This is a genomic window from Pseudomonas sp. SP16.1 (assembly GCF_052682975.1).
On sequence record NZ_JBQYFZ010000001.1, the window covers coordinates 3,198,252 to 3,420,996 of the forward strand.

Here is a 222,745-nt window from a genome sequence, read left to right on the forward strand (position 1 = left end):
GGCGGCGCCGAGCTCCCGGTACTGCGGGTTCATCAGGTTGGCGCAGTGCCCGGGACTGGCCAGCCAGCCCTTCACCACGGCGCCCGGCGTATCCAGCGCGGCGGCGATGTTCTCGCCGACCCGGCCGCCGACATAGCCGGCCAGTTCCGCACGGTCGCCGGGGGTGCGCCCGTCACGATCCCGGTGAGCGAAGAAGTTGCCGTTGGCCATGGCCCGGCTGTGCGCTTCGGCGGCGCTGCCCAGTTCGGCGTTCCAGGCCAGCGGCGCGGCGGCAGCGAAGGCCTGGCCGCCGCACTGGCGCGCCTGGGCGCGGGCGGCGTTGATCCGCTCCAGCAGCTGCTGCCCTTCGGCCTGCCAGTCGCCGAGACGGCCGCTGAGCAGCGGTCGCGCCAGGACGATGCGCCAGTCGCGCTCGGCGCGGCTGACGCCGATGTCGATGAACTGCGGATCGAGCAGCACCCGGCAGAAGCTTTCCGCCAGCGCCTGCATCGCCGCCTGCGCATCGCGCGGGCCGGACAGGCTGATGGCCTGCACGTTGACCAGCGGATAGCCCGAGGCGCTCAGCGCCTGCTGCAGGTCGCCGGTGCCGGCCGCCGGCAGCAGCAACCGCGCATCGCCGGCCAGTGGCGGCAGCGGCTCGGAGGCCTGCACGCCGCAACGCTGCACCTCGCCGCGGTAGGCATTGATCGCCTCGATCAGCCGCGCCTCCTCGGCTGCCTGCACCGCCGTGGCAGACAGACCCAGAGTCAGGACGACGGCAAGAATGGGCAAACGCATAAGACTCTCCTTGCAAACCGACCAGCCTGATGATGCGCGATTGCGGGGCCGTTGGCCTAGGGCCTGTTGCCGTTTCCTCGACCAGGCGTATGGTGATAGTTCCACTCCCCAAGGAGGACTCGCCATGTTCAAGGTAACCCGCAGCGGCGATCAGCGCATCGACGTGGATTTCGCCGGCAAGCTGGACAGCGACGCCATGCGTGTCGCTCTCGACGAACTGATCCAGGCCGCCGAGGGCATAGAGCACGGACAGATGCTCTATCGCATCGGCAGTTTCGAGTGGCCGACGCTGGGCGCGGTAGGGGTCGAGCTGGGACGCATCCCGCAGTTGCTGCGCTTTATCCGCCAGTTCGACCGCGTCGCGGTGGTGGCCGATCAGCAGTGGCTGCGCACCGCCAGCGCGGTGGAAGGCGCGCTGATCCCGGGCCTGACGATCAAGGCATTCGACTCGATCCACGAGGCGGAAGCCGAGGCCTGGCTACAACAGCAGTGACGCGGCCGGATCGTCACCCGGCCGCGTCGACGTCGAGGCGGTCTCAGCCGAGCTGGTCGACCATCACCGCGTTGCTGTAGACCAGACTGCCATCGCTGGCGCGGTGGCCGACCAGGTGGAACTGGCCGCGCCGGTCCTCGCCACCGCGGTAGACCCGCCATCGGCAATCGGACAGCGGCCCGCATTCGGCGGGGGTCTGCAGCTGCAAGGTGCTCAGGTCGGCATCGACCATGATGTCGGCGGCGCCGCTGCGCTGCAGCTCCTCCTCGGCGCGCTCCAGGCGCAGGTGCTCGGCTTCGCTGACGTAGAAGTGGAAGGTGCCGATGGGCGTGGACTTGCGCTGGCCGCTGCCTTTGCACCAGCCTTCGACGGTCAAGGTGTTCATATCCGGACCTCCTGAAAGTGGGACGGCAAGCGAGACGCCTGCGCTCATGGCCATTGAACAACGGTTTGCACGGCGAGGCGGCGGCACGGGACAAGCGGCAACGGCGTTTGCCTGACGGGCCGATTACGTTAGGCTGTGCAGCCCATCGAACGGAGGTACATCCCATGGCCCGCGCCACTGCCCGTCACATCCTGGTTGCCAGCGAAGACAAGTGCAACGAACTGAAAGCCGCCATCGAAGGCGGCGCCGACTTCGCCCAGCTGGCGAAGGACAACTCCAGCTGCCCGTCCGGTCGCAACGGCGGCGACCTGGGCTCCTTCGGCCCGGGCCAGATGGTCAAGGAATTCGACACCGTGGTGTTCAGCGCGCCGGTCGGCGTAGTGCAGGGCCCGGTCAAGACCCAGTTCGGCTACCACCTGCTGGAAGTCACCAGCCGCCAGGACTGATCCGTCCGGCGATGGCGTCGGCGCCCGGCCGACGCCGTCATTCCAGCCCCGCCGCCCCCTGCGCCCGCGACGAGCGCAGCCGCGCCAGCCACCTGTCGCCCCAGACGTTGATCGCCAGCCCGCCCATCACCAGCGCCACGCCCGTCAGTTGCAGCGTGCCCAGGCGCTCGCCCAGCAACAGCGCCGCTGAACCGATGCCCACCACCGGCACCAGCAGCGAGAAGGGCGCCACCTGGCTGGCCGGGTAGCGCGACAGCAGGCGACTCCACAGCCCGTAACCGACAAGGGTCGCGGCGAAGGCCAGGTAGGCCAGCACCAGCAGCGCCTCCACGCCGAAGCCGCGCAACGCGCCCTCGATCGCCGCCGGCCCCTCCAGCCACCAGGACAGGGCGAGGAACGGCAACGGCGGCACCAGGCTGCCCCAGACCACCAGGCCGACCAGGTTCACCTTGCCCAGCTTGCGCGTGACGATATTGCCCAGCGCCCACATCGCGGCGGCGGCGATGGTCAGGGCGAAGCCCGCCAGGGTCATCGCCTGACCGCCCTGCAGGCCGATCAGGAGCAGCCCTGCAGCCGCCACTAGCAGACCGAACAGGTTGCTAGCGCGCAGCCGCTCGCCGAGCAGCAGCGCGGCGAAGAACAGGGTGAAGAAGGCCTGCGACTGCAGCACTAGCGAGGCCAGCCCGGCCGGCATGCCGACGTGCATGGCGTAGAACAGGCAGGCGAACTGGCCCAGCGAGATGCTCAGACCGTAGGCCAGCAGCCAGCGCAGCGGCACCTGCGGCCGGCGCACGAAGAGAATCGCGGGAAAGGCGGCGAGCATGAAACGCAGCGCGCCGAGCAGCATCGGCGGCATCTCGTCCAGGCCGAGCCTGATCACCACGAAGTTCAGGCCCCAGACGACTATCACCAGCAGCGCCAGCAGCAGGTCTTTGGGCGACATGGGCCAATCCTCGCGTTCCGGGAGCAGCCATTAGAGCAAGCGCCCAGCCGCCGCGGCAGACACAGTGGGCGCGGAAAAACGCCACACAGTGCGCTGATCGCCCGCCCTTTGCCGCTGGCCGTTCTGCCACGCCGCGCCCTTTGCTACCCTGCGCCCTCCTTCGCTTCGGCCCCCGCCATGAGCCTGTCCGACTTACTCCTCTTCGCCCTGCCGGCGATCTTCCTCACCGGGCTGTCCAAGGGCGGCTTCGGCGGCGCCCTGGGTGGCATCGCCGTGCCGCTGCTGGCACTGGCCACCTCGCCGAAACAGGCGGTGGCGATCATGCTGCCGATCCTCTGCCTGGCCGACGTGGTGGGGCTGAAGGCCTACTGGGGCAAATGGGATGCGGCCAACCTCAGGGTGATGCTGCCCGGCGCGCTGATCGGCATCGTCATCGGCTCGCTGACCTTCGAGCTGTTCGACGAGCGCAGCATCGGCCTGCTGATCGGAATCATCGCGGTGAGCTTCGTCGCCCTCGGCCTGCTCGCCGGCAACCAGCCGCCCAGGCCGCTGCACAGGGGCCGCGGTCTGCTGCTGTCGAGCCTGGCCGGTTTCACCAGTTTCGTCGCCCACGCCGGCGGGCCGCCGGTAATGATGCACCTGCTGCCGCAGCAGCTGGACAAGCTGCGCTTCGTCGCCACCATCAACCTGTTCTTCCTGCTGACCAACGCGGCCAAGCTGGCGCCCTACGCCGCGCTGGGCCAGTTCAGCCGGGACAATCTGCTGCTGAGCCTGATGCTCGCGCCCATCGTGCCGCTCGGCGTGTGGAGCGGCCTGTGGCTGCAGTCGCGGGTCAACCACCAGTGGTTCTACCGCATCGCCCGACTGGGCATCCTGTTGGCCGGGCTGCAGCTGATCTGGCGCAACCTCTAGGCGATGAGGGGCCGCCCAGGCCGTGCGCGTCGGGGCGCCCTGCCCCGCCACACGAGCGAGGGGCGCGATCCAGTCCGACTCGAAGCACGCTGGAACGGCGTTACGCCACAACTCGAGCGACTCGCCCGGATTGCCCGTGTTACCCGTCGTGTTCGCCGCCCGCTTGCCGGCGGCCAGCTATGCTGAGGTGGCGATGATGCGTTTCAGCTGGCTCCGGCAGCCGAGGAGGTGATAGTGCCCCGAACTCATTCCCCCAGCCGATGATCCTTTTCCCGGAGATACCGCCATGAGCAAGAGTCTGGATTCGCACAAGGAACACAAGAAGAAGCCGCTGAAGACGGCTCACGAAAAACGCATGGCCAAGCGCACCAAGAAGCACGGGCAAACCATGCTCGGCAGCCACTCGCCGGACGCCTGAGCCACTCCCGGCGCAGCGGGCTGCGCCGGGGTCTTTCAGCGCGACGGATGGTGCGCCTGCAACCAGTCGAACAGGCGCTCGGTATCGGCCAGACGGCACAGCTGCGTACCCTCGGCCATGATCGCGGCGCTACCGGCGGCGACGCCGTAGCGGGCGGCCTCGGCCCATCCGGCCCCGCCAGCCAGTTTCAGCAGGGTTGCGGCCAGCAGGCTGTCGCCGGCCCCCACCGAACTGAGCTTCTTCACCGGTGGCGCCGGGATCCGCTCGATCAAGCCGGCCGTGGCGAGCAGCGCGCCCTGAGCCCCCAGAGACACCAGCACCGCCTCGCAGCCACCACCGGCAACCAGATCGCCTGCCACCCGGTTGAGCTGCTGCGGCTCGAGAATGTCCACCCCGCAGAGCGTCGCCAGCTCCTCCAGGTTGGGCTTGATCAGAAACAGCCCGCCCTCCTCCAGCCCCTGGCGCAGCACCTCGGGGCCGCTGTCCAGCACGCAACGCGCGCCATGCCGGCGCGCCAGGCGCAGCACCTGCGCCAGGAAGTCGGCCTCCAGCCCCGCCGGCAGGCTGCCGCTGACCACCAGATAGTCGAATGGCGCCAGGCCGTCGAGCGCGGCCAGGAGCTGCGCCTGCTCGGCAGCAGCCAGCCCGGCGCCGGGCAGGACGAAGCGGTACTGACGGGCGCCGGCCAGTTCCAGCACGTTGAGGCATTCGCGCGTCCAGCCCGCGACGCTCAGCGCATGGTGCGCCACTCCTTCGGCAACGAGCAGCTGGCAAAGGTGCTGCCCCCTGGGCCCACCGACCGGGAACACCGCCAAGGCCTCGCCACCCAGGCGCCGTATCGCGCGGGCCACGTTGATACCGCCGCCGCCCGGCGTGTAGTCCGGCTCGCTGCAGCGCAGCTTGAGATCGGCACGGAGCTGGGCGATCTGGGTTGCGCAATCGAGCGCGGGACTCAGGCACAGGGTCAGGATGCGGCTCATGGACGGGCCTCCACTGGCTCGGACGAGATCCCCCAGAGTATGGGTGAAAGCGCCACGGCGCACCGCTCGGCGCCCGTTCGGGGAAATTGCGCGTGCCGCCGGCGCCGTCAGGCACTAGAATCCGCAGCCTATCCGATCGTCCGGCCGCGCGCCGCGACGCCGTTTCACCTATCGGCCAGGAGACCCCAGATGGGCGCCCAGTGGAAAGCCAAACCCAAAGAAGCCGCCGCCAATGCCCGAGGCAAGATCTTCGGCAAGCTGGTGAAGGAAATCATGATCGCCGCGCGTAACGGCGCCGACCCGGACATGAATCCCAAGCTGCGCCTGGCCGTGCATCAGGCCAAGAAGGCGTCGATGCCCAAGGACACCCTGGAGCGCGCGATCAAGAAAGGCGCCGGCCTGTCCGGCGAGGTGATCAACTACGAACGCACCCTCTACGAGGGCTTCGCCCCGCATCAGGTGCCGCTGATCGTCGAGTGCCTGACCGACAACGTCAACCGCACCGTGGCCGAGATCCGCGTGCTGTTCCGCAAGGGCCAGCTGGGTGCCTCGGGCTCGGTGAGCTGGGACTTCGACCACGTCGGCCTGATCGAAGCCAGCAGCGACGAAGGCGCCGACCCGGAACTGGCCGCCATCGAGGCCGGCGCCCAGGATTTCGTCCCGGATGACGAGGGCGCGACCCTGTTCATCACCGATCCGACCGACCTCGACGCCGTGTGCAAGGCGCTGCCGGAGCAGGGCTTCACCGTCAACTCGGCCAAGCTCGGCTACCGTCCGAAGAACCCGGTGACCAGCCTGACGCCGGAGCAGATGGAAGAAGTCGAAGCCTTCCTCGAAGCCATCGACGGCCACGACGACGTGCAGAACGTCTACGTCGGCCTGGCCGGCTGATCTTCTCTAACTGACGCGTAGGGGCGAATTGATAGGCGACTGTGCCGCGAAAGCGGAACGCCGCCCGTTCGCTCCTACAGGCATGCATCGGGCACAGCACCATGACCACCACCCTGCATATCGCCGCCGCCTGCCTGTTCGACGAACGAGGCCGCCTGCTCCTGGTGCGCAAGCGCGGCACCCGCTTCTTCATGCTGCCCGGCGGCAAGCGCGAGCCCGGCGAGGATGCGCTGGCCGCGCTGCACCGCGAACTGCATGAGGAGCTGGACCTGCGCCTGGACGACGGCACGCTGCAACCGCTCGGACAATTCCAGGCCGCCGCCGCCAACGAGGCCGATACCTGGCTGCAGGCGGACATCTTCCGCGCCACCTTGCCCCATGCCGTGCAGGCCGCCGCCGAGCTGGAGGAACTGCGCTGGCTGGACGCCGGGCAGCCGCTTCCCGCCGACCTGGCGCCGCTGCTGCGCGAACAGGTGCTGCCCGCCCTGCAGCGGATTCGTTGATCCACGGCAACGCCTGCCGGCATGCCCAGGCGGTAGGCTGCGCCGATAACCAGAACCCTTCGTCTTGCGTGCAAACCCCATAGCAATCCGAGGTTTGCCATGAGTATCAGCTCCGCCCAGATCTGCCAGGCCGCCGACCGGCTGCTGGGCTTCGTCGGTTTCAACGCCAAGACCGGCCAGTACCTGCTGCGCTTCTCCGAGGACAGCTTCGGCCTCGACGTGCCGGCCGCGACCATCACCCCCACCTGCGAATACGTCTGGGCCGCCGACGAAGGCGGCCTGATGCGCCTGGATCGCCAGCGCCTGGCCTGGTTGCAGGAGCAGCGCATCGACGAACGGGTCAATCTCGGCGAGGCGCTGCGCGTCTATCTGCGCCGCAGCGACCTGCCGGAAATCCGCGCCGAACGGCGCCGCCTGACGCCGGCCTGAGTTGCTGGCGTTGCCATGGGCCGGGAGCCCGGGCTCAGCCCAGCAGGTGCATCGAGGCGGCCCCCAGGCCAGCGCCGATCAGCAGCAGCACGATGCTGCCCAGCCACAGCCATCCGCCATTGGCCGCGGGCGCCGCGACGACCGGGGCGCTCTTGGCGGCGGCGCGCAGCGGATTGGCCGCCGCCGGCGCCGTCCTGGCGCCGCTGCGTGCGGCCAGCGGCACCGGGGCGATCTGCGTGGCGCCGCTGGCGGCCTTGCTCGCCAGCGGCCTGGGCAGGTCGGCGACCCGCATGAACTGGGTGGCGTCCTCGTCCAGCGCCTCGCTCAGGCTGACCTTCGGCCCGATCACCAGCAGGCTCACCGACCCCATCTTGAGCTGGTCGCCCGGCTGCAGCACGGCGGTCCTGACCTTCTGCTGGTTGACCGTCACGCCGTTGGCCGAGGCCAGGTCCTTGACCTCCAGCACGTCGTCCTTGAGGAAGAACTCGCAGTGTCGGCGCGACAGCTCCGGGTCGCCGAAGCACAGCTCGCACTTGCTCGAACGACCGAAGGTCATCGAGCCGTGGATATGGAACTTGCGCCCCTGATGCTCGCCCTGGATCACCTGGAGGAACCAGCGCGGCGCGGCGGCTTCGGGGCGCGCCGCGCTCTTCGACGGATCGACCAGCAGCAGCTCGACGCCGCCCAGGCGCAGGCGGTCGCCGTCGCGCAGCTGAAAGCGCGTGCCGATGCGCTGGTCGTTGACCCAGGTGGCGCCCTGGCTGGCGTCGCTCAGGTAGTAGTAGCCGTGATCCTGGCGAATCTCGGCGTGGAAGCTGGCGATACCGGCATCGCCGAGCACCAGCTGGTTGCGGCTGTCCTGGCCGATGCTCAGGCGCTCGTCGGTCAGCCAGACCGGCGCTTGGCGGTTATCCAGGAACTGCAATCTGAGCATCGGCGGCGCCTCAGTCGAAAAGGTTGTTGAACAGACGCTGGATCGGGTTCTGCTGGGCCGGCCGCGCGCTACGCGACCGACTCGCCGCCTGAGTGCTGCGCACGCGCTGCTCATGGCCGTCGTAGAGCGCCAGCAGGCGTTCGTTGGCGGGCTCGGCCTCGAGGCCCTGCTTGATCTGCTCCAGCGCCAGCTTGTACTCGCGCCGCGCGTAGGCCGCCTCGCTCTGTTCGATGAAGCGCTGCGCCACGCGGTTGATCCCGGCCAGCGCCAGCAGGTTGTCCGGCTCCCAGCCGAGCACCTGGCGGAAGTAGTGCACCGCGCTGTCGTCCTCGGGCAGGATCAGCAGGCCCTCGCCCAGGCGCTGCTCGGCCAGCTGCAGATACTCCTGGATGCGCGCCTGCAACACACGCTGCAGGCCGTCGGCGGCCTGGGCGTTGTCTTCGTCCAGGGCCAGCACCTGGCGGAAATAGTGATCGGCGTTATCCAGCGCCGGGGCGAGCAGACGTCCCTCGCTCAGGCGCGTCTCGCCGAGCGCGAGCAGGCCGGCGATGCGCTGCTGCAGCTGCCAGTAGTAGCCGCCGGCGCTGCCGACGCCGAGCAGCAGCACACCGAGCAGGGCCCAGGGCAGCCAGCGGCGCCTCGATGCCGGCGGTGCGAGGCTCACCGCCGGGCTCAGACGGGTGTGCTCCTGTTCGCCCTCCGCCAATTCGTCGAGGCTGGCCAGCAGCACGTGGCAGTCGGCGAAGCGCTCGTCCGGCTCCTTGGCCAGCATGCGCTCGAGCAGCCACTGCAGGCCGTCGAGGTGCTCCGGCAGCGGCGGCGGCTGCAGTTGCAGCTGGTTCATCAGGGTCTGGGTGTAGTTGCCGCCGCGAAACGGGTTATGCCCGGTCAGCATCTCCAGCAGGATCACGCCGAGGCTGTATATGTCGCTGCGCGCATCCAGCGCCTGGCACTGCGCCTGCTCCGGGCTGCTGTAGGCCGGGCTGCCGACGGCAATGCCGGACTGGGTCAGCTCGCTGTCCAGTTGCAGCTGCTTGGCCACGCCGAAGTCGCTGAGCACCGCGGTGCCGTCATCGCGAAACAGGATGTTGCCGGGCTTGATGTCGCGGTGCACCAGCCCCCTGTCGTGCACCAGCGCCAGGGCGCTGGCGATCTCCCGGACGATGCGCAGGGCGCGCGCCGGCTCCAGGCATTGCCCCTTGAATTGCGCCAGATCGCCGCCGGCCAGGTATTCCATGGCGAGGAAGTGGCGGCCGTCGGCCAGTTGGTCGATACGGTAGACGGTGATGATCGACGGATGCTGCAGGGAGGCGACGATATGGCCTTCCTTGATGAAACGCTGGGTGTAGGCATCGTCCTCGCGGTGCAGCAGCACCTTGAGCGCCACCCGGCGCTGCAGGGCCTGCTCGGTGGCCAGGTACACCTCGGCCATGCCGCCCTTGCCCAGGCGGCCGTGGATGCTGTAACCGGGTACGCTGATCGAAGGCTGACTCATGCGGCTGGACTGGCGCTCAGGGTTGACGGGGTTTGAACAGCTTGCGCAGCAGGCCGCGCGGCGGCGCCTGGCGGGGTTCGGCTGGCGGGCCGAGACCCAGGACGATGCAGCTGATATTGTCCCTGCCGCCCTGGCCGTTGGCCAGCTCCACCAGCTGCTCGACCATCGCCTCCAGCGTGGCGGCCTCGGCGCAGCAGCGCTGGATCGCCGCATCGTCCAGCTCGCCGCTGAGGCCATCGCTGCACAGCAGCAGCAGTTCGTCGGGCGCCAGCCGGGCACGCAGCAGGCCCGCCTCCGGCGCCTGCTCACCCTGGCCCAGGCACTGCAGGATCAGGTTGCGCCGCGGATGCTCGCGCGCCTGCTCGGCGCTCATCTGGCCGGCATCGACCATGGCCTGCACCCAGCTGTGATCGTGGCTGAGCTGCTCGATGCGCTCGGCACCGATACGATAGGCGCGGCTGTCGCCGACCCAGGCCAGTTCGAACTCGTCGCCGTGCAGACATACCGCCACCAGGGTGCTGCCCATGCCGGCCTGCCCGGCGCCGGGCTGCGCCGCCGCGATGATCGCCATATGCGCGGCCTGCACCGCCGCGGCCAGCCCGGCGCCCTGCTGCAGCGCATCGATCAGGCCCTGCAGCGCCAACGCGCTGGCCACCTCGCCGCACTGGTGACCGCCCATGCCGTCGGCCACCGCCCACAAGCCGAGATCGGGACGGCAGGCCAGGGCGTCCTCGTTATGCGTGCGTACGCGGCCGGCAACGCTTTGTGCAGCGAAGACCACGGCAGGGGACGAGGGTTGGGACACGCGGCAGATCCTTGGGCTGATGGCGGGCGACGCCATGATGCGGCGCCGCCGCGAAGCTGTCACCGGCCGCCAGGTCGCAAATGCGCAGCGGTTAACCAAACTGCTGGGGTTTGAACGGCCATCCTGGATGTCGCCGGCACCCGCCCCCCTCGTTGCGCCCGGCGCGAGTGGCCGGAACGGCTCGTGGCGCGGCAGCGGCGGATCGATCCGGCGCAAACGCGGGCTGTTTAACCCGAATCTACCCTTGCCATCGGCGGTCTAAGCTTTGCATGCTGCATGCATAACAACGACAAGACCGCTTATGGCCCTCAAGACTACCCGTTTGCTCAAGCGCCTGCGCGAAGATTTCCAGTTGTCGATCATCACCCTGATGGGGTTGTTCGGCGTCCTCGGCATCTCACCCTATGCCTTGTACCGCCTGCTGCACGGCAACTACCTGGTGGGCATCGCCGACATCATCATCGTGCTCTCCACCATTCTGGCGGTGCTCTACGCCTGGCACACCCGTGACACGGTGAAACCCGGCATCTTCCTGACGGCGGTGTTCTCCGTCAGCGCCACGCTGATCGCCATCAACCTGGGCGTCAACGGCCTGTTCTGGATCTATCCACTGATCCTCTTCAACTTCTTCATGGCTCCCCCCGGCAAGGCACTGCTGGCCACCGTCCTGGTAATGCTGAGCCTGGCGGCGCATGCGCTGCTGGTACCCGGCAGCGTATTCGACAGCCACTACCAGATGGTCTCCTTTCTGGTCACGGGGATGATGGCCAGCATGCTCAGCTTCATCTTCGCCTTGCGCACCCGCACCCAGCGCGACCAGCTGCAGTTGCTGGCGATCCACGACCCGCTGACCGGGGCGCGCAACCGCAGGGCGATGAACGAGGAGCTGAAGATCGCCGTAGCCAGCCATCGCCGCCACCGCGACCGCTTCGGCCTGCTGGTGATGGATCTGGACCACTTCAAGCAGATCAACGACCGCTTCGGCCATCATGTCGGCGACCAGGTGCTGATGGCCTTCGTCGAACTGATCCAGCGCGACTCGCGCAAGGAGGACCGCCTGTTCCGCTTCGGCGGCGAGGAATTCCTGCTGCTACTGCCCAACACCGAACTCGACGGCCTGCACGCCGCCGCCCAGCACCTGCGCCAGTGCGTCGCCGAAGGGCTGAAGAGCCCGGGCGGGCCGGTGACGGTATCCATCGGCGGCGCCGTACTGCGCAGCGGCGAACATTGGGAGAGCTGGCTGCAACGGGCCGACGAATGTCTCTATCGCGCCAAGAGCGAAGGTCGCAACCGCGCCGTGATCGACGACGAGCAGCGGCCGGCCGCGGCGCAGACCGCCAGCGGCCGTTGACCCTACGGGTGGCCGGTCTCGCGGACGCCCCCGGCCGCAATGCAGCCGCTAATCACCCGCAAACCGCTCGCCACCCGCCGGAGCCCAGCCAGGTCCTTCGGGATTCGCCGCCTCACCGCCAACGACCTGCCGGAAATAGCGCAATGCCAGAAACGACAAAGGGCTAGCCGAAGCTAACCCTTTGATTTTTATGGTGCCGGAGACAGGAGTCGAACCTGCGACCTTCGCATTACGAATGCTAAGGTCATGCGTTACCCTGGCATTTACCAATCTTGATAAGCCTATACAGGGCGTGGCTTTAAGCCTATTCTCACTCCTGCTGGCTATCACGAAATTCGATCAAATTTGATAGCCCGTGCTAGCCCGGTGATAGCCCGTCGCTAGCCCAATCAATCCTCTGCGATCCTGAGAGGCGGGCATGGTAAAGCTGAGATTCACAAAAACGGCACTGATGGCGGTCGCTCTGCCCGAGGCCGGCAAGCGCATTGTCGCCTATGACACCGACACCCCAAAGCTCGCCATGCGCATCACTGCAGCAGGTAGCCGCACCTTTTACGTGGTGAAGCGTGCTGGTGCTTCTATGGCATGGGTGAAGCTGGGCACCTTCCCAGAAATGACCGTCGAGCAGGCCCGCGGCGAAGCGCAAAAGATCCTTGCCGAGTTCGCTACCGGAGCGAATCCAGCAGCCGCCCGTCGCGCCATTCGAGAGGAGCCGACTTTTTCCGAGGTGTTCGAGCAGTTCCTCACCGGCAAGAAAAAGCGTGACGGTACTCCCCTGGCTGAATCCACAAAGCAGGGTTATCGGGTAGTGCTGCGTGACTACCTGGAGCCAATCAAATCGAAAAAGCTTTCCCACATCACGCGCGGCGAAGTGAAGGCGATCCACAGCAAGACCACAAAGGTAAGCGGTACACAGGCAGACCGCGCTCTTGCGGTCGTTTCCTCGGTATTCAACTTCGCCGCCGACTTGGAAATTTTCACCGGCACCAATCCGACCAGTCGTATTCAGAAGAACCCTGCACCGTCGCGTGACCGATTTGTGCAGGCGGATGAGCTACCGCACCTGTTTGAAGCCATGGCCGAGTCGGGTTTGCGCGACTACTTCCTGTTGTCGCTGCTGACCGGGGCACGCCGGTCAAATGTGCAAGAAATGGCCTGGCGCGATCTCGACCTGGATGCTGGGGTCTGGCGCATCGGTATGACGAAAAACGGCACGCCGCAGAATGTCACTCTGTCGCCGGAAGCTGTTGCTACATTGAAGGCACGCAAGAGCAGCACAGGCACCTCGCCTTTCGTGTTTCCCGGTACTGGCAAAACTGGCCATTTGGTTGAGCCCAAGAAGGCCTGGGCAGCAATCTTGCGTCGGGCCAGCATGCGCCGCCTGATTCAGTTGCTGGCACTTGCCGGCGAGCTAACGGAAGAGCAATGCGCCGAGGCCGAAAGGCGGATACTCGAAGCACCAGCAGCAGCCGAGAAGCAATGCCGAGGCATGGCCGACCGACTCAAAATTGACCCAGCAGCCTACGACATGAGCGACCTGCGTATTCACGACCTGCGCCGCACCCTGGGCAGCTGGCAGGCCAAGACCGGCGCATCTATGGCAATCATTGGCAAGAGCCTCAACCACAAGACCCACCAAGCCACTGCCATATATGCCCGCCTCGACCTCGACCCGGTGCGCCAATCGGTCAATACGGCAACCCAGGCGATGCTTGAGGCTGCAGGTATCAAGCAATCTGCGGACGTGGTGCCGATCAATCGCAATCAATAAGCCAAACGCAGGCTAGCTGCATACATCGACTGGGCGAAAAACAGATTTTCTACTTGCCTGGCTAGCCGATTTGTTCAGTAGAGGGATCGCCTTGGAGGGCGAACAATGAGCGAAGACGAAAAGGAAACCCCCGGGCTCGGCTTGCAGTTCTGCTTGCAGCCCGGTTTTCACCCAGAGAAACAGTGGAGCCCAGGTGTGAGAGTTGCCAGCCCTGAGGAGTTTGACCAATTCACGGCTCAACTCGCGCAGAATTTACTGGAAACCTATTCTCCTGAGTACATCGCCACCATCGCAGCTCAGCGGATAATTCTTTTGGATATGTCGAAATGCGTATCGGAAGAAAATGAGGCTAATCAGGACGCCTTAGTTAAGGCTCTTACAGAAACAACTCAGCAGGCAGCATTTCATGTTTTGTGCTCATTCAGGAAGAAGGAGGCCAAGAAACGCATGGAGGGAGGGCTCGATCAGATAGCTAAGCGGCGTGCATTAATAAGGGCAGAGATTGAACGCCATGCTAGAGAGCTTTGGGCCGCCGATACCGAAGAGGAATACAAGATTACAGAAATGGCGGGGTTGGTGAGGGACGCCGTAGAGCAAGACTTTCCGGGGGAGTCGTCTGGGATTGATAACATCAAGCGATTGATTAGACCTGTTGCCCCTGAACATGCGAAAAAAGGGGGGCGCCCTAAGGCCAGCACGAGCGCTTAAAACCATAGCAATCATAACGATTATTAAGGTACTCGTTACGGCGGTGAATATTACTACCGCCAACCTTTCCTGATACTGACTTCACCGAACAAAACTCGATGGAGTCAGACCAATGCCCACCACCCACGCAGCAACCATCGAAGCCATCAAGGCTGAGATCCTGGCGCAGTTGAACTGCGACCCCAAACATCCTCCCGTCCAAGTCGATGAAAAATCGGCAGCCGCAGCGCTTGGTGTGCAGGCAAATACATTATCTGTATGGAGATCAAGCGGCCGTTATCGTTTGCCCTTCATAAAAGTAGGACGTTGCGTGAAATACCGGATCAACGACTTGGCCGAGTTTATTGCAAGCCGTACCGCCTGCAACACTGGGGAGGCCAAGTAATGGACGACTTCCGACTGTTCGACGGGATTGCTTTAGGCCCTCAGATTGGCCCAGTGGTTCTGCTTGACTGCTTGCAGCCTTGTGCATGTGGCACGCCTTCAGATGACGCACTGCTTCGCGCTGTCTTTGCGTTGCTTGACGGCGGTTTCGCTGGGGTTCGTGAGTTAAATGGCGGCACGCCGAACGCGGCACGCAACCTTGTACTGACCTATTTAGACCAGGCAAACACCAGGCCCCTATGGTTATCCATAGACCCACGCAGCATTGAGGGCGAAGCAGTCCTAGCGCTGCTGCATGAGATCAAAAGCGGCACAGCTCGATCAGATAGCGACCTTGCGGCTCATGCACTCCATGCCGTTGGAATTGCCTATAAACAAGCTGGCCGCGCTGATGAGTATCTGGCCGCAGTGCAGCGCTGTCTGGCGAAACGGCGTGCAGAGGAGTCGTTGCAATGAGCCAGCCACTTGATACCAGTCTGCAGCAGGCGACGCTCATACGTTTCGACTACAGCCAGGTGCCCGAGGCAATGAAGCGCTTGCAGCGCTGGATTGGCTTCACAGCAGAGAAAGTGCCGGTCGATCCGGCTACAGGTTTCAGAGTTGCTCATACTGACACCAGCAAGCACCTTGCATTTGAAGACGCCCATGCCGCCTACCTTGCTGGCCGCTGCTTCGCCCTGGGCTTCTGCATCCTGGAGGGTGACGGCATCTGCTGCGTTGACCTGGATAAAGTGCGCGGCTGCCCAGACCGCGAGCAACGTGCAGCCGAGATCCTGCAAAAAATGCCCGGCTGGGTTGAACGCAGTATGAGCGGCAAAGGCCTGCATATCTGGGGCTATGGCGCTGGCAAGTCATTCAAGACGGCAGATGGCCTTGAGTTCTACACGAGCAAACGGGCAATGCTGCTGACCGGCAAGGTAATGCCACAATCCAAGGCCGCTGACTTGATTGACTTGCACGCTGGTAGTCAATGGCTTGCGGCAACTTTCAACCGCAAAACATCACCAGCAGCTCAGCAACTCTGCCAACTGGGGTCACTGCCACCCTATTTGTACCTTGTCGGGGCAAGACAGCTAAACACTGAGGCTGCAGGCAATTTAAGCGCCGGCCCCAGCGGCGAGGCCGAGCGTGTTCGCAGTGCCCTTGCTGTGCTGCCCGCCGATGACTACGACGCATGGTGGCAGACGGGGCTGGCCTTATACCGATCCACGCTAGAGCCTCAACAGGCATACACCACCTGGCTGGAGTGGTCGGCAACCTGCGCCGACAAATTTAGTGAGCAAGCCTGCCAGGATAAATGGGCAAGCTTTGCCACCTCAGGCCAGCCAGCATCAGCCATCACACTGGGTACAATTTTGCATCGCGCCAAACAGGCTGGCTGGAAGGACACATCTACGGCGCAAGCCTGGCGCACACCGGACACTCTATTGACCGAGGCGCAGCCGGCACCTTACCCAGCAGCGAGTTTGCCCACTGCAATGCGTGAGGCGGTCAAGGCGATTGCACACCATGTCGCCGCGCCCGAAGCACTGGCCGCACAGTGCGTTGTCGCGGCGGCGGCATACCTTGCCCAAACGCGGGTCAACGCCCCCCACATCCATTACCCCGAAGGCATGCCTTGCTCGCTGTATCAGATGGCGCTGGCTGACTCTGGTGACCGCAAGAGCGCCTGCTACCGTCTGGCCTTTAAGCCGCTTATGGAGGCAGAGCGGCAGGAGCGTGACCGGCACGCCACAGTGGCGGCAGAGCATGCTCATAAGGCAATCCTGCTGAAAGGCAAAGCCCTGCAGGAATTTGAAAACAGCAACCCGCTGCCAGCCAACCCGCGCACCATGTACACCGATTCAACCTTTGAAAAGATCGCCAAGGATTTTGTGTCAGGCATGCCGGCCGCATCCTGGGCCACCGATGAAGGCGGCAGAGTGCTCGGCGGCCACAGCATGCAGGCCGAAACTCGGGCCGCAACGCTGGGCGGTCTGGTCAAGCTCTATGACGATGGCACCGTAGAGCGCGACCGCGCCGGCGAAAGCGGCGGCATTGCCTATGACCGTCGATTCACCATGCACCTGATGGCGCAGGCCGTGACCGTTAGGGAAGCGCTCAATGATCCGCTGCTGCAAGGGCAAGGCTTCCTGCCCCGCTTCCTGCTGACCTCGGCACCGTCACTGGCCGGCACCCGATTCATCAGCGCGGAAACACTGCAAGCCTCTGCCTACAAAGATCCAGCTGTCCAGCGCTACTGGTCTCGGGTTAAAGAAATTGCAGCGACACCACGGCAGATCAATGAAGTGGGCGCTGTAAGGCCGCCAGTAATCAAACTGACGGCTGAGGCGCTTAATGTCTGGCTGGATTTTTACAACCGGGTGGAAGCAGAGCAAAGCCGCGTCGGCGAGTACGCTGGCCGCCTCAAACCATTTGCCAGCCGCGCTGGCGAGAACGCCCGCAGGGTCGCTGCAGTCTTTGCCCTGTTTATTGGCGAAAAAGAAATTTCCGGCCCAACCATGGCCGCTGCCTGTGAAGTGGTCGAGCACTCGCTTGGCGAGTGGGCGCGCTGGCTGGGTGGCAGTGGTACGGAAACCAGAGACAACAGGGACGCACTCGACCTCCTGGCCTGGATCAAAGCCAAGGGGATGACTGCATTTCACCGCGACCAATTAGGCACTCGCGGCCCCGCGCGAGGCAACGCGAAGAAGCGTGACAAGTTGCTGGCCATTCTTCTTGAAGCAGGCTGGATGCACAGCGCAGACGGTCGGAATTTTGAAGTTAATCCGCAGCCCCTTGCAGATTGTGCGGAAAGTGCTGAAAGGCCCAGGAAGCAAGGGGCAAGCAATGCAGATCCCGTGCAGATTGCTGCAGAGGAAGGTTAGCGCATGCAGAGGTTCGCCAAGGCCGGGCAACACTCTGCACGTTTCTGCAATCAGTCTGCAGCGCAAGGCTCAGCAGTTCTGGGGCTTTCAGCGGAATCTGCACACTCTGCAGTAGTTTGGTGCGTATTAAACGTTTGGCCTTGAGTGGCCACAAACTCAAGCCCTACTTGTAACCACCACCTGCAAATAACGACTTTAGAAGGGGCAGCGCCGTGTCTGTATACATTTCAAGACTTAAACAGCAGATTGCCGATCAGCAATCGCAACAACCGGCACCAACCCAAGCAGAAACCTTCAGAGGAAAACATGATGCTTGGTTTGCTGGCCTACCCCCGGCATCCAAACATCGGCATTGGTCAATTGACGAAATAGCCAGCGTCTTGAAGATCGCTCCTCGTGAGTTAAGCCAGACTCTGCTGGATGCAGGCTGGCTGCGTAAAAGGGTCTGGTTCGAAAGGAGTAAGGGGCAGGGGCGGTATTTGCGGGTTTGGCTTCCTCCGTCAACGAAGTAGAAAATAAAGTACCCCGGGTGTCGCTGGGAAGAAGGTCAAAAATAGATAGGCGAGCATTTTGTTTTTATCAGCCCATGCTTTAATTGGAGAGCTATCAGAACACACCAGCCAAAAACCGACAGGAATGAGAGCAAATACAAACCACATCCAAGTCTCACCGCCCGCCCCCCCTGTGTCTGCCCTGCCTCTACGATCTTCATCTATAGTGGCTAGTGGATTAGCCCCGACTGCATGTTCGAAAGTAAGAACCAAGGCCATATAGACAATGCTTTTGATCATGACATTCTCCTAGCTACGCACACGGCCTTGCCTTTATACACGCGTGCCCTTCGCAGGTTTGCTGAGCCACGTAATCTAGTAGTTATGTACTGTTTTTCTTTTAACATTGCCATCAGCATCAGTCTCTTTTATAAATTCTGTATTCCCCATTCGGTTAGTGACCGTTTTATTGCCCTCGGAGTCCTTGCAAAAAGTAGATGTGCCGATGGTGTTGCACCTTTCTACAACGGTTTTACGACTCTCATTTTTTTGAGGGGCTGCAAACTGATTTTCTTGGGGGGTAGTTTTTTCTGTCGTGGAATTCGCCTGATTTTCGGCGTTATATCGATCAATCATGTCTGGTGTGGCTAATGAACCGACCTGATTTATCTTAAGGGTAAGAGCCTCTGCCTTGCCTTCCGGTTTTGTACAAGGAACATTTGCGAACATAGTTGTTCCATCAAGATTTACGCACTTGAAAATCTGTTGAGCTTGAGTCGTGATAAAACAAGGCAGCAAAACAATTGCTGCAGTAATTATCTTTGATAGCATAACTTTTGCCTTTTAGGGTAGGAGTCGAAGCGTTTGTTGCAAAGCGTAATTTTGCAGTATGGTCGAAAACAACCAATCTATTAGCTGCCACAATAAAGGCTCATCACCGCATACCCTAGAGAGCCCGGATGACTACCAATCCTGTAAGTCGGTGCCACCCACTCGCCTTGAGAGTTGGTTGATTCATAGGCGCTATGCGAAATGTTTTTATTTTTACACTCAAGCGAAACTTTGTGCACTTCTACCATCGGTGCTTTCATGGCTCTTTGCATGCAATAGCCATAGTTGACTAAATCCTGACTTAAAGCGCCAACTAACCCTTGGCCGCCTTCCTGCAACTCATAGTCCTGAGGCTTTGTCCCGCAGCTTATTTCATTTTTCAGGCGTTTTATTTTTAACCAAGCAGTATATTCCTTAGAAAATACTCCACTCTCTTCAATTAAGGAGGTCTCATAAATAAAATTGGTATCTTCGCCATGGCTAAGGGCGTGCCACTCGCCGCTATGAGCCGGAATGGCAGTTAAAGTGCAAGCAATAAAGATCGATCTTATAAAAATCATGCCTGCTGTTTTGCGCGAGATTTTTTTACAGTCGTGAATTATGGCGCCAGTTAAAACTATTCTTTGCATGCTAGTTATCCCTTGTTTAAAACTAGTGCGGGTAAAGCAACCGCTAGAAAAATAGAATCAGATCTGCAGGCGCTCAAGTATAAATACTCAGCAGTTTGACTTACTTATTATGACTTTGTATAAAAATTTTCCATGCGGATCGCTAACTATATGAACAAGCTTATAGCCGTTGTCCATAAAATAAATTACTCTCGAGTTTGAACAATTCGAATTCCTCATTGCCGGGTAAATGTACTGATCTCCCCATGCTTTTAGAAATACATTTACGCCACCAAACTCCTGTGCATATAACTTGGTTAGCTCGGCAGGTGTTAAGTTTTTACTTTTTGCCGCTATAGATATTGACTTGTCTAAATCAAATGCATATCGATAAACAATATCTCTATCTGATACAAGTAACACCGATGTCACCGTCGTGAACTCGTCTACAGTCATTGGCATCTGGCTCGCTAATTGCTCAATGCCTGCTCTCACCTCGTCACTGATAGCGCCAGCAAAGGAATTGCAACAGAAAGCCATAGAAAAAAACATAGAAATTAAATTTTCCCTAACCATGCTAAATCTCCTTGCCTTCCCTATATCGTGCTACATGACTAGAAAACTACTAACTGAATAAATATGGAAGTTACAAACTAAAGCTAATGCTATTTCATCGCAATTTCTGCGCCCGTGCTTTCGGCTAGATATGAAGATTACTTTGCCCTATCTGCCAATTCTGAAAATCAAGACTTGCATTACCTGCCCCCGCCTTCCTAAGCCACTTGGCGCATGAGTCAATCGACCGCCATTGGCGCACATCCCCGCGCCCCGTCATTAAGACCTTAGCAGCGCCCGCCGTTTTCGCTTCAAGGTGAAACATGCGGCCTTGAGCAGTGATCAAGATCGACTTGATCGCGCCGGCCTCCAGAAGCAGCTTGAACTCGCGCTCATTCATCGGCGTCATCCTCATTGGGGAAAAGCTCTGCCTGATCAGGTATCGAGACGCCGGTGCGCTCACAATGCTGGTGAATCAGCACCTCGATCAAATTGGCGACGCTGCGGTGCTCTCGGGCGGCCGCTATGCGTATAGCCTCCTTCAGTACCGGATCAATGCGTAGGTTAAGCGTTGCGGTTTTCATGCATGCACTCGGAACACAATGTGTATTCAATGTAACGCATTTTGCGTTAATGGCAATTTTCCTCTGAGTTTTCGTAAGCCAGAGGGAACACATGACACAGTGAAAACTTCCCTGCCGAGCTTTGTGCGAAAGGGATTAGGGATACCTATGGCCGCGATAATCCCCCCAGCGCCATGCTGGGGTGGCCGGAAAGGATTCTTAAGCGTTGATTGGCGTGCAGGGTTGAAGCGAATGGGCTGTGCGGTCGTTGGCTATTTGGCGTTGGCTTAGCGATGGATTGCAGGAGGGGAGTGCGGAAAAATCTGTGCAGGCATTTTCTCTGGTGCTAGCCCGGTGATAGCCCGCTAGAAAAACAAAAGGGCTAGCCTAAGCTAACCCTTTGATTTTTATGGTGCCGGAGACAGGAGTCGAACCTGCGACCTTCGCATTACGAATGCGCTGCTCTACCAACTGAGCTACACCGGCGAAACGACCGCGGCATTATGCGAGCTGCGGCGTCGCGACTCAAGCCGCCGATGACTCAGCTGTCGAGCAGTTCGATGCGGTCGTCGTGGATGCGGATCAGGCCCTGCTTGTACAGGCCACCGATGGCCTTCTTGAAGTTGCCCTTGCTGACGCGGAACTGCTCGGCGACCGCCTCCGGCGGGCTCTTGTCGCCCAGCGCCAGCACGCCACCCTGCTCGCGCAGTCGGGCGATGATCTGTTCGGCCAGGCCGCTGGCGGCTTCGCGGCCGATGGGCTGCAGGCTCAGGCTGATCTTGCCGTCGGCGCGCAGCTCCTTGATGTAGCCCTTCTCGCGCATGCCGCCGCGGATGAACTTGAACAGCTCGTTCTTGTGGATCAGGCCCCAGTGCTTGCCGTCGATGATGGCCTTGAAGCCGAGGTCGCTGCGCTCGACCACCAGCAGGTCGACCTCCTGGCCGACCTGGTAGTCGGCCGGCACCTTGTCCAGGTGGCGATCCAGGCGGGCGGTGGCGGTGAGGCGACGGGTGCGCTTGTCCAGGTACAGATAGACCACGCAGTAGTCGCCGACCTGCAGCGGGCGCTTCTCTTCGGAGTGCGGCAGCAGCAGGTCCTTGGCCAGCCCCCAGTCGAGGAACAGGCCGATACGGTTGATATCCACCACCTTGAGGCTGGCGAACTCGCCGAGCTGGATCTTCGGTTTCTGCGTGGTGGCGATCAGCTTGTCTTCGCTGTCGAGGTATAGAAACACGTTGAGCCAGTCGTCCACCTCGCTCGGCGTGTCCTTGGGGATGTAGCGCTTGGGCAGGAGGATCTCGCCGTCGGCGCCGCCGTCCAGGTACAGACCGAAGTCGGTGTGCTTGACCACCTGCAAAGAATTCATCCGCCCGATTAAGGCCATCGCGTTCCACCTCGCCAAAACAGCCGGCCATTCTACCCGAGTTCGGCTGCGCCAGGGTTGCCCGCGCGGTCAATCGACGGCCGGTCACGCAAGGCGCCAAGCGCCTGAAAAACAAGCAATAAAGCCGCATCGGCAAGGATCGTGCAGCGACCGGCGCGGATCGCGCCGCAGCGATTAGCCGAGCAGGAAGCGCCCCGTTCAGGCACAATGGCCGGCCGCCCATCGTCGAGAGAGAAGGTCATGGCCACCCTGCGCGTCAAGTCGTCCACCAGCAAAGTCAGCAAACCGGCCCCTGCCGTGGAAACCCGCGAGTCTATCGAGGCCCAGGTCGCGGCCTTCCTCCAGGGCGGCGGCGAGATCCAGCAGATCGCCAAGGGCGTCAGCGGCCAGACCTACGGCGGCACCCGGCAGATCACCATCAGCAAGAAGTAAGTCCCTCCACGGGTGCGCCCAACGCACCCGGGCTCCCCGCTACTGGCTGCCCAGTCCCAGGCGCAGCAAGCGGCCGTTGGCCGCATCCGTCAGCACGTAGAGATAGCCGTCCGGCCCCTGGCGCACGTCGCGAATGCGCGCCTTGAGCGGCTGCAACAGACGTTCCTCGTGCACCACTTCGTCGCCGTCGAGCTGCAGGCGGATCAGCGCCTGACCGGCCAGCGCGCCGATGAACAGGCTGTGCTGCCAGGCGGGAAAACGCTCGGCGGAGTAGAACGCCATGCCGCTGATGGCCGGCGACCGCTCCCAGACATGGTGCGGCGGCTCGGTTCCGGCGACGGCCTCGCCCTTGGCCTCGGGGATCGGCAGCAGCGAGTAGTTGATGCCGTGGGTCGCCAGTGGCCAGCCGTAGTTCTTGCCCGCCTCGGGGATGTTGATCTCGTCGCCACCGCGTGGGCCATGCTCGTGGGTCCACAGGCGCCCGCTCCAGGGGTTGAGCGCCGCGCCCTGCTGATTGCGATGACCGTATGACCAGATCTCGGCACGGGCGCCGTCGCGGCCGACGAAGGGATTGTCGGCCGGGACGCGCCCGTCCGGATGGATGCGCACCACCTTGCCCTGCAGTTTGTCGAGTTCCTGAGCGGTGGAGCGCCGATTGTTCTCGCCCAGGGCGATGAACAGATAACCGTCGCGGTCGAACACTAGGCGCGAGCCGAAGTGGATGCCCTCGGACAACTTGGGCTGCTGGCGGAAGATCACCGCGAAGCCTTCCAGCGCCGAGGCGTCGGCCGACAGGCGCCCCCGCCCGACGGCGGTGCCTGCCGCACCCTCGCCGGCCTCGGCGTAGGACAGGTAGACCAAGCGATCGCTGGCGAAATCCGGCGACAGCTGCACATCGAGCAGGCCGCCCTGGCTGCGGGCGAACACCTCAGGCACCCCGCGCAGCGGCTCCGACAGCCGGCCGTCGGGGCTGACCCGGCGCAACGTGCCCGGCCGCTCGCTGACCAGATAACCCTGGCCGTCGGGCAAGAAGGCCAGCGCCCAGGGATGGGCCAGGCCCTCGGCGACGGTCTCGATCTGCAGCGGACCCAGTTCGCTGGGCAGCTGCCGTGGCTCGGCCAGGCTCGGCGCGCTGCCCAGCATCGACAGCAGCAGGGTGGCGAGTAGGGTTGGACGCAGCATCGGGACTCCTCCTTGCGGGGCGCGGATACTCAGGCATAGTGCAGCAGCCCCGGCAGCGCCACAGCCGCGCAAAGGTTTCTCCAGGTTTCAGTCGCCCAGGTAGCGCTGCGAGATCGCCTGGTACTCGCCGCTGGCCCGCAGGCGCCGCAAGCCCAGGTCGAAACCATCGCGCTGGGCGCGCAAACGAAAGCCGGCCTGATAGCCGGTGGGGGCGAACAGCGGATACCAGGTCAGCGGCTGGCTCACGTCGACCTGCCCGGCGACCTCGCGGTTGAAATGGTGGATGATCCGCGGGTCGCCGATCACCACCTCGACCCGGCCGCTGTACAGCAGGCGGTTGCGATTGATCTGCTGCGCCTCCTCGCGGTAACGCGGGTTGCTCTCGGCCATGCGCTGGAACTCTTCCCCCAGCAGCATGCGGGCGCGCTGGAAGGCGCTCACCGAATGATTCGCCAGATCGGCGATGCGCTCGATGCGGTAACCGCGCGCGGCCAGGGCCACGGCGGAATTGTGGTAATGGATGTAGACCTGCGAATAGTAGGCCTGCACCCCGCTGCGCTCGCTGGTGGTGGTGATGCCGTCGATCTCGCCGCGCTGCAGCATCAGGTGCAGCCGCTCCATGGGGGCGTAGTACGCCTCCATCTCGAAGCCCGCCAGCCGAGCGGCGCGGTCCACCAGCTCGTACTCCAGGCCGCGCGGCTCGCCCTCGAACACGTAGGGCGGCTTGTGCGAGCCGAAACCGATGCGCAGCGTCTCGCCGAACGCGCCTGTGGCGAGCCACAGCAACGCCAGCCCCACCCAGCATCTGCCCATGAGCGTTTCCCGATCCGAACGAGTCAAGAGCATAGCCGGCCGCCGCCGCCCATAACCAGGGTGGATGCACGGCGATTCATTCCACTTTGCCCGCACGCGGCTAGACTGGTCCGACGCATTTTGCGCCCAGGAGAGTCAGCATGCTCAAAGCCCAATACCAGCAACGCGGCCCGGTGCCGCAGGACGTCATCGAAGCGGTCGAGCTGCAGTTGCCGGAGCCCGCCGCCGGCCAGGTGCGAGTCAAGGTGCTGGCCGCGCCGATCAACCCTTCCGACGTGCTCACCCTGACCGGCGCCTACGGCATGCTGCCGCCGCTGCCGGCCATTGGCGGCAACGAGGGCGTCGGCAGGGTCGAGGCCCTCGGCGAAGGCGTCGGCAACCTCAAGGTCGGCCAGACCGTGCTGCTGCCGGTGGGCTGCGGCACCTGGGTCAGCGCCCTCAACGCGCCGGCGGACAAGCTGATCCCGCTGCCGGACGCCGATCCGCTGCAGCTGGCCATGCTCACCGTCAACCCGCCGACCGCCTCGCTGCTGCTGAGCGAGTTCGTCGACCTCAAGCCGGGCGATTGGGTGATCCAGAACGCCGCCAACTCCGGCGTCGGCAGCTACCTGATCCAGCTGGCCAAGCTGCGCGGCTTCAAGACCATCAACGTGGTGCGGCGCGAATCGGCGGTGGCCGCGGTCGAGGCCGAGGGCGGCGACCTGGTGCTGGTCGACGGCCCGGACCTGGCCAAACGTGTGCGCGCGGCCACCGGCGGCGCCGAGGTGCGCCTGGGGATCGACGCGGTGGGCGGCGCCAGCACCGATCGCCTGGCGGCCGTGCTGAGCGACGGCGGCGTGCTGGTCAACTACGGCATGATGAGCGGCCAGGCCTGCCAGGTGTCGCCGGCCTCCTTCGTGTTCCGCGACGTCACCCTGCGCGGCTTCTGGCTGGCCAAGTGGTTCCAGCAGGCCAAGCCGGCCGAGCAAATGAAGGTATTCGGCGAACTGGTGCAATTGATCGCCAGCGGCAAGCTGAAGGCCCGGGTCGCCGCCACCTATGACCTGGCCCATGTCAAGCAAGCCGTGGCGGCCGCCGCCAGCGGCGAGCGCGACGGCAAGATCCTGCTGGTGCCCTGAGACCGCCATGCGCACCGCGTAGCGACAGGCGCGGTGCGCTGCGCACAGCGCTTGGCAGGTAACGACTATGGCGAAGCCGACTGCACCAGCGCGCCGGCGGCGGCGCGGCGCAGCTGCTCGGTCAGCCCGGCCAGCAGCTCGCCGCCGTTGCGCCAGTGGTGCCAGTACAACGGCACGTCTATGCAGCGCTCGGGCAATAGCTCCACCAGCTCGCCGCGCGCCAGTTCCGCGCGCACCTGCAGCTCCGGCACCAGGCCCCAGCCCAGGCCGCCCTCGGTCAGGCGCACGAAGCCCTCCGAGGACGGACACAGGTGGTAGGCGAAGCCCCCGGTCACGCCCAGCCCGGCCAGGTAGCGATGCTGCAGCTGATCGTCCGGGCCGAAGACGATCGCCGGCGCCCGCGCCAGCGCCGCGCCCGTCACCCCGGCGGCGAAATGACGGGCGATGAACGCCGGGCTGGCCAGCGCACGATAGCGCATCGCTCCCAGCGCCAGGCTGCGCGCCCCCGCCACCGGGCGCTCGGCGGCGCATACGCAGCCGGCCACCTCGCCGGCGCGCATGCGCTTGAGGCCCACCTCCTGGTCCTCCACCACCAACTCCAGCAACAGCTGCCGGCTGGCGCAGAAATCGCCCACCGCCGCCGCCCACCAGGTCGCCAGGCTGTCGGCGTTGAGGGCGATACGCAGGCGCTCGGGCAGCGCCTGCTCGTCCAGCGTCGGCACCTGGCCCCGCAGGTCGCGCTCGAGCAGGCGCACCTGCTGCACGTGGTTGAGCAGGCGGCGGCCGATCTCGGTGGGGGTCGGCGGCGCGGCGCGCAGCAGCACCGGCTGGCCGACCCGCGCCTCGAGCAGCTTGATCCGCTGCGACACCGCCGACTGTGACAGCCCCAGCACCTGCGCCGCACGCTCGAAGCCGGCCTGCTCCACCACCGCCGCCAGGGCGGCGAGCAACTTGTAGTCGAACATCGATTTACCTAATGGGCGATCAGCATTATTGGTTTCTCTTATACATCCGTCGGACCCAGACTGGCCAGCAACCAGACGCCAATCAAGGAGTCCACCATGTCCGGCGAAACCAACCTGTCGCGCCTGCTGCAGAGCCTGCAGCCGCAGCTCAACCCCGGCCAGTACGTGTTCTGTACGCTCGCCGCGGACGCCGACCTCACGGCCTTGTCGCCGCTGGCCAGCATGCGCGAGGACGAGGGCCTGAGCCTGGTGCTGCCGCGCGAACAGGCCGATGCCCACGGCCTGCCCTACGACTACGTAGCCGCCTGGATCACCCTGCGGGTGCATTCGTCTCTGGCGGCGGTGGGCCTGACCGCCTCCTTCTCCGCCGCGCTGGCCCACGCCGGGATCAGCTGCAACGTGGTCGCCGGCGCTCATCACGATCACCTGTTCGTGCCCACCGAACGCGCCGAGAAGGCGCTGTCGACCCTTCGCGCCCTGGCGGCGGCATCCATGCCGGTGTCGGCCTGATGTGGCAGAGCTATAGCAACGGCCTGCTGGTAGCCATCGGCCTGATCATGGCGATCGGCGCGCAGAACGCCTTCGTCCTGGCGCAGAGCCTGAGGCGCGAACATCACCTGCCGGTGGCGGCGCTGTGCATCCTGTGCGATGCCGTGCTGGTGGCCGCCGGCGTGTTCGGCCTGGCCAGCCTGCTGGCGCAGAATCCGACGCTGCTCGCCGCCGCCCGCTGGGGTGGCGCCGCCTTCCTGCTCTGGTACGGCGGCCAGGCGTTGCTGCGCGCCGCTCGCCCGCAGGCCCTGCAGGCCGCGGGCAGCCAGCCGCGCTCGCTGCGCGCGGTACTGCTCGCGGCGCTGGCGGTGACCCTGCTCAACCCGCATGTCTACCTGGACACGGTGCTGCTGATCGGCTCGCTCGGCGCCCAGCAGCCCGAGCCGGGTGCCTACGCCGCCGGCGCGGCCAGCGCTTCCTTGCTGTGGTTCGCCAGCCTGGCACTCGGCGCCGCCTGGCTCGCGCCCTGGCTGGCGCGGCCGCTGACCTGGCGGCTGATCGATCTGGGCGTGGCGGCGATGATGTTCAGCGTCGCCGCGCAATTGATCCTGGGCGGACTGTAGGCTCTCCCCCCTGGCCCGGATGCAATCCGGGGAAGCACCGCCAACCGGCCCCGGATTGCATCCGGGCTACGCATTGGCGGGGCGCCTGAGCAACGTGCGCGGTGATGCGCACGGCGTATGCAGTCGCAGCGCCAACCCATCGCGCCCGTCGCTAGGCGCCGCCGCGCACGCCTGCAGGGTCTACCTTGAATGGGTAGCACCAGGCCGCCGACGCCCGTCGGCCGGGCTAACCCGTAGCGCTTCGGGTTGCACCCTGCCAGCCGGTGGTCGACGCAGGCCCAGGAGACCGGTTTATGCCCAGCCCACCCGGCCTCGCCCCTGGCGAACGCCACTGCCTGCCGCGAAGCCCGATGTACCGGCCAGTTGAGCGTGCAACGCGACGCCCGTCGCCTCGCGACAATTATTGGTTGCACCTAGTTGCACCATCGACTGAAGCGGGTTTACTCTGCGCCCTTTCGTGTCAGCCACGCTCGTAACAACTGGTACAAGAACAGGTACAAGAAATGGCCACCACCACCCTTGGCGTAAAACTCGACGATGCCACCCGCGACCGCCTCAAGCAGGCCGCGCAGAAAATCGACCGCACCCCGCACTGGCTGATCAAGCAGGCGATCTTCAACTACCTGGAGCAGATCGAGGGTGGCCTGAACCCGGCCGAGCACGCCGGCCTGGCCGCGGCGGCCGGCGAGGAGTCGGTGGAGAACCTGACCGAGCAGGGCCTGCAGGTGTTCCTCGACTTCGCCGAGAGCATCCTGCCGCAGTCGGTGCTGCGCGCCGCCATCACCAGCGCCTACCGCCGTCCGGAAACCGAGGCGGTGCCGATGCTGCTGGAGCAGGCGCGGCTGTCCAAGGAACAGGCCGAGGCCTCGCAGAAACTGGCCCTGAGCATTGCCGAGAAGCTGCGCAACCAGAAGAGCGCCGGCGGCCGCCAGGGCCTGGTGCAGGGCCTGCTGCAGGAATTCTCGCTGTCGTCGCAGGAAGGCGTGGCGCTGATGTGCCTGGCCGAGGCGCTGCTGCGCATCCCCGACAAGGCCACCCGCGACGCGCTGATCCGCGACAAGATCGCCAACGGCAACTGGAGCCAGCACCTCGGCCAGAGCCCGTCGATGTTCGTCAATGCGGCGAGCTGGGGCCTGCTGATCACCGGCAAACTGGTGTCGACCCACACCGAGGCCGGCATGAGCTCGGCGCTCAACCGCATCATCGGCAAGAGCGGCGAGCCGGTCATCCGCAAGGGCGTGGACATGGCCATGCGCCTGATGGGCGAGCAGTTCGTCACCGGCGAGACCATCGCCGAAGCCCTGGCCAATGCCGCCAACCTGGAAGCCAAGGGCTTCCGCTATTCCTATGACATGCTCGGCGAAGCCGCGCTGACCGAGGAGGATGCCAAGCGCTACCTGGCCTCCTACCAGCAGGCCATCCACGCCATCGGCAAGGCCTCACATGGCCGCGGCATCTACGAAGGCCCGGGTATCTCGATCAAGCTCTCCGCCCTGCACCCACGTTACAGCCGCGCCCAGTACGAGCGGGTGATGGACGAGCTGTACCCGACCCTGCTGGGCCTGACCCAGCTGGCCAAGCAGTACGACATCGGCATCAACATCGATGCCGAGGAAGCCGACCGCCTGGAGTTGTCGCTGGACCTGCTCGAGCGCCTGTGCTTCGAGCCGACCCTGGCCGGCTGGAACGGCATCGGCTTCGTCATCCAGGCCTACCAGAAGCGCTGCCCCTATGTGATCGACCATGTCATCGACCTGGCCAAGCGCAGCCGCCACCGCCTGATGATCCGCCTGGTCAAGGGCGCCTACTGGGACAGCGAGATCAAGCTGGCCCAGGTCAATGGCCTGGAAGGCTACCCGGTGTACACCCGCAAGCCGTACACCGACGTCTCCTACATCGCCTGCGCACGCAAGCTGCTGGCCGCGCCGGAAGCCATCTACCCGCAGTTCGCCACCCACAACGCCCACTCGCTGTCGGCCATCTACCACCTGGCCGGGCAGAATTACTACCCGGGCCAGTACGAGTTCCAGTGCCTGCACGGCATGGGCGAGCCACTGTACGAGCAGGTGGTGGGCAAGGTCGCCGACGGCAAGCTCAACCGCCCGTGCCGCATCTACGCGCCGGTGGGCAGCCACGAGACCCTGCTGGCCTACCTGGTGCGCCGCCTGCTGGAGAACGGCGCCAACACCAGCTTCGTCAACCGCATCGCCGACCACAGCATTTCGCTCAAGGACCTGGTGCTCGACCCGGTGCAGCAGGTCGAGCAGATGGCCGCGCAGGAAGGCGCGGTCGGCCTGCCGCACCCGCGCATCCCGCTGCCGCGCGACCTCTACGGCCAGCAGCGGGTCAACTCCGAAGGCCTCGACCTGGCCAACGAACACCGCCTCGGCTCGCTGTCCTCGGCGCTGCTCTCCAGCACCAACCAGCATTACCTGGCCGAGCCGATGCTTGGCTGCGACACGCCGAACCCGGGCGAGCCGGAGCCGGTGCGCAACCCGGCCGATCATCGCGACCTGGTCGGCCACGTGCGCGAGGCCAGCGTCAAGGACGTCGACAGCGCCATCCTCTGCGCCCTGTCCAGCGGACAGATCTGGCAATCCACCCTGCCAGCCGAGCGCGCCGCGGTGCTGGAGCGCGCCGCCGACCTGATGGAAGGCGAGTTGCAGCAGCTGATGGGCCTGCTGGTGCGCGAATCCGGCAAGACCTTCGTCAACGCCATCGCCGAGGTGCGCGAGGCGGTGGACTTCCTTCGCTACTACGCGCTGCAGGCGCGCAGCTTCGGCAACGACAGCCACCGCCCGCTGGGCCCGGTGGTGTGCATCAGCCCGTGGAACTTCCCGCTGGCGATCTTCAGTGGCCAGGTGGCTGCCGCACTGGCCGCCGGCAATACCGTGCTGGCCAAGCCGGCCGAGCAGACCCCGCTGATCGCTGCTCAGGCCGTGCGCATCCTGCTCGAGGCCGGCGTACCAGCTGGCGCCGTGCAGTTGCTGCCGGGCCGTGGTGAAACCGTCGGCGCACGCCTGGTCGGTGACGAGCGGGTGCGCGGGGTGATGTTCACCGGCTCCACCGAAGTGGCCGGCATCCTCCAGCGCAACATCGCCGGGCGCCTGGATGCCCAGGGCCGCACCATTCCGCTGATCGCCGAAACCGGCGGCCTCAACGCCATGATCGTCGACTCCTCGGCGCTGACCGAGCAGGTGGTGATGGACGTGGTCGCCTCCGCCTTCGACAGCGCCGGCCAGCGCTGCTCGGCCCTGCGCGTGCTGTGCGTGCAGGACGACGTGGCCGACCGCGTGCTGACCATGCTCAAGGGCGCCATGGCCGAATACAGCCTGGGCAATCCGGAGCGTCTGGCCACCGATATCGGCCCGGTGATCGACGCCGAGGCCAAGGCCGGCATCGAGACCCATATCCAGAAGCTGCGCGAGAAAGGCCGCAAGGTCACCCAGCTGGCGCGCGTCAACGGCGACGAAATCAGGCGCGGCACCTTCGTCGTGCCGACTTTGATCGAGCTGGACAGCTTCGACGAAATGAAGCGCGAGATCTTCGGCCCGGTGCTGCACGTGGTGCGCTACGCCCGCGCCGATCTCGGCAAGCTGCTGCAGCAGATCAACGACAGCGGCTACGGCCTGACCCTGGGCGTGCACACCCGCATCGACGAGACCATCGCCCAGGTGGTCGGCAGCGCCAAGGTGGGCAACCTGTACGTCAACCGCAACATGGTCGGCGCCGTGGTTGGCGTGCAGCCGTTCGGCGGCGAGGGCCTGTCCGGCACCGGGCCCAAGGCCGGTGGCCCGCTGTACCTGTACCGCCTGCTCTCGACCCGTCCGCAGGAAGCCGTCGCCCAGTATCTGCAGCAGGGCGAGGTGCAGACCCTGCCGGTTCCGAGCGAGCTGGACAAGGTACGCGCCGCCTTCGCCGAGTGGGCGAGCAAGCAGGAGCCGGCCATCGCCGCGCTGTTCGAGCAGTACCGCGCGCTGTCGCAGAGCTACAGCAGCCACACGCTGAGCGGCCCGACCGGCGAGCGCAACAGCTACACCCTGCTGCCGCGCGAGCGCGTGCTCAACCTGGCCGACGAGCGCAGCGACCTGCTGGCGCAACTGGCCGCCACCCTGGCGGTGGGCAGCCGGGCGATCTGGCTGGACAGCCAGCGCGCGCTGCTGGCCGAGCTGCCCAAGGAGGTGCAGAAGCATGTCCAGCTGGTAAGCGACTGGAGCGGCATCGACGTGGAGCTGGACGCCATCCTGCACCATGGCGACTCCGACCAGCTGCGCGCGGTCAGCGAGCTGGCGGCCCAGCGCAAGGGCGCCATCGTCGGCGTGCACGGGCTGAACAAGGGCGAAACCGACATTCCGCTGGAACGCCTGCTGATCGAGCACGCACTGTCGGTCAACACCGCGGCGGCCGGCGGCAACGCCAGCCTGATGACCATCGGTTAAGACCGAGGGTCGGATGCGTAGGGTGCGCCGTGCGCACCAATGCCAGCGCCGCACGCATCATTGCCAGCGCAAACGGCTGGTGCGCACGGCGCACGTCTCCTGCAGCGAGGAACAGCATGAACGCCCTCTTTATCGGCTACGGCCGCATGGGCAGCGCCATCGGCGCGGCCTGGCTCGAGGCCAAGCTGGTGGACAGCATCAGCGCGGTCGTCCGCAACCCGCGAGCGTCCACCAGCGCCACCCTGTACCCCAGCCTGCAGGCGCTGCCGCAGCAGCCGTTCGATCTGATCGTGGTCGCCACCAAACCGGCTCAGGTCTGTGCCGTGCTGGCCGATCTGCCCGACGCCCTGTGTGCGGGCAGCCTGGTGATCTCGGTCGCTGCCGGCGTCACCAGCGCTAGCCTGGAGCAGGCTCTGCGGCGGCGCTGCCCGGTGGTACGGGTGATGCCCAACACCGCCGTGCTGACGGGGGCCGGCTGCACCGGTCTGTATGCCGCAGGCGACGTCAGCAGCGAGCAACGCGCATGCGTCGCACGGCTGTTCGACGCCATCGGCAAGGCCTACTGGGTAGAGGATGAAGATCAGCTGGACGCCGTCACGGCGCTGTCCGGCAGCGGCCTGGCCTACTACCACCTGTTCAGCGAAGCCCTGGCCAATGCCGGCGCAGCACTCGGCCTGCCAGCCGAGCTGGCCAAGGCTCTGGCCGCCCAAACCGCCTTCGGCGCGGCCTCGCAACAGATCCAGGCCGGTGCGGATTTCGTCGAACTGCGCACGGCGGTGACCTCGCCCAACGGCACCACCGCCGCCGCCATCGCCGTCTTCGAACAGGATCGCGCCCTGCGCCGCCTGGTCGAAGCGGCGGCGCAAGCGGCCCAGCGCCGCTCCCAGGAGCTTTCGCAAGGCGCCTGACCCGGCCACGCCAATCGGCGCGGCCACGCGCGACACGCCTGCCTGCAGTGGGCTACCCGCCCGGTGTCGCGTTCCTTCCCCTCCGGGCTCGTCACGGGCCCATGCGCCAGCCTACCCGGCCGGCGCCGCAGCGGGGCCATCCGCCCCGCTCGCCCCTTTGCCGAGTTGAAAATTTTCCCCGACAGCCTCCTTGCATTGCTTTGAAAGCTGGCTAGCGTTTCAACCATCTGGCATTGCAAAACGCCCGATAGGAGCAGCCTTCCTGCCCTCAGGTGCTCTTCGATAGCGGCTGGTCGCCTTCGCGCACCTGCGTGTGATCAGTCGGCAGCCAAGTTGACCTGGATCAACCCGGCGGCCCTTCCCAACGCGCTCAATACCATCGTCACTCCTGGCTTGGAGGCAACGCGATGTCTGATTCGACCCAGAAACTCCGCCTCGGCGCGTTGATCGCGCTGGTCGTCGGCTCCATGGTTGGCGGCGGAATCTTCTCCTTGCCACAGAACATCGCCGCCAGCGCCGGCGCCGGCGCCACCCTGATCGGCTGGCTGATCACCGGCGTGGGCATGCTGACCCTGGCCTTCGTGTTCCAGACCCTGGCCAACCGCAAGCCCGAGCTCGACGGCGGCGTATACGCCTACGCCAAGGCCGGCTTCGGCGACTACATGGGCTTTTCCTCGGCCTGGGGCTACTGGATCAGCGCCTGGATCGGCAACGTCAGCTACATGGTGTTGCTGTTCTCCACCCTCGGCTACTTCTTCCCGGTATTCGGCGAGGGCAACACCCTGCCGGCCATCGTCTGCGCCTCGGTGCTGCTGTGGCTGCTGCACTTCCTGGTGCTGCGCGGGATCAAGGAAGCCGCCTTCATCAACGTGATCACCACCATCGCCAAGATGCTGCCGCTGGCGCTGTTCATCGTGATCGCCGCCATCGCCTTCAAGATGGACGTGTTCACCAGCGACTTCTGGGGCGCCGGTAACCCCGAGCTGGGTAGCGTGATGGATCAGGTGCGCAACATGATGCTGGTCACCGTCTGGGTGTTCATCGGCATCGAGGGCGCGAGCATCTTCTCCGCCCGCGCCGAGAAGCGCAGCGACGTGGGCAAGGCCACCGTGGTCGGCTTCGTCGGCGTGCTGTTGCTGCTGGTGCTGGTCAATATCCTGTCCCAAGGCATCATGGCCCAGGCCCAGCTGGCCGGGCTGAAGAACCCTTCCATGGCCGGGGTGCTGGAACAGGTGGTCGGCCCCTGGGGCGCCCAGCTGATCTCCATCGGCCTGATCGTCTCGCTGGCCGGGGCTCTGCTGTCCTGGACCCTGTTGTGCGCCGAGATCCTCTTCGCCAGTGCCCGCGACCACACCATGCCGGCGTTCCTGCGCAAGGAGAACGCCAACCTGGTGCCGGCCAACGCGCTGTGGCTGTCCAACGGGCTGATCCAGCTGTTCCTGGTGATCACCCTGTTCAACGCCGCCACCTACCTGAAGCTGCTGTACCTGGCCACCTCGATGATCCTGGTGCCCTACTTCTGGTCCAGCGCCTACGCACTGCTGCTGGCGACACGCGGCGAGACCTACGAGAACGCCTCCGGCGAACGCAACAAGGACCTGTTCATCGCCCTGATCTCCACCCTCTACGCCGTGTGGCTGGTGTATGCCGCCGGCGTCCAGTACCTGCTGCTGTCCGCCCTGCTCTACGCGCCGGGCGCCATCCTGTTCGCCAAGGCCAAGCGCGAGCTGGGCCAGCCCATCTTCACCGGCGTCGAGAAGATCATTTTTGTCGTCGTGCTGATCGGTGCCGCCATCGCCGCCTACGGGCTGTACGACGGCTTCCTCAGTCTCTAGCGAGAAGGAGTTCGATATGTCCAAGAAAGCCCTCGGCGTTCATTCCGAAGCCGGCAAGCTGCACAAGGTGATGGTCTGCTCGCCGGGTCTGGCGCATCTGCGGCTGACCCCGAACAACTGCGACGAGCTGCTTTTCGACGACGTGATCTGGGTGTCCCAGGCCAAGCGCGACCACTTCGATTTCATGACCAAGATGCGCGAACGCGGCGTCGAGGTGGTGGAGATGCACAACCTGTTGGAGCAGACCGTGCACAACCCCGAGGCGTTGAAGTGGATTCTCGACCGCAAGATCACCCCCAACAGCGTCGGCCTCGGCCTGCAGAGCGAGGTGCGCGATTTCATCGCGGGGCTGGAGCCACGCAAGATCGCCGAGTTCCTCATCGGCGGCGTGTCCGGCGCCGACCTGGCCAGGCACAAGGATTCCGAGGCGGCGAAGATGTTCAACGCCTATCTCGGCGAGTCCAGCTTCGTCTTCCCGCCGCTGCCCAATACCCAGTTCACCCGCGACACCACCTGCTGGATCTACGGCGGCGTCACCCTCAATCCCATGTACTGGCCGGCGCGCCGCCAGGAAACCCTGCTGACCACGGCGATCTACAAGTTCCACCCGGATTTCATCAACGAGCCATTCGAGATCTGGTACGGCGACCCGGACCAGGACCATGGCGCCGCGACGCTGGAAGGCGGCGACGTGATGCCGATCGGCAACGGCACCGTGCTGATCGGCATGGGCGAGCGCACCTCGCATCAGGCCATCGGCCAGGTGGCCCAGGCGCTGTTCGCCAAGGGCGCCGCCGAGCGGGTGGTGGTCGCCGGCCTGGGCAAATCCCGCGCGGCCATGCACCTGGACACCGTGTTCAGCTTCTGCGACCGCGACCTGGTGACTATCTTCCCGGAGGTGGCCAACTCCATCGTGCCCTTCGTCCTGCGTCCGGACGAGAGCCGCCCCGGCGGCATCGACCTGCGCCGCGAGGACAAGTCCTTCCTCGACGTGGTCGCCGAATCGCTCAACCTGCCGAAACTGCGCGTGGTGGAAACCGGCGGCGACGCCTACGAGGCCGAACGCGAGCAGTGGGACGACGGCAACAACGTGGTCTGCCTGGAGCCGGGGGTGGTGGTCGGCTACGACCGCAACACCTACACCAACACCCTGCTGCGCAAGGCCGGCGTCGAGGTGGTGACCATCAGCGCCAGCGAACTGGGGCGCGGCCGCGGCGGCGGTCATTGCATGACCTGCCCGATCATCCGCGATCCGATCGATTACTGAGCAAGCCAGCCTCCGGCGGTCATCCGCCGCCGGGCGCCGTTTTCAGCTGCCTACAGGGAGAAAGAATCATGGCTTTCAACATGCACAACCGTAACCTGCTCAGCCTGATGCACCACAGCACCCGCGAGTTGCGCTACCTGCTCGATCTGTCGCGCGACCTCAAGCGCGCCAAGTACACCGGCACCGAACAGCAGCACCTCAAGCGCAAGAACATCGCGCTGATCTTCGAGAAGACCTCCACCCGTACTCGCTGCGCCTTCGAGGTCGCCGCCTACGACCAGGGCGCCAACGTAACCTACATCGACCCGGGCTCCTCGCAGATCGGCCACAAGGAGTCGATGAAGGACACCGCCCGCGTGCTCGGGCGCATGTACGACGCCATCGAGTACCGCGGCTTCAAGCAGGATATCGTCGAGGAACTGGCCAGCTACGCCGGGGTGCCGGTGTTCAACGGCCTGACCGACGAATACCACCCGACCCAGATGCTCGCCGACGTGCTGACCATGCGCGAGCACAGCGACAAGCCGCTGCACGAGATCAGCTACGCCTACCTGGGCGATGCGCGCAACAACATGGGCAACTCGCTGCTGCTGATCGGCGCCAAGCTCGGCATGGACGTGCGCATCGCCGCGCCGAAGGCGCTGTGGCCCTCCGACGAGCACGTGGCTGCCTGCAAGCAGTTCGCCGAAGAGAGCGGCGCGCGCATCACCCTCACCGAGGACGCCAGGGAAGCGGTCAAGGGCGTCGATTTCGTCCACACCGACGTCTGGGTGTCCATGGGCGAGCCGGTGGAGGCCTGGGGCGAACGCATCCAGGAACTGCTGCCCTATCAGGTCAACATGGACATCATGAAGGCCACTGGCAATCCACGGGCCAAGTTCATGCACTGCCTGCCGGCCTTCCACAACAGCGACACCAAGGTCGGCAAGCAGATCGCCCAGCAGTATCCGAACCTGGCGGGTGGCATCGAGGTGACCGAGGAGGTGTTCGAGTCGCCCTACAACATCGCCTTCGAGCAGGCGGAAAACCGCATGCACACCATCAAGGCGATCCTGGTCTCGACCCTGGCCGATATCTAAGCATTGACCCTGTAGGAGCCGGCTTGCCGGCGATCCACCGATAACTGCATCGCCGGCAAGCCGGCTCCTACGCAAAGCAAATCGCCCGGATGGCGCCCAGGCGCCTCGAACAAGGAGAACACCATGCGACTCGTCATCGCCCTGGGCGGCAACGCCCTGCTTCGCCGCGGTGAAGCCATGACCGCGGAGAACCAGCGGGAAAACGTGCGCATCGCCTGCGAGCAAATCGCCAAGGTGGCGCCCGGCAACGAGCTGGTGATCGCCCATGGCAACGGTCCGCAGGTCGGCCTGCTGGCCCTGCAGGGCGCCGCCTATGACGCCGCCAACCCCTATCCGCTGGACGTGCTCGGCGCCGAGACCGAAGGCATGATCGGCTACATGATCGAACAGGAGCTGGGCAACCTGCTGCCGTTCGAGGTGCCCTTCGCCACCATCCTCACCCAGGTCGAGGTGGACAGCGCCGACCCCGCCTTCAAGAAACCGACCAAGCCCATCGGCCCGGTGTACGACAAGGAAGAAGCCGAGCGACTGGCCGCCGAGAAGGGCTGGAACATCGCACCCGACGGCGACAAGTTCCGCCGCGTGGTGGCCAGCCCACGGCCGCAGCGCATCTTCGAGATCCGCCCGATCAAGTGGTTGCTGGAGAAAGGCAGCGTGGTGATCTGCGCCGGCGGCGGCGGCATTCCCACCATGTACCAGGGCAACCGGCTGCACGGCGTCGAGGCGGTGATCGACAAGGACCTGTGCTCGGCCCTGCTGGCCGAACAACTAGCCAGCGACCTGCTGGTGATCGCCACCGATGTCGACGCCGCCTATATCGACTGGGGCAAGCCGACGCAGAAGTCCATCGCCGCCGCCCACCCCGACGAGATCGACAAGCTCGGCTTCGCCGCCGGCTCCATGGGACCCAAGGTGCAGGCCGCCTGCGAGTTCGCCCGCAACACCGGCAGCACTGCGGTGATCGGCTCGCTGGAGAACATCGAAGCCATAGTCCAGGGCAGCTCGGGTACCCGCATCAGCCTCGACTGCGACGGCATCCAATACCGCTGAACCTTGCAGGGTCCCGACCCTGCCCTTGCCCGCGCCGGAGTGATCCGCATGTTCAAGCCTGGCCATCTGCATCGCGACAATCTCGACCGCCCGCTGGGGTCGCGTCCAGCAGCGCCCTTTTCCGTGGATTTCTACTACGAGGTACGCCAGGACCCGGCGCAGGGCCCGATGCTGCATATGCGCCTGGTCGGCGAGGTACAAGGACGACACTTCGACGAGGAGTTCGAACTGCACCGCGACGTCGCCTTCAACTTCGCCAGCGTGGCCACCCGCATCGCCGCCCGCCATGGCCTGCCGCCCAACGCCAGCCCGGTGATGCGCGGCCACGACGAGTACGACAAGGTGTTCGCCGATATCCGCGCCAAGCTGCACGCCAAGCCGGGCGAGCCGGTCAATCTCGATCACGTGCTGTGACGGCCACGCGCGGCTGCCTCATGGCCGGTGCACGCCGTGCTACCTACGCCTGCATGATCCGGCCATGCACGCCCATCGCCGCCTGGCGCCCGGCCTCGGAGCGGGTCGGGTGCGGGTGGCAGGTCAGGGCGATGTCCTCGGCCGAGGCGGAGAATTCCATGGCCACGCAGTATTCGCCGATCAGCTCGCCGACGCTCGGGCCGATCATGTGCACGCCGAGAATCTGATCGGTAGTGGCGTCGGCGAGAATCTTCACGAAGCCTTCGGTCTCGTGGTTGATCTTCGCCCGGCTGTTGGCGCTGAAAGGGAACTTGCCGACCTTGTAGGCGCGGCCTTCGGCCTGCAGCTCCTCCTCGCCCTTGCCGACGCTGGCCACCTCCGGGCGGGTGTAGATCACCCCGGGGATCACCCCGTAGTTGACCTCGGCGGCGTGCCCGGCGATGCGCTCGATGCAGGCCACCGCCTCGTCCTCGGCCTTGTGCGCGAGCATCGGCCCGGAGGTGACGTCGCCGATCACCCACACACCGGGCACGCCGCTCTGATGTTTGTCGTTGCCGAGCATGCCGCGCCGGTCGGTGCTCAGGCCAACGCTCTCTAGGCCCAGGCCCTCGGTGTAGGGCCGGCGGCCGATGGCCACCAGCACGTAGTCGGCCTCCAGCGTTTCCGCCGCGCCGCCGGTGGCCGGCTCCAGGCTCAGGGTCACCCCGGACTTACCGGTCTTGGCGCCAGTGACCTTGGTGCCGAGCTTGAAGCTCATGCCCTGCTTGCCCAGGGTGCGCTGCAGGGTCTTGGCAGTCTCGCCGTCCAGGCCGGGACAGATGCGCTCGAGGTATTCCACCACCGTGACCTGGCTGCCCAGGCGGCGCCAAACCGAGCCCAGCTCCAGGCCGATCACCCCGGCGCCGATCACCACCAGGTGCCTGGGCACCTCCGCCAGTGACAGCGCGCCGGTGGAATCGAGGATGCGCTTGTTGTCGATCTCCACGCCCGGTAAAGGCGTCGGTGCGGAGCCGCTGGCGATGACGATGTGCTGCGTCTCCAGCAGGCGTTCTCCGCCCTCGTGCAGCTTGACCTGCACCCGCCCCGGGCCGTCGATGCGCGCCCAGCCCTTGACCCACTCCACCTTGTTCTTGCGAAACAGGAATTCCACGCCCTTGGTCAGGGCTTCGACGCTGCCTTCCTTCTGTTTCATCATCTGCGGCAGATTCAACTTCGGCTGCACCTCCACCCCCAGCGCGCTGAGCTCGCCACCGACCGCCGCCTCGTACAACTCGGAGGCATGCAGCAGGGCCTTGGACGGCATGCAGCCGACGTTCAGGCAGGTGCCGCCGAGGGTCGCGCGACCCTCCACGCAGGCCACCTTGAGCCCCAGTTGGCCGGCGCGGATGGCGGCGTTGTAGCCGCCGGGGCCGGCGCCGATGATGACCACGTCGTAGCTGCTCATGGAACGACTCTCCTTACCTCAGGGAAGTTTGCCGGCGGCCAGCACGGCGTTGACCGGGCGGACGCGCAGCAGATGGAAGCCGGCGAACGCCAGCGCGGCGAACAGGGCGTGCAAGGCAACCATAGGCCAGGCCGAGCCATCCTGCAGCCAGGCCAGCAACAGGCCGCTCAAAGTCGCCCCGCTCATCTGCGCGAAGCCCATCAGCCCGGCCGCCAGCCCGGCGCGCTGCGGGTTGGGCAGCACCGCGCCGGCCACCGCCGCCGGCAGCAGCATGCCGCCGCCCAGGGTCACCAGCACCTGCGGCAGGGACAGGCCGAGCAGCGACAGGCCAAACAGCAGGTAGATCGCCAACGTCAGCAGCGCTCCGGCCAGCACCAGCGCCACGCCGATGGCCACCACTCTCTGTGGCCCCAGGCGCTGCACGTTGCGCAGGGTGAACAGGGCGCCGCCGAGCAGGCCGGAGACGATAGTCGCGAAGGTCATGCCGTACTGCGCCGCGCTCAGGCCGAGCAGGCCGATATAGACCGCCGAGGAGCCGGCCACCACGACGAACATGGCGCCGTAGGTGGCAGCGATGGTCAGCGCCAGCGCGCGGCAGCTGCCCAGCAGATCGCGGTAATCGCCCAGCAGGCGGCTCAGCCGCCCGGCCTGCGGGTCGCGCTGCAAATGGCTCTCGCGGTAGCCGCCGAGCACCGCCAAGAGCGCCACGCCGCCCAGCGCCAGGCTAGCCACGAGCGGCGCGCGCCAGCCGCCATACTGGGTCAGCAGGCCGCCGAGCAGCGGCGACAGGACGATGGCGGCGAACATTCCCAGCACCGTCAGCGCCAGGGCCGGCCCCGCCTCGGCCTGCCACACGTCGCGCACGATGGCACGCGCCAGCACCAGCGCGGCGCAGGCGCCGAACCCCTGCAGCACGCGGGCGGCGATCAGCGTCTGGATGTTCTCCGCCAGCAGCATGCCCAGGCTCGCCAGCAGGTACAGCGAGAGCCCGGCCAGCAGCACCGGACGGCGGCCGAGACGGTCGGACAGCGGGCCGAGCAGCAACTGGCCGAGGCCGAACGCGGCAACGAACAGCGACAGCGCCAGCAGGCTGCTGCCCGGCGCGGCATGCAGGCCGCGCTCCAGGGCGCCGAGGGCGGGAATCAGCAACTGGGTGGATATCTCCCCCAGGGCGGTGAGCAGCATCAGAAGCAGCAGCAACACGCGGGAGGGGGACGGGCGCATGGCGAATCTCCGGCTCGGGTATTTATATTTCAACCATAATATGAAAGATTGAATGTCGTCCATCATAAAATTGGGAGTCCCGCATGAACCCGCACAACCGCGACACCCGTCTGGCCGCCTGGCAGGCCGAAGAACAGGCGATGCGTACCAATCTCGCCGCCCCAGGAACCCTGGCCCTGGCCGAGGTGGCCAGCATGGCGCCCATGGAATTCTTCGATCGCATCGGCCGCGGCGAACTGCCCAGCCCGCCCTTCGGCCAGCTGCTGGATTTCGTGCCGCTGCAGTGGGCCAGCGGTCGCTTCGTCTTCCAGGGCACGCCCGATGCGCGTCACTACAACCCGCTGGGCAGCGTGCACGGCGGCTATATCGCCAGCCTGCTCGACTCCTGCATGGGCTGCGCGGTGCATACGCTGCTCAAGCCGGGCCAGGGCTACACCACCAGCGACCTGCGCGTCAGCTACATCCGCGCCCTGCGCAGCGAGGCCGGCCCGGTGCGCGCCGAGGGGCGCATCATCCATGTCGGTCGTTCCACCGCGCTGGCCGAAGGGCGCCTGTACGACGTCGACGAACGGCTCTACGCCGTGGCTTCCACCACCTGTCTGATCCTCGATATGAGCGCCGCACGCCAGAACCCCGAGGCGGGTGTAAGATGACAGCCAACATCTGAATCATCCGGAGCATCCGATGCGCTATTCGGAAGACCACAAGGCCAAGACCCACCAACGCATCATCGACGAGGCCGCGCTGCGCTTTCGCCGCGACGGCATCGGCGCCACCGGCCTGCAGCCGCTGATGAAGGCGCTGGGCCTGACCCACGGCGGCTTCTACGCCCATTTCAAGTCCAAGGACGAGCTGGTGGAGACCGCCCTGCGCCATGCCGTGCAGGACCTGGCCGGCAGCACCGAGCAGCAGGCCGACAAGGCCGAGGCGCCGCTGACGCGCTTTATCGCCAGCTACCTGTCCAGCGCGCACCGCGCCAACCCCGGCGCCGGCTGCCCGCTGCCGACCATGTCCGCCGAGCTGGGCCAGCGCGGCGAAGCCAGCGAGATCACCGACGCGCTGATCCGCAACCGCCTAGCGCTGATCGAAGACAACCTCAAAGGCGACGACGCCGCCGAGCAGAGCGTGCTGCTGCTCTCGGCCATGGTCGGCGCCCTGCTGCTGTCGCGCAGCGTCAAGGACCCCGAGCTGTCCGACCGCCTGCTCAAGACCACCCGCCGCCTGCTGATCGAACAGGCGCAGGAGGCCCAGCAACAGTAGGGGCGCCTGAGCGGCGCTCGCGACGCTCACTTGTAACGCGCCGCCGCCTGATTGCGCGACAGGTTCGGCCCCAGCGTCGCGCGAGCGGCGACGAAGGCGTCCCAGTCGGCCGCATCCGGCAGCGAGGGGATGGTCACCAACTCGCCCCGATCGAAGCCGGCCAGCGCCGCGTCGACCATCTCGCCCACCTCCATGATCATCGACGGCGGCAGCGCCGAGGCATCGGTGCCGCTGCGCTCCCAGATCTCGGTGCGGGTCACCCCCGGCAGCACGGCCTGGAGCTGCACCCCGCTTTCGCGCAGTTCGCCGGCCAGGGTCTGGGTCAGGCTCAGCACATAGGCCTTGGTCGCGCTGTACACGGCATTGAACATCTCCGGCGCCAGCGCCACCACCGAACCGAGATTGATGATGCCGCCACGCCCGGCCGCGGAGAAGTTGGCCGCAGCCGCTGCCGCCAAACGGGTCAAGGCCACCACGTTGAGCTGGATCATGGCCTCGGCCTGCTCCAGATCGGCGTCGGCAAGCCTGCCGTTCATCGCCACGCCCGCGTTGTTCACCAGCAGGCCGATGCTGGCGTCCTCACGCAGACGGCGCTCCACCTCGAGTACATCGGCCTTCTGCGTCAGGTCGGCCGGCAACACCTCGACGGCGACACCATGTTCGCCACCCAGGCGTTCGGCCAGGGCCTGCAGGCGCTGGGCGTCGCGCGCCACCAGCAACAGGTCGTGGCCCCGCCGGGCCAGACGCTCGGCGTAGGTGGCGCCGATGCCGGACGAGGCACCGGTGATCAGGGCGGTGGCGAGGGTGGCTTGAGCGGTCATGGCGCGTCTCCAGGTTGTGCGAGGAAGTGGGGGAGATCCTCCCACGATTTAAATTACGATCATAATTTAAAATTTATATGACACACATAATCAAAATAGCCGATACGCCACGCGGCAGCGAAGATGGCCGCTCCGTCCGCGTCAGCGGCGTCGCTCCCGACATTCGCAACGCCGCCGGCCTGCCGTTCGGAGCGCAGCTGCAAAGGCTTGCGTCGCGCCGTCCGGCGATGCCAGCCTAGACCGGTCGAATGCCGGAGCGCTGTCATGTCCCACGCAACCACCAAGCAGACCGCCGAGCGACTAGAAGCCCTGCATCAACAGGGCTTCGTCCTGCTGCCGGGGGTATTGGATGCGCCGCGCATCGCGGCAGTGCGCGCCGCCATCGACGCCCTGCGGCCCATCCACTGGGACTACCAGGGCAGCCTCGATCACTACAAGTGCGTATTCAACCGCGACCCGTTCTGGCTGCCCTACCTAGATCTGCCGCAGGTGATCGAGCTGGCCGAAGCGGCGCTGGGCAGCGACTGCCATGTGATCGGCCAGACCGCCTGGCGCTGCCACCCCGGCTTCGTCGGCAGCGAGCTGCATCTGGACCATCTGCCGATGGCGCTGCCGCAGAGCCTGCTGGACGATCAGGCCTTCGAACTGCCCATGCAGATCTGCACCGCCCAGCTCTATCTCGACGACATCGACGCAGAGCTTGCGCCCACCCGGGTGATCCCCGGCAGCCACCGCGCCGGCCGTCCGCCCGCTGCCGGCGAACGTGACTGGCGCGGCCACGAGCCCGAGCCGATCTTCTGCCGCGCCGGCGATCTGTTGTTCTTTCGCAGCGAGCTGTGGCACGCGGGCAGCCCCAACCTGAGCCGCACGCGCAGCCGCTATATGCTGCAGATCCACTACGGCCGGCGCATGGTGGCGCAGAAGTTCTCGCCCTACCTGCACTTTCGCTTCGACCCGGCGGTGCTGGCCGCCTGCACGCCGCGCCAGCTGCGCCTGCTAGGCGATCACGCCGAGGCGGAGTACGACTGAGCTCCGCGCAACTGCGACCAACGGACGATCCCGCGCGGCGCGCCGCTGTGCTTAGCTGGTAGCCACACCCGCGCAAGGATGGTCGATGTCGCCCCGCATACTGCTGCTCACCGCCCTGGCCATGCTGGCCTTCGCCGGCAACTCGCTGCTGTGCCGCCTGGCCCTGCGCGAAACGGCGATCGATGCCGCCGGCTTCACCGCCATCCGCCTCGCCTCCGGCGCGCTGACGCTCTGGCTGCTGCTGCGCCTGCGTGCCACGCGCCAGCCGGTGGCCGGCAGCTGGCCGGGGGCGCTGGCGCTGTTCGTCTACGCCGCGGCCTTTTCCTTCGCCTACCTGCAGCTCGATACCGGCATCGGCGCCCTGCTGCTGTTCGGCGCCGTGCAGCTGAGCATGCTGATCTGGGGCCTGTGGCGCGGCGAGCGCCCGGGCCTGGCAGCCAGCCTCGGCACCGCCCTGGCGGCCGGCGGCCTGCTGGCGCTGCTGCTGCCCGGCGCCAGCGCGCCGCCGCTGGCGGCCGCCCTGCTCATGCTGCTGGCCGGGGTGGCCTGGGGCGCCTACTCGCTGCTCGGCCGGAGCCAGGGCGATCCGCTGGCGATGACTGCCGGCAATTTCCTGCGCGCGGCGCCGCTCGGCCTGCTGTTGGCCCTGGCGCTGCTGCCGCAGCTGCACTGGGATGGCGCCGGACTGTTCTACGCGCTGCTTTCCGGAGCCCTGACCTCAGGCGTCGGCTACGCCATCTGGTACAGCGCCCTGCCCGGCCTGCGCGCCAGCCAGGCCGCCACCGTGCAGCTCAGCGTGCCGATCCTGGCGGCGCTCGGCGGCAGCCTGCTCCTGAACGAGAGCCTGACGCTGCGCCTGCTGCTCAGCGCCGCCGCGGTGCTCGGCGGCATCGCCCTGGTGCTCGGCAGCCGGCAACGCAGCGGGAGCTAAAGCCAGCGGCGGCGGTCTTCTATGCTGTAAGCCAATCAGTCCAAGGAAGACCGCCATGCCCCGCTCGCTTCGTTTCTGCTTCTTCGCCCTGCTCGCCCTGAGTCTGGCCGCCTGTGCCAGCCTGGGCGAGCGCGATCCGCTACGCATCGATCTGGCCGGCCTGGAGCCCTTGCCCGGCGAGGGCCTGGAGGTGCGCTTCGCGGTCAAGCTGCGGGTGCAGAACCCCAACGACAGCGCGGTGGATTTCGACGGCGTGGCGCTGGATCTGGAGGTCAACGGCCAGCCACTGGCCAGCGGCGTGAGCGACCAGCGCGGCAGCGTGCCGCGTTTCGGCGAAACCCTGATCAGCGTGCCGGTGAGCATTTCCGCGTTCTCGGCCATGCGCCAGGCCTGGGGTGCCAGTGGCTACCGGCCGGGCCAGGGCCTGCCCTACGAGCTGCGTGGCAAACTGGCCGGCGGCCTGCTCGGCACCCATCGCTTCAGCGACAGCGGCACCCTGGACTGGCCGGAGACGCCGCGCGGTTACTGACAGGCGGCCTGCAGCGCCAGGCGCAGCTCGTCCAGGCCGGCCTCCAGTTCGTCGAGTTCGATGCAGCCGAAACCGAACAGCAAGCCGGCCTGCGCCGTCCCCTGATAGAAGGACGCGAGCGAGTCCAGGCCGATGCCACGCTCGGCCATCTCTCCGGCCAGACGCTCGGCGTCGACGCCGGCGCGCAGCAGCGCGGCCAGGTGGATACCGGCCATCGGCACGACTGGCTGCAGCCAGGGCGCCAGATCGCCGTGCAGGCGCTGCAGCAGACGCTCACGGCGCTCGGCATACAGGCGCTGCATGCGCCGGGTATGGCGGGCGAACTCGCCGCGCTCCATGAAGTGCGCAAGCGCCAGTTGCTGCAGGCTGTCGCCGTGCCGGTCGCCGAGCAGCTTGGCCCGCACCAAGGACTCGCGCAGGCCGGGCGGCATCGCCAGGTAGCCGACGCGCAGTTGCGGATAGAGAGTCTTGGAGAAGGTGCCCAGGTAGGCCACCAGACCGTGGCGATCCAGGCTCTGCAGCGCCTCCAGCGGGCGCCCCTGGAAACGGAACTCGCCGTCGTAGTCGTCCTCGATGATCAGCGCACGCTGACGCCGCGCCCACTCCAGCAGGGCCAGGCGCCGTCCCAGGCTCATCGGCATGCCCAGCGGAAACTGGTGCGAAGGAGTGACGTAGACCAGGCGTACGCCCGTCGGCAGCAGATCGACGCGCAGGCCCTCGCCATCCACCGGCACGCCGATCACCTCGGCACCGGCGGCGAGGAAGCAGCTGCGCGCCGGGGTGTAGCCGGGCTCCTCCATGGCCACCCGGGCGCCGGGTTCGAGCATCACCTGGGCGAGCAGGCTCAGGCCCTGTTGCGCGCCCTGGGTCACCAGCAGGTCGTGCCAGTCGCAGCGCACCGCACGGCTGGCCGCCAGATAGCGGGCGATGGCCTGACGCAGCGCCGGCTGCCCCTCGACCCCGGCATAGAAGCCGCTGCCCTGCGCCAGCTGGCGCAGGGCATGGTGCAGGCTGGTGCGCCAGGCATCGAGGGGAAAACGGCGCATGCTCACCGTGCCGCCGGCGAAGTCGTAGCGCCAGCCGCGCGGCGGCCTGTCGAGCGGATCCACCGCCAGCTCATGCCAGCGCCTGGCCGGCTGCAGCAGGCCGGCATCGAGCCGCGGCGGCACGGGCGCCTGCGCCGCGGCACTGACGAAGGTGCCACTGCCCACCCGGGTGGTGGTGAAGCCCTCGGCGAGCAGTTGCTCGTAGGCCTCGCTGACCGTCTTGCGCGAGACCTGCAGGCGCTGGGCCAGGTAGCGCGTCGGCGGCAGCCGCGCGCCGCCCGCCAGACGACCGCCAAGGATGGCGTCGCGCAGTTGCCGGTAGAGCTGCGCGGCGAGGGGCTGGTCGGGGTCGATATCCAGATGCAGATCCATCTCGATGGCTCCATGAGTGACGCCCCTAGCACAACAGATTGGCCTCCTTGGATTCAACCAAATTGGCTATTTCTGCAGTCCTTCGCGCCGACTAGTCTGGCTCCAGGGCTCGCATGGAGCGAGCCACGCCTGAGGAGACGCGAGATGCGACTGAACTGGAGCAAGGCCTCCCCCGAGGCCTACCAGGCCATGCTCGGCCTGGAAGCGGTGCTGGAACAATGCAGCCTCGAGCTGCCCCTGCTGGAGCTGGTGCGCCTGCGCGCCTCGCAGCTCAACGGTTGCGCCTATTGCGTGCAGATGCACGCCAACGACGCCCGTCGCGGCGGCGCCAGCGAGGCGCGCCTGCAGACGGTTTGCGTGTGGCGCGAGAGCGCGCATTTCAGCCCGCGCGAACGCGCGGCACTGGCCTGGACCGAGAGTCTGACCCGGCTTAGCAGCGAGCACCCCAGCGATGCCGAGTACGCCGATTTGCGCGAACACTTCAGCGACGCCGAGATCGCCAACCTGACCCTGGCGGTGGCCACCATCAACGCCTGGAACCGCTTCGGCGTCGGCTTCGCGCTCAAGGCCGAGTGAGTCGCCAGGCACGGACGCGCGCCATGCCCCAAGCCCTCGCTTATACCTGCCTGGCCCTGTCGATGCTGCTGGTCGGCGGCAACGTCGCGGTCGGCAAGGCGGTGCTGAACGAGCTGCCGGTGCATCTCTTCGCCCTGCTGCGCTTCGCCATCGCCTGCCTGCTGTTGGCGCCCGGCATGCTGCTGCCGGCGGTGCGCCGGGGGCTGGATGGGCAGGCCGCGGGCGGCCTGTTGCTGCAGGCCTGGTTCGGCTGCTTCCTGTTCAGCCTGTTCATCCTGCACGGCGTGACGCTGACCTCGGCCACCAGCGCCGGCATCATCCTCAGCATCACGCCGAGCCTGGTGGCGCTGTTGGCCTGGCTGCTGCTGGGCGAGCGCATCGCCGCGCGCAATGCCCTGGCCATCGGCCTGGCGATATCCGGCATGGCACTCCTCAACCTGCTGGAAAGCGGCCAGGGCAACGGCTCGAGTTTGCCGGGCAACGCCCTGGTGCTGGGCGCGGTGCTGTCCGAAGCGCTGTTCGCCATCTATTCGAGGCGCCTGTCGCTACGCCTGCATCCCTGGGCCATGGCCTTCGGCGTCAATTTGGCCGGACTGCTGCTGTTTCTGCCGCTGGCCCTGCCGCAGGCGCTGAACTTCGCCTGGCAGGCGCCGAGTCCGGGCACCTGGCAGCTGCTGCTGTTCTATGCCGTCAGCGCCAGCGTGCTGTCGTTTCTGCTGTGGTACTCCGGCATCCGCCAGGTCCCGGCAAATGTCGCCGGTCTGTTCATCGGCCTGATGCCGGTCAGCGCGGCGCTGGTGGGGGTACTGGCGCTGGGCGAACGCTTCGCCGCCAGCCATGCCCTGGGCATGGCGCTGGTACTGGGCGCGATCCTGCTCGGCGCCTGGCCCGCGCTCAAGCGAATCGACCATTTTGGTGCACCCCACCCTCCGCGAAGCCCGCCGCGCACCAAGACGGCTCCTGCCGCCCTCAGGCGCAACGGGCCGGCAGCAGCCAGCGGTCCAACTGCTGCAGCAGATGGCGACGGCTGATCACCCCGAGCACGCGGCCGTCGGCATCGACCACCGGATAGTTCTTCGGCTTGTCGCCGAGCATCTGCTGCACCAGTTCCATCGGGTCCATCTCGGCGCGAACGCTGAGCACGTCGCGGCGCATGATGTCGCCGACCGTGGCCACCCGCTGGTTGTAGTAGGCCACCTGGATCGCCACCTTCAGGCATTCCTGCTCGGACAGCCAGCCGAGCAGGCGACCGTCGGTGTCAGTGACGGGGCCGCCTAGCAGCTCGTGCCGCAGCAGCTTGGCGACCGCCTTGACCACGGGCATATCGGGATGGATGCGGGCGAAATCCCGGCTCATGCAGTTGGCGATGGAGGCAGTGATCATCGAAGAAACCCTCGTGCGATAGGAAGAAGCGCCCGGATCGTTGCCGGGGCCTCCGAGGGCTAGCAAGTTCCACGCCTTTTCCAGACAGATCGCCGCAGGATGTTCTCGACGGGCGTTCAGTTCCGTTCGGCGGCACGACGCCGGCAGGCCTCGCCGAAGGCCTGGAAGATCTTCACCGAGTCGGGGTTGCCGGCCGCGCGCCACTCCGGGTGCCACTGCACCGCCAGCAGGAAGGGCGACAGGCTCGGCGCATGGATGGCCTCGATCAGGCCGTCCTCGGCGGTGGCCAGCACCTCCAGGCCCTGGCCCAGGTTGCGGATGGCCTGCCCGTGCAGCGAGTTGACGCGGATCTCCTGCTGCCCCAGCAACTCGGCGAACCAGCTGCCGGGCAGCGGATACACCGCATGACGCGGCGCGTATTGCACCTCCACCGGATCGTCGGGGTTCTCCCGGTGGTCGTTGTAGCCAGGCTCGGCATACACCTTCTGGAAGATGTCGCCGCCCAGGGCCACGTTGATCTCCTGCATGCCGCGGCAGATGCCGAAGATCGGCAGGCCGCGCGCGAGGGCGGCGCGGATCAGCGGCAGGTCGAACAGGTCGCGGTCGCGGTCCTGGGCCTTGTTCGGCGTCTCGTTCTCCTGGCCATAGAGCGCCGGGTCGATATTGCTGCCGGCGCCGGTCAGGTACACGCCATCGGCCATGTCCAGGTACTGCTCGAGATCATCGCAGCCACAGCAGGTCGGCACCAGCAGCGGCACGCAGCCGGAGAGTTCGACCAGCGGCTGGATATATTTGTGGGTCATCACTTGATAGTCGTGGCCCTTGCGCTCCTGAGCGCCCATGGACATCAACACGACGGGTTTGCGCGGGGTACTGCGGATTTTCTTGTCGGACATACGTCACCTTGGGACAGGCCGGGCCTGTCGTTGCTGTGCAGGCCGGCAGCATTCGCAGGCTACGACCTGTTTGGCTAACCCCGTGCGCCCGGGCTCGTCCTGAGCCGGGGCGCCGCCTTCCGACGGCGGCTCGAACCGGGTCCTCTCGACTCGGCGAGAAGGGCTGCCTACAGAGGCACCCGCCACCCGGTTCGGCAGCGGAATCTGCTGCCAGTCTGCCCGAGCCGTAAAATATGTCAAACAATTAAGCAGAGCATCGTCGAAGCAACCCCACCCACCACGTCCACACAAGGCTATGTAAACCGCATACACAGCGGCGCAGGCGCTGAAACCCGAGACGGCAGAAAGTCCAATATTTTTGACACCTACTACCCCGCGCCTGCAGGGCACAGCGACGAAGACCGGCAAAACCCTATACAATCCATGGTTTCTCACCTACCGCCGAGGCCATCTCTTGAGCACCCTGCCCCCCTGCCCCAAGTGCAATTCCGAATATACCTACGAAGACGCCGGCCAACTGATCTGCCCCGAGTGCGCCCATGAGTGGCAGGCCGGCGACGGCGCCGAGAGCGGTGACGAGGCGCGGGTGATCAAGGACTCGGTGGGCAATCCGCTGCAGGACGGCGACAGCGTCACCGTGATCAAGGACCTCAAGGTCAAGGGCTCGTCGCTGGTGGTCAAGGTCGGCACCAAGGTGAAGAACATCCGTCTGGTCGACGGCGATCACGACATCGACTGCAAGATCGACGGCATCGGCGCGATGAAGCTCAAGTCGGAGTTCGTGCGCAAGGTCTGACCCGCCGCAGACTTGGCTAAGCTGAACGCAGGCTCGCTGCGGAGAAACATGCCATGCGCCTTCTGCTGCTCGTTCTGCTGGCACTGACCAACCCGCTGGCCGCCGCCCCCTGGCAAGTGGTCGGCGACGAGCAGTTCGCCCCCTACAGCTTCGTCGAAGTCGACGACGACACCCCGCGCGGGCTGGATGTCGAGCTGGTCGATGCGGTGCTGCGCGAGGCCAAGGTGGAGCACCGGATCCGCCTGTATCCCTGGGCGCGGGTCAAGCGCATGCTCGAGCGCGGCGAGGCGCAGATGGCCTTTCAGTTCGCCGGCACCCCGCAACGCCAGGAGCAGTACGAACTGGTCGGCCCGCTGCGCAGCGGCTCGACCGTGTTCATGACCACCGCCAAGACCGCTATCCAGGACTGGCGTACGCTGGACGATTTCGCCCCCTACGTGATCGGCCAGGTGCGTGGCTACGCCTACGAGGAGGATTTCGACCGCGCCGACCTGGCCCGCGACACCAGCGCGCAGAACCCGCGCCAGCTGGTGTCGATGCTGCTGGCCGGGCGCGTCGACATCATCGTCGGCGACCGCGTGCAGCTGCTGTATTTCGTCAAGGAGCAGCGCGCCGAGGAGCAGGTGCGCATCCTGCATCGCCCGTTGATCCAGATGCCGCGCTTCGTCGCCTTCGCCAAGGGTGATATCGAGCGCGCCCGGCGGTTTTCCGAGGCCCTGGTGCGCCTGCGCAATGCCGGCACCCTGGAGCGGATTCAGCAACGCTGGGCGCAATAAGCGCGGCACCGGCGCTCGGCCGGCTTTACCCAGCGTTTACAGTCGCAGGCGAAATAATCGACGCGATGCATGGTCGAAGGGATTAACCGGAACGCTCCGGTCCCACAGGAGGCACGCTCATGCATACGCGTATTTCCCTCGTCACCGGACTGCTCGCCAGCCTGGCGCTGGCGGGTCCGGAGCCTTCCCAAGCCTCGGACCGCCGCGATGCGGCCATCGCCGGGGCGGTGGTCGGCGCCGTGGTCGGCGGCGTGATCGCCGCCAATACCCGGGTCTATCACGCACCACCGCCGCAGGTGGTGTATTACCCGCCACAGCCGGTGTACTACCAGCCGCCGGTCTACTATCGCCCCTATACCGTGGTGGTGGGCCCGCGCTACTACGAGCCTCGGCGGTATCACTACACACCTCGCCACTACCAGCGGCACAAGCACTGGCGCGGCCACAAGCACGTCCATCGCTATCGTCGCTAACCGCCTGCTCGCCCGATGGATCGAGCCGCGCAAATCGCGGCTTGTTCCTTGGCCAGCCTGCCGTTGATGCCCAGGGCGCTGTCTGCATGCGTCTTCACCAATCAGGCCGGACTCGCCGCCCACTGCTCGAGGCGCACCACGCTCTCGCGGTAGGGCTTGAGGCTCTTGCCCAGCAGGACGATGGACATCAGCACCGCCAGGGTAGTGACGATCAGCAGCGAGCAGCGCAGCGCGCTATCGTCGGCGAAGACGAAGTCGGTCACCAGCGCCACCGCGGTCGGGCCTACGCCTAAGCCGATCAGGGTGATGACGAACAGGTAGATGGCCGAGGCCTGGCCACGCATCGAGTTGGGCATGATCTCCTGGATCGCCGCCGGCGCCACGCCGAACGGCATGCTCAGGCAGAACACCGTCGGCGCCAGCAGCAGGCTGGCCCAGAACGCCGTCTCCATCAGCGGGAACAACAGCACCAGCGGCAGCGCGCCGAATGCGGCGTAGAGGCCGACGCGCATGTTGGCATCGCTGCGTCCGCGCTTGGCCATCCAGTCGGCCAGGCGCCCGCCGAAGACGATACCGAGGCAGCCGAACACGGCGACGATGCAGCCGTAGACGATACCGACCTGGCCGGCGTCCCAGCCGTAGGTGCGGATGTAGAAGGTCGGCACCCAGGCCGCGCTGCCGTAACCGGCGAAGGCCAGGCCGGCGAAGCCGAAGTTGTGGCACAGCACCGTGGTGCGGTTGGCGCGGATATAGCGCCCGACATCCACCAGCGGCACCGCTACCCCGGCACCGACGCCGCGCCGCAATGGCTCCTTGACCGCCAGCATGAGCAGGGTGAAGAGCACGCCGGCGCCGCCGAGGATGATGAAGATCAACTGCCAGGGACGCACCTGGCCGAACACCGGCAGCAACACGTCGCCCTGCGCCGAGGCGAACTGGATGACCAGGCCGCCGATCAGGAAGGCCAGCCCCGACCCCAGGTAGACGCCCATGGAGTAGACGCTGATGGCGGTGGCGCGGCGCTCGGCGGGGAAGCTGTCGGCGATCAGTGAATAGGCCGCCGGCGACAGCGCCGCCTCGCCCACACCGACGCCGATGCGGCACAGCAGGAACTGCCAGTACAGCTTGGCCATGCCGCAGGCGGCGGTGGCGGCGCTCCAGAACAGCACGCCGACGGCGATCAGCCCGCGTCGGCTGCGAGTGTCGGCGACGCGGCCGAGCGGGATGCCGCATACGGTGTAGAACAGGGCGAAGGACAGGCCCATCAACAGGCTCATCTGCGTGTCGTTGATCGCCAGATCGCGGCGGATGGGCTCGACCAGCAGGTTGAGTATCTGCCGATCGACGAAGGACAGCACGTAGGCCAGCATCAGGATGGCGACAGTGACCCAGGCGCGGGCACTGGAGGGATAGCCGTTATTGTTCTTCTGCACGGACGCTCTCCTCGGCACCGCTGACGCGGCGCGCGGCGGTTGAAAGTGGCGTCAGCTTAGGACGATATAAACGGCGCTGAGTATCGCTCGAAGGTGTTATCAGGCGGACGAATGCTTCATACCCGCCGGGGCGAATGCCTCGCCCCGGCAGGCGCTCAGACCTGCCGCGGGGCCCGCTCGCATAGGGTGTTCAGCGCCGCTACCCATTCAGGCCGGTCGTTCAGGCAGGGCACCAGCTGCAGGCTCTGCCCGCCGGCCGCGACGAACTGCTCGCGGCCGCGGTCGCCGATCTCCTCCAGCGTCTCGATGCAGTCGGCGACGAACGCCGGGCACATCACCAGAAGCTTCTTCACCCCCTGCGCGGCCAGTTCGTCGAGGCGCGTCTCGGTGTAGGGCTCGATCCACTTGGCCCGGCCCAGGCGCGACTGGAAGCTCACCGACCACTGCTGCGGCTGCAGGCCCATGCGCTCGGCGAAGGCCTCGGCGCTGCGCAGACACTGGGCGCGGTAGCAGGTGGCGAGCACCTCGGGCGATGCCGTGCGGCAGCAGTCGTCACCCTTCAGGCAATGGCCGCTGCGGTCGAGCTTGTGCAGGTGGCGCTCGGGCAGGCCGTGGAAACTCAGCAACAGATGGTCGAAGCCCTGCTCCACATACGGCTTGGCGCTGGCCACCAGGGCGTCGAGGTATTCGGGCTGCTCATAGAACGGCGGCAGGATCGACAAACGCAGGTCCAGCCCGCGCTCGCGTAGCACCCGCTTGGCCTCTTCGATTACCGTGGTGGTGGTGCTGTCGGCGAACTGCGGATATAGCGGCGCCAGGGTCACCTGGCGAATGCCCTGCGAGGCCAGGCGCTGCAGGGTCGACTCGATGGACGGCTCGCCGTAGCGCATGGCCAGCTCCACCGGACCGTGCCTCCAGTGCGCGCCCATCGCCTGCTGCAGGCGGCGGCTGAGGACGATCAACGGCGAGCCCTCCTCCCACCAGATCGAGGCATAGGCATGCGCCGAGGCCGCCGGCCGCTTGATCAGGATCAGCGACACCAGCAGGCGGCGCAGCGGCCAGGGCAGATCGATGACATAGGGGTCCATCAAGAACTGATTGAGGTACCGGCGGACATCGGCTACCTCGGTGGACGCGGGCGAACCCAGGTTAACCAGCAACAAAGCGTGATCGGTCATGCGAAATCCTAGTCAGGGGTGGCCCAGCAGATCGGCCAAGGCCACATCCAGATGGGTGAAGCGAAAACTGAATCCGGCCTCCAGCAGGCGGGTCGGTACCGCACGCTGGCCGCCGAGCAGCAGCTCGGACAGCTCGCCGAGCCCGGCGCGCAGGACGAACGCCGGCATCGGCAGGATGGCCGGGCGACTCAGCGCCTGGCCCAGGGTCTTGGCGAACTCGGCGTTGCGTACCGGCTGCGGCGCGCAGGCATTATAGGGACCGCGAGCGCCCTCCTGCTGCAAGAGAAAATCCATCAGGGCGATTTGATCGGCGTAATGGATCCACGGCATCCACTGCCGGCCGTCGCCGATGCGTCCGCCCAGGCCCAGCTTGAACGGCAGCAGCATGCGCGCCAGCATGCCGCCTTCGGCGTGCAGGACCAGCCCGGTGCGCACCAGCACCACGCGGATGCCCAGCTCCTCGGCACGCTGCGCGGTCTCCTCCCAGGCGCCGCACAGCTGCGCGGCAAAGTCGTCGGTGACCTGCGGCGTGTCCTCGTGCAGCTCGCGCTCGCCGCCGTCGCCGTACAAGCCCACCGCCGAGCCGGAAATCAGCAGTTGCGGACGCTGCGCGCGACTCTGCAACCAGGCCAGCAGCTGTTCGGTCAGGCCGATGCGGCTGGCCCACAGCAGCGCCTTGCGCTTGCTGCTCCAGGGCCGGTCGGCGATGGGCGCGCCGGCCAGGTTGACCAGCGCGTCGAGCGGCTCGTCGCCCAGCTCCTCGAGCCGGCCGATGCCGCGCACCGGGGCGCCGCACAGGCGCGCGACCTTGTCCGGATCGCGACTCCATACCGTCAACTGGTGGCCCTGCTCGAGCCAGTGGGCACAGAGCCCCCGTCCGATCAGACCGGTACCGCCGGTCAGCAGGATATGCATGGCATCCTCCTCGCATGGCAATTGCTGGGGCTTGCCCACTAGTCTGGTTTAAGACAGGCCCGCGTGCCTTTATCGATGGCCTCATTTGTCCTACACCTAAAAGTAGGGAGCGAGACAATCCGGGCACGCCTGTACATGAGAACATTCTTGTACAGCTTCTGTCCAAAACGTAGCCTGTAAAGCATTCAGCGCTGACGAGGTAATCATGAACGCACCCATCGCTATCATCGGCACCGGTATAGCGGGATTATCCGCCGCCCAGACCCTGCATGCCGCCGGCCAGGAGATCCAACTGTTCGACAAGAGTCGTGGCAGCGGTGGCCGCATGGCCAGCAAGCGCAGCGATATCGGCAACCTGGACCTGGGCGCCCAGTACTTCACCGCGCGCGACCGCCGCTTCGTCGAGGTGGTGCAGCAATGGCAGGCCCGCGGCTGGGCGGCCGAATGGACCCCGAGCCTCTACAACAGCCACGATGGTCAGCTCGGCGCATCGCCGGACGAGCAGGTGCGCTGGGTCGGCACGCCGCGCATGAGCGCCATCACCCGCGCGCTGCTCGGCGCCCTGCCGGTGCAGTTCGCCTGCCGCATCACCGAGGTGTTCCGCGGCAAGCAGCACTGGAATCTGCAGGACGCCGACGGCCAGAGCCATGGGCCCTTCAGCCATGTGATAGTCGCCACCCCGGCGCCGCAGGCCAGCGCCCTGCTGGCTGCCGCGCCGAAGCTGGCCGGCGCTGCCGCCAGCGTGATCATGGAGCCGACCTGGGCGGTAGCCCTGGCCTTCGCTACGCCACTCGATACTCCGGTCGAAGGTTGCTTCGTGCAGGACAGTCCACTCGACTGGCTGGCGCGCGAGCGCAGCAAACCGGGTCGCGACAATCCCCACGACGTCTGGGTGCTGCACGCCAGCAACAGCTGGAGCAAGCAGCATCTGGACCTGCCCAAGGAGGCGGTGATCGAACAGCTGTACGGCGCCTTCGCCGAACTGATCGGCTGCGCCGTGCCCTCGCCCAGCTTCACCCTGGCGCACCGCTGGCTCTATGCCCGGCCGGCGCAGGCCCACCAATGGGGCGCGCTGGCCGATGCCGACCTGGGCCTGTACGCCTGCGGCGACTGGTGCCTGAGCGGACGAGTCGAAGGCGCCTGGCTCAGTGGCCAGGACGCCGCCCGTCGTCTGCTCGAACACCTGGCATGACGCAGCGGCGGCTCGATCCGCGCAAGCTGCTGCTGTCGAAATGGACGGCAGCGCAGCCACGGGATCGCGAGCGCCACTTTCTGGTCATCCAACTGATCCGCGACGAACGCGACGACCTTCTCGCCGTCGAACTGCAGGCCGTTGTCAGCGGACGCAGCCAGCGGCTCAACTGGCACGAGCTGAAAGATGCCCAGCGCTGGCTGCAGGGCTGGCGCTGACCTCAGCCTCCCTCGCCTGCGTCCCCACCCAAAAGCCCCAGATAAGTTGTACAAGACGATTGACTTGTACAACCACGCCCCTATGATGGACAAAAGTTGTACATAGCTTTATCCATGTACAAGAATCTGGAGAGCACGCCATGCAACTGAGCAAAGCCAAACTGGGCATCAGCGCCTGCCTGCTGGGCGCCGAGGTGCGCTTCAACGGCGGTCACAAGCGCTCGCGCCTGTGCAGCGACAGCCTGGCCGAGCATTTCGACTTCGTCCCGGTGTGCCCGGAAGTCGGCATCGGCATGCCGGTGCCGCGCGAGCCGATTCGCCTGGTGGGCGACCCGGCGGCGCCGCGCGCGGTCGGCACGCTCGATCGCCAGCGCGACGTCACCGACGACCTGGCCGCCTATGCCGAACGCATGGCCGAGGAACTGCAGGGCATCTGCGGCTTCATCTTCATGCAGCAATCGCCGTCCTGCGGGCTGGAACGGGTCAAGGTCTACCAGGATGGCGGCCGCCCCAGCGAGCCGGGTCGCGGCATCTTCGCCGCCGCCTTCTGCGCCCGCCATCCCGATCTGCCGGTGGAGGAAGACGGCCGCCTCAACGATGCGGTACTGCGCGAGAACTTCCTCACCCGCGTGTTCGCCTATGCCGAGTGGCAGCGCCTGTTGCAGCGGGGCCTGACGCGCCGCGCGCTGATCGCCTTCCATTCGCGCTACAAGTACCTGCTGCTGGCCACCGACGCACAGCGCTACCGGACGCTCGGCCGCTTGCTCGGCGACCTCGCCCTGCACGACCTGGCCGCCCTGGCGCCACGCTATTTCAGCGAACTGATGGCGGCGCTTAAGAAGTGCGCCACCCGCGGCACCCATAGCAACGTGCTGCAGCACCTGGCCGGCTATCTCAAGCGCAGCCTGAGCGCGCCGGAGAAGCAGGAGATGCAGCAGCTGATCGGCCAGTACCGCGAAGGCGTGGTGCCGCTGGTGGTGCCGCTGACCCTGCTCAAGCACCACTTCCGCCGCCATCCGGATCACTATGTCGCCGAGCAGGCCTACCTGCAGCCGCATCCGGAACGCCTGAGCCTGCGCAATGCGCTCTGAACCGCTGCGCCGCGAATCCGCACAGCCCCGGCGAGGACTCCGATGCGTCAACTGATCTGGCTGCGCAGCGACCTGCGCGTGCACGACAACAGCGCCCTGGCCAGCGCCATGGCCGCCGGCCCGACCCTGGCCCTGTACCTGCTCAGCCCCGGACAGTGGCTGGCCCATGACGATGCGCCGTGCAAGGTCGACTTCTGGCTGCGCAACCTGGCCGAACTGCAGCGCCAGCTGCAGCTGCTCAACGTACCGCTGCTGATCCGCAGCTGCGACAACTGGAGCCAGGCCCCCACCGTGCTCGCCGAGGTCTGCCGCGAGCAGACTATCGCCGCGGTGCAGGTCAACGAGGAGTACGGCGTCCACGAGAGCCGTCGCGACCTGGCGGTGCAGGCGCGCCTGGCGCAACAGGGCGTCGCCTGGCACAGCCACCTGGATCAGCTGTTGTTCCAGCCCGGCAGCGTGCTGACCCAGTCCGGCGGCTACTTCCAGGTCTACAGCCAGTTCCGCAAGCTCTGCTACCAGCGCCTGCACAGCGCCCTGCCAGCGCTGCGCGCACAACCGCAGACGCAGGCGCCGCTGGCCGTGGCCGGCGACCCGCTGCCCGCCGCGGTCGCCGGCTTCGCCGTGCCGAGCGAGGCGCTGCGCACGCTCTGGCCGGCCGGCGAGGAACAGGCACACAGCCGCCTGGCGCGCTTCGCCGAGGAGCGGATCGAGTTCTACCAGGAGGCGCGCGACTTTCCCGCCGCGCCCGGCACCAGCCAGCTGTCGCCCTATCTGGCCGCCGGCGTGCTGTCGCCGCGCCAGTGCCTGCACGCGGCGCTGCGCGCCAATCGCGGCGAGTTCGACGGCGGCAACCCCGGCGCCGTCAGCTGGATCAACGAGCTGCTCTGGCGCGAGTTCTACAAGCACATCCTGGTCGGCTACCCGCGGGTCTCGATGCACCGCGCCTTCCGCCCGGAAACCGAGGCAGTGCCCTGGCGTGACGCGCCGGAGGAACTGGCCGCCTGGCAGGCAGGACGCACCGGCCTGCCAATCGTCGATGCGGCCATGCGCCAGCTGCGCGCGACCGGCTGGATGCACAACCGCCTGCGCATGATCGTCGCCATGTTCCTGACCAAGAACCTGCTGATCGACTGGCGCGAGGGCGAGCGCTTCTTCATGCGTCAGCTGATCGACGGCGACCTGGCGGCGAACAACGGCGGCTGGCAGTGGAGCGCCTCCACCGGCACCGACGCGGCCCCCTATTTCCGCATCTTCAACCCCATCAGCCAGTCGCGGAAGTTCGATCCCGACGGCCAGTTCATTCGCCAGTGGCTGCCGGAACTGGCGGAGCTGAACCGGCGCGACATCCATGATCCGGCGGCGCTCGGCGGGTTGCTCGCCCCGGCCGGCTACCCGCGACCGATCGTCGATCTGGCGCGCTCGCGCCAGCGCGCCCTGGCCGCGTTCAAGGCTCTCGGCAGCCTGGAGGTGCCCGCATGAGCGACTTCCTGCCCACCTTCGCCGAACGTTTCGCCGCGCTGAACAAGGACAACCTCGAGCGGCTCGGCGAGCTGTACGCGGACGATGTGCTGTTTCGCGACCCGCTGCACGAGGTGCGTGGCCTGAGCAATCTGCAGCGCTACTTCGCCGAGCTGTACGCCAACGTCGACGAGCTGCGCTTCGAGTTCCACGGCTGCGATACGCTCGGCGAGGACCAAGGCTACCTGCGCTGGACCATGGGCTACCGCCACCCGCGCCTGGCCCGCGGCGCACCGATCCGCGTCGAGGGCTGCTCTTACCTGCAGTGGCGCGACAAGGTGCACCTGCACCGCGATTACTTCGACGCCGGCGCCCTGCTCTACGAGCATCTGCCGCTGCTGGGCGGGACCATTGGCTGGCTGAAGCGGAGGCTGGCATGAGGCGCATCTGGTTGACCGGCGCCAGCAGCGGCATCGGCGCCGCCCTGGCCGAGCAGTTGCTGCAGGGCGGTCACCGCCTGGCGCTCAGCGCTCGCAGCAGCGAGCCTCTGCAGGCACTGGCCGCACGTTTTGCCGAGCAGGTGCTGGTGGTGCCGGGCGATCTCTGCGAGCCGGAGCAGGTGCGCGCCATCGCCCTGCGCATCGAGCAGGCCTGGGGCGCACTGGATTGCGCCATCCTCAACGCCGGCACCTGCGAATATCTCGATTCGCGGGCGTACGAGTCCGCCCTGGTCGAGCGGGTGATGCGCGCCAACCTGCTGTCGGCCAGCCACTGCATCGAGGCTGCCCTGCCGCTGCTGCGCCGGGGCGAGCGGCCGCACCTGGTCGGCGTCGCCAGCGCGGTGACCTTCCTCGCCCTGCCGCGCGCCGAGGCCTATGGCGCCTCCAAGGCCGCGCTGCGCTACCTGCTGGAAGCGCTGCGCATCGACCTGGCCGCCGAGGGCATCGACGTCACCCTGGTCAGCCCCGGTTTCGTCGACACCCCGCTGACGCGGCGCAACGACTTCGCCATGCCCATGCGCTGGCCCGCCGAACGCGCCGCCCGGCATATCGCCGCGCGGCTGGACAAGCGCCCGCTGGAGATCAGCTTCCCCGCGCCCTTCATCCTCACCCTGAAACTGCTCGGCCTTCTGCCGCGGCGCCTGCAGTTGGCCATCGGCCGCCGCCTGGCACGCAACGAGCCGACCGCCGAGGACATGCCATGAGGATCGCCATCATCGGCAGCGGCATCGCCGGCCTGACCTGCGCCTACCTGCTCAATCGCCGCCAGCAGGTCACCGTCTTCGAGGCCGGCGACTGGATCGGCGGCCACACCCATACGCTGGACGTCGAGGTGGACGGCCGCATGTACGCCATCGACACCGGTTTCATCGTCTTCAACGACTGGACCTACCCCAACTTCATTCGCCTGCTGGAACAGCTCGGCGTCGGCTACCAGCCCACCGAGATGAGCTTCTCGGTCAGCGATCCGGCCAACGACCTGGAATACAACGGGCACAACCTGGCCACCCTGTTCGCCCAGCGCCGCAACCTGCTCTCGCCGGGCTTCTGGGGCATGCTGCGTGACATCCTGCGCTTCAATCGACAGGCGCCGGAGGACCTGGCCAACGGCAGCATCGCCGCCGACACGACGCTGGGCGATTACCTCAGGCGCAACGGCTATGGCGAGCGCTTCACCCGCCATTACCTGCTGCCTATGGGCGCGGCGATCTGGTCGATGTCACCGGCCGGCATGCTCGCCTTTCCGCTGCAGTTCTTCGTGCGCTTCTGCAAGAACCACGGCCTGTTGTCGATCAATGAGCGACCGCAGTGGCAGGTCGTCAGCGGCGGCTCGCGCAGCTATGTGACGCCGCTCACCGCCAGCTTCGCCGAGCGCATTCGGCTGAACTGCCCGGTGCAGCGGGTCGAGCGCGACGCCGACGGCGTCACCCTGCACAGTGCCGCCGGCACGGAGCGCTTCGACAAGGTGGTGTTCGCCTGCCACAGCGACCAGGCCCTGGCTCTGCTGGCCGAGCCCAGCGCGGCCGAGACGGACATCCTCGGCGCCCTGCCCTATGCCGACAACGAAGTGGTGCTGCATACCGACACCCGCCTGCTGCCGAGGCGCAAGGCGGCCTGGGCCAGCTGGAACTACCGCCTGGGTGGGGCGAGCGAGCAGCCCGCCGCGGTCACCTACAACATGAACATCCTGCAGGGCATCGACAGCGCTACCACCTTCTGCGTCAGCCTCAACCAGAGCGCGGCCATCGACCCGGCCAAGGTGCTCGCGCGCTTTCGCTACGCCCATCCGCAATACAGCCTGGCCGGCAGCGCCGCGCAGGCGCGCTGGGAGGAGCTGCTCGGCGCCCGCCACAGCTACTTCTGCGGCGCCTACTGGGCCAACGGCTTCCACGAAGACGGCGTGGTCAGCGCCCTGCGCGTGGCCCGCGCCTTCGGCGAGGCGCTGTAATGCACAGCGCGCTGTACAGCGGCTGGGTGCAGCATCGACGCTTCGCCCCGCGCGCCCATGCCTTTGGCTACCGCATCGGCCTGCTGTATCTCGACCTGGACGAGCAGGACCAACTGTTCGCCCTGTCGCCGCTGGCCGGGCGCGGTCGCTGGGCACCCTTCGCCTTTCGCGAAACCGATTACCTGCCGCAGTTCACCGGTACCGGCATGCGCCTGGCCGAGGCCGTGCGCCAGCGTGTCGAACAGGCCCTCGGCCGCCGTCCGCTGGGGCGCATCTGCCTGCTGACGCAGCCGCGCAGCTGGGGCCTGGCGTTCAACCCGGCGAGCTTCTTCTACTGCCACGGCGCGGACGACCGCTTGCAGGCGATCCTCTGTGAAGTGAGCAACACGCCCTGGCGCGAGCGCTACCACTACGTACTGCCCGCCACTGGCGAAGGGCGTCAGCGGGTCAGCGTGACCAAGGCCCTGCACGTCTCGCCCTTTCTGCCGCGCGAGCTGGAGTACCGCATGAGCTTCGGCCCGGTGGGCGAGCGCCTGGGCATTCATATGGCCGACTGGCAGGGCGAGGAGAAGCTCTTCGACGCCAGCCTCAGCCTGCGCCGCCAGGCATTGACCCGTGCCAGCCTGCATCGCCACCTGCTGAGTTTCCCCTGGATGACCGGCAAGACCCTCGCCGCCATCCACTGGCAGGCCCTGCGCCTGCTGCTCAAGCGCCTGCCCCTGTTCGACCACCAGCCCGCGGAAGGCGACTTCCGTGTCGCCCGCCCGCTTGCGAAGGACGTGCCGTATGAAAAGCTCTAGCCTGACCTCCGCCAAAACCCTGGTACGCAGCGGCAACGGCCTGGCCGCCGGTCTGCTGCGCGGCGCCGTGCTGCGTCAGCTCGCGCAGCTTCGCCATGGCCGGCTGACCGTGCACGACGGCGAAGAGGTTCTGCAGTTCGGCGATCCACAGGCGAGCCTGCATGGCGAGATTCGCGTGCTCGACGCCTCGCTCTGGGGCCTGGTGGCCGGCAATGGCTCGATCGGCGCCGGCGAGGCCTATATCCATGGCTACTGGAACTCGCCGGAGCTGACCGCGGTGATCCGCGTCTTCGTCGCCAACCTGGAGGTGCTCGACGCCATGGAGCGCGGCCTGGCGCGACTCGGCCGCCCGCTGATCCGCGGCCTGCACTGGCTCAATCGCAACAGCCGGCAGGGCTCGCGGCGCAACATCGCCGCGCACTACGACCTCGGCAACGCGCTGTTCGAGCAGTTCCTGGACCCCACCCTGATGTACTCCGCGGCCATGTTCCGTGGCGAGGACGACAGCCTGGAGCAGGCGCAGTTGAACAAGCTCGAACGCATCTGCCAGAAGCTCGCGCTGCAACCCTCCGACCACCTGCTGGAGATCGGCACCGGCTGGGGCAGCATGGCCATCCACGCCGCCAGCCGCTACGGCTGCCGGGTGACCACCACCACCCTTTCGCGCGAACAGTACGCCCACACCGAACGGCGCATCCGCGAGCTGGGTCTGGAGGAGCGCATCACCCTGCTGCTGGAGGACTATCGCGACCTCGACGGCCAGTACGACAAGCTGGTGTCCATCGAGATGATCGAGGCGGTCGGCCACCGTTTCCTGCCCACCTACTTCCAGCAGTGCGCGCGCCTGCTCAAGCCCGACGGGCTGATGCTGCTGCAGGCCATCACCATCCGCGAGCAGCGCTACGAACAGGCGTGCCGCTCCGTGGACTTCATCCAGCGCTACATTTTCCCCGGCGGCGCGCTGCCCTCGGTGCAAAAGATGCTGGAGGTGGTCGGCCAGCACACCGACCTCAACCTGCACCATATGGAAGATTTCGGTCTGCACTACGCGCGCACGCTGCGCCTGTGGCACGACAATCTGCGCAATGCTCGACAGCGCCTGGCGCAGCTGGGCTACGACGATCACTTCTACCGGCTCTGGGAGTTCTACCTGTGCTATTGCGAGGGAGGCTTCCTCGAACGCACCATTGGCACCGCGCAACTGCTGCTGGCCAAGCCGGCGGCGCGTCCTGCCCCACTGTTAGGAAATTTCGATGTCTAAGCCGATCGCCAACGCCCTCCTGTTCCAGCTCGGCTGGCTGATCTGCGTCTTCGCCGGCGACAGCCTCTGGCTGCTGGCGGTGGCGGCGATCGTCGCGATACACCTGCTGTGGATCAGCAGCTGGGCGGCCGAGGGCAAGCTGCTGCTCAGCGTGTTTCTCGCCGGCAGCGCGCTGGACAGCTTCCTGCTCAATCTCGGTGTGTTCGATTTCGGCGAGCCGCGCCAGCTGATCCCGCTGTGGCTGGCGCTGCTCTGGCTGCTGCTGGCCAGCACCCTCAATCACTGCCTGGCCTGGAGCGCGCGACCCTGGTGGCGCGCCAGCCTGCTCGGCGCCATCGCCGGGCCGCTGGCCTACTACGGCGGCGCGCAGATCGCCGGCGTCAGGCTGCCGCTGGGCACCTGGCCGACCCTGGCCATCCTCGCCGCGACCTGGGCGCTGGCGCTGCCGGTGCTGCACGGCTTCGCCCGGCTGTACCGTACCCAATACGAGCAGGGCCTGCGTAGCCGGCGCTCGGCCTAGGAAATAGCCTCTGTAGGAGCGGCGCGCCGCCGCGAACCTGGGCGGCGCGCACTCAAAAAGCTTCGCCCCGGGACGGGGCTCCTACGAAAGCTGCTTAGCCGGCCTGCTGGAATGGCGGCACTGCCCTCCCTGTCAGCCCAAACCCCGTGTACCCACTGCATGTCGTACACTGTCGCGCCATGAGCCAGACCATCCCCCACACCCAGTTGTCGAGCGAACCCGAGGTCAGCTGCAGCAGCTGCGCGGCCTGCTGCTGCCAGCTGGAAGTGCTGCTGTTCGGCGACAGCGGCGTGCCGCCGCGCTATATCGATACCGACCAGTGGGGCGGCGAGGTGATGCGTCGCCTGGACGACGGCTGGTGCGTGGCGCTGGACCGCGACAGCATGCGCTGCACCATCTACGAGGTACGCCCGTTGATCTGCCGCGAGTTCGAACTGGGCGCGGTCGAATGCCTGGAGCAGCGCCGCGGTATCGCCGGGGCCTATCGATAGCGACGCCCGCGTGAACGGTGCGGGGCGGCCCAGACCGCCCCCCCGGCGAAGCGCAATGAAAAAGACCGGGCCAGCCCGGTCTTGTCGTTCAGAAGCTCATCCGATAACGCAGGGTATAGGCCTCGGCGCCGTCGTTGGGGGTCTTCAGCCCGGCATTGGAATAGTGCGTCGCGCGTACCCCGATCTCCTGGCCGGAGAAGCGCAGGCCGACGCCGATGAGGTCTTCGAACTGGAAGGAGGTACCCAGATCGTTGCCTTCCAGCTCGGTGCTGGAGAAGGCCGCCACGCCGATGCCCGCCTCGATGTAGGGGCGCACGCTCTGCCCGGCGAACTCGTAGACGAACACCGGGGCGAGCGACAGGCTGTGGTTGCTCGAGGTCTCGTCACCATCCCAGTAGGTATAACCCAGGTCCCAGTAGCCGGTCAGGCGACCGACGTCGCTCTGCATCCAGCTGCTGTCCCAGTCCCACTGCGCCCCCAGGCGATAGACCATGGTGGAGTCACCGCTCTGGCCGATGGCTGCGGTCACGTCCGCCGCCTGGGCCGCCCCCAACTGCCCCATGGACACGGCTGCAACGGCAGCCAAAGTGCATAGCTTCTTCATGAATTATTCCTTCTCGAGAAGTGAGCTTGAACCAGTGTTCCAGACCTCAGTATAGAGACCCCTGTTATGAGCAAAGGTCCAACAAAACGCAACGGAACATTCAAAACGCGCGAACTTCGGCCTCGTCGCCGAGCAGCAACGGCAGCACCCGGCGCATCCGCTCGGGCTCGCCGCTGCTCCAGTAACGAGTCGGCTCGGCCGGCCCGTCGGCCAGCAACTGCTCCCGCTCAAGCAGGCGCTGCAGCTGCCGCGCCACCGCCGCGCCGGTGTCGATCAGGCTCACCGAGGCCGGCACCAGCTCGCGCAGCAGTGGCTTGAGGAAAGGGTAGTGGGTGCAGCCGAGGATCAGCGTATCGCAGCCCTCGGCCAGCAGCGGTTCGACATAACCGCGGAGCAATTCGCGAGTGGCTGCGCTGTCCAGCTCGCCGGCCTCGACGCACTCGACCAGCCCGGGACAGGGCTGGGTGATCACCCGCACGTCGCCGGCGAAACGGTCGAGCAAGGCGGCGAACTTGGCGCTCTTCAGCGTGCCGGTGGTGGCCAGTACGCCGACCAGGCCGCTGCGGGTGGCCGCCGCGGCCGGCTTGACCGCCGGTTCCATGCCGACCAGGGGCAGCGTCGGATAACGCTCGCGCAGCTCGGCCACCGCCGCCACGGTGGCGGTGTTGCAGGCCAGCACCAGCGCCTTGGCGCCCTGGCCCAGGAGGAACTCGGCGATGGTGCGGCTGCGCTCGCGAATGTACTCCGCGCTCTTCTCGCCATAGGGCACGTGGCCGCTGTCGGCGACGTAGAGCAGCGACTCGTGCGGCAACAGCTGGCGAATCTCGCGCAGCACCGACAGGCCGCCGACGCCGGAGTCGAATACGCCGACCGGCGCGTTACTGGCCATCGCCACCACCGCAGACGCTGCAGGCCGGGTCGCGCTTGACCCGCAATTCGCGAAAGCGCGAACCCAGCGCATCGATCAGCAGCAGGCGACCGACCAGCGGCTCGCCGAAGCCCGCCAGCAGCTTGAGCGCCTCCAGCGCCTGCAGGCTGCCGACCAGGCCCACCAGCGGGCCGACCACGCCGGCCTCGCTGCAGGTCAGCTCGGCCTCGCTGCCATGGCCGTAGAGGCAGTGGTAGCAGGGGCTGGCGGCATCGCGCGGATCGAATACCGAGAGCTGACCTTCCAGGCGGATCGCCGCGCCGGAAACCAGCGGCCTGCCGGCCGCGACGCAGGCGGCGTTGACCGCCTCGCGGGTGGAAAAATTGTCCGAGCAGTCCAGTACCAGATCCACCGCCGCCACGGCGGCGGCCAGCGAGTCGGCATCCAGCGCCTGGCGATGCGGCACCAGGGCGATCTGCGGATTGATCGCGGCCAGCCGCGCCATGGCCGAATCCACCTTGGTCTGGCCGATGCTGGTGGTGTCGTGGGCGATCTGCCGCTGCAGGTTGGTCAGGTCCACCCTGTCGAAGTCGGCCAGGTGCAGCTCGCCGACGCCGGCCGCAGCCAGGTACAGCGCCACCGGCGAGCCGAGGCCGCCGAGGCCGACGATCAGCGCGCGGCTCTGTTTGAGGCGCAACTGGCCCTCGACATCGATCTGTTTCAGTAGGATCTGCCGGCTATAGCGCAGCAGCTCGTCGTCACTGAGCATGGCGGGCTCACTCATGTAAGGAAACGTCCCAGACTGATGCGTTCATGGCCGGCCAGGTCACGGCGGCTATGCACGTCATTGAAACCAGCGGCCGTGAGCAGCGCGCGCACCGCCTCGGCCTGATCGAAGCCGTGCTCCAGCAGCAGCCAGCCGCCGGGCAGCAGGTGCGCCGGTGCGGTCTGGATGATGACACGGATATCGTCCAGCCCGTCGGCGCCGGATACCAGCGCGCTGCTCGGCTCGAAACGCACATCGCCCTGATCGAGGTGATGGTCGTCGGCGCGGATATAGGGTGGGTTGCTGAGGATCAGGCCATAGTGGCGGCCGGCCAATGCGGACAACCAATGGCTGTGCAGAAACTCGGCATTGTCCAGCTTGAGGCGCTGGCGATTGCGCTCGGCCAGGGCCACGGCGTCCTCGACCCGATCCACACCGGTGACCTGCCAGAGCGGCCGTTCGCTGGCCAGGGCCAGGGCGATGGCGCCGGTGCCGGTGCCCAGATCCAGCGCCGCCAGTGGTGTGGCCGGCAGAAGCTCAAGGGCGGTCTCCACCAGCAGCTCGGTGTCCGGGCGCGGGATCAGGGTATGGCTCGCCACCTCCAGATCCAGACTCCAGAAACCCTGATGGCCGAGGATATAGGCCACCGGTTCGCCAGCGCGGCGACGCTGCAGATACGTGTCGAACAGTGCCTGCTGCGCGGCGTCCGGCTCGCGTTCCGGCCAGGTGCGCAGGTAGCTGCGCGGCTTGCCCAGGGCGGCGGCCAGCAGCAACTCGGCGTCCAGCCGCGGCGTGGGCGAGTCAGGCAGGTCGGCGTTAGTTAGCAGGGATTCGATGCTGGCCATAGTTCATTCGGGCTGCGTTTGTCTCCCCTCTCCCGCTTGGGGGAGAGGGGCCGGGGGAGAGGGTGTGCCGTCAAGCCCCCTCTCCCTAACCCTCTCCCCGAGGGGCGAGGGGACTGATTCGTGACCTGTCAAATATCGCCGCAGGGTGCGCCATGCGCACCGCTGCAATCAATCGCCCAGCGCCGCCAGCTGGTCGGCCTGGTATTCGGCCAGCAGCGGCTCGATCACCGCGTCCACGCCGCCGGCCATCACTTCGCCCAGCGAGTACAGGGTCAGGTTGATGCGGTGGTCGGTGACCCGGCCCTGCGGGAAGTTGTAGGTGCGGATGCGCTCGGAACGGTCGCCCGAGCCCACCAGCAGCTTGCGCGTCTCGGAGATTTCCTTGTGCGCCGCCGCTTCCTGCTGGTCCTGCAGCTTGGCCGCCAGCCAGGCCATGGCCTTGGCGCGGTTCTTGTGCTGCGAGCGCTCTTCCTGGCATTCCACCACCGTGCCGGTGGGAATGTGGGTGATGCGGATCGCCGAGTCGGTGGTGTTGACGTGCTGACCACCGGCGCCGGATGAGCGGTAGGTGTCGACACGCAGGTCGGCCGGGTTGATCTCGATGGCCGCCTGCTCGTCCGGCTCCGGCAGCACCGCTACGGTGCAGGCGGAGGTGTGGATGCGGCCCTGGGATTCGGTCTCCGGCACGCGCTGCACGCGGTGGGCGCCGGACTCGAACTTGAGCTTGGCGTAGACGTTGTCGCCCTCGACGCGGGCGATCACTTCCTTGAAGCCGCCGTGCTCGCCCTCGTTGGCCGACAGCACCTCGACCCGCCAGCCCTGTTTCTCGGCGTAGCGCGAATACATGCGGAACAGGTCGCCGGAGAAGATCGCCGCCTCGTCGCCGCCGGTACCGGCACGCACTTCCAGGTAGACGTTGCGCCCGTCGTTGGGATCCTTGGGCAGCAGCATGCGCTGCAGCTTGTCTTCCAGGGCGGCCAGCGCCTCCTTGGCCTGCGCCACTTCCTCTTCCGCCATCTCGCGCAGGTCCGGGTCGCTGTCCTTGAGCAGCGCCAGGGCGCCTTCGAGGTCGCCCTGCACCTTGCGCAACTCGCGGAAAGTGGCGATCACCGGCTCGATCTCGGCGTATTCCTTGGAATAGGCGCGGAACTGGCTCTGCTTGGCGATCACCTCGGCGTCGCCGAGCAGCGCGGTCAGCTCCTCGAAGCGGTCGCTGAGGTTGTCCAGCTTGTTCAACAGTGAAGCTTTCATTGCAGACCTTTGTCCGGCCCGCCCTCGTCGAGGGCGAACAGTTCCTGGGCGAGACCGAGCGCGTCGAGGCGCCCTGCGGCGGTGAGTTTCTTCATGCGCACGCTGGGCGCGTGCAACAACTTGTTGGTCAGGCCGCGGGCCAGCTGCGCCATCACATCCTCGGGCTTGGCACCACCCGCCAGCATGCGCTGGGCGCGGGCGAGCTCCTCGTCACGCAGGCGCTCGGCCTGCTGGCGGTAGGCCTTGAGCACGTCCACCGCGGCCAGCTCGCGCAGGCGCAGCATGAACTCCTCGGTGCCGGCGGCGACCAGCTCCTCGGCGGCCTGCGCCGCGCCCTGGCGGCTCTTGAGGTTTTCCTCGATGACCTCGTGCAGGTCATCGACGGTATAGAGATAGACGTCGTCCAGCTCGCCCACCTGCGGCTCGATATCGCGCGGCACGGCGATATCGACCATGAAGATCGGCTTGTGCTTGCGCTTCTTCAGCGCGCTCTCCACCGCGCCCTTGCCAAGAATCGGTAGCTGGCTGGCGGTGGAGCTGATGACGATGTCGCTGTGCGCCAGCTCGTCGGGGATGTCCGAGAGCAACACGGCATGCGCGCCGAACTGTTCGGCCAACTGGCTGGCGCGCTCCAGCGTGCGGTTGGCGACGACGATGCGCTTGATGCCCTGGTCATGTAGATGACGGGCGACCAGGCTGATGGTCTCGCCGGCGCCGATCAGCAGCGCCTGGCTGCGGTGCAGGTCGGCGAAGATCTGCTTGGCCAGGCTGACCGCGGCGAAGGCCACCGACACCGGGTTCTCGCCGATGGCGGTGTCGGTGCGCACGGTCTTGGCGGTGCTGAAGGTGGCCTGGAACAGGCGGCCGAGCAGTGGGCCGACGGTGCCGGCCTCACGCGCCACGGCATAGGCGGACTTGAGCTGGCCGAGGATCTGCGGCTCGCCGAGGACCATCGAATCCAGCCCGCAGGCCACGCGCATCATATGCCGCACCGCGTCGTTGTCGCTGTGCACGTAGGCGCAGGCACGCAGTTCGTCCAGGCTCAGGCGGTGATAGTCGGCCAGCCACTGCAGCACCTCGTCGGTGCTCAGCTGGTCCTGCTCCAGGTACAGCTCGCTGCGGTTGCAGGTAGAGAGGATCGCCGCCTCGCGGCTGGGCGTCAGCCGGCACAGCTGCTGCAACGCCTCGACCAGTTGCTCCGGAGTGAAGGCAACGCGCTCGCGCACCTCTACCGAAGCGGTCTTGTGGTTGATACCGAGGGCGATGAAGGCCATGCAGGGTCGCTGAGGGGCAATACGGAAGCCGGCAATTGTCCTACTTCGCCCCGCCGAGAACAACTCCTGCGCCCCATTGTCCCAATAGACGGTTCGCCGCATCCTCCGCGCCAGTGGGCTTGCTCCGAGGCTTGTGTCATGATGCCGCGAACGTCGCAGGGCGCCAGCCGGCAGGCCACCGCCCGGAAACAACGCAGCACAAGGCCCTATGAACAGACCCCTCGCGCTAGTCATCGCACTCGCCTTCCTCAGCGGCTGCCAAACCTTCGCCCCCGGCGAGCCGGACGGCACCCCGCCGGTGCAGGAAGCCGACCAGAAGGTCCAGCTCGAGCCAAGCCAATACGGCTCATTCAGCCAGGAAGCCCTGTTCGCCCTGCTCACCGCCGAGCTGGCCGGGCAGCGCAACCGCTTCGACATTGCCCTCGGCAACTACGTCCAGCAGGCCAACGCCACCGGTGATGCCGGCGTCGCCGAGCGCGCCTTCCGCATCGCCGAATACCTCGGCGCCGAGCAGGCCGCACTGGACAGCGCGCTGATCTGGGCCGAGAACGCGCCCGACAATATCGACGCGCAGCGCGCCGCCGCAGTGCAACTGGCACGCGCCGGCCGCTACGACGAATCCATGACCTTCATGGAGAGCGTGCTCAAGCGCCAGGGCGATACCCATTTCGACTTCCTCGCCCTGTCCGCCGCGGAAACCGACCCGGATACCCGCGCCGGCCTGCTGCAAGGCTTCGACCGCCTGCTGGCCAAGCATCCGGACAACAGCCAGCTGCTGTTCGGCAAGGCCATCCTGCTGCAGCAGGACGAGCGCCCCGAGGAAGCGCTGGAGCTGCTGGAGAGCCAGCCGGCGAGCCAGACCGACATCTCCCCGCTGCTGCTGCGCGCGCGCCTGCTGCAGAGCCTGGGGCGCGGCGACGAGGCCCTGCCGCTGCTGGAGAAGGGCATTCGCCTGCACCCGGACGACAAGCGCCTGCGCCTGACCTATGCGCGCCTGCTGGTGGAGCAGGACCGCCTGGACGACGCCAAGGGCGAATTCTCCACCCTGGTGCAGGAAAACCCCAACGACGACGACCTGCGCTTCTCCCTGGCCCTGGTGTGCCTGGAGGCCGAGGCCTGGGAAGAGGCCATCGTCTACCTGGAGGAACTGGTCGAGCGGCGCAGTCATGTCGACGCCGCCCACTACAACCTCGGCCGCGCCTACGAGGCCCTGAACGACGAGGACAGCGCCCTGCAGGAGTACGGCCTGGTCGGCCCGAGCAACGACTACCTGCCAGCCCAGCAGCGCCGCACCGAACTGCTGTTCGCCGAAAATCGCGGCGAGGAAGCCAGTGCCGACCTGGCCCGCGCCCGCGAGGCGCAGCCGGACTATGCCATCCAGCTGTACCTGATCGAGGCCGAGGCACTGAGCAACCGCAACCAGATCGAACCGGCCTGGAGCCTGATCAACCAGGGCCTGGAACAGTTCCCGGACGACCTGAACCTGCTCTACACCCGCGCCATGCTGGCGGAAAAACGCAACGACCTGCAGCGACTGGAAAGCGACCTGCGCTTCATCCTCGAGCGCGAGCCGGACCACGCCATGGCGCTCAATGCCCTCGGCTACACCTTGGCCGATCGCACCACGCGCTACGAGGAAGCCTTGGCCCTGATCGAGAAGGCCCACCAGCTCAACCCGAACGATCCGGCGATCCTCGACAGCCTGGGCTGGGTCAACTACCGCCTGGGCAACCTCGACGAGGCCGAGCGCCTGCTGCGCCAGGCCCTGGAAAGATTCCCCGACCACGAAGTCGCCGCGCATCTGGGCGAAGTGCTTTGGGCCCAGGGCAAACAGCAAGAGGCGCGACGCATCTGGCGCGACGCGCTGGCCGAAACCCCCGACAGCTCCATCCTTCGCGGCACCCTGCTGCGCCTGACCGGCTCCGAGACCCTCTGATGTTCCTGCGCCACCTCATCGTTGTCAGCCTGATCGCCCTGCTCGCCGGCTGCGCCGGCCTTACCTCGCGCGAAGCGCTGGAAGGCCAGGGCGATCCCACGCAGTGGCAAGCCCACAAGCAGCGGATCAGCCAGCTCGACGGCTGGCAGATCAGCGGCAAGATCGGCATCCGCGCCCCGCGCGACTCCGGCAGCGCCACGCTGTTTTGGCTGCAGCGCCAGGACTACTACGACATCCGCCTGTCCGGCCCGCTCGGCGGCGGCGCCGCGCGCCTGACCGGCCGCCCCGGCGACATCCTGCTGGAAGTGGCCAACCGCGGCCGCTACCAGGCCGCCTCGCCGGAAGCCCTGCTGCGCGAACAGCTGCGCCTCGACCTGCCGGTGTCCAACCTGCTGTGGTGGATTCGCGGCCTGCCCGCGCCGGACAGCCGCAGCCGCCTGACCCTCGACGGCGACAGTCACCTGGCGCACCTGGAACAGGACGGCTGGCAGGTGGAATACCAGCGCTACGCGCAGCAGAGCGGCTACGCCCTGCCCGAGCGCCTCAAGCTGTACGGCCAGGATTTGGAAGTGACGCTGGTGATCAAGGATTGGCAGCCACGTCAGTTGGGGCAGTAGCGCCCATATTCACAAGCAATGCACCGGGGCGTGGGAGGGGCTTTAGCCGCGAAGCAGTCGCCGCTGAAGCGCCTCCCACAGGTACTGTAGCCCGGATGAAACCCGGGAAATGCCCCCCCGAATTGCATCCGGACTACGGGCCGCATCGCGAGCGAACCCGCACGGCGCCAAAGGCTTCGCGAGCAGAACTCACCCCTACAACGACACAGCGCAATGACAACGCCCAAGATCCCTGCCCACGCCGAACTGATCCTGCCCGCGCCGGCCAAGCTCAACCTGATGCTGCATATCCTCGGCCGCCGCGCCGACGGCTATCACGAGTTGCAGACCCTGTTCCAGTTCCTCGACCACGGCGACGAGCTCGGCTTCGCCCTGCGCCAGGACGGCGAAATCCACCTGCACACGCCCATCCACGGCGTGCCGCACGACAGCAACCTGATCGTGCGCGCCGCCAGGCGTCTGCAACAGGCCTCCGGCACCCGGCTGGGCGCCGATATCTGGCTGGACAAGCGCCTACCCATGGGCGGCGGCATCGGCGGCGGCAGTTCGGATGCGGCCACCACCCTGCTCGGTCTCGACCACCTGTGGCACACCCAGCTCGGCGAGGAGCGCCTGGCCGAGCTGGGCCTGACCCTGGGCGCCGACGTGCCGGTGTTCGTGCGCGGCCGCGCGGCCTTCGCCGAGGGCGTCGGCGAGCGGCTTACCCCGGTCGAGCTGGACGAGCCCTGGTTCCTCGTCGCCGTGCCGCAAGTCTTTGTAAGCACAGCAGAAGTTTTCGGCGCGCCCGAGTTGACACGGGATACGCCGCCCATTAAAGTTCGCAGCCTTCTTGCGGGGGGTGGTCGAAACGACTGCCAGCCGGTGGTCGAGAAGCGTTACCCAGAGGTTCGTAACGCTTTGATCTTGTTGAACAAATTTGTTTCAGCTAGATTGACCGGCACTGGAGCTTGCGTATTTGGGAGCTTCCCAAATCGGGACGATGCTGATAAAGTCGCCCGCCAACTTCCAGGCACTCTGCCGAGCTTCGTCGCTCAAGGTCGCAACATCTCGATGCTGCACCGCAGGCTCCAAGCATTGGCCAAGAAGTGAATGCTCAGCATTCGGTTATACGATACAGGGGCGTCGCCAAGCGGTAAGGCAGCAGGTTTTGATCCTGCCATGCGTTGGTTCGAATCCAGCCGCCCCTGCCATAACCTCCCTCGGGAGGCATCGAAAGCCGGATCGATCAGCATTCAACACAGAATATAGGGGCGTCGCCAAGCGGTAAGGCAGCAGGTTTTGATCCTGCCATGCGTTGGTTCGAATCCAGCCGCCCCTGCCATTTTCCATACCCATCCAGGTATACCCCCAGCCGGCAGGTACTGCGCGTGTCCAAGATGATGGTCTTCACGGGGAACGCAAACCCCGATCTGGCGCGACGGATCGTTCGTCAGCTGCACATTCCCCTCGGCGATGCTTCGGTCGGCAAGTTCTCCGACGGCGAAGTCATGATCGAAATCAACGAGAACGTCCGCGGCAAGGACGTCTTCCTGATTCAGCCGACCTGTGCACCCACCAACGACAACCTGATGGAACTGGTAGTGATGGCCGACGCCTTCCGCCGTTCCTCGGCTACCCGCATCACCGCGGTCATCCCCTACTTCGGTTACGCCCGCCAGGATCGCCGTCCGCGTTCCGCTCGCGTGGCGATCAGCGCCAAAGTGGTTGCCGACATGCTCACCGTGGTCGGTATCGACCGCGTGCTGACCGTAGACCTGCACGCCGACCAGATCCAGGGCTTCTTCGACATTCCGGTGGACAACATCTACGGTTCCCCGGTCCTGGTCGACGACATCGAAGACCAGCGCTTCGACAACCTGATGATCGTCTCCCCCGACATCGGCGGCGTCGTCCGCGCCCGCGCCGTGGCCAAGAGCCTGGGCGTCGACCTGGCGATCATCGACAAGCGTCGCGAGAAGGCCAACCAGTCCGAAGTGATGCACATCATCGGTGACGTCGAAGGCCGTACCTGCATTCTGGTCGACGACATGGTCGACACCGCCGGCACCCTCTGCCACGCCGCCAAGGCGCTGAAAGAGCGCGGCGCCGCCAAGGTCTATGCCTACTGCACCCACCCGGTGCTGTCCGGCCGCGCCATCGAAAATATCGAGAATTCCGTCCTGGACGAGCTGGTGGTCACCAACACCATCCCGCTGTCCGCTGCGGCGCAGTCCTGCTCGCGCATTCGCCAGCTCGACATCGCCCCGGTCGTCGCCGAAGCGGTCCGCCGCATCAGCAACGAAGAATCGATCAGCGCGATGTTCCGTTAAGGAACCCGCTGACGTAATGCGCCCCGCCTCGTGCGGGGCTTTTTGCCCTACCGCCCGAGGCTGGTCGCAAGCCACAAGGCGGTTTGGTTATTTTGGAGAAGTGAAATGACTGTTGAATTCGCCCTGAATGCCGAAGTGCGTTCCGACCTGGGGAAAGGTGCGAGCCGCCGCCTGCGTCGTAACGCCAACCTGGTTCCCGCCGTGATCTACGGCGGCGACAAGGCCCCGCAATCCATCAGCCTGCTGGCCAACCAGCTGACCAAGCTGCTGGAAAACGAAGCCGCTTTCAGCCACGTACTGGCTGTCAACGTTGCCGGTACCACCGAGAACGTCGTGATCAAGGCCCTGCAGCGCCACCCGGCCAAGGGCTTCGTTCTGCACGCCGACTTCCAGCGCGTCGTCGCCGGCCAGAAGCTGAGCGCCCACGTACCGCTGCACTTCATCAACGAAGCAACCGCCGTTGGCGTGAAGCAGCAGGGTGGCGAGATCTCCCACACCATCAACGAAGTCGAAGTTTCCTGCCAGCCGCAAGACCTGCCGGAATTCATCGAAGTCGACCTGGCTGCCGTAGAAGTCGGCCAGACCGTTCACCTGTCCGACCTCAAGCTGCCGAAAGGCGTCGAGCTGGTCGCACTGGCTCACGGTAACGACCTGGCCGTGGCCAACATCCACGCCAGCCGCGTGAAAGACGAAGGCGCTGCCGAGTAATCGCAGCGCGGAACCCGCCCGGCAGGCGATCACGCCGGGCGATTTCCTCGAAAGGGCTCCTGTATGACTGCCGTACAACTGATCGTTGGCCTGGGTAACCCCGGCCCCGAATACGACCAGACCCGGCACAATGCAGGGGCCCTTTTCGTTGAGCGCGTGGCGGCGAGCCAGCGCGTCAACCTCAACGTCGATCGCAAGTATTTCGGCCTGGTGGGCAAGTTCAACCATCAGGGACGCGAAGTTCGTCTGCTCATCCCCACCACCTACATGAACCGCAGCGGCCAGTCCGTGGCGGCCTTGGCCAATTTCTTCAAGATCAAGCCCGAAGAGATCCTGGTGGCCCACGACGAACTCGACATGCCCCCCGGTGTCGCCAAGCTCAAGCAGGGCGGCGGCCACGGCGGGCACAACGGCCTGCGCGACATCATCGCCCAGCTCGGCAACCAGAATAACTTCCATCGCCTGCGGCTCGGCATCGGCCACCCTGGGCACGCCAGCCTGGTATCCGGCTACGTGCTCGGACGCGCCCCCCGCGGCGAACAGGAACTGCTCGAAACCAGCATCGACTTTGCTCTGGATGTTCTGCCGGAGATCCTGGCCGGTGACTGGACCGTGGCCATGCGCAAGCTGCATAGCCAGAAGGCCACCAAGTAACCACCTTTCCCTCGAGGGACACATCATGGGATTCAACTGCGGCATCGTCGGCCTGCCCAACGTCGGCAAGTCCACCCTGTTCAACGCCCTCACCAAATCCGGCATCGCCGCGGAAAACTTCCCCTTCTGCACCATCGAGCCGAACAGCGGCATCGTACCGATGCCCGATAGCCGCCTGGACGCCCTGGCCGAGATCGTCAAACCCGAGCGGGTGATCCCCACCACCATGGAGTTCGTCGACATCGCCGGCCTGGTGGCGGGCGCTTCCAAGGGTGAAGGCCTGGGCAACAAGTTCCTCGCCAACATCCGCGAGACCGACGCCATCGCCCACGTGGTGCGCTGTTTCGAAGACGAGAACGTCATCCACGTCGCCAACAGCGTCGACCCCAAGCGCGACATCGAGATCATCGACCTCGAGCTGATCATGGCCGACCTCGACAGCTGCGAGAAGCAGTTGCAGCGCGTCGCGCGTACCGCCAAGGGCGGCGACAAGGAAGCCGTGGCGCAGAAGGCCCTGCTGGAAAAATTCATCCCCCACCTCACCGAAGGCAAGCCCGCACGCAGCCTGCTGAAAAACCTCGGCGATGACGAGAAGCGCCTGGCCAAGACCTTCCACCTGCTCACCACCAAGCCGGTGATGTACATCGCCAACGTCGCCGAAGACGGCTTCGAGAACAATCCGCACCTCGACGTGGTCAACGCCATCGCCGAGGAAGAAGGCGCCATCGTCGTGCCGGTGTGCAACAAGATCGAGGCCGAGATCGCCGAACTGGACGATCTGGAAGAAATGCAGATGTTCCTCGAGACCATGGGCATGGAAGAGCCGGGTCTGAACCGCGTGATCCGCGCCGGCTACTCGCTGCTCAACCTGCAGACCTACTTCACCGCCGGGGTGAAGGAAGTACGCGCCTGGACCGTGCGCGTCGGCGCCACCGCCCCGCAGGCCGCCGCCGTGATCCACACCGATTTCGAGAAAGGTTTCATCCGCGCCGAAGTGGTCGCCTACGACGACTTCATCGCCTACAAGGGCGAAGCCGGCGCCAAGGAAGCCGGCAAATGGCGCCTGGAAGGCAAGGACTACATCGTCAAGGACGGCGACGTGATGCACTTCCGCTTCAACGTCTAACCCTTGTCAGCGCGAATAAAACCCCGCTTAGGCGGGGTTTTATTTGCCCGCGATACGAGCGCCTCCAGGACATACGCCCTACCTTGAACCCTCGGCGCACCTGCTCCTGCGGAAAGTGGAGTTCACCGCCGAGAGCTGGCGGCTCGGAGACTATCCGACCATCGTCTCCGTCCAAAGGATGGTCGCAGACACCGTAGAGACAGACCTGGACCTGTCGCTGCTTGAGAAGGCAGGCGAAGCCGGCGCGGATGTGGCCTACGAAAGCGGAAGCGGGAACGTGCAGATCGGCTACTCGGATCACTACACCGCCATCAACACCGGCACGCTGCGGGTGCCGAACTGGACCAAGGTCCGAATCGGCCTGAGCGGCATGGGCTCGTTCGACGGCGTGATCAACGCGCTGAACCAACTGGCCCCCAGAAATAAGGTCGGCAGCCAGTGTTTGCCTGAGGGGACGGCATCGTCCACGTGGACGTCGCCGTTCAATGCCATGCCGGTGCCAAACCTGGCGCGCGCGAACAAACCCGTAGTCACTACCCCAGAAACGACAAAGGGTTAGCCGAAGCTAACCCTTTGATTTGTATGGTGGCTACACCGGGACTTGAACCTGGGACATCAGCATTATGAATGCTGCGCTCTAACCGACTGAGCTATGTAGCCAACGTGGCGCGCATTTTCCGCGTGTCGTGTGCGGCTGTCAACCCCGTTTCATAGATAAATTTACGCTTTATCAAGCGGTTAGACGGCCGTAGGGTGCGCCGTGCGCACCAGCTTTATGACGCGGCGTCTGGACCATCAACGCCGCTCGACGCCCCCCCTGCAAACCCCAACGGTTTTCGCAGGAATGCAACGCAGCTTCCCAGAAGCCCGCAACGGCTGAACGCCGGCCCAGCCTGCCGTCTCGCATCCAGGAGGATGCGCTTGCGGGGCGGCAAAGCGATACCAGAGAATGCCGCCCCATCCAGTCGCAGCGCCATCGGGCGCGCCTATGACGCAGGAGAACACCTTGAGAGCCAGAGACGATTTTGACGACCTGCGCGCGGAGCGCGATCTGCCGAGCCGCTACCGGCACGAGCCCAATCGCTTCGCCGGGCTGTGGAAGCAGATCGCGATCGGCATGGTCGCCGGCTATAGCGTGCTGGGGATCCTCGGCGCGATTGCCTGGGCTCTCTTTGGTCATCTGGTCCTGGGCGGTTTCACGGTCAACCTGCCTTAGCTGGCGCACCGTTCATCCGTTGTTGCCCCTGGCGCCAATGTCCAGGGTTGAGCACTGGCGCACTTGCCATCCACCGCCCGGCTGTTCATCCTGCCCGCAGCGCTTCGCCCTTCAGTCCCTACCCAGCGCCATGCATTCTGCTTGTTCAGCTACAACAGCGAATGCGTGCAAGGCCGGGCGGCTGCGACCGGTCTGGCCAAGGGCTGGCCTCGCAATTGCCTGGTCATGATCTACCAACAGCCTTGAGCCCAATGTTCATTAAGGAAGATGTGATGAAGAAGTTCGCCTTGCTTGTCAGTCTCACCCTGCTCGGTGCCTGCACCCACCTGGTTTCGCAGCCGCCGGTGCCGGTCACTTCCAAGGCCGTGCAGGCCTTTCGCGATATCTGCCTGCAGACGGCGCCGAGCTTCGCCGAGGCGCAGGGTGTGGCGCGCCAGCATGGCGTGACCGAGCTGACCGATATGGGCTTCGCCAGCATCGGCTTCAACGCGGACAAGAGCCTGGGCATTCAGGTGAAGGCGAGCCATGAGTGCGTGGTGACCAGCGAGGCGCAGCAGGACGCGACGCTGACCCGGCAACTGCTGACCGCCGCCGCAGTGAAGGCGGGCACCACGGTGCCGCGCGCGGTGCCGGTGAAGATGCGGATCGCCGGGCAGGACTTCATCCTGATGCATGACCGCGAGGGCGGCGAGGCGTTCGTGCTGCTCAAGCCGGAGTGACCCCTGCGCGGTAATCGCAGCGTCCGAACGTTATTCGCCGCGGGGCGCGGCTCCTACCGAACCGATCGAGACCCGGCTCGCCCTCTTACGGCGAGCCCTATTCTCAAGCACCTTTGCCCGGCCGGGTCGCCAGCAGCAGGCCGGCGAAGATCAGTGCGGCGCCGGCCCAGTGATAGGGCTGCAGGCCTTCGCCCAGCAGCAGCCAGCCGAGCAGCGCGGTGAATACCGGCATCAGGTAGTTGGACAGCGCCGCCTTGGCCGCGCCTATCACCTTCACCCCATGGTTCCAGGCCAGGTAGGCCAGCAGCGAAGCGAACACCGCCGTGTAGGCGATGGCGGCGAGGTTGCTGGCGCTCGGGGCGAAGTGCGCGCCCTGGCTCAGTTCGTACAGGTAGAACGGCAGGATCAGCGGCACGCCGAGCAGGATCAGCACGCCGAGCAGCGCCAGCGGCGGAATGGGGTGCAGGTAGCCGGACCAGCGCCGCAGCAACAGGGAATACAGCGCCCAGTCGGCCACGGCGAGCAGCATGATCAGGTCTCCGCGGTTGAACGACAGGCTGGCCAGGCGGCTCCACTGCCCCTGGGCGATCAGCACCAGCAGGCCGATGGCGGCCAGGGCCATGCCCCACCAGGCGCGCCGCGCCGGCCATTCTCCAAGCAGCAGGCCGGCGCCGATAAAGGTCATCAGCGGCAGGCAGGTGTTGACCAGGGTGATGTTGATCGCCGCGGTGGTCTGCGCCGCGCTGTAGAGCAGCGAGTTGTAGCCGGCGATGCCGAGGCCGGCGACCAGCAGCAGGCGCCAGCCGGCGGCCTTGAGCTGTTGGCGATGGCGCCACAGCGGCAGTGCGACGAAGGGCAACAGCAACGCCAGGGCCAGGCTCCAGCGCCAGAACGACAGGGCGAAGGGCGGGATCGCGCCGGCGAAGGCGCGCGCCACCAGGGCGTTGCCGGACCAGCACAGGGTCGCAAGCAGCAGGCCGAACAGGGCCAGCGAGCGGGAATGATTGAGCGCGTTCATTGGGCGTGGGGCAGTGGCTAGTCGGCGAAGATTGCGACCCGCGGTACGCGACCAGCGAAGGGGCTGTGCTGGGTAATCATGGCGTCGCTTGCGAATCGGACGGCCTTGCACCATACGGAGGCAGTCAGGGCTTGGCAAGGTTGCGGACCGTAGGGTGCGCCGCGTGCACCGGCCGTTGCCGTTATGTCGATGTGAAGGGAGGGACGCGCATGCCACAGACGCGCATCGATCCTCGGTGCGCGCGGCGCACCTTACAGCGCGTCAATGCCGGCGACGGCGCAGCGGGCGGGTCAGCAGGCAGAGCAGCAACAGCCCGCCAGCCAGCAGCAGCGCGCTGGCGCCCCATTGCAGTGGGCCGGCCAGGCGGAACAGCTCTCCCGGATGCAGGCTGGGCACGCGCAGCATGCGCGGTTCGGCGGCGGCGCCGCTGGAGGGGATATCGGCCAGGCCGTCGCCGTCCAGGTCCGGCAGGCTGCGGATATGGTCGAGCAGCGCCTGCCATTCCTTGAGTTCCTGTACGCCTTCGGCCTGCGGGTCCTGGTCGACGATGGCGTCCTCGATGCGCGGCAGCGGGCGGCCGTCGGCGTCCTTGGGCACCACGTCGAGCAGGCCCTTGGTCAGGTCCGGCACCAACCAGCTGAAGCTGCCGACGTAGCTGGTGGCACCGATGCTGTAGAGGCGCGTGTCGTCCAGGTCCAGCTCGCGGTAGCCCGCCACCGGGTCGCCGATCTCGATGCGGCTGACGCGGTCGAACGGCACGCGCCAGGGGTTGTAGCTGAAGCGCACGCCGGATACCCGCGGGTAGTAGCTGCGGCTGTCGCGCAGCTGGTAGGCGAGCAGCAGCACCTCCAGCAGGGACTTGAGCTCGCGGGCGCTGACATAGGCCTTGATCATCGGGTAACCGGGTTCGTCGTCGAACTGGCCGATGCCCAGCGGGGCGATGCGGAACAGGTCGGAGACGTCCTGCACGCCATGGCGGCCCTTGATCACGTCGTCGCGGATGGTACCGTTGCCGGTGAAGGCCAGGTCGGCGTCCACGGCGTGGCGCAGGGCGTCGGTCACCAGGTTGGCCAGGCTGTGTTCGGCGAACTCGCGGCCCAAGCGCTGATCGACCCTGGCCAGTTGCTGGTCGAAACGGTAGCCCCTGGGCGCCAGCATGCGCTGGCTGACCACCTGTTTGAAATCCTCGACCCGGGCGGTGATCGCCGCATCGCCGGCAATGCTGTCGTCGATCGCGTGCAGGCGGTAGTCGCGCAAGCGCGGCACGCCGTCGTCGCCGAGACTCATGCGCAGCTCGCCGAGGTACTGGATCTCCGAGCCGGCCTGCATCACCGGGGTGCGCCCATTGACCAGTACCGGCTGCGGCAGCGCCACGTGCGAATGGCCGCCGACGACTATATCGATGCCCGGTACCTGCTCGACCAACTCCACCTCCTCGCCGCGCCAGCTGCCGTCGGCCTGCTGGATGACGCCCATGTGCGAGAGCAGGATGACCACCTCGGCGCCCTCCTCGCGCAGCCTGGCGACCATGGCCTTGGCAGTGGCCACCGGGTCGGCGAAGGTCACCGGCTTGATCATCGGGCTGACCGCCACGGCGTTGTTGCCGAGCAGGCCGAACAGGCCGAAGCGGATGCCGCCGCGCTCGATCAGCCGGTACGGCAGGATGCGTCCGGCGTCGAAGTGCGCCTGCAGGCTGTCGTCGGCCTTGCTCGCACCGTCGAAGCGCAGGTTGCTCGACAACAGCGTCGGCAGCGCCTCGCCCTTGGCCCGGTGCGCGGCACCGATCATCGCGGCGAGGCCGGCGGGGCGGAAGTCGAACTCGTGGTTGCCGAGCACTGCGGCGTCGTAGCCCAACTCGCTCATCAGACGCAGCTCGCTGCCCATCTCGCGGGCGATGGTGTGAAACAGCGTGCCCATGGTGAAGTCGCCGCCATCGAGCAGCAGCAGCGCCTCGCCCTTCGCGGCGGCGCGGCGCTCGCGCAGCAGGGTGGCCAGGCGCGCGACGCCGCCGACCGTATCGTCATCACCCACGGTGGCAGGGCTGTATTCGTTGTTGGGGCCGAAGCCGAGCAGGCGCGATTGCCAGTCGTTGCTGTGCAGGATGGTGAAGCTGCGTTCGGCGGCCGACAGTGGCGCGCAGGCCAGCAGACCGGCGAGCAGCAGGGAAGAAAGCAGGCGCATGGACAATCCTTGAGGCTGGACGCCGCACAGTATGGAGCAGGCCGCCCGCCCCTACAGCGACGGATCGGGCCGCGCCCTGTCGCCAATCGGGTCAGCGCCTTGCCGCAGATCAGCGCCGCTCGGAAACGCAGCGGCTAGGCTGTAGGCAGGATAATCGAGAAGGAGCGAGACGATGGATCACTACCACCTGATGCTGGTGCTGCTGATCGGCGGTTTCGTGCTGCTGGGGGTCGGTTTCAACTTCCGCGAACACGAATGGGGCGTGCGCGTGCTCGGCCTGGGGGTGCTGATGATGCTGGCACCGATTGCCTTGCGGGTGCATCTGGCGCTGGCGTGAAATCGGCCACCAAAAGCGCTGCCGCACGTTCAGGGTAGGAGCCAGCTTGCTGGCGATCCCGTTTGCAGCATCGCCGGCAAGCCGGCTCCTACACGCAATGCGCTTTCCGTGAAGCTCAGGGTAGGGCGAGCGCCTTAATCACGCTGCCAGCGCTCGGCGGCGCTCTGGTCGCTGCAGCGGCCTTCGACCCAGCGCGGGCCTTCGCTGGTGTCTTCCTTCTTCCAGAACGGCGCGCGGGTCTTCAGATAATCCATGACGAAGTTGCAGGCGTCGAAAGCCGCCTGGCGATGGGCGCTGCTGACGCCGACGAAGACGATGGGCTCGCCCGGCTCCAGGCGGCCGATGCGGTGGATGACCTCGATACCCAGCAACGGCCAGCGTTCGCGCGCCTCAACGGCGATCTTGGCCAGCGCCTTCTCGGTCATGCCGGGGAAATGTTCGAGGAACATGCCGCCCACCTCGCGCCCTTCGTTGAAGTCGCGCACGTAGCCGACGAAGCTGACCACCGCGCCGATGCCGAGGTTGGCGGCGTGCAGGGCGTTGAGTTCGGCGCCGGGGTCGAAGGGCTGGGCTTGTACGCGGATGCTCATGCGCAGGTTCTCGTGTAGGAGGGGCTTCAGCCGCGGGCGGCCAGGTGATCGAGACAGCGACTATCGCCGCTCTCACCCGCCGGTAACGGTGGGGAAGAAGGCCACTTCGTCGCCCTCCTCCAGCGGCTCGTCGAGGCCGCACAATTCCTGGTTGCGCGCGCACATCAGGTTCTGCTCGCCGAGCACTTGCCAGGCGCCGCCACGGGCGACCAGGTGCAGGCGCAGCTCATCGAGGCTGGCGAAGTCACCGCTGAGCTGTTCGTCGTCGCGGCCCAGGGCTTCGCGATAGCGGGCGAAATACTGCACGCGAATCATGCTTGTTCCTCCAGCTTGTAGTGCCCGCTCTTGCCGCCGAGCTTTTCCAGCAGGCGCACGTTCTCGATGACCATGCCGCGGTCGACCGCCTTGCACATGTCGTAGATGGTCAGCGCGGCGACGCTGGCGGCGGTCAGTGCCTCCATCTCGACACCGGTTTGCCCGGACAGTTTGCAGCGCGCGGTGATTTGCACGGCATCTTCGCCGTCGGCCGCGAGCTCGACCTTGACCCCGGTCAGCATCAGCGGGTGGCACAGGGGGATCAGATCGCTGGTCTTCTTCGCCGCCTGGATGCCGGCGATTCGCGCCACGGCGAATACGTCGCCCTTGGGATGCTCGCCGTTGACGATCATCTGCAGGGTGGCGGGCAGCATGCGCACGCGCGCTTCGGCGGTGGCCTCGCGGAAGGTGGTCGCCTTGTCGGTGACATCGACCATGTGCGCATGGCCTTGGGAATCGAGGTGGGTCAGCACGGGAAAGCTCCAAGCGGGGATCGGCCGATTGTAAACCCGTGGGTCAGGATTGGGCAGGCGTAAAAACGCCTCCTGCCGTAGGACAGGAGGCGTAGCCCCACAACACCTGAGCTTTTTCGCGCTAAGGTCAATCGACCCTACAACCGTCAAATTTCTTTAGGGAAGTTCTGAACAAGCCATTTATCGTCACTCCCGCGAAGGCGGGAGCCCAGGGACTACGCAGGTTCTGGATTATTCCCCTTCGGGCCAGCGCAAGCGCTGTTCAGCGATAAAGCTGCTGTCCCGCCTGCGCGAGAATGACGGCTATTTCAGAGTTCCCCTAGGATTGAGTCCGCGGCTCGCCAGGCATCAGTTCTCAGAGAGTACTCGCTGAGCCACCCACCGACATCCCGCTATAACGATCTGGTGATACGACATGAACTGAATTCCTCGTCTATGACTTGGAATCTTTTCGGCCACACCTCCTTACATATGGCTTTCCGCGTATTCGGCGAGGATCGAGCGCGGCACCCCTTGCAGGGTGATGTGCACGCCGTGGGGGAAGTCCTTGAAGCGTTCGGTCAGGTAGGTCAGGCCCGAGCTGGGCGCCGACAGGTAGGGCGTGTCGATCTGCGCCAGGTTGCCCAGGCAGACCACCTTGGAGCCGTTGCCGGCGCGGGTGATGATGGTCTTCATCTGGTGCGGGGTGAGGTTCTGGCACTCGTCGATGAGGATCAGGCTCTGCTGGAAGCTGCGCCCTCGGATATAGTTGAGCGATTTGAACTGCAGCGGCACCTTCTGCAGGATGTAGTCGACGCTGCCATGGGTGTTCTCGTCGTCCATATGCAGGGCTTCGAGGTTGTCGGTGATGGCGCCGAGCCAGGGCTCCATCTTCTCCGCCTCGGTGCCGGGCAGAAAGCCGATCTCCTGATCCAGCCCCTGCACGCTGCGAGTGGCGATGATGCGCCGGTAGCGCTTGCTGACCATGGTCTGCTCGATGGCCGCGGCCAGCGCCAGGATGGTCTTGCCGGAACCGGCGGCGCCGGACAGGTTGACCAGGTGGATGTCCGGGTCGAGCAGGGCGAACAGCGCCAGCGACTGGTACACGTCGCGCGGCTTCAGGCCCCAGGCCTCCTGGTGCAGCAGCGGCTCCTGATGCATGTCGAGGATCACCAGCTCATCGTCCTTGATCGCCTTGATCCAGCCGACGAAGCCCTGCTCGTCGAGGATGAACTCGTTGATATGCACCGCCGGCAGGTTGTCGATCAGCTGCACGCGGTGCCAGGTGCGGCCGTGGTCCTGACGGGTCTCCACCTTGCTGACGCGGTCCCAGAAGGAGCCGGTCATGTCGTGGTAGCCCTTCGACAGCAGCGAGACGTCGTCCACCAGCTGGTCGGTGTGGTAGTCCTCGGCGTCGATGCCGCATGCGCGCGCCTTCAGGCGCATGTTGATGTCCTTGGTCACCAGCACCACGGACAACCCCGGATTGCGCGATTTCAGCTCCACCAGCTGGTTGATGATCTTGTTGTCGTTGAGGTCTTCGGGCAGCCAGGTGATGGGAGCCGCGCGCTTGCTCATGAGGATCGACAGCAGCCCGCAGGGACCGCTCTTGCCGCGCTGGATGGGCACGCCGTATTCCACTTCCTCGGGTTCGGCCCCCGCGAGGATCTGGTCGATCAGGCGGATGGCCTGGCGACATTCGGCTGCGACACCGTGTTTACCGGATTTGAGCTTGTCGAGTTCCTCCAGCACCGTCATCGGAATGGCGACGTGGTGTTCTTCGAAGTTCAGCAAGGCGTTCGGATCGTGGATCAGGACGTTGGTGTCGAGGGCGTAGAGGGTTGGAGCGGTGGGCTTGGAGCGTCCGTGGTCATCCATACTCGGTCACCTTCTTGTAGTAGCCAAGCGACGCAATAGCAGAGCGATTCTGCGCCGCGGAGAGGCCGCCGACTCCTCAGTGCCGGGGCTGAGAAGGTGCAAGCAAGGTGAGGGCCAGTGGCCGCCACCTGTCTGCAGGTTTCGGCGGTCTTGCTGTTTTATTACTCCAATTCACATGACAGAAAAACGTTTTTTTATCGGCATGCAGGTTTATTTTCCGAGGCGACAGATAGTGCTTGGCGTGCCGCCGACTCCCCCGTTAAAGTCCGAAGTCCTACCCGCTGCAATCCGCCTTCCCTCCCCGCCCCCAGGTGCAGCACGCCGCGCCAATCGAGTGCAGAGACCCTTTCCGTCGCGACGCCTGCAGAGTACCGGCGCCGGCGCGGCATGGTCTTTTCAATCGCCCCCATAGGTGGTCTTGCCCGGCCTCAGCTTCTAGAATCGCCGCCAGACTTTCAGGAGCAGATGTCCATGCTGATGGTGATTTCGCCGGCCAAGACCCTCGATTACGAGACCCCGCCCGCGACCACGCGCTTTACCCAACCCGAGTACCTCGACCACGCTCAGGAGCTGATCGGCCAGTTGCGCGAGCTGAGCCCGGCGCAGATCGCCGAGCTGATGCACCTGTCGGACAGGCTGGCCGGGCTGAATGCCGCGCGCTTCGGCAGCTGGCAACCGGACTTCACCCCGGCCAACGCCAAGCAGGCGCTGCTGGCGTTCAAGGGCGACGTCTACACCGGCCTGGCCGCCGAGGACTTTTCCGAGGCCGACTTCGACTTCGCCCAGCGCCACCTGCGCATGCTCTCCGGCCTGTACGGCGTGCTGCGCCCGCTGGACCTGATGCAGCCCTATCGCCTGGAAATGGGCACCAAGCTGGTCAACGCGCGCGGCAAGGACCTCTATGCCTTCTGGGGCGAGCGCATCAGCGGCTGGCTGAACCAGGCGCTGGCCGAGCAGGGCGACGGAGTGCTACTCAACCTGGCCTCCACCGAGTATTTCGGCGCGGTCAAGCGCAAGGCGCTGAACGCGCGAATCATCGACACCGAGTTCAAGGATCTGAAGAACGGCCAGTACAAGATCATCAGCTTTTATGCCAAGAAAGCCCGCGGCCTGATGGCCCGCTACGTGATCAAGCATCGCCTGAGCCAGCCCGAACAGCTGACGGCGTTCGACTCCCAGGGCTACCGCTACAGTGCCGAACACTCCAGCGCGGACAAGCTGGTATTTCTGCGCGACCAACCGCAAGACTGACCCCCCCCGCACACGGGACGCGTCCGCGTCCCGTTATTTCCCGCCCATGAACTTTGCAGAACTTGCAAAGTGCTATCGCGCAACTCGCAAAGTGCTATCGTGCAACTTGCACGCTGCCATCAAAGTGCAACCAGCCTTCGTTCAGCTTCAATTCAGAAAGAGGACGAACGGTAGGAACTATCGCAAAAGCCCGACACTCATACAGCCCGTAACACAATTTGTTAAATACCCCTTCAGGGTCATTTGACAGCGTCCCGATGTCGAGCTTCGGCTCAGCGGAACAAGGCATTCAAGAATACAGGCGAGATTTTCCGGGAGATCGATCACTCAACCAGAAATACCGAGCTAGAGCCTTCTCTCAGGCCAGCCAGATGAACCCAGAGGGCCACCGCTAACACAACAGGCCCACCCCAGGTGCCAGATCCGGCGCCCCACTCTACTTATGCCTAAATGAACTTGCCGAATATAAAAGCAAGTTTAGCGGACAGTTGCGGCCGTTTGGCCGGGAATGAAAATTATAGTAAACGGATGAGGTGAATGCCATGCGAATCAGCATTTTCGGTTTGGGTTATGTAGGTGCCGTATGTGCCGGTTGTTTATCGGCGCGCGGTCACGAAGTTATTGGCGTGGATATATCCGCGCATAAGATCGAGCTGATCAACAACGGCAAATCGCCAATCGTCGAACCGGGTCTGGAAGAGTTGCTGCAACAGGGTCTGCGCCAGGGTCGCCTGCGCGGAACCACCGATGTCGCCGCCGCCGTGCTGGAGAGCGACGTGTCGTTCATCTGCGTCGGCACGCCGAGCAAGAAGAACGGCGACCTGGAGCTGGACTACATCGAAGGCGTGTGCCGCGAGATCGGCTTTGCCCTGCGCAACAAGCCCGGCCGCCACACCGTAGTGGTGCGCAGCACGGTGCTGCCGGGTACCGCGAAGAACGTGGTGTTGCCGATCCTCGAGGATTGCTCCGGAAAGAAGGCCGGCGTCGATTTCGGCCTGGCGGTCAACCCCGAGTTCCTCCGCGAGAGCACCGCGATCAAGGACTACGACTTCCCGCCGATGACCGTGATCGGCGAGCTGGACAGCGCCTCCGGCGATCTGCTGGAAAGCATCTACAGCGAACTGGACGCACCGATCATCCGCAAGGACATCGAAGTCGCCGAGATGATCAAGTACACCTGCAACGTCTGGCACGCGGCCAAGGTCACCTTCGCCAACGAGATCGGCAACATCGCCAAGGCGGTCGGCGTCGACGGCCGCGAGGTGATGGACGTGATCTGCCAGGACCACAAGCTCAACCTCTCCAAGTACTACATGAAGCCCGGCTTCGCCTTCGGTGGCTCCTGCCTGCCCAAGGACGTGCGCGCGCTGAACTACCGCGCCGGCAGCCTGGACGTCGAGGCGCCGCTGATCGGTTCGCTGATGCGCAGCAACGCCGCCCAGGTGCAGAAGGCCTTCGACATCATCGCCGGGCACGACCTGCGCAAGGTCGCCCTGCTCGGCCTGAGCTTCAAGGCCGGCACCGACGACCTGCGCGAGAGCCCGCTGGTGGAGTTGGCCGAGATGCTGATCGGCAAGGGCTATGACCTGCGCATCTACGACCGCAACGTCGAGTACGCCCGCGTCCACGGCGCCAACAAGGACTACATCGAGTCGAAGATCCCGCACGTCTCCTCGCTGCTCAACAGTGACCTCGACGCGGTGATCGACAACGCCGACATCATCGTCCTCGGCAACGGCGACGAGCGTTTCGCCCACCTGGCCGCACAGGCACCCAGCGGCAAGCGGGTGATCGACCTGGTCGGCTTCATGCCTCACGCCAGCAATGGCGTGACCGAAGGCATCTGCTGGTAAGGCCAAGCGTGCCCGTGCGCCCTGCGCGCGGGCACCGAGAGACGCATATGGACAAGCTCAAGAACGGCCTCAACCAAGCCAGCGGCTGGCTGCTGTACCTCAGCGCGCTGATGCTGCTGGCGCTGGCGCTGCCGCGTACGGTGTTCGACCCCGACTCGCGGGACTTCCTCCTGCTGATCGGCATCGTCGGCATCTGGCGTTATTCCATGGGCGCCCTGCACTTCGTGCGCGGCTGCCTGTTCCTCTACCTGGTGTACCCCTGGTATCGCCGCAAGGTGCAGAAACTCGGCAAGGATGCCGCCCCCTCTCACGTCTACCTGCTGGTCACCAGCTTTCGTATCGAGGCGCTGACCACCGCCATGGTCTACCAGTCGGTGATCCGCGAGGCGATCGACTGCGGCTACCCGAGCACCGTGGTCTGCTCCATCGTCGAGCTGTCCGACGAGCTGCTGATCAAGACGCTGTGGGCCAAGGCCCAGCCGCCGGCGCACGTCAAACTGAACATCGTGCGGATTCCCGGCACCGGCAAGCGCGACGGCCTGGCCCACGGCTTCCGCGCCATCTCCCGACAGCAGCCGGATCGCGATGCAGTGGTGGCGGTGATCGACGGCGACACCGTGCTCGAGCCGGGCGTGGTGATCAAGAGCGTGCCCTGGTTCAAGCTCTTCCCCAACGTCGGCGGCCTGACCACCAACGAGTTCTGCGAGGTGCGCGGCAGCTACCTGATGAGCGAGTGGCACAAGCTGCGCTTCGCCCAGCGCCACCTCAACATGTGCTCGATGGCACTAAGCAAGCGCGTGCTGACCATGACCGGGCGCATGTCGGTGTTCCGCGCCAGCGTGGTGACCGACCCCGAGTTCATCCGCGACGTGGAGAGCGACCACCTCGAGCACTGGCGCCTGGGCCGCTTCCAGTTCCTCACCGGCGACGACAAGTCCAGCTGGTACAGCCTGATGCGCCTGGGCTACGACACCTTCTACGTGCCGGACGCCGCCATCAACACGGTCGAGCATCCGCCGGAGAAGAGCTTCGTCAAGGCCAGCCGCAAGCTGATGTTCCGCTGGTACGGCAACAACCTGCGGCAGAACTCGCGCGCCCTGCGCCTGGGCCTGGGACGCCTCGGCGCCTTCACCAGCCTGGTGCTGCTGGACCAGCGCGTGTCGATGTGGACCTGCCTGCTCGGCCTGTGCGTGGCGATCATCGCCAGCGTCAAGTACAGCCTGATGTACCTGCTGATCTACCTGCTGTGGATCGGCAGCACACGCCTGGTTTTGACATTGCTGCTGATGCTCTCCGGCCACCGCGTCGGCCCGGCTTATCCGGTACTGCTCTATTACAACCAGATCGTCGGCGCGCTGGTGAAGATCTACGTGTTCTTCCGCCTCGACCAGCAGTCCTGGACGCGCCAGAACACCAAGCTCAACCGCGGCCTGTCCAGCTTCGCCAACTGGTTCAACAGCTGGTCGTCGCGCGCCATGACCTTCTCTGCCTCCTGTGTATTCATCGCCGCGCTGTTGGCGCTGGTATGACCGAACTCGAATAGGAACTAGCCACCATGAACTCAGTCGCCAACCTCAACGTCGTCCATGAGTCCGAGGCCCAGCGCCAGCATGCCCGGGTCAAGCTGCCCGGGCGCCTGCGCTACAGCAATGCCCAGCGCGAGCGCATCGACGTGCGCCTGCTGGATGTCTCCGCCGGCGGTTTCAGCTTCGCCAGCGAACGCACCGCGCACAAGGTCGGCGACTTCCATCGCGGCCAGCTGCAGTTCCAGCTCGAAAGCATGGTGCTGGGCCTGGACATGGAGTTCCAGGTCAACTCGGTGAACGCCGATCAGGGCCGTGTCGGCTGCCAGTTCCACAGCCTCGGCCCGCGCGAAACCGCCGCCCTGCGCCACCTGATCAGCGCCCACCTGGCCGGCGAGCTGGTCAACGTCGGCGAGGTGCTGCACATCCTCCAGCGCGAGAACTTCACCAAGGCGCGCAAGGCCGGTGCCGGCGGCGGCATGGGCTGGTTCGGGCGGCTGCGCGCGGTGTCGTTCAGCGCCGCGATCTTCCTCGTCGGCCTGGCCGCCTTCGGCTACATCGGCAAGTCGATCTACGGTCTGTACTTCGTCACCCATGCGCAGTCGGCGCAGATCAGCCTGCCGGCGCTGCAGGTCACCATGCCGCGCGAAGGCAGCGTGCAGAGCCTGGTGCAGGCCGACGGCGTGGTGGAAAAAGGCGCGCCGATCGCCACCTTCACCACCAGCATGCTGGAGATGCTCAAGGGCCATCTGGGCGAGGAACAGCTCGAGCCGAGCCAGATCGAGGCGCTGTTCGCCCGCGAGATGCAGGGCACCCTGACCAGCCCGTGCAACTGCAAGATCGCCCGCCAGCTGGTGGCCGACGGCCAGTTCGCCAGCAAGGGCGACGTGATCTTCGAACTGGTGCCGCAGGACGGCATCGCCACCGTCAACGCCAGCTTCCCCTACCGCCATCTGGAACAGGCCCGTCCGGGCAGCCCGGTGAGCTTCAAGGTGGCCGGCGAAGACGAGCCGCGCCGTGGCGAGATCGTCAGCAGCAGCCTGCACGAAGGCGGCCTGTCGTCCGACATCCGCGTGCAGATCAAGCCCGAACAAACCCTGCCCGCCAGCCTGGCCGGCCAGCCGGTGGACGTGGTCATCGACCGCGGCCCGTCGCTGGGCTGGCTGGTCGACCGGGCCATTGCCGCCGGACGTTAACGCCATGCCTAGACCACTTCTGCGCCCCGCCCTGCTCGGCCTGGCCGTGGGCGCCGCCCTCGCCGGTTGCGCCGGCCTTCCCGATGAACGCCTGGCCCGCGAGGCACTGCAGCGCGGCGACCAGCAGACCGCCGAGCGGCATTTCCGCCAGCTCGCCGAACTGGGTTACGACGAAGCGCAGATCGGCCTGGCCGATCTGCATGTCGCCAACGGCCAGCCGCAGGATCTGGCCGAGGCCGAACGCGTCTATCGCCAGGCCCAGGACGGCTCGCCGCGGGCCAAGGCGCGGCTCGGCAAGCTGCTGGCGCGCAAGCCCGGCAGCACCTCCGCCGAGCGCCAGGAAGCGGCCGAACTGCTGGAGACCGCCAGCCGCGCCGGCGAGGCCGGCGTGCTGTTGCCGCTGACCGAGCTCTACCTGTTCTACCCACAGGACTTCCCCGCCATGAACCTATCGCAACGCATCCATGACTGGCGCCAGCAGGGACTGCCGCAGGCCGAACTGGCGCAAATCCTCGTCTACCGCAGCGACGGCAGCTACGACCAACACCTGGGCGAGATCGAGCGCATCTGCCAGGCCGGCCTGAGCGCCAACGACGTCTGCTACGTCGAGCTGGCCACCGTGTATCAGAAGCAGGGCCGCGAAGACCAGCTCGACGCCCTGCTGAAACAGCTGATGGCCGGCTACCGCGCCGGCCGCGTGTCGCCCAACCGGGTCGATGCCGTGGCCCAGGTGCTGGCCGACGCCGAGCTGGCCCAGCCGCAGCCCGAGCGCGCACAGGAGCTGCTCGAAGCCATCGCGCCGAACCATCCGGCCGCCTGGGTCAGCCTGGCGCGGCTGCTCTACGACTACCCGCAGCAAGGCGACACCGAGACCCTGCTCGGCTACCTGGACAAGGGCCGCGAAGCCGCCCTGCCGCGCGCCGAGCTGCTGCTCGGGCGCCTCTACTACGAGGGCAAGCTGCTGCCGCAGGAGCCGCGCAAGGCCGAGCAGCACCTGCGCAAGGCCGCGCCCAGCGAACCCAGCGCCAACTACTACCTGGGACAGATCTACCTGCGCGGCTACCTCGGCGAGGTCTACCCGCAGCAGGCGCTCGATCACCTGCTCAGTGCCGCCCGCGCCGGCCAGCTCAGCGCCGACTTCGCCCTGGCGCAGATGTTCAGCCAGGGTCGCGGCGTCAAGCCGAACCCGGTCAACGCCTACGTCTTCAGCCAGCTCGCCCTGCCGCGCAACACGCCGCAGGCCCACGAACTGGCCCATGCCGTCGCCCAGAGCCTGAACCCGGCGCAACTGGCCGACGCCCAGCGCCTGCTGCAAGAGGAACGCGAGGCGCGCGGCAACGCCTGGCGCGAGCGCAACAGCCTGCAGGCCAGCCAGCCATGAACAAGGACACCCGTATGCAGCTCAATCGAATCGTCAGCCAGCTCGGCCTCGGTGCCAGCCTGCTCGCCGCCGGCAGCGCCTGGGCGGCCGACAACCAGACCGACTTCGGCCTGGACATCAAGATCACCGCGCAGTCCGAGGACGACCGCGACCTCGGCACCCGTGACGGCGGCGACGTCAGCGGCCTCGGTCTCGACCTGCGCCCCTGGGCCTATGCCCAGCGCGGCGACTGGAGCGCCTTCGCCATGGGCCAGGCGGTGACGGCCACCGACACCATCGAGACCGACCCGCTGCAGCGCGCCGGCGAAGACGGCGAAACCGCCAGCAGCAGCCGCAGCGACGCGCGCCAGCCGGACGACAGCTACCTGGCCATGCGCGAGTTCTGGGTCGACTACCGCGGCCTCACCGCCTACCCCGGCGAGCGTCTGCGCTTCGGTCGCCAGCGCCTGCGCAGCGACGACGGCGCCTGGTGGGACAGCAATATCGAGGCCCTGCACTGGCGCTTCGACAGCACCCTGCTGCAGGCCGATATCGGCGTCGCCGAACGCTTCTCCGAATACCGCACCGACCTCGACGAGCTGGCCCCGGAAGACGAGGATCGCCGCCACTACTTCGCCGGGCTCAGCTACCAGTGGACCCCGGGCCATCGCATCGGCGCCAAGCTGCACCACAGCCGCGACGACGGCAGTCTGGCGAACGTCGGCGAGCGCATCGACGAGCTGAGCAAGCGCTACACCGGCGACCTCACCTGGTTCGGCCTGCACGCCGACGGCGGCTTCTTCGAACGCGACTCGCGCAACCGTCTCAACTACTGGGCGCAGATGACCTGGCTCAAGGGCGACACCGACCAGCTGCAGCAGCAGGTGGTCGGCGACGAGCGCCTGGCCAACGGCTCGCGCAGCCAGGACGTCGATGCCTGGGCGCTGGACCTGGGCCTGCGCTACAACCTCGACGAGCACTGGAAGATCGGCGCGGCCTATGCCCGCGGCAGCGGCGGCGGCGACGAGGACGAGTCGCGCCAGTTCGTGCAGACCGGCCTGCACAGCAACCGCGCCAATTTCACCGGCGTCGAATCGCGCCTGCACCGCTTCGGCGAGGCCTTCCGCGGCGAGCTCTCCAACCTGCAGGTGGCCAGCGCCTTCAGCTCCTGGCAGCTGGGCGAGGACTACGACGCCAGCCTGGTCTACCACCGCCTGTGGCGCGTGGATGGCGACCAGGACATCGGCGACAGCGGCGTCGATGCGCCGCTGGTGGCCGGCGAGAAGGACGTCGGCCAGGAAGTCGACCTGGTCCTGACCCGCTACTTCAAGCAGGGCCTGCTGCCGGCCTCGGTGGCGGAACAGCTCGACGAGCGCTCGGCCCTGGTGCGCCTGCGCGGCGGCGTGTTCCTGCCCGGCGACGCCTACGGCAGCGGCACCGACTCGGTGATGCACCGCGCCTTCGTCGACTTCATCTGGCGCTTCTGAGGAGAGATCCCATGCCACGCAGGATCAACAAGCGCCTCGCCTTCTGCCTGCTCGGCGCCGGCTGGCTGCTCGGCGCCGTGCAGCTGGCCGCGCCGCCGGCGCTCGGCGCCGAGGGCGAGCACCAGTTCGACTACCGCGTGCGCAGCGCGCCGGCCGAGGAACTGCACCTGGAGGCGCCCAAGCTGCCGGATCTGTCGGGCTACACCATGGACGCCGTGCTGGCCAAGATTCCGCGCGAGCAAAAGGGCCGCGTGGTGGTGCGGCGCATGCTGCGCCAGGACGCGCTGAAGGACTTCACCGGCGGCAACGAGCGTCTGCGCGAATGGATCGAGCGCCAGCAGGGCATGCCCCAGGCGATCTTCATCGAGGGCGGCCTGGTCACCGCGCAGGAGCTGGCCAAGGCCCTGCCCGACAGCCAGTTCGCCGAGCAGGAGCCGGGCGTCTATCTCGCCCGCCTGCCGATCGTGGTCGCCCAGGGCGCGGCGCTGCACGTCGGCAAGCAGACCCGCGAGCTGCGCCTGTCGCAGGAGCGCGGCGCGTTCCTGGTCAACGACGGCCAGCTGTTCATCACCGAGACCCGCGTCACCGCCTGGCGCGAGGCCGACAAGGGCCCGGCGACCTTCCGCGGCGATCCCAAGGAGTTCCGTCCGTTCCTGGTCTCCTGGGGCGGCAGCGAGCTGTACATCGCCGGCAGCGTGCTGACCAGCCTGGGCTACGCCAACTCCAAGTCCTACGGGGTGTCGATCACCCAGTACACGCCGAACATGCAGGCCCGCCTCAAGCGCGAGGAGCCGACCGGCTGGCTGATCGACTCGGAGTTCGTCGACCACTGGTACGGCTTCTACTGCTACGAAGCGCAGAACGTGGTGATCAAGGGCAACACCTACCGCGACAACATCGTCTACGGCATCGACCCGCACGACCGCTCTCACGGCCTGATCATCGCCGAGAACACCGTCTACGGGACCAAGAAGAAGCACGGCATCATCATCTCGCGCGAGGTCAACGACAGCTGGATCATCAACAACGACAGCCATGACAACAAGCTCTCCGGGGTGGTCATCGACCGTAACAGCGTCGGCAACCTGATCGCCTACAACCGCGTGCACGGCAACCACGCCGACGGCATCACCATCTACGAGAGCGGCGACAACCTGCTGTGGGGCAACCAGGTGCTGCGCAACGAGCGCCACGGCATCCGCATCCGCAACAGCGAGAACATCCGCCTGTACGAGAACATCGCCGCGCTCAACGAGCTGACCGGGGTCTACGGGCACATCAAGGACCTGTCGGAAACCGACCGTAACCTCAAGCTCGACCCCTTCGACACCAAGGTGTCGATGATCATCGTCGGCGGCACCCTGGCCGGCAACGGTTCCAGCCCGATCAACATCGACTCGCCGCTGTCGGTCGAGCTGTACCGGGTGAAGATGATCGCCCCGCGCAAGGCGAGCGGCATCCGGCTCGCCGGCATCCTCGGCGAAAAGCAGGAACAGATCCTCGACCTGCTGGTACGCCAGCGCCAGCCCGTGATGATCGACCCGATCGATCCCGAGCAGTTGACCAATTGACGAGGCCCACCATGACCGTTTCTCCGCTCAAATCCCTCGCCCTGGCCGTGGCCTGCGCCGCCTCCGCCGGCGCCCTGCAGGCGCAGGAGCGCCAGGCGCCGCACTACCAGGTGCAGGACTGCTGCTCGCTGTGCCCGGCCGCGCACGATGCCAGCCTCTACACCACCAACTACATGAAGAACTTCATCACCCTGATGGACGCCGAGGAAGGCTGGCTGTTTCGCAGCGTGGAAGACCTGCGCACCGAGTTCGGCACCAGCGAGGTCGGCTATCAGCGCCTCAAGGAACTACGCGACGGCCTCAAGCAGCGCGGCGTCGAGCTGGTGGTGGTCTATCAACCCACCCGCGGCCTGGTCAACCGCAGCAAGCTCAAGCCCGCCGACTATCAGCGCTTCGACTACGACAAGGCGCTGGCCAACTATCGCCAGGCGCTGGCGCGCTTCGAGCAGCTCGGCATCTGGGTGCCGGACCTGAGCGGGCTGACCGATGAGGACAGCGACCAGGAATTCTATTTCCGCCGCGACCAGCACTGGACGCCTTATGGCGCCGAGCGCACCGCGCGCCTGGTGGCCGAGACGGTCAAGCGCATCCCCGGCTTCGAAGACATTCCGCGCAAGGAATTCGTTACCGAACGCATCGGCCTGATGGGCAAGACCGGCACCATGCAGAACGTCGCCAGCCAGCTGTGCGGCACCGGCTATGCGGTGCAATACGTCGACCAGTTCGTCACCGAGCCGAAGGATGCCAGCGGCGGCGACGCCCTGTTCGGCGACGACAGCAGCCCGCAGATCACCCTGATCGGCACCAGCCACAGCGGCAAGAACTACAACTTCGGCGGCTTCCTGGAGGAGTACCTGGGTACCGACGTACTCAACGCCGCCTTCCCCGGCGGCGGCCTGGAAGGCGCGATGCTCGAGTACCTGGCCAGCGAGTCGTTCCAGACCGACCCGCCGAAGATCCTGATCTGGGAATTCTCGCCGCTCTACGACCTGGCCTCGGACAAGATCCACCGCCAGCTGATGGCCACCCTGAACAATGGCTGCAGCGGCACGCCGGCGCGCCTGAGCGCCAAGACCCGGCTGCGTCCGGGCAGCAACGAGGTGCTGGTCAACGGCGAGAACAAGCTGATGACCCTGGCCGGCAACCGCCACCAGCTCGACATCCGCTTCAGCGACCCCTCGGTCAAGCGCGTCGATGCCACCATCTGGTACCTCACCGGCCGCCGCGAGCAGATCAAGCTGGAGAAGCCCGACACCGTCGACACCGACGGACGCTTCGCCATCGAGTTGCGCAACGAGGCGGGCTGGGGCGAGCAGAACTTCTTCGCCCTGGAGATCGAGAAACCCGAAGACAGCGCCGAGGACCTCGAAGTCGAGGCCGCCCTGTGCCAGCGCCCCGGCGATGCCGCGCAAGTCGCCCAACGCGACGAGGCCAGCTGAGGTGCGCATGCCCAGACTCGTTGCCACCCTCCCCGTGCTGTTCGCCGGCCTGCTGCTGGGCGATCTGGCCTGCGCCGCGCTGCAGCCGCCGGCCGGCTACCGCGCCGCGGTGCAGCAGCGCCCCGGCAGCGCGCCGGCCTGCCCGACGATGCCCACGCCCTACACCGCCAACCTGGAGTTCACCAGCAAGTACCAGGGTTCGGACCAGGCGCGGGCAACCCTCAACCGCCAGGCGGAGAAGGCCTTCCGCAAGCAGACCGAGGACATCACCCGCCTGGAGAAGGAGCTGAGCAGGCTGGTCACCGGCTACATGCGCAGCGGCCAGCAGGAGCGCCTGGACTGCGCGGTGGACTGGCTCGACCAGTGGGCGCGCGCCGATGCGCTGGAGTCCGAGCAGTTCAACCATACCGGCAAGTCGATCCGCAAATGGGCCCTGGGCAGCCTGGCCGGCGCCTGGCTGCACCTGAAGTTCTCCGAGTCGCAACCCTTGGCCGACTATCCGCAGCAGAGCGCGCGGATCGAGGCCTGGTTCGTGCGCCTGGCCGAGCACACGGTGCGCGAGTGGAGCGACCTGCCGCTGAAGAAGATCAACAACCACAGCTACTGGGCCGCCTGGTCGGTGATGGCGGCGGCGGTGATCAGCGACCGCCGCGATCTGTTCGACTGGTCCGTCGATCAGTTCCGCGTGGCCGCCGGCCAGGTCGACGAGAACGGTTTTCTCGGCAACGAGATGAAGCGCCGCCAGCGTGCCCTGGCCTACCACAACTACGCCCTGCCGCCGCTGGCGATGATCGCCGCCTTCGCCCAGGCCAACGGCGTCGATCTGCGCGACGAGAACGACGATGCCCTGCGCCGCCTGGCCGAACAGGTGCTGGCCGGTGCTCGCGACCCGCAGGATTTCGCCGCGCGTAGCGGCGCCAAACAGGACATGGCGGAGCTGCGCAAGCCCTACAAGTATTCCTGGCTGGCGCCCTACTGCAGCCTCTACCCGTGCAGCGCGCAGACCCTGCAGCTGCGCGAAAAGATGGGGCCGTTCACCAGTTTCCGCCTCGGAGGCGAGGTGAGCCCGGTGTTCGAGACCCTGTAGGAGCGAATTCATTCGCGATGCTCATCGCGAAGGTCGCGGATTAATCCGCGCCTACAGGCCGTAGCAAAAACAAACCCTCCGCGCGCGGGGGGAAAGGGGGGCGCTGCCCCGGCTATTTTCGGAGAAGCACGGATGGTCTTTTCATCCAACGTATTCCTGTTCCTGTTCCTGCCGATCTTCCTCGGCCTGTACTACCTGTGCCCGAATCGCTGGCGCAACCTGCTGATCCTGATCGGCAGCTACGCCTTCTATGCCTGGTGGCGAGTCGACTTCCTGCTGCTGTTCGTCGCCGTGACCCTGTGGAACTACGCCATCGGCCTGCGCATCCACACCCACGCCGGCAGCCAGGCGGCGCGGCGCTGGGTGGTCGCCGGCGTGGTCGGCAACCTGGCCACCCTCGGCTACTTCAAGTACGCCAACTTCGGCGCGGCCAACCTCAATGCGGTGCTGGAATCCTTCGGCCTCGAGCCGTTCCTGCTGACCGCGGTGATCCTGCCGATCGGCATTTCCTTCTATATCTTCCAGTCGATCAGCTACCTGATCGACGTGTACCGCAAGGACACCGAGCCGACCCGCAACCTGATCGACTTCGCCGCCTTCATCGCCCTGTTCCCGCAGCTGATCGCGGGGCCGGTGCTGCGCTACAAGGACCTGGCCGACCAGTTCACCGGGCGCAGCCACAGCCTGGACAAGTTCGCCGAGGGCGCCACGCGCTTCATGCAGGGCTTCGTCAAGAAGGTGTTCATCGCCGACAGCCTGGCACCGCTGGTCGATCACTGCTTCGCCCTGGACAACCCCAGCACCGGCGACGCCTGGCTGGGCATGATCGCCTACACCGCGCAGCTGTATTTCGACTTCTCCGGCTACAGCGACATGGCCATCGGCCTCGGCCTGATGATGGGCTTTCGCTTCATGGAGAACTTCAACCAGCCCTATATCAGCCAGTCGATCACCGAGTTCTGGCGGCGCTGGCACATCAGCCTGTCGACCTGGCTGCGCGACTACCTGTACGTGCCGCTGGGCGGCAACCGCCACGGCACCTTCAATACCTACCGCAACCTGTTTCTGACCATGCTGCTGGGCGGTTTCTGGCACGGCGCCAACTGGACCTTCCTGATCTGGGGCGCCTGGCACGGCACCTGGCTGGCCGTCGAACGAGCGCTCGGCGTGAAAGCCGCGCCCAAGCTGTTCAGCCCGCTGAAATGGGCGCTGACCCTGCTGCTGGTGATGATCGGCTGGGTGATCTTCCGCGCCGAGAATCTGGAGGTGGCCGGGCGCATGTACGGCGCGTTGTTCGCCTTCGGCGACTGGCGCCTGAGCGAGCTGACCCTGGCGCAGATCAGCGGCCTGCAGATGGTCACCCTGGCGCTGGCCTGGGTGGTGATCGGCGCCTGCGGCGCGCGCCAGTTCCTCGCCGCCCGCCGTGCCGAGGCGCCGCTCACCGCGGTCGGCGCCGGCGCCGATGCCGGTGCCGCGCTGCAGGCGCTGGATCTGCGCCTGCTGGCGCTGCGCGGCGCCCTGCTGCTGCTGTTCTGCGCCTCGCTGCTCAAGCTCTCGGCGCAGAGCTACTCCCCCTTCCTCTACTTCCAGTTCTGAGCGGAGGTCACCCATGAATCGCCCCGTCACCACCCTCTACGTCGCACTGTTCAGCCTGCTGCTGGTGCCCACCAGCCTGCTCGCCCTCGGCGGCCTGGCGGACTACAAGCAGCCCGACGAGCCGCGCGTGCTCGACGGCAGCCTGGCCAAGAGCGTCGAGCGTCACTACGACGAGCACTTTCCGCTCAAGCAGGTCGGCATCAACCTGTGGGCGGCCCTGGAATACCTGGCCTTCGGCGAAGGCCGCGCCGGCCTGGTGATCGGCCAGGACGGCTGGCTCTACTCGGACGAGGAATTCGATCCGGTGGCCGGCGGCCAGCGCCAGCTGCGCGACAACCTCGAACTGATCCGTGGCGTGCAGCAGCGCCTGGCGCAGCAGGACGTGCACCTGCTGCTGGCGATCGTGCCGGCCAAGTCGCGGCTGTATCCCGAGCATGCCGGCGCGCATCGCCCCAGCGCCCTGCAGCGCAGCCTGTACCCGCGCTTCCACCGCGCGGTGCGCGACGCCGGCATCGCCGCGCCGGACCTGCTCGGCCCGCTGCAAGCCGGCAAGCAGCAGGCGCCGATGTTCCTGCGCACCGACACGCACTGGACGCCGCAGGGCGCCGAGGTCGCCGCCCGTGCCCTGAGCGAGGTGGTGCGCAGCGCCGTGCCGCTGCGCGGCGAGCCGCAGGAGTTCGTCACCGAGCCCCTGGAGACCCGCGCGCACCAGGGCGACCTGACCCGCTTCCTGCCGCTCGGCCCGCTGTTCGAGGGCCTGCTGCCGAGCGCCGACAGCCTGCAGCTGCGCCAGACCCATGCCGTAGGCGACGGTGGCGACGCGCTGTTCGCCGAGGCCGACCTGCCGGTGGCGCTGGTCGGCACCAGCTACAGCGCCAACCCGGCGTGGAACTTCGCCGGCGCGCTGCGCCAGCACCTGCAGCGCGACCTGGCCAACCACGCCGAGGAAGGCGGCGGCCCGCTGGTGCCGATGCTCAAGTACCTGCAGAGCGAGGAGCTGAAGAACAACCCGCCGCAGCTGGTGATCTGGGAATTCCCCGAGCGCTACCTGCCGATGGGCAACGACCTCAGCGAATTCGACCCGCAATGGCTCGCCGCACTGAGAGGCGGCGAGCAGCGGACTCTGGCCGCCGCCAGCCGTTGATGGCGGCGCGACACCTAACCATCCCCATGGAGGAACATCCAATGACCGCTCACACCATCCTGCGCCGCAGCCTGCTCGGCGCCTGCGCCCTGACTCTCGGCCTGGGTCTGCTCCAGGCCCAGGCCGACGACGGCGCCCTGTACGGGCCCAAGGCGCCCAAGGGCTCGGCCTTCGTCCGCGCCTACAACGCCGGCAACGCCGAGCTCGACGTCAAGGTCGGCGAAGTGCAGCTCAAGCAGGTCGCGCCGCTGGGCTCCAGCGACTTCAAGTTCCTGCCGGCCGGCAGCTATCAGGCCCAGGTCGGCAGCACCACGCTGCCGGTGCAACTGAAGGCCGCTCACTACTACACCCTGGTCAACCAGACCGGCAGCGCGCCGCGCCTGGTCGAGGAGCCGGCGTTCAGCAACAAGCAGAAAGCCATGCTGCGCGTGCAGAACCTCAGCGACAGCCAGCTGAGCGTCAAGACCGCCGACGGCAAGACCCCGGTGGTCGCCGACGTGGCGCCGAATGCTCTGGGGGAGCGCGAGATCAATCCGGTCAAGGTCGGCCTGGCGCTGTTTGCCGGCGACCAGAAGATCACCGACCTCAAGCCGGTCACCCTGGAGCGTGGCGAGGTGGTGAGCCTGTTCGTCACCGGCAGCCAGGGCAAGCTGGCGCCGGTGTGGGTCAAGCGCCCCATCGACGGTTAAGGCAACAGGTTTTCTCGAGAACAAGGAAAACGGCGGGTACACGCCGCACCACATGACGCTGGAGCACCTCATGACCCTCATCTCAGGAGAAACACCATGACCCCGATCATCCTTTCCGGCGGCAGCGGTTCGCGACTCTGGCCCCTCTCGCGCAAGCAGTATCCCAAGCAGTTCCTCGCCCTCACCGGCGAGCACACGCTGTTCCAGCAGACCCTGCAGCGCCTCGCCATCGAGGGCATGCAGCCGCCGGTGCTGGTGGCCAACCAGGAGCACCGCTTCATCGTCCAGGAACAGCTGCAGCAGATCGGTCAGCAGGCGCAGCTGCTGCTGCTCGAACCCTTCGGCCGCAACACCGCGCCGGCGGTGGCCATGGCCGCCCTGCAGCTGATCGCCGAGGGGCGTGACGAGCTGATGCTGGTGCTGCCGGCCGATCACGTGCTGGACGATCAGCAGGCCTTCAGCCAGGCCCTGGCGCTGGCCACCGTGGCCGCCGAGAAGGGCGAGATGGTGCTGTTCGGCGTACCGGCCGACCGCCCCGAGACCGGCTACGGCTATATCCGCGGCGCCGCCGACGGGGCGCTGCCGGCGGGCGTGGCGCGGGTCGCCAGCTTCGTCGAGAAACCCGACGCCGAGCGCGCCGCCGAGTACGTGGCGAGCGGCGACTACTACTGGAACAGCGGCATGTTCCTGTTCCGCGCCAGCCGCTTCCTCGAGGAGCTCAAGCAGCACGACGTGGACATCTACGACACCTGCCTGCTGGCCCTGGAGCGCAGCCAGCGCAAGGACGAGGAGATCTGCATCGACCCGGCCACCTTCGCCTGCTGCCCGGACAACTCCATCGACTACGCGGTGATGGAGAAGACCACCCGCGCCTGCGTGGTGCCGCTCGCCGCCGGCTGGAACGACGTCGGCAGCTGGTCGTCGATCTGGGAGGTGCACGACAAGGACGAAGCCGGCAACGTCACCAAGGGCGACGTGGTGGTCGAGGACAGCCGCAACTGCCTGGTGCACGGCAACGGCAAGCTGGTCTCGGTGCTCGGCCTCGACGACATAGTCGTGGTAGAAACCAAGGACGCGATGATGGTGGCGCACAAGGACCGCGTGCAGGACGTCAAGAAGCTGGTGAACAGGCTCGACGCGCAGGGCCGCAACGAGACCCAGAACCACTGCGAGGTGTACCGTCCCTGGGGCTCTTACGACTCGGTGGACATGGGCGGGCGCTTCCAAGTCAAGCACATCACCGTCAAGCCGGGCGCGCAGCTGTCCCTGCAGATGCACCACCACCGCGCCGAGCACTGGATCGTGGTCTCCGGCACGGCCAAGGTGACCTGCGACGATCGCGAGTTCCTGCTCACCGAAAACCAGTCGACCTACATCCCGATGACCTCGGTGCACCGCCTCTCCAACCCGGGCAAGATCCCGCTGGAGATCATCGAGGTGCAGTCCGGCACCTACCTCGGCGAGGACGATATCGAGCGTTTGGAGGACGTCTACGGCCGCAGCGATGCGGTGGCCGCCGGCACGGTGCACTAAGGGTCCAGTGTAGGAGCCGTGCCTCGCGGCGAATGCTGGGGCGCTGTCGAGGTCTCGCAGACCGCCAGTGCTTCGCCCCGGGGCGGGGCTCCTACAACCCAGGGCCGAGTCCGTTGGGTGGATCGGGGCGCATAGCTGTCGCTTTCTACATCCACCAGGCGGTGTCTCGCTAAATCACGATCCGCCGGCCTCCGCGCAACGCGCTCCCCCGGTTACCTCCCCCACGGCACCTTGTGTAGGATGAACGCAGTCCTAGTCCCGGGTGCCCCCCATGCTTATCGGCGTACTGCTCGTCATCTCCTGGCTGATCCTGCTGATCCGCTACCCGACCAAGGCCCTGCCGATTTCCATGGCGGCGCTGGCCGGCCTGGCGCTGGTCGCCAGTTGGGTGCTCTGGGAGGAGAACCGCGACGCCCGCTACCTGGCCCACCTCGAATTGCGCCTGAGCTACGATCCGCAGCAGTGCCCGGGCGATCGCCCGCTGGCCGTGCGGCTGAAGAACGGCAGCGACGCCGCCCTGCTGGAACTGCGCTGGGAAGTCGCCGCCTACCGCCCCGGCAACGCCACTAACCTGGCCCAACGCCTATACGAATCGCCGCGCTACAGCGGCCCCGGCGAACTGCTGCCCGGCGCCAGCTGGAACGACTGCCTGCCGCTGCCGGACCTGCGCAGCGGCTACCGCCCGTCTACCCTGGAATTTCGCGCCGAACGCCTGCAGGGGCAGTTCATCCGTTGAACCCCGGGCTGCGCCGCGCGCACCGAAAGCCCCATACAAGGAAGATTGCCGCATGCCCCAACCCAGCGTCCTGATCACCGGTTGCTCCAGCGGCATCGGCCGCGCCCTGGCCGATGCCTTCCAGGCCGCCGGCTACGCGGTCTGGACCACCGCGCGCAAGGAGGCCGACCTGGCCGAACTGCAGCGCGCCGGCTTCCAGGCGGTGCAGCTGGACGTCAACGACGGCGAGGCCCTCGAACGCCTGGCCGGCCGCCTGAACGACGAGATCGGCGGCCTCGACGTGCTGATCAACAACGCCGGCTACGGGGCGATGGGGCCGCTGCTCGACGGTGGCGTGCAAGCCATGCGCCAGCAGTTCGAAACCAACGTGTTCGCCGTGGTCGGCGTGACCCGCGCGCTGTTTCCGCTGCTGCGCCGCAGCCGCGGCCTGGTGGTGAATATCGGCAGCGTCTCCGGCGTGCTGGTCACCCCGTTCGCCGGCGCCTACTGCGCCTCCAAGGCCGCCGTGCACGCCCTGACCGACGCGCTGCGCCTGGAGCTGGCGCCGTTTGCCATCGAGGTGATGGAGGTGCAGCCCGGCGCCATCGCCTCGAGCTTCGGTGCCAACGCCAGCCAGCAGGCCGAGGCGCTGCTGCGCGCGGACTCGCCCTGGTGGCCGCTGCGCGACGGCATCCGCGCCCGCGCCGGCGCCTCGCAGGACAACCCGACGCCGGCCAGCGAATTCGCCGAGCAACTGCTCGCCGCCGTGCAACGCAGCAAGCGCCCGCGCCTGCTGCGTCTGGGCAACGGCAGCCGCGCCCTGCCGCTGCTCGCCGCGCTGCTGCCCGGCGCCCTGCTGGACCGGGTGCTGAGCAGGCGCTTCGGCCTGGCGCGCAGTCTATGAAGAGCGCCGTGCAGCTGCGCTACTATGCCCTCGGCGCAGTGATAGCGGCGGTGCTGCTGAACCTGCTGCTGCGCACCTTCGTGCGCCTGGGCGGGCTGCTGACCACGCTGCTGATCGCCGCCGCCATCGCCGCCGGCCTGGCGCTGGCGTTCCACTGGCGCCAGGGCCGCGCGCCGAGCCATGCCGAGCGCTGGCGCCTCACCGCACTCTACGGCGGCCTGCTCGGCGTGCTCTACCTCGGCCTGCTGGGCATGATGTATCTACAGGACGCCCCCGGCCCCATGGGCACCGCGCTCTTCGTCCTGCATTACCTGTGCTACCCGCTGCTGGCCTGGCTGGCGCTGTCGCCGCGCTACGGGCGCTGATCTTCGTGTCAGGATGACTTCGCCATGCTGCATACCCTAGCGGTCGCCAACTATCGCTCGATCAACAGCCTGGTCTTGCCGCTGGGCCGGCTCAACCTGATCACCGGCGCCAACGGCAGTGGCAAGTCCAACCTCTATCGCGCCCTGCGCCTGCTGGCGGAAACCGCCCAGGGCGGCGTGGTCAACGCGCTGGCCCGCGAGGGCGGGCTGGAGTCGAGTTTCTGGGCCGGCCCGGAGCAGATTTCCCGGCGTATGCGCAGCGGCGAAGTGCCGGTGCAGGGCGGCCCGCGCCGCGGCGCCATGCGCCTGCGCCTGGGCTTTGCCGGTGAGGATTTCGGCTATGCCATCGCGCTCGGCCTGCCCGAGCCGAGCAGCTCGGCCTTTTCCCTCGACCCGGAGATCAAGCGCGAGTGCATCTGGGCCGGCGCCAGCTACCGCCCCGCCTCGCTGCTGGTCGATCGTGCCGGGCCGCTGGTGCGCCTGCGCGAGGGGCGCAGCTGGCAGGTGCTGGCCCAGCATGTGCCGAACTACGACAGCCTGTTCGACCAGATCGGCAACGCCCCCAACTGCCCGGAAGTCTTCCAGCTACGCGAAACCGTTCGCCGCTGGCGTTTCTACGATCACTTTCGTAGCGACGCCAAGGCTCCAGCGCGCCAACCGCAACTGGGCACCCGCACCCCGGTGCTGCATCACGACGGTCGCGACCTGGCCGCGGCGCTGCAGACCATCCGCGAAATCGGCGACCGCGCCGCGCTGGATGCCGCCATCGACGACGCCTTTCCCGGCAGCCGCCTGCATATCGACTTCCAGGCGGGCGGCCGTTTCGCCGTCGAGCTGCGCCAGGACGGCCTGCTGCGCCCGCTGAGCGCCGCCGAACTGTCCGACGGCACCCTGCGCTACCTGCTGCTGGTCGCCGCCCTGCTCACCCCGCGCCCAGCATCGCTGATGGTGCTCAACGAACCGGAAACCAGCCTGCACCCGGACCTGCTACCCGCACTCGGTCGCCTGATCATCGCCGCGTCGCAATACACCCAGGTGTGGGTGGTGTCGCATGCCAGCCGGCTGATCGCCACGCTGAAGGAAAGCCCGGAGTGCAACGCCCTGGAGCTGGACAAGCCGCTGGGCCAGACCTGCATCCGCGGCCAGGGCATGCTCGACGAGCCGGCCTGGCATTGGCCGGATTGACCAGCCAGACAGCAGACCTGTAGGAGCCCGCTTGCGGGCGATCAGCCGTTGCTAGGCATCGCCGGCAAGCCAGCTCCTACGACCACCGCCGATAACGCGGCCGGGCCTCAATGCCCGTCGAGATAGCGCTCCACGTCCAGCGCCGCCATGCAGCCGGCGCCGGCCGAGGTGATGGCCTGGCGGTACACCGAGTCGGCCACGTCGCCGGCGGCGAACACCCCGGGCACGCTGGTGGCGGTGGCATTGCCGTCGCGCCCGCCGTTGACCACCAGGTAACCGTCTTTGAGCGCCAGCTGGCCCTCGAACAGGCCGGTGTTGGGCGTGTGGCCGATGGCGACGAACAGGCCGTCCACCTTCAGCTCGCTGGTGGCGCCGTCGTGGTGCTTCAGGCGCACCCCGGTGACGCCCATGGCGTCGCCCAGCACCTCGTCCACCTCGGCGTTCAGACGCAGTTCGATCCGGCCCTCGGCCACCCGCGCCTGCAGCTTGTTCTGCAGGATTTTCTCGGCGCGGAAGGCGTTTCGGCGGTGGATCAGGGTCACCTTGCTGGCGATATTGGCCAGGTACAACGCCTCTTCCACCGCGGTATTGCCGCCGCCGACCACCGCCACCTCGCGGCCACGGTAGAAGAAGCCGTCGCAGGTGGCGCAGGCCGAGACGCCCTTGCCCATCAAGGCCTGCTCGCTGGGCAGGCCCAGGTAGCGGGCGCTGGCGCCGGTGGCGATGATCAGCGCGTCGGCGCTGTAGGTGGCGCCGTCGCCGACCAGGGTAAAGGGCTTGCCGGCCAGGTCCACGGCGTTGATGTGATCGAAGACGACCTCGGTCTCGAAGCGCTCGGCGTGTTCCTGCATGCGCTGCATCAGCGCCGGACCGGTGAGGCCGTGGGGATCGCCCGGCCAGTTGTCCACCTCGGTGGTGGTGGTCAGCTGGCCGCCGGCCTGCATGCCGGTGATCAGCAGCGGCTTGAGGTTGGCGCGCGCCGCGTACACCGCCGCGCTGTAGCCGGCGGGTCCCGAACCCAGGATGATGACGCGGGCATGGCGAACGACAGACATGAATGACTCCTCCCGGCGCGTCGGCCGGCTGCGATAAAAAGGGGCTGTCCGAGCACTAGGGGAAGGCTTGGAGAACAGGACGGCCCCGGAAAATGAAAGCGGTCGTCAGGCTAACGAGCGCCCGAGCGCTGCGGAAATATCCATTGCCAATATGAGGTATAGAGCCACCCTATCGCCGCCAGGACGCGCCCCGAACTTTCGCCTTCGCAGCAAAGTCGGTATGGTCGGCGCGATTCAATCACCCTGGAGCCCTCCATGCCTGCCGCCCCCGTTCTGTCCGGCCCGCAATACCTGCGCGAGGGCCTGAAACTGGTGCTCAGCCCCGGCCTGCGCCTGTTCGTGCTGCTGCCGCTGACGGTCAACCTGATCCTCTTCGCCACCCTGATCGGCTTCGCCGTGCAGCAGTTCGGCGGCTGGGTCGACGCCTTCATGCCCAGCCTGCCGAGTTGGCTGAGCTTTCTCGAGTACGTCCTCTGGCCACTGTTCGTGGTGCTGGTACTGCTGATGGTGTTCTTCAGCTTCACCCTGCTGGCCAATATCATCGCCGCACCGTTCAACGGTTTTCTCGCCGAGAAGGTCGAGGTGGTGGTGCGCGGCGGGGATCATTTCCCGCCGTTCAGCTGGGCCGAGCTGATGGCCATGGTGCCGCGTACCCTGGGCCGTGAGGCGCGCAAACTGGCCTATTTCCTGCCGCGCGCCGTCGCCCTGCTGATCCTCAGCTTCATCCCGGTGGTCAATCTGCTGGCGGCGCCGCTGTGGCTGCTGTTCGGCGTATGGATGATGGCCGTGCAGTACATCGACTACCCGGCCGACAACAACAAGATGAGCTGGCAGGACATGCTCGCCTGGCTGCGCGAGAAACGCTGGCAGAGCCTGAGCTTCGGCGGCATCACCTACGCCGCGCTGCTGATCCCGCTGGTCAATGTCTTCATCATGCCGGCGGCGGTGGCCGGCGCCACGGTGTTCTGGGTGCGCGAACGCGGCGAAGGCGCGGTCACAAAAGCGCAACCCTGATGTCACATCGTCTACATGGCGGCAGCCCAGACTGCTGCCATGAGTACAGCGCCCCTGCAAATCACCCTGATAAGTGAAACCTACCCGCCGGAAATCAACGGCGTGGCCAATACCCTCGGCCGCCTGGTCGAGGGCCTGCGCCGCCGCGGTCATCGCGTGCAGCTGGTGCGCCCGCGCCAGGCGGCGGACCCGACCCAGGCGCTGGATGCCGACCTGCTGCTGACCCGCGGCTGGCCGCTGCCCGGCTACCCCGGCCTGCAGTGGGGCCAGTCGGCGCTGCACAAACTGCTGCGGCGCTGGAAGCGCCAGCGCCCGGATGTGCTCTATATCGCCACCGAAGGCCCTCTCGGCCTGTCCGCCCTGCGCGCCGCGCGGCGCCTGGGCATCCCGGCGGTCAGCGGCTTTCACACCAATTTCCAGCAATACACCGGCCACTATGGCGTCGGCCTGCTGACCCGGCTGCTGACCAACTACCTGCGCTGGTTCCATAACCGCTCGCAGCTGACCCTGGTGCCCAGCGCCGGGCAGCAGATCGAGTTGCAGCGCCGCGATTTCGAGCGCCTCGCCCTGCTCGCCCGCGGTGTCGACAGCCAGCTGTTCCATCCGGCCAGGCGCAGCGATTCGCTACGCAGCAGTTGGGGCCTGGGACCGGACGACCTGGCGGTGCTGCACGTCGGCCGCCTGGCCGCGGAGAAGAACCTCGGCCTGCTGACCACCGCCTTCGAGGCGCTGCAGGCGAGCCAGCCGCAGCGACGCATGCGCCTGATCCTGGTCGGCGACGGGCCGCAGCGCGCCGGCCTTCAGGCGCGATTGCCGGACGCCCTGTTCTGCGGTCTGCAGCGCGGCGAGACGCTGGCCGCGCACTACGCCTCGGGCGATCTGTTCCTGTTTCCCAGCCTGTCGGAGACCTTCGGCAACGTAGTGCTGGAGGCGCTGGCCTCGGGGCTCGGCGTGGTCGCCTTCGACCAGGCCGCCGCCGGCCAGCATATCCACCATGGCCACAACGGCGCCCTCGCCCGTCCCGGTGACGAAAGCGGCTTCTGCGAGGCGGCCTGCTGGCTGCTGGAAGACGACGAGACCCTGCGCCGGATACGCCTGAACGCCCGTCGCCACGCCAGCCACCTGAGCTGGGACGGCATCGTGGTGCAGTTCGAACAGCACCTGCGCGGCGCCATGCAGCCGCAGCCGGAGATCGGCGCCGGCGTGGAGCTGGCTGGTAGGGCGGGTGAAACCCGCCACTGAGGGAGAGTGGCGGGTTGCACCCGCCCTAAGCCGTGCGCACCGAGGGCGTGCGCAGTGTCCATGGGGCGCAGGCGGACGTAATAAAGCCCCGCTCAACGGGGCGCCAGCGACGGCGCCCGTGTCAATCTTCGATCAGACCAGCTGCATCAGGGCATCGCGACTGAACGGCAGGATGTCGTCCTCGCGGCCCTCGCGCACCTTCAGCGCCCAGTCCGGGTCGACCAGCAGCGCGCGACCCACGGCCACCAGGTCGAACTCATCGCGGTTCAGGCGCTCGAGCAGATTGTCGATGCTGGCGGGCGCCGCGACCTTGTCGGTCTTGACCATGAACTGCAGGAACTCGCCATCCAGGCCGACGCTGCCGACGGTGATGGTCGGCTTGCCGGTCAGCTTGCGCGTCCAGCCGGCCAGGTTGAGGTCGCTGCCGGCGAACTCCGGCTCCCAGAAGCGCCGGGTCGAGCAGTGGAAGATATCCACGCCAGCCTCGGACAGCGGCCTGAGGAAGGTCTCCAGCTCCTCCGGGGTCTGCACCAGGCGGGCGCTGTAGTCCTGCTGCTTCCACTGGGAGAAACGGAAAATGATCGGGAAGTCCGGGCCGACCGCGGCGCGCACCGCCTGGATCAGCTCGATGGCGAAGCGCGAGCGGCCGGCCAGGTCGCCACCGTACTCGTCCGTGCGCTGATTGCTGCCTTCCCAGAAGAACTGGTCGACCAGGTAGCCGTGGGCGCCGTGGATCTCCACGCCGTCCATGCCGATGGCCTTGGCATCGCGCGCGGCCTGGGCGAAGGTGGCGATCACCTCGTCGATATCCTGTTTGCTCATGCCGTGTACCACGACATTGCCGTCCTTGAGCTTCTCCATCGGCCCGTAACCCGGCACGCCGGCATCCGGCTCGGTACCCAGGCGACGCACGTTGCCCACGTGCCACAGCTGCGGAACTATCTTGCCGCCCTCTGCATGCACCGCCTCGACCACCTGCTTCCAGCCGGCCAGGGCGTCCGCACCATGGAAACGCGGCACGTTGGGGTAGCCGTTGGCGGCCTGGTGGCCGACCGTGGTGCCCTCGGTGATGATCAGGCCGACGCCGGCGGCGGCGCGGCGGCGGTAGTACTCCACCACCTGGGCGTTGGGCACGCCACCGGGGGAGAAGGAACGGGTCATCGGCGCCATCACCACGCGGGTCGGCAGCTCCAGGTTGCCGAGGCGGAAGGGGGCGAACAGGGCTTGTACGGGGGCGCTCATGAGGTCTCCTGGGGCCGGCCAATCGACCGGTCGTCTCGTTTCAAGGGTCAAGAAAAATCAGGCCTGCAGCAGACGCTCCAGGCGCAACACGAAAGCTTCCAGCGGCTGCAGGCTGCGGCCCACCTTGAGCCGCGCCAGCACGCCCTGCCAGGCGTTGGCGATAAACACGGCGAGGTTGCCGCAGTCCTCGTCGGCGCTCAGCTCGCCGCTGGCGCGCGCCTGCTCCAGGCACTGGCGCAGGATTTCCACCGAGGCCTGCTGGATGGCCTCCACCTCGGCGCCTATGGCCGGCAGCATCTCGCTCATCTCGAAACTCAGGCTGCCGATGAAGCAGTGGTACTGCGGCGAGTCCTGACGGGCGAAGTGCGCCAGCAGGTCGCGGTAGTAGCCGAGGATGCGCGCCCGCGGGCTCAGCGCCGGGTTGCCCAACGTCTGGGCATAGCGCTCCAGCCGTGGGCGGTAGATAAAGGCCAGCGCCTGCAGGGCGAAATCTTCCTTGCTGGCGAAGTAGTGATAGAAGCTGCCCTTGGGGATCCCCGCGGCCTGGACGATCTCCAGCACCCCGGTGCCGTGATAGCCGCGGCGGGTCATCACCGCCGAGCCCTTGCTCAGGATCAGGTCGCGCTTGTCGAGTCGAATGCTGTTCATGGCGCCGAGCATATGACCGGTCGTCTCGCCCGGCACAGCACTATTGATGACGGTGATCGAGAGCTAAAGGCGAAGACTCGGCGTGCAGGGTGGATGTCGCTTTTCACATCCACCGCAGCGGTGGATCGATAAAGCGCGATCCACCCCAGGTGGCCGAATCAGGGCTGCAGCCAGATCAGCGAGGCGAAACGCCCGGTGCGCGGGCTGCGCCGGTAGGAATAGAAACGCGGGTCGCTGTAGGTGCACAGGCCGCCGCCACTGACCGCGGTCACGCCGATGGCGGCCAGGCGGATGCGTGCCAGCTGGTAGATGTCGGCCATGTACTTGCCGGCATTGGCGCCGGGTACGAAGGCAGCCTCGGCTTCGCCATGCTGCCCGACGAAGGCCTCGCGCACCTCGGCGCCAACCTCGAAGGCCAGCGGGCCGATGGCCGGACCGAGCCAGACCAGCAGTTCCTCGGGCGCCACGCCGAGCGCCTGCACGGTGGCCTCCAGCACGCCGCCGGCCAGCCCGCGCCAGCCGGCATGCGCGGCCGCCACGCGGCTGCCGGCGCGATCACAGAACAGCGCCGGCAGGCAGTCGGCGGTCATCGCCGTGCAGGCGATGCCGGGGGTAGAGGTCCAGCTGGCATCGGCCTCGGCGACCCGCGCCGGGTCGGCGGCCACCACCTGGGTACCGTGCACCTGGCGCAGCCAGGCCGGCTGGCAGCCCAGCTGGCTGAGCAGGCGCTGGCGGTTCTTGGCCACGGCGGCGGGATCGTCGTCGACATGATCGCCGAGATTGAAGCTGTCGAACGGCGCGACGCTGACGCCGCCGCTGCGCGTGGTGACGCAGGCGCGCACCCTGGCGGGCGCGGGCCAGTCCGGGGTCAGCCAGTCATGCGCCCAGGCGGTCACCCGACGAAGGCCTCGCGGTCCTGGCGCAGCAGGGTCAGCAGCCAGACCAGGTCGTCCGGCAGCGGCGACTCCCATTTCATGCGCTTGCCGGTGGCCGGGTGATCCAGCTCGAGAAAGCGCGCGTGCAGCGCCTGGCGCGGAAATTCCTTGAGGCTCTGCACCAGGCTCGGGCTGGCCGCCGGCGGGATGCGGAAGCGCCCGGCGTAGACCGGGTCGCCCACCAGCGGATAGCCGACGTGGCTCATGTGCACACGGATCTGGTGGGTGCGCCCGGTCTCCAGCTTGACCCGCACATGGGTGTGCGAGCGATAGCGCTCCAGCACCCGGTAATGGCTGATCGCCGGCTTGCCGCCATCGGTCACCGCCATGCGCTGGCGCTGCGCCGAGCTGCGGCCGATGGGCGCGTCGATGGTGCCGCCGGCGGTGATCACGCCGATGCAGATGCATTCGTAGATGCGGCTGACCGTGCGCTTCTGCAGCTGCTCGACCAGGTTGGTCTGCGCCTGCAGGGTCTTGGCCACCACCATCAGGCCGGTGGTGTCCTTGTCCAGGCGATGCACGATGCCGGCGCGCGGCACGTTGACGATGTCCGGCACGTGGTGCAGCAGGGCGTTGAGCAGGGTGCCGTCGGCGTGCCCGGCGGCCGGATGCACCACCAGGCCGGCTGGCTTGTCGATCACCAGCAGGTGCTCGTCCTCGTAGACGATGTTCAGCTCGATGTCCTGCGCCAGCCACTCGCCCTGGGCTTCCTGCTCGGCGTCGAGCACCAGCTGCGCGCCGGCATGGACGATGTCGCGCGGGCGCGCCACGGCGCCGTCGACGGTCAGGCGGCCGTCCTTGATCCAGGCGGACAGGCGCGAGCGGGAGAACTCGCCGAACAGCTGCGCCGCCACCTGGTCGAGGCGCTGTCCGCCCTGTTCGAAGGGCACGGTGGCCTGGAGTTGGATCAGCTGCTTATTGGTAGAAGTCATCTTCGGCAACGGCGGGAGCCCGGCCTTTGGTTTCGGCAACGGGCTTGTGGTTAAATACGGCGTCTTTGCCCCAGGGGAACCCAGGGGGCGCTCATCATAACAGGACGGCCGCGCAGCCGTCACAGGGACGCAAGCCGCCATGCAAGTGAAACACCTGCTGCTGATCGCCATCCTCGCCCTCACCGCCGCCTGTTCCTCCAAGCAGCCGGAGGTCGACGAAAATCTCAGCGAGGTGGAGCTGTACCAGCAGGCCCAGGCCGACCTGGACAATCGTAGCTACACCAGCGCCGTCAGCAAGCTCAAGGCGCTGGAGTCGCGCTACCCGTTCGGCCGCTACGCCGAGCAGGCGCAGCTGGAGCTGATCTACGCCTACTACAAGAACGTCGAGCCGGAAGCCGCCAAGTCCGCCGCCGAGCGCTTCATCCGCCTGCACCCGCAGCACGCCAACGTCGACTACGCCTACTACCTCAAGGGCCTGGCCTCCTTCGATCAGGATCGCGGCCTGCTGGCGCGCTTCCTGCCGCTGGACATGACCAAGCGCGACCCGGGCGCGGCGCGCGACTCCTACAACGAGTTCGCCCAGCTCACCAGCCGCTACCCCACCAGCCGCTACGCGCCGGACGCCAAGCAGCGCATGATCTACCTGCGCAACCTGCTGGCCGCCTACGAAGTGCACGTCGGCCACTACTACCTCAAGCGCCAGGCCTATGTCGCCGCCGCCAACCGCGGTCGCTACGTGGTGGAGAACTTCCAGGAGACCCCGGCGGTCGGCGACGGCCTGGCGATCATGACCGAAGCCTACCAGCGCCTGTCGCTGAACGACCTGGCTGCGACCAGCCTGGAGACTCTCAAGCTCAACTACCCCGAGCATCCGAGCCTGGTCGACGGCCAGTTCGTGCCGCGCGAGGAGGAAGCGGACAACCGCTCCTGGCTGGCCAAGGCCACCCTCGGCCTGATCGAGACCGACACCCCGCTGCCGCCGGGCGAGACCCGCGCCAGCCAGGACGTGATCCGTCAGTACGAGGACGCCGAGCAGCAGATCCCGGCCGAGCTGCAGCAGGACGCCAAGACCGGCGAGACCGCCAAGAAGCGCTCGATCTGGAGCTACCTGACCTTCGGCCTGTTCGACTGAACGCAGCATCATTTCGGAAGGGAGGCCACGGCCTCCCTTTTTCTTGTCCGTGCGCATGAGGAAACAGCTCACAGCCTGCCACCAGCCCACTGTGCCGATGGCCGCGGCTTGGCTAAACTGCCGGCTTTAACCGGATAAAGAGCACACCATGGGCCTGTTCCGCCTGCTGTTCTGGATCGCCATCATCTTCGCCGCGATCTGGATCTGGCGCCGCTTCATCAGCAAACCCAAGCGCCCGCGCACGCGCGAGGACGCCGCAGCGCCCATGGTGCGCTGCGCCCACTGTGGCGTGCACGTGCCCAGGAGCCAGGCGCTGAGCCAGGACCAGCGCTGGTACTGCAGCCAGGCCCACCTCGAACAAGGCCCGCACAGCGGTGACCGTTGACGCCGGCATACTGGACAGCCCACAGGGGCGGCGCATCCTCAGGCTCTACCACTTCTACCGCCTGAGCATCGGCCTGGTGCTGATCCTGCTGATCTCCAGCAACCTCGACGAACAGCTGCTCGACGTGGTGCATATCGAACTGTTCCGCACCGGCAGCTGGGTCTACCTGGTCCTCAACATCCTCATCGCCGTGCTGGTGCAGCGGCCCAGGCACCTGGTGCAGCTGTTCAGCCTGGCGCTGGTCGATGTGATCTTTCTCTCCGGGCTGTTCTATGCCGCCGGCGGCACGCCCAGCGGCATCGGCAACCTGCTGGTGGTGGCGGTGGCAATCGCCAATATCCTGCTGCGCGGACGCATCGGCCTGCTGATCGCCGCCATCGCCGCGATCGCCCTGATCTACCTGACCTTCTACCTCAGCCTCAGCCGCCCCGCCGCTGCCGCGCAGTACGTACAGGCCGGCGCCCTCGGCGCGCTGTGCTTCGCCGGGGCGCTGTTCGTCCAGGGCATCACCCGGCGCCTGCGCCTGAGCGAGAGCCTGGCCGAACAGCGCGCCGCCGACGTCGCCAACCTGGAGGAGCTCAACGCGCAGATACTGCAGCGCATGCGCACCGGCATCCTGGTGCTGGACAGCCAGCATCGCGTGCTCCTGGCCAACCAGGGCGCCACGCGGCTGCTCGGCCGCGGCGAACTGAGCGGCAAGATCATCGATCCGCACTGCCCCGAACTGGTCAAGCGCCTGCAGCAGTGGCTGCACAATCCCACCCTGCGCCCCGACAGCCTGCAGGCGCAACCGGACGGCCCGGTGCTGCAGCCCAGCTTCATCTCCCTGCAGCGCGGCGACGAGCAGCACATCCTGGTGTTCCTCGACGACATCTCGCAGATCGCCCAGCAGGCGCAGCAACTCAAGCTCGCCTCCCTGGGACGGCTGACCGCCGGCATCGCCCACGAGATCCGTAACCCGCTCGGCGCCATCAGCCACGCCGCCCAGCTGCTGCAGGAATCGGAAGACCTGCAGGGCCCGGACCAGCGCCTGGCGCAGATCATCCAGGATCACTCCAAGCGCATGAACCTGGTGATCGAGAACGTCCTGCAGCTCTCGCGCCGGCGCCAGGCCGAGCCGCAGTTGCTCGACCTCAAGTACTGGCTGCACCGCTTCGCCAGCGAGTTCCGCAGTTCGGCACCGGCCGACCGGCAGATACATCTGGAGACCCAGGGCGGCACCCTGCAGACGCGCATGGACCCGCACCAGTTGACCCAGGTGCTGACCAACCTGGTGCAGAACGGCCTGCGCTACAGCGCCAAGCAGCACCGGATAGGCCAGGTCTGGCTGCGCCTGTTCCGCGACGAGACCAGCGACCTGCCGGTGCTGGAAATCCTCGACGACGGCGCCGGGGTTCCGCCCGAGCAGCGACAGCACATCTTCGAGCCCTTCTACACCACCGAGAACAAGGGCACGGGCCTGGGCCTGTATATTTCCCGTGAGTTGTGTGAGGGCAACCAGGCACGCCTCGACTACAAACCCCGCGAAGGCGGCGGCAGCTGTTTCCGCATCACCTTCGCCCACCCGCGCAAACTGAGCTGACCATGACCCGCCAGAGAGCCTTGATCGTCGACGACGAACCGGACATCCGCGAACTGCTGGAAATCACCCTCGGCCGGATGAAGCTGGACACGCGCAGCGCGCGCAACCTCAAGGAGGCGCGCGAGTGGCTGGCGCGCGAACCCTTCGACCTGTGCCTGACCGACATGCGCCTGCCCGACGGCTCCGGCCTCGACCTGGTGCAACACATCCAGCAGCGCCATCCGCAGGTGCCGGTGGCGATGATCACCGCCTACGGCAGCCTGGACACCGCGATCAACGCGCTGAAGGCCGGCGCCTTCGACTTCGTCACCAAGCCGGTGGACCTGACTCGCCTGCGCGAGCTGGTGGCCACCGCCCTGCGCATCCGCTCCGCCGAAGGCGAGGAGACGCCGGTCGACAGCCGCCTGCTCGGCGATTCGCCACCGATGCGGGCGCTGCGCAAGCAGATCGAGAAACTCGCGCGCAGCCAGGCGCCGGTCTACATCAGCGGCGAGTCCGGTAGCGGCAAGGAACTGGTGGCACGGCTGATCCACGAGCAGGGGCCGCGCGCCGATCAGCCATTCGTGCCGGTCAACTGCGGCGCCATCCCCTCGGAATTGATGGAAAGCGAGTTCTTCGGCCACAAGAAGGGCAGCTTCACCGGCGCCATCGAGGACAAGCAGGGGCTGTTCCAGGCGGCCAACGGCGGCACCCTGTTCCTCGACGAGGTGGCCGACCTGCCGCTGCCGATGCAGGTCAAGCTGCTGCGCGCCATCCAGGAGAAGGCCGTGCGCGCCGTCGGCGGCCAGCAGGAGGTGGTGGTCGATGTGCGCATCCTCTGCGCCACGCACAAGGACCTGGCCGCCGAGGTCGCCGCCGGACGCTTCCGCCAGGATCTCTACTATCGCCTCAACGTCATCGAACTGCGCGTGCCGCCGCTGCGCGAACGCCGCGAGGACATCGCCCAGCTGGCCGCGGCGATGCTCGCCCGCCTGGCCGAAGGCAGTGGCCTGGCCGCCGCCAAGCTGCAGCCCGAGGCGCTGGAGAAGTTGAAGAACTACCGCTTCCCGGGCAACGTGCGCGAGCTGGAGAACATGCTCGAGCGCGCCTACACCCTGTGCGAGGACGACCAGATAAGCCCGGCCGACCTGCGCCTGGCCGATGCCGCCGGCGCCAACGGCCAGGCGGGCGAAGCCAGCCTGGCGCAGATCGACAATCTGGAGGACTACCTCGAAGGCATCGAGCGCAAGCTGATCATGCAGGCGCTGGAGGAAACCCGCTGGAACCGCACCGCCGCCGCCCAGCGCCTGGGCCTGACGTTCCGTTCGATGCGCTACCGGCTGAAGAAGCTGGGGATCGACTGAGGCGCGCGCCTGTGGGAGCCCCGCCCCGGGGCGAAGCTTCTGACTTCGTACCGCTCGCGCCGGCGATTCGCCGAGAGGCGCGGCTCCTACATAAGCGGAACCGCCTCCGCAGCCCCCGGGCGAAGCGCTGTGCTAAAACCCCAACCGCCCCGCCGGTGCATAGGGCAGCGGATCGATGATCGGCTCGCCCCCCAGCAGCAGATCGGTCAGCAGCTGGCAGGAGGCCGGCGCCAGCACCAGGCCGTTGCGATAGTGCCCGCAGTTGAGCCAGAGCCCGGGATGCGCAGGCAACTCGCCGATAAAGGGGATACCCTCGGGCGAGCCCGGCCGCAGCCCGGCCCAGTGCCCGACCACCTCGGCTTCCTTCAGCGCCGGCAACAGCGCCTCGGCGGAAGCCTTGAGACTGGCCAACGCCGCCTCGGTCGGGGTCTTGTCGAAGCCCGCGTGTTCCAGGGTGCTGCCCACCAGGATATGACCGTCGCGCCGCGGAATCGCGTAGCGCCCGCCGGCCAACACCATGCTCGACAGGAAGTCCTCGGCGCACTTGTAGAGGATCATCTGGCCCTTGACCGGCTGCACCGGCAACTCGATGCCCAGCGTGGCGAGCAGCTCGCCGCTCCAGGCCCCGGCCGCCAGCACCACGCGATCGGCACGAATCTCGCCCTCAGCCGTGGTGACGCCGCAGATCCTTCCGTTCTCCTGGATGAAACCGCTGACCGCGCACTGCTCGCGCAGCTGCACGTTGGGCATCGCCGCCAGGGCCGCCTGCAGCGCCTTGACCAGCCGCGGGTTGCGCACGTTGGCCACCCCCGGCATATGGATGGCATGCGCGAAGCCCTGCCCCAGCACCGGCACCCGTCGGCGCACCTCGGCGATATCCACCGCGTGCAGCGCCCGCCCTTGGCGCCGGGCCCAGGCCAGCGCCTCGGCCTCGTCGTCGAGATCCAGCCAGTACAGGCCAGTGACGTGCACCTCGGGGTCGATCCCGGTCGCCTCCAGCAGGCGCTCGGCGAAGCCCGGGTAGAAATCCTGCGACCAGTGCGCCAGCGCCGTCACCGCGGCGCCATAGCGCCAGGGATAGAGCGGCGAGACGATGCCGCCGCCGGCCCAGGACGATTCGCTGCCGAGCGCGCCTTGATCCAGCAGACATAGATCGACGCCTTGTTCAGCCAGCAAACGCGCCGACAGCAGACCGATCGCACCGCCCCCCACCACCAGGATCCGCATAGCACCTCCAAAAGAAACGGGCCGCAAAAGCGGCCCGTTATACGTCATAACCCCGGCGGTTTTCTACCCGCGCGGCATGGCACGCGGCGCCCTGCCGCACGCTTAGCGCCGCCAGCATTCCGCCAGGCTGGCGCCCGCCGCCTGCCCCTTGGCCCCGGTATTGCTGAGGGTCATGGTGCCGCAGGCATCGCCGGTCATGGCCCCCTTGGGCACTGCGCGCAGCGTGTAGCTGCTGGCCGTTGGCGTGGCGGAAAAACTCAGGTCGTAGTACTTGCTGCCACCATCCTTGGGCGCCTCGGCGAAAGGCAGGGCGGGTGCGACGCCAGCAGCCGTCAGGTAGCGGCCATTCGCGGTGTAGTGCCGTTCCATGAACTGCGCCAGCTCCACAAGAGCCGATTGCGCATCGGCGCGCCGCGCCTTGCGCACATGTTCCTGGTAGGAGGGATAGGCAATGGCGGCCAGGATGCCGACGACGGCCACCGCGATCATCAACTCGATCAGGGTAAAACCCCGCATGCCGGACAGGCGCCCCGTGCTCATCAGTAGTCCCCCACTTCGCGCCAGGACTGGCGACCGAATCTTTGTGAGTCGGGCTGTGGGATACAGGTCGGAGTGGCGCCACTGGACCCGGCGAAACACAGCCATTTGTACAGCGAAGTAACGCCCTTGCTGACGCCGGCATCCACATCGGAGATCCCCGACCAGGGAATATCCTGGTCATCGATGCTCGTGGTGTCGTCGCCGTCCAGGTCGCCGTCGCCGTTGCTATCGAAGTACACGTAGTTGAGACGGCCGCCGCTGGACAGGTTGAGCGACATTATCCAGCTGGTTCCGCCGAACGCGCAGGGGTCCGCCGAGGGCGTCATGCTGGTGAAGATCACCCGGTCGCTGCGCAAGGTGGCCTTGGCCACGACGCGTTCGCCCTGGGCTCCCGAGGGCCCGACCAGGTCCAGGTACCAGCCCTTGTCGCCACTCTGCATGGCGTTCTGGGTAATGGCGCGCGCCTTCTCGCCGCTGGCGAGGGTGGCCTCGCGGAGGATCTCCTGCTCGCGCAGGGCGCCACGTCCATCGATCAGCAGGCCGCCGTCGATGATGCCGTAGTAGCTGTCCACCGCGGGGTCCGCCGGGACCTCGTTATCGCCGGTACGGTAGAAGCTGCCGGTGCCGAAGAACACCATATGTTGGCCTTTATCGTTGAACGCCGACGCCAGCGGCGCGGTGATGGCCTGGCGCGCCCCGTCGTCGTCCTTGGCGATGAACAGCGGGTTGGCGTTGAGCGAGGCAGGAATGCGCCAGCTCGAGGTATTGCTGCCGGCCAGATCGAGGCGCCAGAGGTTGCCCAGCGTGTCGGCGACATAGACACGATCGGCAACCTGGTCCGCGTCCGTATCCGAGGCCAATGGCCCGCCCAGGCCGCCGCTGGTGGCGAGGGTGAACTCCTTGATCACGCTGCCGTCGGCGGCATCCAGCACCCAGACCTTGCCGTCGGTCTGCGCGCTGTCGTGATAGCCGCTGCTGACGATCACCCCGAAGCGGCCATTGGGTAGCGCCACCAGCGCCGGCTGCCCCAGGGTGTAGCCCATGCGCGGATGGCTGAACTCCCACATCACGCTATTGCTGGTCATGCTGCCGGGATCGGTGATATCCAGGGCGAAGACGCTGTTACCGCCGGCGCCGGTGGCGCCCACGACCATGGTGCGCCAGCCCGTGCTGGCGCCCAGCCAGACGTCCGAAATACGCGGCGTAGCATCGACGTAGTAACGGTGGGCGTAGGCCGGTTCGGTCAGGTTGATCAGGTTGCCGAACAGGTTGTTGGGCACGTAGGCGAACAGCTCGCCACCGCCGTTGTTCGCCGCCGTGGCACTGACCCTGGCATCGAAGCCGTGCAGCATGCCGTCGTTGGCCCCGACTACGACCATGGGCGTGCGGTTCTGGTAAGCCGTGGTGGCGCGGAAAGCTGTGTAGGCCGTGCCCACCGCGCCGTTCGACCAGCTCAGGCGGGAGTAACCGAAGTCCTGCTTGTGGATAAACTGCGGGTCCGAGTTGACGATGTCGCCCAGCCGGCTGCCACGCTGCCGGAACGGCTGCGCCGCGTCGTCGTCGGTGATCTCCCGCGAACGGTCGCCACGCAGGAACGCCAGGCGGTTCTCGGCCATGCTGCTGTCCGCCTCCCCCGCCTTGGTCAGCGCAGCACGCTGCGCGGCGGCCAGATCGCTCCAGGTGAAGTCGACTCCGTCGGTCGAGCGCAGCGGTCCGTTAACGGAATCGGCCGTGGGCGGCAGGCTGGTGAAGACCTTCCGAGCGCTCAGGTTGGTGAGGCTGTCCAGCGCGGCGGCAGCGCTCCAGCTCGCCTCGCTCGCCACGCTGCCATCGGAGCCGATACGCTTGGCCAGCAGGTCGCCGCTCCAGCGCTTGCTGTCGAGCAGCGATTGGAACACCGCGGTGTCGGTGGCCAGCCGGGTCGAGTTGGCTGCCAGAGAGGCCGTTGTGCTCTGCGCCTCCTTGGCGATCTGTGCGAAGGCGAGTTTCAGGCTCTCGACCATCTTCGCCGCATCGCTGGCGACATAGAAATTGTCCGGCCGCGGATAGTTCGTGCCCAGCATGTCCGTCGTGGTGCGCCACCATGTGGTGGGCAGTGCCGTGGTGCGCGCGTAGGGATCGCCAAAATCGCTGGGCACCTTGAAGCCACCGTACTTGGCCGCCAGCCAGTACTGGTTGCTGACACGCCCGGCCAGCGACTCGTTCTCGCGAACGTCGACCCAGTAGGTCGACACGGTCTGCTTGCCGGAGACCAGCGGACGCAGGTCCCGGGTATTGGCATCGTAGGCGAGGCCGGCGATATAGGCCGAATTGTTGCGCCCGGTGAACGGGGTGTTGATGGTGATCCCCTCCAGCGCTGCGACCTTCTGCGTCGCGGTGACGACGTTGATGCTGTCATCGGCCGTGACCTCGCCGGGCGTCGCAGGCTCCTCGGACATATTGGTGTTGCCGGGGAGATTCTTGTCGCGGTGGCTGTTGGTATCGCCGATCCCCAGGATCACGTTCTTCTGGCAGGCATACTGGATGGGATCGTCCCAGCTGGTGATGACCGGGAAACCGTCGGCCAGCCGGTAGCGATTGTCCGCATCGCCGGTGAGCTCGGAGTAGGCCGAGACGTTGCCCTGGTTCTTGAAATAGCGCAGCGCCGTATAGAACAGCTCGCTGACCGGGTCGATGCTCTTGTGATTCTTGCTGGTCATCTGCCCGAACTTGTTCAGGTAGTTGATCACGCCACTATCGAGAATCGTTGCATTGGTCGCTGTGGCATCCGCGGCGTTGGGATTGCGTACCAGCACCCCCGTGGTCGCGTCCCATTCGTTTGCCGGGTTGTTCTGGTTGCCGGCAACCCCGGGGGCGCGCACCGTCTGACCGACGAACTTCTGCTTGGCTCGCAGCACACCGCCATCGCGCAGTATCTCGTGGTCGTTCAGGTAGCCGAAGACGCTGTAGCGAATGTCACTGGCGTACTGCTGGATCAGCCCTTCCGGCTTGTAGCCTTGCGAGTACTGTTTGCAGTTGGTTTCCAGCCCCACGCCGGCATCGCACACCTTCACCCGCATGACCACTTCGTAGACGCTGCTGCCATTGCCGGCCAGATCGGTATCCGCCGTGTAGTCAGTAGCGGTGCCGTTCAAATCGCCATCCAGGGTGAAACGCATGCGATTACCCAGGCCGGCTAGCCGCGTTCTAAAACTGCTCCAGTTCGCCGGCGTGGCGCCCCTTATCGTGCTACCACCGCTGATCTCGCGCGCGCCACTGCCGTTCTGGCCGGTATGCCTGGCCTTCTCCAGCCAGGTCTCCGTCGGCGTGTCCTTGACCCGGTAGCCGCCGGTCAGCGCACTGCGAAACGGGTCGATGGTCTGGGTGGCTGCCCAGTTGAGAAAGTTGCCGCTCCATAGATTTCCCGAGCAACTGCGGTTGCTGGTGATGGAGTGCGGGTAGAAGTGACTGTCACGGCGGTCCGCGTTGGTCGCATCGTGGCTGTAGCCATAGCACTTGTTCGAATCGAAGTAGCCTACGTAGCTGTTGTTGACGCTATAGGCCCCGAGATTGGCCATGCTGATGATGGTCGGCCACTCCACCGAAGGCACCAGCGCCAGGTTACCCGGCACGCTGCCGCCGCCCAGCAACAGCGGCGACTGGGATACGTCCGCCCGCGCGGTGGCGACACCGCCGATCGCCAGCGAAAGCAGGAAAGCACAGCCAGCGTGCAACAATTTCGTGTGGTACCGGCAAGCGAGGCTGTCCATCGCTATGACTCCCTGTGGGCGCTTGAAGGATTGGACCGTCATTGTTCGACGAGGAAAACCGAACGGAGCTTGATCTGTGAAGCCACGCTGTTGTTGGCGTTGAGCGTCATGCCGTAACCGTCGGCCTCCACCCGCACCAGCGCACCCTCCTCGTCGACGGGCACGCCAGCCTCGGTGCTGGTACGCAGCTTGGCCAGCAGCGTGATGCTGTAGCCTGGAACGGTCGCGACACCGGGAAAATTGCTATAGGTACCGGTCAGCGGAGCGGCTTCCAGCGTGCTCAGGGTGTTGTCGATGAACTTGTCGGTCACCACCTCTTCGCCCTTGCGCAGCGCCGCTTCGGCGGCCTGCAGCGCGAGGCTGCTGTCGCGCAGGTTGCCAGCCATGTTTTCCTGCAGCATGGTGCCACGCATGCTGCTCAAGCCGATGATGGTCAACAGCAGCAGCATGAACAGGGCGATCACCAGGATCGCGCCTCGTTGCCTATTGCTCGGTAATGCGGTCATGGCAGACGATTCCGAATCCCGATGGTGGAGGAAAACACTTGCGCAAGCCGACGGTTGGCAATCGTCACCGCGGCTCCGTTGAAGTCGATGACCTGATTCTCCGGAACCACATTGGTCTCGGCGCTCACCAGCAATAGCTGGATGCGCACCGACACCACGTTGTCCCAGTTGCTCACGCTGTCGGCCGCGACATAGCTGTCGACCTGCCGGTCGTTGCCGGCAATGCCGTAGAGAACCTGCATATCCTGGACGCCCGGAACCAGCTCCTCGGGAATCGCCGTGCCGGTCATGAAGCTGACGCGCCAGAGCGACGGCAAGCCATTGGCCCCGTTGGCGATGTAGTAGGTGGCGCTCTGCAGCTTGAGAATTTCCATCGACGAGTCATAGGCATGACTGAAGTTGTTGCCGCCGGGATTCTTGTTGCCGGGCGTTCCGGTAGCGCCTCGCGACAGCGCCTGCGCATTGGCGGCGCTGCGGTTCTGGAACATGTCGCAGCCCACGGGATCGGCGACGACGATGATCGTGCCTTGGGCCACGCCGCTCGCGGCGGTCAGGTTGATGGTGTTGGCGTTGGCCGGGGTATTGCCGCTGGCCGTCACCCCGGCGCTGATGGCGGCATGCTTGATATGGACGACGTCCCCCGCGGTGCGACCGCTCACCCAACTCGGGGAGGCGTTGTTCCAGCCGCGCACGGGCTGGCTCAAGTCGAAGTAATCCGCGCTGTAGCCGGTGCCCCCCTCGTTGAGCAGGTTATTCAGCGCCGATATGCACTCGCCCTTGTATCCGGCATTGCGAATGTCGCTGGCCAGGAACTCCATGGCGAAACGGCCGTTCTCCTGCACGCGGGAAAGCCCGGTGTTGGCGTTGTAGGTCTGCTTGCTCGCCAGAAAGGTCTGCAGCACTCCGACCATCAGCAGCAGGCTGAGGGTCAGGGCGACCAGCAATTCGACGAGAGAAAGCCCTCTCTGCCTCCGCATAAGGCTACTGGTCATATTTCGGTCCGGTATGCGAATGTTTCGACGCCGCTGCCGGCGTCGTCGGTGGCCTTGATCCGCCCGCGGTTGTCATTCCAGCGTATGGAGATGGTCACCAGGGTGCCGTCCTTCTCGACCTGCCCGGTGCCCTCCGGCAAGGCCTGGGCCAGGGCATTCAGCCATTCGGCCTTGTCCTTCTGTGCCTGGGTGCCGCTCACCGAATGGGAACTGGACGAGGCGGGAAAGCTGAACTCGTAGGCGCTGCCAAGCGCCGCCGTGCGGTTTGCCCGCATGCGGTCCGCCAGATCACTGGCGAGCACGCTCGCCTGGGAGCGGTAATAGGCGCTGTGATTGCTCTGCACGCTGGTCATCTGCAGCAACGCCATGCCGAGCAGGCCAATGGCGAGCACGACGACGGCGACCAGCACTTCGATCATGGTCGCGCCGCGCTGGGCGAGAGGAGGCAAGGTTTTCATTGGCAGGCGTCCTTCGTCACGGAGGTAGCGCCGGTTGCAGAGAGGGCAATCACCCGCTTCTGCGTGTCGGTGCAGGCGGTGGGCTTAACGGAAAACACAGTGGCGCTGGCCATGCCGTTGCCACGAAAGGTCACCCCCGCATTCGGACCGGCGACGGCCATGCCCTGAGCGCGGTCCCATACCTTGAGCACATCGCCGCCCGCCTGGCGCACGAGCCAGCCAGCGCTCCAGTCCGCTCCGTTATCGCAGGCACTGCCGGCCGCATTGCGACGGCAGATCACGACCTCCAGGCGGCGCTTGACCGCCTCGGAGCGGGCGTATTGCAGGGCGCCCTGCAGCTCGGAACCCAACGACAAGGCGCGATTGTCTTGCAACATGCTGCTAAATGAAGGAGCAGCGAGGCCCAGCACGATGGCCAGGACGGCGAGCGTCACCATCAGCTCGATCAGCGAAAATCCTTTCTGCGACATAACTGCGCCCCATAGACAATGCCCGCACAAGGACGAACGGCGACCTCGATACGCCCTATAAATTCAACCACTCATCCATGAGAAAACGCCGTTCATCGCAAAATCAGCGAGAGGCCGAATACTAAACGAATAAGCCGCCACCTGAACAATCGTTTGCCCTGAATGCGACGCCGCACGCAGGAAAACTGCGAACGAATGGGAAGTTCCCAGCTGGCACGACAGTACCTAAAGCCGGGAAAGCGGCAATCTAACAGATCGCGGCGAGAAGCGAGAGAATGATGCGGGCCGACCAGAGGAACATCTGGTCGGCCGCGCTGGGCAGGCTATCGGCTCGAAGGAAGACGGCGGGCGCCGTCGACACCGATCAGGAGCAGCTGGAGGAAGACTTGCGCTCGACGGCGGTGCGCCCGGTAGCGCTGACGGTAACCTCGCTTTCCTGATCGCCAAGACTGGGCGTGGCGCGGCAGACTTTCAGGGTAGCTACCGTCGTGCCAACACCGGAGGCAGCGAAGGCGATGGAGTCCACATTGCCGATGATCTTGAAGCCATCGGTGATCGGCTGCTGACGGTGAACTACCTCACCGCCGCTGGTGCGCACGATCCAGCCGCTCTCCCAACTGCCGCTAGCGCAACTGGTGCCATTGCTGGAGACGCAAAGCGTGACCGTTTGATTGCGCTTGATCGCCTCCGAACGGGCCAGCAGGGCGCTGGCCACGATCTCGTTGGAGTAGGAGCGCAATTTGCCGCTGAAGGTGAACTGGGTCATGGATGGCACGGCAATTCCCAAGAGGATGGCCAAGACGGCAAGAGTCACCATCAACTCGACCATGGTGAATCCCGCTACCGCGCTGGCACCAAGCCGAATAGCCAGGTAATTAGGCCAATGGAGTCCTAGATTCACTATCTTAGCCATCACTCGACATACCAATAGGTACGATAGCGTTCCGTACTGGACTTACTAGCGCCTGGAGAGAAACATTTTGACCCGGTGCAAACCACATCGACCGTCTTGCCATCGATCTCGACTGGCGAGTAGACCGGCTGTGGCAAGAACCCTCCCCCTTTGACGACTTCATAAAGATCATACTCATCAATCACCCCATCGGCATTGAGGTCGAGCCTGGGACCACCTACCTCGAAGCCCACCGCATAGAGCCTTGCCTCTCCCAGGTTACTGCTGCAGACCCCAGGCGCAGGGGGCGTCGGCCTGTTGGTAGTGAAGAAGGTGGTACCAAAGACAGTCACCGCACCACTGACAGCTTTCTCACCCGAAGCCGAGAGCGTAAGGAACCAACCCTTAGAACCGGCCGGCAAGACCCCATCCGCGGGCGGCGCGCTCGTCACATCGGCCAGATCGGTCTCGGTGCAGGCGCGTCCTTGATCGCCAGTTGCACAGAGCAGTCCCCCAGCCAAGCCAACATTGCTGTCCTTAATCATGTAGAAACGATTCTGAACCGAAGTATCGAAAGGCTTTTCACGATCTCCTGAACCTACAAGTACCGCATCGTAATCCGAGCCAAAAACCACATCCGGCTTGTTTAGAAACTTGCGCTCATTTGCCCCGCTACCTGCTATGGATGCCAGTTTATAAGCTGACCAATTATCAGGGTTAGCGTCATCGATATCGATACGCCAAATACCACCTTTGGTATCCGCCGCATATATGCGGTCAGAATTTCCATCGTCGTTTCTATCCAACACCGTTAGATCCGCCGGCACACTACCCATCCCAGAAGGCAAGAGATGCTTGACCAGCGCACCGGTACGGCCATTGACCACGAATATGCCACGTCCTTTGGTGTTGGTTCCGGCCGGCAATGTGTCCTCGTTCTCGGGGTCGTAGCCGCCACCGAAGATCACCACGGGATCATTGGCTACAGCCCTGATCTTTGCAGGACGCAACGCCGACCAGCTCTGCCCCAGTTCACTGAAACCAGTCATTGTATTGTCAACCTTCCACAGGTACTTAGGCGTATCTGGATCGGTTACGTCGAAGGCATAAATAAAACGGCCTCCTCGACGCATCCCCACATACAGATAAACCTTGTCACCACTGGCAACCAAAACCTTGCCATCGCTGTTCGCATCAAGCTGGTAAACGGTCACCGGCCCGTCCGCGAATGCAGGTTTCGGATTGGCCGTTGATACTTCTGGAGAGTTCTCGCGCAGGCGCCTCAGTCCTGCGAAGTGCTCAGGAAAGATAAAGCCCCACTTCTCGAGGCCGTCGCTGTCATCCTGCCCCCCCTTGACCGCATGAAACACCCCACTGTTGGTGCCGTAATACACAACAATATCGCGGTCGCCAGGGGAACGATTGTAGTTGACTACAGCTGGACGGGAATGAACGAGATCACCATGAATACGGGCGCGCACGTCAGTGGAAATATTGTTGCCATCCTCGTTGTTCCGATTATCAGCACCTCGTACCCAATTAATCAGGTCGTCGCGCTCGGTGCTGTCGGCCGCACCGAGCAACCCAGTGGTAATAGCCACGTTGCTGGTGGCGAACTGACCGGAGGAAAGCTCCGAACCGGATGAGCACGAGGTACAGGTATAAAGCTGACGCGAACTCTGGCTGGTCGCATACTGAGAACGCATGCGCTGCGCCACCCCCCCTTTCTCCACAGTCGCGCCATCGGGAGCATCGCTGCTGGACGGCGGATTTCCCATGGGATCGAACGTCCAATAGGTGGACGGGGTCGTCCAGAAGCTGGTGACATCCGAGCGCAGGAAGCCGTTCACCTTATCCTCCACGGCCGCACTGGATTTATCCGCCAGAATCGGATTCCCGTTTACGTCAAGCGCGATCTGATATTGCTTAAGGTTACCCGGCCAACGCGGCTTCGCATTCGCGTCGGGGCGGAACTGCCCCATATAAACTTGGTTCAGGAAGGTACCGCGCACATTAACGCTAACCGGCAGGGTAGATGAGGAAAATACGCTGTCGACCGCCTGCATCTTGCGCAAAAGATTAATAAAAGCCTGCAATACCGCCTGGCCATTATGCGCCTCAAAATACTCTCCACCGCCCAGGGCAGCCCCGCTTTCCAACAGCTTCCTTGCGCTGGCCTCCGGGTTAGTGCTGTATTTGTTATCGGCGGGATTCTGCACTGCGATGGTATAGCTCACCACATTCTGTACACCATCGACCGCGGTATTGACGTCGCGCTTGAACAAGGTGCGAGCATATTCGTCAAACCAACTACTGGTGTAGTTGTTTGGCGTAAAGGAAACCGGGTCACTGGTAAGGATACCCGAAGGAGCGACCGCAGTAGCCCCCACACCACCCAGCAACTTCTGGGTATCATTCTCCTCGCCCGAGTCCGGACCGCCATTACCCACAAAAATAATATAGTTCTTCTGGCAACTGTCGCTTATTGGGCTTACATAACCATTGCCCGACTTAGCAGCCGAGTCATACTGCGCACTACTAAAACCCGCATAGGCTTGCGGCTTGCCACCAAAATAGAGATAAGCCTCATGCAGAGTCTTGGCATAAGGCGCGTTGTTTGCCTGCGGAATACCCGCGGTGTCATTCTTTATTTTTCCGAGTATTCCCGCCCGATTAGACTCAACATCCATTGGACGAATATGGTAGCGGACATAGCCACCCGTATCAGCCCCAGAAGGATTCGCCAGCATCAGCCCGAGGTTTATTCCCTTAAGCAGCTCAAACACCTCCGCTCGAGTTACACAATCCGCCGGAGCACGAACCTCCTCCCCATCCACCTCGGTAATCACACAAGAAGGAAAATGACTGGAGTTCATTGGGTCAACAATATTTTCAAGCACCTGCTCCAGCATTTTCAACTTTGTGCCAGACGAACCGTTGAGCAGAGTAATATTGCTATTGTTACTAGCCGCATTATCCAGAACCAAGAGCACATTGGGACGACCCGAAGTAATTCCGGGGCTTTCCAGAAAAATATCCGTATCCTCGGCAATAGCACCCGCAGAAGACAGCACTCCCAAAACCAGTAAAGCACCGTTTAATCCGTAAAATGTTTTCATATAGATGCCTTAATTCTCAAACAAAGGTCAGGCACAAGGATTGGGGTTCGCCGGCAAGCGAATCTTGACACCTTGATTTACCATCACCTCCGCACCTGTCACTGAATCCTTGACTTCTGCGGGAACATTCCAATAAGTGTCCTGAAAACCGGTTGAACCACCTACTACCCCCTCCTGCCCTTCAATCAGAATATTGGGGTTGGCATCGTCGCTAGTGTCCACCTTGACATCCACCGCCCTCAGGCATACAGGCGCCAGTATCTTCACCTCGTAGTCTCCGACGGTAATATCCTTGGCTATCGGCGCAAAAAAGATATCATCGCTGCTGATGACTTCCTCTATCGCCGCATTAGCGGCCGCAGTCGCTTCAGCCCGATACTGCATATTGCCAACCGCTTTCAAGTTCACGCCACTAAGGGTGAATGCACTGCTAACCGCAATGGTTAGCAATAGAAGCATGATCAAACCAACTACCAGCGTTGCACCACGCTGGTCCTGAATGGTAAAGCGATTCACGGTTGCTCCCTCCGACCCGATGGATTGACCAGGCGAACAGTGGTAGAGAACACATGCCGCTTAAAACCGTCATTGGCGGCAGCTATAGTCAGACCACCCAACTGATAGGTTTTTCCATCCACATAACCTGGGGTGGTCTCCAAATTACGCACCAGCACATAGATCTTCACCGCTACCACGTTGGAGAGCTGAGCCAAGGTACAAGGCGCACAAGTCACAAACTCATCGGCACTACCATCACCTGGATTCGAAGCGCTGATTGGCAAACCATTGCGTCCCAAATTATCAATGCCGTACTCGAAGCGCAGCGCTTCGACTCCCTCTACCAAGGGTTGCGGATTCTGATAAGCACCATTGACCAGGGAAACCCTCATCAACGTCGGTTGTCCGTTGCTATTGGCAAGATAGTAAATATTCGACACCACCTTCCGCCTAGGTGCCCTTTCTACGGCCGTAGCCAAGCAGCTTTTTTTCCTCAGCGTGAAATCTGCCGTATTGGCGCTAAGTAAATAAGGCGCCTCCGGCGTGTCGTTACGACAACCGGATATCTGGATATGAGGCCCGCTATCGGCACACGAAGCCGCATCGAATACACAGGTACTGGCGCGCATAACCGCCAACACCTGACTGTTGGCCAAAACACTCGAAACGCCGCACCCCGTCAAAGTTGCACCATCGGCAAACCCCTGTACCGGTATACCAATCAGGTTCTCCACCGCGGCTGGCCATCCGCTTAGATCACATAGATTGGGAATTGCTAGAGGCCCTGCCACATCGTTATCCAACTCCCCCCAAAAACCGGCATGGGCAATATCAGACTGCAGCACTTGCATTGCGAAGCGCCCATTTTCGATCAGCGCATTGGTCTTCGCCAACTCACTATTACTGCGCGTAACATCCACATAAAGCTGCAGTATCGCCGCCATAATGAGCAGGCTGACAACAATCGCCACCATCAATTCGACAAGACCGAACCCCCTGCTTACATAGGATCCGGAGCGATGCTGAAGGTCAAAGTCCCTACTCATTTCAGATCCGCCACTCGAATAATGGTCGAGACCACTCGACGACAACGGTCCGACGAACACTCGGTGCCAGTCGGGCCGTTATACTGGTTCGCTCCACAGGTCAAAGCGACGGGAGGAGCCGACAGCGCGGTCAAGCCTTGCCAAGCAACACTGACCCGAAACTCGCCGCCACCGAGATTTTCAATGCAGCCACGCCCCCCGATCATGGCGCCAGCATTAGTACCGGCCAGCGCCTCTGCGGCACCCTGCAACGCATTGCACCATTCAGCGATATCTCGCTCACGCTGATTCGCGTTACCGGTTGGGCAGGTCATGCCGCTGCCCAACGGCACACCCCCTGTGTCGTAGGTAGAGGCAACTCGTCGGTTGGTCGCGATACGGTTAGCCATGTCATCCAGAAGAACGAGCGCCTGCGAACGCTGGTAAGACTCCATCTCGGACTGCTGCAACCTCGACTGCAAGCCCGCCATACCAAGCAAACCTATGGAAAGAATAAGGATGGTGACCAGCACCTCGATCAGAGTCATGCCCCTGTGGCTACGTTGTCGAATCGGGGACATGGCAGCTACCACTTGGCCGCAGGCGTCTTAACGCCCTGGCTGTTCAGGCTGAGGTCGCCGTCGCTGGCCTGGGCGCCGACCGCGGTGAAGGTGATGGTGAAAGTTGGAGGCGTCGCGGCATTGTCCGCACTAACGGCGGCGGTGTACTTGCCACTCAGCTCGCTAGGCAGCGAATAGTTGAGATCCGCAATCGAGGATGCGTAGGCGCGATTGGCGAGAAGAAACTGCTGCTGGCGGTTGGCGATATCCATCATCTGCGCCTGGGCCGCGGCGCGATCACCCCGGATGACGTACTCGCGATAGCTGGGGTAGGCGATGGCCGCCAGGATTCCGATGATCGCCACCACGATCATCACTTCGATCAGCGTAAAACCGCCCTGTCTCGCTCGCTTCACTGGTTCATCCTTCTCTGTTTTTCTTCAAGCCCATGTGCCCAGCGCGTTCGATCGCCTGCACCCGCAGACTTTTTCGATCATTGCATAGCCGCCGCGGCAAATCTCTGAGCCAATCGACAACTGATATCCACGCGCCGGCAATCGTCCGCGTCGACTTGAAAAGCCTTCAGGTAGGGCTAGGTTATAAGCGAGTTCTTTTCAAACCACTCGCCAGCGACGATGAGTGGCATCTTGAGCAGGATTACCGGACAACGCGGGCAGGAAGCCCGGATATCTCACCTGAGGCATGGACGCCATGTACAAGCTCGCCCGCGGTTTCACCCTACCCGAAGCGCTCACCGTAACCGCCGTCATCGCCGTGCTGCTCGGCCTGGGGATACCGGGTTGGCAGGCATTCGCCCGCAGCCAGGACGGCAAGTCGGCCCTCAACACGCTGGCGGGGCACTTGATACTGGCACGCAGCGAGTCGATCAAGCGCAGCAGGCCGGTGTTGATCGACAACGTCGACGGCAGCTGGAACAGCGGCTGGACGCTCTACGTGGACGCCAACGACAACGCGCTGCTGGACGTCGGCGACCCCGTCCTGGCCAGTATCGAGCCGCAGCCCGCAGGCCTGGTCATCAGCGGCAACACTCCGGTCAGACGCTACGTACGCTATATCCCGAGCGGCCAGACGCAACTGCTCGGTGGCGGCTTCCAGGCGGGTACCCTGACCATCTGCCACGCCTCCGGCCTGCAGCCGGTGCGCAAGCTGGTGATCAGCGCCAGTGGTCGCGCCCGCGTCTCCCGGGAAGCGCCGGGGCCTTGTTGAGCGGCGCGCTCAGAGCGCCTTGACCCTGAGTTCCTTGGGCATGGAGAAGGTGACATTCTCCGGCCGACCGTCCAGCTCGCTCTCGCCTTGCGCGCCCCAGGCGCGCAGCTGCTCGACCACCCCGCGCACCAGCACCTCCGGCGCCGAGGCGCCCGCGGTGATGCCGACACCGTTCACCCCGTCGAACCATTCGCGCTTGAGGTCTTCGGCGCCGTCGATCAGGTAGGCCGGAGTGCCCATGCGCTCGGCCAGCTCGCGCAGCCGGTTGGAATTGGAGCTGTTGGGGCTGCCCACCACCAGCAGCACGTCGCACTCGGCGGCGAGCTGCTTGACCGCGTCCTGGCGGTTCTGCGTGGCGTAGCAGATGTCGTCCTTGCGCGGCCCGCCGATGGCCGGGAACTTGGCGCGCAGGGCGTCGATGACCTTGCTGGTGTCGTCCATCGACAGCGTGGTCTGGGTGACGAAGGCCAGCGCCTGGGGGTTGCGCACCTGCAACTCGGCGACGTCCTGCTCGTCCTCCACCAGGTAGATGGCGCCGCCGTTGCCGGCGTCGTACTGGCCCATGGTGCCTTCCACTTCCGGGTGGCCCTGGTGGCCAATGAGAATGCACTCGCGGCCTTCGCGGCTGTAGCGCACCACTTCCATATGCACCTTGGTCACCAGCGGGCAGGTGGCGTCGAACACCTTGAGCCCGCGGCGCTCGGCCTCGCCGCGCACCGCCTGGGACACGCCGTGGGCGCTGAAGATGACGATTACGTCGTCCGGCACCTGGTCCAGCTCCTCGACGAACACCGCGCCGCGGGCGCGCAGGTCCTCGACCACGAACTTGTTGTGCACCACTTCGTGACGCACGTAGATCGGCGGGCCGAACACTTCCAGGGCGCGATTGACGATCTCGATGGCGCGGTCGACGCCGGCGCAGAAGCCGCGGGGATTGGCGAGTTTGATATGCATGGCGAAATCTCGGCGATGGAGCGTGCTGACTAGTGTACGACTCGGCCGCACCCATGACTGCACAGGAGTGCGGGCTGTTTCCAGGAGCGAGGTTGCCGCCCCCCTCACCCGCCCTTCGGGCACCCTCTCCCGGTGGGAGAGGGAAAAGCGTCAGAGCGCCTTGACCTCGATGATCTCCACCTCGAAGTCCAGCACCTTGCCGGCCAGCGGGTGGTTGAAGTCGATGGTCACCTGGACCTCGTCGAAGGCCTTGACCACCCCGGGCAGCTCGGCGTTGGCGGCATCGTTGAAGATCACCAGCAACCCTTCGGACAGCTCCATGCCGTCGAACTGGCTGCGCGGCATGACCTGCACGTTCTGCGGGTTGGGCTGGCCGAAGCCCTGCTCCGGCTGCACCTGCACGCAACGCTTGTCGCCGGCCTTGAAGCCGTACAGAGCCTGCTCGAAGCCGGGCAGCAGGTTGCCGTCGCCGACCTTGAAGGTCGCCGGTTGCTTGTCGAACGTGCTGTCGACCACGTCGCCGTTTTCCAGCTTGAGGGCGAAATGCAGGGTCACTTCCCGGTCTGGTCCGATGCGTAGGTCGGTCATTGCGCAGCCTCCTTCGCGGGCTTGTCGCTCTTGAACATGTCCAGCGCCAGCAGGATGGCGCCGATGGTGATGAAGGTGTCGGCGATATTGAACGCCGGGAAATACCAGCGGTTCTGCCAGTGCAGCAGGATGAAGTCGACCACGTGGCCGAGCACCACGCGGTCGTACAGGTTGCCCAGGGCGCCACCGAGGACCATCGCCAGCGCCACGGCCAAGAGGGTCTCGTGAGGCTTGAGGCGTTTGAGCCAGACCACCAGCACGGCGCTGACCACTATGGCGATGGCGGCGAAGAACCAGCGCTGCCAGCCGTCGGCATCGGCCAGGAAGCTGAAGGCCGCGCCGGTGTTGTAGGCCAGGGTCCAGTCGAAGTAGCCCGGAATGACCTCGATACGCTGGTACATGCTCAGGCTGCCTTCGAAGAAGTCCTTGCTGACGCGGTCGACGACCAGGATCAGCACGCTCAGCAGCAGCCAGGGCAGGTGCCCGAAACGCGAAGCATCAGGCATGCTTGCGCACCTCGCCCGCGCCTTCGATGTTGCTCACGCAGCGCTCGCACAGCTCCGGATGCGCGGCGTGGCTGCCGACGTCGGCGCGGAAGTGCCAGCAGCGCCCGCACTTGGCATGGCTCGACTTGGCGATCTTCAGTTTCAGCCCTTCCACCTCGGTGACCACCGCATCGGCCGGCGCGGCCGCCAGCGGCGCGACCTCGGCCGCCGAGGTGATCAGGGCGAAGCGCAGCTCGTCGCCCAGCTTGGCCAGGTCGGCCTGCAGGGCGTCGCTGCCGAACAGGGTGACCTCGGCCTGCAGGCTGCCGCCGATGGCCTTGGCCGTGCGCAGGTTCTCCAGTTCCTTGTTCACCGCAGCCTTGACCGCCATGATCCGATCCCAGTAGGCGCGGTCCAGCTCGAAACCCTCCGGCAGGCGGCTGAGGCCGTCATACCAGGTGTTGAGCATCACCGACTCGTTGCGCTGGCCCGGCAGGAACTGCCAGATCTCCTCGGCGGTGAAGGCCAGGATCGGTGCGACCCAGCGCACCAGCGCCTCGCTGATGTGGTAGAGCGCGCTCTGGCAGGAGCGACGCGCCACGCTGTCGGCGGCGGTGGTGTACTGACGGTCCTTGATGATGTCCAGGTAGAAACCGCCCAGCTCCTGCACGCAGAAGTTGTGCACCTTGGAGTAGACGTTCCAGAAGCGGTAGTCGGCGTAGGCCTCGACGATCTCGTCCTGCAGGCGCAGGGCCGCGTCCACGGCCCAGCGGTCGAGGTCGAGCATCTGCTCGGGCTGCAGCAGGTCCCTGGCCGGATCGAAGCCGTTGAGGTTGGCCAGCATGAAGCGCGCGGTGTTGCGGATGCGCCGGTAGGCGTCGGCGCTGCGCTGCAGGATCACCTTGGACACCGCCATCTCGCCGGAATAGTCGGTGGAGGCGACCCACAGGCGCATGATGTCGGCGCCCAGGCTGTCGTTGACCTCCTGCGGCGCGACCACGTTGCCGAGCGACTTGGACATCTTGCGGCCGTTCTCGTCGACCACGAAGCCGTGGGTCAGCAGCGCCTTGTAGGGCGCGTGGCCATCGATGGCGCTGCCGGTCAGCAAGGAGGAGTGGAACCAGCCGCGGTGCTGGTCGGAGCCCTCCAGATAGAGGTCGGCGCGCGGGCCGCTGGCGTGCCCCATATCGTGCGAGCCGCGCAGCACGTGCCAGTGGGTGGTGCCGGAGTCGAACCAGACGTCCAGGGTGTCGTTGATCTTGTCGTAGTCGGCGGCCTCGGCGCCGAGCAGCTCGGCGGCGTCCAGCTTGAACCAGGCCTCGATGCCATCCTGCTCGACGCGCTTGGCCACCTCTTCCATCAGCTCGGCGGTGCGCGGGTGCAGCTCGCCGCTGACCTTGTGCAGGAAGAACGGGATCGGCACGCCCCAGTTGCGCTGGCGCGAGATGCACCAGTCGGGACGGCCGGCGATCATGCCGTGCAGGCGCGCCTGGCCCCAGGCCGGGACGAACTGGGTCTGCTCAACGGCGTCCAGGGCACGGGCGCGCAGGCTGCTGCCGTCAGCCACCACCTTGTCCATGCCGACGAACCACTGCGCGGTGGCGCGGTAGATCAGCGGGGTCTTGTGCCGCCAGCAGTGCATGTAGCTGTGCTGGATCGGCTGGTGCTTGAGCAGCGCGCCGACTTCATCGAGCTTGGCCACGATATTGGCATTGGCCTTCCAGATGAACTGGCCGCCGAAGAACGGCAGATCTGCGGTGTAGACGCCGTTGCTCTGCACCGGACTGAGGATGTCGTCGTTGCTCATGCCGTACGCCTTGCAGGTACGGAAGTCGTCCTCGCCGTAGGCTGGCGACGAGTGGACGATGCCGGTACCGGCGTCGAGGGCGACGTAGTCGGCCAGGTAGACCGGCGAGAAGCGCTCGTAGAAGGGGTGGCGGAAACGGATCAGCTCCAGCGCCGCGCCCGGCGCGGTGGCGAGCACCCGACCCTCGAGGCCGTAGCGCACCAGGCAGGACTCGACCAGTTCCTCGGCCAGCAGCAGCAGGCGCGCGCCGGTGTCGACCAGCGCGTAAGTGAACTCCGGGTGGACGTTGAGCGCCTGGTTGGCCGGGATGGTCCAGGGCGTGGTGGTCCAGATGACGATGGCAGCCGGCTTGCTCAGCTCGCTCAGGCCGAAGGCGGCGGCCAGCTTGTCCGCGTCTTCCACCGGGAAGGCGACGTCGATGGCGTCGGACTTCTTGTCCTGGTACTCCACCTCGGCCTCGGCCAGCGCCGAGCCGCAGTCGAAGCACCAGTTGACCGGCTTCAGGCCCTTGAACACGAAGCCCTGCCTGACCATCTCGGCCAGGGCGCGGATCTCGCCGGCCTCGTTGGCGAAATCCATGGTCTTGTAGGGGTTGTCCCAGTCGCCCAGCACGCCGAGACGGATAAAGTCGGCCTTCTGCCCTTCGATCTGCTCGCTGGCGTAGCTGCGGCAGCGCTCGCGGGTCAGGTCGGCCGGCTGGTTCTTGCCGAAGGTGGTCTCGACCTTGTGCTCGATCGGCAGGCCATGGCAGTCCCAGCCCGGCACGTAGGGCGCGTCATAGCCGGCCAGGGTCTTGGAGCGGGTGATGATGTCCTTGAGGATCTTGTTCACCGCATGACCGATATGAATGCTGCCGTTGGCATAGGGCGGGCCGTCGTGCAGGACGAACTTGGGCCGGCCCTCGCCGATCTTGCGCAGCTTGCTATACAGGCCAATCTCGTTCCAGCGCTGCAGGGTCTGCGGCTCGCGTTGCGGCAGGCCGGCCTTCATCGGGAACGGGGTATCGGGCAGGTTCAGCGTGGCTTTGTAGTCGGTCATGTCGGGCTCTTAATCAGCGGGTGGCTCTGCCAATAATCACGGGCAGCGGCAATATCGGCGGCAATGGCCGTCTTCAGGGCCTCCAGCGAGGCGAAACGCTGCTCGTCGCGCAGCTTGTGGTGGAAAGCCACCGAGAGGCGCCGGCCATACAGATCGCCGGCGAAGTCCAGAAGGTGCACTTCCAGGTGGGCGCTGCCGTCGCCGGCGACGCTGGGGCGCACGCCGATATTGGCCACGCCCGGTTGAATCACGCCATCGACCGCGCAGCTGACCAGGTACACCCCGGTCAGCGGCACCTTGCGCCGCTTGAGCTGGATATTGGCGGTGGGCGCATCGAGCTGGCGGCCGAGCTTCTGCCCGTGCAGCACCCGCCCGGCGATGCGGAACGGCCGACCGAGCAAGGCTTCGGCCAGTTCGAAATCGCCATCGGCGAGCGCCTGGCGCACGCGCGTGCTGCTGACCCGGCCACCCAGCACTTCGACTGTGGTCGAAGCCTCGACGCTGAATCCATGGCGCCCCCCGGCGGCCTGGAGAAACTCGAAATCGCCGGCACGATCGCAGCCGAAGCGGAAATCGTCGCCGATCTCCAAGTCCTTCACGCCGAGGCCGTCGACCAGCACGCGCTGGACGAACTCGGCGGCCGACAGCTCGCGTAGGCGGCGGTTGAAGGCCAGGCACAGCACCAGGTCGACGCCTTCGGCTGCAAGCAGGGCGAGCTTGTCGCGCAGCCGGGTCAGTCGCGCCGGGGCGGTATCCGGGCCGAAGAACTCGCGCGGCTGCGGCTCGAAGATCACCACGCAGCTGGGCACGGCCAATTCCGCGGCACGCTCGCGCAGGCGCGCCAGGATGGCCTGGTGCCCACGATGAACGCCGTCGAAATTCCCGATGGTGACGACACAGCCCCGCGCCTGGGGCTGCAGGTTATGAAGACCTCGAACCAGCTGCATAGCACGCTTCTTGTTCACAAAGTGGCCGATTATACGCACAGCGCGCCACGCACAACAGGCATCGCAACACCTGCAATCCGTAGGGTGCGCCGTGCCCACCACTCCTGCTCCGACCTGATGGTGCGCACAGCGCAACCTGCACACCTGCCCGAGCCCCGGCGATTCTTGATGATCGGCCGTGACGGATCGCTGGCAAGCCAGCTCCTACAAAAGGCAACTGCCTAGCATTAACCCGGTGCGCGGTGCGCACCTATTTCCAGTGGCATCGCGCGCATAAAGCTGGTGCGCACAGCGCACCCGACGGCGCTTACACCGCCCGCCGGGCAAAGTCACGCAGGCGGAAACCGAGCAGCAGCAGCATGCCGAAGTAGGCCAGCAGGCCGGCGGCCACCAGCGCGCCGAGGCGCAGCAGGCGCAGCGGCATGTCGCCGTCGGCCCAGGCCGGCATGACCTGCAGCAAGCCGAGCAGCGCCGCGACCATCACCGCCACCGCCACCGCCAGCTTGAGCAGAAACAGCCCCCAGCCCGGCAGCGGGCGGAAGATGTCGGCGCGGCGCAGCTGCCAGTACAGCAGGCCGGCATTCAGGCAGGCGGCCAGGCTGATCGACAGGGCCAGCCCGACATGCGCCAGGTCCAGACCGAAGACGAACAGCGCGTTCATCGCCTGGGTCGCGATCAGGCTGACCACGGCGATACGCACCGGCGTCTTGATGTTCTGCTGGGCGTAGAAGCCCGGCGCGAGGATCTTCACCAGGATCAGCGCCAGCAGGCCGATGGCGTAGGCGACCAACGCCCGCTGGGTCATCAGCGCGTCAGTGGCGGTGAACTTGCCGTACTGGAACAGCGACACGGTCAGCGGCTCGGCCAGCACCGCCAGCGCCAGGGCGCTCGGCAGCACCAGCAGGAAGCACAGGCGCAGGCCCCAGTCGAGCAGGCGGCGGTACTCTTCGCGATCACGGCTGGCGTAGGTCTTCGACAGCGCCGGCAGCAGGATGGTCCCCAACGCCACGCCGAGCACGCCCGAGGGCAGTTCCATCAGGCGGTCGGCGTAGTACATCCAGGACACCGAGCCGGCGACCAGGAAGGAGGCGAATACAGTGTTGATGATCAGCGAGATCTGACTCACCGAGACACCGAAGATCGCCGGTCCCATCTGCTTGAGCACGCGCCAGACGCCGAGATCGCCGAAGTTCAGCCGCGGCAGCACCAGCATGCCGATCCTCTTCAGGTGCGGCAGCTGCCAGAGCAACTGCAGCAGGCCACCGACCAGCACCGCCCAGCCCAGCGCCATGATCGGCGGGTCGAAATAGGGCGCGAGAAACAGCATGAAGGCGATCATGCTGAGGTTGAGCAGGGTCGGCACGAAGGCCGGCACCGAGAAGCGGTTCCAGGTGTTGAGGATGGCGCCGGCCAGCGACGACAGCGAGATCAGCAATATATAGGGGAAGGTCACCCGCAGCAGATCGACGGTCAGCTCGAAACGCTCGGCGTCGGAGGCGAAACCGGGGGCGGTGACCCACACCAGCCAGGGCGCGGCCAGCACGCCGATGGCGGTGACCAGTGCCAGCACCAGGGTCAGCAGCCCCGAAACATAGGCAATGAAGGTGCGCGTGGCCTCCTCGCCCTGCTGCATCTTGTACTCGGCCAGGATCGGCACGAAAGCCTGGGAAAAGGCGCCCTCGGCAAAAATCCGGCGCAGCAGGTTGGGCAGCTTGAAGGCCACCACGAAGGCGTCGGACGCCACCCCGGCGCCGAAGGTACGGGCGATAATGGTGTCGCGCACGAAACCCAGTACGCGCGAAACCATGGTCAGGGAACTGACCGCGGCCAGGGACTTGAGCAGATTCATTGGGTGATTCGATTTTCCGCAAAGGGCGCGCCAAGGGGGCGATCGGCCGGCACGCGAAGGCGTCGAGTGTAGCGAGCCGCCGCTGGTCAGGCCAGCTCGGGAAAGCAGCGGCGGGCTTGACAGACTGCCGATGGGTCGGCATGATTCGCGGCCTTATTTGTCGTAACCCCCCAGTTTTCGAGGAGCTTGACGGTGGCCAACTCACCTTCTGCCAAAAAACGCGCCAAACAGGCTGAGAAGCGTCGTAGCCATAACGCCAGCCTGCGCTCGATGGTCCGTACCTACATCAAGAACGTGGTCAAGGCTATCGACGCCAAAGACCTCGACCTTGCCAAGTCGTCCTACACCCTGGCTGTTCCGGTCATCGACCGCATGGCCGACAAGGGCATCATCCACAAGAACAAAGCCGCTCGCCACAAGAGCCGCCTGAACGCGCACATCAAGGCGCTGGGCGAAGCTGCTGCCGCCTGATCGCGACAGGTTCTTGAAAAACCGGCCCCAGTGGCCGGTTTTTTAATGCCCGCGATTTGACGGGCGAAGAACCCTGGGTACGCGCAAGGCTCTATCCTTGCTGAGAACCCACAGAAAGGAAGCCCCATGCGCCGCGTACTGCACGACCTGAAGATCATGATCCTGGCCAACCTGTGGATAGTGCCGGTGGTGGCCGGACTGGTCTGGGCGCTGTTCCAGTTCGTCGCCCCGCCGCCGCCGATGAGCGCCAGTATGGCCACCGGCACCCAGGGCGGTGCCTATCGCGTGTTCGCCGAACGCCTCAGGGGGGAGCTGGCAAAGGAGGGCTTCGAGCTGAATCTGGTGCCGACCTCCGGCTCGCGCGACAACCTGCAGCGCCTGCTGGCGGGCGAGCCCGAGGTGCAGATAGCCCTGGTACAGAGCGGCCTGGAACGCCAGTTGCCCCCCGCCGAGCGGGCACACCTGAAGAGCCTCGGCGCGATCTATCAGGAACCCTTGTGGCTGTTCCATCGACGCGAGGTCAGCCTCGACCGCATCGCCGACCTGCTGCCACTGCGCCTCGGCCTGGGCGGCGCCGGCAGCGGCACCCGCGCCGCCAGCGACGCCATCCTCGAGGCCAACGGCATCGCCGCCGAGCGATATCCGCACAGCTGGCAGAGCAGCGGCGGCAGCAAGGCGGCCCGCGCACTGATGGCCGGCGAGCTGGACGCGGCCTTCTTCGTCGGCCCGGCGGAGAATGCCCTGGTGCGGCAACTGGCCGCCCACCCGCAGATCGCCCTGGCGCACTTTCGCCGCGCCGCCGCCTACGCAGCGCGCCTGCCCTTCTTCAATCAGGTGACGGTGGGCGAGGGCCTGCTCGACCTGGCCAGCAACGCGCCGGACCGCGACGTCGTCACCCTGGCGCCGGTGGCGACCCTGGTGGTCAACGACGAATTCAATCCCGGCCTGGTACCGCTGTTTCTCGCCGCCAGCCGCGAGGTGATGAGAAACGGCACCCTGCTCGATGCGGCCGGCACCTTTCCCAGCGCCGAGCCGCGCACCTTCGAACTGCACCGCGACGCCGAACACTTCTACGACAAGGGCCTGCCGATCCTGCAACGCTACCTGCCGTTTCGCATCGCCTCGCTGGCCGACCGCTACATCATCCTGCTGATTCCGCTGATCGTGGTGATGATCCCGCTGCTCAAGGCGGTGGGGCCGATCTACCAGTGGCGCATCCGCGCCCGCATCTACCGCTGGTACAAGTACCTGCGCGAGACCGACCGCAAGCTGCACGCGGGCTCGCTGCCGGCCGAGCTGGAAAACGAGATCCAGCGCCTGGAGCGCCTGGAGGACGAGCTGGCGGCGGTCGAGGTGCCGCTGTCCTACTCCAACGAGCTGTACGAGCTGCACATGCACCTGCGCTACGTGATCGAGCGACTGCGGGCACTGCAGCAACGCCGGCGGGATATCCCGGAACAGGAAGGCTCATCCGTGGTGCCCACTCCGGACCGGAGCTAAGCGGAGGGCCACAAAAAAGCCCGCGAATCGATCGCGGGCTTTTTCTTATACGCCGCAGGGGGCGCCGTGCGCACCAGCAACGGTGCGCGCCGGCCAGCGAGGCTACTTGACCCAGTGCTTGCCCCAGTGGGTGATGTCGTAGGCCTGCGCGCTGCGCAGCATGCCGCGTGCGCCCTGCCCGGCGGCGATCTCGTCGTCCACCACCTTGGTCGACAGCGCCAGCCAGCTGGCGACGAAGGCCATGGCATCGCCATTGACCTCCAGGGCGCGATGATCGAGGTTGTTCAGATCGTCGCAGGCATCGTGGTAGCAGGGGTCGAAGGCCACGCCGGCGGTACCGCCGTAGCGACTGGCCTGCTCTTCGGACTTGACCACCTCAGCCCCGGTGAACAGGCCGCCGAAGGCGATGCCGTCGAGGAAGAACTGCGCGTAGTCGGAACGGAAGCTGATCTCGTCGCCCTCGAACGGCAGGCCGCGCAGCCGGTAGTACTCACCGAACAGCCGCTCGATCGCCGCCGATCCGGGCGGCCCCTGCAGGCCGAACTCGGAACCGTCGCCGTCGTAGATGAAGTAGGCGAAGTTCGGCGAGGCGATCATGTCGAAGTTCAGGTAGGCCTTGATCTTCGCCTTCTCCTCGTCGGGCAGCTGGTTGACGTAGTAGGTCGAGCCCACCAACCCGGACTCCTCGGCCCCCCACCAGGCGAAGCGCAGCCTGTTCTGCGGCTTGGCCTTGGCCATCTGCACGGCCAACTCCAGCAGGGCGGCGCTGCCCGAGCCGTTGTCGTTGATGCCGGCGCCCTCGAACACCGAGTCCAGGTGCGCACCGAGCATCACCACGTTGTCCGGATTGCCACGTCCGCTCTCGGCGACCAGGTTGTGGGTCTCGGTGCGCTCGCGCACCACATCGGCGACCATGCGCAACTGCAGCTCGGAGGTCTGCGCCAGGCTCACGCCCAGGTCGTAGGTGGTGAACAGCACCGGAATCCCGCCGGCATAAGCGTCGCCCAGGGTGGCGTTGATCAGGCCCTTGCGGTCTTCGCTGTCGCCCTGGTTGAAGATGACCACCCCGACGGCTCCGGCGGCGGCGGCGTTCTCCGCCTTGATCTGGAAGTTGCAGGCGCCGCGCTGCAGCAAGGCGATGGAACCGGCGGGGAAACCGGCGAAGTCCTCGGCTTCGCAACCGCTGCTGGACTGGTTGCCCTCGCCCAGGGCGATGTCCACCGCCGCCACCGGCGCGGCGACGTCGCCGGCCTCGGTCTGCGACAGGTAGGTGAAGTCCACTTCCCACTCGTACTCCATCGGCGTCGGCGCCAGGCTCTGCAGCACGCCCGGCCCCTGCGGGTAGAAGGCGCTGAACGGAAAGGCCTGGCGGGTGACGCTATAGCCGGCGCTTTCCAGGGCAGCCTGCACGTAGTCGAGCGAACGCTGATAGCCGACCAGGCCGGCGGCACGATTACCGTCGCTGGCCTGGGCGATATCGTTGAGCATCTGCAGGTGGACCAGGCTGTTCGCCGCCTGCATGCAACGCGGCAGCAACAGCGGCGTGGCGCTCAGCACCCCGGAGCGACATTCGGCCGGGCCGAGCCGCGTCGGACTCCAGAACCGGTCGAACAACTCGGCGGTATCGGGCCCGCTGGCCGCCAGGACCTGCCCGGAAATCGCCGCCAGCAAGGCGGCGCCCATTACACGGCGATTATTGATCTTGTTGCGCATGTGTTCCTCCAATCCGTATTTGGAGATCGAAATAGGCGGCGACGCTTGTGGCGCCACCGCGGTGCGTCCCTTTACTGCGTCGTGTGGACGTCAGAGACGCTAGACCGGGAAGCGCCTTTGCGCTAATCGGAGAATGGATTTTTCCCAGGAAATTGAGCTCTATCACTGCAGATAGCGGCACATAGCCAGCAAAAATCTTCACCCCCGAGCCTGCCGGCAGCGGCCGGCGATGTCAGGTAGACTTTGCGCATGCCGCACGCCGCGCGGGGAGAGCCCCTGCTCGCCCGGCGGCGCTGCACTTCCCATCGCGAACCCGTCAAAGACCGAGCCCCATGCCGATCCGCCACTGCATCGTCCACCTGATCGACAAGAAACCCGACGGCAGCCCCGCCGTACTGCACGCCCGCGACAGCGAGCTGGCCGCTTCGCCCGCCATGGAAAACCTGCTGGCCGATCTCAACGAGAGTTACAACGCCAAGCAGGGCAAGGCCTGGGGCCTGTTCCACGAGGAATCCGGCGCCTACCCCTTCAGCGGCTGGCTCAAGGCCTACCTGGACGGCGAGCAGGACTTCACCGCCTTCAGCCGCCAGGCCGTGGAGCAACTGCAGAAACTGATGGAGGAATCCAACCTGTCCACCGGCGGCCACGTGCTGCTGGCCCACTACCAGCAGGGCATGACCGACTACCTGGCCATCGCCCTGCTGCACCACAGCGAAGGCGTGGCGGTGACCGAGGCGCTGGACGTTACCCCGGCCAAGCACCTGGATCTGGGCCAGCTGCACCTGGCGGCACGGATCAACATCAGCGAGTGGCAGAACAACAAGCAGTCCAAGCAGTACATTTCCTTCATCAAGGGCAAGAACGGCAAGAAGGTCTCGGATTACTTCCGCGACTTCATCGGCTGCCAGGAAGGCGTCGACGGACCGGGCGAGACACGCACCCTGCTCAAGGCCTTCAGCGACTACGTGGAAAGCGAGGACCTGCCGGAGGAGCAGGCGCGCGAGAAGACCAAGACCCTGGTCGGCTACGCCACCAGCCAGGCCAAAATGGGCGAGCCCATCACCTTGGAGGAGCTTTCCGGGCTGATCGACGAGGAGCGCCCCAAGGCCTTCTATGAGCACATCCGCAACAAGGACTACGGCATGGCCCCGGAATTTCCGGCGGACAAGCGCACCTTGAGCCAGTTCCAGCGCTTCACCGGCCGCGCCGAAGGCCTGTCGATCAGCTTCGAGGCGCACCTCTTGGGCTCGAAGATCGAGTACGACGAAGGGCGCGACATGCTGATCATCCGCCAGCTGCCGACCCAGCTGAAGGATCAGCTCAAGCGCCGTCAGGACTGAGATGGACGCGCGCCTGGCGGACGAGCTGCTCGACGCCTGCCTGTGCCGGCCGCAGGCGCCGCTGGCGGGCGATCCGGCACGTTCCTTCGGCCTCGAGAAGGCCGAGGCCAAGGCGCGTCTGGAGCAGCTCAAACCCTGGCTGCGGGAACAGCAGACGCGTCTCTGGGCCAATCGTCGCCATGCCCTGCTACTGGTGCTGCAGGGGCCGGACTGCAGCGGCAAGGACGGCGTGATCCGCCGCGTACTCGGCGCATGCAACCCGCTGGGCCTGGCCGTACACAGCTTCCAGGCGCCGAACGCGGTCGAACGCGGCCGGCACTTTCTCGAGCGCTATCGCCAGCAGCTGCCGGTGCCCGGGACCATTGGTATATTCAACCGCAGCCAGTACGAGGCGCTGATCAGCGATCCGCTGGACGGCCTGTGCGCCGAGGATGAGTTGCCGGCACGCCTGGCCGAGGTGCGGGCCTTCGAACAGGGGCTGGCGACGCAGGGCATCCGCGTGCTCAAGTGCTACCTGCAGATCGACAAGAACGAGCAGTTCCGGCGCTTGGCGCAGCGCCTGGAGCAACCGCACAAGCGCTGGAAACTCAAGGCCAGCGACCTGCAGGCGCACCGCCAGTTCGACGAGCGCCAGCGGCGCTGGAGCGCGCTGCTCGCCGCCAGCCACGACGCCGCCGCGCCCTGGTACGTGATCCCGGCGCACAAACGCTGGTTGCGCGACCTGCTGGTCGCCAGCCTGCTGGCCCGCGAACTGGAACAACTCCAGTTGCAGTGGCCGGATCGCCCGGCGCCCTTTACCCTGGCGCAATTGCAAGCCGCCACCACGCACAAGGATGCGCCGTCATGAAGAAGATCCTACTGATCCTCGCCGCCCTGGCCCTGTGGCAGAACTGGGACAGGCTCGAGCGCTGGCTCAAGCCGCCGCAGGCCGGCACCACCAGCGGCGAGATCGTGCTCTACGCCACCAGTTGGTGCGGCTACTGCGCCAAGACCCGCGAGCTGTTCGCCGAGGACGGCGTCGCCTACCGCGAGGTGGACATCGACAAGGACGACGCCGGCCGTGCGCGCTACCAGGCCCTGGGCGGGCGCGGCGTGCCGCTGATCGACATGCGCGGACGGATCATCCACGGCTACGACCAGCGCGCCATTCGCGCCGCCTACTGAGCGGTTGGCGCAGAGGCGCTCAGCGCGCCTCGATACGAAAGCCCAGGCGCGGGAAGTGCACGTGCACCACGCCGGCACGCTCGTCCTCGCGGCGCAGGATCAGTTCCTCGCGCCCTGCGAAGACCAGCTCACCTTCCACCGGATCGACGCCATAGTCGACCGCCGCGATGCTCACCGGCTGACCGGCCTGGAAACCGTTGGGCTCGACGAACGCCTCGTCCGGCAGCGGCGCCGGCGTCGCCTCGCGAGCCACGGCGATGGCCTGCTCGCTGCTCATCTCGCTGAACGAGCCGTGGCCGAAACCCAGCACTCGACCGAGCCAGGCGGCCACGTCCGGGTAGTCGTCGACCAGCGGCGCGGTCACCGGGGTGCCACGCAGGAACCACAGGCAGTGCGCCACGGCGAAATCGGCCAGCGACGGCTCGCCGAACAGGAAATCGCCGGCCTCGCGCTGCAACTGCTGCTGCAGGCGCCCCATCAGCACCGGCCAGTTGTGCTTGGCCTGCTCCAGCGGCAGGCGGCTGGCGCTGCCGCCGGAGAACAGCGCGCTGCGGTCGGCGATGAAGGCCTGCTGCGCCGCAGGCGGTAGCTGGCCCATGCGCACGGCGATGGACTGCGGCTGGAACACCAGGGCCACGGCATGCTGGAACAGCACCGAGTCGGCCCATTGCGCCAGCAGGCTGGCATTGAACTCCTGGCCTTCCGGCAGCAGCGCCGGGGTGGCCTTCTCCGCCTCCAGACGGCGGGCGATCAGCGCCGTGTCGCAGTAGATGTCGGCGCCTACCTGCAGTACCGGGGTCTTGCGATAGCCACCGGTCAGCGCGGTCAGGTCGGGCTTGGGCATGATCCGCGGGATCTCCACCGAGCGCCAGGAGAGCTGCTTGAAGCCCAGCATCAGGCGGGCCTTCTCGGCAAAGGGCGAGGCGTCGTAGTGGTGCAGGATCAGTTCGTGCATGGTGTGCTCCGTCTCGGGATCGAAGGACCCAGCTTAACCGCACTCCCACCGCGCGCCCACCGCCTCAGGCTGATGGCGCGGCATCATTGGCCAGAATGAGCCCTTCCTTGGCCGCCTTGCTCAGGCGCTTGATCGCCCGCTCGCGGCGCAGCGCCTCGCCCTTGCCGGCGCAGGCCTCGACGTAGGCCAGCGCCCGCGCCGGGCTGGTATGGAAGAAACGCGCGCCCTTGCCCGCCTGGTGCTGGGCGAAGCGCCGCTGCGGGTCGTCGCTGATGCCGCAATAGAGGGCGCCGTTGGCGGCGCGCACTAGGTAGACGAACCAGGCTTTCTCGACTGCTGCGTTCATCCGCGCCGGGGCCGCCATTCCCGCGCGCTGCGCCACAGGCAGACGCCGACGAAATAGGTCGAGGCCAGCAGCCACGCACCCAGCAGCCAGGTCTGGTTGAGCGGATACTGCAGGATCAGCAGGGCGCTGGCGAGCATCCACAGGCAGGTGACGGCGATGTTCAGCGGCATGAACTGACGCACGCGGAACGGGTGCAGGAACTTCATCTTGGTCAGGGTCAGGCCGGCCAGCAGGACGATGGTGCCCAGGGCCAGCCAGGGATGGAAGTCGAGGATGTAGAAATACAGCACCACCACGTTCCACGCCGCCGGGAAGCCGACGAAGTAGTTGTCCTGGCTCTTCATGTTGAGGTTGCAGAAGCAGAACAGCGACGACACCAGGATCAGCCCCACGGCGAACAGGGCGGTGAAGTCGGGCAGCGGGATGAAGCGATAGAGGAAGATCGCCGGGATGAACACATAGGTGAGGTAGTCGATCACCAGGTCCAGGGTCGAGCCGTCGAAATGCGGCAGCACGCCCTTGACGTCATAGCGCCGCGCCAGCGAGCCGTCGAGGCCGTCGACCAGCAATGCCAGGCCGAGCCACAGCAGGCACTGCTTGGGCTGGCTGTCGAGCACCGCGATCAGGGCCAACAGGGCCAGGATCACGCCGCTGGCGGTAACGGCGTGAACGCCCCAGGCCTTCGCCTGTTTCATGGCTACGAGCAATTCGGTCACGGCAGGTCTCGACTGGCAGTGGCAGGGACACCGGCGCCCCTATCGGTAATTGAAGGCTAAGACCGGCAAGCGTACCACTGCGTTCAGTCACCCGCCTCAGCCGGCAGCGCTGCGCCCCTGGCGGAACTGCGCCAGGCCCAGGCCCGCCTGCCGGCGGATCGCGGCCTGCACCGGCGCCGCCCAGCCCAGCAGCAGGCCCTTGGCGCCGAGCGCCTGGCCTGCCCAGCGCCACAGGTCGAACTGGTCACGGTGCTCGACTATCAGCCCGCCCTCGAACAGGAAGCGCGCCTGGATGCGATTGACCACCTGGCGTCCGCTGGCGCTGAAGCGGTAGCGGGCAATCCATTGCGCGCTGCCCTGGCGCTCGTCGGCCTGCACATGATCGAAGGTCAGGGAGAATTCCTCGGCGCGGCTGCACAGCATGCGCCACATGTCGCCGGCCTCGGTGCCGCGCAGATCGGTGAATACCGGATCGGAAAAGCGCACGTCATCGGCGTAGCAGGCGGCCATGGCCTCGGCATCCAGGCGCTGGAAGGCGCTATAGAAGCGCTGGATCAGTTCGGCGTTGGGGTGGTTCATATGCGCTCCTGGGGGCTACATGCCCGTAGGGTGCGCTGCGCGCACCAACGAACGACGGGTTTGGTCTGCAGTGCGCACGGCCTAGACGGCCCCGCGACACCCTACGCGGCGTAGTCTGCTCCCGCTTCCTTGCAGCGACCATTGGCGACAACGCCAACTTTGTGGCAATAATCGCCAACCTTGGCCAAGGCCGCCGCCATGCTGCGCATCGCTCTCTACGTCTGTCCGCAAACCGTCTGCTCCAGCCTGAGCATGGCGCAGGACGCCTTCGGCCTGGCCAATCGTCTGAGCCCGACACCGCGGTTTCGGCTGCAGCGTTTCAGCCTGGACGGCGCGCCGGTGCAGCTGGACTTCGCGCGGATCGCGGTGGACGGCGGCCTGCAACTGGCCGAGCGCGCCGACCTGCTGATCCTGCCGGCTACCGGCAGCGCTGTGGAGCAGACCCTGGCGGCCAATGCCGCACTGCTGCCCTGGCTGGCGCAGCCTCGCCGACAACAACTGGCCAGTCTGTGCAGCAGCGCCTTTCTGCTGGCCGCCGCCAGCCTGCTCGACGGCCGCCGCGCCACTACCCACTGGGCGCTGGCCGAGGCCTTCACCCGGCGTTTCCCCCGGGTGAAGCTGCAGGCCGAGCAACTGCTGACCGAGGACGGCCGTCTGTTCTGCTCCGGCGGCGCCCAGGCCGGACTGGACCTGTGCCTGCACCTGATCGCCCTTCATGGCGGCGACTGGCTCGCGCAGCAGGTGGCCAGCGCCCTGGTGGTGGAACGTCAGCGCGGCCTGCAGAGCCGTTTCGCCCCGCTGCTGCCGGACGGCTGCGCGGACGCGGCGCTGGCGCCACTGCTGCGGTGGCTACGCGAGCACCATGCCGAGCCCATCGATCTCAGCCGCCTGGCCCAGCTGGCGCACTGTTCACCGCGCACCCTGCTGCGCCGCTTCAAGGCCGCCACCGGACTGACGCCCAATGACTATCTGCAGCGCCTGCGTATCGCCAATGCGCAACAGGCGCTGAGCCGCTCCAGTGATTCGCTGGAGCGGATCGCCGCCTCTGTCGGCTACGCCGACCGCGCCACCTTCGCCAAGCTGTTCAAGCAGCTGTGCAGCGAGACGCCAGGGGCCTTTCGCAAGCGTATGCAGAGCAGCGGAGCCGCGCCGCCGGCCACGTAGGGTGCGCTGTGTGTTCAGCCGGGGGACATGGTAAACACCTGTCGGGAGACATGGGTAACAGGTTGATGATCATGTTGCCCGTTGCCTCAGGTCTATCTGACGTAGCGCTTTGCGGATGAAAACCACATCGTAGACGCCATCTTCGGCGGTGGGGCGGATGGCGACCCTCTCCCCGTACAAACCGCCGCTGACGAAGACGTTGAGTCCTTTGAAATACACCTGCCCGGTCCGACGTACTTTCACCACGTGATCTCCCGGTTCGTACTCGATTGTTGGCAGTTGTTCCGGGTAGCTACGTGGGCTGGGCCGATAGCGTTCTATGGGCGGCCGTTGGTCCAGCGCTTCGTGCGGACGGTAGTGGTTGTATTCGTCTCGCCACCGGTTCATCGCCCGCTGACAGTGCTGCAAGTCGCTGAACGAGCGATGCAGCACTTCACGTTTCAGTGTCTGGTGGAAGCGCTCCAGCTTGCCCTGAGTCTGCGGGTGATGAGGCCGGCTATGGCTGACCTCGATCCCCAAGCGCATCAGCCAAACCTCCAGCGTGGATAGTCCACCGGCGATATTCGAGCCCCAGGGCGGTCCGTTGTCGGCGGTTATGCGCAGCGGCAAGCCGTATTGGCGAAAGACATCGATCAGATGCGGTTTGACCAGCTCCAGCCGCTCTCCCTCGCAGGCTTGCAGGCAGAGAGAAAAGCGCGAGTGGTCGTCCAACAGTGTCAGGGGATGACAGCGAGACGAACGGCGATCGTTGAGGGGAAGGTGACCCTTGAAGTCGATCTGCCAGAGGTCGTTCGGGTTTGGATGCTCGAAACGGTGGCTAGCCGGCGGTTGCGTCTGTTCGTTGTGGTAGAGGACGCGACAATCGTGGCGCTTGAGGATCGCATCGATCGTGCTGTGATGGGGCGGAGCAATATCCGCAGCCAGCAACAAGCTTCGCAGCTTGCGAGCCCCCCAGTAGGGGTAGCGGTGATGCAATTGCACCACCGTTTGCTCCAACGTCGGATCGCTGCGCCCTGGGCTGCTCAAGGGACGTCGGGAGCGATCCTGCAAACCGGCATCGCCGTGCTCACGGTACCGAGCCAGCCATTTGTACCCCGTCCTGGGACTGATGCCATAGCGCCGACAAAGCTCCCGCACATTACTTTCGGGCTGCCCCGCCAGCAGAACAAACTCACGTTTTATCGACATAGTGCTGCGCTCCGGCCACGGCATCACTCGATCTCCCGATTCGATGAACGCCGTAAGCCTAAATGCGTTACCTATGTCTCCCGACACCCGTTACCTATGTCCCCCGGCTGAACACTGTGCGCACCAACCTGGGGGGGCGCTGGGCATCTGAGAGGACTATGAGTTCGCGGTGCGCACGGCGCACCCTCGTCCATAAGGCCCATCCGAGGGCGCACGAAAAAGGGAGCCGAAGGCTCCCTTTTTCGTGACGGACCGGCCTCAGTGCAGGATCTGGCTGAGGAACAGCTTGGTGCGCTCGTTCTGCGGGTTGGTGAAGAAGGTGTTGGGCTCGGCCTGTTCGACGATCTCGCCCTTGTCCATGAAGATCACCCGGTTCGCCACGGTGCGGGCGAAGCCCATCTCGTGGGTCACGCAGAGCATGGTCATGCCGTCCTCGGCCAGGCCGATCATGGTGTCGAGCACCTCCTTGACCATCTCCGGGTCGAGTGCCGAGGTCGGCTCGTCGAACAGCATGATCTTCGGCTTCATGCACAGCGCGCGGGCGATCGCCACGCGCTGCTGCTGACCACCGGAGAGCTGCCCCGGGTACTTGCCGGCCTGCTCGGGGATACGCACGCGCTCGAGAAAGTGCATGGCGATCTCCTCGGCCTGGCGCTTGGGCATCTTGCGTACCCACATCGGCGCCAGGGTGCAGTTCTGCAGCACGGTCAGGTGCGGGAACAGGTTGAAGTGCTGGAACACCATGCCCACTTCGCGGCGGATCGCCTCGATGTGCTTGAGGTCGCTGGTCAGTTCGGTACCGTCGACGACGATGCGTCCCTGCTGATGTTCTTCCAGGCGGTTGAGGCAACGGATGGTGGTGGACTTGCCCGAGCCGGACGGCCCGCACAGGACGATGCGCTCGCCCTGCTGGACGCTGAGGTTGATGTCCTTGAGCACGTGGAACTGGCCGTACCACTTGTGCACGCCTTGCATGAGGATCATCGGCTCGGCGCTGGACGAATTTTTGGCTGCTTCACTCATGACTCACTCCTAACGCTTGTGGCCGGTATCCAGCTTCCTCTCCAGATGCAGGGAGTAGCGGGACATGCCGAAACAGAAAACCCAGAAAATCAGCGCGGCGAACACGTAGCCCTCGGTGGCCATCCCCAGCCAGGCCGGGTCGGTGGTCGCCTGCTTGATGCTGTTGAGCAGGTCGAACAGGCCGATGATGATCACCAGGCTGGTGTCCTTGAACAGCGCGATGAAGGTATTGACGATGCCGGGGATCACCAGCTTCAGCGCCTGCGGCAGGATCACCAGGCCCATCATCCGCCAGTAGCCCAGGCCCATGGCCGCGGCCGCCTCGTACTGGCCCTTGGGAATGGCCTGCAGGCCACCGCGCACCACCTCGGCGATGTAGGCGGACTGGAACAGGATCACCCCGATCAGCGCGCGCATCAGCTTGTCGAAATGCATGCCTTCGGGCAGGAACAGCGGCAGCATCACCGAGGACATGAACAGCACGGTGATCAGCGGCACGCCGCGCCAGAACTCGATGAAGGTGACGCAGATGACCTTGATCGCCGGCAGGTCCGAACGCCGCCCCAGCGCCAGCAGGATGCCCAGCGGCAGCGCACCGCTGATGCCGACCGCGGCGATCACCAGGGTCAGCATCAGGCCGCCCCACTGGCTGGTGGAGACCACGCTGAGGCCGAGCACGCCGCCGTGCAGCAGGCACCAGGCGATGATCGGGTAGATCACCAGGAAGGCCAGGCCGTAGAACGCCTTGCGCGGCATCTGCGGCACGAACAGCGGTGCCGCGCCGATGATCGCCAGCCACAGGGTGGTATCGACCCGCCAACGCAGCTCGCTCGGGTAGAAACCGTACATGAACTGGCCGAAACGCTGCTGGATGAAAACCCAGCAGGCGCCCTCGCCGGTGCAGTCGGCACGGGTGGTCCCGGTCCAGCTGGCATCGATGAAGGCCCATTGCACCAGCGGCGGCACGATCAGCCAGATCAGATAGACGGCGAACAGGGTCAGCAGGGTGTTGAACCAGTTGGAGAACAGGTTGGCCTTGAGCCAGCCGAGCACGCCCACACTCAGCAGCGGAGGCGGCAGGTCGGGTTTGAATACATGGTTTTGCATACGCCGCTCCTTACCGCTCGATCAGCGCAATGCGCTTGTTGTACCAGTTCATCAGCAGGGAAATGCTGATGCTGATCGCCAGGTACACGCTCATGGTGATGGCGATCACCTCGATGGCCTGGCCGGTCTGGTTGAGCACCGTACCGGCGAACAGCGAGACCATGTCCGGATAGCCGATGCCCGCCGCCAGCGAGGAGTTCTTCGCCAGGTTGAGGTATTGGCTGGTCAGCGGCGGGATGATCACACGCAGGGCCTGCGGGATGATCACCAGGCGCAGGGTGATCGCGGGACGCAGGCCCAGCGAGCGCGCCGCCTCGGTCTGGCCATGGCTGACCGCCATGATCCCGGAGCGCACGTTCTCGGCGATGAAGGCCGCGGTGTAGATGGTCAGCGCCAGGGTCAGGGCCATCAGCTCGGGGATCATCACCCAGCCGCCGCGGAAGTTGAATCCGGTGAGCGCGGGCACGCTCCACTGCAACGGATTGCCGCCGATCGCCACGGCCAGCCCGGGGATCACGATGATCATCGCCAGCGAGGCCCAGAAGGCGTGGAACACCTTGCCGGTCGCCTCGCGCCGCGCCTTGGCCCAGCGGCCGAGCACGACGATGGCGGCGATGGTCGCCAGCAGCACCAGGACGAAGGGCCAGAAGCTCTCCGACGGGCTCGGCGCCGGCAGGTACAGGCCGCGGCTGTTGAGGAAGAAGGTGTCGCCGATTCCCAGGCTCTGTCGCGGCCCGGGCAGGGCGAGGAATACCGCGAAGTACCAGAAGAGAATCTGCAGCAGCGGCGGAATGTTGCGGAAGATCTCGATGTAGACGGTGGCCAGCTTGCTGATAAGCCAGTTCGGCGACAGCCGCGCGACCCCCAGGATGAAACCGAGGAGCGTGGCCAGCACGATACCGATGACCGATACCAGCAGGGTGTTGAGCAGGCCGATGAGGAACACCCGTCCGTAGGTGTCGCTCTCGGAATAATCGATCAGGTGTTGGGCGATGCCGAATCCGGCACTGTTACCCAGGAAGGTGAAGCCGGAGATGATCCCGCGCTTCTCGAGGTTGGCCTGGGTGTTCTGGAACAGGAACCAGCCGAGCGCCACGACGGCGACCACGGCGACGATCTGGAATAGCCACGCGCGCACCTGCGGATCGGTGAGTAACGATCCTCGCGGGCGCGGGGCATTAGCAGTAGTTTGCATAACGGCCCTCTTGGAAACCCCATACCCGAGCAGGCACGGGTATGGGTTTCACGTAATCAGGAACGACCGGCGCGCCTCGCTGGCGCGCCGGTACAGACGATCAACGCACCGGCGGTGCGTATTGCAGACCACCTTTGTTCCACAGGGCATTGAGACCACGCTCGATCTTCAGCTCGCTGCCGGCACCGACGTTGCGGTCGAAGGCTTCGCCGTAGTTACCCACTTGCTTGACGATCTGCACCGCCCAGTCCTTCGGCAGCTTCAGATCCTTGCCGAACTCACCTTCGGCGCCGAGCAGACGAGCGACGTCCGGGTTCTTGGTGGTCTTGGCCATTTCTTCGACGTTGGCCGAAGTCACGCCCAGTTCCTCGGCGTTGAGCATGGCGAACAGGCTCCAGCGCACGATGTCGAACCACTCCTCGTCACCCTGGCGCACGGACGGCCCCAGCGGTTCCTTGGAGATGACTTCCGGCAGCACCACGTAGTCGTCCGGGCTGGCCAGCTTGATGCGCTGCGCGTACAGCTGCGACTGGTCGGAGGTCAGCACGTCGCAACGGCCGGCTTCCACCGACTTGGCGCTCTCGTCGGAGGTATCGTAGGTAATGGGGGTGTACTTCATGCCGTTGGCACGGAAGTAGTCGGAGAGGTTCAGTTCGGTGGTGGTACCGGCCTGGATGCACACGGTGGCGCCGTCCAGTTCCTTGGCGCTGGAAACGCCCAGCTTCTTGTTCACCAGGAAGCCCTGGCCATCGTAGTAGGTCACGCCGGTGAAGTTCAGGCCCAGGGCCGCATCGCGCGAGCTGGTCCAGGTAGTGTTGCGCGAGAGGATGTCGACCTCGCCGGACTGCAGCGCGGTGAAGCGCTCCTTGGCGGTCAGCGGACTGTACTTGACCTTGCTTGCATCGCCGAACACCGCAGCCGCTACGGCGCGGCAGACGTCGACGTCCAGCCCCAGGTAATTGCCTTTCTCGTCGGCGTAGGAGAAGCCCGGCAGACCATCGCTGATCCCGCACTGCACGAAGCCCTTCTTCTGCACCGCATCCAGGGTGGCGCCCGCCTGTGCGAAGCCGCTGACACCGAGTACAGCCGCGGTGGTCAGCACGGCCAGGGTGGATTTCACCATCTTCATCAAAACCTCCAGTTGCTCTTGTTGTGTTGGAGTCTCGGTCCTGCTTCCCCACCCTTATGAGGCACGCGATCCGCTGGCAGCAACGGTATCGACGGGAAGATCGGACCTCAGGCGTGAGTCTAGTCGGCATTACCCTCTGCTGGCCAACTGCCCTCGCCCTGCCCATTGGTCGAACGGGCCAGAGACGGATCGTCACCCGCCGGGGCAAAGATTCACACCGGCGAATTGATAAGGAACCCTAGCAGCAGATTCCTGCCTGTTGAGCATGCGGCGATGGCACAGTGTTACCGTTGCCGCACGCGTCGTCAGTTGGGGTCAGCCATAGCAAGGCCCGTACCAGCATCATGCAAAATGCAGGATACGGAAGGGTCAAGAGCAAAAGTTGCGCCCGTGCGACAAGTTATTCACAGATTAGCCAAGCCTCGAAAAGGGTGCCGCCCCAATTCGAAGCGGGCGCACCACACTGGAGCTACCAATGACCGCACCCATGATCCTGCACCCCCCGCAAGCCGCCGATGCCAGCGTAATCTGGCTGCACGGCCTGGGCGCCGACCGCTACGATTTCCTCCCGGTCGCCGAAGCCCTGCAGGAAAACCTGCCCACCACCCGCTTCGTCCTGCCGCAGGCGCCGACCCGGCCGGTGACCATCAATGGCGGCTGGAGCATGCCGAGCTGGTACGACATTCTCGCCATGAGCCCGGCGCGCGCGATCGACCGCGACCAGCTGGAGGAATCGGCGCAGCAGGTCATCGCGCTGATCGAGGCCGAGCGCGAAAGCGGCATCGCACCGAATCGCATCGTCCTGGCCGGCTTCTCCCAGGGCGGCGCGGTGGTGCTGCATACCGCCTTCCTGCGCCATGCCGAGGCGCTCGGCGGGGTGCTGGCGCTGTCGACCTATGCCCCGACCTTCGGCGACGACATGCGGCTGACGGATACAAAAAGACAACTGCCGGTGCTCTGTTTGCATGGCAGATTCGACGACGTGGTGACGCCCGCCATGGGTCGCGCCGCATTCGAGCGCCTGCACGCCTGCGGGGTGCCGGTGCAATGGCGCGACTACCCGATGGCCCACGAAGTGCTGCCGGAGGAGATTCGCGATATCGCCGCCTGGTTGAGCCAACGGTTCGCCGACTGATCGGTAGGGTGCGCCGTGCGCACCAACGGTTCTCGGCGTCACCGCGATTCGATGGCCCGGCTTCACGCCAAACAAGCTGCAGATACCCTCTGACCTAACGGAGAGCTACACGCATGACGACAGCGCCCCTGATTCGCACCCTGCAGGACATCGAGCAGATCGAGAGCACGCCGCTGGCCGAACGTGATCTGCCGCCCAGCAGCTACGAGCTGATCCGTCGCAGCGCGGCCGCCCAGCCGGACGCGCCGGCGCTGTCCTTCATCCTCCAGGGCGACGGTGAGGAACAGCCGCTGCGCCTGAGCTATGCCGAGCTGCTGGGCAAGATCACCCAGACCGCCAACGCCTTCCACCGCCTGGGCCTGCGCCCGGGCAAGGCGGTGTCCTTTCTCTTGCCCAACCTGCCGCAGACCCACTTCACCATCTGGGGTGGCGAAGCGGCCGGGATCGTCAACGCGATCAATCCGCTGCTCGAGCCCGAACATATCGCCGAGCTGATCCACGCCTCCGACTCCGAACTGCTGGTGACCCTGGCGCCCTTTCCCGGCACCGACCTGTGGAGCAAGGTCGAGGCCCTGCGCGGCCGCCTGCCGGGCCTCAAGGCGGTGCTCTGCGTGGACCTGGCCAACCTGCTGCCCGAGCCCCAGCGCAGCGCGCTCAGGGCCCAGCGCGGGCCGCTGCCGGACGGTGTGCTGGACTTCGACGAGAGCATCGCCGCCTGCCCGGGCGACCACCTGGAAAGCGGGCGCGTCATCCAGTCGAACGACATCGCCAGCTACTTCCATACCGGCGGCACCACCGGCACGCCCAAGCTGGCGCCGCACAGCCATGGCAACGAGGTGGCGATGGCCTACAGCATGAACCTGGTGACCCGCTTCGGCCCCGGCGACGTGACCCTGTGCGGCCTGCCGCTGTTTCACGTCAACGGCGTGATCGTCACCGGCCTGACTGCCTTCGCCGGTGGCGCCGAGGTGCTGCTGGCCACCCCGCAGGGTTACCGCAACCCCAAGCTGATCGGCAATTTCTGGAAGATCATCGAGCGCCACCGGGTCAGCTTCTTCAGCGGCGTGCCGACCATCTACGCTGGCCTGCTGCAGGTGCCCAGCGCGGGCCATGACCTGAGCTCGCTGAAATACGCCCTGTGCGGCGCCGCGCCCATGCCGGTGGAGCTGATCCGCCAGTTCGAGGCCAAGACCGGCCTCACCCTGATCGAAGGCTACGGCCTCACCGAGGGCACTTGCGGCAGCTGCGCCAACCCGCCGGCCGGCGAGCGCCGCCCCGGCTCCATCGGCCTGCGCATGCCCTACTGCGAAGTGAGCATCAAGCTGCTCGACGAACAGGGACGGTACCTGCGGGATGCCGCACCGGATGAGATAGGCAACCTGTGCATCCGCGGCGCCACGGTATTCAAGGGCTACCTGCAAACGAGCAAGAACGCCGGCATCTGGGTCGACGGTGACTGGTTCAACACCGGCGACCTGGGTCGCATGGATGGCGAGGGCTATATCTGGCTGACCGGCCGCAGCAAGGACCTGATCATCCGCGGCGGCCACAACATCGACCCGCAGCTGATCGAGGAGGCGCTGCACAAGCACCCGGCCGTGGCCCTGGCCTCCGCAGTCGGCAAGCCCGACGAGAAGGCCGGCGAATTGCCGGTGGTCTACGTCCAGCTCAAGCCCGGCGCGAAGGCCAGCGAGGCCGAGCTGCTGGCGCACGCCGCGTCGCATATACCCGAGCGCGCCGCGGTGCCCAAGGACGCCTGGATCATCGACGCCATCCCGGTGACCGCGGTGGGCAAGACGTTCAAGCCGGCGCTGCGCTTCGACGCCATCGCCCGCGCCTACCAGGCGGCGCTGGCCGAACTGGATGCGGCGATTCGCGTCGAGGTGCTCGGCGACGACCGGGCGGGTCAACTCGCCCACGTCCACCTGCCGCGCCGCGACGCTGCGCTGGCCGATGCCGTGGCCCAGCGCCTGGCCGGCTTCGCCGTCGGCCACCATATCCATGCGCCTGACTGAAGATACCGCGCACGGATGCGCGCCGTTCGACAGCTTGGCCCTCGCCCATAACCGCCGGTCGGCCGAACTTTGGCCGAGCATTGCCAGGCGCACGCCCCGGGAATAATGTCGAGGCGCTGTTCGCGAAAACGACAAGGAGTGTTTGCGATGCCATCCGGCCTCGATGCCCCGCCAGCGCCGGCCAAGCTGCAATGAAGCTGGCGCACTGGCAGGCAGACCTGCAGCAACTCGGCAAACTGCGGCTGTTCCACAAGGTCGCCACCAGCAGCCTCGTCCAGTTGCTGCAGGAATTCCGCGCCTGCGAACTGGAGGCCGGCGAAGTCCTGCTCTCCCCCTTCAACCGCAACCAGCACCTCTACCTGCTGATCGCGGGCCGGCTGCGCGTGTACCTCGGCTCGCTGGACAACCAGCCGGTCAGCACCCTGGAAGTCGGCGATTGCGCCGGCGAAATCAGCTTCATCGACAACGAGCATCCCAGTGCCTACGTGGTCGCCGAACGGCCCTCCACCGTGCTGCGCCTGCATCGCGAGTCGCTGATCGCGCTGTTCCGGCAATCCCCGCAGCTGATGCAGAACCTGCTGGAACTGCTCTGCGCCCGGGTCCGCCAGGGCAACAGGCTGATCCTCGACAGCGAACAGAACGCCAATGTTGACACCCTCACCGGCAGTTTCAACCGCCGCTGGCTGGAGCACGTGTTCGAGCGCGAGAGCACGCGCTGCGCCTTCAATGAGCAGCCGCTGTCGCTGCTGATGCTGGACGTCGATCACTTCAAGGCCTACAACGACCAGCACGGCCACCTGGCCGGCGACTATGCGCTGTGCCTGGTCGCCCATACCCTGCGCAATCAGCTGCGGCCGAAGGACAGCCTGGTGCGTTTCGGCGGCGAGGAATTCGTCGTCCTCCTGCCGGAGATCGCCGACCAGGAGGCGCGCGGTATCGGCGAGCGGTTGCGCCGCAGCCTGGAGCAGATCGGCGCCTTCTACTCGCCGGTCGGCGTGCTGCCGGGGGTGACCATCTCCCTCGGCCTCGCACAGATGCGCCACCAGGACAGCCTGCAAAGCCTGATCGCCCGCGCCGACGCCGCGCTGTACCAGGCCAAGCAGCAGGGCCGCAACTGCCTCTACGGCTAGCCAGACCCTGTCGCAGGAGCCGGCCAAACCGGATGCCATGAGGAGATTGCCGCCCCAGGTTTTCCCGGCCCGTCTGCAGGCCAGGCGGTCAGGCCTGGTGCGCACCGCGCACCCTGGGGTAGGGTGCCGCACATAACAACACGCCTGGATGGCCACCCTTTATGCGCAAACTGCTGATCGCCCTGCTCCTGCTCGCTCCGCTTTCCGCCCTCGCCTTCTTCGGCCTGCCCCAGGTGCTCGATGCGCAGCTGAACAGCGTCGCCTCGCCGCCGCCCTATCCGGCCAGCGCCAGCGCGCAGCGACTGCACCGGGGGCTGTTCGTCGCCGACCTGCACGACGACGCCCTGCTCTGGGAACGCGACCTGCTCAAGCGTTACGACTATGGCCACTCCGACCTGCCGCGCATGCTCGAAGGGCGTCTCGGCCTGCAGGTGTTCTCCACCGTGACCAAGACTCCACGCGGACTGAACATGGAGCGCAACGCGGCCGACAGCGATAACATCACCCTGCTGGCCATGGCCCAGCGCTGGCCGCGCGCGACCTGGAACAGCCTGCTGCAGCGCGCGCTGTACCAGGCCGGCAAGCTGCGCGAGGCCGCCGCCGGCAGCGACGGGCGCCTGGTGCTGATCCGCAACCGGGGCGAGCTGCAGGCCTTTATCCAGGCCTGGAACCAAGACCCGCAGCGGCTCGCCGCCCTGCTCGCCACCGAGGGCCTGCAACCCATCGAGGGCCGGCTGGAGAACGTCGATGCGCTGTACGACGCCGGTTTTCGCATCGCCGGCCTGACCCACTTCTTCGACAACGAGGTGGGCGGTTCGGCCCACGGCCTGGACAAGGGCGGACTGACCCCGCTGGGCCGCCAGGTGATCGCCCGTCTGGAAGAGAAATCCATGCTGGTGGACCTGGCCCACGCCTCGCGGGCGCTGATCGACGACGTGCTGGCCATGGCCACGCGCCCGGTGCTGGTGTCGCACACCGGCGTCGAAGGCACCTGCCCCGGCACGCGCAACCTCAGCGACAGACATATGAAGGCCATCGCCGCCAGCGGCGGGGTGATCGGCATCGGTTACTGGAGCACCGCGGTGTGCGACACCTCGGTGGCGGCCATAGTCAAAGCCATCCGCTACAGCGTCGATCTGGTCGGCGTCGAGCATGTGGCCCTGGGCTCGGACTTCAACGGCACCGTGCACACGCCGTTCGACGTCACCGGCCTGGCCCAGCTCACCGAAGGCCTGCAGGGCGCCGGCTTCTCCGCCGAGGAGATCGCCGCGATCATGGGCGGCAATGTCCAGCGCCTGCTGCTGGCCAGCCTGCCACGCGAATGAGCGATAGGCCACGCGCCTCTTGACAGGGAGCCCGCGAAGCACTTCGCCACGCCCGCGTCTTGCATTACACTGGCGGGCGTTCACTCCTTAACCAATCGATGAGAAGCCCGTGCTCAAAGCACTCAAGAAAATGTTCGGCAAGGCCGAAGGCGACCTGCCCCAACCGGCCACCGCGCCCGTAGCGCCCGCCCAGCCCCAGGCCGGCGATCAGGAAAAAACCAGTCGCAAGCCCAAGCCTGCGCGCCAGCCGGAGGCCGCTGCCGCCAGTGCGGCGACCAGCGAGGAACGTCCCGCCCGTCCGGCCAAGAGCGACAAGCCGCGCCGCGAGCGCCCGGCCAAGCCGGTGGACACCTGGAAGCTGGAAGACTTCGTGGTCGAGCCGATGGAGGGCAAGACCCGCTTCCACGACTTCAGGCTCGCCCCCGAGCTGATGCATGCCATTCATGATCTGGGTTTCCCCTACTGCACGCCGATCCAGGCCGGCGTGCTGGGCTACACCCTCAAGGGCCAGGACGCCATCGGCCGCGCCCAGACCGGCACCGGCAAGACCGCGGCCTTCCTGATCTCGATCATCACCCAGCTGCTGCAGACCCCGCCGCCGAAGGAACGCTACATGGGCGAGCCGCGCGCGCTGATCATCGCACCGACCCGCGAACTGGTGGTGCAGATCGCCAAGGACGCGGCAGCCCTGACCAAATACACCGGCCTCAACGTCATGCAGTTCGTCGGCGGCATGGACTTCGACAAGCAGCTCAAGCAGCTCGAATCGCGCTTCTGCGACATCCTCGTCGCCACCCCGGGCCGCCTGCTGGACTTCAACCAGCGCGGCGAGGTGCACCTGGACATGGTCGAGGTGATGGTCCTCGACGAAGCCGACCGCATGCTCGACATGGGCTTCATCCCGCAGGTGCGCCAGATCATCCGCCAGACGCCGATGAAGGGCGAGCGCCAGACCCTGCTGTTCTCCGCTACCTTCACCGAAGACGTGATGAACCTGGCCAAGCAGTGGACGGTCAACCCGGCCATCGTCGAGATCGAGCCGGAGAACGTCGCCAGCGATACCGTCGAGCAGCACGTCTACGCCGTCGCCTCGAGCGACAAGTACAAGCTGCTCTACAACCTGGTGACGCAGAACGCCTGGGACCGGGTGATGGTCTTCGCCAACCGCAAGGACGAGGTGCGCCGCATCGAGGAGCGCCTGACCCGCGACGGCGTCAGCGCCGCGCAGATGTCCGGCGACGTGCCGCAGCACAAGCGCATCAAGGTGCTCGAGGGTTTCCGCGCCGGTCATATCCGCGTGCTGGTGGCCACCGACGTGGCCGGCCGTGGCATCCACGTCGACGCCATCAGCCACGTGATCAACTTCACCCTGCCGGAGGACCCGGACGACTATGTGCACCGCATCGGCCGCACCGGCCGCGCCGGCAGCAGCGGCACCTCGATCAGCTTCGCCGGCGAGGACGACGCCTTCGCCCTGCCGCCGATCGAGGAACTGATCGGCCGCAAGATCCAATGCGAGATGCCGCCGGACGAGCTGCTCAAGCCGGTGCCGCGCAGGCACTGAGGCGACGACGGAAAAGGCGAAGCCCAGGGGCTTCGCTTTTTTCGTTGAACTTCGTGCTGCATCCGCCTATCGGCGCTGCGCCTGAGGTTGGCCGTAGGGTGCGCCGTGCGCACCGGTCGTTGCGAGGCATTGGTGCGCGCGGCGCACCCTACCTGAAATAGCGCGCCCGCACCGAGGCCACCGTGGCCTCGCGCAACAGGCCGATGAACAGCTGCTCCACATCCGTCAGCAGCTGGTTCTCCGGGGTGACCAGGTACACCTCGTTGACCGGCAGCACGTCGTAGGGCGGCAACTGGAACAGCTGCTTCTGCGCCACATAGGGCTTGGCCCCCTCCACGGTGAGCGCGCCGAAGCCGAGGCCGGCGAGGATCAGCCGGCGCACCTCCTCCTCGTTCGGCGACACCGCCACCAGGCGCCCCCAGAACTGCTGCTCGGTGCGCACCGAGTTGACCGCGCTGAGCCCCTCGCCGGGCTGGTCGCTCTCGAAGGAGACATAGGCCAGCCCGCGCATATCTGCCGCCGTCAGCCCCTCGCGGCCGAACAGCGGGTGGCGCGGGCCGCAGTAGAAGGCCATCTGTTCGTAGCCGAGCAGGTCGAAGTGCAGGCCGGTCTGCGCGGTCTTCTTGTTGCTGATGCCGATGTGCAGGCTGCCGCGCGCCACCGCGTCGACTATGTCGGCGCTGGGCTGGGAGCTGAGGCTGATCAGCACGTTGGGATAAAGGCGATGGAACTCGCTCAGGCTGTCGTCGAAGGGCTGGCAGCTGACGTGGCTGGCCACCTGGATGTGCAGCTCGCCGAGCACCGCGCCGGCCTCGCCAGCATACTGCTCGGCCATCTTGCCGATGATGCTGCCGGCCGAGGAGATGTACTCGTAGACCCGCAAGCCCTGCTCGGTCAGGGAGAACATGCCCTTCTTGCGCTGGATCAGGCGCATGCCCAAGTGTTCTTCCAGGCGCTTGAGGGCATTGCTGACGCTGGGCTGGCTGAGCGACAGCTTGCGCGCGGCGCCGGTGATGCTGCTTTCCTCGACGATGACCAGAAAGGTGTACAGCAGGTTCCAGTCCAGGTTGCGCAACAGGCGCTCGCGGGGCGACAGCATGATCGAGAGTTCTCCCAGGCAGGCCGTCATCCCGGCCACTCCGGGGGCAACAGTGCACCGCCCAGGCGCCCTGGCGCAAGGCCATAAGGCCATCGAACCTCGCAGGGTGCGCCGCGTGCGCCGGCAATCCGCGACCGACGCTGGTGCGCACGGTGCCCCCTACCGCCCTCGGCGCACCGCTCAATCCAGATCATGGGCCAGCAGGTCACGGTACTCGCCGCGGCGGCGGATCAGCCGGCTGCCCTGCTGCAGATCCACCAGCACCGCGGCGGCGGACTGGCGACCGCAGTACTGACTCATCATCTCCAGGGCATAGGCGCCGACATCGAGCAGGGCGATCACGTCGCCCAGGGCGGTGGCCGCCGGCAGTTCGCGCAGGTTGGGCTGGTGCACCAGAACCCGCTCCAACACCGCGCGGTGCTCGGCCAGCTTGGGTTCTTCGGCGATCAGGTCGGCCACCGCGCCCTCGCCCTCGATGTCGTAGTAGGTGTCGCTGCTGTCGCATAGCGGCCCGGCCATACGGCACAGGTGGGTGTCGCGGTCCTCCGCGCGGGAGGCGTTGAGCATATGGAAGTACCAGCCGTTGTACAGGTCGAACAGCACGCTGTAGCCGGCGTCCAGGTAGAACACCGGGCGGCCCTGGCGCTGCTTGTGCGCCTCGATGCGGGTGAGCAGGATGGCCGCGTCGCTGACCATGCTGCGCCCCGGCTCGACGATCAGCTCGATCTGCTCACCCAGGGCCTGTGACACCGGTTTGATCAGCTGCTCGGCGAGCTGGGCGAAGTCCACCTGGGTGCGGTAGTTGGAGCGGTAGTGCGGCGCCACGCTGTCGAAGTTGGCCTCGGCGCTGCTGTAGTTCTTCGGGAAGCCGCCGCCCAGGTTCAGATGCTCCAGCGGATAGGGCAGGCGCTCGGCCACCTGGCGCACGTAGTCGATCAGAAACTGCGCCTCGGCCTGGTACACCGCGATATCGGTGATCTGGGTGCCGATATGGGCATGCACCCCGACCAGTTTCAGCGCCTCGGGCTGGGCCAGGATCAGTTCGATGGCCTGGCTCTGCTCGGCGGCGGTCATGCCGAACTTGGACGCCGAGGTGCCGGTCTGCCAGCCAGCGGCGGCGCCGCCCTGGATCTCCGGGATGATGCGCAGGCTGACCCGCGCCTGGCGGCCCAGCTCGGTCGCCACGGCGAGGATGCGCGTCAGCTCCGACAGCGAGTCGACATTGATCGCCTTGATCCCGGCGCCTATCACCTCGCGCAGTTCATGCACCTGCTTGGCCACGCCGTTGAACACCATCTGCGCCGGGGCGAAGCCGGCGATCTGCGCCTTGTAGAACTCGCCGCCGGAGTTGACCTCCAGATCCAGGCCACAGTCCTTGAAGACCTTGAGCACCGCCAGGTTGGCGCAGGCCTTGCTGGCGAAGCAGACCCGGGTGTTGGCGTGCACCCGGCGGAAGTTGCCCAGGATATCCCAGGCGTTTTCCCGCAGCCGGCTTTCCGAGTAGACGAACAGCGGCGAGCCATGGCGCTCGACCAGCTCGACGGCGTCCACCCCGTCGATCAGCAGGCGGTTGTGGGCGCTGTCGAGGTGCTGCGGTCTTTTCCAGGGATATAGGGAGACGACGTCGGTCATGGCGATCACTCACTCATACAAGGCAGTAGAAAAAGTTTCTTCGGGGCGCCCTGCGGCGCACCGGATAGCCGGCTTCGCCGGCTTATTGGGTCGCCAACAGGCGCCGCAGGTTGTCCGACTGCGGGGCGCTGAACAGCTGCTCGGGGCTGCCCTGCTCCTCGATGCGGCCCTGGTGCAGATACACCACCTGGGTCGACACCTCGCGGGCGAAGCGCATCTCGTGGGTGACCATGATCATGGTGCGGCCCTCCTCGGCCAGCTCGCGGATGACCTTGAGCACCTCGCCCACCAGCTCCGGGTCCAGGGCCGACGTGGGCTCGTCGAACAGCATCACCTCCGGGTCCATGGCCAGGGCGCGGGCGATGGCCACCCGCTGCTTCTGCCCGCCGGACAGGCAGTCGGGGTACATCTGGCATTTCTCCAGCATGCCGACCCGGGCCAGCAGCTTGCGGGCCTGGGCCTCCACATCGGTGCGGTTGCGCCCCAGCACCAGGCAGGGGCCGAGCATCACGTTCTCCAGCACGGTCATGTGCGACCACAGGTTGAACGACTGGAAGACCATGGCCAGACGCGAGCGCACCCGCTCGATCTGCCGCTGGCAGCGCCGCGAACGGCCACCATGGCGATTGGGGGTCAGTTCCAGCTCCTCACCCTGTACCCGCAGGCGCCCGCTGTCGGGGAACTCCAGGAGATTCAGGCAGCGCAGCAGGGTGCTCTTGCCCGAGCCGCTGGAGCCGATGATGCTGATCACATCGTGCTTCTGGGCGGTCAGCGAGACGCCCTTGAGCACCTCGATACCGGCGAAGGTCTTGTACAGGTCCTGCACCTGCAAGGCGGCGTTGCTCATGGGGACACTCCGGCGGATACCCGCTTGGCGGCGGGCGCAGTGAGGGTGGCGGGCGCCTGGCGCAGGCGCTGGTGACGGGTCAGGTAGCGCTCCAGGCAACGCCAGAACCAGACGAAGGCGCTGGTCATCAGCAGGTAGAGCACGGCGGCCCAGAGGTACACCGACAGGTCGAAGGTCTGCGAGAAGATGCGCCGGGTCTGGCCCATCACGTCGAACAGGGTGATCACGCTGACCACCGCGCTGCCCTTGAGCAGCAGGATGATCTCGTTGCCCAGGGCCGGAAAGGCGATGCGGTAGGCATTGGGCAGGATCACCTTGCGGTACCGGTCGAAGCGCGACAGGCCCATGGCCACGGCGGCCTCGACCTGGCCGTGGGGCACCGCACGCAGGCCGCCGCGGAGGATCTCCACCTGGTAGGCGGTGGAATTCAGCACGAAGGTCAGCAGCGCGCAGTAGTAGGGGTCGCGGAAGAACCACCAAAGCCCCAGCTGATTGAGCTCGGCGCGGAACTGCCCCGAGCCGTAGTACACCAGAAACAGCTGGGCCAGCAGCGGCGTGCCACGGAAGAACGAGACGAACAGGCGGATCGACCAGCGCAGCAGCGCACAGTCGCTGCAGCGGGCGATCGCCAGGGGCAGCGCCAGGGCACAGGCCAGCAGCGCGGCGATGGCGGTGAGCTGCAGGGTCAGGCCGGCGCCGGAGAGCAGCTGGGCGGAGAAACGCGTAAGGATATCCATCATGCCGCGGCCCCTCCCATGCGCTGGCCGCGATTGGCGCGACGCTCCATACGGCCCAGCAGGTATTCGCAGAGCAGGCACACCAGCCAGTAGGCCAGGCACACCACGAGGAAGAACAGAAAGGGCTTCTTGGTCGCTCCCACGGCGATATTGGCCATGCGCATAAGATCGCTCAGGGCGATCACCGAGACTAGGGCGGTGTCCTTGAGCAGGTTGATCCACAGGTTGCCCAGGCCCGGCAGGGCCAGGCGCAGCAGCTGCGGCAGCTCGATCACGCGGAAGATGGTCAGGCGGCGCAGGCCCATGGCCTCGCCTGCCTCGCGCTGGCCGCCATCCAGAGCCTGCCAGGCGCCGCGCCAGACCTCGCTGGAATAGGCGGCGAAGACCAGCGCCAGGGCCAGCACCCCGGCGACGAAGGGGCTCAGCTCGAGATGGCCGGCCGCCGGATCGTGCCAGTGCAGCAAGGCATTCAGCCCCATGCCCACGCCGTGGTAGATGATGAACAGGGTGAGCAGCTCGGGCAGGCCGCGCAGCGTGGTGCTGAAGGCCAGCGCCAGGCTGCGCGCCGCGCGCCCGCCGAACAGCGCCAGGGCCGCCACCGCCAGGCCCAGCAGCAGGCCCAGCGGCAGGGTGGCCAGGGCCAGGGCCAGGGTCACCCCCAGGCCCTGGAGCAATTCATCGCCCCAGCCGGCGTCGCCGAAGCTCAGGTAGGTGAGCCAGTCCATAACCAATCCTCTTTCGCGCGCGGCGTCAGCGTTCCAGGGTCAGCAGGTTGACCGAGAAGTACTTGTCGTTGATGGCCTGGTAGGTGCCGTCGGCGATGATCGCGGCCAGCGCCTCGTTGAGCTGCTGGCGCAGCGCCTCGTCCTCCTTGCGCAGGGCCATGCCGACGCCCTCGCCGACGTATTTCGGGTCGCTGATCGGCGCGCCGGCCAGGCGGCAGCAACTGCCGTCCTCGGATTTCAGGGTCCAGTCGAGCATCGGGATCATGTCGCCGACCTGGGCGTCCAGGCGCCCGGAGGCCAGGTCCAGGTTCACCGCGTCCTGGGTCGGGTACAGGCGCACGTCGGAGTCCGGGAACATGGCCATCAGGTAGTCGGCCTGGGTGGTGGCGCCCTGGGCGCCGATGGTCTTGCCGGCCAAGGCGGCGGGGCTGAAGTCGGTGAGGTCGGAGTCCTTGGCCACCACGAAGGTCATCGCCGACTTCTGGTAGGGGTCGCTGAAGGCCACCTTCTGCCGGCGCTCCTCGGTGATGAACATCGAGGCGATCACCACGTCGTACTTGCGCCCCAGCAGTGCCGGAATGATGCCGTCCCAGTCCTGGGCCACCAGGCTGCACTCGACCTGCATGCGCTGGCACAGGGCCTGGCCGATCTCGATATCGAAGCCGGCCAGCTTGCCGTCGGCGGTGTAGTAGTTGAACGGCGGGTAGGCGCCTTCGGTGGCCAGGCGCAGGGTCTTGCCCTCGCCCGCCTGGGCGGCCGCGAAGGGCAGCAGGCCGAGGCCGGCGCAGAGCAGAAGGGAGCGGAGAGTCTTATTCATCTTGTTGTCCTCTGGAGTCGTGGTTCGCGGTGAAACGGCCATCACCCGCCGCCAGTCTCACCGCGCACTGGATGACCAGCTGGTCACCGCCGCGCCCCAAGAATCAGCCTGCACCTCGCATTTATCAAATGTATATTTATTATGTTATGCATAGCCTTCAGCTATGCGAATGACATCCAGAAACCTCCGCCCTGAACGGGGCAGAGGGTCGGGGGAAAGAGGGCAACGGCTCTGGATCATGCCTGACCAGATTGACCCGGGCCGCAGGTTGGCGCCGACCTCGGCGGTTTCCGCGCCATCAGCAGCACCCTGTTCTTACCCACGACGAGTGGGCTGCACGATCTGCGCAAGCCGCAGCTCGCCCCCATCTCCTGCGGCCCGCCAAGCGCGCCGTCGACGAGGTCGCCGTCCTGGAAGACTGCTCGACGGCAGCGCATCGGACCTAGATCAAGGAAACCAGCAGCGCGGCCAGGCTCAGCTCGCCCGCGCCAGCTGTCGCTGTGCCAGCTCCTCCAGGCGGCGGCGGGTATTAGCGTTGGCGCCGGGGCCAGGCAGCAACCCGAGGTCGCGGATACCCACCGGCCGCCCCTCGATGTCGAACAGTTGCAGCGGTGCCACCGGAGCGCCGCTGCTGCGGTTGACCGCCACCACGGGCGCCCCCTCGGGCAGGGGATTCCAGCGGTCGCCCCACTGCAGGATGGCCACCACTATCACGTGCAGCGACAGTCCCTTCTCGGTCAGCTTGTATTCCGTGCCACCACCGACCACGCGCTTGCTGAGGATGCCGTGCTCCTGCAGCAGCTTCAGGCGCTTGGACAGGATGCCCTTGGAGATCCCCTGGTTACGCTGAAACTCGTCGAACTTGCTGGAGCCCCACATGCACTCCAGCACGATCAGCACGTTCCACCAGTCGCCCAGCACATCCAGCGAACGCGCGATGGAGCAATTCCGATCCTCGAACGTGAGCCTTTCCACTCTGTAAACCTCCAGATCGCCACGAAAGAAACCCGGCGCAAAGCGCTTGACAGGTTTCATTATAGAACCTAATTTCAATCTCGCATGGTTCCATCATAGAACCACACCTCAACCCTTGATTCGAGGTATCCCCATCATGCTCAAGCAGCTCCTCATCGTCGGCCTGCTCATCGCCAGCAGCGCGGTCCTGGCCCAGTCGGAAAGCCCGTGCATCACCAACGAACTGGAGTCGGGCAGCGTCACCGCGACCCTGGCGCTGGAGATCGGCAAGTGCCACCTCGCCGCCGCCACCAGCGGCCCCGACGGCCTGCCCGCCCTCGAATACGCCCACAGCTGGTTCCTCCAGGCCCGGACGCTGGGCGCCGAAGGTGCGCAACACCAGCTGGAAACCACCCATGCCCGCCTGCAACTGGCCGCCGAGGCACAATGATCATGACCCGACTGCCTCTGCTCCTCGTACTCGGCCTCGCCCTGCATCCCGCCGCCCAGGCTTCCCCAACCACGCCGCTGGGCGCCGAGCTGGCTGGCAGCGCCGACGGCTCCATCCCCGCCTGGCAGGGCGGCTACCGCAAGCCCCTGGCGGCCGCCGACATCGCCAGCGGCTTCGTCGACCCCTTTGCCGGTGATCCCATCGCATTCACCATCGATCACAGCAACTACCAGCAGTATCAAGAGCACCTCAGCCCCGGCCAGATCGAACAGCTGCGGCGCAATCCGGATGGCTACCGTCTGAACGTCTACCAGACGCGCCGTACCGCCGCCGTCCCCGAGGCCGTGTACCAGGCCGCCAGCCGCAACCGCGAAAGCGCCCGCCTGACGCCCGATGGCAATGGCGTGACCGGCTACCGGGGCTACTACCCCTTCCCCGCCCCGAAGAACGGCCTGGAGGTGCTGTGGAACCACTTCATGCGCTACCGCGGTGGCAGCCTTTTCAGGTCGCAGACTCAGGTTGTGACCCAGGCCAGCGGCTCGTTCAACGAAGTGCAGATCGAAGAGCGCGCAGTATGGCCGGAAAACCTCAACGGTTTCGACCCAGAGCTCGACGCCAACGTGATGATCTACGCCAAGCAGGAAGTCGTGGCTCCGGCCCGCCTGGCCGGCAACATGCTGCTGGTCCACGAGACCGTCGACCAGTACCAACAGCCGCGTCTGGCCTGGCTCTACAACGCCGGCCAGCGCCGCGTGCGCCGCGCCCCCCAGGTCGCCTATGACGGCCCCGGCACGGCGGCGGACGGGTTGCGCACCTCGGACAACGTCGACATGTACTCGGGCTCGCCCGACCGCTACGAGTGGCGGCTGGAGGGCAAGCAGGAGCTCTACATTCCCTACAACAACCATCGCCTGACCGATCAGAATCTCGACTCCGCACGCCTGATCCATAAGGGCCACCTCAACCCGGAGCTGCTGCGCTACGAGAAGCACCGGGTCTGGAAGGTGGTCGGCACCCTGCGCGAAGGTCAGCGCCACGTCTATGCCAAGCGGGTCTTCTATATCGACGAGGACACCTGGCAGATCGCCCTGGCCGAGCACTACGACAGCCGTGGCTCCCTGTGGCGTTTCGCCGAGGGTTTCCACGTGCAGTACTACTACGCCGACACCCCCTGGTACGCCGCCGAGGCCATCTATGATTTCAACAGCAACCGCTACCTGGTGATGGGCCTGCTGTACAACGCCGGCAAACCCGTCTCCTTCGGATTCCGGGCAGCCAAGGCCGAGTTCGTGCCGGCAGCCCTGAGAACGGCCGGCATAAAGTGAGGGGATACCACCATGCACAAGGTCAACCTGCTGGACGAACTGGCCCGGATCGACGAGCACTGGTCACAGCGCATCGTCGGCGAAGCCAACGGGCAACTGATCAAGCTGGCCAAGGGCGTCGGCGAGACCCGCTGGCACAAGCACGAGGATCAGGACGAACTGTTCATCGTCTGCTACGGCTGCCTGACCATCCAGCTGCGCGAAGCCACGATCGACCTGCTGCCCGGTGAGATGTTCGTGGTTCCCAGAGGCATCGAACACTGCCCGCGGGCCGATGAGGAAGCGGGTTTCCTCATCGCCGGACTGAACGTCACCTCGACAGCCGCCGGCGGCAAGCCCAACCTGTGACGGCACTGGGCAGTGCGTAGGAAGTGCACGGCCCGCCGGCATGCGCCGACGGGCCAGCTGCGTCACTTCTGGCTATAACTCTGGATCAGGTTGGCGTAGGCCGGCAGGTGGCCGCCGAGGATGCCGCCGAAGCCCTCGATATCGTTGCGCCAGTCGCGGTGCAGCTCGCAGCCGACGCTGAACCAGTTGAGCATCTGCGCGCCGGCGTGGGCCATGCGCATCAGCGCGGCGTCGCGCACGCTGGTGTTGAAGGTGCCCGAGGCGTCAGTGACGACGAACACCTCATAGCCGGCCTCCAGCGCCGACAGGGTCGGGAAGGCCACGCACACGTCAGTGACCACCCCGGCGATGATCAGTTGCTTGCGCCCGGTGGCCTCGATGGCCTTGACGAAATCGGCGTTGTCCCAGGCATTGATCTGTCCTGGCCGGGCGATATAGGGCGCATCGGGGAACATGGCCTTGAGCTCGGGCACGATCGGTCCGTTGGGGCCGTTCTCGAAACTGGTGGTGAGAATGGTCGGCAGGTTGAAGAACTTGGCGATGTCGGCCAGCGCCAGCACGTTGTTCTTGAACTCGTCCGGCGTGTAGTCGCGCACCAGCGAGAGCAGGCCGGCCTGGTGGTCGACCAGCAGCACGACGGCGTCGTCCTTGTTCAGGCGCTTGTAGGTAAAAGACATGACGTAGCCTCCAGTGAAAGAGAGAGGGTCACCCCCGACGGTGGGGACTTAAAGCCTAGCTGCCTGCGCGGCCCTCGACCTCCCGCCGCGCGGCGAAATGACTTTTCGCTTGAGCCGAACAATCCAGCGCGCGCCGAGGCGTTATGCTGAACAGCACACTGGATCAAGCCTGCACGGTCGCCCCATGAAACTGGATCTTCAGGAAATCGAGACCTTCCTGCGCGTCGCCGAACTCGGCAGCGTCAGCCTTGCCGCCCAGCAGCTGGGGGTGGCCAAGTCGGTGGTGAGCAAGCGCCTCAGCGATCTGGAGCGCCATCTGGGCGCCAAGCTGCTGTTTCGCTCCACGCGCAAGGTGGCGCCGACCGATAGCGGTCAGCGTTTCTACCAGCAGGCCAAGGCAGCACTGGCCGAACTGCGCAGCGCCGCCGAAGCGGTGGCCGTCGAGGACGGCAGCCTGGCCGGCAGCCTGCGCATCCTCGCGCCGATGAGCTTCGGTACGCTGTGGCTGGCGCCGCGGCTGGCCGAGTTCATGCGCCAGCATCCGCAACTGGAGCTGGCGCTGCAGCTGGACGACCGCGTCAGCGATTTCGAGCGCGAGGGCTATGACCTCTGCCTGCGCATCTCGCGCCTGCACGACAGCGCACTGATCGCCCGCCGCCTCGGCAGCAGCCCGCGGGTGGTGTGCTGCAGCCCGGACTACATCCGCGAGCATGGCGCGCCCGAACGCCTGGAGCAGTTGCTCGAACATTCCTGCATCGGCTACTGCAACCTGAGCGCCGGCCAGCTTTGGTCGTTCGACGATCCGGCCGCCCCCCAGCGCCCGCTGACCCTGGCGCCCGACGGGCGCTTCACCAGCAACAATGGCGAGGCCATGCGCGACGCGGCCCTGGCCGGCCTGGGCGTGGCGGTGCTGCCGCGCTTTATCGTGCAGCGCGACCTGCAGGCCGGCAGGCTGGTGCAGGTGCTGGCCGAGGTCAGGCCCACCGACGATGAAATCCACGCCCTGTATCCACGCGCGCGGCGCTCATCGCTCAAGGTCCAGGCGCTGTGCGACTTCCTCCAGCAGGCGCTGGCCGAACAGCCCTGGACGCGCCGCGCTTGATCGAGATCAAACGGCGCCCCGCGGAGGGGGCGACAATGTCAGCAATGTCAGCAGCAGCCGCGCGGTGAGCGAGGTCGAAGCGGCGTGACCAGACCGTAGCGAGGTGAACCCCATGCGCTTCCAGCAGGTACGCGACATCGTCGACTGGGCCGTCGACTTCCACCGGCGGCTCGCCCATCAATATGCCGCCATGGCCAAACAAGCCGAGGACGAGCGTCAACGCATGGCCCTGGAATACCTGGCCGAGCACGAGCACCAGATGCAGCGCGGCCTGGCACGCTACCTCAAGGACGACGGCGAACACCGTCATGTGCTCGACACCTGGTTCAGCTCGCTCGACGAGCAGCCACACCCCGAGGTGCTGTCGCGCCTGAGCTCAGGCCTGTCTTGCACAACCCTCGACGGTCTGCTGAGCAGCGCCCTGACCATCCACAAGCCCCTCGAGGACATGTGGCGCCATCGCGCGGACGAGGCCAACCTGCCCGCCGAGTCCGATTTCTTCGCCGCACTGGCCGCCAGCCACGAGGCCGAGGTGCGGCGCCTGGCGCGCGACATGGCGCGACTCGAAGCCTATTGAGGCGGGTGCCGCCCGCTGGAGGCCGTCTCAGCGGTGCTCCGGGCCAAGGGTGCGCCGTGCGCACCAGACCTCCGGCGCCAACGGTGCGCAGGGTGCCCCTAAGCACTATTGAGGCCGGGGCCGCCCGTATAGTGGCGGATAGACCGGCCGGGGCGGCTCAGGGGCTCAGAACAGCCCCAACTGCCCGTCCACCAGACGCTCGAAGTCGCCGCCGACGAAGGGCAGGATGGCGTCGGCCACCGGCTTGAGTTGGCGGCTCAGGTAGTGCTCGTAGTCGATGGGCGATTGCAGCCGCTCCAGCGGCTGCGGCCCGGCGGTGGTGATCAGGTAGCTGATCCAGCCGCCGCGCTGGTACTGCAGCGGCCGGCCGAGGCGCTGGTTGTGTTCATCGGCGCTGCGTGCGGCGCGCACATGCGGCGGTACGTTGCGCTGGTAGTCGTCGAGGCGCCGGCGCAGGCGCTTGCGATAGACCAAGAGCTCGTCCAGCTCGCCGGCCAGGGTGCGTTTGACGTAGTCGCGCACGTAATCCTCATAGGGCTGGCCGGCGAACACCAGGCGGTACAGCTCCTGCTGGAAGCGCTGGGCCAGCGGCGACCAGTCGCTGCGCACCGTCTCCAGGCCCTTGAACACCATGCGCTCGCCGCCATCGGCCTCGCGCACCAGGCCGGCGTAGCGCTTCTTGCTGCCCTCCTCGGTGCCGCGAATGGTGGGCATCAGAAAGCGCCGGTAGTGGGTCTCGAACTGCAACTCCAGCGCGCTGCTGAGGCCGAACTCTTGTGCCAGATGCTCGCGCCACCAGGCGTTGACCCTTGCCACCAGCGCGCGACCGATCTGCGCCGCCTCGGCCTCGTCGTGGGCGCGGCCGAGCCAGACGAAGGTGGAGTCGGTGTCGCCGTAGATCACCGCATATCCCTCGGCCTCGATCAGCTCGCGGGTACGCTTCATGATCTGGTGTCCGCGCAGGGTGATGGACGAGGCCAGGCGCGGATCGAAGAAGCGGCAGCCGCTGGAGCCGAGCACGCCGTAGAAGGCGTTCATGATGATCTTCAGCGCCTGCGACAGCGCCGCGTTGCCGTCGCGCTTGGCCGCCTCGCGCCCCTGCCAGACGCGCTCGACTATGGCCGGCAGGCAGTGCCGGCTGCGCGAGAAGCGCGCGCCGCGAAAGCCTTCGACCGAATGCGCATCGTCCGGCTGCCGCAGCCCTTCCACCAGCCCCACCGGGTCGATCAGGAAGCTGCGGATGATCGACGGATACAGGCTCTTGTAATCCAGCACCAGCACCGAGTCGTACAGGCCGGGACGCGAATCCATGACGAAGCCGCCGGGGCTGTTTTCGCCGCGGATGTCGCCGAGGTTCGGCGCGACGAAACCGAGGCGGTGCATCGGCGGCAGGTACAGGTGGGTGAAGGCCGCCACCGAGCCGCCGCTGCGGTCGGCGGCCAGGCCGGTGACGCTGGAGCGTTCGAGCAGGAAGGCGAGCAGGTCGGTGTGGGCGAAGATGCGCGTGACCAGTTCGCAGTCCTTGAGGTTGTAACGCGCCAGCGCCGGCTTGTCCTCGTCGAACATGCGCTGGATCTCGTCCATCCGCGCGTAGGGCGTGTCGATCGCCTTGCCCTCGCCGAGCAGGGTCTGCGCCACCGACTCCAGGCTGAACGAGGGGAAGCTCCAGGTCGCCGAGCGCAGCGCCTCGATGCCGTCGATGATCAGCCGTCCGGCCGCCTCGGCGAAGTAGTGCTGGCTGCTGTTGTGCTGGCGCCAGCCCAGCACGTCGCCGCCGCGCCCCAGGCGCAGCGGAACCTTGAGTTGCTCGGCATGCTCGCGCAGCACGCGCAGGTCGAACTGCACCAGGTTCCAGCCGATGATGGCGTCGGGATCGAAGCGCGCCAGCCACTCGTTCAGCCGCTCGAGCAGGGCCTTGCGGCTGTCGCAGTATTCCAGGTCGAAGTCGACATCGGCGTCCTCGCCATCCGCCGCGCCGAGCATATACACCTGGCGCTGGCCGCAGCCCTCCAGGGCGATGGAGTACAGCTCGCCGCGGGCGCTGGTCTCGATGTCCAGCGACACCAGGCGCAGCGCCGGGCGGTAATCAGCGGCGGGCTTGAGCGACTTGCAGAGCAGGCTGCCGTCCGGCTGCTCGACGCCCTCAAAGACCACGCTGGCGGTGATAAAGCGCTCCATCAGGTAGCGATCCGGCGGACGGATATCGGCCTCGTAGACGTCCACGCCGACCTGGCGCAGCTTCTTCTCCAGCTGCAGCAACTGGCGGTACTGGCGACAGTACAGGCCCAGCACGGGGCGCTGGCGGAAGTCGCGCAGCGCCAGTTCGCGCAGTTCGACGCCCTGCTCGCCGGCCAGCAGCGGCTCGGCCCAGGCGCGCTGCTCGGCGGGGATGAAGGCCACCGACTCCTGCCGCGGCAGACGCACCTGCCTCGGGCCGGCATCGGTGGCCAACCAGAAGGCCACCTCGGTGCCCTGCGGCGTATCGCGCCAGTGGCGACTCAGAACGAAACCCTGCTGCACTGCCACCCGAACGACCTCGAAACTCGATAGCCGCGATTCTACTTGGCCGCGGCGGCTCATGGGCTGCCGGCTGCCCAGTCAGTCGGCGCCGGTACGCCTGCCCCCGCCGCGGCGCCGTTCCAGGCGGATCGCGGGTTGAATAGCTGCCAGCATGCGCCCAGGCTCTCGCCCCATCCTGCCTGCCCTCCCACTCGCACCTGCCAGCCGCCATCGCATGAAAGCCTCCCTGCATCCCAGCCGCACCGTGGCTCTGCTGTTTCTCGCGGTGATCGTCGCCGGCACGCTGCTGCTGATGCTGCCGCACGCCAGCGCCGACGGGCAGTCCGCGGCCACGGCCTGCCCTGGGCCGAGGCGGCCTGGAGCGGACTGTTCCATGCGGTATCCGCGTTCAACAACGCCGGTTTCTCGATCCACGCCGACAGCCTGGTGGGCTACGCCGGCGACGGCCTGATCCTGACCCCGGTGATGGCCGCCATCGTCATCGGCGGCATCGGTTTTCCGGTGCTGCAGGATCTGCGCAACCGGCTGCGCGACCCGCGCCACTGGTCGCTGCACACCAAGCTGACCCTGAGCGGCACGGCGCTCCTGCTGCTGGGCGGCTTCCTCGCCCTGCTGCTGGCCGAGTGGGCCAACCCGCGCACCCTCGGTGCCATGCCGCTGGGCGACAAGCTGCTGTCGGCCGCCTTCGCCTCGGTGTCGGCGCGCACCGCCGGATTCAACTCCATCGACATCGGCGCCCTGCCCCATGAGAGCTGGGCCATCCACTACTTCCTGATGTTCGTCGGCGGCGGCAGCGCCGGCACGGCGGGCGGCGTGAAGATCACCACGGCGGCCGTGCTCCTGCTGCTGGTGGTCGCCGAGATCCGTGGCCGCAGCGACACCGAAGCCTTCGGTCGCCGGGTCAGCGACTCAGCCCAACGCCAGGCCATCACCGTGCTGGTGCTGGGCAGCGCCATGGTGGTGCTCGGCACCCTGGTGATCCTGCGCAATACCGAGATACCGACCGACCAGGTCATATTCGAAGTGATCTCGGCATTCGGTACCGTCGGCCTGTCCACCGGCATCACCGCCAGCCTGCCGGAGTCCAGCCAGTGAACCCTGACCCTGCTGATGTTCGCCGGCCGGGTCGGCACCATCACCCTGGCCACATCCCTGGCCCTGGGCGAGCACCGCATGCCCTATCGTTATCCAGAGGAGCACCCCATCGTTGGCTAACTTTCTGTTCACCGAGAAATTCGCCTTCTCCAAGGGCGACAGCGTGGTGGTGATCGGCCTGGGCCGTTTCGGCGGCTCGGTTGCGCACTCGCTGATGCGTCTCGGCCACGACGTCATGGGCATCGACCGCGATGCCGAGCCGGTGCACGCCTGGGCCGACCTGCTGACCCATTGCGTGCAGGCCGACTCGACCAATGTGATGGTCCTGCGCCAGCTCGGCGTGGCCGACTTCAACCATGCCATCGTCGGTATCGGCACCGACCTGGCCGCCAGCCTGATGACCCTGATGGCGCTGACCGAACTGGGCATCCAGGACATCTGGCTCAAGGCCCTGACTCCCGAGCACGGCAAGATCGCCCAGCGCAGCGGCGCCCACCACGTAGTCTACCCCGAGGCGGACATGGGCGAGCGGGTGGCGCACCAGATCACCGGCCGGCTGATGGACTTCATCGAGTTCGAGGACGGCTTCGCCATCGCCAAGACCAAGGCCCCCGAGTTCAGCTTCAACGCCACCCTGGCCGAGGCCGCCATCCGCGAGAAGCATGGCATCACCGTGGTCGGCCTGAAGCGCGCCAACCAGGACTTCCAGCACGCCACGCCGAGTACCCGCGTGTTGCCCGGCGACCTGCTGATCGTCTCCGGTCCCACCCAGCTGATTCAGAAGTTCGCCGGCCGGGCCAAGTAGCGCGGGTCCACCGCCGCGCCGGGTGGATATACAATGGCGCCCTTTTGGCGGAGCGGCGCAATGAGCAGCACACCTCCCTACGGCACCCTCGATGCCTCCTACCAGGCGGCCGGCGGCATCGATGGCCTGCGCCGGCTGGTCGACGACTTCTACCGGCTGATGGACGAACGCCCCGAGGCCGCGGCCCTGCGCGCCCTGCACCCGGCCGACTTGAGCGCCTCGCGCGACAAGCTGGCCTGTTTCCTCAGCGGCTGGCTCGGCGGGCCGCGGCTGTTTGCCGAGAAGTACGGCAGCATCAGCATCCCCAGCTTCCATGCGCAGTGGCCGATCGACCAGGCCCTGGCCGAGAGCTGGTTGAGCTGCATGGCCGGGGCCATCGCCCTGCAGGACTACGATCCGGCCTTCGCCGACTACCTGCTGGCCCAGCTGCGCGTGCCCGCGCAGCGCGCCGTGCAGGCCAGCCAGAACCGACACCAGAGTGGAAAGCCGACATGACGAGCGAGCTGATCATCGAAGACCTGCAGCCGGGCGACGGCAAGACCGTGGTCAAGGGCGCCCTGATCACCACCCAGTACCGCGGCTGGCTGGCCGACGGCAGCGAGTTCGACTCCTCCTACGCGCGCGGCAAGCCGTTCCAGTGCGTGATCGGCACCGGCCGGGTGATCAAGGGCTGGGACCAGGGCCTGATGGGCATGCGGGTCGGTGGCAAGCGCAGGCTGCGGGTGCCGGCGCACCTGGGCTATGGCGAGCGCAGCGTGGGTTCGATTCCGCCGAACTCCGACCTGAGCTTCGAGATCGAGCTGCTGGAAGTGCTGACCCGCGATGACTGACAGCGCCCTCGCCACCCTGCGCGAGCATCTGCTGCAGGCGCTGGAGCACCCTCCGGGCGCCGAAACCCGCCGCCTGTTCCACGGCCGCGGCCGCTGCTGGCCGGCCCTGGAGCAGATCACCGTCGACTGGCTATCGGGCATCGTCCTGGTGATGCTGTTTCGCGAGCCCGATGCGGCCCTGCGCCCGCTGCTGCTGGAGCTGCTGGATACGCCGCAATGGCAGGCCAGCGGCGCGCGCGGCCTGCTGGTCCAGCACCGCTACGTGCAGGGCAGCGAGAGCGAATGGCTGGCCGGCGAGGCGCAGGCGCAATGGCCGATCGTCGAGGATGGCCTGCACTACCTGCTGGACCTGGGCAGCAAGCAGAACAGCGGGCTGTTCCTCGATATGCGCCTGGGTCGCCAGTGGGTGCGCGAGCAGGCCGCCGGCAAGCGCGTGCTCAATCTGTTCGCCTACACCTGCGGCTTCTCGGTGACGGCCATCGCCGGCGGCGCCGAGCGGGTGGTCAACCTGGACATGGCCCGCGCCGCGCTGTCGCGCGGGCGTGAGAACCATCGCCTGAACGGCCACGACCTCGCCCGGGTCGAGTTTCTCGGCCACGAGCTGTTCAAGTCCTGGGGCAAGGTGCGCAAGAGCGGGCCCTATGACCTGATCATCATCGACCCGCCGAGCTTCCAGAAGGGCAGCTTCGCCCTCACCCAGGACTACCGCAAGATCCTGCGCCGCCTGCCCGAGCTGCTCGACGAGCCCGGCACCGTCCTGGCCTGTGTCAACGATCCGGATATCGGCCCGGACTTCCTGATTCAGGGCATGGCCGCAGAGGCACCGCAGCTGCATTTTGCGCGGCGCCTGGACAACCCGCCGGAGTTTCCCGATATCTCGGCCGAGAGCGGGCTGAAGGCGCTGGTGTTTCGCCTTTAATCAAATGCAACGCGGCACCGACTGTGGGAGCCCCGCCTCGGGGCGAAGCCTTTGCTTCTGCGCCGCTGGCTCGATCGCATTCGCCGCGGGGCACGGCTCCTACACAAGCCTTGTGCCTACCCCCTACCTGATGCCCAGGCGCTTGGCCAAACGGCTGAGGTTGGCCCGGTCGATCTGCAGCTCGCGCGCGGCATCGGCCCATTTGCCCTGGTGGCGGGCCAGGCACTGTTCGATCAGCCGGCGCTGGAAGGCGTCCACCGCGCCGCGCAGGTCCTGCCCCTCCGGTAGCGCAACGGCCGGTGTTTCGCTTGGCGTCGGGGTGCTCGCCGCGGCGGCGGGCAGGTCGAGATCCTGCGGCTCCAGGCTGAGAATCCGCGGGCGCTCCTCGTGGCGCGCCAGCGCCTTGAGCGCGGCGCGGCCGACCAGGTGCTCCAGCTCGCGCACATTGCCCGGCCAGTCGTAACCCAGCAGCGCCTTCTGCGCCTCGCTGCTCAGGCGCAGGCTGCGCAGCCCGAGACGCGCGCGATTCTGTTCGAGGAAGTAGCCGGCCAGCAGCAGCACGTCGCGGCCGCGCTCGCGCAGCGGCGGCACCGGCAACGGATAGACGCTGAGACGATGATAGAGATCGGCGCGAAAACGTCCGGCGCGCACCTCGGCGGCCAGATCGCGGTTGGTCGCGGCGATCACCCGCACGTCGACGCGGTGCTCGCGATCCGAGCCGAGCCGCTGCAGCTGGCCGCTCTGCAACACGCGCAGCAGCTTGGCCTGCACCGCCAGCGGCAGCTCGCCCACCTCGTCGAGGAACAGGCTGCCGCCGTCGGCCAGTTCGAACTTGCCGCTGCGCTCGCTCAGCGCGCCGGAGAAGGCGCCGCGCACGTGGCCGAACAGCTCGCTCTCCACCAGCGCCTCCGGCAGCGCCGCGCAGTTGAGGCTGACCAGCGGCCGCTGCGCGCGCGGCGAGGCGTCATGGATGGCCTCGGCCACCAGCTCCTTGCCCACTCCGGTTTCGCCGGTGATCAGCACCGTCAGCGGGCTGTCGCCGACCAAGCGGATCTCGCCCTGCAGCTTGCGCAGCGCGGCGCTCTGGCCGATCAGCTCGCGCGGTTGCTGACGGGCCTGCTTGTACAGCTCGGTGAGCTGGCGCTCGGCCTCCACCCGGCGGGCCAGGCCGCTGATCCGCTCGCTGGCCTTGACCGTGGCCGCCGCCAGGCTGGCGAAGGCGTCCAGGCTGTCCAGGTCGGCGCGGCCGAAGCTGGCCGGGTCCAGCGCATCCAGGGTCAGCAGGCCCCACAGCTGGTCGTCCAGGTACAGCGGACAACCGAGGCAGTCGTGCACCTCGAGATGACCGTGCAGCCCCTCGACCAGCCCGTCGTAGGGATCGGGCAGGCCGCAGTCGGCGGCGAAGCGGGTCGGCCCGCGATGCTCGAGCAGCGCCGCCAGGCGCGGATGTTCGCCGATCTTGAAGCGCCGCCCGAGGGTGTCGGCGCTCAGGCCTTCGACCGCCAGCGGCACCAGCTGCTCGCCTTCGAGCTTGAGCAGCGCCACCGCGTCGCAGGGCAGCAGCTGGCGCAAGGCGGTGAGCAGGCGGCGGTAGCGCTCGCCGTCGTCCAGTTCGCGGGACAGGTCGGCGACCAGCGGGATCAGGGTCTGCAGCAGCGGGTTAGCGGTCATTTCGACAACCTAAGGTCTTTATGACTCATTCCAGCCACGAGTCATTTTTACAGCGAAATACTCAACCAATTGAATTTCAAAGAGAAATTAAATGGCACGATTTATGAGAGGCAACTGACGCTAACGCTAGCACGCCAGGTCTGGCCAGACGAGCCGGACCGGTACTTTCTACATGCCTTGCGGAGATGCTCTATGCTGTCCAACGCCCAACGCGACCTGATCAAAGCCACCGTGCCGCTGCTGGAAAGCGGCGGTGAGGCGCTGACCACCCACTTCTACGGCCTGATGCTCGGCGAGTTCCCCGAGGTACGCCCGCTGTTCAACCAGGCGCACCAGGCCAGCGGCGACCAGCCGCGCGCCCTGGCCAATGGCGTGCTGATGTACGCCAAGCATATCGACCGCCTCGAAGCCCTCGGCCCGCTGGTGGCGCAGATCGTCAACAAGCATGTGTCGCTACAGATTCTGCCCGAGCACTACCCCATCGTCGGCGGCTGCCTGCTGCGCGCGATCCGCGAGGTGCTCGGCGCCGAGATCGCCACCGACGCGGTGATCGAGGCCTGGGCCGTGGCCTACCAGCAACTGGCCGATATCCTCATCGGCGCCGAGGAGAGCCAGTACGCGCAGAACGCCGCGGCGCCCGGCGGCTGGCGCGGCGCACGGGCCTTCCGGGTGACGCGCAAGGTGGCCGAGAGCGCCGAGATCACCTCCTTCTACCTGCAGCCGGCCGACGGCGGCGCCCTGCTCGACTTCCAGCCCGGCCAGTACATCGGTCTGCGCCTGCTGCTGGACGGCGAGGAAGTGCGCCGCAACTACTCGCTGTCGGCGCCGGCCAATGGCCGCGAGTACCGCATCAGCGTCAAGCGCGAGACCGGCGGCCGGGTGTCCAACCACCTGCACGACAAGGTCCAGGTCGGCGACCAGCTGGAGCTGTTCCCGCCGGCCGGCGAGTTCGTCCTGCGCGACTCGGACAAGCCGCTGGCGCTGATCAGCGCCGGCGTCGGCATCACCCCGGCACTGAGCATGCTCGATGCTGCACGCCACTCGGGGCGACCGATCCACTTCATCCACTGCGCCCGCCACGGCGAGGTGCATGCCTTCCGCGACTGGGTCGAGGCGCAGGCCGCCGAGCATCCGCAGATCCGCCACTACGTCTGTTACAGCGAACCGCGCGCGGGCGATGCGGCCGACGCCGAGGGTTTCCTCAGCCGCGAGCTGCTGGAGCAATGGCTGCCCGCCGAGCGCGACCTGGACGCCTACTTCCTCGGTCCGAAGCCCTTCATGGCCCAGGTCAAGCACCACCTGCAGGCGCTGGGCGTGCCGCCCGAGCAGAGCCATTACGAGTTCTTCGGCCCGGCCGCGGCGCTGGATAGCTGATCAATCCGGAGGTGCATCATGTTCCCGCTCGCCCCGCAGCAGTTGCTGCGTCTGTCCAGCCAACTGCTGCTGGCCGGTCTCGGCCTGCTGCTGCTCGGTCTGCTGGCGGCCTATGGCCTGGAGTCCAGGTTGAACCTGGCCAGCCTGGTGCTGGCGCATAGCCTGACCATCATCGGCCCCGGCCTGCTCAAGCTCGGCTATGTGCTGCGTCTGGCGGCGCAGCACGGCCTGCGGCGAGGGGAACAGCAGCATGCAACTGTTTGATCGCAACCGCGCACTGGCGATTGCTCCGCTGTGGCGCCTGGGCTTTCGCCCGTTCTTTCTCGCCGGCGCGCTGCTGGCCCTGCTCGCCGTCGCCCTCTGGGCCGCGGTGCTGCAGGGGCTGCTCAGCGCGCCGCAGGTGCCCGGCGGCCTGCTCGCCTGGCACCGCCACGAGATGCCGTTCGGCTTCGCCCTGGCGATCATCGCCGGCTTCCTGCTCACCGCGGTGCAGACCTGGACCGGCCGCCCGGGCTTGAGCGGGCGGCCACTGATCGCGCTGTTCGCCCTGTGGCTGGCGGCACGGCTGGTCTGGTTCCTACCGCTGGCGTTGGGGGTGCTGATCGCCGCCCAGCTGGCCTTTGTCGCCCTGCTGATCGCGCAGCTGGCGCGCCAGCTGATCGCCGCCCGCCAGCGCAACAACTACCCCATCCTGCTGGTGCTGAGCCTGCTCGGCCTGTGCCAGGGCCTGACCCTCGCCGGCCTGGCCCTGGGCGACGACGCGCTGCAACGGCGCGGCGCCCTGGCGGCGCTGTGGTTGATCGCGGTGCTGCTGAGCCTGATCGGCGGACGGGTGATTCCCTTCTTCACCCAGCGCGGCCTGGGCCGGGTCGAGGCCTTCGCCGCCCAGCCCTGGCGGGATCGGCTGCTGCTGGCTGGCGGTCTGCTGGTCGCCGCGCTGTTCGCCAGCGGCCACAACCTGCAGCCGCAGCCCTGGCTGGCGCTGCCCTTCGCCCTGCTGGCGGCGCTGCACGGCCTGCGCCTGTGGCGCTGGCACCTGCCGGGCATCTGGAACGTGCCGCTGCTGTGGTCGCTGCACCTGGCCTACGCCTGGCTGCTGGTCGCCACCCTCGGCATGGCCGCCTGGCACCTGGGTTGGCTGGCGCAGCACAGCCCGGCCAGCCATGCGCTGGCGGTCGGCGCCCTGGGCGGGCTGGTTCTGGCGATGATGGCGCGGGTCAGCCTCGGCCATACCGGGCGGCCGCTGCAGCCGCCCAAGGCCATGGCCTGGGCCTTTGCCGTGCTCAACCTGGGCGCCTTGATCCGGGTGGCTGCGGGCGGCAACTGGCTGTGGCTGGCGGCCCTCTGCTGGGGGCTGGCCTTCGCCCTGTTCGTCGTCCACTACGCGCCGCTGCTGTGCCGGGCGCGGGTCGATGGCCATCCGGGGTGACCAGAGGACCAACAACCATTGGCGCACCGATCCATACGCCGATGTAGGGCAAATCAGCGCGTAGGGGGGATGTCGCTTTTCACATTCACCACAGCGATGGATCGGTAAAGCGTGATCCACCCTACGCCAACAACCTCAATCGACCAGGGTGCAGGCCATCACCAGCGCATCCTCGCGCCCGCCCACCGCCGGGTAGTAATCGCGGCGCCGGCCGACTTCGTTGAAGCCGTAGCGCTCGTACAGGCGGTAGGCGCTCTGGTTGCTGGCACGCACTTCGAGGAAGCACTCACGGCCGCCCAGCTCATGGGCTTGCTGCATCAGGTGTTCGAGCAGGCGCAGGCCGAGGCCGCGGCCCTGGCTTTCCGGCTTGATGGTGATGTTGAGCAGATGCGCTTCGTCGAGGATCAGGTTGATCACGCCGTGACCGACCTGCTGGCCGCCCTCGAACATCAGCCAGCACTGGTAGGACCTGAGGCTGTCGGTGAAGATGCCGCGGGTCCAGGGGTGGCTGAAGGCGGCGTATTCGATCTTCAGCACGGCATCGAGATCCGCCTCGGTCATCGGGCGGAAGGAAATCGCATCGCTCATTGGGGTACTCGGAAATATTCACGATCTTGCGAGCTAGAGCCATGCAATACCGATAGCGGCCCCGCAAAAACAGGTGAGGAACGGTCGGAGTCGCGGGCGACTGTACTTTTGTACATGAGCATTACTCGCTGCGCTCGCGTGTTAGCCGCAAACGGCTTCCGACCGGGCTGGCGTCCCAGGCTGTTTTCAACGCAGCAGGGCCGACGCGCAGCTGATCGTATCAGGCCAGCCAGCGCTGGCGCACACGCTGCATGGCCCGCCACAGCTCGCGCTTGCGCGCCGGCTCTTCCATCAGCAGCTCCAGGCCCGGCAATGCCCAGCAGGCGCCGAGGCCGTCGACCTGCAGCTCGCGGTTGTAGCTCTGTGCATCGCCCTCGCCGGCGAAGCGGATGGCCGGCAGACCGACCAGCCACAGGCAGGCGCTGGGCTGCTCCTCCAGGCGCGCGGCGACGAAGCTCTGCACGAACTCGAGCGCCGCCTCCGGGCCCTGATCCAGGTTGCCGCGCACCAGCAGCGGCCAGCGCACCGGCTCGCCGAGCAGTTGCGGGCTGTCCGGCAGGCCGGCGGCGCGCAGCAGGTCCTTGAGCAGGATGTAGGCCGGGTCGCGGCTCTGGAACGGCTGGCCGGTAGGCAGCTCGACCAGCAGCGCGCAGTCGCCGGCGCGCAGCAGCTGCAGGGCGAAACGCGGCGGCGGCGCGGCGACGCGGGCCGGCTTTTCCTCCACCGGCGCAACCTCCTCGACCACCGCGGCGGCCTGGCGCGGCTGGGCGCCGAGGCGCGGCACCTCGATCTTCGGCCGCTCGGCAGCCGGCGCTGGCGGCGTTTCGCGGGCCACCGCCGGGGCGGTAGCGACCGGCTCGACCGGCGTCTCGGCCGCTGCCTCCGCCTGCGGCGGCTCCAGCAGCTCCGGCCGCGACGGCGCGGCGAAGGGCAATACGGTGCGCGGCAGCCAGCTGGCCACCTGCATGGCGCCCAGGTAGGCGCGCCGACGGAGCTCGGGGATCACACGCCCTCCACTTGCGGATGCGCCTTCTGCCCGACCTGCATCAGGTTCAGCGCGTTGATATAGGCCTTGGCCGAGGCCACCAGGATATCGGTGTCGGCGCCATTGCCGTTGACGATGCGCCCGCCCTTCTCCAGGCGCACGGTGACCTCGCCCTGCGAATCGGTGCCCTGGGTGATGGCGTTGACCGAATACAGCAGTAGGCTGGCCTCGGAGGCGGCGATGGCCTCGATGGCCTTGAAGGTGGCATCCACCGGGCCGGAGCCCTGGGCACTGGCGGGCTGCTCGCGACCTTCGACACTGACCACGACCTGCGCCTGCGGCACCTCGCCGGTCTTGCTCGCCACTTCCAAGGTGACCAGCTTGTAGTGCTCCGGCGCTTCCTCGGCCAGGGTGTCGGAGACCAGCGCCTGCAGGTCCTCGTCGAAAATCTCGTGCTTCTTGTCGGCCAGTTCCTTGAAGCGGGCGAAGGCGGCGTTCAGCTCGGCCTCGCCGGCCAGGACGATGCCCAGCTCGTCCAGGCGCGAGCGGAAGGCGGCGCGTCCGGAGTGCTTGCCCATCACCATCTTGTTGGTGTTCCAGCCCACCGACTGGGCCGACATGATCTCGTAGGTCTCGCGGTGCTTGAGCACGCCGTCCTGGTGGATGCCGGACTCGTGGGCGAAGGCGTTGGCGCCGACTATGGCCTTGTTCGGCTGCACCGGGAAGCCGGTGATGCCGGAGACCATGCGCGAGGTGCTGAGGATGTGCGGGGTGTCGATGTTGGTGTAGACGCCGAGCAGGTCCTGGCGGGTCTTGATCGCCATGACGATCTCCTCCAGCGCGGCGTTGCCGGCCCGCTCGCCGAGGCCGTTGATGGTGCACTCGACCTGGCGCGCGCCGGCGACCACGGCGGCCAGGGAGTTGGCCACGGCCAGGCCCAGGTCGTTGTGGCAGTGCACCGAGAAGATCGCCTGGTCGGCGTTGGGAATGCGCTCGAGCAACTGGCGGATGGTCTCGGCGTACTGGTGCGGGATGGCGTAGCCGACGGTGTCGGGGATGTTGATGGTACGCGCGCCGGCGTCGATCGCCGCCTCGATGATGCGGCAGAGGAAGTCGATCTCCGAGCGACCGGCGTCCTCGCAGGAGAACTCCACGTCGCTGCACAGGTTGCGCGCCTTCTTCACCGCGCGCACGGCCTGCGCCACCACGTCGTCCGGCTGCATGCGCAGCTTGTACTGCATATGGATCGGGCTGGTGGCGATGAAGGTGTGGATACGCCCGCTGTTGGCGCCCTTGAGCGCTTCGGCGGCACGCTCGATGTCGGCGTCCACCGCGCGCGACAGGCTGCACACGGTGCTGTCCTTGATGTTGTCGGCGATCGCCTTGACCGCGGCGAAGTCCCCCGGGCTGGCGATGGCGAAGCCGGCCTCGATCACATCGACGCGCAGGCGCTCCAGGGCCTTGGCGATGCGCAGCTTCTCTTCACCGGTCATGGACGCGCCGGGGCTCTGCTCGCCATCGCGCAGGGTGGTGTCGAAGATGATGACGCGATCGTTGCTGCTCATAGGGGTTTCCTCACGGCTGCCGGGGTGCCCTTCGTGGGGGCGTCTGTAATCGGCCGATTGTCGCGTGAAATGGGCGGGGCGGGAAGCGCGACGCGTGCAGCGGGTGGATATCGCTTTTCTACATCCACCAAGGGCAGTGCGGGCGATGGCCGGAGCGGAAAACAAAACGCCCGCCAACATGGCGGGCGTTTGCCGATCCTGTGCGCCAGGCGCAGCCGATCAGAGCGGCTGATCCCAGGGACGGTCGCCGTGCTCGTCCCTGATCCGGGTGGGCAGGCCCATCACGTCCAGCAGTTTGAGGAACGGCTCGGCCGGCAGCTGTTCGACGTTGACCATGCGCTGCGCATCCCACTCGCCACGCGCCACCAGCAGGGCGGCGGCGACCGGCGGCACGCCGGCGGTGTAGGAGATGCCCTGGCTGTCGGTCTCGGCGAAGGCTTCGGCGTGGTCGGCGACGTTGTAGATAAACAGCTCAGTCTGCTTACCGTCTTTCGTGCCCTTTACCAGATCGCCGATGCAGGTCTTGCCGCTGTAGCCCGGCGCCAGCGAGGCGGGGTCGGGCAGCACGGCCTTGACCACCTTGAGCGGTACGACCTCGAGGCCTTCGGCGGTCTTGACCGGCTGCTCGGAGAGCAGGCCGAGGTTCTTCAGCACGGTGAAGACGTTGATGTAGTGATCGCCGAAGCTCATCCAGAAACGGACGTTCGGCACGTCGAGGTGCTTGGACAGCGAGTGCACCTCGTCATGGCCGGTCAGGTACAGGTTCTGCTCGCCAACCACCGGCAGATCGTCGGTGCGCTTGACTTCGAACATGCTGTTGGCAGTCCACTGGCTGTTCTGCCAGCTCCAGACCGTGCCGGTGAATTCGCGGAAATTGATTTCCGGGTCGAAATTGGTGGCGAAGTACTTGCCGTGCGAACCGGCGTTGACGTCGAGGATGTCGATCGACTCGATCTTGTCGAAGTACTGTTGCTGCGCCAGGGCGGCATAGGAATTGACCACGCCCGGGTCGAAGCCGACACCAAGGATGGCGGTCACGCCCTTCTCCTGGCATTCGGCCAGGTGCTTCCACTCGTAGTTGCCGTACCACGGCGGGGTTTCGCAGATCTTGCTCGGGTCTTCGTGGATGGCGGTGTCCAGGTAGGCCACGCCGGTGTCGATGCAGGCGCGCAGCACGGACATGTTGAGGAACGCCGAACCGACGTTGATGACGATCTGCGATTCGGTCTCAAGGATCAATGCCTTGGTCGCTTCCACGTCCAGAGCGTTCAGCGCGTATGCCTTGATCTCGCCGGCCTGCTTGAGGCTGCCCTTGGCGTGCACGCTGTCGATGATGGCCTGGCATTTGGAGATGTTGCGTGACGCGATGGCAATACGACCGAGTTCGTCGTTGTGCTGCGCGCACTTATGGGCCACCACCTTGGCGACACCTCCTGCACCAATGATAAGAACGTTCTTCTTCAATTGTTTCACCCCCTTGTACTGCGGCCTCAGGAGAGGCTGGACAGGTAATCGTTAAAGTCAAACTCACGAACCACCTCGACGCTACCGTCGAGTTGCTTCACCACGATGGACGGCATTTTCAGGCCGTTGAACCAGTTCTTCTTGACCATGGTGTAGCCTGCCGCGTCGATGAACGACAGTCGGTCGCCGATGGCCAGCGGACGATCGAATTGGTATTCGCCGAAGATGTCGCCGGCCAGGCAGCTCTTGCCGCACACCATGTAGGTATGTTCGCCGCCTGAGGGTGCCATCTTGGCGTTGAGGCGGTAGATCAGCAGGTCGAGCATGTGCGCTTCGATGGAGCTGTCGACCACCGCCAGGTGCTTGCCGTTGTAAAGGGTGTCGAGCACGGTCACCTCCAGCGAGGCGCTCAGGGTGATCGCCGCTTCGCCCGGCTCCAGGTAGACCTGCACACCGTATTTTTCCGAGAAGGCCTTCAGCCGCGCGCAGAAAGCATCGAGCGGGTAACCCTCGCCGGTGAAATGGATGCCGCCGCCGAGGCTGACCCATTCGACCTGGGCGATCAGGTGGCCGAAACGCTCCTCGATGCGGGTCAGCATCTGGTCGAACAGCTCGAAGCTGGCGTTCTCGCAGTTGTTGTGGAACATGAAGCCGCTGATCTGGCCCATGACTTTGGCGATCTTTTCCGGGTCCCACTCGCCGAGGCGGCTGAACGGGCGCGCCGGGTCGGCCAGCAGGTAGTCGGAGCTGCTTACCTGCGGGTTGACCCGCAGGCCGCGGATGGTGCCCTCGGTACGCTCGGCGAAGCGCTCGAGCTGGCCGATGGAGTTGAAGATGATCTTGTCGCAGTTGGCGACCATCTCTTCGATCTCGTCGTCGGCCCAGGCCACGCTGTAGGCATGGGTCTCGCCGGCGAACTTCTGCCGGCCGAGCTTGAGCTCGTACAGCGAGCTGGACGTGGTGCCGTCCATGTACTGCTGCATCAGGTCGAACACCGACCAGGTGGCGAAGCATTTCAGCGCCAGCAGCGCCTTGGCCCCGGAGTTCTCGCGTACGTAGGCGATCTTCTCCAGGTTGACCAGCAGCTTCTGTTTGTCGATGAGGTAGTACGGCGTCTGGATCATCTCGTCGCCCCAGCAAGGTCGGCCAAGGGGTGCCTCGCGGCCCCCCGGAAAAAGTGGAGGCGAATTGTGCCGATTACCGACAAATATCGAAAGGGCATTGGAGATTTTTTGTACAACGGGCGATTACCGGTTGCCCCTGCAGGGCCTAGGCGGTCGTGCCGGAACTTCACCGACGGATCGGACGGAAGGATGGCTCAGGCTATATGACAGGCGCATGCGCGACGACGTGAAACAACGGTCGCGCCGCGCTCACGGCAGGCCGATCAGGTACAGATTGCCCTGCAGACGGGTCTGGCCGTGGCTGCGATAGGTCAACAGGTCGGTCTGGCGGAAACCTGCGGCGTCCGAGGTGGCGCTGTTGGAACCGCCGAGGGTGAACTGGAAGTCGTCAAAGCGCACGTCGCTCAGGCCGATGCGCATGGCCCCCGAATTGAAGGCCGCACCGTCACCGTCGAAACCGCTGTCGAGGCGAACCATATCGAGGGTCAGTCCTTCGAAGCTGAACATGCCGCGGATATTGTCCAGCACCACGAACCCCTCGCTGTTGCCCGGCCGGATCGCCAGGCGCGCACCACAGCCGCCGGGACAGCGGGTCAGCGCCGGATTGGCGGCGAAGTTCAGCTCGGCGCTGACGCTCAGGCCCGCCTGGCCGCTGACCTGCTGCAGTTCTTCCTCCAGCAGCGGTTGCAGCTCGGCCGCGGCGGGCCAGGCGGCGAACAGCAAGGCGAGGCATAGCGGCCTGATCGGCATGTGCGTGCTCCTTTTCATCGTGGCAGGTTGACCGAGCGCAGGTTCAGGTAGTCCAGGCGCATGCCGCGCACCACCTGGGAGCCCAGGTCCACTCCGCCCAGGCTCAGGTTGCCGATGCTGATGTTGCTCTTCGGCACCTGCTGGTAGAAGGCCTGGTGATTAGCCCAGGTAACGGCTGGCAGGAACAGGCGCAGTTCGCCGTCGGCCTGCACCGCCAGGTTCAACGGCTGCAGGCCGGCGTGGCCGAGGTTGATGTCGAAGTACAGGTTCTTCGCCACCGCACGCCTGGCGTCGGTACAGTCGCGGCAGCCGCCGATCACCAGCTTGTCGGCGTACATCTGCAGGCTGGCCTCCCCTTGCAGGCCGCCGCTGTCGCCCCAGATGCTGAGGTAGGCGCCATTGAGGGTGAAGCCTTCGAGGTTGATGGAGAAGAAATCACTGCGAGTGGTCGTGGCACCTTTGACGATATCGCCGTTGCCATCCGTGCTGTAGGCGACGCTGGGCAGGCTGAACGTCGCCTCGATACCGACATCCAGTCCCTTGGCCCGCGTGCCGCCTGCCTGAAGGGTGGTGGCGACCAGTGTCAGCACAGTGCGGTTGTCCTTGGTTTTCTGGATGCGGCCGAGGACGCAGCTCGGCGACTCGGCGCCGGGCACACCACACAGACCGCTGAATTCGTCGAAGTCGGTGACCCGCTGGTCGAGGGTGTAGCCGTGACGCTCGACGTTCCAGGCCTCGGCCAGGGACTTCTGCGCCGCGGCAAGCTCGTCGAGCTGGGTCTGGTAGGCATCCACCGAGCTGTTATAGGCGCGCGCCGCGCTGTTGATACAGACATCGCCACAGCCGTACTTCTCGCCGAAATCCGGCTTCGGCCAAATCAGGTCGGCGGTTGCCGGCGCCGCCGCATAGCGGGTCTCCATGGTGCCGTAGGCGCTCTGCACCTCGCTGGTCTCCTGGTTGACCAGGGCGCGGCGCTGGTTGACCACCTGCATGTCCTGCTCGATACCGCTTTGCAGGGTCAGGAAGCCGACACTCTGGTAGCGCGCCAGGATCTCGTCGCGCCGCGCCTCGAGACCGCCGAGCTCCTGGTCGATGGCGGTTTGCGCCAGAGTCGGATCGGTGCAACCCGGCTCGCCGTAAAGGCAGCCCTGGTAGTAGGCCCACAGGCCGTACTGGTGGGTGTCGTTGAGCGGATCGCTCCAGCTCGGCGTTCGCAACTGCAGGGCCTGGGTGCCGCCGGGCAGGGTCGGCGCCAGCTCCGTACCGCCTACCCGCAGACTGAACGGATGCAGCGGCGTGCCCAGCTGCGCCGGGCTGTCGAGGGTGCCCCGCTGACTGCCTTCGCCCTTGACGTAGCTGCGCTCGAAGTCGACCGTCAACGGGTTGCCCTGGCTGTCCTTGATGCCGCTCAGCTGGGCGGTGGCGCTGCCCTGGTCGTAGTAGAACTGATCGAGAAAGAAGCCCACCCCCGCTCCGCTGACCTGGCTCAGCTCGCCGTCATCCAGCGCCTGCATGGCGGTCGCCAGGGCAGGCAGGGCCAGCAGCAGGAGCGTACTGCACGCGCGCGCCCTCATCTCAGCAGCCCTTCGCCTGGCCGCCCATGCAGGTGGGCACCCTCGCCGCGCCGTTGAGGGCCTCGTAAAGCGACACGATGAACGGATAGATGGCCTGCGCTCCCGAACCTGTCTTGGCGAAGTTGGCGAAGGCCCCGCTCTGGGTAGGGATGAAGGCGCCGGTGCTGGACGCCAGGTCCTGCCAGGGCACGTTCTGGTTCTGCAGCGAGAAGAAGATGCCGCGGGCACCGCCAATGTCCAGATCGGTCTGGGTGCGGTCGCCGACGAAGATGCTCTGGTAGTTGAGCAGGGCGAAACAGGCCGGCAGGCCGGACGCCTTGCAGTCACCGTTGTTGGAGGCGATCAGCGGCAAAAGCGGCTCTAGCAGGGTGTTGTCGGTATGGAAGGACTCGCCCTTGGGCACGCCGATATGGGTCGCACGGTTGATTGGCAGGCCGTCGATGCCGGTTTCTCCGCTGCCCGCCTTGACCAGCTCGACCTGGCTGAATATCTCGGAATTGCCGGCCATGCTGAGCGCCAGGCAGTTGAAGTCGAAGGTGCAGGTGAAGGCGTTGAGGTTGTTCTGCTGCATGTAGTACTCGCGGGCAGTGGACGCCGAACCGGTGACCAGCCCCTGCATCACGCCCGTCAGCGCGTGCATGTCGCCGGACAGGTCGCCGCGGGCACGGCCGAAGCCAAGGCGAATACCGGCCACTTCGCGCGCTCCGTCGGCGTTGGTCTTGAAGGCGAGTTCGAGGTAGGGATCGCGGATCTGGAAGGGCACCACGCTGGCGCTGGCGGAGTTGGCATCGTCGATGCGGCCCAGGGCGAAGTTGTCGATCCAGATGTCAGCCGGCCGCTCCGACACGGTACCGGCATCGGAACGTGCATAGTTGCCCAGCCGCAGCTCGTCGACATTGAGCAGCAGGTCGATGTCGGTGCCGAAGTTGATCCGGGTGTATTCGAAGCCAGCGAAGGTCAGGGCGTCGAGATTGATCAGCGCCTGCCCGCTGATCTCGGCGAGTTCGCTGTCGTCCAATGGCTGCAGGGCCGCCTCGGCGGAGCCAAGCAAGGTTGCCGAGCACAGCAGGGCCAGGGCGGACTGCAGGAGACGGTGGGGCGGATGCATGGCAGGGTCCTCCTTCTCGGGCGGCAGGCTCCGCCCCTGTCGCCACTATAAAGAGCAAGCTCGGCGCAGCGGCCCGACCCATAGTCGAGAAAAGCCCGGCGGCCGCAGGCTAGCCGTTGGGACGGTGTTACCACCGGCAACAATCGCGTAACCACGCCGTCAGCCCCGCTGGAACAGCCCCAGCAGATGCTCGGCGATGGTGCCGCGGATGGCGTCGATGCTCGGCTGCGCGCCGTGCGCCAATTTGCGCGTATTGATCCGGTGCAGGTGCAGCGAGGGCATGCGCGCCTCGAATTCGCGCAGATCGCCCTTGACCAGTACCGGCAGGAAGTGCTCGCCGCGCGCGCGGTAACGCTCGATCAGCAGGCGCAGGCCGTCCTGGAACGGCAGTTCGCGCGAGGCCACCAGGCGAAACTCGCCTGGTACCTTGAGGTACAGCCCGGTCTCGCCGACCGCCTCACCCGGCAGGATATGCACGCCGGTCGGCTCAACCGCCGCCGCCGGAATGTCGTGGAAGGTCTCGTGCCGGGCCGAATCGTCGGCCAGGATCGTGATGCCGCCGCGTTCGTCCTGCGGTACCACGAAGCTGTAGTTGCCGTAGAGTTTCTCCACGTAGCGGCAATAGATGCACAGGCGATTCTCGAAGCGCCTGAGAAAGGCAATCGCCTCGCTGCGCTCGGTGATGGCACCCAGCTCCCAGCCCGGGTCGCGCTGCTGCTGCAACTCGTGCCAACGGGCGTCGATGGTCAGGGCGGTGGCGGGCATGGACGGACTCTGGCGGCAAGGCTACCTGGAGTCCTCCGCAGAAAGCGTGCCAGTCGGCCAGCAGCGTTTTTCGAGCCATATCAAGAACTGGCCCGGCCTATTCGGGCGAGCTGCGTCCCAATGTGCCGCAACGCGTCACCCGCCTCTGATCGATTCGCGCTCAAAACCGCCCCCCGCCTTGCAGTACAATCGCCGCTTTTCACTTGCCTGGAACCCGGCGCCTCGATGATCGATCCCAAGCGCGTGTTGCGCGCCCTCGCCGAACACTGGACGTTGCTCGAACCGCTGTGCGAGCGTTTCGACGCCGGCACCCTGAGCCTGGTCGAGCTGCGCGGCCAGCTCGCCGCGCAGTTGCCCGACGCCACGCCCAGCGACACCACCGCCCTGCTCGACACCTGGATTCGCCTGGACATCCTGGTGCCGGTGGCCAAGAGCCCCAACCGCTTCGAGCTCAACGCGCAGATCCACGACTTCCTCGCCTACCTGCGGCGTGAGCACCGTTTGGGTTTGTGCCTGGAGATCGAAGCCTACCTGCGCCACCTGGAGCGCCTGGCCGGCTATATCCAGGACGCCTTCGAGGTGCGCGACGCCAACGACCTGGCGCGCCAGCTGCGCCTGCTCGATATGCGCGTACGCGACGTACTGAAGAAGCTGGCCAACGACGAACAGGCGCTGGTCGGCGTGGCCGACCGGGCCAAGACCTCGGATCGGCAGATTCCCCTGCGCCAGCGCTATGCCGAGGTGCTGGCCACCTGGGACGAGTACGTCGAGCCGATGATCCAGCTGGTCGCCGCCGACGGCGCCTTCGAACAGGGCGTGCGTCGCGTCGAACAGGTGCTGCTGCGCCTGCTCGGCGACCAGCAGCGCCTTGGCCAGTTGGTCGACGACGACCTGCTGCTGCGCACCCACGCGCGCATCCTGGAAATGCAGACCACCGCCCAGCTGACCCTGCGCAAGGCCCGCGAGCTGCTGCTGCCGCTGCGTGAGGAAGCGCGCCGGCACAACGCCGTGACCCGTGGCGCGGCGCTGGCGCTGTCGGTGATCCGCAAGAAGGGCATCGACGCCGTGCCGCAGGCCGCCATGCCCCTGTTCACCCGGCCGCAGAGCAACTTCCTGGGCTCAGCCAGCCAGGTCGAGGCCTACGTCTACGCCCTGGCCCGTTTCGAAGCCAAGCCGGCGCATTTCCCCAAGGCCAGCGGCAGCCGCAAGGGCGGCGCGCCCAAGGCGCCGAAGACCGCACGGGAAATGATCGAGCGCTGCGAGCAGGCCCTGCCGCTGCCGGACCTGATGACCTGGCTGCTGGAGCAGGAGCCGGAAGGTGCCACCGACGAGCTGCTCTACTGGTTCTCGCGCCTGTCGCGCGAGTCGCGTTTCCAGCGCGAGCGTCTGGAACGCCGGCAGTACCTGACTCGCGAGCACGAGGTCAGCCTCAGCTCCTATGCCCTGGTAGGCCAGCCCAATGGTTGAGCTGCCCGTAGGGTGCGCTGTGCGCACCGCAACCGACGACATGGTGCGCACAGCGCACCCTACGACTGCCCGTGAGCATTGCGTATGAACATCGATCTAAAAGAAATGACCCAGCTCGCGGCTGCCTTCCGCGACCTGTTCAAGGGCTACCACATCTCGCGCAGCGAGCCGGAGTGCTACGCCCAGCTGTCGAGCATGCAGGACCAGTACCGCGCGCTGTTCCGCGCCCTCGGTTTCGAGCTGGTGTGCGACCCGCGCGGCTTCTACTACTTCGTCCCCGAGCAGGTCGCCCCACAGGTGAACAAGACCGCCCAACGCCTGGCGCTGTTCACCTTCATCCTGGTCGAGCACCTGGCTGACCAGGGCCGCGACCCGCTCTCCGTGCTCGACGGCGGCAGCATCGGTCGTGACGAGCTGCCAGCGTTGCTGGACAAGTACCGCGACCTGTTCCTGCAGGCCGAAGTCACCACTTTCGAGGAGCTGGAAGACAAGATCATCCGCCGCCTCACCCAGCTCGGCTTCGCCGAGGACAGCAACGGCGTGTACCGCTTCCTGCCGCCGATGCACCGTTTCCTCGACGTCTGCCTGTCGGTGCAGCATGACCGCGACCTGGCCGCCAGCCTGCACAGCAGCGACCTGCCGCTGCCGGCGCCGGTGCTGCTGGACGATGACGGCGACGCCGACGCGACCGCTGCCATCGATAGCGAAGAGTCCGAGGAAGATGCCCTGGCCCGCGCCATGGCCGAAGAACGTGCCGCACAGGAGATGGACGCATGAGCCAGGAACGCTACGGCATCCGCCGCTTCGCCCTGCTGAACACCGCCGGCTACAGCCTTGGCCTGTTCCCGCTGGAAAACCCGCTGTCGGTCTACGGCGCCAACAACCTGGGCAAATCCGCCTCGATCAACGCCCTGCAGTTCCCCATCCTGGCGCGCATGTCGGACATGAGCTTCGGCAAGTACAGCCTGGAAGCCTCGCGCAAGTTCTACTTCGCCAGCGACACCAGCTATATCCTCGTCGAAGTCGCCCTGCCCCATGGCCCGCACGTGATCGGCGTGGCCGGTCGCGGCCCGGGTGGCGGCTTCGGCCACCAGTTCTTCGCCTACGCTGGCGAGCTGGACCTGGAGCACTACCAGAGCAACGGCACCTGCCTGCGCCAACGCGAGCTGTTCAAGAACCTCGGCCAGGCCGGCATCACTGCCTACGAGCTCAAGCCCGACGAACTGCGTCGCCTGCTGGTCGGCGGCCACACCAGCATCCCGCTGGACCTGACCCTGATCCCGCTGCGCTCCACCAGCGAGCAGAGCCTGAAGACCTTCCGCGCGCTGTTTATCAACCTCCTGCACATGCGCGAGATCACCGCGGCCAAACTCAAGCAGCTGTTCCTCGATGCCTTCGAGCACAGCCTGCGCTCGGGTAGCGTCGACTATATCGCCGCGACCGAAGAAGCCTTCCGCGACGTGCGCCGCATGGAGCAGGACTACCACGCGCTGGTCACCGCCGGCCCCTTGATCGAAGCCCTGGCCTCGGGCGTGACCCAGCGCGAAGTGCTGCGCGGCAAGCTGCACCGCCTCTCGCCGCTGCTCGACAACCTGCTGGGCACCTGGCACGACTACGCCGATGCGCGCAAGGAAGAGCTGGTGATCCAGGCCGAGCACTATCGCAACGAGCAGGACGGCCTGCAGAACGAGCAGCGCGGCGGCACCAGCGAGCTGATGCGCCTGGAGCGCGAGATCAGCGAGATCCAGCGCTGGCTGGGCGAGCTGGCCGTACTGAAGAACCGCTTCGCCCTGGTGGAAAACGCCAAGGTGCTGGAAGAGCAATTGCTCGCTGCCAAGGACGCCCACGACGAACTGGCCGGCGCCCTGGCGCAGTCGCGGCAGTTCTCCAGCGAAGACCTCGACGAGCGCCTGCGCGATCTGGAAAAACGCCTCAAGTCGGTCAAGCAGCAGCTCGATCACGCCGACAACAACAGCTACTCACGCCTGCGCGAGGAATTCAGCCAACAGGACGTCGACCGTCTGATGCGCCTGTTCAACGGCCAGCTGTTCAGTCTGCCGCTGGGCGAGAAAGGCATCCAGGCCGAGGGTGATGACTGGATCAAGGCGGTCGAGGCGGTACTGGATCGCTTCAAGGGCGACACCTTCGCCGTGCCGGGCCTGTCCATCGACCTCAGCCATATCGAGCCGCCGGCACTGCAGGCACTAGCCGACCGCGCCGCCCTGCGTGACCAGAAGGATCGCCTGGAGCGCGAGCTCAAGCAGCTCAAGACCCAGCAATCGGTCGCCGCCGACCGCGCCGCCAGCAAGGCCCAGGCCGAGACGCTGTACCAGGCCGTGCTGGATGCGCAGAAAGCCCTGGAAGACTTCCGCAAGAGCCAGACCCTGACCGCCGAGGAACCGCAGAAACTGGAACGCTTGGCCGAGCTGGAAGGCGCGCAGGACGAACTCAAGCGCGCCAGCGATGCCTTCGCCGAACGCGTGCAGCAGCTGTCTGCCAAGCTGCAACTGGTCGGCCGTCAACTGGCCGATCTGGAAGCCAAGGAGCGCACCCTGGAAGACGCCCTGCGCCGTCGCCAGTTGCTGCCGGCCGATCTGCCCTTCGGCACGCCGTTCATGGAGCCGGTGGACGACTCGCTGGACAACCTGCTGCCGCTGCTCAACGACTACCAGGACACCTGGCAGGCGCTGCAGCGCATCGACGGCCAGATCGAAGCACTCTACGCCCAGGTACGCCTGAAAGGCGTGGCCAAGTTCGACAGCGAGGACGACGTCGAGCGTCGCCTGCAACTGCTGGTCAACGCCTATGCGCACCGCCAGGACGAAGCCCTCACTCTAGCGAAGGCCAGACGTGCGGCGGTCACCGATATCGCCCGTACCCTGCGCAATATCCGCAGCGACTACGACAACCTCGAGCACCAGCTGGCGCTGTTCAACCGCGAGATCAACAAACGCCAGGTCTCCAACCTGCAGAGCTTCCGCATCGTCCTGGCGCCGAACAAGGAAGCCCTGCGCCATATCGACCAGATCATCCACAGCGCCGGCCAGTACGAAGAGGGTGAGACCCTGTCGGTGTTCGATCTGTCGCAATCGGCCGATCAGGACGCCAAGAACGAGGAAGCCAAGGACTACCTGTCGCGCCTGGTCGCCGCCAACGGCAACCAGTTGGGCCTGAAGGATCTGTTCGAACTGGCCTTCGAAATCACCAAGGTGCACGGCCAGCCGATCATCCACACCGACATCGATGGCGCCGCATCCAACGGCACCACCATGACCATCAAGGCGCTGACCAACATGTACCTGTTGCTGCACCTGATGGATCGCGAGCAGGCCGGGCGCATTCGCCTGCCCTACTACCTCGACGAGGCGGCGGACATCGACGAGCGCAACCAGCAGGCCCTGATCGAGACCAGCCTGCAGCTGGGTTTCGTGCCGATCCTGGCATCGGTGAAGCCGCAGGTCTCGGCCCACGTGGCCATTGACCTGGAAGGCGGCAGCGGCCCGAATGGCATCTATATCGACGAGGCAGACTGGAAATTTATCAAGCCGCGGGAGAATGCCAAGGCGCAGGCGCCACAGCCGGAGGAGATCGCTGCCGAACCGGCCTGACGGCCTGTCGCGGCTAAAGCCCCTCCCACTGTTCACACGCCCGTAGGAGCGGCTTCAGCCGCGAGCTTTATGAGTTCGTAGCGCGAATGACAGACGCAAAATGAAAAGGGCCGCTCAATGCGGCCCTTTTCATTACCACGGCTTGCTCACTGCTCCAACACGATCTTCGGCGCCCAGCCCATCCAACTGTCGTCCGCCTCATCGAACAGCGCGAAAGTCTGCCCAGGCTGCGCCGGGCCACCCATCTCCGGGTTGTTCGGCGTGGCGAATGCGATGCCGCCCTCGATCAGCGCCTCCAGCGACTCGGTGCGTACCTTCACTCCTTTGAACAGGCCGGCATCCACACCTATGCCACTGGCGTTCCAGAAGCGGCTGCCGCTGCGCACCAGCGGCGCATAACGCGGTTCGATCAGCACATGGATCAGCACCCGATCCGAGGTCGGCCCCAGTTCGAAATCCACCACCTTGCCTACCGGGATTTCGCGGTAGCTGACCAGCACGCCCGGCTTGATCGAACCACGTCTGGGTGCACTTAGCACCAGACGCAGTCCCTCCTCGCGCACCGCCTGGCTTGGCGGACTGCTCAGGGCAGTGAACTCCAGCCTGCGCGCCCCGAGACGCTCTGCCGGCTGCACCTCCAGATACTGACCGCTGACCAGGGTGCCGAGATTGGCGGTACGAGTGAGACTGAGCTCCGGCTTGATCACCCAGAACTGCGTACCCTCCCGTGCGATGCGTTCGGCTGCCTCGGTGAGGCGCACGCCAAGATTCACCGCCTGCAGGTCGTCGGTGAGCGTCATGGTCTCAACCTTGCCGACCTCCAGCCCCTTGTAACGGATCGCCGTGCCGGGCTCCAGACCCTCGCCAGTCGCGACCCGTATGTGGATCTGCAGCCCCTGCTGCAGAGCGCTGTCGCGATCGGCATGCAGGACGAAGCGCTGCACCTGCCGATTGGATCGGGCAGCCTGCCGGTCGGGCGTCTCGAAGGCGATGCCGCCTGCCAGCAGGGTCTGCAGCGACTCGCTTTTCACCTCGACCCCCGACAACCCGCCTCTGAGGGTGATCCCACTGGCATTCCAGAAGCGGGTCGAACTGTTAACCAGATGGCTGTACTCCGGCTCGATATGCACACCGAGCACCACCTGTTTGTCGTCGCGCGACAGCTGAAAGCTCTGAACCGATCCCACCTTGATCTGCCGATAGAGAATCGGACTGCCCACCGCCATCGAGCCCAGACTGTCGCTGAACAGCACCAGGTGCAGCCCAGGCGCCCCCAGATCCAGCGGCGGTGCCTTGGGCCGCGCCTCGAACTCGCGCCGCGGAGCGCCGCCGGCCTCGCCGGGGCGGATGGCGATGTAGTTGCCCTTGACCAGGGCTTCCAGGCCGGTGATGCCGGCCAGCGAGATGGAGGGCCTGACCAGCCAGAAATCGGTGCCTTCGACCAGATAGTCCTCGGTACGCGGGTCGAGCACCAGCTCCGCCTGAGCGCCGCCCAAGTCAGCGTCGACCTTGAACGTCTTCATCTGGCCAACCTGAATCCCCTTGTACATCACCGGCGTACGCCCCGGCTCCAGGCCCTCGAAATCCTGCAATCTGAGTGAAATCCGGATACCGGCCTGCGCCGCGTCGTAGTCCTCATAAAGGCGGAAAGGAATACTGGGGTCGGTGGCCGGGCTGTCCTTGCGGTGCTCGGGGGTGGCGAACGCAATACCGCCAGCGACGATGCTCGCCAGCGACTCGGTACGCACCTTGACCCCGGACAACCCGGCGTCGACGGCTATGCCACTGGCATTCCAGAACCGCGTGTGCTTACGCACCAGACTGGCGTATTCCGGCTGGATGAAGACCTTCACCTCCACGGTGCTCTGATCCTCTGCGAGGAGAAAGCTCTTCACCCGGCCGACCTGGATCTGCTTGTAGAACACCGGGCTGTCCCTGTTCAACGAACCGAGGCGCTCGGCCTTGAGCACCAGATGCAGTCCGGGCACATCGTCTGCCAGCGGCGGCGCTTCGGGCAGCGCGACGAACTCGCGGCTTGGCATGCCCTCCCCGGGGCTCACCGCGATGTAGTTACCGGAAACCAGGGTCTCCAATCCGGTGATACCGGCCAGGGTGACGCTGGGTTTGACCAGCCAGAAGCGCGTCCCGGTTACCAGGCGAGCCTCCACGTCCTTGTTCATCTCCAGCGTGGCGATGACCCCACGCCGCGCCTCGCTGCGATCCAGCGCAAGAGCAATCACCTTGCCAACCGGCATCCCCTTGTAGATCACCTCGGTCTTGCCGGCCTGAATGCCGTCACCGCTCTCGAACATTACCTGGATCTCGATACCGGCCTCGTTGTAGGCGCGCCAGGCCAGCCAACCGCCGATCAGCAAGGCAATCAGCGGCAGCACCCAGATGGCCGACCAGTTGGAGGCAGGCCGAGTCTTGGCCATTGGCAAATCAGTCATGGTCAGGTTCCGTGTTGTCCCATATCAGACGAGGATCGAAGGTCAAAGCAGCCAGCATGGTGATGATCACCACACTGGCGAAGGCGGCTGCGCCGGCATTCGGCTCGATGCTGGCCAGGGTGCCGAAGTTCACCACGGTCACCAGAATGGCGATGACGAAGATATCGAGCATCGACCAGCGGCCTATCCACTCGATGAAGCGATACATCACGTTGCGCTGGCGCGGCGACATTGGTTGGTGGCGCTGTATCGAGTACAGCAGTAGTGCAATGCCCACAAGCTTGAAGGTCGGCACCAGGATGCTGGCAACGAAGACCACAGCGGCTATCGGCAGCATGTCGTAGCGAATCAGTTCGATTACCCCGCCCATGATGGTCGAAGGCGCCCCCTTGCCAAAGCTGTTGATCGTCATGATCGGCAGCAGATTGGCCGGGATATAGAGGATGGTTGCTGTCAGCAGCAGGGCCCAGGTTCGAACCAAACTGTCCGGACTACGCGCGTGGATAACGCCTCCACAGCGGCTGCAGTACTGATGAGCAGCGTCGCCGTCCATACGGTTGAGTTGATGGCACTCATGGCAGATCAGCAACCCTGCATCAATGGCTCGCATGCGCATCGTCCCCGGCAAGCGCTTCCCATATCTGATGAGACGACATGGTCACCTCGAGCCAGACCTGGATCAAAAGCAGTGCGATGAAACAGAAGAGGCCAATACCCAAACTAAGATCTGCCAGCCCCATCAGCTTCACCATGGAGACCAGGATCCCCATGAGGTAAACCTCGAGCATGCCCCACTCGCGCATATGGTGATAAATGCGGTAAAGAAGCAAACCATAGCTGCGCCCCCAATCCAGGCGAATGCTCAGCAACACACACAGCTGGCACAGCAGCTTGAGCAGCGGGATCGCCATGCTGCTGAGAAAAACCACCACGGCGATGCCCTGCATGCCGCTGTGGTAAAGCCCCAAAACGGCGCTCCATACCGTGTCCTGGCTCGACTGCCCCAGTAGATTCAGCTGCATGATCGGCAGAAAGTTGGCCGGAACGTACAACAGCAAGGCGGTGCAGACCAACGCAAGGCTACGCTTGATGACGTGTGGACGATGCACGAACAGCTCATATCCGCACCGAGGACATTGCGCGCGCTCTCCGTCATGCAAGACAGGCTTGCGCATCAGCAAGTCACATTCGTGACAACCGATCAGCGCCTCCAATGGAAGCCCTGAAAGCTCTTGATCCCCGAGTGCATCTGGCATAACCGCCCCCCCAATGCGCTCATTTTAGACCATTGTAGGTACACGGAAATGCACGTACCGCGCGCCGCGCACCGGCCCCCGACACCCAAAGGATCAAGGCCGCCGTTTTGTCGGCACATAGAAGAAACCCCAGACCGCGTTAGCGATCTGGGGTTTCGTATAGGAGCTTGACGATGACCTACTCTCACATGGTGAAGCACCACACTACCATCGGCGATGCGTCGTTTCACTTCTGAGTTCGGGATGGGATCAGGTGGTTCCAACGCTCTATGGTCGTCAAGCAATTTGTTGCTGTCTCGGGGTTAACCGCTACAGCGAATTGGGTATGTGACAGTCGTTTGGCATAGGCCGCAGGCCTGTAGCTCTCGCAAATTTTCGGTTTGTCGACTTCACCATCGACACCCTCTGCTGTCAGCAGCAGATTGTTTGGGTGTTATATGGTCAAGCCTCACGGGCAATTAGTACAGGTTAGCTCAACGCCTCACAGCGCTTACACACCCTGCCTATCAACGTCGTAGTCTTCGACGGCCCTTCAGGGAGCTCAAGGCTCCAGTGAGATCTCATCTTGAGGCAAGTTTCCCGCTTAGATGCTTTCAGCGGTTATCTTTTCCGAACATAGCTACCCGGCAGTGCCACTGGCGTGACAACCGGAACACCAGAGGTTCGTCCAACCCGGTCCTCTCGTACTAAGGTCAGCCCCTCTCAAATCTCAAACGTCCACGGCAGATAGGGACCGAACTGTCTCACGACGTTCTAAACCCAGCTCGCGTACCACTTTAAATGGCGAACAGCCATACCCTTGGGACCGGCTTCAGCCCCAGGATGTGATGAGCCGACATCGAGGTGCCAAACACCGCCGTCGATATGAACTCTTGGGCGGTATCAGCCTGTTATCCCCGGAGTACCTTTTATCCGTTGAGCGATGGCCCTTCCATACAGAACCACCGGATCACTAAGACCTACTTTCGTACCTGCTCGACGTGTCTGTCTCGCAGTCAAGCGCGCTTTTGCCTTTATACTCTACGACCGATTTCCGACCGGTCTGAGCGCACCTTCGTACTCCTCCGTTACTCTTTGGGAGGAGACCGCCCCAGTCAAACTACCCACCATACACTGTCCTCGATCCGGATAACGGACCAGAGTTAGAACCTCAAGGTTGCCAGGGTGGTATTTCAAGGATGGCTCCATGAGAACTGGCGTCCCCACTTCAAAGCCTCCCACCTATCCTACACAAGCAAGCTCAAAGTCCAGTGCAAAGCTATAGTAAAGGTTCACGGGGTCTTTCCGTCTAGCCGCGGATACACTGCATCTTCACAGCGATTTCAATTTCACTGAGTCTCGGGTGGAGACAGCGCCGCCATCGTTACGCCATTCGTGCAGGTCGGAACTTACCCGACAAGGAATTTCGCTACCTTAGGACCGTTATAGTTACGGCCGCCGTTTACCGGGGCTTCGATCAAGAGCTTCGCTTGCGCTAACCCCATCAATTAACCTTCCGGCACCGGGCAGGCGTCACACCCTATACGTCCACTTTCGTGTTTGCAGAGTGCTGTGTTTTTAATAAACAGTCGCAGCGGCCTGGTATCTTCGACCGGCATGGGCTTACGTAGTAAATACTTCACCCTCACCGGCGCACCTTCTCCCGAAGTTACGGTGCCATTTTGCCTAGTTCCTTCACCCGAGTTCTCTCAAGCGCCTTGGTATTCTCTACCTAACCACCTGTGTCGGTTTGGGGTACGGTTCCTAGTTACCTGAAGCTTAGAAGCTTTTCCTGGAAGCATGGCATCAACCACTTCGCATTCTAAAAGAACGCTCGTCATCAGCTCTCGGCCTTGATCTCCCGGATTTACCTAAGAAATCAGCCTACCACCTTAAACACGGACAACCAACGCCGTGCTGGCCTAGCCTTCTCCGTCCCTCCATCGCAGTAACTAGAAGTACGGGAATATTAACCCGTTTCCCATCGACTACGCATTTCTGCCTCGCCTTAGGGGCCGACTAACCCTGCGTCGATTAACGTTGCGCAGGAAACCTTGGTCTTTCGGCGTGCGAGTTTTTCACTCGCATTGTCGTTACTCATGTCAGCATTCGCACTTCTGATACCTCCAGCAAGCTTCTCAACTCACCTTCACAGGCTTACAGAACGCTCCTCTACCGCTCATCCAAAGGATGAACCCGTAGCTTCGGTGTATGGTTTGAGCCCCGTTACATCTTCCGCGCAGGCCGACTCGACTAGTGAGCTATTACGCTTTCTTTAAAGGGTGGCTGCTTCTAAGCCAACCTCCTAGCTGTCTAAGCCTTCCCACATCGTTTCCCACTTAACCATAACTTTGGGACCTTAGCTGACGGTCTGGGTTGTTTCCCTTTTCACGACGGACGTTAGCACCCGCCGTGTGTCTCCCGTGCTGACACTTGCTGGTATTCGGAGTTTGCATCGGTTTGGTAAGTCGGGATGACCCCCTAGCCGAAACAGTGCTCTACCCCCAGCAGTGATACACGAGGCGCTACCTAAATAGCTTTCGAGGAGAACCAGCTATCTCCGAGCTTGATTAGCCTTTCACTCCGATCCACAGGTCATCCGCTAACTTTTCAACGGTAGTCGGTTCGGTCCTCCAGTCAGTGTTACCTAACCTTCAACCTGCCCATGGATAGATCGCCCGGTTTCGGGTCTATACCCAGCGACTAAAGCGCCCTATTAAGACTCGCTTTCGCTACGCCTCCCCTATTCGGTTAAGCTCGCCACTGAATATAAGTCGCTGACCCATTATACAAAAGGTACGCAGTCACCCAACAAAGTGGGCTCCCACTGCTTGTACGCATACGGTTTCAGGTTCTATTTCACTCCCCTCTCCGGGGTTCTTTTCGCCTTTCCCTCACGGTACTGGTTCACTATCGGTCAGTCAGTAGTATTTAGCCTTGGAGGATGGTCCCCCCATGTTCAGACAAGGTTTCTCGTGCCCCGTCCTACTCGATTTCATTGATAAGAGCGTTTCGTGTACGGGGCTATCACCCACTACGGCGGCACTTTCCAGAGCCTTCCACTACACTCAAATCAACTTAAGGGCTAGTCCCCGTTCGCTCGCCACTACTTAGGGAATCTCGGTTGATTTCTTTTCCTCAGGGTACTTAGATGTTTCAGTTCCCCTGGTTCGCCTCTTGCACCTATGGATTCAGTACAAGATACCCGGCTTATGCCGGGTGGGTTCCCCCATTCAGAGATCTCTGGATCACAGTCTGTTTGCCGACTCCCCAAAGCTTTTCGCAGGCTACCACGTCTTTCATCGCCTCTGACTGCCAAGGCATCCACCGTATGCGCTTCTTCACTTGACCATATAACCCCAAGCAATCTGGTTACGATCTCAATCGTGAAGACGACATTCGCCGAAAATTTGCGTCTTGAGAACTACAAATTTTGCCTTGATTAACAACGCGCAGTGAAACACGCTGTTAGTCACTTCTATCACATACCCAAATTTTTAAAGAACGATTTGTACCGGTCAAAAGACCAGAAATCAGCACTCACCAGGAACCCCTGAAGCGCTCATTTCTGAACTCTTTAACTGCTACCGCAACGCGCGAGAGTGGTGGAGCCAAGCGGGATCGAACCGCTGACCTCCTGCGTGCAAAGCAGGCGCTCTCCCAGCTGAGCTATGGCCCCGTAATCTTCTGCACCAAGCAATTGGTAGGTCTGGGCAGATTTGAACTGCCGACCTCACCCTTATCAGGGGTGCGCTCTAACCAACTGAGCTACAGACCTATAACAGGGTCGCGTTACAGCATCGTCTTCTACAGTGAATCAAGCAATTCGTGTGGGAGCTTATGAAGAAGCTGATGTCTTCGATTAAGGAGGTGATCCAGCCGCAGGTTCCCCTACGGCTACCTTGTTACGACTTCACCCCAGTCATGAATCACTCCGTGGTAACCGTCCCCCTTGCGGTTAGACTAGCTACTTCTGGAGCAACCCACTCCCATGGTGTGACGGGCGGTGTGTACAAGGCCCGGGAACGTATTCACCGTGACATTCTGATTCACGATTACTAGCGATTCCGACTTCACGCAGTCGAGTTGCAGACTGCGATCCGGACTACGATCGGTTTTATGGGATTAGCTCCACCTCGCGGCTTGGCAACCCTTTGTACCGACCATTGTAGCACGTGTGTAGCCCTGGCCGTAAGGGCCATGATGACTTGACGTCATCCCCACCTTCCTCCGGTTTGTCACCGGCAGTCTCCTTAGAGTGCCCACCCGAGGTGCTGGTAACTAAGGACAAGGGTTGCGCTCGTTACGGGACTTAACCCAACATCTCACGACACGAGCTGACGACAGCCATGCAGCACCTGTGTCTGAGCTCCCGAAGGCACCAATCCATCTCTGGAAAGTTCTCAGCATGTCAAGGCCAGGTAAGGTTCTTCGCGTTGCTTCGAATTAAACCACATGCTCCACCGCTTGTGCGGGCCCCCGTCAATTCATTTGAGTTTTAACCTTGCGGCCGTACTCCCCAGGCGGTCAACTTAATGCGTTAGCTGCGCCACTAAGATCTCAAGGATCCCAACGGCTAGTTGACATCGTTTACGGCGTGGACTACCAGGGTATCTAATCCTGTTTGCTCCCCACGCTTTCGCACCTCAGTGTCAGTATCAGTCCAGGTGGTCGCCTTCGCCACTGGTGTTCCTTCCTATATCTACGCATTTCACCGCTACACAGGAAATTCCACCACCCTCTACCGTACTCTAGCTCGCCAGTTTTGGATGCAGTTCCCAGGTTGAGCCCGGGGCTTTCACATCCAACTTAACGAACCACCTACGCGCGCTTTACGCCCAGTAATTCCGATTAACGCTTGCACCCTTCGTATTACCGCGGCTGCTGGCACGAAGTTAGCCGGTGCTTATTCTGTCGGTAACGTCAAAATACTCACGTATTAGGTGAACACCCTTCCTCCCAACTTAAAGTGCTTTACAATCCGAAGACCTTCTTCACACACGCGGCATGGCTGGATCAGGCTTTCGCCCATTGTCCAATATTCCCCACTGCTGCCTCCCGTAGGAGTCTGGACCGTGTCTCAGTTCCAGTGTGACTGATCATCCTCTCAGACCAGTTACGGATCGTCGCCTTGGTGAGCCATTACCTCACCAACTAGCTAATCCGACCTAGGCTCATCTGATAGCGCGAGGTCCGAAGATCCCCCGCTTTCTCCCGTAGGACGTATGCGGTATTAGCGTTCCTTTCGGAACGTTATCCCCCACTACCAGGCAGATTCCTAGGCATTACTCACCCGTCCGCCGCTGAATCAAGGAGCAAGCTCCTCTCATCCGCTCGACTTGCATGTGTTAGGCCTGCCGCCAGCGTTCAATCTGAGCCATGATCAAACTCTTCAGTTCAATACTGCTTGGGTTTTGAGAAAACCCTAAACTTGGCTCAGCAATCGCAAAAAACTCTCGAATTCACGAGTGTTACTTGTGATGCTGATAATCTGTCGACTACCAGTCTTACCTCACAAGCACCCACACGAATTGCTTGATTCAGTTGTTAAAGAACAGTTGGTTAAGATTTTCGCCTCAACCGAGGCCGCGCATTCTACAGCAGCCCTTCTTTCTGTCAAGCTGTTTTTCGAATTTATTTCCGAAGAAACTCTTTTCTACTCAACCGCTTGCGCCTCCGATCAGACCAGCTTCTCGTCAGCGGGAGGCGCATTCTACAGCGTTCAAAACCACTGTCAACCACCTCTTTCAACCGCCTTCGATCCGCTCGACCGAAGCACCGACAGGATCAAACCACTACCCTGTCGACCGGCGCGCATTCTACACGCCACACCCAGCTTTGCAACCCCTCTTTCAAACTTAACTTATTGATTAACAAGAAGTTTTCGAAGAGCTTCATCGCTGAAGTGGCGCGCATTCTACCGCCTGAGAATGGCGCGTCAAGCTTTTATTGGGTTCCTGCGCAAAGTATTGCGCAGCCATTGCCCCAAGCCCTGCCAAGCCGCAGACACAGGTGGGAAACGCAGCAGCAAGAGGAAGGCTCCGATAACGGCATACAGCAGCCATTCACCCAAATCGGCACGCACAACCCAGAGCATATGCAGCAGCGCCAAAAGCAGAATCGGATAAACCAACCGATGCAGCGCCTTCCAGCGCTTGCCGAGCCGGCGAATGCTGACCTTATTGGAAGTCAGGGCCAGCAACAACAAACCGATAAAGGTCAACATGCCGACAATGATATAGGGCCTTTTGCGCAGATCGACCAGCAACTGCTCGACATCCAGCCCCACCAGGAACACCGCATAGGCCGACAGATGCAGCACGGCATAGGTGAAGCACCAGAGGCCAAGCTGCCGGCGCACGGCGATCCAGCCACTCCATCCACTGAGACGCTGCAACGGAGTCATCGACAGGGTGAGCAACAGCAGAACCAGAGCGCCCAGCCCCAGATAATCGACCAGCGTCTTGCCCGGGTCGGCGCCCAAGGCAAAGATCCAGGCCTGGTACAGCCAGTAGAGCGGCATCGCTAAGGCCGCCATGAATACCGCGCGGCGCCATCCGACATAACGCATCAGTAGTGCTTCCTGAGATCGAGGCCGCTATAGAGGCTGGCGACTTCATCGTAGCCGTTGAACAGCCGGGTCTTCATCACATTGGGGCTGAACAGACTGCTCGGCAGACGCCGCTCCTGCGCCTGCGACCAGCGCGGATGGTCCACCTGCGGGTTGACGTTGGCGTAGAAGCCATACTCATTGGGTGCCAGCGCCTGCCAGGTATTGACCGGCTCGTCCCGCACCAGGCTGATGCGCACGATGGACTTGATGCTCTTGAAACCGTATTTCCACGGCACTACCAGACGCAGCGGTGCACCGTTCTGCGCCGGCAGCGTGCGCCCATACATTCCCACCGCCATAAAGGCCAGCGGATGCATGGCCTCGTCCAAACGCAAGCCTTCGACATAGGGCCAATCGATCAGGGAAAACCCGGAGCGCTGGCCGACCATGCGCTCGGCGTCGACTAAGGTCTCGAAACGCACGTACCTGGCCTGGCTGGTGGGTTCGGCCTGCCTGAGCAAGTCTGCCAAAGAAAAGCCCAGCCAGGGAATGACCATCGACCAGGCCTCGACGCAACGCAGCCGGTAGATGCGCTCTTCCAACTGCTGCGGTTCGGCCAACGCCGCCATGTCGTAACGCCCGGGCCTGCCGACCTCGCCATCGATCAACACCGTCCAGGGCTCGACCTTGAACTGCGCAGCATGCCGCACCGGGTCGCCCTTGTTGGGACCGAACTCGTAGAAGTTGTTGTAGCGCGAAGCATCCTTGTACGGCGTGATGGCTTCATCGCCGACGGTAACCGCCTGCCAGCGCACGCTGGCGAGCTTGGCCTTGAACCAGGCCGGCTCGTCGACCGACTCCACCTCGGCATAACGACCGTCGTCGGCGAAGGATAGAGCGGGTAAGGCGGCGAGCGAGGCCAGGCCAAGACCGCCACCCATGAACCGACGCCGAGAGAGGTAAACGGCTTCCGGAGTGACCTCGGACTCGGAGGCGGCAGAGGCGGGAGGGATTCGAATCAGCATGATGGCTCCGCGGCAACGGGATGACGAGCCAATAGACCGCGGAGCCAAAGCTTTATTACATCAGTCCGCAGCCTTGCGACTACGCAGTTGCAACAAATATTGAATGGGACCGGAAGCCGCATAGGCGAGGAAGATGATCAGCAGGATACGCGGCGGATCGCTGAACACCACGGCGAATACCAGCACCACAGCCAGGATCGCGACGAAGGGTACGCGCCCCTTCAGATCCAGATCCTTGAAGCTGTAATACTTGATATTGCTGACCATCAGCATACCGGCCGCCGCCACCAGCACCGCCACGGCGAAGGCCATGTTCGACCCCTTGATGCCGAAATCGCTGAACGCCCAGACGGTACCCGCCACCACACCGGCGGCCGCCGGGCTGGCCAGGCCAATGAAAAAGCGCTTGTCGACGCTGCCGATCTGCGTATTGAAACGCGCCAGACGCAGTGCTGCGCCAGCGACATAGATGAAGGCGACCATCCAGCCGACCTTGCCCATGCTGCCCAGGGCCCACTCGAAGGCCAGCAGGGCCGGGGCAACACCGAAAGCGACCATGTCGGACAGCGAGTCGTACTCGGCGCCGAAGGCGCTCTGGGTATTGGTCAGGCGGGCGACGCGGCCATCCAGGCTGTCAAGCACCATCGCCACGAATATCGTGGCCGCGGCGACATAGAAATTGCCGTTCATCGCATTGATGATGGAGTAGAAGCCGGCGAACAGGTTGGCCGTGGTGAACAGATTCGGGAGCAGATAGATGCCGCGATGACGGACCTTGCGCCCTTCCGCGTCCTGCCCTTCCTCTATGTGCTCATCGATCGGCAGCAGGCTTTCCAGATTATCGCCTGCCGACTTTTGATCCTCGGGACCTTCACTCATGAACAGCACCTTGCAACGGGTTTGACGAATTCTCGACCGGGGCGACTGAACTCAGTTAGTCGGCCGGCGAGCTGGCTTTATACCAGAACCCCTGCCCCAGAACGAAAAAACGCGGCACGAAGCCGCGTTCTTTCGCATATCGCAGACCTTAGTTCTTGGTCTTGTCGACGATCTTGTTGGCGGAGATCCACGGCATCATCGCGCGCAGCTTCTCGCCGACCACTTCGATGCCGTGAGCGGCATTGTTGCGGCGGTAGGCGGTCATCGACGGGTAGTTGGTGGCACCTTCGCTGATGAACATCTTGGCGTACTCGCCGTTCTGGATGCGCTTGAGCGCGTTGCGCATGGCTTCGCGCGACTGCTCGTTGATCACTTCCGGACCGGTGACGTACTCGCCGTACTCGGCGTTGTTGGAGATCGAGTAGTTCATGTTGGCGATGCCGCCTTCGAACATCAGGTCGACGATCAGCTTCAGCTCGTGCAGGCACTCGAAGTAGGCCATTTCCGGCGCGTAGCCAGCTTCGACCAGGGTATCGAAACCGGCCTTGACCAGCTCGACGCAACCGCCGCAGAGCACAGCCTGCTCACCGAACAGGTCGGTTTCGGTCTCGTCCTTGAAGGTGGTTTCGATGATGCCGGTACGGCCACCGCCAACGCCGGCGGCGTAGGACAGAGCAACGTTCTTGGCGTTGCCGGAGGCGTCCTGGTAGACGGCGATCAGGTCAGGGATGCCGCCACCCTTGACGAACTCGGAGCGCACGGTGTGACCCGGGGCCTTCGGCGCGATCATGATCACGTCGAGGTCGGCACGCGGTACGACCTGGTTGTAGTGGATCGAGAAACCGTGGGAGAAGGCCAGGGTGGCGCCCTTCTTGATGTTCGGCTCGATCTCTTCCTTGTACAGGCGGCCCTGGAACTCGTCCGGGGTGAGGATCATCACCAGGTCGGCAGCGGCAACGGCGCTAGCCACGTCGGTTACCTTGAGACCATGGGCCTCGGCCTTGGCAACGGTAGCGGAACCCTTGCGCAGACCGATGGTGACGTCGACACCGGAGTCCTTCAGGTTGCACGCCTGGGCGTGGCCCTGGGAGCCGTAGCCGATGACGGCGACTTTCTTGCCCTGGATGATCGAGAGGTCGCAATCTTTATCGTAATAAACTTTCATGTTCTTGGCTCTTTGAATCGAAAGGGATGGGGGTGCGAGCACCGCGACAGAGGCACCTTAAGTGATCCGTCCCATTGCGTAAAATGATATATTTGCAATACAACATGCCGCCATATGAAACAGTTATGGATAGCCACGCACTCAGGCTCTTTCTTTCCCTGGCCGACAACCTGCACTTCGGCAAAACCAGCCGCGAGCAGCACGTCAGCCCATCCGCGCTCAGTCGCAGCATCAAGCAACTCGAAGACGAACTCGGCGCAACGCTGTTCCTGCGCGACAACCGCTCGGTTCGCCTGACCCGCGAGGGGCAACAGTTTCGCGAATATGCCAGCGAGGTCATGAACGGCTGGCAGGCCATTCGCCAGAGGTTCAAGCAGGATCAACTGATCCTGCACGGCGAACTCTCCCTGTACTGCTCGGTAACGGCCAGCTACAGCTTCCTCTACGACATCCTCAGCAGCTTCCGCCAGAACTATCCGCGCATCGAAATGAAGCTGCACACCGGCGACCCGGCAACCGCCGTCGAACGCGTGCAGCAGGGGCTGGAGGATCTTGCCATCGGCGCCCGCCCCGACCACCTGCCGGCCGGCATCGAGTTCCAGCCGATCACTCGCTCCGAACTGCACTTTATCGGCCCGCAATCACCGCAACTGCTGAGCGATGAGCAACTCAGGCAGCCCTCGGCGGACAGCTGGAAGGACGTGCCGATGATTCTCTCGGAGGAAGGCCTGGCCCGGACCCGCACCGACCGCTGGCTGAAAAGCCACAACATCAAACCGCGGATCTATGCCCAGGTGAGCGGCAACGAAGCCATCGTCAGCATGGTCAGCCTGGGCTTCGGTATCGGCGTGGTGCCGCAGATCGTCCTCGACAACAGCCCACTGACCACGCGCATCCGCATCTACGATATCCAGCCGCCGCTGACCGCCTACGACATCGGCCTGTTCGCCCTGGAAAAGCGCCTGAGGGACCCACTGATCGCGGCCTTCTGGAACCGCCAGCAGTAAGTTCGAAAAAAAACCGATGCCAGAGGACTGGCATCGGTTTTCCGGAGAAGCCCGACGAACTCGGATGCTTAAGCGAGCAACCTTATGTCGCGCCTAACTGGCTAAATCGCGCCACGGCTACGCAGCAGATTCAGCACGGCCTTGACGCCCTCCTCGACCGACTGCGTCTGGGTATCGATCACCAGATCGGCGTCCAGCGGCACGTCGTAGGCGAAGGATTCGCCGGGGATGTTGTCGCCAGCGGCGGCATACAGGCCCTGCGGGTCGCGCTCACGGCAGATCTGCGGCGAAGCCTGCACGTAGACAGTGATCAGGCGCTCGCCGCCGATCAGCGCCTTGGCCTGCTCGCGGCCCTCGGCATCCGGGGCGACGAAGGCGGCCAGGGTCAGCAGGCCGGCCTCGTTGAACTGGCGCGCCACATGGGCGGCGCGACGCCAGTTCTCGGTACGCCCGGCGCGATCCTGCGGCAGGCCCTTGTTCAGGTCATGACGCAGGTTCTGCCCGTCGAGCACGTAGACGGCGCGGCCCATGTCGAACAGCTTGCGCTCCACGGCGTAGGCCAGGGTGCTCTTGCCGGCGCCGGACAGGCCGCTGAACAGCACGGTGGCCGGCTGCTGGCCGAAGCGCGCGGCGCGCTCCTCGGTCGACACATGGGCCAGACGGCCGTGCTGACCTCCGCCATGGCCGACCGGCGCGGCGATGATCATGCCGGCACCGACGGTGCCATTTGTCAGGCGGTCGATGACGATAAAGGCGCCGGTGGTGCGGTTGTGCTCGTAGCCGTCGAGGGCAATGGGCGCATCCAGCGCCACCTTGACCCGACCGATCTCGTTGAGCTTCAGTTCGCTGGCCGCCCCCTGCTCCAGGGTGTTGACGTCGATGCGGTGGACGATGCTGGGGATCGAGCCTGGCACGTAGCTGGTGGCGCGCTTGATGTCGTACTTCTTGCCCGGCAGCATCGGCTCTTCGCCCATCCACACCAGCATGGCCTCGAAGCCGTCGGTGACCTGCGGACGGTTGTCGGCATGCACCAGCATGTCGCCGCGCGACACGTCGATCTCGTCTTCCAGGGTCAGGGTGATCGCCTGGCCGGGGCCGGCGTGTTCCAACTCGCCTTCGAAGGTGACGATGGACTTGACCTTGCTGGTCTTGCCCGACGGCAGAGCCATCACTTCGTCGCCCTTGCGCACGATGCCGCTGGCCAGGGTACCGGCGAAGCCGCGGAAGTTCAGGTTGGGGCGGTTGACGTACTGCACCGGGAAGCGCAGGTCGTCGAAGTTGCGATCACCAGCCACTTCCACGGTCTCGAGGATCTCCATCAGCGACTGGCCGTCGTACCAGGGCGAACGCTCGGACTTGTTGACCACGTTGTCGCCTTTCAGCGCCGACATGGGCACGAAATGCAGCGTACTGGGCTTGAGGCTGATCTTGTCGGCGAAGGCCAGGTAGTCGGCCTTGATCTGCTCGAACACGCCCTGATCGAAGTCCTTGAGGTCCATCTTGTTGACCGCGACGACGATGTGCTTGATGCCCAGCAGGCTGGCGATGAAGCTGTGGCGCTTGGTCTGGGTCTGCACGCCGTAGCGGGCGTCGATCAGGATGATCGCCAGGTCGCAGGTCGAGGCGCCGGTGGCCATGTTGCGGGTGTACTGCTCATGGCCGGGGGTGTCGGCGATGATGAACTTGCGCTTCGCCGTACTGAAATAGCGGTAGGCCACGTCGATGGTGATGCCCTGCTCGCGCTCGGCCTGCAGGCCATCGACCAGCAGCGCCAGGTCGATGTCGTCGCCGGTGGTGCCGACCTTCTTCGAGTCGCGGCTGATGGCCTCCAGATGGTCCTCGTAGATCATCTTGGAGTCATGCAGCAGACGCCCGATCAGGGTGCTCTTGCCGTCGTCGACGTTGCCGCAGGTGAGGAAGCGCAGCAGTTCCTTGCGTTCGTGCTGGGCCAGGTAGGCGAGGATGTCCTCGCTGATCAGATCAGACTGGTGACTCATGATGAGGAATCCTTAGAAGTAGCCCTGGCGTTTCTTTTCTTCCATCGAACCGGCGGCGTCGTGGTCGATCACCCGGCCCTGGCGTTCGCTGGTCTTGGTCAGGAGCATTTCCTGGATGATGTCCGGCAGGGTCGCCGCCTCGGACTCCACCGCGCCGGTCAGCGGGTAGCAGCCGAGGGTGCGGAAGCGCACCATCTTCTTGGTGATGCCGGCCTTCTGCTCGGGCGTGAGGTGCTCGAGGATGCGCTCGTCATCGATCATCACCAGGGTGCCGTTGAGCTCGACCACCTCGCGCTCGGCGGCGAAGTACAGCGGCACGATCGGGATCTGCTCCAGGTAGATGTACTGCCAGATGTCCAGCTCGGTCCAGTTGGACAGCGGGAACACGCGGATCGACTCGCCCTTCTTGACCTTGCCGTTGTACACGTTCCACAGCTCGGGGCGCTGGTTCTTCGGGTCCCAGCGGTGCTTGCTGTCGCGGAAGGAGTAGACGCGCTCCTTGGCGCGGGACTTCTCCTCGTCGCGGCGCGCGCCACCGAAGGCGGCGTCGAAGCCGTACTTGTCCAGTGCCTGTTTGAGGCCCTCGGTCTTCATCACATCGGTGTGCTTGGCACTGCCGTAGGTGAAGGGGTTCATGTCCTGCGCCACACCATCGGGGTTGATGTGGGTGATCAGGTCCAGGCCCATCTCGCTGACCATCTTGTCGCGGAAGCGGTACATCTCCTGGAACTTCCAGCGGGTGTCGACGTGCATCACCGGGAACGGCAGCTTGCCGGGAAAGAACGCCTTGCGCGCCAGATGCAGCATCACGGCGGAGTCTTTACCGATGGAATAGAGCATTACCGGGTTGTCGAATTCGGCGGCCACTTCACGAATGATGTGGATACTTTCCGCCTCCAGCTGCTTCAGGTGGGTCAGTTTATCGAGCATGGCTACTCACGGTTTGCTGTGTAATTGGGCCGGCGGGCCGTGGACGAGGGCGCACTCTAGCACAGCACCCGCTTCTAATCAGGACGCTGCTTAGATCGAAAAAGTCTACTTTTATACCCGCAGGAACAGCCTGATCAGATCGGATTCGGGCAGTCGACGAACAGGTGCTCGAGGGCGAAGCGCCGCGCCAGGTAGTCGCCCAGCGCCTGCACGCCGTAGCGCTCGGTGGCGTGGTGGCCGGCGGCGATGAAGGCGATGCCGTTCTCTCGCGCGCTGTGGAAAGTCTGCTCGGAGGCCTCGCCGGTCAGATAGAGATCGACACCGGCGGCGATTGCCTGGTCGATATAGCCCTGGCCGCCACCGGTACACCAGCCGACTCGGCGGACCAGTCCGCCCCCCTCCACCAGCAGCGGCTCACGCCCCAGCGCCTGTTGCACCTGACGAGCGAAGTCGGCCGCGGTCATCGGTTCTTCCAGCGAGCCAACCAGGCCGACGGTGCGCGGGTTGTCCGGCTCAAGCGAACCTTCGACGACGATGCCGAGCTGGCGCGCCAGCTGCACGTTGTTGCCCACTTCCGGATGCAGGTCGAGCGGCAGGTGATAGGCCAGCAGGCTGATGTCATGGGCCAGCAGGGCCTTGAGGCGGCGCTGCTTCATGCCGGTGACGCAGGGATTCTCACCCTTCCAGAAATAGCCGTGGTGCACCAGCAGCACGTCGGCCTCGGCCGCGATGGCGGCCTCGATCAGGGCCTGACTGGCGGTAACGCCGCTGACGATGCGCCGTACCTGCGGCCGGCCCTCGACCTGCAGGCCGTTGGGGCAGTAATCGCCGATCCGCGCGGCATCGAGAAAGGCGTCGGCTTCGCCAACCAGGGTAGACAAGGCGATCGCCATGATGATTCCTCACAAGCTGTTGCAAGGCGCTGCCTAATTGCCAAGCGCCCCTCTATAATGCGCCACCTTAAGGGGCCCCTCTGGCCCTAGCAACCCTCAGGATTCTTTTGATGCCCCAGGCCCTGCGTTTCCTCGGCTGGCCCCTGCTGGTCGGCGTTTTGCTCGCGCTGCTGCTGATCCAGCGCTACCCGCAGTGGGTAGGCCTGCCCACCCAGGACGTGCAGCTGATCCAGGCGCCGCTCTACAGTCGCCTGCAGGAAGGCCCGGTGTCCTATGCCGAGGCGGTGGACACCGCTTCGCCGGCGGTAGCCAACCTCTACACCACCAAGCTGGTGAGCAAGCCGACGCACCCCTTGTTCGAGGATCCCACCTTCCGCCGCTTCTTCGGCGACAACCTGCCGCGCCAGCAGCGCATGGAATCGAGCCTGGGCTCGGCCGTACTGATGAGCCGCGAGGGCTATCTGCTGACCAACAACCACGTGGTCAGCGGCGCCGACCAGATCATCGTGGCGCTCAAGGACGGCCGCGAGACCCTGGCGCGGGTGATCGGCAGCGACCCGGAAACCGACCTGGCGGTGCTGAAGATCGATCTGCCGGACCTGCCGGCCATCACCCTGGGCCGCTCCGACACCATCAGGATCGGCGACGTCACCCTGGCCATCGGCAACCCCTTCGGCGTCGGCCAGACCGTGACCATGGGCATCATCAGCGCAACCGGCCGCAATCAACTGGGCCTCAATACCTACGAGGATTTCATCCAGACCGATGCGGCGATCAACCCCGGCAACTCCGGCGGCGCGCTGATCGATGCCCACGGCAACCTGGTGGGCATCAACACCGCGATCTTCTCCAAGTCCGGCGGCTCGCAGGGCATCGGCTTCGCCATCCCGGTCAAGTTGGCGTTGGAGGTGATGCAGGCGATCATCGAGCACGGCCAGGTGATCCGCGGCTGGTTGGGCATCGAGGTGCAGCCGCTGACGCCGGAGCTGGCCGAGTCCTTCGGCCTTGAGGGCCGACCGGGCATCGTCGTCGCCGGCCTCTACCGCGACGGCCCGGCGCAGAAGGCCGGACTGCAACCGGGCGACCTGATCCTCAGCATCGACGGCGAACCAGCCGGCGACGGGCGCCGCTCGATGAACCAGGTGGCACGCACCCGGCCGGGTGACAAGATTCGCATCGAAGCGCTGCGCAACGGCAAGCCGCTGACCCTGACCGCGGAAATCGGCGTCCGTCCTCCCGCCAACGGCAACTGACAGGTAGACATTTTCACCTGAGAGCTCTTCTCGATTGAATTTAATGTTATGTTATTACATTAAACTCAATCGACTGGAGCCCTCCCTTGCGCCCCACCTACGCCCTGCTTGCCAGCCTGCTGGCTCCCGGCGTCCTTGCCGCCCAATCACCCGCCCAACTCGAAGACAGCATCATCAGCGCCAGCCCCGAGCTGGCCGACGGTCCGGTGCAGGGCTATCGCGCCACCCGCTCGGCCAGCGCCACCCGCACCGACACGCCGATCAGCGAGATTCCCCAGGCCATCAGTGTGGTGCCCGCGCAGGTGCTGGACGACCTCGGCAGCAGCCGCATCGACCGAGCCCTGGACTTCGCCGGCGGCGTGTCAAGGCAGAACAACTTCGGCGGGCTGACCTTCCTCAACTACAGCGTGCGCGGCTTCACCACCGGCGAGCTGTACCGCAACGGTTTCGCCATCAACCGCGGCAGCTACAGCTCGCCAGACACCTCGGCCATCGAGCGCCTGGAGGTGCTCAAGGGGCCGGCCGCCGCGCTGTACGGCCGCGGCGACCCGGGCGGCCTGGTGAATATCGTCACTAAGCGCCCACAGCAGGAAGCCTTCACCCAGTTCAAGGCCAGCGCCGGGCGCTGGGATCGCTATCGCGGCAGCCTCGACGTCAACGCCCCGCTGAACGACGAGGGCACAGTGCTCTCGCGGGTCAATCTGGCGCTGGAGGACAACGGCAGCTTCCGCGATCACGTCGGCAATCAGCGGCAGATCGTCAACCCGACCCTGAGCTGGCAGCTGTCGCCCGACACCCTGCTGATGATCGACAGCGAGTTCTCCCGTACCGACTCGGTATTCGACCGTGGCATTCCGGCCGTGGACGGCAAGATGGGGGCGATCAAGCGCTCGACCTTTCTCGGCGAGCCCAACGACGGCAAGATCCGCAACGACAACCAGCTGCTGCAGGTGAGTCTGGAGCACTTTCTCAGCGACGCCTGGAAGCTGCGCCTGGCCAGCCACTACAGCCAGGGCACGCTGGACGGCAACAGCTCCGAGCCGTCGCGACTGATCGGCGATCAGGTCACGCGCTTCTATCGCGAGCGCAGCTTCGAGTGGAACGACAGCATCACTCAGGCCGAACTGCACGGTCAGTTCGAGCTGGCCGGCTGGCAGCATCAGACGCTGCTGGGCCTGGAGTACGAGAACTACCGCAACAGCCAGAAGTACCCGCAGAGCGTCACGGGCCTGGGCTACGGCCAGGACATCTACAACCCGGCCTATGGCCAGCCCAAGCCGCCGATCGTCAATCCCAACGACTTCCACGAGCACACGGAGAGCTACGCCCTCAACCTGCAGGACCAGATCGCCTTCAGCGAGCGCTGGAGCGGCCTGCTCGGCGTACGCCTGGAGCGATTCGAGCAAAGCGCGCTGAACCGCAGCACGCGGGTCAGCAACGAGCAGACCAAGGAAGTCGCCACCCCGCGCGCCGGCGTGCTCTATCAGCTGACGCCGGAGCTCGGCGTGTTCGCCAACGCCTCGATGTCATTCAAACCCAACACCATCGGCGCCCAGGGGCAAGTG

General features: G+C 65.5%; 211 protein-coding genes, 6 tRNA genes, 3 rRNA genes and 1 pseudogene (2 of these 221 only partly in view). 112 read left to right on the plus strand and 109 right to left on the minus strand.

What is annotated here, in order from left to right; translation table 11 throughout:
- Window positions 1-777: the 5' portion of a CAP domain-containing protein gene (locus ACUTAF_RS15240; RefSeq protein ID WP_445580743.1), read on the minus strand. The gene continues 63 nt to the left of window position 1, outside the view; only the first 777 of its 840 coding nucleotides appear in the window; its start codon is at window positions 775-777; its stop codon lies off the left edge, out of view.
- Between the two features lie 124 nt (window positions 778-901).
- Here ACUTAF_RS15240 and ACUTAF_RS15245 point away from each other — a divergent pair, with 124 nt between their 5' ends.
- Window positions 902-1,270, plus strand: a complete 369-nt coding sequence (locus ACUTAF_RS15245) for a SpoIIAA family protein (RefSeq protein ID WP_445580744.1) — start codon at window positions 902-904, stop codon at window positions 1,268-1,270.
- A 43-nt stretch (window positions 1,271-1,313) separates the two neighbouring features.
- On the opposite strand, the gene ACUTAF_RS15250 is transcribed toward ACUTAF_RS15245, so the two are convergent.
- Window positions 1,314-1,655, minus strand: a complete 342-nt coding sequence (locus tag ACUTAF_RS15250; RefSeq protein ID WP_445580745.1) for a hypothetical protein — start codon at window positions 1,653-1,655, stop codon at window positions 1,314-1,316.
- Between the two features lie 164 nt (window positions 1,656-1,819).
- Here ACUTAF_RS15250 and ACUTAF_RS15255 point away from each other — a divergent pair, with 164 nt between their 5' ends.
- The gene (locus tag ACUTAF_RS15255) at window positions 1,820-2,101 is read left to right on the plus strand and encodes a peptidylprolyl isomerase (RefSeq protein ID WP_012019284.1); all 282 of its coding nucleotides are present in this window, start codon (window positions 1,820-1,822) and stop codon (window positions 2,099-2,101) included.
- 37 nt (window positions 2,102-2,138) lie between these two features.
- Here ACUTAF_RS15255 and ACUTAF_RS15260 read toward each other — a convergent pair whose 3' ends face one another.
- Window positions 2,139-3,044 (minus strand): EamA family transporter, encoded by a 906-nt coding sequence (locus ACUTAF_RS15260; protein WP_445580746.1) that lies wholly within the window; start codon window positions 3,042-3,044, stop codon window positions 2,139-2,141.
- Between the two features lie 177 nt (window positions 3,045-3,221).
- Here ACUTAF_RS15260 and ACUTAF_RS15265 point away from each other — a divergent pair, with 177 nt between their 5' ends.
- Both ACUTAF_RS15265 and ACUTAF_RS15270 read left to right on the plus strand, forming a co-directional pair.
- The gene (locus ACUTAF_RS15265) at window positions 3,222-3,956 is read left to right on the plus strand and encodes a sulfite exporter TauE/SafE family protein (RefSeq protein ID WP_445580747.1); all 735 of its coding nucleotides are present in this window, start codon (window positions 3,222-3,224) and stop codon (window positions 3,954-3,956) included.
- Between the two features lie 286 nt (window positions 3,957-4,242).
- Complete coding sequence (locus ACUTAF_RS15270; protein ID WP_445580748.1) at window positions 4,243-4,374, plus strand: hypothetical protein; 132 nt, start codon at window positions 4,243-4,245, stop codon at window positions 4,372-4,374.
- Between the two features lie 35 nt (window positions 4,375-4,409).
- Here ACUTAF_RS15270 and ACUTAF_RS15275 read toward each other — a convergent pair whose 3' ends face one another.
- Window positions 4,410-5,354 carry a hexose kinase gene (locus ACUTAF_RS15275; RefSeq protein ID WP_445580749.1) on the minus strand — a complete coding sequence of 315 codons (945 nt, stop codon included), beginning with the start codon at window positions 5,352-5,354 and terminating at the stop codon, window positions 4,410-4,412.
- Between the two features lie 189 nt (window positions 5,355-5,543).
- Between ACUTAF_RS15275 and ACUTAF_RS15280 the strand changes: the two genes are divergently transcribed.
- The 3 genes from ACUTAF_RS15280 to ACUTAF_RS15290 all read left to right on the plus strand — a co-directional run bounded on the left by ACUTAF_RS15280 (window position 5,544) and on the right by ACUTAF_RS15290 (window position 7,177).
- Window positions 5,544-6,245 (plus strand): YebC/PmpR family DNA-binding transcriptional regulator, encoded by a 702-nt coding sequence (locus ACUTAF_RS15280; RefSeq protein ID WP_445580750.1) that lies wholly within the window; start codon window positions 5,544-5,546, stop codon window positions 6,243-6,245.
- Between the two features lie 101 nt (window positions 6,246-6,346).
- Window positions 6,347-6,748, plus strand: a complete 402-nt coding sequence (locus tag ACUTAF_RS15285) for an NUDIX hydrolase (protein WP_445580751.1) — start codon at window positions 6,347-6,349, stop codon at window positions 6,746-6,748.
- Between the two features lie 99 nt (window positions 6,749-6,847).
- Window positions 6,848-7,177 (plus strand): DUF2025 family protein, encoded by a 330-nt coding sequence (locus ACUTAF_RS15290; RefSeq protein ID WP_445580752.1) that lies wholly within the window; start codon window positions 6,848-6,850, stop codon window positions 7,175-7,177.
- A gap of 34 nt (window positions 7,178-7,211) precedes the next feature.
- Here ACUTAF_RS15290 and ACUTAF_RS15295 read toward each other — a convergent pair whose 3' ends face one another.
- The 3 genes from ACUTAF_RS15295 to ACUTAF_RS15305 are packed head-to-tail and all read right to left on the minus strand — an operon-like array spanning window position 7,212 to window position 10,411.
- Window positions 7,212-8,111 carry an FHA domain-containing protein gene (locus ACUTAF_RS15295; RefSeq protein WP_445580753.1) on the minus strand — a complete coding sequence of 300 codons (900 nt, stop codon included), beginning with the start codon at window positions 8,109-8,111 and terminating at the stop codon, window positions 7,212-7,214.
- Window positions 8,112-8,121: 10 nt separating this feature from the next.
- Window positions 8,122-9,606: a serine/threonine-protein kinase gene (locus ACUTAF_RS15300; protein WP_445580754.1), complete on the minus strand. Its 1,485-nt coding sequence runs from the start codon at window positions 9,604-9,606 to the stop codon at window positions 8,122-8,124.
- A 16-nt stretch (window positions 9,607-9,622) separates the two neighbouring features.
- The gene (locus ACUTAF_RS15305) at window positions 9,623-10,411 is read right to left on the minus strand and encodes a PP2C family protein-serine/threonine phosphatase (protein WP_445580755.1); all 789 of its coding nucleotides are present in this window, start codon (window positions 10,409-10,411) and stop codon (window positions 9,623-9,625) included.
- Between the two features lie 301 nt (window positions 10,412-10,712).
- On the opposite strand from ACUTAF_RS15305, the gene ACUTAF_RS15310 reads away from it, so the two are divergent.
- The 6 genes from ACUTAF_RS15310 (at window position 10,713) to ACUTAF_RS15335 (ending at window position 17,492) form a co-directional block, all read left to right on the plus strand.
- Window positions 10,713-11,762 (plus strand): GGDEF domain-containing protein, encoded by a 1,050-nt coding sequence (locus tag ACUTAF_RS15310; protein ID WP_445580756.1) that lies wholly within the window; start codon window positions 10,713-10,715, stop codon window positions 11,760-11,762.
- Window positions 11,763-12,180: 418 nt separating this feature from the next.
- A complete protein-coding gene (locus tag ACUTAF_RS15315; protein WP_445580757.1) occupies window positions 12,181-13,533 on the plus strand; it encodes a tyrosine-type recombinase/integrase in 1,353 nt (450 codons plus the stop codon).
- Between the two features lie 105 nt (window positions 13,534-13,638).
- A complete protein-coding gene (locus ACUTAF_RS15320; protein WP_445580758.1) occupies window positions 13,639-14,241 on the plus strand; it encodes a ribonuclease D in 603 nt (200 codons plus the stop codon).
- A 112-nt stretch (window positions 14,242-14,353) separates the two neighbouring features.
- A complete protein-coding gene (locus tag ACUTAF_RS15325) occupies window positions 14,354-14,626 on the plus strand; it encodes a helix-turn-helix domain-containing protein (protein WP_445580759.1) in 273 nt (90 codons plus the stop codon).
- Complete coding sequence (locus ACUTAF_RS15330; protein ID WP_445580760.1) at window positions 14,626-15,081, plus strand: hypothetical protein; 456 nt, start codon at window positions 14,626-14,628, stop codon at window positions 15,079-15,081. The genes ACUTAF_RS15325 and ACUTAF_RS15330 overlap by 1 nt, the downstream gene beginning before the upstream one ends.
- Window positions 15,078-17,492 carry a DUF3987 domain-containing protein gene (locus tag ACUTAF_RS15335; protein WP_445580761.1) on the plus strand — a complete coding sequence of 805 codons (2,415 nt, stop codon included), beginning with the start codon at window positions 15,078-15,080 and terminating at the stop codon, window positions 17,490-17,492. Before ACUTAF_RS15330 ends, ACUTAF_RS15335 begins: the two co-directional genes overlap by 4 nt.
- A gap of 500 nt (window positions 17,493-17,992) precedes the next feature.
- Here the strand turns inward: ACUTAF_RS15335 and ACUTAF_RS15340 are convergent, their stop codons facing one another.
- From ACUTAF_RS15340 to ACUTAF_RS15380, 9 genes are all read right to left on the minus strand, one after another.
- The gene (locus ACUTAF_RS15340) at window positions 17,993-18,283 is read right to left on the minus strand and encodes a hypothetical protein (RefSeq protein ID WP_445580762.1); all 291 of its coding nucleotides are present in this window, start codon (window positions 18,281-18,283) and stop codon (window positions 17,993-17,995) included.
- 75 nt (window positions 18,284-18,358) lie between these two features.
- Window positions 18,359-18,814 (minus strand): hypothetical protein, encoded by a 456-nt coding sequence (locus ACUTAF_RS15345; RefSeq protein ID WP_445580763.1) that lies wholly within the window; start codon window positions 18,812-18,814, stop codon window positions 18,359-18,361.
- Between the two features lie 80 nt (window positions 18,815-18,894).
- Window positions 18,895-19,443, minus strand: coding sequence for a hypothetical protein (locus ACUTAF_RS15350; RefSeq protein WP_445580764.1), 549 nt, complete (start codon window positions 19,441-19,443; stop codon window positions 18,895-18,897).
- A gap of 87 nt (window positions 19,444-19,530) precedes the next feature.
- The gene (locus ACUTAF_RS15355; protein WP_445580765.1) at window positions 19,531-19,998 is read right to left on the minus strand and encodes a hypothetical protein; all 468 of its coding nucleotides are present in this window, start codon (window positions 19,996-19,998) and stop codon (window positions 19,531-19,533) included.
- 124 nt (window positions 19,999-20,122) lie between these two features.
- Window positions 20,123-20,377 (minus strand): hypothetical protein, encoded by a 255-nt coding sequence (locus ACUTAF_RS15360; protein ID WP_445580766.1) that lies wholly within the window; start codon window positions 20,375-20,377, stop codon window positions 20,123-20,125.
- Window positions 20,370-20,561, minus strand: coding sequence for a type II toxin-antitoxin system antitoxin (locus ACUTAF_RS15365; RefSeq protein ID WP_445580767.1), 192 nt, complete (start codon window positions 20,559-20,561; stop codon window positions 20,370-20,372). Before ACUTAF_RS15365 ends, ACUTAF_RS15360 begins: the two co-directional genes overlap by 8 nt.
- Before the next feature lie 389 nt (window positions 20,562-20,950).
- Window positions 20,951-21,026, minus strand: a tRNA-Thr gene (locus ACUTAF_RS15370).
- 55 nt (window positions 21,027-21,081) lie between these two features.
- The gene (locus ACUTAF_RS15375) at window positions 21,082-21,924 is read right to left on the minus strand and encodes a CvfB family protein (RefSeq protein ID WP_445580768.1); all 843 of its coding nucleotides are present in this window, start codon (window positions 21,922-21,924) and stop codon (window positions 21,082-21,084) included.
- Window positions 21,925-21,956: 32 nt separating this feature from the next.
- Window positions 21,957-22,166: a hypothetical protein gene (locus tag ACUTAF_RS15380; RefSeq protein ID WP_445580769.1), complete on the minus strand. Its 210-nt coding sequence runs from the start codon at window positions 22,164-22,166 to the stop codon at window positions 21,957-21,959.
- Between ACUTAF_RS15380 and ACUTAF_RS15385 the strand changes: the two genes are divergently transcribed.
- Window positions 22,165-22,356 (plus strand): hypothetical protein, encoded by a 192-nt coding sequence (locus ACUTAF_RS15385; protein WP_021441765.1) that lies wholly within the window; start codon window positions 22,165-22,167, stop codon window positions 22,354-22,356. The two genes, ACUTAF_RS15380 and ACUTAF_RS15385, sit on opposite strands and share 2 nt — an antisense overlap.
- Window positions 22,357-22,395: 39 nt before the next feature.
- Here ACUTAF_RS15385 and ACUTAF_RS15390 read toward each other — a convergent pair whose 3' ends face one another.
- On the minus strand, window positions 22,396-23,538 hold the full coding sequence (locus ACUTAF_RS15390; protein ID WP_445580770.1) for a PQQ-dependent sugar dehydrogenase: 1,143 nt from the start codon (window positions 23,536-23,538) through the stop codon (window positions 22,396-22,398).
- 87 nt (window positions 23,539-23,625) lie between these two features.
- Window positions 23,626-24,351 carry a substrate-binding periplasmic protein gene (locus ACUTAF_RS15395; protein WP_445580771.1) on the minus strand — a complete coding sequence of 242 codons (726 nt, stop codon included), beginning with the start codon at window positions 24,349-24,351 and terminating at the stop codon, window positions 23,626-23,628.
- A 140-nt stretch (window positions 24,352-24,491) separates the two neighbouring features.
- On the opposite strand from ACUTAF_RS15395, the gene ACUTAF_RS15400 reads away from it, so the two are divergent.
- Window positions 24,492-25,469, plus strand: coding sequence for a zinc-dependent alcohol dehydrogenase family protein (locus ACUTAF_RS15400; protein WP_445580772.1), 978 nt, complete (start codon window positions 24,492-24,494; stop codon window positions 25,467-25,469).
- Between the two features lie 65 nt (window positions 25,470-25,534).
- On the opposite strand, the gene ACUTAF_RS15405 is transcribed toward ACUTAF_RS15400, so the two are convergent.
- The gene (locus ACUTAF_RS15405) at window positions 25,535-26,434 is read right to left on the minus strand and encodes a LysR family transcriptional regulator ArgP (protein WP_445580773.1); all 900 of its coding nucleotides are present in this window, start codon (window positions 26,432-26,434) and stop codon (window positions 25,535-25,537) included.
- A gap of 96 nt (window positions 26,435-26,530) precedes the next feature.
- Here ACUTAF_RS15405 and ACUTAF_RS15410 point away from each other — a divergent pair, with 96 nt between their 5' ends.
- From ACUTAF_RS15410 to ACUTAF_RS15450, 9 genes are all read left to right on the plus strand, one after another.
- A complete protein-coding gene (locus tag ACUTAF_RS15410) occupies window positions 26,531-26,944 on the plus strand; it encodes an ACT domain-containing protein (protein ID WP_445580774.1) in 414 nt (137 codons plus the stop codon).
- Window positions 26,944-27,546, plus strand: coding sequence for a LysE/ArgO family amino acid transporter (locus ACUTAF_RS15415; RefSeq protein ID WP_445580775.1), 603 nt, complete (start codon window positions 26,944-26,946; stop codon window positions 27,544-27,546). The genes ACUTAF_RS15410 and ACUTAF_RS15415 overlap by 1 nt, the downstream gene beginning before the upstream one ends.
- Before the next feature lie 503 nt (window positions 27,547-28,049).
- Window positions 28,050-31,985 (plus strand): trifunctional transcriptional regulator/proline dehydrogenase/L-glutamate gamma-semialdehyde dehydrogenase, encoded by a 3,936-nt coding sequence (gene putA / locus ACUTAF_RS15420; RefSeq protein ID WP_445580776.1) that lies wholly within the window; start codon window positions 28,050-28,052, stop codon window positions 31,983-31,985.
- A gap of 116 nt (window positions 31,986-32,101) precedes the next feature.
- Window positions 32,102-32,893 (plus strand): pyrroline-5-carboxylate reductase, encoded by a 792-nt coding sequence (proC, locus tag ACUTAF_RS15425; protein ID WP_445580777.1) that lies wholly within the window; start codon window positions 32,102-32,104, stop codon window positions 32,891-32,893.
- A gap of 407 nt (window positions 32,894-33,300) precedes the next feature.
- A complete protein-coding gene (gene arcD, locus ACUTAF_RS15430) occupies window positions 33,301-34,728 on the plus strand; it encodes an arginine-ornithine antiporter (protein ID WP_445580778.1) in 1,428 nt (475 codons plus the stop codon).
- A 16-nt stretch (window positions 34,729-34,744) separates the two neighbouring features.
- Complete coding sequence (gene arcA, locus ACUTAF_RS15435; RefSeq protein WP_445580779.1) at window positions 34,745-35,995, plus strand: arginine deiminase; 1,251 nt, start codon at window positions 34,745-34,747, stop codon at window positions 35,993-35,995.
- Between the two features lie 68 nt (window positions 35,996-36,063).
- Entirely contained in the window at window positions 36,064-37,074 is a 1,011-nt protein-coding gene (locus ACUTAF_RS15440) for an ornithine carbamoyltransferase (RefSeq protein ID WP_445580780.1), read from the plus strand.
- A gap of 123 nt (window positions 37,075-37,197) precedes the next feature.
- Complete coding sequence (gene arcC, locus ACUTAF_RS15445; RefSeq protein ID WP_445580781.1) at window positions 37,198-38,124, plus strand: carbamate kinase; 927 nt, start codon at window positions 37,198-37,200, stop codon at window positions 38,122-38,124.
- A 48-nt stretch (window positions 38,125-38,172) separates the two neighbouring features.
- Window positions 38,173-38,538, plus strand: coding sequence for a DUF5064 family protein (locus ACUTAF_RS15450; RefSeq protein ID WP_445580782.1), 366 nt, complete (start codon window positions 38,173-38,175; stop codon window positions 38,536-38,538).
- A 43-nt stretch (window positions 38,539-38,581) separates the two neighbouring features.
- Here the strand turns inward: ACUTAF_RS15450 and lpdA are convergent, their stop codons facing one another.
- Both lpdA and ACUTAF_RS15460 read right to left on the minus strand, forming a co-directional pair.
- Complete coding sequence (gene lpdA / locus ACUTAF_RS15455) at window positions 38,582-39,982, minus strand: dihydrolipoyl dehydrogenase (protein WP_445580783.1); 1,401 nt, start codon at window positions 39,980-39,982, stop codon at window positions 38,582-38,584.
- 18 nt (window positions 39,983-40,000) lie between these two features.
- The gene (locus tag ACUTAF_RS15460) at window positions 40,001-41,206 is read right to left on the minus strand and encodes an MFS transporter (protein ID WP_445580784.1); all 1,206 of its coding nucleotides are present in this window, start codon (window positions 41,204-41,206) and stop codon (window positions 40,001-40,003) included.
- 83 nt (window positions 41,207-41,289) lie between these two features.
- Between ACUTAF_RS15460 and ACUTAF_RS15465 the strand changes: the two genes are divergently transcribed.
- Window positions 41,290-41,859, plus strand: coding sequence for a PaaI family thioesterase (locus ACUTAF_RS15465; protein ID WP_445580785.1), 570 nt, complete (start codon window positions 41,290-41,292; stop codon window positions 41,857-41,859).
- A gap of 31 nt (window positions 41,860-41,890) precedes the next feature.
- Window positions 41,891-42,466, plus strand: coding sequence for a TetR/AcrR family transcriptional regulator (locus ACUTAF_RS15470; RefSeq protein WP_445580786.1), 576 nt, complete (start codon window positions 41,891-41,893; stop codon window positions 42,464-42,466).
- A gap of 26 nt (window positions 42,467-42,492) precedes the next feature.
- Here ACUTAF_RS15470 and ACUTAF_RS15475 read toward each other — a convergent pair whose 3' ends face one another.
- Entirely contained in the window at window positions 42,493-43,287 is a 795-nt protein-coding gene (locus tag ACUTAF_RS15475; RefSeq protein ID WP_445580787.1) for an SDR family NAD(P)-dependent oxidoreductase, read from the minus strand.
- 264 nt (window positions 43,288-43,551) lie between these two features.
- Between ACUTAF_RS15475 and ACUTAF_RS15480 the strand changes: the two genes are divergently transcribed.
- The 3 genes from ACUTAF_RS15480 to ACUTAF_RS15490 all read left to right on the plus strand — a co-directional run bounded on the left by ACUTAF_RS15480 (window position 43,552) and on the right by ACUTAF_RS15490 (window position 45,776).
- Complete coding sequence (locus tag ACUTAF_RS15480; protein WP_445580788.1) at window positions 43,552-44,316, plus strand: phytanoyl-CoA dioxygenase family protein; 765 nt, start codon at window positions 43,552-43,554, stop codon at window positions 44,314-44,316.
- 85 nt (window positions 44,317-44,401) lie between these two features.
- Window positions 44,402-45,247: an EamA family transporter gene (locus ACUTAF_RS15485; RefSeq protein WP_445580789.1), complete on the plus strand. Its 846-nt coding sequence runs from the start codon at window positions 44,402-44,404 to the stop codon at window positions 45,245-45,247.
- A gap of 55 nt (window positions 45,248-45,302) precedes the next feature.
- Window positions 45,303-45,776 carry an LEA/WHy family protein gene (locus tag ACUTAF_RS15490; protein WP_445580790.1) on the plus strand — a complete coding sequence of 158 codons (474 nt, stop codon included), beginning with the start codon at window positions 45,303-45,305 and terminating at the stop codon, window positions 45,774-45,776.
- On the opposite strand, the gene pdxR is transcribed toward ACUTAF_RS15490, so the two are convergent.
- Window positions 45,770-47,194: a MocR-like pyridoxine biosynthesis transcription factor PdxR gene (pdxR, locus tag ACUTAF_RS15495; protein ID WP_445580791.1), complete on the minus strand. Its 1,425-nt coding sequence runs from the start codon at window positions 47,192-47,194 to the stop codon at window positions 45,770-45,772. The two genes, ACUTAF_RS15490 and pdxR, sit on opposite strands and share 7 nt — an antisense overlap.
- A 144-nt stretch (window positions 47,195-47,338) precedes the next feature.
- Between pdxR and ACUTAF_RS15500 the strand changes: the two genes are divergently transcribed.
- Window positions 47,339-47,770, plus strand: a complete 432-nt coding sequence (locus ACUTAF_RS15500) for a carboxymuconolactone decarboxylase family protein (RefSeq protein WP_445580792.1) — start codon at window positions 47,339-47,341, stop codon at window positions 47,768-47,770.
- A gap of 23 nt (window positions 47,771-47,793) precedes the next feature.
- On the plus strand, window positions 47,794-48,801 hold the full coding sequence (locus ACUTAF_RS15505) for a DMT family transporter (protein WP_445580793.1): 1,008 nt from the start codon (window positions 47,794-47,796) through the stop codon (window positions 48,799-48,801).
- Here the strand turns inward: ACUTAF_RS15505 and ACUTAF_RS15510 are convergent.
- Window positions 48,740-49,153, minus strand: coding sequence for a CBS domain-containing protein (locus ACUTAF_RS15510; RefSeq protein WP_445580794.1), 414 nt, complete (start codon window positions 49,151-49,153; stop codon window positions 48,740-48,742). The genes ACUTAF_RS15505 and ACUTAF_RS15510 overlap by 62 nt on opposite strands.
- A 116-nt stretch (window positions 49,154-49,269) precedes the next feature.
- Window positions 49,270-50,049 carry a gamma-glutamyl-gamma-aminobutyrate hydrolase family protein gene (locus ACUTAF_RS15515; protein WP_445580795.1) on the minus strand — a complete coding sequence of 260 codons (780 nt, stop codon included), beginning with the start codon at window positions 50,047-50,049 and terminating at the stop codon, window positions 49,270-49,272.
- 454 nt (window positions 50,050-50,503) lie between these two features.
- Here ACUTAF_RS15515 and ACUTAF_RS15520 point away from each other — a divergent pair, with 454 nt between their 5' ends.
- The 3 genes from ACUTAF_RS15520 (at window position 50,504) to ACUTAF_RS15530 (ending at window position 52,094) form a co-directional block, all read left to right on the plus strand.
- Window positions 50,504-50,845 carry a zinc ribbon domain-containing protein YjdM gene (locus ACUTAF_RS15520; protein ID WP_445580796.1) on the plus strand — a complete coding sequence of 114 codons (342 nt, stop codon included), beginning with the start codon at window positions 50,504-50,506 and terminating at the stop codon, window positions 50,843-50,845.
- Between the two features lie 53 nt (window positions 50,846-50,898).
- Window positions 50,899-51,621, plus strand: a complete 723-nt coding sequence (locus tag ACUTAF_RS15525; RefSeq protein ID WP_445580797.1) for a substrate-binding periplasmic protein — start codon at window positions 50,899-50,901, stop codon at window positions 51,619-51,621.
- Window positions 51,622-51,740: 119 nt separating this feature from the next.
- The gene (locus ACUTAF_RS15530; protein ID WP_445580798.1) at window positions 51,741-52,094 is read left to right on the plus strand and encodes a hypothetical protein; all 354 of its coding nucleotides are present in this window, start codon (window positions 51,741-51,743) and stop codon (window positions 52,092-52,094) included.
- 101 nt (window positions 52,095-52,195) lie between these two features.
- On the opposite strand, the gene ACUTAF_RS15535 is transcribed toward ACUTAF_RS15530, so the two are convergent.
- The 3 genes from ACUTAF_RS15535 to ACUTAF_RS15545 form a co-directional block, all read right to left on the minus strand.
- A complete protein-coding gene (locus tag ACUTAF_RS15535) occupies window positions 52,196-53,527 on the minus strand; it encodes a spinster family MFS transporter (RefSeq protein WP_445580799.1) in 1,332 nt (443 codons plus the stop codon).
- Between the two features lie 155 nt (window positions 53,528-53,682).
- The gene (gene hemH, locus ACUTAF_RS15540; RefSeq protein ID WP_445580800.1) at window positions 53,683-54,705 is read right to left on the minus strand and encodes a ferrochelatase; all 1,023 of its coding nucleotides are present in this window, start codon (window positions 54,703-54,705) and stop codon (window positions 53,683-53,685) included.
- A 12-nt stretch (window positions 54,706-54,717) separates the two neighbouring features.
- Complete coding sequence (locus ACUTAF_RS15545) at window positions 54,718-55,620, minus strand: TIGR01777 family oxidoreductase (RefSeq protein WP_445580801.1); 903 nt, start codon at window positions 55,618-55,620, stop codon at window positions 54,718-54,720.
- 205 nt (window positions 55,621-55,825) lie between these two features.
- On the opposite strand from ACUTAF_RS15545, the gene ACUTAF_RS15550 reads away from it, so the two are divergent.
- The 11 genes from ACUTAF_RS15550 (at window position 55,826) to ACUTAF_RS15600 (ending at window position 65,099) form a co-directional block, all read left to right on the plus strand.
- Window positions 55,826-56,812, plus strand: a complete 987-nt coding sequence (locus tag ACUTAF_RS15550) for an NAD(P)/FAD-dependent oxidoreductase (protein WP_445580802.1) — start codon at window positions 55,826-55,828, stop codon at window positions 56,810-56,812.
- On the plus strand, window positions 56,809-57,030 hold the full coding sequence (locus ACUTAF_RS15555) for a TIGR02450 family Trp-rich protein (RefSeq protein ID WP_445580803.1): 222 nt from the start codon (window positions 56,809-56,811) through the stop codon (window positions 57,028-57,030). Before ACUTAF_RS15550 ends, ACUTAF_RS15555 begins: the two co-directional genes overlap by 4 nt.
- A gap of 140 nt (window positions 57,031-57,170) precedes the next feature.
- The gene (locus tag ACUTAF_RS15560) at window positions 57,171-58,121 is read left to right on the plus strand and encodes a YbgA family protein (protein ID WP_445580804.1); all 951 of its coding nucleotides are present in this window, start codon (window positions 57,171-57,173) and stop codon (window positions 58,119-58,121) included.
- A gap of 42 nt (window positions 58,122-58,163) precedes the next feature.
- Complete coding sequence (phrB, locus tag ACUTAF_RS15565; RefSeq protein WP_445580805.1) at window positions 58,164-59,600, plus strand: deoxyribodipyrimidine photo-lyase; 1,437 nt, start codon at window positions 58,164-58,166, stop codon at window positions 59,598-59,600.
- Complete coding sequence (locus ACUTAF_RS15570; RefSeq protein WP_445580806.1) at window positions 59,597-60,019, plus strand: nuclear transport factor 2 family protein; 423 nt, start codon at window positions 59,597-59,599, stop codon at window positions 60,017-60,019. Before phrB ends, ACUTAF_RS15570 begins: the two co-directional genes overlap by 4 nt.
- Complete coding sequence (locus ACUTAF_RS15575; RefSeq protein ID WP_445580807.1) at window positions 60,016-60,783, plus strand: SDR family NAD(P)-dependent oxidoreductase; 768 nt, start codon at window positions 60,016-60,018, stop codon at window positions 60,781-60,783. Before ACUTAF_RS15570 ends, ACUTAF_RS15575 begins: the two co-directional genes overlap by 4 nt.
- Window positions 60,780-62,027 carry an NAD(P)/FAD-dependent oxidoreductase gene (locus ACUTAF_RS15580; protein WP_445580808.1) on the plus strand — a complete coding sequence of 416 codons (1,248 nt, stop codon included), beginning with the start codon at window positions 60,780-60,782 and terminating at the stop codon, window positions 62,025-62,027. Before ACUTAF_RS15575 ends, ACUTAF_RS15580 begins: the two co-directional genes overlap by 4 nt.
- The gene (locus tag ACUTAF_RS15585) at window positions 62,027-62,827 is read left to right on the plus strand and encodes a DUF1365 domain-containing protein (RefSeq protein ID WP_445580809.1); all 801 of its coding nucleotides are present in this window, start codon (window positions 62,027-62,029) and stop codon (window positions 62,825-62,827) included. The genes ACUTAF_RS15580 and ACUTAF_RS15585 overlap by 1 nt, the downstream gene beginning before the upstream one ends.
- Window positions 62,814-64,088, plus strand: coding sequence for a class I SAM-dependent methyltransferase (locus ACUTAF_RS15590; RefSeq protein ID WP_445580810.1), 1,275 nt, complete (start codon window positions 62,814-62,816; stop codon window positions 64,086-64,088). Before ACUTAF_RS15585 ends, ACUTAF_RS15590 begins: the two co-directional genes overlap by 14 nt.
- Entirely contained in the window at window positions 64,081-64,608 is a 528-nt protein-coding gene (locus ACUTAF_RS15595; protein WP_445580811.1) for a DUF2878 domain-containing protein, read from the plus strand. Before ACUTAF_RS15590 ends, ACUTAF_RS15595 begins: the two co-directional genes overlap by 8 nt.
- Before the next feature lie 179 nt (window positions 64,609-64,787).
- Window positions 64,788-65,099 carry a YkgJ family cysteine cluster protein gene (locus tag ACUTAF_RS15600; protein ID WP_445580812.1) on the plus strand — a complete coding sequence of 104 codons (312 nt, stop codon included), beginning with the start codon at window positions 64,788-64,790 and terminating at the stop codon, window positions 65,097-65,099.
- A gap of 88 nt (window positions 65,100-65,187) precedes the next feature.
- On the opposite strand, the gene ACUTAF_RS15605 is transcribed toward ACUTAF_RS15600, so the two are convergent.
- From ACUTAF_RS15605 to hemA, 6 genes are all read right to left on the minus strand, one after another.
- A complete protein-coding gene (locus tag ACUTAF_RS15605) occupies window positions 65,188-65,703 on the minus strand; it encodes an acyloxyacyl hydrolase (RefSeq protein ID WP_445580813.1) in 516 nt (171 codons plus the stop codon).
- 100 nt (window positions 65,704-65,803) lie between these two features.
- Window positions 65,804-66,592, minus strand: a complete 789-nt coding sequence (murI, locus tag ACUTAF_RS15610) for a glutamate racemase (RefSeq protein ID WP_445580814.1) — start codon at window positions 66,590-66,592, stop codon at window positions 65,804-65,806.
- Entirely contained in the window at window positions 66,582-67,340 is a 759-nt protein-coding gene (locus tag ACUTAF_RS15615) for a molybdopterin-synthase adenylyltransferase MoeB (protein ID WP_445582458.1), read from the minus strand. Before ACUTAF_RS15615 ends, murI begins: the two co-directional genes overlap by 11 nt.
- Before the next feature lie 11 nt (window positions 67,341-67,351).
- Window positions 67,352-68,182 carry a peptide chain release factor N(5)-glutamine methyltransferase gene (gene prmC, locus ACUTAF_RS15620; protein ID WP_445580815.1) on the minus strand — a complete coding sequence of 277 codons (831 nt, stop codon included), beginning with the start codon at window positions 68,180-68,182 and terminating at the stop codon, window positions 67,352-67,354.
- A 168-nt stretch (window positions 68,183-68,350) separates the two neighbouring features.
- Window positions 68,351-69,433, minus strand: coding sequence for a peptide chain release factor 1 (gene prfA / locus ACUTAF_RS15625; protein WP_445580816.1), 1,083 nt, complete (start codon window positions 69,431-69,433; stop codon window positions 68,351-68,353).
- Window positions 69,430-70,707, minus strand: coding sequence for a glutamyl-tRNA reductase (gene hemA / locus ACUTAF_RS15630; RefSeq protein WP_445580817.1), 1,278 nt, complete (start codon window positions 70,705-70,707; stop codon window positions 69,430-69,432). Before hemA ends, prfA begins: the two co-directional genes overlap by 4 nt.
- Before the next feature lie 208 nt (window positions 70,708-70,915).
- Between hemA and ACUTAF_RS15635 the strand changes: the two genes are divergently transcribed.
- The 10 genes from ACUTAF_RS15635 (at window position 70,916) to ACUTAF_RS15680 (ending at window position 78,616) form a co-directional block, all read left to right on the plus strand.
- Window positions 70,916-72,643, plus strand: coding sequence for a tetratricopeptide repeat protein (locus ACUTAF_RS15635; protein WP_445580818.1), 1,728 nt, complete (start codon window positions 70,916-70,918; stop codon window positions 72,641-72,643).
- Window positions 72,643-73,260, plus strand: coding sequence for a lipoprotein insertase outer membrane protein LolB (gene lolB, locus ACUTAF_RS15640; protein ID WP_445580819.1), 618 nt, complete (start codon window positions 72,643-72,645; stop codon window positions 73,258-73,260). Before ACUTAF_RS15635 ends, lolB begins: the two co-directional genes overlap by 1 nt.
- Window positions 73,261-73,473: 213 nt before the next feature.
- On the plus strand, window positions 73,474-74,349 hold the full coding sequence (gene ispE / locus ACUTAF_RS15645; protein ID WP_445580820.1) for a 4-(cytidine 5'-diphospho)-2-C-methyl-D-erythritol kinase: 876 nt from the start codon (window positions 73,474-73,476) through the stop codon (window positions 74,347-74,349).
- A gap of 26 nt (window positions 74,350-74,375) precedes the next feature.
- Window positions 74,376-74,450 (plus strand) — tRNA-Gln (locus tag ACUTAF_RS15650).
- A gap of 56 nt (window positions 74,451-74,506) precedes the next feature.
- Window positions 74,507-74,581: transfer RNA gene (locus tag ACUTAF_RS15655), tRNA-Gln, on the plus strand.
- Window positions 74,582-74,627: 46 nt separating this feature from the next.
- A complete protein-coding gene (locus ACUTAF_RS15660; protein WP_003244667.1) occupies window positions 74,628-75,569 on the plus strand; it encodes a ribose-phosphate pyrophosphokinase in 942 nt (313 codons plus the stop codon).
- A 105-nt stretch (window positions 75,570-75,674) separates the two neighbouring features.
- Entirely contained in the window at window positions 75,675-76,277 is a 603-nt protein-coding gene (locus ACUTAF_RS15665; protein WP_445580821.1) for a 50S ribosomal protein L25/general stress protein Ctc, read from the plus strand.
- A 63-nt stretch (window positions 76,278-76,340) separates the two neighbouring features.
- Window positions 76,341-76,931 carry an aminoacyl-tRNA hydrolase gene (pth, locus tag ACUTAF_RS15670; protein ID WP_445580822.1) on the plus strand — a complete coding sequence of 197 codons (591 nt, stop codon included), beginning with the start codon at window positions 76,341-76,343 and terminating at the stop codon, window positions 76,929-76,931.
- 25 nt (window positions 76,932-76,956) lie between these two features.
- Entirely contained in the window at window positions 76,957-78,057 is a 1,101-nt protein-coding gene (gene ychF, locus ACUTAF_RS15675; RefSeq protein ID WP_445580823.1) for a redox-regulated ATPase YchF, read from the plus strand.
- A gap of 115 nt (window positions 78,058-78,172) precedes the next feature.
- Window positions 78,173-78,616 carry a hypothetical protein gene (locus ACUTAF_RS15680; RefSeq protein ID WP_445580824.1) on the plus strand — a complete coding sequence of 148 codons (444 nt, stop codon included), beginning with the start codon at window positions 78,173-78,175 and terminating at the stop codon, window positions 78,614-78,616.
- Between the two features lie 24 nt (window positions 78,617-78,640).
- Here the strand turns inward: ACUTAF_RS15680 and ACUTAF_RS15685 are convergent.
- A tRNA-Met gene (locus ACUTAF_RS15685) sits at window positions 78,641-78,717 on the minus strand.
- A 328-nt stretch (window positions 78,718-79,045) separates the two neighbouring features.
- Here ACUTAF_RS15685 and ACUTAF_RS15690 point away from each other — a divergent pair.
- Window positions 79,046-79,273, plus strand: coding sequence for a hypothetical protein (locus tag ACUTAF_RS15690; RefSeq protein WP_445580825.1), 228 nt, complete (start codon window positions 79,046-79,048; stop codon window positions 79,271-79,273).
- Between the two features lie 272 nt (window positions 79,274-79,545).
- Window positions 79,546-79,992: a hypothetical protein gene (locus ACUTAF_RS15695; protein WP_445580826.1), complete on the plus strand. Its 447-nt coding sequence runs from the start codon at window positions 79,546-79,548 to the stop codon at window positions 79,990-79,992.
- Window positions 79,993-80,095: 103 nt separating this feature from the next.
- Here ACUTAF_RS15695 and ACUTAF_RS15700 read toward each other — a convergent pair whose 3' ends face one another.
- Both ACUTAF_RS15700 and ACUTAF_RS15705 read right to left on the minus strand, forming a co-directional pair.
- On the minus strand, window positions 80,096-81,010 hold the full coding sequence (locus ACUTAF_RS15700) for a DMT family transporter (RefSeq protein WP_445580827.1): 915 nt from the start codon (window positions 81,008-81,010) through the stop codon (window positions 80,096-80,098).
- A gap of 261 nt (window positions 81,011-81,271) precedes the next feature.
- Window positions 81,272-83,191, minus strand: a complete 1,920-nt coding sequence (locus ACUTAF_RS15705) for a bifunctional metallophosphatase/5'-nucleotidase (protein ID WP_445580828.1) — start codon at window positions 83,189-83,191, stop codon at window positions 81,272-81,274.
- Between the two features lie 172 nt (window positions 83,192-83,363).
- Between ACUTAF_RS15705 and ACUTAF_RS15710 the strand changes: the two genes are divergently transcribed.
- On the plus strand, window positions 83,364-83,528 hold the full coding sequence (locus ACUTAF_RS15710) for a hypothetical protein (RefSeq protein ID WP_445580829.1): 165 nt from the start codon (window positions 83,364-83,366) through the stop codon (window positions 83,526-83,528).
- Between the two features lie 134 nt (window positions 83,529-83,662).
- Here ACUTAF_RS15710 and moaE read toward each other — a convergent pair whose 3' ends face one another.
- The 4 genes from moaE to ACUTAF_RS15730 all read right to left on the minus strand — a co-directional run bounded on the left by moaE (window position 83,663) and on the right by ACUTAF_RS15730 (window position 86,763).
- Window positions 83,663-84,118 carry a molybdopterin synthase catalytic subunit MoaE gene (gene moaE, locus ACUTAF_RS15715; RefSeq protein ID WP_445580830.1) on the minus strand — a complete coding sequence of 152 codons (456 nt, stop codon included), beginning with the start codon at window positions 84,116-84,118 and terminating at the stop codon, window positions 83,663-83,665.
- 72 nt (window positions 84,119-84,190) lie between these two features.
- Complete coding sequence (locus tag ACUTAF_RS15720) at window positions 84,191-84,433, minus strand: MoaD/ThiS family protein (protein ID WP_445580831.1); 243 nt, start codon at window positions 84,431-84,433, stop codon at window positions 84,191-84,193.
- Window positions 84,430-84,906 (minus strand): cyclic pyranopterin monophosphate synthase MoaC, encoded by a 477-nt coding sequence (gene moaC / locus ACUTAF_RS15725; protein WP_445580832.1) that lies wholly within the window; start codon window positions 84,904-84,906, stop codon window positions 84,430-84,432. Before moaC ends, ACUTAF_RS15720 begins: the two co-directional genes overlap by 4 nt.
- 465 nt (window positions 84,907-85,371) lie before the next feature.
- A complete protein-coding gene (locus ACUTAF_RS15730) occupies window positions 85,372-86,763 on the minus strand; it encodes a PhoH family protein (protein WP_445580833.1) in 1,392 nt (463 codons plus the stop codon).
- A gap of 471 nt (window positions 86,764-87,234) precedes the next feature.
- Between ACUTAF_RS15730 and yaaA the strand changes: the two genes are divergently transcribed.
- From yaaA to ACUTAF_RS15815, 17 genes are all read left to right on the plus strand, one after another.
- Complete coding sequence (gene yaaA / locus ACUTAF_RS15735) at window positions 87,235-88,014, plus strand: peroxide stress protein YaaA (RefSeq protein WP_445580834.1); 780 nt, start codon at window positions 87,235-87,237, stop codon at window positions 88,012-88,014.
- 542 nt (window positions 88,015-88,556) lie between these two features.
- Entirely contained in the window at window positions 88,557-89,867 is a 1,311-nt protein-coding gene (gene algD / locus ACUTAF_RS15740) for a GDP-mannose 6-dehydrogenase (protein ID WP_445580835.1), read from the plus strand.
- Window positions 89,868-89,914: 47 nt separating this feature from the next.
- On the plus strand, window positions 89,915-91,396 hold the full coding sequence (locus ACUTAF_RS15745; RefSeq protein WP_445580836.1) for a glycosyltransferase family 2 protein: 1,482 nt from the start codon (window positions 89,915-89,917) through the stop codon (window positions 91,394-91,396).
- Between the two features lie 26 nt (window positions 91,397-91,422).
- Window positions 91,423-92,586, plus strand: coding sequence for an alginate biosynthesis protein Alg44 (locus ACUTAF_RS15750; protein ID WP_445580837.1), 1,164 nt, complete (start codon window positions 91,423-91,425; stop codon window positions 92,584-92,586).
- Between the two features lie 4 nt (window positions 92,587-92,590).
- Window positions 92,591-93,967, plus strand: a complete 1,377-nt coding sequence (gene algK / locus ACUTAF_RS15755) for an alginate biosynthesis TPR repeat lipoprotein AlgK (RefSeq protein ID WP_445580838.1) — start codon at window positions 92,591-92,593, stop codon at window positions 93,965-93,967.
- A gap of 14 nt (window positions 93,968-93,981) precedes the next feature.
- Complete coding sequence (locus ACUTAF_RS15760) at window positions 93,982-95,433, plus strand: alginate export family protein (RefSeq protein ID WP_445582459.1); 1,452 nt, start codon at window positions 93,982-93,984, stop codon at window positions 95,431-95,433.
- 11 nt (window positions 95,434-95,444) lie between these two features.
- Entirely contained in the window at window positions 95,445-97,004 is a 1,560-nt protein-coding gene (algG, locus tag ACUTAF_RS15765) for a mannuronan 5-epimerase AlgG (RefSeq protein ID WP_445580839.1), read from the plus strand.
- A gap of 11 nt (window positions 97,005-97,015) precedes the next feature.
- On the plus strand, window positions 97,016-98,443 hold the full coding sequence (locus ACUTAF_RS15770; protein WP_445580840.1) for an alginate O-acetyltransferase: 1,428 nt from the start codon (window positions 97,016-97,018) through the stop codon (window positions 98,441-98,443).
- A 7-nt stretch (window positions 98,444-98,450) separates the two neighbouring features.
- Window positions 98,451-99,530, plus strand: coding sequence for a mannuronate-specific alginate lyase (locus ACUTAF_RS15775; RefSeq protein ID WP_445580841.1), 1,080 nt, complete (start codon window positions 98,451-98,453; stop codon window positions 99,528-99,530).
- Between the two features lie 132 nt (window positions 99,531-99,662).
- Window positions 99,663-101,126, plus strand: a complete 1,464-nt coding sequence (locus ACUTAF_RS15780; RefSeq protein WP_445580842.1) for an MBOAT family O-acyltransferase — start codon at window positions 99,663-99,665, stop codon at window positions 101,124-101,126.
- 13 nt (window positions 101,127-101,139) lie between these two features.
- Window positions 101,140-102,270 carry an alginate O-acetyltransferase gene (locus tag ACUTAF_RS15785; RefSeq protein ID WP_445580843.1) on the plus strand — a complete coding sequence of 377 codons (1,131 nt, stop codon included), beginning with the start codon at window positions 101,140-101,142 and terminating at the stop codon, window positions 102,268-102,270.
- Between the two features lie 41 nt (window positions 102,271-102,311).
- Complete coding sequence (locus ACUTAF_RS15790; protein ID WP_445580844.1) at window positions 102,312-102,959, plus strand: alginate O-acetyltransferase AlgF; 648 nt, start codon at window positions 102,312-102,314, stop codon at window positions 102,957-102,959.
- A 96-nt stretch (window positions 102,960-103,055) separates the two neighbouring features.
- A complete protein-coding gene (locus ACUTAF_RS15795; RefSeq protein WP_445580845.1) occupies window positions 103,056-104,492 on the plus strand; it encodes a mannose-1-phosphate guanylyltransferase/mannose-6-phosphate isomerase in 1,437 nt (478 codons plus the stop codon).
- 271 nt (window positions 104,493-104,763) lie between these two features.
- Window positions 104,764-105,228, plus strand: coding sequence for a multidrug transporter (locus tag ACUTAF_RS15800; RefSeq protein ID WP_445580846.1), 465 nt, complete (start codon window positions 104,764-104,766; stop codon window positions 105,226-105,228).
- A gap of 52 nt (window positions 105,229-105,280) precedes the next feature.
- Window positions 105,281-106,111: an SDR family oxidoreductase gene (locus tag ACUTAF_RS15805; RefSeq protein WP_445580847.1), complete on the plus strand. Its 831-nt coding sequence runs from the start codon at window positions 105,281-105,283 to the stop codon at window positions 106,109-106,111.
- Complete coding sequence (locus ACUTAF_RS15810; RefSeq protein ID WP_445580848.1) at window positions 106,108-106,476, plus strand: hypothetical protein; 369 nt, start codon at window positions 106,108-106,110, stop codon at window positions 106,474-106,476. Before ACUTAF_RS15805 ends, ACUTAF_RS15810 begins: the two co-directional genes overlap by 4 nt.
- Window positions 106,477-106,500: 24 nt before the next feature.
- Complete coding sequence (locus tag ACUTAF_RS15815) at window positions 106,501-107,661, plus strand: AAA family ATPase (RefSeq protein ID WP_445580849.1); 1,161 nt, start codon at window positions 106,501-106,503, stop codon at window positions 107,659-107,661.
- A gap of 107 nt (window positions 107,662-107,768) precedes the next feature.
- Here the strand turns inward: ACUTAF_RS15815 and trxB are convergent, their stop codons facing one another.
- The gene (trxB, locus tag ACUTAF_RS15820) at window positions 107,769-108,716 is read right to left on the minus strand and encodes a thioredoxin-disulfide reductase (protein ID WP_445580850.1); all 948 of its coding nucleotides are present in this window, start codon (window positions 108,714-108,716) and stop codon (window positions 107,769-107,771) included.
- A gap of 255 nt (window positions 108,717-108,971) precedes the next feature.
- Between trxB and cysZ the strand changes: the two genes are divergently transcribed.
- Window positions 108,972-109,730 (plus strand): sulfate transporter CysZ, encoded by a 759-nt coding sequence (gene cysZ, locus ACUTAF_RS15825; protein WP_445580851.1) that lies wholly within the window; start codon window positions 108,972-108,974, stop codon window positions 109,728-109,730.
- A 39-nt stretch (window positions 109,731-109,769) separates the two neighbouring features.
- A complete protein-coding gene (locus tag ACUTAF_RS15830; protein ID WP_445580852.1) occupies window positions 109,770-110,972 on the plus strand; it encodes a glycosyltransferase family 4 protein in 1,203 nt (400 codons plus the stop codon).
- A gap of 132 nt (window positions 110,973-111,104) precedes the next feature.
- On the opposite strand, the gene ACUTAF_RS15835 is transcribed toward ACUTAF_RS15830, so the two are convergent.
- From ACUTAF_RS15835 to rluD, 4 genes are all read right to left on the minus strand, one after another.
- The gene (locus ACUTAF_RS15835; RefSeq protein WP_445580853.1) at window positions 111,105-112,214 is read right to left on the minus strand and encodes an NADH:flavin oxidoreductase; all 1,110 of its coding nucleotides are present in this window, start codon (window positions 112,212-112,214) and stop codon (window positions 111,105-111,107) included.
- Between the two features lie 57 nt (window positions 112,215-112,271).
- Entirely contained in the window at window positions 112,272-112,862 is a 591-nt protein-coding gene (locus ACUTAF_RS15840) for a TetR/AcrR family transcriptional regulator (RefSeq protein WP_445580854.1), read from the minus strand.
- 158 nt (window positions 112,863-113,020) lie between these two features.
- The gene (gene pgeF, locus ACUTAF_RS15845) at window positions 113,021-113,758 is read right to left on the minus strand and encodes a peptidoglycan editing factor PgeF (protein WP_445580855.1); all 738 of its coding nucleotides are present in this window, start codon (window positions 113,756-113,758) and stop codon (window positions 113,021-113,023) included.
- Window positions 113,755-114,729: a 23S rRNA pseudouridine(1911/1915/1917) synthase RluD gene (gene rluD / locus ACUTAF_RS15850; protein WP_445580856.1), complete on the minus strand. Its 975-nt coding sequence runs from the start codon at window positions 114,727-114,729 to the stop codon at window positions 113,755-113,757. The genes pgeF and rluD overlap by 4 nt, the downstream gene beginning before the upstream one ends.
- A gap of 139 nt (window positions 114,730-114,868) precedes the next feature.
- Between rluD and ACUTAF_RS15855 the strand changes: the two genes are divergently transcribed.
- The 4 genes from ACUTAF_RS15855 (at window position 114,869) to ACUTAF_RS15870 (ending at window position 119,171) form a co-directional block, all read left to right on the plus strand.
- Window positions 114,869-115,861, plus strand: coding sequence for an outer membrane protein assembly factor BamD (locus ACUTAF_RS15855; RefSeq protein WP_445580857.1), 993 nt, complete (start codon window positions 114,869-114,871; stop codon window positions 115,859-115,861).
- Between the two features lie 148 nt (window positions 115,862-116,009).
- A complete protein-coding gene (locus ACUTAF_RS15860; RefSeq protein WP_445580858.1) occupies window positions 116,010-116,246 on the plus strand; it encodes a PP0621 family protein in 237 nt (78 codons plus the stop codon).
- On the plus strand, window positions 116,236-117,828 hold the full coding sequence (locus ACUTAF_RS15865; RefSeq protein WP_445580859.1) for a two-component system sensor histidine kinase NtrB: 1,593 nt from the start codon (window positions 116,236-116,238) through the stop codon (window positions 117,826-117,828). Before ACUTAF_RS15860 ends, ACUTAF_RS15865 begins: the two co-directional genes overlap by 11 nt.
- Before the next feature lie 2 nt (window positions 117,829-117,830).
- The gene (locus tag ACUTAF_RS15870; protein WP_445580860.1) at window positions 117,831-119,171 is read left to right on the plus strand and encodes a sigma-54-dependent transcriptional regulator; all 1,341 of its coding nucleotides are present in this window, start codon (window positions 117,831-117,833) and stop codon (window positions 119,169-119,171) included.
- 132 nt (window positions 119,172-119,303) lie between these two features.
- Here ACUTAF_RS15870 and thiO read toward each other — a convergent pair whose 3' ends face one another.
- The 13 genes from thiO to ACUTAF_RS15935 all read right to left on the minus strand — a co-directional run bounded on the left by thiO (window position 119,304) and on the right by ACUTAF_RS15935 (window position 133,623).
- Window positions 119,304-120,398, minus strand: coding sequence for a glycine oxidase ThiO (gene thiO, locus ACUTAF_RS15875; RefSeq protein ID WP_445580861.1), 1,095 nt, complete (start codon window positions 120,396-120,398; stop codon window positions 119,304-119,306).
- A 102-nt stretch (window positions 120,399-120,500) separates the two neighbouring features.
- On the minus strand, window positions 120,501-120,938 hold the full coding sequence (locus tag ACUTAF_RS15880; protein WP_445580862.1) for a type IV pilin protein: 438 nt from the start codon (window positions 120,936-120,938) through the stop codon (window positions 120,501-120,503).
- On the minus strand, window positions 120,938-124,687 hold the full coding sequence (locus ACUTAF_RS15885; RefSeq protein ID WP_445580863.1) for a pilus assembly protein: 3,750 nt from the start codon (window positions 124,685-124,687) through the stop codon (window positions 120,938-120,940). The genes ACUTAF_RS15880 and ACUTAF_RS15885 overlap by 1 nt, the downstream gene beginning before the upstream one ends.
- Window positions 124,688-124,725: 38 nt before the next feature.
- Window positions 124,726-125,193 (minus strand): pilus assembly PilX family protein, encoded by a 468-nt coding sequence (locus ACUTAF_RS15890; RefSeq protein ID WP_445580864.1) that lies wholly within the window; start codon window positions 125,191-125,193, stop codon window positions 124,726-124,728.
- On the minus strand, window positions 125,190-126,185 hold the full coding sequence (locus ACUTAF_RS15895; RefSeq protein WP_445580865.1) for a PilW family protein: 996 nt from the start codon (window positions 126,183-126,185) through the stop codon (window positions 125,190-125,192). The genes ACUTAF_RS15890 and ACUTAF_RS15895 overlap by 4 nt, the downstream gene beginning before the upstream one ends.
- Window positions 126,182-126,643, minus strand: a complete 462-nt coding sequence (gene pilV, locus ACUTAF_RS15900) for a type IV pilus modification protein PilV (protein ID WP_445580866.1) — start codon at window positions 126,641-126,643, stop codon at window positions 126,182-126,184. The genes ACUTAF_RS15895 and pilV (ACUTAF_RS15900) overlap by 4 nt, the downstream gene beginning before the upstream one ends.
- Window positions 126,640-127,113 (minus strand): GspH/FimT family pseudopilin, encoded by a 474-nt coding sequence (locus ACUTAF_RS15905; protein ID WP_445580867.1) that lies wholly within the window; start codon window positions 127,111-127,113, stop codon window positions 126,640-126,642. The genes pilV (ACUTAF_RS15900) and ACUTAF_RS15905 overlap by 4 nt, the downstream gene beginning before the upstream one ends.
- 364 nt (window positions 127,114-127,477) lie before the next feature.
- Complete coding sequence (locus ACUTAF_RS15910; RefSeq protein ID WP_445582460.1) at window positions 127,478-128,014, minus strand: GspH/FimT family pseudopilin; 537 nt, start codon at window positions 128,012-128,014, stop codon at window positions 127,478-127,480.
- Window positions 128,015-128,025: 11 nt separating this feature from the next.
- Window positions 128,026-131,124, minus strand: a complete 3,099-nt coding sequence (locus tag ACUTAF_RS15915; RefSeq protein ID WP_445580868.1) for a pilus assembly protein — start codon at window positions 131,122-131,124, stop codon at window positions 128,026-128,028.
- Between the two features lie 27 nt (window positions 131,125-131,151).
- A complete protein-coding gene (locus ACUTAF_RS15920; protein WP_445580869.1) occupies window positions 131,152-131,640 on the minus strand; it encodes a pilus assembly PilX family protein in 489 nt (162 codons plus the stop codon).
- Complete coding sequence (locus ACUTAF_RS15925; protein ID WP_445580870.1) at window positions 131,637-132,668, minus strand: PilW family protein; 1,032 nt, start codon at window positions 132,666-132,668, stop codon at window positions 131,637-131,639. Before ACUTAF_RS15925 ends, ACUTAF_RS15920 begins: the two co-directional genes overlap by 4 nt.
- Window positions 132,665-133,228 carry a type IV pilus modification protein PilV gene (pilV, locus tag ACUTAF_RS15930; RefSeq protein ID WP_445580871.1) on the minus strand — a complete coding sequence of 188 codons (564 nt, stop codon included), beginning with the start codon at window positions 133,226-133,228 and terminating at the stop codon, window positions 132,665-132,667. Before pilV (ACUTAF_RS15930) ends, ACUTAF_RS15925 begins: the two co-directional genes overlap by 4 nt.
- Window positions 133,229-133,233: 5 nt before the next feature.
- Window positions 133,234-133,623, minus strand: coding sequence for a type IV pilin protein (locus ACUTAF_RS15935; protein ID WP_445580872.1), 390 nt, complete (start codon window positions 133,621-133,623; stop codon window positions 133,234-133,236).
- Between the two features lie 295 nt (window positions 133,624-133,918).
- On the opposite strand from ACUTAF_RS15935, the gene ACUTAF_RS15940 reads away from it, so the two are divergent.
- The gene (locus ACUTAF_RS15940; RefSeq protein ID WP_445580873.1) at window positions 133,919-134,434 is read left to right on the plus strand and encodes a GspH/FimT family pseudopilin; all 516 of its coding nucleotides are present in this window, start codon (window positions 133,919-133,921) and stop codon (window positions 134,432-134,434) included.
- 9 nt (window positions 134,435-134,443) lie between these two features.
- Here ACUTAF_RS15940 and ispH read toward each other — a convergent pair whose 3' ends face one another.
- The 6 genes from ispH to murJ all read right to left on the minus strand — a co-directional run bounded on the left by ispH (window position 134,444) and on the right by murJ (window position 142,102).
- Window positions 134,444-135,388: a 4-hydroxy-3-methylbut-2-enyl diphosphate reductase gene (gene ispH / locus ACUTAF_RS15945; protein ID WP_445580874.1), complete on the minus strand. Its 945-nt coding sequence runs from the start codon at window positions 135,386-135,388 to the stop codon at window positions 134,444-134,446.
- A gap of 150 nt (window positions 135,389-135,538) precedes the next feature.
- Window positions 135,539-135,976, minus strand: a complete 438-nt coding sequence (locus ACUTAF_RS15950) for an FKBP-type peptidyl-prolyl cis-trans isomerase (RefSeq protein WP_445580875.1) — start codon at window positions 135,974-135,976, stop codon at window positions 135,539-135,541.
- Window positions 135,973-136,482, minus strand: a complete 510-nt coding sequence (gene lspA / locus ACUTAF_RS15955) for a signal peptidase II (RefSeq protein WP_445580876.1) — start codon at window positions 136,480-136,482, stop codon at window positions 135,973-135,975. The genes ACUTAF_RS15950 and lspA overlap by 4 nt, the downstream gene beginning before the upstream one ends.
- Complete coding sequence (ileS, locus tag ACUTAF_RS15960; protein ID WP_445580877.1) at window positions 136,475-139,306, minus strand: isoleucine--tRNA ligase; 2,832 nt, start codon at window positions 139,304-139,306, stop codon at window positions 136,475-136,477. Before ileS ends, lspA begins: the two co-directional genes overlap by 8 nt.
- A complete protein-coding gene (gene ribF, locus ACUTAF_RS15965; RefSeq protein ID WP_445580878.1) occupies window positions 139,303-140,253 on the minus strand; it encodes a bifunctional riboflavin kinase/FAD synthetase in 951 nt (316 codons plus the stop codon). The genes ileS and ribF overlap by 4 nt, the downstream gene beginning before the upstream one ends.
- Before the next feature lie 307 nt (window positions 140,254-140,560).
- Window positions 140,561-142,102 (minus strand): murein biosynthesis integral membrane protein MurJ, encoded by a 1,542-nt coding sequence (murJ, locus tag ACUTAF_RS15970; RefSeq protein ID WP_445580879.1) that lies wholly within the window; start codon window positions 142,100-142,102, stop codon window positions 140,561-140,563.
- 192 nt (window positions 142,103-142,294) lie between these two features.
- On the opposite strand from murJ, the gene rpsT reads away from it, so the two are divergent.
- Together rpsT and ACUTAF_RS15980 are read left to right on the plus strand one after the other, a co-directional pair.
- Window positions 142,295-142,573, plus strand: a complete 279-nt coding sequence (gene rpsT, locus ACUTAF_RS15975) for a 30S ribosomal protein S20 (protein ID WP_445580880.1) — start codon at window positions 142,295-142,297, stop codon at window positions 142,571-142,573.
- 126 nt (window positions 142,574-142,699) lie between these two features.
- A complete protein-coding gene (locus ACUTAF_RS15980; protein ID WP_445580881.1) occupies window positions 142,700-144,073 on the plus strand; it encodes a TAXI family TRAP transporter solute-binding subunit in 1,374 nt (457 codons plus the stop codon).
- A 102-nt stretch (window positions 144,074-144,175) separates the two neighbouring features.
- Here ACUTAF_RS15980 and ACUTAF_RS15985 read toward each other — a convergent pair whose 3' ends face one another.
- Complete coding sequence (locus ACUTAF_RS15985) at window positions 144,176-145,786, minus strand: M28 family metallopeptidase (RefSeq protein ID WP_445580882.1); 1,611 nt, start codon at window positions 145,784-145,786, stop codon at window positions 144,176-144,178.
- Window positions 145,787-146,118: 332 nt separating this feature from the next.
- On the opposite strand from ACUTAF_RS15985, the gene yejK reads away from it, so the two are divergent.
- Genes yejK through ACUTAF_RS16000 form a run of 3 tightly spaced genes read left to right on the plus strand, consistent with a single transcriptional unit; the run spans window position 146,119 to window position 148,290 of the window.
- A complete protein-coding gene (gene yejK / locus ACUTAF_RS15990; protein WP_445580883.1) occupies window positions 146,119-147,126 on the plus strand; it encodes a nucleoid-associated protein YejK in 1,008 nt (335 codons plus the stop codon).
- Window position 147,127: 1 nt separating this feature from the next.
- Entirely contained in the window at window positions 147,128-147,973 is an 846-nt protein-coding gene (locus ACUTAF_RS15995) for a polyphosphate kinase 2 family protein (RefSeq protein ID WP_445580884.1), read from the plus strand.
- Window positions 147,970-148,290 carry a glutaredoxin family protein gene (locus ACUTAF_RS16000; RefSeq protein ID WP_445580885.1) on the plus strand — a complete coding sequence of 107 codons (321 nt, stop codon included), beginning with the start codon at window positions 147,970-147,972 and terminating at the stop codon, window positions 148,288-148,290. Before ACUTAF_RS15995 ends, ACUTAF_RS16000 begins: the two co-directional genes overlap by 4 nt.
- A 19-nt stretch (window positions 148,291-148,309) precedes the next feature.
- Here ACUTAF_RS16000 and ACUTAF_RS16005 read toward each other — a convergent pair whose 3' ends face one another.
- From ACUTAF_RS16005 to ACUTAF_RS16020, 4 genes are all read right to left on the minus strand, one after another.
- Entirely contained in the window at window positions 148,310-149,245 is a 936-nt protein-coding gene (locus tag ACUTAF_RS16005) for a glutathione S-transferase family protein (protein ID WP_445580886.1), read from the minus strand.
- Window positions 149,246-149,309: 64 nt separating this feature from the next.
- Window positions 149,310-149,591 carry a GIY-YIG nuclease family protein gene (locus ACUTAF_RS16010; RefSeq protein ID WP_445580887.1) on the minus strand — a complete coding sequence of 94 codons (282 nt, stop codon included), beginning with the start codon at window positions 149,589-149,591 and terminating at the stop codon, window positions 149,310-149,312.
- Entirely contained in the window at window positions 149,588-150,286 is a 699-nt protein-coding gene (gene pcsA, locus ACUTAF_RS16015) for a phosphatidylcholine synthase (protein ID WP_445582461.1), read from the minus strand. The genes ACUTAF_RS16010 and pcsA overlap by 4 nt, the downstream gene beginning before the upstream one ends.
- 117 nt (window positions 150,287-150,403) lie before the next feature.
- Window positions 150,404-150,886 carry a nuclear transport factor 2 family protein gene (locus ACUTAF_RS16020; RefSeq protein ID WP_445580888.1) on the minus strand — a complete coding sequence of 161 codons (483 nt, stop codon included), beginning with the start codon at window positions 150,884-150,886 and terminating at the stop codon, window positions 150,404-150,406.
- A gap of 198 nt (window positions 150,887-151,084) precedes the next feature.
- Here ACUTAF_RS16020 and ACUTAF_RS16025 point away from each other — a divergent pair, with 198 nt between their 5' ends.
- Window positions 151,085-152,050 carry a GlxA family transcriptional regulator gene (locus ACUTAF_RS16025; protein WP_445580889.1) on the plus strand — a complete coding sequence of 322 codons (966 nt, stop codon included), beginning with the start codon at window positions 151,085-151,087 and terminating at the stop codon, window positions 152,048-152,050.
- A 14-nt stretch (window positions 152,051-152,064) separates the two neighbouring features.
- Here ACUTAF_RS16025 and ACUTAF_RS16030 read toward each other — a convergent pair.
- From ACUTAF_RS16030 to ACUTAF_RS16050, 5 genes and pseudogenes are all read right to left on the minus strand, one after another.
- A pseudogene (locus ACUTAF_RS16030) lies at window positions 152,065-153,262 on the minus strand (IS481 family transposase).
- A 234-nt stretch (window positions 153,263-153,496) separates the two neighbouring features.
- Window positions 153,497-154,261, minus strand: a complete 765-nt coding sequence (locus ACUTAF_RS16035) for an amino acid ABC transporter ATP-binding protein (protein WP_445580890.1) — start codon at window positions 154,259-154,261, stop codon at window positions 153,497-153,499.
- Between the two features lie 9 nt (window positions 154,262-154,270).
- Window positions 154,271-155,368 carry an amino acid ABC transporter permease gene (locus tag ACUTAF_RS16040; RefSeq protein ID WP_445580891.1) on the minus strand — a complete coding sequence of 366 codons (1,098 nt, stop codon included), beginning with the start codon at window positions 155,366-155,368 and terminating at the stop codon, window positions 154,271-154,273.
- A 10-nt stretch (window positions 155,369-155,378) separates the two neighbouring features.
- Window positions 155,379-156,563, minus strand: a complete 1,185-nt coding sequence (locus tag ACUTAF_RS16045; protein WP_445580892.1) for an amino acid ABC transporter permease — start codon at window positions 156,561-156,563, stop codon at window positions 155,379-155,381.
- A 100-nt stretch (window positions 156,564-156,663) separates the two neighbouring features.
- Window positions 156,664-157,692 (minus strand): amino acid ABC transporter substrate-binding protein, encoded by a 1,029-nt coding sequence (locus ACUTAF_RS16050; RefSeq protein WP_445580893.1) that lies wholly within the window; start codon window positions 157,690-157,692, stop codon window positions 156,664-156,666.
- 475 nt (window positions 157,693-158,167) lie between these two features.
- On the opposite strand from ACUTAF_RS16050, the gene ACUTAF_RS16055 reads away from it, so the two are divergent.
- The 5 genes from ACUTAF_RS16055 (at window position 158,168) to rhlB (ending at window position 164,861) form a co-directional block, all read left to right on the plus strand.
- A complete protein-coding gene (locus ACUTAF_RS16055) occupies window positions 158,168-158,827 on the plus strand; it encodes an alpha/beta hydrolase (RefSeq protein WP_445580894.1) in 660 nt (219 codons plus the stop codon).
- Window positions 158,828-158,940: 113 nt separating this feature from the next.
- Window positions 158,941-160,842 (plus strand): acyl-CoA synthetase, encoded by a 1,902-nt coding sequence (locus tag ACUTAF_RS16060; protein WP_445580895.1) that lies wholly within the window; start codon window positions 158,941-158,943, stop codon window positions 160,840-160,842.
- Window positions 160,843-161,033: 191 nt separating this feature from the next.
- Window positions 161,034-161,972 carry a GGDEF domain-containing protein gene (locus tag ACUTAF_RS16065; protein ID WP_445580896.1) on the plus strand — a complete coding sequence of 313 codons (939 nt, stop codon included), beginning with the start codon at window positions 161,034-161,036 and terminating at the stop codon, window positions 161,970-161,972.
- A 161-nt stretch (window positions 161,973-162,133) separates the two neighbouring features.
- Complete coding sequence (locus ACUTAF_RS16070; protein ID WP_445580897.1) at window positions 162,134-163,297, plus strand: dipeptidase; 1,164 nt, start codon at window positions 162,134-162,136, stop codon at window positions 163,295-163,297.
- Window positions 163,298-163,406: 109 nt separating this feature from the next.
- A complete protein-coding gene (rhlB, locus tag ACUTAF_RS16075) occupies window positions 163,407-164,861 on the plus strand; it encodes an ATP-dependent RNA helicase RhlB (RefSeq protein WP_445580898.1) in 1,455 nt (484 codons plus the stop codon).
- Window positions 164,862-165,009: 148 nt separating this feature from the next.
- Here the strand turns inward: rhlB and ACUTAF_RS16080 are convergent, their stop codons facing one another.
- From ACUTAF_RS16080 to ACUTAF_RS16110, 7 genes are all read right to left on the minus strand, one after another.
- The gene (locus tag ACUTAF_RS16080) at window positions 165,010-165,990 is read right to left on the minus strand and encodes a LysR family transcriptional regulator (protein WP_445580899.1); all 981 of its coding nucleotides are present in this window, start codon (window positions 165,988-165,990) and stop codon (window positions 165,010-165,012) included.
- A gap of 150 nt (window positions 165,991-166,140) precedes the next feature.
- Window positions 166,141-167,592 carry a diaminopimelate decarboxylase gene (gene lysA, locus ACUTAF_RS16085; RefSeq protein ID WP_445580900.1) on the minus strand — a complete coding sequence of 484 codons (1,452 nt, stop codon included), beginning with the start codon at window positions 167,590-167,592 and terminating at the stop codon, window positions 166,141-166,143.
- 82 nt (window positions 167,593-167,674) lie between these two features.
- On the minus strand, window positions 167,675-168,439 hold the full coding sequence (locus tag ACUTAF_RS16090; RefSeq protein ID WP_445580901.1) for an ATP-binding cassette domain-containing protein: 765 nt from the start codon (window positions 168,437-168,439) through the stop codon (window positions 167,675-167,677).
- Window positions 168,436-169,179, minus strand: a complete 744-nt coding sequence (locus ACUTAF_RS16095) for an ABC transporter permease (protein ID WP_445580902.1) — start codon at window positions 169,177-169,179, stop codon at window positions 168,436-168,438. The genes ACUTAF_RS16090 and ACUTAF_RS16095 overlap by 4 nt, the downstream gene beginning before the upstream one ends.
- Entirely contained in the window at window positions 169,176-169,901 is a 726-nt protein-coding gene (locus tag ACUTAF_RS16100; RefSeq protein ID WP_445580903.1) for an ABC transporter permease, read from the minus strand. The genes ACUTAF_RS16095 and ACUTAF_RS16100 overlap by 4 nt, the downstream gene beginning before the upstream one ends.
- A 25-nt stretch (window positions 169,902-169,926) precedes the next feature.
- Window positions 169,927-170,718, minus strand: coding sequence for an ABC transporter substrate-binding protein (locus tag ACUTAF_RS16105; protein ID WP_445580904.1), 792 nt, complete (start codon window positions 170,716-170,718; stop codon window positions 169,927-169,929).
- A 474-nt stretch (window positions 170,719-171,192) separates the two neighbouring features.
- A complete protein-coding gene (locus ACUTAF_RS16110; RefSeq protein WP_445580905.1) occupies window positions 171,193-171,693 on the minus strand; it encodes a winged helix-turn-helix transcriptional regulator in 501 nt (166 codons plus the stop codon).
- Window positions 171,694-171,829: 136 nt separating this feature from the next.
- Here ACUTAF_RS16110 and ACUTAF_RS16115 point away from each other — a divergent pair, with 136 nt between their 5' ends.
- The 3 genes from ACUTAF_RS16115 to ACUTAF_RS16125 are packed head-to-tail and all read left to right on the plus strand — an operon-like array spanning window position 171,830 to window position 173,796.
- On the plus strand, window positions 171,830-172,123 hold the full coding sequence (locus tag ACUTAF_RS16115) for a hypothetical protein (RefSeq protein WP_445580906.1): 294 nt from the start codon (window positions 171,830-171,832) through the stop codon (window positions 172,121-172,123).
- A 2-nt stretch (window positions 172,124-172,125) separates the two neighbouring features.
- Entirely contained in the window at window positions 172,126-173,448 is a 1,323-nt protein-coding gene (locus ACUTAF_RS16120; protein WP_445580907.1) for a DUF1329 domain-containing protein, read from the plus strand.
- Between the two features lie 12 nt (window positions 173,449-173,460).
- Window positions 173,461-173,796 (plus strand): cupin domain-containing protein, encoded by a 336-nt coding sequence (locus ACUTAF_RS16125; RefSeq protein ID WP_445580908.1) that lies wholly within the window; start codon window positions 173,461-173,463, stop codon window positions 173,794-173,796.
- Window positions 173,797-173,858: 62 nt separating this feature from the next.
- Here ACUTAF_RS16125 and ycaC read toward each other — a convergent pair whose 3' ends face one another.
- Window positions 173,859-174,473: an isochorismate family cysteine hydrolase YcaC gene (gene ycaC, locus ACUTAF_RS16130; protein ID WP_273258215.1), complete on the minus strand. Its 615-nt coding sequence runs from the start codon at window positions 174,471-174,473 to the stop codon at window positions 173,859-173,861.
- A 184-nt stretch (window positions 174,474-174,657) separates the two neighbouring features.
- Here ycaC and ACUTAF_RS16135 point away from each other — a divergent pair, with 184 nt between their 5' ends.
- Complete coding sequence (locus ACUTAF_RS16135; protein WP_445580909.1) at window positions 174,658-175,575, plus strand: LysR family transcriptional regulator; 918 nt, start codon at window positions 174,658-174,660, stop codon at window positions 175,573-175,575.
- A 112-nt stretch (window positions 175,576-175,687) separates the two neighbouring features.
- A complete protein-coding gene (locus tag ACUTAF_RS16140; protein WP_445580910.1) occupies window positions 175,688-176,152 on the plus strand; it encodes a hypothetical protein in 465 nt (154 codons plus the stop codon).
- A 165-nt stretch (window positions 176,153-176,317) separates the two neighbouring features.
- Here ACUTAF_RS16140 and ACUTAF_RS16145 read toward each other — a convergent pair whose 3' ends face one another.
- Window positions 176,318-178,678, minus strand: coding sequence for a DNA polymerase II (locus ACUTAF_RS16145; protein WP_445580911.1), 2,361 nt, complete (start codon window positions 178,676-178,678; stop codon window positions 176,318-176,320).
- A gap of 129 nt (window positions 178,679-178,807) precedes the next feature.
- On the opposite strand from ACUTAF_RS16145, the gene ACUTAF_RS16150 reads away from it, so the two are divergent.
- The 5 genes from ACUTAF_RS16150 to ACUTAF_RS16170 all read left to right on the plus strand — a co-directional run bounded on the left by ACUTAF_RS16150 (window position 178,808) and on the right by ACUTAF_RS16170 (window position 182,321).
- Complete coding sequence (locus ACUTAF_RS16150) at window positions 178,808-179,767, plus strand: potassium transporter TrkG (protein WP_445580912.1); 960 nt, start codon at window positions 178,808-178,810, stop codon at window positions 179,765-179,767.
- A 112-nt stretch (window positions 179,768-179,879) separates the two neighbouring features.
- Window positions 179,880-180,572, plus strand: coding sequence for a potassium channel family protein (locus ACUTAF_RS16155; RefSeq protein ID WP_445580913.1), 693 nt, complete (start codon window positions 179,880-179,882; stop codon window positions 180,570-180,572).
- Window positions 180,573-180,632: 60 nt separating this feature from the next.
- Window positions 180,633-181,067 (plus strand): group II truncated hemoglobin, encoded by a 435-nt coding sequence (locus tag ACUTAF_RS16160; protein WP_445580914.1) that lies wholly within the window; start codon window positions 180,633-180,635, stop codon window positions 181,065-181,067.
- On the plus strand, window positions 181,064-181,402 hold the full coding sequence (locus ACUTAF_RS16165; RefSeq protein WP_445580915.1) for an FKBP-type peptidyl-prolyl cis-trans isomerase: 339 nt from the start codon (window positions 181,064-181,066) through the stop codon (window positions 181,400-181,402). Before ACUTAF_RS16160 ends, ACUTAF_RS16165 begins: the two co-directional genes overlap by 4 nt.
- Window positions 181,395-182,321 (plus strand): class I SAM-dependent methyltransferase, encoded by a 927-nt coding sequence (locus tag ACUTAF_RS16170; RefSeq protein WP_445580916.1) that lies wholly within the window; start codon window positions 181,395-181,397, stop codon window positions 182,319-182,321. The genes ACUTAF_RS16165 and ACUTAF_RS16170 overlap by 8 nt, the downstream gene beginning before the upstream one ends.
- A 123-nt stretch (window positions 182,322-182,444) precedes the next feature.
- Here the strand turns inward: ACUTAF_RS16170 and norR are convergent, their stop codons facing one another.
- A complete protein-coding gene (norR, locus tag ACUTAF_RS16175) occupies window positions 182,445-183,992 on the minus strand; it encodes a nitric oxide reductase transcriptional regulator NorR (protein WP_445580917.1) in 1,548 nt (515 codons plus the stop codon).
- Between the two features lie 192 nt (window positions 183,993-184,184).
- Between norR and hmpA the strand changes: the two genes are divergently transcribed.
- The 3 genes from hmpA to ACUTAF_RS16190 are packed head-to-tail and all read left to right on the plus strand — an operon-like array spanning window position 184,185 to window position 186,795.
- The gene (hmpA, locus tag ACUTAF_RS16180; protein ID WP_445580918.1) at window positions 184,185-185,366 is read left to right on the plus strand and encodes an NO-inducible flavohemoprotein; all 1,182 of its coding nucleotides are present in this window, start codon (window positions 184,185-184,187) and stop codon (window positions 185,364-185,366) included.
- Between the two features lie 18 nt (window positions 185,367-185,384).
- Window positions 185,385-185,630, plus strand: a complete 246-nt coding sequence (locus tag ACUTAF_RS16185; protein ID WP_445580919.1) for a transmembrane sensor/regulator PpyR — start codon at window positions 185,385-185,387, stop codon at window positions 185,628-185,630.
- Entirely contained in the window at window positions 185,617-186,795 is a 1,179-nt protein-coding gene (locus ACUTAF_RS16190; protein WP_445580920.1) for an NnrS family protein, read from the plus strand. Before ACUTAF_RS16185 ends, ACUTAF_RS16190 begins: the two co-directional genes overlap by 14 nt.
- Before the next feature lie 135 nt (window positions 186,796-186,930).
- Here the strand turns inward: ACUTAF_RS16190 and rimI are convergent, their stop codons facing one another.
- From rimI to ACUTAF_RS16235, 9 genes are all read right to left on the minus strand, one after another.
- Window positions 186,931-187,383 carry a ribosomal protein S18-alanine N-acetyltransferase gene (rimI, locus tag ACUTAF_RS16195; RefSeq protein ID WP_445580921.1) on the minus strand — a complete coding sequence of 151 codons (453 nt, stop codon included), beginning with the start codon at window positions 187,381-187,383 and terminating at the stop codon, window positions 186,931-186,933.
- A gap of 220 nt (window positions 187,384-187,603) precedes the next feature.
- The gene (locus ACUTAF_RS16200) at window positions 187,604-188,389 is read right to left on the minus strand and encodes an energy transducer TonB (RefSeq protein ID WP_445580922.1); all 786 of its coding nucleotides are present in this window, start codon (window positions 188,387-188,389) and stop codon (window positions 187,604-187,606) included.
- Window positions 188,386-189,933 carry a 2-isopropylmalate synthase gene (locus ACUTAF_RS16205; RefSeq protein WP_445580923.1) on the minus strand — a complete coding sequence of 516 codons (1,548 nt, stop codon included), beginning with the start codon at window positions 189,931-189,933 and terminating at the stop codon, window positions 188,386-188,388. Before ACUTAF_RS16205 ends, ACUTAF_RS16200 begins: the two co-directional genes overlap by 4 nt.
- 219 nt (window positions 189,934-190,152) lie before the next feature.
- The gene (locus ACUTAF_RS16210) at window positions 190,153-191,397 is read right to left on the minus strand and encodes a saccharopine dehydrogenase family protein (protein ID WP_445580924.1); all 1,245 of its coding nucleotides are present in this window, start codon (window positions 191,395-191,397) and stop codon (window positions 190,153-190,155) included.
- Between the two features lie 26 nt (window positions 191,398-191,423).
- A complete protein-coding gene (locus ACUTAF_RS16215; RefSeq protein WP_445580925.1) occupies window positions 191,424-192,521 on the minus strand; it encodes a carboxynorspermidine decarboxylase in 1,098 nt (365 codons plus the stop codon).
- A 249-nt stretch (window positions 192,522-192,770) separates the two neighbouring features.
- On the minus strand, window positions 192,771-193,271 hold the full coding sequence (locus ACUTAF_RS16220; RefSeq protein ID WP_445580926.1) for a DUF6160 family protein: 501 nt from the start codon (window positions 193,269-193,271) through the stop codon (window positions 192,771-192,773).
- Between the two features lie 14 nt (window positions 193,272-193,285).
- A complete protein-coding gene (locus tag ACUTAF_RS16225; protein ID WP_445580927.1) occupies window positions 193,286-194,845 on the minus strand; it encodes a hypothetical protein in 1,560 nt (519 codons plus the stop codon).
- Window position 194,846: 1 nt separating this feature from the next.
- Window positions 194,847-195,953, minus strand: a complete 1,107-nt coding sequence (locus ACUTAF_RS16230; protein ID WP_445580928.1) for a hypothetical protein — start codon at window positions 195,951-195,953, stop codon at window positions 194,847-194,849.
- Between the two features lie 159 nt (window positions 195,954-196,112).
- A complete protein-coding gene (locus tag ACUTAF_RS16235; protein ID WP_445580929.1) occupies window positions 196,113-196,718 on the minus strand; it encodes a hypothetical protein in 606 nt (201 codons plus the stop codon).
- Window positions 196,719-196,943: 225 nt separating this feature from the next.
- Between ACUTAF_RS16235 and mksB the strand changes: the two genes are divergently transcribed.
- From mksB to mksF, 3 genes are all read left to right on the plus strand, one after another.
- The gene (gene mksB / locus ACUTAF_RS16240; RefSeq protein WP_445580930.1) at window positions 196,944-198,185 is read left to right on the plus strand and encodes an Mks condensin complex protein MksB; all 1,242 of its coding nucleotides are present in this window, start codon (window positions 196,944-196,946) and stop codon (window positions 198,183-198,185) included.
- An 84-nt stretch (window positions 198,186-198,269) separates the two neighbouring features.
- Complete coding sequence (mksE, locus tag ACUTAF_RS16245; protein WP_445580931.1) at window positions 198,270-198,962, plus strand: Mks condensin complex protein MksE; 693 nt, start codon at window positions 198,270-198,272, stop codon at window positions 198,960-198,962.
- Entirely contained in the window at window positions 198,959-201,793 is a 2,835-nt protein-coding gene (gene mksF, locus ACUTAF_RS16250; RefSeq protein WP_445580932.1) for an Mks condensin complex protein MksF, read from the plus strand. The genes mksE and mksF overlap by 4 nt, the downstream gene beginning before the upstream one ends.
- 146 nt (window positions 201,794-201,939) lie before the next feature.
- Here mksF and ACUTAF_RS16255 read toward each other — a convergent pair whose 3' ends face one another.
- The 12 genes from ACUTAF_RS16255 to ilvC all read right to left on the minus strand — a co-directional run bounded on the left by ACUTAF_RS16255 (window position 201,940) and on the right by ilvC (window position 215,100).
- Window positions 201,940-204,243: a PqiB family protein gene (locus ACUTAF_RS16255; RefSeq protein ID WP_445580933.1), complete on the minus strand. Its 2,304-nt coding sequence runs from the start codon at window positions 204,241-204,243 to the stop codon at window positions 201,940-201,942.
- Entirely contained in the window at window positions 204,236-204,853 is a 618-nt protein-coding gene (locus ACUTAF_RS16260; RefSeq protein ID WP_445580934.1) for a paraquat-inducible protein A, read from the minus strand. The genes ACUTAF_RS16255 and ACUTAF_RS16260 overlap by 8 nt, the downstream gene beginning before the upstream one ends.
- Complete coding sequence (locus ACUTAF_RS16265; RefSeq protein ID WP_445580935.1) at window positions 204,840-205,499, minus strand: paraquat-inducible protein A; 660 nt, start codon at window positions 205,497-205,499, stop codon at window positions 204,840-204,842. Before ACUTAF_RS16265 ends, ACUTAF_RS16260 begins: the two co-directional genes overlap by 14 nt.
- Window positions 205,500-205,664: 165 nt before the next feature.
- A 5S ribosomal RNA gene (gene rrf, locus ACUTAF_RS16270) occupies window positions 205,665-205,780 on the minus strand.
- A 156-nt stretch (window positions 205,781-205,936) separates the two neighbouring features.
- Window positions 205,937-208,829: ribosomal RNA gene (locus ACUTAF_RS16275) — 23S ribosomal RNA — on the minus strand.
- Between the two features lie 252 nt (window positions 208,830-209,081).
- Window positions 209,082-209,157 (minus strand) — tRNA-Ala (locus ACUTAF_RS16280).
- Window positions 209,158-209,179: 22 nt separating this feature from the next.
- Window positions 209,180-209,256: transfer RNA gene (locus ACUTAF_RS16285), tRNA-Ile, on the minus strand.
- Window positions 209,257-209,341: 85 nt separating this feature from the next.
- Window positions 209,342-210,877 (minus strand): 16S ribosomal RNA (locus tag ACUTAF_RS16290).
- Together the 16S, 23S and 5S rRNA genes with 2 tRNA genes alongside form the textbook arrangement of a ribosomal RNA operon.
- Window positions 210,878-211,416: 539 nt before the next feature.
- Complete coding sequence (gene msrQ, locus ACUTAF_RS16295; protein ID WP_445580936.1) at window positions 211,417-212,049, minus strand: protein-methionine-sulfoxide reductase heme-binding subunit MsrQ; 633 nt, start codon at window positions 212,047-212,049, stop codon at window positions 211,417-211,419.
- Window positions 212,049-213,056, minus strand: a complete 1,008-nt coding sequence (msrP, locus tag ACUTAF_RS16300) for a protein-methionine-sulfoxide reductase catalytic subunit MsrP (protein ID WP_445580937.1) — start codon at window positions 213,054-213,056, stop codon at window positions 212,049-212,051. The genes msrQ and msrP overlap by 1 nt, the downstream gene beginning before the upstream one ends.
- A gap of 60 nt (window positions 213,057-213,116) precedes the next feature.
- Window positions 213,117-213,935: a CDP-diacylglycerol--serine O-phosphatidyltransferase gene (gene pssA, locus ACUTAF_RS16305; protein ID WP_445580938.1), complete on the minus strand. Its 819-nt coding sequence runs from the start codon at window positions 213,933-213,935 to the stop codon at window positions 213,117-213,119.
- Window positions 213,936-214,083: 148 nt separating this feature from the next.
- A complete protein-coding gene (gene ilvC / locus ACUTAF_RS16310; protein WP_445580939.1) occupies window positions 214,084-215,100 on the minus strand; it encodes a ketol-acid reductoisomerase in 1,017 nt (338 codons plus the stop codon).
- Window positions 215,101-215,225: 125 nt separating this feature from the next.
- On the opposite strand from ilvC, the gene ilvY reads away from it, so the two are divergent.
- Entirely contained in the window at window positions 215,226-216,107 is an 882-nt protein-coding gene (gene ilvY, locus ACUTAF_RS16315; protein WP_445580940.1) for an HTH-type transcriptional activator IlvY, read from the plus strand.
- Window positions 216,108-216,208: 101 nt separating this feature from the next.
- Here the strand turns inward: ilvY and cysN are convergent, their stop codons facing one another.
- From cysN to ACUTAF_RS16330, 3 genes are all read right to left on the minus strand, one after another.
- Window positions 216,209-218,104, minus strand: a complete 1,896-nt coding sequence (cysN, locus tag ACUTAF_RS16320; RefSeq protein WP_445580941.1) for a sulfate adenylyltransferase subunit CysN — start codon at window positions 218,102-218,104, stop codon at window positions 216,209-216,211.
- A gap of 12 nt (window positions 218,105-218,116) precedes the next feature.
- On the minus strand, window positions 218,117-219,034 hold the full coding sequence (gene cysD, locus ACUTAF_RS16325; protein WP_445580942.1) for a sulfate adenylyltransferase subunit CysD: 918 nt from the start codon (window positions 219,032-219,034) through the stop codon (window positions 218,117-218,119).
- 134 nt (window positions 219,035-219,168) lie between these two features.
- Window positions 219,169-219,927 (minus strand): Nif3-like dinuclear metal center hexameric protein, encoded by a 759-nt coding sequence (locus ACUTAF_RS16330; RefSeq protein ID WP_445580943.1) that lies wholly within the window; start codon window positions 219,925-219,927, stop codon window positions 219,169-219,171.
- Between the two features lie 110 nt (window positions 219,928-220,037).
- Between ACUTAF_RS16330 and algW the strand changes: the two genes are divergently transcribed.
- Both algW and ACUTAF_RS16340 read left to right on the plus strand, forming a co-directional pair.
- A complete protein-coding gene (algW, locus tag ACUTAF_RS16335; RefSeq protein ID WP_445580944.1) occupies window positions 220,038-221,180 on the plus strand; it encodes a Do family serine endopeptidase AlgW in 1,143 nt (380 codons plus the stop codon).
- An 86-nt stretch (window positions 221,181-221,266) separates the two neighbouring features.
- A protein-coding gene (locus ACUTAF_RS16340) for a TonB-dependent siderophore receptor (RefSeq protein ID WP_445580945.1) crosses the window boundary here: on the plus strand, window positions 221,267-222,745 show its 5' portion. It continues 600 nt past the right edge of the window; the window shows 1,479 of its 2,079 coding nt (coding positions 1-1,479); the start codon lies at window positions 221,267-221,269; its stop codon lies beyond the right edge, outside the window.

Coding starts and splice junctions, on each gene's coding strand:
- mksB (WP_445580930.1), top strand. CDS start 196,944: ATGATCGATCCCAAGCGCGTGTTGCGCGCCCTCGCCGAACACTGGACG.
- ACUTAF_RS15905 (WP_445580867.1), bottom strand. CDS start 127,113: ATGTCGCAGAAAGGATTTTCGCTGATCGAGCTGATGGTGACGCTCGCC.
- ACUTAF_RS15730 (WP_445580833.1), bottom strand. CDS start 86,763: ATGGATGACCACGGACGCTCCAAGCCCACCGCTCCAACCCTCTACGCC.
- ACUTAF_RS15885 (WP_445580863.1), bottom strand. CDS start 124,687: ATGGACAGCCTCGCTTGCCGGTACCACACGAAATTGTTGCACGCTGGC.
- ACUTAF_RS15555 (WP_445580803.1), top strand. CDS start 56,809: ATGACGCAGCGGCGGCTCGATCCGCGCAAGCTGCTGCTGTCGAAATGG.
- ACUTAF_RS16160 (WP_445580914.1), top strand. CDS start 180,633: ATGAGCAGCACACCTCCCTACGGCACCCTCGATGCCTCCTACCAGGCG.
- ACUTAF_RS15600 (WP_445580812.1), top strand. CDS start 64,788: ATGAGCCAGACCATCCCCCACACCCAGTTGTCGAGCGAACCCGAGGTC.
- ACUTAF_RS15855 (WP_445580857.1), top strand. CDS start 114,869: ATGCAAGTGAAACACCTGCTGCTGATCGCCATCCTCGCCCTCACCGCC.
- ACUTAF_RS15355 (WP_445580765.1), bottom strand. CDS start 19,998: ATGGTTAGGGAAAATTTAATTTCTATGTTTTTTTCTATGGCTTTCTGT.
- ACUTAF_RS15950 (WP_445580875.1), bottom strand. CDS start 135,976: ATGACCGACCTACGCATCGGACCAGACCGGGAAGTGACCCTGCATTTC.
- ACUTAF_RS16235 (WP_445580929.1), bottom strand. CDS start 196,718: ATGCCCGCCACCGCCCTGACCATCGACGCCCGTTGGCACGAGTTGCAG.
- ribF (WP_445580878.1), bottom strand. CDS start 140,253: ATGCAGCTGGTTCGAGGTCTTCATAACCTGCAGCCCCAGGCGCGGGGC.
- ACUTAF_RS15275 (WP_445580749.1), bottom strand. CDS start 5,354: ATGAGCCGCATCCTGACCCTGTGCCTGAGTCCCGCGCTCGATTGCGCA.
- ACUTAF_RS15450 (WP_445580782.1), top strand. CDS start 38,173: ATGTTCAAGCCTGGCCATCTGCATCGCGACAATCTCGACCGCCCGCTG.
- hemA (WP_445580817.1), bottom strand. CDS start 70,707: ATGGCCTTCATCGCCCTCGGTATCAACCACAAGACCGCTTCGGTAGAG.
- moaE (WP_445580830.1), bottom strand. CDS start 84,118: ATGAGCATCCGCGTACAAGCCCAGCCCTTCGACCCCGGCGCCGAACTC.
- ACUTAF_RS15270 (WP_445580748.1), top strand. CDS start 4,243: ATGAGCAAGAGTCTGGATTCGCACAAGGAACACAAGAAGAAGCCGCTG.
- ACUTAF_RS15710 (WP_445580829.1), top strand. CDS start 83,364: ATGGATCACTACCACCTGATGCTGGTGCTGCTGATCGGCGGTTTCGTG.
- ACUTAF_RS16060 (WP_445580895.1), top strand. CDS start 158,941: ATGACGACAGCGCCCCTGATTCGCACCCTGCAGGACATCGAGCAGATC.
- ACUTAF_RS15995 (WP_445580884.1), top strand. CDS start 147,128: ATGGACGCGCGCCTGGCGGACGAGCTGCTCGACGCCTGCCTGTGCCGG.
- ACUTAF_RS16225 (WP_445580927.1), bottom strand. CDS start 194,845: ATGAGGGCGCGCGCGTGCAGTACGCTCCTGCTGCTGGCCCTGCCTGCC.
- arcD (WP_445580778.1), top strand. CDS start 33,301: ATGTCTGATTCGACCCAGAAACTCCGCCTCGGCGCGTTGATCGCGCTG.
- prfA (WP_445580816.1), bottom strand. CDS start 69,433: ATGAAAGCTTCACTGTTGAACAAGCTGGACAACCTCAGCGACCGCTTC.
- ACUTAF_RS16050 (WP_445580893.1), bottom strand. CDS start 157,692: ATGAAGATGGTGAAATCCACCCTGGCCGTGCTGACCACCGCGGCTGTA.
- phrB (WP_445580805.1), top strand. CDS start 58,164: ATGCGTCAACTGATCTGGCTGCGCAGCGACCTGCGCGTGCACGACAAC.
- lolB (WP_445580819.1), top strand. CDS start 72,643: ATGTTCCTGCGCCACCTCATCGTTGTCAGCCTGATCGCCCTGCTCGCC.
- ACUTAF_RS15335 (WP_445580761.1), top strand. CDS start 15,078: ATGAGCCAGCCACTTGATACCAGTCTGCAGCAGGCGACGCTCATACGT.
- arcA (WP_445580779.1), top strand. CDS start 34,745: ATGTCCAAGAAAGCCCTCGGCGTTCATTCCGAAGCCGGCAAGCTGCAC.
- ACUTAF_RS15375 (WP_445580768.1), bottom strand. CDS start 21,924: ATGGCCTTAATCGGGCGGATGAATTCTTTGCAGGTGGTCAAGCACACC.
- ACUTAF_RS15485 (WP_445580789.1), top strand. CDS start 44,402: ATGTCGCCCCGCATACTGCTGCTCACCGCCCTGGCCATGCTGGCCTTC.
- ACUTAF_RS16230 (WP_445580928.1), bottom strand. CDS start 195,953: ATGCATCCGCCCCACCGTCTCCTGCAGTCCGCCCTGGCCCTGCTGTGC.
- lysA (WP_445580900.1), bottom strand. CDS start 167,592: ATGACCGACGTCGTCTCCCTATATCCCTGGAAAAGACCGCAGCACCTC.
- ACUTAF_RS15985 (WP_445580882.1), bottom strand. CDS start 145,786: ATGCGCAACAAGATCAATAATCGCCGTGTAATGGGCGCCGCCTTGCTG.
- ACUTAF_RS15360 (WP_445580766.1), bottom strand. CDS start 20,377: ATGAATGAGCGCGAGTTCAAGCTGCTTCTGGAGGCCGGCGCGATCAAG.
- prmC (WP_445580815.1), bottom strand. CDS start 68,182: ATGGCCAGCATCGAATCCCTGCTAACTAACGCCGACCTGCCTGACTCG.
- ACUTAF_RS15410 (WP_445580774.1), top strand. CDS start 26,531: ATGTCCGGCGAAACCAACCTGTCGCGCCTGCTGCAGAGCCTGCAGCCG.
- ACUTAF_RS15465 (WP_445580785.1), top strand. CDS start 41,290: ATGAACCCGCACAACCGCGACACCCGTCTGGCCGCCTGGCAGGCCGAA.
- ACUTAF_RS15940 (WP_445580873.1), top strand. CDS start 133,919: ATGTACAAGCTCGCCCGCGGTTTCACCCTACCCGAAGCGCTCACCGTA.
- ACUTAF_RS15870 (WP_445580860.1), top strand. CDS start 117,831: ATGACCCGCCAGAGAGCCTTGATCGTCGACGACGAACCGGACATCCGC.
- ACUTAF_RS15320 (WP_445580758.1), top strand. CDS start 13,639: ATGAGCGAAGACGAAAAGGAAACCCCCGGGCTCGGCTTGCAGTTCTGC.
- hemH (WP_445580800.1), bottom strand. CDS start 54,705: ATGACCGATCACGCTTTGTTGCTGGTTAACCTGGGTTCGCCCGCGTCC.
- arcC (WP_445580781.1), top strand. CDS start 37,198: ATGCGACTCGTCATCGCCCTGGGCGGCAACGCCCTGCTTCGCCGCGGT.
- ACUTAF_RS15510 (WP_445580794.1), bottom strand. CDS start 49,153: ATGATCACTGCCTCCATCGCCAACTGCATGAGCCGGGATTTCGCCCGC.
- ACUTAF_RS16095 (WP_445580902.1), bottom strand. CDS start 169,179: ATGATGGATATCCTTACGCGTTTCTCCGCCCAGCTGCTCTCCGGCGCC.
- ACUTAF_RS16220 (WP_445580926.1), bottom strand. CDS start 193,271: ATGCCGATCAGGCCGCTATGCCTCGCCTTGCTGTTCGCCGCCTGGCCC.
- ACUTAF_RS16065 (WP_445580896.1), top strand. CDS start 161,034: ATGAAGCTGGCGCACTGGCAGGCAGACCTGCAGCAACTCGGCAAACTG.
- ACUTAF_RS15500 (WP_445580792.1), top strand. CDS start 47,339: ATGCGACTGAACTGGAGCAAGGCCTCCCCCGAGGCCTACCAGGCCATG.
- ACUTAF_RS16125 (WP_445580908.1), top strand. CDS start 173,461: ATGCACAAGGTCAACCTGCTGGACGAACTGGCCCGGATCGACGAGCAC.
- ACUTAF_RS15615 (WP_445582458.1), bottom strand. CDS start 67,340: ATGCTCAGTGACGACGAGCTGCTGCGCTATAGCCGGCAGATCCTACTG.
- cysZ (WP_445580851.1), top strand. CDS start 108,972: ATGCCTGCCGCCCCCGTTCTGTCCGGCCCGCAATACCTGCGCGAGGGC.
- ACUTAF_RS15545 (WP_445580801.1), bottom strand. CDS start 55,620: ATGCATATCCTGCTGACCGGCGGTACCGGTCTGATCGGACGGGGGCTC.
- ACUTAF_RS15415 (WP_445580775.1), top strand. CDS start 26,944: ATGTGGCAGAGCTATAGCAACGGCCTGCTGGTAGCCATCGGCCTGATC.
- algW (WP_445580944.1), top strand. CDS start 220,038: ATGCCCCAGGCCCTGCGTTTCCTCGGCTGGCCCCTGCTGGTCGGCGTT.
- ACUTAF_RS15800 (WP_445580846.1), top strand. CDS start 104,764: ATGCTTATCGGCGTACTGCTCGTCATCTCCTGGCTGATCCTGCTGATC.
- ACUTAF_RS15705 (WP_445580828.1), bottom strand. CDS start 83,191: ATGCGCCTGCTTTCTTCCCTGCTGCTCGCCGGTCTGCTGGCCTGCGCG.
- ycaC (WP_273258215.1), bottom strand. CDS start 174,473: ATGTCTTTTACCTACAAGCGCCTGAACAAGGACGACGCCGTCGTGCTG.
- ACUTAF_RS15440 (WP_445580780.1), top strand. CDS start 36,064: ATGGCTTTCAACATGCACAACCGTAACCTGCTCAGCCTGATGCACCAC.
- ACUTAF_RS16105 (WP_445580904.1), bottom strand. CDS start 170,718: ATGAATAAGACTCTCCGCTCCCTTCTGCTCTGCGCCGGCCTCGGCCTG.
- rluD (WP_445580856.1), bottom strand. CDS start 114,729: ATGACTTCTACCAATAAGCAGCTGATCCAACTCCAGGCCACCGTGCCC.
- ACUTAF_RS15915 (WP_445580868.1), bottom strand. CDS start 131,124: ATGAAAACATTTTACGGATTAAACGGTGCTTTACTGGTTTTGGGAGTG.
- ispH (WP_445580874.1), bottom strand. CDS start 135,388: ATGCATATCAAACTCGCCAATCCCCGCGGCTTCTGCGCCGGCGTCGAC.
- ACUTAF_RS15315 (WP_445580757.1), top strand. CDS start 12,181: ATGGTAAAGCTGAGATTCACAAAAACGGCACTGATGGCGGTCGCTCTG.
- ACUTAF_RS15775 (WP_445580841.1), top strand. CDS start 98,451: ATGCCCAGACTCGTTGCCACCCTCCCCGTGCTGTTCGCCGGCCTGCTG.
- ACUTAF_RS15525 (WP_445580797.1), top strand. CDS start 50,899: ATGCGCCTTCTGCTGCTCGTTCTGCTGGCACTGACCAACCCGCTGGCC.
- ACUTAF_RS15925 (WP_445580870.1), bottom strand. CDS start 132,668: ATGAGTAGGGACTTTGACCTTCAGCATCGCTCCGGATCCTATGTAAGC.
- ACUTAF_RS15400 (WP_445580772.1), top strand. CDS start 24,492: ATGCTCAAAGCCCAATACCAGCAACGCGGCCCGGTGCCGCAGGACGTC.
- ACUTAF_RS15280 (WP_445580750.1), top strand. CDS start 5,544: ATGGGCGCCCAGTGGAAAGCCAAACCCAAAGAAGCCGCCGCCAATGCC.
- ACUTAF_RS16140 (WP_445580910.1), top strand. CDS start 175,688: ATGCGCTTCCAGCAGGTACGCGACATCGTCGACTGGGCCGTCGACTTC.
- ACUTAF_RS15760 (WP_445582459.1), top strand. CDS start 93,982: ATGCAGCTCAATCGAATCGTCAGCCAGCTCGGCCTCGGTGCCAGCCTG.
- murI (WP_445580814.1), bottom strand. CDS start 66,592: ATGGCCAGTAACGCGCCGGTCGGCGTATTCGACTCCGGCGTCGGCGGC.
- ACUTAF_RS16100 (WP_445580903.1), bottom strand. CDS start 169,901: ATGGACTGGCTCACCTACCTGAGCTTCGGCGACGCCGGCTGGGGCGAT.
- ACUTAF_RS16070 (WP_445580897.1), top strand. CDS start 162,134: ATGCGCAAACTGCTGATCGCCCTGCTCCTGCTCGCTCCGCTTTCCGCC.
- ACUTAF_RS15395 (WP_445580771.1), bottom strand. CDS start 24,351: ATGGGCAGATGCTGGGTGGGGCTGGCGTTGCTGTGGCTCGCCACAGGC.
- ACUTAF_RS15605 (WP_445580813.1), bottom strand. CDS start 65,703: ATGAAGAAGCTATGCACTTTGGCTGCCGTTGCAGCCGTGTCCATGGGG.
- ACUTAF_RS15835 (WP_445580853.1), bottom strand. CDS start 112,214: ATGAGCGCCCCCGTACAAGCCCTGTTCGCCCCCTTCCGCCTCGGCAAC.
- ACUTAF_RS15385 (WP_021441765.1), top strand. CDS start 22,165: ATGGCCACCCTGCGCGTCAAGTCGTCCACCAGCAAAGTCAGCAAACCG.
- ACUTAF_RS15295 (WP_445580753.1), bottom strand. CDS start 8,111: ATGCTCAGATTGCAGTTCCTGGATAACCGCCAAGCGCCGGTCTGGCTG.
- ACUTAF_RS15560 (WP_445580804.1), top strand. CDS start 57,171: ATGCAACTGAGCAAAGCCAAACTGGGCATCAGCGCCTGCCTGCTGGGC.
- ACUTAF_RS15690 (WP_445580825.1), top strand. CDS start 79,046: ATGACGCAGGAGAACACCTTGAGAGCCAGAGACGATTTTGACGACCTG.
- putA (WP_445580776.1), top strand. CDS start 28,050: ATGGCCACCACCACCCTTGGCGTAAAACTCGACGATGCCACCCGCGAC.
- ACUTAF_RS16035 (WP_445580890.1), bottom strand. CDS start 154,261: ATGAGTGAAGCAGCCAAAAATTCGTCCAGCGCCGAGCCGATGATCCTC.
- ACUTAF_RS15895 (WP_445580865.1), bottom strand. CDS start 126,185: ATGACCAGTAGCCTTATGCGGAGGCAGAGAGGGCTTTCTCTCGTCGAA.
- ACUTAF_RS15810 (WP_445580848.1), top strand. CDS start 106,108: ATGAAGAGCGCCGTGCAGCTGCGCTACTATGCCCTCGGCGCAGTGATA.
- ACUTAF_RS15470 (WP_445580786.1), top strand. CDS start 41,891: ATGCGCTATTCGGAAGACCACAAGGCCAAGACCCACCAACGCATCATC.
- ACUTAF_RS15475 (WP_445580787.1), bottom strand. CDS start 43,287: ATGACCGCTCAAGCCACCCTCGCCACCGCCCTGATCACCGGTGCCTCG.
- ACUTAF_RS15260 (WP_445580746.1), bottom strand. CDS start 3,044: ATGTCGCCCAAAGACCTGCTGCTGGCGCTGCTGGTGATAGTCGTCTGG.
- ACUTAF_RS15980 (WP_445580881.1), top strand. CDS start 142,700: ATGCGCCGCGTACTGCACGACCTGAAGATCATGATCCTGGCCAACCTG.
- ACUTAF_RS15285 (WP_445580751.1), top strand. CDS start 6,347: ATGACCACCACCCTGCATATCGCCGCCGCCTGCCTGTTCGACGAACGA.
- cysD (WP_445580942.1), bottom strand. CDS start 219,034: ATGCTCGATAAACTGACCCACCTGAAGCAGCTGGAGGCGGAAAGTATC.
- ACUTAF_RS16020 (WP_445580888.1), bottom strand. CDS start 150,886: ATGAACCACCCCAACGCCGAACTGATCCAGCGCTTCTATAGCGCCTTC.
- mksF (WP_445580932.1), top strand. CDS start 198,959: ATGAGCCAGGAACGCTACGGCATCCGCCGCTTCGCCCTGCTGAACACC.
- pth (WP_445580822.1), top strand. CDS start 76,341: ATGACTGCCGTACAACTGATCGTTGGCCTGGGTAACCCCGGCCCCGAA.
- ACUTAF_RS16120 (WP_445580907.1), top strand. CDS start 172,126: ATGACCCGACTGCCTCTGCTCCTCGTACTCGGCCTCGCCCTGCATCCC.
- ACUTAF_RS15515 (WP_445580795.1), bottom strand. CDS start 50,049: ATGTCCGACAAGAAAATCCGCAGTACCCCGCGCAAACCCGTCGTGTTG.
- ACUTAF_RS16025 (WP_445580889.1), top strand. CDS start 151,085: ATGCTGCGCATCGCTCTCTACGTCTGTCCGCAAACCGTCTGCTCCAGC.
- ACUTAF_RS15585 (WP_445580809.1), top strand. CDS start 62,027: ATGCACAGCGCGCTGTACAGCGGCTGGGTGCAGCATCGACGCTTCGCC.
- ACUTAF_RS15880 (WP_445580862.1), bottom strand. CDS start 120,938: ATGAGCACGGGGCGCCTGTCCGGCATGCGGGGTTTTACCCTGATCGAG.
- ACUTAF_RS15250 (WP_445580745.1), bottom strand. CDS start 1,655: ATGAACACCTTGACCGTCGAAGGCTGGTGCAAAGGCAGCGGCCAGCGC.
- ACUTAF_RS15745 (WP_445580836.1), top strand. CDS start 89,915: ATGGACAAGCTCAAGAACGGCCTCAACCAAGCCAGCGGCTGGCTGCTG.
- ACUTAF_RS15890 (WP_445580864.1), bottom strand. CDS start 125,193: ATGACCGCATTACCGAGCAATAGGCAACGAGGCGCGATCCTGGTGATC.
- murJ (WP_445580879.1), bottom strand. CDS start 142,102: ATGAATCTGCTCAAGTCCCTGGCCGCGGTCAGTTCCCTGACCATGGTT.
- ACUTAF_RS15720 (WP_445580831.1), bottom strand. CDS start 84,433: ATGATTCGCGTGCAGTATTTCGCCCGCTATCGCGAAGCCCTGGGCCGC.
- ACUTAF_RS15380 (WP_445580769.1), bottom strand. CDS start 22,166: ATGACCTTCTCTCTCGACGATGGGCGGCCGGCCATTGTGCCTGAACGG.
- ACUTAF_RS16170 (WP_445580916.1), top strand. CDS start 181,395: ATGACTGACAGCGCCCTCGCCACCCTGCGCGAGCATCTGCTGCAGGCG.
- ACUTAF_RS15365 (WP_445580767.1), bottom strand. CDS start 20,561: ATGAAAACCGCAACGCTTAACCTACGCATTGATCCGGTACTGAAGGAG.
- ACUTAF_RS15780 (WP_445580842.1), top strand. CDS start 99,663: ATGGTCTTTTCATCCAACGTATTCCTGTTCCTGTTCCTGCCGATCTTC.
- yejK (WP_445580883.1), top strand. CDS start 146,119: ATGCCGATCCGCCACTGCATCGTCCACCTGATCGACAAGAAACCCGAC.
- ACUTAF_RS16135 (WP_445580909.1), top strand. CDS start 174,658: ATGAAACTGGATCTTCAGGAAATCGAGACCTTCCTGCGCGTCGCCGAA.
- ACUTAF_RS16265 (WP_445580935.1), bottom strand. CDS start 205,499: ATGCCAGATGCACTCGGGGATCAAGAGCTTTCAGGGCTTCCATTGGAG.
- ACUTAF_RS15350 (WP_445580764.1), bottom strand. CDS start 19,443: ATGCAAAGAATAGTTTTAACTGGCGCCATAATTCACGACTGTAAAAAA.
- ACUTAF_RS15310 (WP_445580756.1), top strand. CDS start 10,713: ATGGCCCTCAAGACTACCCGTTTGCTCAAGCGCCTGCGCGAAGATTTC.
- ACUTAF_RS15390 (WP_445580770.1), bottom strand. CDS start 23,538: ATGCTGCGTCCAACCCTACTCGCCACCCTGCTGCTGTCGATGCTGGGC.
- ACUTAF_RS15700 (WP_445580827.1), bottom strand. CDS start 81,010: ATGAACGCGCTCAATCATTCCCGCTCGCTGGCCCTGTTCGGCCTGCTG.
- ACUTAF_RS15815 (WP_445580849.1), top strand. CDS start 106,501: ATGCTGCATACCCTAGCGGTCGCCAACTATCGCTCGATCAACAGCCTG.
- ACUTAF_RS15750 (WP_445580837.1), top strand. CDS start 91,423: ATGAACTCAGTCGCCAACCTCAACGTCGTCCATGAGTCCGAGGCCCAG.
- ACUTAF_RS15580 (WP_445580808.1), top strand. CDS start 60,780: ATGAGGATCGCCATCATCGGCAGCGGCATCGCCGGCCTGACCTGCGCC.
- ileS (WP_445580877.1), bottom strand. CDS start 139,306: ATGACCGACTACAAAGCCACGCTGAACCTGCCCGATACCCCGTTCCCG.
- pssA (WP_445580938.1), bottom strand. CDS start 213,935: ATGAGTGAAGGTCCCGAGGATCAAAAGTCGGCAGGCGATAATCTGGAA.
- ACUTAF_RS15405 (WP_445580773.1), bottom strand. CDS start 26,434: ATGTTCGACTACAAGTTGCTCGCCGCCCTGGCGGCGGTGGTGGAGCAG.
- ispE (WP_445580820.1), top strand. CDS start 73,474: ATGACAACGCCCAAGATCCCTGCCCACGCCGAACTGATCCTGCCCGCG.
- ACUTAF_RS15290 (WP_445580752.1), top strand. CDS start 6,848: ATGAGTATCAGCTCCGCCCAGATCTGCCAGGCCGCCGACCGGCTGCTG.
- norR (WP_445580917.1), bottom strand. CDS start 183,992: ATGACCGCTAACCCGCTGCTGCAGACCCTGATCCCGCTGGTCGCCGAC.
- ACUTAF_RS15530 (WP_445580798.1), top strand. CDS start 51,741: ATGCATACGCGTATTTCCCTCGTCACCGGACTGCTCGCCAGCCTGGCG.
- mksE (WP_445580931.1), top strand. CDS start 198,270: ATGAACATCGATCTAAAAGAAATGACCCAGCTCGCGGCTGCCTTCCGC.
- ACUTAF_RS16260 (WP_445580934.1), bottom strand. CDS start 204,853: ATGCGAGCCATTGATGCAGGGTTGCTGATCTGCCATGAGTGCCATCAA.
- ACUTAF_RS16055 (WP_445580894.1), top strand. CDS start 158,168: ATGACCGCACCCATGATCCTGCACCCCCCGCAAGCCGCCGATGCCAGC.
- ACUTAF_RS15635 (WP_445580818.1), top strand. CDS start 70,916: ATGAACAGACCCCTCGCGCTAGTCATCGCACTCGCCTTCCTCAGCGGC.
- ychF (WP_445580823.1), top strand. CDS start 76,957: ATGGGATTCAACTGCGGCATCGTCGGCCTGCCCAACGTCGGCAAGTCC.
- ACUTAF_RS15265 (WP_445580747.1), top strand. CDS start 3,222: ATGAGCCTGTCCGACTTACTCCTCTTCGCCCTGCCGGCGATCTTCCTC.
- ACUTAF_RS15770 (WP_445580840.1), top strand. CDS start 97,016: ATGACCGTTTCTCCGCTCAAATCCCTCGCCCTGGCCGTGGCCTGCGCC.
- algK (WP_445580838.1), top strand. CDS start 92,591: ATGCCTAGACCACTTCTGCGCCCCGCCCTGCTCGGCCTGGCCGTGGGC.
- ilvC (WP_445580939.1), bottom strand. CDS start 215,100: ATGAAAGTTTATTACGATAAAGATTGCGACCTCTCGATCATCCAGGGC.
- ACUTAF_RS16185 (WP_445580919.1), top strand. CDS start 185,385: ATGTTCCCGCTCGCCCCGCAGCAGTTGCTGCGTCTGTCCAGCCAACTG.
- algG (WP_445580839.1), top strand. CDS start 95,445: ATGCCACGCAGGATCAACAAGCGCCTCGCCTTCTGCCTGCTCGGCGCC.
- ACUTAF_RS15550 (WP_445580802.1), top strand. CDS start 55,826: ATGAACGCACCCATCGCTATCATCGGCACCGGTATAGCGGGATTATCC.
- msrQ (WP_445580936.1), bottom strand. CDS start 212,049: ATGCGTTATGTCGGATGGCGCCGCGCGGTATTCATGGCGGCCTTAGCG.
- ACUTAF_RS15840 (WP_445580854.1), bottom strand. CDS start 112,862: ATGAACAGCATTCGACTCGACAAGCGCGACCTGATCCTGAGCAAGGGC.
- ACUTAF_RS15490 (WP_445580790.1), top strand. CDS start 45,303: ATGCCCCGCTCGCTTCGTTTCTGCTTCTTCGCCCTGCTCGCCCTGAGT.
- ACUTAF_RS15795 (WP_445580845.1), top strand. CDS start 103,056: ATGACCCCGATCATCCTTTCCGGCGGCAGCGGTTCGCGACTCTGGCCC.
- lspA (WP_445580876.1), bottom strand. CDS start 136,482: ATGCCTGATGCTTCGCGTTTCGGGCACCTGCCCTGGCTGCTGCTGAGC.
- msrP (WP_445580937.1), bottom strand. CDS start 213,056: ATGCTGATTCGAATCCCTCCCGCCTCTGCCGCCTCCGAGTCCGAGGTC.
- ACUTAF_RS15245 (WP_445580744.1), top strand. CDS start 902: ATGTTCAAGGTAACCCGCAGCGGCGATCAGCGCATCGACGTGGATTTC.
- yaaA (WP_445580834.1), top strand. CDS start 87,235: ATGCTGATGGTGATTTCGCCGGCCAAGACCCTCGATTACGAGACCCCG.
- ACUTAF_RS15325 (WP_445580759.1), top strand. CDS start 14,354: ATGCCCACCACCCACGCAGCAACCATCGAAGCCATCAAGGCTGAGATC.
- ACUTAF_RS16330 (WP_445580943.1), bottom strand. CDS start 219,927: ATGGCGATCGCCTTGTCTACCCTGGTTGGCGAAGCCGACGCCTTTCTC.
- ACUTAF_RS16080 (WP_445580899.1), bottom strand. CDS start 165,990: ATGACGGCCTGCCTGGGAGAACTCTCGATCATGCTGTCGCCCCGCGAG.
- pcsA (WP_445582461.1), bottom strand. CDS start 150,286: ATGAAACAGGCGAAGGCCTGGGGCGTTCACGCCGTTACCGCCAGCGGC.
- proC (WP_445580777.1), top strand. CDS start 32,102: ATGAACGCCCTCTTTATCGGCTACGGCCGCATGGGCAGCGCCATCGGC.
- ACUTAF_RS15665 (WP_445580821.1), top strand. CDS start 75,675: ATGACTGTTGAATTCGCCCTGAATGCCGAAGTGCGTTCCGACCTGGGG.
- ACUTAF_RS16010 (WP_445580887.1), bottom strand. CDS start 149,591: ATGAACGCAGCAGTCGAGAAAGCCTGGTTCGTCTACCTAGTGCGCGCC.
- ACUTAF_RS16005 (WP_445580886.1), bottom strand. CDS start 149,245: ATGCACGAACTGATCCTGCACCACTACGACGCCTCGCCCTTTGCCGAG.
- algD (WP_445580835.1), top strand. CDS start 88,557: ATGCGAATCAGCATTTTCGGTTTGGGTTATGTAGGTGCCGTATGTGCC.
- ACUTAF_RS15830 (WP_445580852.1), top strand. CDS start 109,770: ATGAGTACAGCGCCCCTGCAAATCACCCTGATAAGTGAAACCTACCCG.
- ACUTAF_RS16090 (WP_445580901.1), bottom strand. CDS start 168,439: ATGAGCAACGCCGCCTTGCAGGTGCAGGACCTGTACAAGACCTTCGCC.
- ACUTAF_RS15570 (WP_445580806.1), top strand. CDS start 59,597: ATGAGCGACTTCCTGCCCACCTTCGCCGAACGTTTCGCCGCGCTGAAC.
- ACUTAF_RS15330 (WP_445580760.1), top strand. CDS start 14,626: ATGGACGACTTCCGACTGTTCGACGGGATTGCTTTAGGCCCTCAGATT.
- hmpA (WP_445580918.1), top strand. CDS start 184,185: ATGCTGTCCAACGCCCAACGCGACCTGATCAAAGCCACCGTGCCGCTG.
- ACUTAF_RS16205 (WP_445580923.1), bottom strand. CDS start 189,933: ATGAGCAGCAACGATCGCGTCATCATCTTCGACACCACCCTGCGCGAT.
- ACUTAF_RS16115 (WP_445580906.1), top strand. CDS start 171,830: ATGCTCAAGCAGCTCCTCATCGTCGGCCTGCTCATCGCCAGCAGCGCG.
- ACUTAF_RS15860 (WP_445580858.1), top strand. CDS start 116,010: ATGGGCCTGTTCCGCCTGCTGTTCTGGATCGCCATCATCTTCGCCGCG.
- ACUTAF_RS16165 (WP_445580915.1), top strand. CDS start 181,064: ATGACGAGCGAGCTGATCATCGAAGACCTGCAGCCGGGCGACGGCAAG.
- ilvY (WP_445580940.1), top strand. CDS start 215,226: ATGGATAGCCACGCACTCAGGCTCTTTCTTTCCCTGGCCGACAACCTG.
- ACUTAF_RS16040 (WP_445580891.1), bottom strand. CDS start 155,368: ATGCAAAACCATGTATTCAAACCCGACCTGCCGCCTCCGCTGCTGAGT.
- ACUTAF_RS16215 (WP_445580925.1), bottom strand. CDS start 192,521: ATGATCCAGACGCCGTACTACCTCATCGACAAACAGAAGCTGCTGGTC.
- ACUTAF_RS15590 (WP_445580810.1), top strand. CDS start 62,814: ATGAAAAGCTCTAGCCTGACCTCCGCCAAAACCCTGGTACGCAGCGGC.
- ACUTAF_RS15505 (WP_445580793.1), top strand. CDS start 47,794: ATGCCCCAAGCCCTCGCTTATACCTGCCTGGCCCTGTCGATGCTGCTG.
- trxB (WP_445580850.1), bottom strand. CDS start 108,716: ATGTCTGTCGTTCGCCATGCCCGCGTCATCATCCTGGGTTCGGGACCC.
- pilV (WP_445580871.1), bottom strand. CDS start 133,228: ATGTCCCCGATTCGACAACGTAGCCACAGGGGCATGACTCTGATCGAG.
- ACUTAF_RS16190 (WP_445580920.1), top strand. CDS start 185,617: ATGCAACTGTTTGATCGCAACCGCGCACTGGCGATTGCTCCGCTGTGG.
- ACUTAF_RS16045 (WP_445580892.1), bottom strand. CDS start 156,563: ATGCAAACTACTGCTAATGCCCCGCGCCCGCGAGGATCGTTACTCACC.
- ACUTAF_RS15790 (WP_445580844.1), top strand. CDS start 102,312: ATGACCGCTCACACCATCCTGCGCCGCAGCCTGCTCGGCGCCTGCGCC.
- cysN (WP_445580941.1), bottom strand. CDS start 218,104: ATGAGTCACCAGTCTGATCTGATCAGCGAGGACATCCTCGCCTACCTG.
- ACUTAF_RS15785 (WP_445580843.1), top strand. CDS start 101,140: ATGAATCGCCCCGTCACCACCCTCTACGTCGCACTGTTCAGCCTGCTG.
- pilV (WP_445580866.1), bottom strand. CDS start 126,643: ATGAAAACCTTGCCTCCTCTCGCCCAGCGCGGCGCGACCATGATCGAA.
- ACUTAF_RS15460 (WP_445580784.1), bottom strand. CDS start 41,206: ATGCGCCCGTCCCCCTCCCGCGTGTTGCTGCTGCTTCTGATGCTGCTC.
- ACUTAF_RS15695 (WP_445580826.1), top strand. CDS start 79,546: ATGAAGAAGTTCGCCTTGCTTGTCAGTCTCACCCTGCTCGGTGCCTGC.
- ACUTAF_RS15805 (WP_445580847.1), top strand. CDS start 105,281: ATGCCCCAACCCAGCGTCCTGATCACCGGTTGCTCCAGCGGCATCGGC.
- ACUTAF_RS16000 (WP_445580885.1), top strand. CDS start 147,970: ATGAAGAAGATCCTACTGATCCTCGCCGCCCTGGCCCTGTGGCAGAAC.
- ACUTAF_RS15480 (WP_445580788.1), top strand. CDS start 43,552: ATGTCCCACGCAACCACCAAGCAGACCGCCGAGCGACTAGAAGCCCTG.
- ACUTAF_RS15300 (WP_445580754.1), bottom strand. CDS start 9,606: ATGAGTCAGCCTTCGATCAGCGTACCCGGTTACAGCATCCACGGCCGC.
- ACUTAF_RS15345 (WP_445580763.1), bottom strand. CDS start 18,814: ATGCTATCAAAGATAATTACTGCAGCAATTGTTTTGCTGCCTTGTTTT.
- ACUTAF_RS15575 (WP_445580807.1), top strand. CDS start 60,016: ATGAGGCGCATCTGGTTGACCGGCGCCAGCAGCGGCATCGGCGCCGCC.
- ACUTAF_RS15595 (WP_445580811.1), top strand. CDS start 64,081: ATGTCTAAGCCGATCGCCAACGCCCTCCTGTTCCAGCTCGGCTGGCTG.
- ACUTAF_RS16255 (WP_445580933.1), bottom strand. CDS start 204,243: ATGACTGATTTGCCAATGGCCAAGACTCGGCCTGCCTCCAACTGGTCG.
- pdxR (WP_445580791.1), bottom strand. CDS start 47,194: ATGGATCTGCATCTGGATATCGACCCCGACCAGCCCCTCGCCGCGCAG.
- ACUTAF_RS15255 (WP_012019284.1), top strand. CDS start 1,820: ATGGCCCGCGCCACTGCCCGTCACATCCTGGTTGCCAGCGAAGACAAG.
- thiO (WP_445580861.1), bottom strand. CDS start 120,398: ATGCGGATCCTGGTGGTGGGGGGCGGTGCGATCGGTCTGCTGTCGGCG.
- rimI (WP_445580921.1), bottom strand. CDS start 187,383: ATGAGCGATGCGATTTCCTTCCGCCCGATGACCGAGGCGGATCTCGAT.
- lpdA (WP_445580783.1), bottom strand. CDS start 39,982: ATGAGCAGCTACGACGTGGTCATCATCGGCGCCGGCCCCGGCGGCTAC.
- ACUTAF_RS15340 (WP_445580762.1), bottom strand. CDS start 18,283: ATGATCAAAAGCATTGTCTATATGGCCTTGGTTCTTACTTTCGAACAT.